The organism is Maridesulfovibrio sp., assembly GCF_963677005.1.
In the GTDB taxonomy this organism is placed as follows: domain Bacteria; phylum Desulfobacterota; class Desulfovibrionia; order Desulfovibrionales; family Desulfovibrionaceae; genus Maridesulfovibrio.
In genome coordinates this window covers 2884041-3114726 of sequence record NZ_OY781616.1, presented here as the reverse complement: position 1 = coordinate 3114726, position 230686 = coordinate 2884041, and the positions used below count along the sequence as shown (strand labels likewise).

Sequence of the window (230686 nt, the reverse complement as noted above, 5' to 3'; positions counted from 1 at the left end):
CGATGACGAGCTTTCCCTTATGGCTTTCCACAATATTGGACACTATGGCAAGCCCGAGTCCGGTTCCATTGTCTTTTGTTGTGAAGAACGGGTCTCTGGCCTTGTCGATCACTTCGGGTGAAAATCCGGGCCCGCTGTCCGAAAATACGATATCAAGCTCGTTGTCCTTATTGGAGATGGAAACAGAAACCGTGCCGTCCCTGTCCACCGCCTGAACGGCATTGCCCACCAGATTGTAAAACGCGCGGTAAAGCAGGTCCTCATCTCCGCAGACCGTATGCCCATGCACATAATCGCGCTTGAGATCGATTCCGGATTCAGCGCATTTGGACTCCATGAACATGAAGATCTTGTCCAGCAGCATGGCCGGGTCAAGGGTGACGAGGGCTATTTTCCGCGGCCTTGCGTAATCCAGAAAATCGCTGACAGTGCGGCTGAGTCGCTTTGTTTCCTCGTGGATTGCTCCCAGAATTCTGGCATTGACCGGGTCGCTCTCGTGCATCCTTTTCAGCAGCAGTTCCGAACTTGATCTGATAATTCCCAACGGGTTTCGTATTTCATGGGCCACGCCGGAAACCATTCGGCCTATGCTGGCCAGCTTCTCGCTCTGGTTCAGTTCCTTCTCGAACTGCTGGCGTTCAGCCATGCGCTGGGCGTTGATTATATCCGCACGCCGGATAATGGCCATGATGGTGGCAAAAAGGATGAGAGCCGAAAAACTGGATGTGAACAGGATCAGCCGCTCGAAATTTATGACCGACTGGTAATCCTCGGTAATGTCCTGAGTAAGCTCAAGGACCCCCATGATCACGTTTTCGTTGATTTTGAAACTTTTTTCCGAACGCAGCGGGTAAACGATCTTGAGCAGCATGGTTCCGGGACGCATATTCAGGTCGAAAAGCAGCCCCATGGTGGATTTCTTGCTGATAAACTCGTATTTGGGTTTACCGCTCTCCAGAACCTTTTTTACAAACTCTCCGCCAAGGTCCTCGGCACCTATGAACGCCTTGTCCGTGGAGTATGAAACTATCAAATCCGGATCGTAGATACGGACTTCACTGACCTTGAAGCTGTGCACAGTGGAGCGCACCACCTGATCAAGGCGCTCCATCTGCTCCGTGTTTTTCAGCCCTATTTTTCCGTATCCTATCAGGGTCGGAAGTATAAAACGCCGGTAAATCTGATGGTTGAGGTTCTCAGCCTGCAACAGGGCAAATTCTTTCTGCTTTTCCAGTAGGGTCTCGTCAGCATGTTTTGCCAGAAACACGGAAAGCCCGAGGCTGCTGGCAATAATGACCACCAGCAGGGTCCATGAAAGCAGCTTGACGAGCTGAAAAGATTTTACCTGAAGATCCTGAGTCTGCTCCAAGGGAAGCCTCCGGCTTGTTTTGCCACGCTAATCCATATCGCGGTCACGCAACCCGATGAGGTAAAGAATGGAATCCAGCCCGAAATGGGAAATGGCCTGACGGGCGCCTTTTTTAACTTTAGGCTTGGCGTGAAAAGCTATACCAAGGCCGGCAATGGAAAGCATGGGCAGATCGTTTGCCCCGTCTCCCACGGCAATGGCCTGCTGCAGGCTGATCTTTTCCTTTTCAGCTATGGAGCAGAGCAGTTCCGCTTTTTTCGGTCCGTCCACGATATCGCCTATGACTCCGCCGGTAAGCTTGCCGTCCTTTATTTCAAGACGGTTGGCGTACACATAGTCTACCCCGAGCCTTTCCTGAAGTTTTTCTCCGAAATAGGTAAATCCGCCGGAGATAATGGCAATCTTATAGCCGAATTTTTTCAGGTTGGCGATGAGTCGTTCCGCTCCCTCGGTTATCGGAAGCCTGCGGGCAATATCTTCCATGACCGATTCATCCAGCCCCTTCAGGGTTGCCAGACGTCTGCGCAGACTTTCCTGGAAATCAATCTCCCCGCGCATGGCGGATTCGGTAATGGAGCTGACCAGTTCCCCGGACCCTGCAGCCCGGGCCAGTTCATCAATCACTTCAGTCTGAATAAGGGTGGAGTCCATGTCGAACGCCACGAGCCTGCGGTTGCGCCTGAAAGCATTGTCTTCCTGCAGAGCGATATCAACCTGCTCTTCCGTTGCCATGGACAGAAAGCTGGCACGCATAAGGTCGAGATTCTCAGGAACCCCGCGTACTGAAAACTCTATGCATGAATGTCTGGGAGCCGGGTCGCCGTCCATGGGGATGCGCCCGGACAGACGGTGTATCATGTCGATATTCAGTCCGTTTTCAGCTACGATATTAGCTACTTTGGAAATTGCTGTCCCGCTGGCTTTTCTGCCGACAAGGGTGATTATATGCCGGGGTTTACCCTGAGCGCTGACCCATTCCATGTAATTATCCGACTGAATCGGCCGGAACTTCACGGTAACCCCGAGTTCGTAGCCCCTGAACATTATGTCCTTGAGCACGGGAGCAGACTCGGCTTCCCGCGGAATGCGGATCAAAACGCCCAGCACCAGTTGGTTATGAATTACACTCTGGCCGATATCAAGTATATCGATCCCGTATCCGGCCAGCACCCCGGTAAGGGATGAAGTCAGGCCGGGTTTGTCCTCTCCGGAAATTTGAATGAGAATTATCTGAGGCATGTTTATGTCCGTAATGGTAGATATGATGGCGGACTTTGGCATAAAAATTCTATACAGTAAACATAGCAGATTCTACAGTTGAAAATAGTTATTCGGCTTGCCACTTTTTACGCAGCCACGTACACTATAGTATCTCTTCTTCCCAAGGTAAGACTATGGCAAACAGCAAAAAAAGCGCAGAAGTTCATTCTCCGGAACTTACCGGCATGCTTGGAGAAGGATTCCATCTGAACGCCGGACCTGATCCTGAACGAATGCTCTCCATACACCGCCGCATCCATGAAAAGATGGATGATTACAAGGACTACAGTTTTTCGGCCACCGAAAAAAGAGCCTTGATGATTTTTTTCGACCTGGCTCAGGAATTCGATACTCTGGAAGAATTTTTCGCTGTCTGTACGGCAATTCCGAAATTTCTCTTCGATCTTGACTGTCGGCTGTATCTGGCCATCGGGCCGGACAACTTCGTTCCGGTTGGAAAAACTGAAGATAACGGCCCCATATGCAGTTCCGTGCCTCTTGAAAAAACGTACCGGGGAAAACATCTGTTTATCCCCATACGCGGCAACATAGAGCTGGTGGACCAGCTTCCGTTCAAACCGGCCGGAGACGTGATCGGGTGTTTCGAACTGTACATGATTGAAAAGCTATCTTCTCACCAGTCTCTTTTTTTTGAAAAATTCATCAACCGGGTCGGTTTTCAACTGCATAACAAACTTCTGCGCCGCAAAGGGCAGGAGCACCTTGATTTCGTGCGCAACCTGGTCAAGGACGTCGGGCATAATGTTATTGTGCCGAACATGTATTTCAAGCTGTTCTACAACAGGCTGCGCGACAGAATAGAAAATATACGCAAGCTTGAAAGCAGTCTGAACGGCAAGGACAAAACCGTCATAAAGGAAGAGCTTGAAGAACTGTACAAAGGACTTGTCTCACAATTCAACGAAATACACAGCCATTACGAACAGACCAGCCTATTCCTTGAAACCCTTCTGCGACGCCAGCATTTCGAGGAAGGGCGCTACATAGTGGAGAAACGCCCCTGCAATCTTCTGAAACAGATTATTGAACCGCAGTTGGAAAGATACCGATCCAGATTTGAGGAACGCGGAATACGTCTGGATATAAGCATGGGAGGAGTCCCGGACAGGGAAGTGCGCATTGTCGCAGACGTGGGACTTATCTCCCAAGTATACGCAAACTTCTTTTCAAACGCAGTTAAATACACCAGAGAAGCGGCCATGCAGGACGGTCATAACGATAAATTCACTGCATATGGCTGGGATATGGTTCCGGACCATTTCCAGAACGGCTGGGACGGGCTGAAGCTGAACGTATTCACCACAGGTCCTCACCTTTCCGAAAATGACCGCGACAAACTATTTCAGGCCGGATTCAGAAGTGAGAACGTGGGCAACGAATACGGCTCCGGGCACGGACTTTTTTTTGTGCGTCAGGTAGTGGAACTGCATGGAGGCGAAGTCGGCTATGAACCGCAGGATGGAGGAAACAATTTCTACTTTATCCTGCCTTTCAAGAGAAAATAGACGGTCGCCTCTATCTTTTTTCAATAGGTACACACATAAAAATAGATTATCATAATTACGATTACCGCCGATAATGGATATGCCCTGAACATAAGGCAGGAACGCACCGTGCTGGCGTTCTATGCAAGCTGATTTCCGATTTGGACGATATTGTGAATGCACTTGCAATACTATTTTTAAAGCAATGCTTATATTCTTTTTTTCAACGCATGGATTTAATATCAAAAAAAACATATTTTGCATTAAGTTACATCAGCACCACGATGCATTATTTGCAACTTGCTGTAAAATAATTTACAGAACTTACTATGAAAGTGTTGTGTTAATGCAGTAGACAGTAACGTAGAAATTCTTTGCTACTTTACTTTTTCGTGTTATCACTTTACCAAGTTTGCTCAGACCGAGACATTTTCAGGATACTATGTGATATTCAACTAGAATGCTCCAGTTATGTCCACGGTCAGCTATAAGTTATCCCCACAGAGTTTTCTCAGGAGGTAAAGGCGTGTCAAAATGGTTTGATGAAAGTCTTGAAAGAATAAAAAAAGCAACGGGAACAAGAACACAGGTACAGCTTGCAGAAATCCTGAACATACGCCAGTCGAGTATTTCTGATGCCAAGCGCCGCAGTTCAATCCCCGCTGAATGGTACATCAAGCTGTACAGGACGCACGGCCTGAACCCGGAATGGCTTTCCGACGGGGTAGAACCTGTTTATCTAAAACCCGGAAAGGGAAAAATTTCGGCTGATACAATCCTTAGCGAGACAACGGCACAGTACGGCCAGGTTCAGTCCAGAGGAAGAGTTGTTCCTGTTTCCTCAATGGCCGGTGAAGACGTGAGCTCGCAGACATGGAAGCCGCAGCAGACAGCTGAGCTCAGCATACCGGAAACATTCTACAGAACTTCCCTCGTAGTTTTGAGAGTGGAAGGTTCGTCCATGGAACCGGTTATCCGCAGAGATGCATTCGTCGGAGTCGATGATTCCCAGAAAAGACTGATGGCCGGAGACATTTATGCTGTTCATGTCCCCCATCAGGGCGTGGTCATACGCAGAGTGTTCTTTGATCCGGAAAATTCGCGCTTCATCCTGCGGCCGGAAGCACCGCAGCATCCGGAGCAGTACATTGCCGTGGAAGATCAGGATAAATATGTTGTCGGAAGAGTTGTCTGGGTCATGCAGGAACTGTAACTGTCCAGCTTAGTTAAGATTTGATAAGCCCGCCGATCCCGGCGGGCTTTTTTTATCCTCACTTACGGCTTTTCAGGCAAGTCCTCTTCAATTGTTTCAAGTTCAGCTGCCGCTTCGTGCACGGCCTGTTCGGCCGGAACTCCCCGGTTGACTATCTTATCTATCATGGCCGGAACAATTCCGAGCGCGGATGCCTGCGCGGCCTTGGAAAGAAGCACACCGTCGGCAAAACTGAAGCTCTTCAGGGAATCGAATCCTGAAATGACTTTTTCTATCCTTTGCCTTGAATATTTATGAAAGACCCCTTGAGCATCCCGATAGAAAGCAGGGTTCCTGGTAACGCTTTTCAATACCGGCAGCATCCCGCCCGGAACCATGTGCAGCCAGGTTATGTACGCATCCTCCCGGAACAGAAAATTCACGAAACATCCGGTTGCTTCCTGTCGTTCCCTACTCCCTGTATCAAGCAGCCCCAGAGCGTGGACAACTCCGAATCCAGCCTTGCGCGTACCGGTGATGACCGGTACCACGCAGGTATTTTCCAACAGGTTGACGTCAAACGATGTGCCGTTGAGATCCGGGAAATTCTTCCCTCCCAACGAGTCTGCGGCAACACTTTCTATGGCGAAATCGTCCATTATGAATGTGGAGTAAAACATCATGGCAAGCTTTCCCTGCATGTAGAAATCCCTGCCTCTCCACCACTGAGGTCCGGGAGGGGTGTACTTGGCCAACTCCTTGTAAAAACGGGCTGTTTTAATTATTTCCGGAGAATCGAAAACAACTTTTCCATTTTTTGAGAATTCCCTTCCCCCTGCGGAAAGGGCAAGGTGCGTAAAAATCTGCTCCGCGTATGAATCCGCCCTGGTCCCTACAAGAATGCCGTATCTTCCGTTTTCAGGGTCATGAAACGCCCTGGCCGCCTTGAGAATATTATCCCAGGTATCCGGTGGAGCAAGCCCCTTTTCCTCAAACCAGTCCTTGCGGTACCAGATGCCCTGTACCCATCCGTTGAATGGAATTCCGCAGAACCTGCCGTTTGCAAGCCGCAGCTTGTTCAAGGCACCGGGATAAAAGTTATTGCGGCCTATCCCGCTGATCACCCTTCCGGTTTCAGCAAAGTTGGTCCATCCACGGCTGTCGAAAGATACAATCAGGTCTGAAGCACAGCCTATCATATCCGGTCCGCTTCCGGCCTCGCGCGCCCGGGCCAGCTCTGCGGCGATTTTGTTCTCCTCTACTCCTCTAACATTGACCGCAATGTCAGGATGGTTGATTCTGAAAGCACGCACCAGATACTCTATGACCGCCTGCCGTTCCGGGTTTACCTCCGTGGTCCAGAAGGTTATCTCGGTTGCGGATGCCGTTGCGCACTGCACAAAGAACATAATCTGTAAAAGAACCGAGACAGCAGCAGTTATCCGTATGGACGCGCCCTTGCGGCTTGTATTACTTGGCATCGAAAACAACCTCCCCCATCCAGCCTTCACCGGGCGGGATGTCCGTATACCTTTCAGCCATAACCAGATAATAATCGGCCAGCGGGTCAGGCCCGGTCTTCTCTACATATGATTTGAATGCAGCTGCTGCTTCACTGAACCTGCCGGAAAGAAATATATCAAAAGCCTTTTCCCAGTCCGCGACCTTTTCTCCTTCCTCCGGCAGCACTGCAAATGGAGCGAGTGGACCTGCTGCACCGCTTACCGTACCCAAAAGCTCATACACCCCAAGGGCTGAAGATGTTCCCTTGGGCACAACCCGGCCCGCAAAACGGAAGAGGAAATCGCTTCCTGCCTCCTGCATGGTACTTTCACTGACCAGTATCCCGGTTCCAAGATACTTGTTCAAACCTTCCAGACGCGATGCAAGGTTTACTGCCGCGCCCATTGCCGTATAGGCCATCCGGTCAGAAGATCCGATGTTGCCTACTACGGCTTCTCCGGTATGCAACCCGATTCTGGTAAGCATCTCCGGCTTGTTGTTTTCACGAAGATTCCTGTTGTAATCAGCCAGTTCATCGCGGCAGCGCAACGCCGCCAGACACCCGTTGCGGGCGTGGTCGCAATCGTCGACAGGCGCATTCCAGAAAGCCATGATCGCGTCACCGATGTATTTGTCTATGGTCCCGCCGCTGATGAGAATAACCCGGCTCATTGCTTTGAGGTAGCTGGTTATACCTGCGGTCAGTTCCTCAGGTGACATGTTTTCGGAAATTGATGTGAAATTTTTGATATCGCTGAACATAAAGGTCAGATTTTTTCTTTCGCCCCCAAGTTCCGGAATGATGCTGCTTACAATCATGGATTCCACCAGCGGACGTGGAATATACCTGCCAAAGACATTGAGCGTGCTGCGCATGGTTTCCATGGCAATGGACAGGGCCCGGATCTCCGAGATACTTGATCTGACCGTAACCGGCCGGTCGAGATTGAACCTGCGGATGTTCTCAACATCACCGGTCAGCAGCTTCAGGGGGCGGCTTATTCTCTTTGCCACCATGTAAACAATCGGAAGGAACAGCAGAAGTATGACCATAGAGGCCAGCAGGGTATTCTTCCCGATTTGAGCTATGGGTCCGGTAAAAAAAGACTCCGGAACCGCAACAGCTACAAACAGCTTTCTTCCGTATTCCTGAGGAAGAGGGTCCACCAGAGACAAATATTTCTTTTCACCCACCAGAAGCTGCTGAATGCGGAAATCATCACCTCTGTACTGTTCGTGATCGGCAGCCAGCTTATTGAGAACCGGATTATGGAGACCGGCTACAGTTACATCCCTTATACTTTGGTCGGCATCCCAGTATATGCTGGAAGACAGTTTTTCCAGACTCTGATACCCGTACAGTTCTCCCCCTGATCCGAAAATCATGATCTCGCAGTCGTCACCGACCATCTGCCTTTTCATGAATGATGAAAGGTTCGCAAGGGAAATATCAACCCCGATCACTCCCTGCACATCACTGTCGAAACGGCGGGAAACGGTCAGTCCCGGTTCGCCGGAAAAGGCAAATACGTATACATCGTTCAAAACTGCTGTTGCCTTGCTTAAGGCCGAGATGAACCATGGCCTTACCCGGGGATCAAACCGGACATCCATGGATGAAGACGAACCGATGGTTACATAGCCGGCATCAAGGTATTTCTTGAGCTCATACCGCCTGCCATCAGCCAGATGACCGATTGATTGGGTGTACCAGGCCGCCTTTTCCGGAATATTCATTTCCTTTTTCATCTGCTCCCTGTCACGCAGGGATGAAACCAGATAAAAGTCACCATCCGCAAAGCCTATGTACACAGAAGTGAAATCAGGATTTTCCTGAAGGCACTTGAAGAAAACACTGCTCATGGGATGTGAATGGACCGAAGGCTTTTGTCCGATCTCTGGAAACTCGGCGTATGAGTTGACGGTCATGAAAGCGGAGTCGAACATGTTCTGTGTCCGCTCGCCGATGGAAGCCCCGGTCTGCCGGATAAGCTGATGCGCAGAAAAAAGAGCTATATCCGAATTGCGGACATAGCCGTAAAAGACAACACAGGATACCACAAGGCACATAACCACGGTAAAAACCGTCATTATATTCATGTATAATGGAAAATTTCTCTTCATCCCACCCCCCTGCAATCAACACTCGTCCCGGAATCAGTCCAACCTTTCGGTGCCGGTATTCAGCAGACACCAGGAAGCAATGCAGCCAACAACTATGTATGATTGTTCTAATTCTATAACAGTTATCAAAACAATAGCAAATTATGTTTATTCGGTTCAACACGCATTTTGATTGACTTCTTTGCTGTCATCATACCTGAACCGGCACCGCTCGTTGTTTTCATATTCCAAATGAGACATTTTTCACTTGCCTTGACGGTAGCAGGGACAATTGCTCATATCGGTTCTCCGGGACAGTGTTGGCCGCAGAAATCAGCATTATCCCGCAACAGAAGAGCCGGACAGCACATTTGCTGTGCACTTCCGGCATAAAAAGGCACAATTCCGGAATGGAACTGCTGCTATGACGAGGAAAAACATGAATAAAATTACGGCACCGGATATCTCCGGCCTGAAAGGCATAAAGAAGATAAGCATGGTCACCGCCTACGACTATCCTTCCGGACAGATCGCAGACGCGGCCGGGGCGGACATGATTCTGGTCGGAGACTCGCTGGGCATGGTCGTACTCGGTTACGAAGACACCCTCTCCGTAACCATGGCAGACATGCTGCACCACACTGCTGCCGTCTCGCGCGGAGTATCCCGTGCGCTCATAGTCGGAGACATGCCTTTCATGTCCTACCAGCCGTCCGTGAGCATGGCGGTTGAAAATGCTGGAAAATTCCTGTCCAAAAGCGGGGCCAGAGCAGTCAAGCTTGAAGGCGGTTTTCCCTTTCTCGCACAGATCCGCGCTATTGTTGATTCAGGCGTACCGGTGCAGGGCCACATAGGTCTTACCCCGCAGCACGTAGCCCGTTTCGGAGGCTTCAAGGCTCAGGGAAAAAACGCCCGCTCAGCCGCCGCGCTTGTGGATGAAGCAAAGGCGCTGGAAGAAGCAGGATGTTTCTCCATCGTACTCGAAGCGGTTCCGGACGAAGTGGCTGCTGAAATAACCGCCGAAATTTCGATACCGACCATAGGAATAGGCGCCGGTCCGAATACAGACGGGCAGGTGCTTGTCTATCACGACATTCTCGGGCTGTTCGACAGGTTCGTACCTAAATTCGTCAAGAAGTACGCACAGCTGCGCGGACCAAGCATAGAAGCCATAAAGCAGTACGTTACGGAAGTCGAAACCGGTGCATTCCCTTCGGCCGAAAACTTCACCTCCATGGACCCTGAAGAACTGGAGTTGTTCAAGACCCTGCTGCATAAACAGGGTTGATCCGCACAAAAAACAACTGCCCGCAACGATGCTTCCGTTGCGGGCAGTTTTGATGCGCTTCGCTATTTTGATAATTTGATTTCGCCGCCGTTCTATTTCTTCAGGCACATGGTCCTGAAAAACTTCTTTCCCTCGCGCTCAACACGTTCCACACCGTGGATATCGCTTTCGTAGCCCGGAAAAACGTTTTCAAAATCCTGTCTGGCCATCAGATAATCGAAAACAGGCTGGGCCTTGTCGTCCATTATTTCCCCGCCCATTATAATGGGAATGCCCGGAGGGTAGGGAACAACCATCACAGCCGGAATACGGTTCTTCATTTCCGAAAGTTCCACGTATTCAACATTCTTGCGTACCACAGCGTGATATGCCTCGGACGGCTTCATGGCCTGATCTGGAATGACCTGGAAAGCGGCCTGCATTTTATCAAGAAGACCGTGTTCCCTGTAGTAACTGTGTATGGCGTTGCAGTGGTCCTTTACGCCGACTCCAGAATAACGTTCCGGATAATCCTTTGCCAGCGCGGGCAGGACAACGTCCAGAGTTTCATTGGCATCGTAGACTTCCTTGAACTTGAGCAGACCGGCCAGAAGCGACCCCTGCTTGGCCTTGTTTGTTCCGATGGAATTGAGCATCAGGAAAGAGTAATAATCAGTCTTTTCGCAGACTATGCCGTGGTTGATCAGGTAGTCGGTAACTATTGAGGCCGGAATACCTTCCTCCTCCATGCTTCCGTCATGACGCAGACCGGGAGTGGTGAAGGTAAGCTTGATGGGGTCGAGCATGGCGTATTCATCTTCCATGTCCTCGAATCCGTGCCAGTTGTCGGCGGAACTGAAAACCCACGGATGCTGATGCGTGCACAGGTAGTCGGTGGGAACATCTTCGAATTTCTTGTAATCCTTGCCGACCAGAACATTTTCCGGCTGCCACATTTCAAAGAACCAGCTGTCTTTTTCCTTCATTTCGCTGGCTATCATGGAGACTTTCTTGCGCAGGTTGACTGCTTCCACGATAGTGTCATGCATGAGAACCTCACCGCTGTCCTCCATCATCTTGGTGGCAACGTCCAGTGAAGCGATCATGCTGTACTGCGGCGATGTAGAGCCGTGCATCATGTATGATTCGTTCAGTTCATCGCGGTCTATTTCCACGTCACTGCCGTTGCGCACATGAAGCATGGAAGCCTGCGAGAAGGCTGTGAGCAGCTTGTGTGTGGACTGGGAGCAGAAAATCGGCGGATGATGCTCGTTGAGGTCATCGTCAGCCATGCCGAAATGATCCTTATACATGGGATGGAACCGGGCATATGCGTACCAGGCCTCGTCAAAATGGAGGTTGTCCACGCTTTTCTGAAGCTGTTTCTTGATGTTGATTACGTTGTAGCAGACTCCGTCATAGGTGGAGTTGGTCAGTGCGGACATGCGCACGCTCTGCTGCTTGAGTTCTTCGGGAATGAGCTTGTTGTCCTTTATCTTGGACTTGATGGACTCCTCGGAAAATTCAGAAAGGCGGCAGGGTCCGATGATGCCGCGCTTGTTGCGTCTGGGAACCATGTAGATCGGATAAGCGTCAGTAATCACCATGGCATAGTTGAGAGATTTGTGGCAGTTGCGATCCACAAAGGCGATATCGTCACGCACAAGCTGGCTGCGCCATATTATCTGGTTTACGTTCGAAGTACCGTTCAGCACGTAGAAGGTGTTGTCCGCACCGAAAACCCTTGCGGAATTCTTTTCGGCATCGCCTACAACGCCGCTGTGATCAAGCAGGGAACCGAGCTCTGGTACGGAAATGGAAAGGTCGGAACGAAAAACGTTTTCACCGTAGAACTTGTGCATGGCCACACCGGCAGGACTCTTCAGGAAACCTTCGCCGCCCATGTGTCCCGGAGTATGCCATGCGTATTTGTATGCTTCCGAATACTTCACCATCTCCCCGAAAAATGCGGGAAACACGGAGCGGACATATTCCACCAGTCTGGTTTCAATGCGTCCGGCCAGAAATTCCGGTGTTTCGGCTGTTTTCCAGAGGCATTCATTTATCTTGCCGAGCACATCCGTAGGAATATTGTTCATGGCCACACGCTCGGTGAGCAGAAATACGGGAATATTCCTGTTGCGCCTGCGGATTTTGTCCAGCAGGTATTCCGGCGTATTTTTATCATCACCGTCATCAATGTTGATGTCCCAATCGATTACAACAGCTCCCAGATCCGCGCGGGAGATGAAAATTTCAGCGGCGTCACCGTAACTGTATGAAGGGTAAACCGAACACTCCTGCTCCCTGGTAAGTTCTTCCTCAAGGCTTCTCAGCCTGAGACCCTCGTCCGTATCCGCCTCGAATTGAGCGGACACAATAAGGACCGGCCACATGTGTTTGGTAATTTTCACAATATACTCCTCGCGTAGCTTGAAAGTTTAGAAGTAAGCTTATTTTCAGATGAAAGCGGCTGTTATTGCCTCTGGAACAAGTACACCTTTTTGTTCTTTAAAGCTACAACCCGAGCCCCATTCGATGCGCTTCGCGCTTTAATTAATTTGATTTCGCCTCTGGCAGCCAAAGGGGATAATCCCCTTTGGAAACCCTAATTGTTTAAGTATGTTACTTTGAACATCGTTGCTTTAATCACAAATTTTGCGGAGCTAAGGCAATAACCGTATTCAAACAAAAAAACGGTCCCCGCGATAAAACACAGGAACCGCTTCGGATACAGTTATTCCACCCGGGCAGATCTGTTTAGGCGGACGCAGGAAAAAATTATTCCCCACCCCCCCCGGAACCTCCGCCGGCCAGTTGATCGAGCATGCCTTCCTTGAAAATAAGCTTTGTTGCATACTCATCGGCAATCTCGGCCACATCCATCAGCTTTTCAAGAAATTCCAGTATTTCGAAACGCTTTTCTTCCGTGCCATTGTCGAATTCAAACTTCATGTCCCCGGAAGTCATGTAGTTCTCAAGTTTTTCCAGATATTCCAGATCAATAATCGCCATATTATCAACTCCGATATGTTAAATCCGCACAGGTGGTGCCGTTGTCCCGGTCACACATGGTGATACGGGGAACCGCGCTGTATTGAAGCTGCCCGGTAAAGCTGTTCCATGAGTACTGTTCTGGCCAGTTCATGCGGCAGGGTCATCTTGCTCAGCGAAAGCTTGAATCTTGCTGCCTTCTTGACCTCTTCCGACAATCCGAAAGGACCGCCGATTACAAAGCACGGCGTGAGATTCGGGTCTTCGGTCCAGCGCTGCAGGAGTTCCGCCAGTTCCACGGAGGTCATCTCCCTGCCCTTTTCGTCCAGACAGATGAGCAGGTCCGAAGGTTTAACCTTCTCCAGAATGGCCTTGCCCTCGCGAAGAACCTTGTCTTCCGGGGGAAGTTTTCCGGGAGCGTCCTTGAGGACTGTCTCGTCAAGTTTGTAGAACCGCCCCAGTTTTTTTGCGTAATGCGCGCAGGCATCCCTGAAAAAAGCCTCCTTCAGCTTGCCCACCCAGACGAATCTTATCCTGCTCATGAAGACCCGGCCTGCTTGAGGACAGCATCAAGGTTCCCGTTCTCAAGGGTTATCAATACATAACCGCCCTCCGCTGCCATGCCGGGGTTGAATATGCGTGATTTTCCCAGAACGTCCTCGCCGCTGGATTCATGGATATGTCCGCTGACCACGATCTCCGGCTGGTACTTTTCAATGAACGAACGCACCGAACGGCTGCCCACATGCATTCCGTTCGATATTTTGTCCAGAGAAGTCCCGTGCGGAGAATCATGCACGGCAAGGATCAACTTTTCATAATCACCGGCCAGAGAATGGGTTTCTTCAAGCAGGGAAGCCATCTCTTCCTCTGTTACCTCGCTCGGAGTTCCGAACGGAGTGGGAATGGAGCAGCCGACCCCCATTATCTTTATTCCCGGAGCAAGTTCGCGAACCTCGCAATGCAGATTGGCATTTTTCTCCTTGAGGAATTCCGTAACATTCGAACGGTCCATGTTTCCGGCCTGCGCCAGAATTCTGGGATTGAAAGTGTATATCGAATCCCAGACCTTTTCCACCGCACCTTCAGGCGAATGGTTGGTCAGGTCCCCGGTAACGATTATCGCGTCCGCATTTTTGATTTCCGGGATTCGTGCGGGCAGTCCGTTACTCTGATGAATGTCCCCGAAGGCTATCCAGGTCATGTTATTTTCAGGCATACTGACTCCGGTTATTCGTTATTTTGTGTTGTTGCTCTTTACTTCAGCATTATGCTATATTTTTTCAAATAAAAACAGTATATTAAAAACACAATTAATCCACAATACCGCAATGGCGAAGCCTTAATAAAAGGTTTTGGGATTCTTAAACCCTTTTGCAAAAGGGTTTAAGGCCCCCGGCAGGCCTTACAGTCGCTTAACGAAAAGCTTTGCTTTGAGTTTTAGCGATCTGTTGAGAGCAGAGATGCCGTCGGAGACATCATGGATATCCCTGGCAATCGCATATCATTATCAGCTTCAAAAACCAATGGCCTGTTCGAAGGATCAAAACTGGAACAGTCATTTTAACGTTGCCTGATCGTTGCACTCTTTTGTTGATTTTTCCCTGCAAGGCATGCTCAAATTCAGACGAACTAAAATGAAGACCGGATGGAGATACCAGTGGATAAGAACGTAATCAGAAAAAGGCTTCTGGAACACCGTTCTCTGATGTCCGGCCCGGAGGTGGACAGGGCAAGCGGCGAAATCGTCGGGTCTGTCCTTGAACTCGACCAGTGGCGTAAGGCACAGGAAGTGCTGCTGTACTGGCCCATCAGGAACGAAGTCGATGTTCGTCCCCTGCTGCGCGAGGCCTGGGACAGCGGAAAGAAGCTGTTCATGCCCTGCTGCCGCCGGAACGAACCGGGCATTATGGATTTCGGCGTGGTGCGGGCGGAAAAGGATATGGTTGGAGGATCGTTCGGGATCATGGAACCGTGCCGCTCCCGGTGCGAATTCCCGGACGCGGTCAACCCGGACCTGATTATAGTGCCGGGTGTCGGATTCGACCGCACCGGCTACAGGATAGGATTCGGCGGCGGCTATTACGACCGTTTTCTGGCCCGTCCGCAAAAGGACGGATTTCTGGCCGTAGGGGTCTGCTACTCCTTCCAGATTGTGGACGGGTTCCCTCACGAACCTTGGGACCGTCCGGTTGGACTAATCTGTACTGACAGGGAACTGATATGGCAAAACTGACTTACATACCTTTTGTTTTTCCGGGGCTCGACAATGTCTCGGCCGTTTTCACCACCAGAAGAGGCGGAAACTGCAAAGCGCCGTTCGATGAAGGCAACCTTTCATTTGATGTAGGTGACGACCCTTATGATGTACGCGCCAACAGGACAGAGCTGGCCTCATCACTGGGCGTGTCACAGTGGCACGAATGCAGACAGGTTCACGGAGATATAATCCATTTCGAGCCGGAAGAAGGTTCTCCGGGCAATGTCGCGGAGATTGAAGGCGACGGACTGGCAACTTCCGCAAAAGGTCACGCGCTGGTGGTCAAGACCGCAGACTGCCAGCCCATCCTGCTGGCGCATAAAAACGGCGATTTTGTTGCCGCACTGCACAACGGATGGCGGGGCAATGCCATTAATTTTCCGGGAAAAGGGGTGGCTGAAATATGCGCGCACTATTCCTGCGAGCCTTCAGAACTGCTGGCTGTCAGGGGTCCGAGTCTCAGCCCAAAGGCGGCAATGTTCGTAAACTTTACTACAGACTTTGAACCCGGCTTCGAAAATTACTACAGCGAAACAGAGCAGACCATGGACCTGTGGAAACTCACCCGCGACCAGTTGCTTGAAGCAGGTCTGGAAGAACGTAATATCTACAGTCTGGATATGTGCACCTTCTCCATGCCGGATACTTTTTTCTCATATCGCAGGGAAAAGGAATCCGGGAGGATGTGCTCGCTGATCTGGATAAACAGGTCTTCCGGGGAATAAACGGAAAGGCAAAAAAAAGCGCCCTCAAGATCCGGTCAAGAGGGCGATTTGTGGCAAGTGGTGCCGAGGGACAGAATTGAACTGCCGACACGGGGATTTTCAGTCCCCTGCTCTACCGACTGAGCTACCTCGGCGCCGCTGAGGAGAGATAACTAACCAAACATCAGGTGATTGGCAAGAACTTTTTTTATTTTTCAGCTTTTTTCAATCCCAATTCCTTGAGATGTGCTTCGGAAACCAGCTCCCGTATTCTCCTGCCGTATTCGGCCTTGAGTTCTTCAAGGTATGCGGGATCTGTTTTTCCCTTCCAGGTTGTTATTTCATGATAACGTTCGGGAATTTTAATCGCATCAGGATCATACCCGGTATCGAAACGCACCTTCCAGCGCAAGGCCCTTATTCTTTCGCCCACGGAATGCATATTTTCCGCAAGTTCCGGATATCCTACAGAACGAAGACACTGCGCAAGCTGCTCGTCATTGTAGATACCGCGTCCGAAAAGGCATGAAACCATGGAGGTCAGAAAAGCCCTGCCGGTTTCATCGGATATGAGGAAATCACATACGGCGGCAGCATCCTTGGCATCGTGCTTCTGATCCCAGGAATATCCGCCGGAATCCAGATGGGAGTGCCTGAAGCCCAGTCCCTCGGCAACATAAAAGGTCTCGCCGGTAGCATACCCGGCCATTTCCTGCCCGAGTACGCAGGCAAAATCACTGCCTCCGTATCTGGCGGCCGCGACAAGTGTACCCTTGCTCAAGGAAGCGTAGAATTCGTTTTCGGACTGCCCGAGATAATAAACCGCTTTTCTGTAATTCTGCGCATCGCCGAAAGCCAGCGGCACAATTGTCTCTTTTTCCGTAACCAGCCCCTTTTCGAAGGCCTCTGTCGCCCAGGCCAGCGCTACACCGCCGGACATAACATCCAGACCGGCCTTCTCCACCTCGTCCATTATGTCCAGAACACTGGACGCATCGGTTACTCCAAGCATTGATCCGGTGGCAAATATCGGCTCGTAATCGTAGGCAACCTGCCTATAGAGATACTGATTCTGCTCCATGAATTTTTCACGCACAAAACCGATGTGTATGCATCCTACCGGACAACCGGCACAGGCCGCATTGCGCAGCAGAGTATCATCGGCAAACCTTTCGCCGGTAATGCCGGAAATACCCTCGTCCTTTGTGGCCTGCAGATTGCGCCATGGCAGGGACTTGAGTTCGTTCAGGGAGTTCAGGTTGGCTGCCGTTCCGAGGTTATGATATTTGCTCATCATGTCAGTGGCTGTCATCTTTTCGTAGACCTGCCGGTATACTTCGGGATAATCGCCGCCATCCGGCAGGGCAAAAGACCCGTCTCCCTGAATAACTATGCCTTTGAGGTTTTTGGACCCCATGACGGAACCGGAACCGAGCCGCCCGAAATGCCGGTAGGTATCCGCATTGATGCAGGCCATGCCGGAAAGATTCTCACCGGCAGGACCGATACGCAGGATGGAGCGGTGTCCTGAACCCGGAAACATGCGCCGCAGAATCTTGCCGGTTTCGAAAACATCTTTACCGGCCAGAAAATGCACATCCTTCAGTTCCAGATGCTTCATTCCTATGGAGAGACATGAAAGCCTATGCGCGCGTCCCTTGATAACTATGGCGTCGTAATCGGCAAAACGGATTGCAAGGGCCGAACGTCCACCTGCATGGCTTTCCGTGAACTGATCATGATACGGGGATTTGAAGGAACAGACCGTCTTGCTCATGAGCGGGAAAAGCCCGGTAAGCGGTCCTATGGAAAAAATTATCGGCTGGTCCGGGTCGTCCCACGGCCTGTCCGCATGTCCGTAAAGCTCGAACAGCAATGCGCCGAGCCCGCTTCCACCGGCAAATTCATTGCGTCCTTCAACTTTGGCCACGCTCCCCCTGCCTGTTGCAAGGTCGACCACCAGCACTCTGAAATAATCGCGTATCATTTCCGTACCTCCATTTCCTCAGGCCCTGCATACTCGACCATTTCAAGGCATTCATGCGGGCAGAAGGCAACGCACCTTCCGCAATGGATGCAGACATAAGGGCGGTCCTTCAGATCAAGGTAGATGGCCCCGACAGGACAGGCCGGAGCGCATTTACCGCAACGGATGCAACTATCCTTTTTAAAAATAACCCCGCCGCCTTTTTTACGGGGAACCAGTGCTCCGGTCGGGCAGGCTTCGGCACATGGGGCCGGGGAACAGGCCATGCATACGGTTGCAACAAATCCGGTTGAAAGCCCCCCGGATGAAGAAATCCTGATTCCTGCCGTATTCCATGAAAGCAGTTTATGAACCAGTCTGGCGCAGGCAAATGAACAGGAATGGCATCCTATGCAGCGCTCCATCCTGGATGCGGTAAGAATTTTCATACGTTTCTCCGATACATCAATTTAAAACCGTTCATATCAAATCAGGCGGAAAATGCCCTGTGCGGAACAGAAAATACAGAGACATCCGCTGTGCGGCAAAGTATTAACCCTATGAATAGCACATATCATTGATTTGAAAATGTAAATTTTGCGGTAAAATTGTGCTGTTATGAAAATTTATAAATCAGCTGTACTTCGGGAATTAACTTGGTGCTTTTTTTGCGTTGTTATTTCGCAAACCGCTATCTGGAAAAACATATAAAAATGCCGCTGCGAAAATTCTTCCGCAGCGGCATAACATGTTATCAAATATAACTTTTATTTCAGCTGATCGGCCTGTTCAAGGTTGCCGACTCCCTTTCCTTCATACTCTTTGCCCTTGAGGTTTGCCACAAGCAGCTTGGTAAGAACGCCTTTCGGTCCCAGCTCAATGAAATTACGCACACCCGCATCATACTGGTTGGAAATGATTTCGATCCAGCGAACGGATGAAGTCATCTGCGAGCACATGATCTTCTTTATCGCTTCCGCAGAAGACTCGGTCGATGCGGTGGCATTGAAATAGACGGGAAATGCCGGTGCATGCCAGTCCAGCTTTTGCAGATAGATGGAAAATTCATCTGCAGCTTCCTTGATCAGGGGGCTGTGAAAAGCTCCGCTGACCGGGAGAGGCACTGCACGACCCTTCTTTTCCTTGATCACGGTACCGGCGGCATCAATTGCTTCCTTTTCACCGCTGATCACGTATTGTGCAGGAGAATTGTAATTGGCTATACGCAGTTCCCTGCCTGTTTCGGATGCGCCGTATTCAACAGCCTCCTCAACATCAGACTGGCTCATCTTGAGAACAGCAGCCATCCCGTGATCGGCATTTCCGACCTGAGACATAAGCTTGCCGCGCAGGCAGACGGCCTTGATGGTGTCTTCCACCGAAAGAACACCGGAAGCTCCGAGAGAAGCGAATTCGCCAAGGCTGTGTCCTGCAGTTGCCGCAGGTTTCAGGCTGTCCTTGAGATAGAGCCACAACGAGAGGTTCACTACAGTCAGGGCAGGCTGCAGGGCGTCCGTCCTGGCCATGTCCGCCGGTCCGCCTTCCCAGTATATTTCACGCAGGGGCAATCCGGACTCGTCTTCGGCAAATTTCCAAAGTCCGGCGGCTTCGGACCATTTTTCAGCAAGATCACGGCCCATTCCGGGCTCCTGAGAGCCCTGTCCGGGAAAAAGTATCGATAAATCAGACATTATATTTCTCCTTGAATTTGATGATCAGGCGCATCTGACGGTAAAGGAAGCATGCCGCTATTGCGCGAGCACGTCCTCTACCTTCATCTCAAGCTCTTCTTTGTCTATCGGTTTGACACAGTATTCGTTTGCCCCGTGTTTGAGTGATTCTCGCGCGGTTTCCAGGGTGGGATACCCGGTAAGCATTATCACCCGGATATCCGGGGATATTTTCTTGAGCTCTTCAAGCACTTCCACACCGGTCATTTTTTTCAGCTTGATGTCCAGTATTGCCAGGTCTGCATTGTTCCTGCGGGCAAAGGCTATTGCCTCTTCCTCTTCCGAAAAAACAGAAACCTGATGTCCTTTGCGTTCCAGAATACGCTTCAAAAGGATACCGGCATCAACAACATCATCAAGAACCAGTATGTGTGCCATTGCTAAATCTCCCTGATCATTTTCTGAGGCAGAACATAATACCAATCAGGTACATAAGTCGAGAACCTACTTGACCGCTCCACCTCTGCCTATCTCATGATCGCAGACAGTTAAAATCAGCAATCAGGTGTGAGCGTACACATTTTCAATACATTGTTATTTAAGAACATATACCAAATCAACCAATAAAAAAATCAAAACCACAAATACAAGGCATACCTGATTCACAGTAATTAAAAATATCTGTTCTTACCCAAACGTATAAATTTCGTTAAACAAAGAATATTTCAGTACGATTGTTGGAAAAAGATAATTTTGTGAATTCGATTTAATGGACATTGACAAAAATGTATTCTATTGGGAGTGCGACTTTATGCGATTAACGCATTTTGTTTATATTTTTTTCTGATTTCGCAAAAAAAGCGGAAGTCAGCTGTATTTGTTAAAGGAGTTCCTAAAAATGCATAAAAGAGAAACATGGGGATCACGCACCGGCTTTATTCTGGCCGCCGTCGGTTCTGCAATCGGTCTGGGTAATATCTGGCGTTTCCCCTACATGGTTTATGACAACGGCGGTGGCGCATTCCTCATTCCATACTTCGTGGCAATGCTTGCTGCGGGCATTCCCTTCATGATCCTTGAATTCGGACTCGGTCAGAGATTCAAGGGTTCCGCGCCCAAAATCTTCTCGTCCATATCCGGAAAATGGGAATGGCTAGGCTGGTGGCAGGTCATGGTCTCTTTTGTCATTGCATCCTATTATGTAGTCGTTATCGCCTGGGCGATAAACTATCTCGCCTTTGCATTCACGCAGGGGTGGGGTGATGCACCGAAGGATTTCTTTTTCCACCAGTTTCTCGGCCTTACCGACTCCCCGATGAACCTCGGAGGAGTACACTCAAATATTTTCACGGCAACAGCAGCTGCGTGGATTTTTACCTTCATAGCGGTTTTTACCGGCGTTAAAAGCGGCATCGAAAGGGTGAACAAAGTTTTCATGCCCGTACTTTTCATACTTGTCTTCGTCTTCATCGCCCGCGGACTTACTCTTCCCGGAGCTGTTGACGGTATCAACTGGCTGTTCAAACCGGACTTTTCCGCAATCATGGACGGCAAGGTCTGGGCAGATGCATTCGGGCAGATCTTCTTCAGCCTCTCCATCGGATTCGGAATTATGCTCTCATACTCCAGTTATCTGCCCAAAGATTCCGATATCAACAACAATGCCTGCATGACAGTGTTCATAAACTGCGGTTTCAGCATAATCTCCGGAATTATGATCTTCAGCGTTCTCGGTTACATGGCCCAGCAGCAGGGCGTACCCATCAGCGAAGTTGCCGGAGCAGGGGTCGGACTGGCCTTCATCACCCTGCCGACAGCGGTAAACCTGATGCCGGCACCGGTATTTTTCGGTGTACTTTTCTTCCTGGCGCTCGTTGTCGCCGGGCTCTCCTCCATGATTTCCATCACCGAAGTTGTTGTTTCATCCATCATTGACAAAATGAACGTGACCCGCAAAACAGCAGCGATAATCTTCTGTACCGCCGGTTTTCTGGTAAGCTCGGCATTCGCCACCGGCGGCGGCCTCTACCTGCTTGATATTGTCGATCACTTTGTAAACAACTTCGGTATCCTGCTCGGCGGGTTCATAGAAATCATGTTCATTGCCTGGTTCTGCGATCTGGAAAGCCTGCGCGAACACGTGAACAAGACCTCTGAAATCAAGGTCGGTTCCCTATGGATGAACAGCCTGCGCTTTCTGGTTCCGGCAATGCTCGGGTTCATGCTCGTTTCCAACTTCATCGGAGACATCGGCAAGAACTACGAAGGATACTCCACTGACGCAATCGTGGCCTACGGATGGGCAGTGCTCTTTGCCTGCCTGGTTTTTGCGATGATCTTTTCCATTAAGCAATACTCATTCGCAAAAATCGTATCCACCAACAGCAGCTTCCTCAAAAGGAGATAAAAATGACCACAAGCGCAATCATCATGATGCTGTTCGGACTCCTCATCACCTGGGGTGGAGCCATAATGTGCTTCCGGATAGCTTTTAAAAGCAAATAGCCATTTTTAACTATAGGCTGCCATCAGCTCTATAGTTTTGATGCGCTTCGCGCTTTTAATACTTTGATTTCGTCTCCGACGGCCAAAGGGGATAATCCCCTTTGGAAACCCTAATAATTTAAGTAATATCCATACAGTGCAAAACAGTATGTAAAGACTAAAAAACGGGCGTGCTCCACACGGGGCGCGCCCGTTTCAGTTTGATGTTGACTAGTGCCGAATTATCGAGGAAGAAAAAGGTTGTATTCCACTTATAAGGAGTTTTGATGTTCCTACAGTGTATTGAGCTTGTATCTGAAGTTGCCGAAATGAAGGGCAATCAGCAGGCTTAAACTGCTTTTCTCCCGCAGATCCCCGCGGGTTAAGACTGGCCGGTTCCGGCCTTCCTGATTGATGTTTCCCTGAAACAGGTCTTTTGTTGCGCCCTTCCTTTCGCAACGCATTCACCATTATTTTAGACAGATGAAATCGTTGCTGCAAACCGGCAAACGCAATCAATTTCAATACCGGTCGATAACTTAATTCGACCGGAACCAGATGGTGACCAATAATGACCGACAACATCAATTCCCATGAAAAAAATATAAAAGGCAATCGTGAACAACTGCGTCAACTGGGCTGGAACAGCTATTTCGAAAACATGCTTGCCGGAATGGACGCAAAGCAAAACCGACTGGCGCGAGTAATCAGTGTTCAGCGCAACCTGTTTCTGGTTGCGGATGGACAGGACGAGTGGCTCTGCTCCCCTGCAGGCAGAATCACGCATTCAAAGGCCGGAGACTACCCTATAACCGGAGACTGGGTGCTGACCGAGGATATAGTTGTTACCGGGATCATACCGCGCAGAAACATGCTCTCCAGAGGTGAGTCGGGAACCCGCGGCAGCCGCAGCGGAAGTTCCGTTCGGGGGCAGGCAATCGCTGCGAATCTGGACACGGTGTTCATCGTCTGCGGACTGGACCGCGATTTCAATATACGGCGTCTGGAACGCTACCTTACGCTGGTATACAATTGCGGGCTTACCCCGGTCATAGTGCTGACCAAGGCAGACCTGCACGAAGACCCGGAACAATTCCGTCCGGAAGCGGAAAATATCGCTTTCGGCGTACCTGTTGTCCTCACATCCATGCATGACGCAGCAGGCGTTGAAGAGTTGGACAGATATCTGGAAAACGGACAGACAGTGGCCATGATCGGTTCATCCGGGGCAGGTAAATCAACCCTTGCAAACAGGCTTTACGGCAACGACATTCAGGCCACAGGCGCAATCAGCACAAGCGTAGGCAAAGGACGCCATACAACCACTGCACGGGAACTCATCCGCATGCCGCAGGGCGGAATGCTCATGGACAACCCGGGCATAAGGGAAATAGCCTTTCACGATGATGGAAGCGGTATAGAAAGCACCTTTGCCGATATACAGGATTTGGCAGCAATGTGTCGCTTTGCAGACTGCTCACACAGCAATGAACCTGGCTGTGCCGTGCTTGAAGCAGTTGAAAACGGTCAACTTACTGCAGAAAGGCTTGCAAGCTACCAGAAGATGAAACGCGAGATGGAGTATATTTCCGAACGCCGCGATAAAAGTGCGGACCGCGTTGAAAAAGAACGCTGGAAAGGAGTATCCATGCGCATCAAAAGTATGATGAAGCACAGATAATAAATAAGCCGACAATAAAGATCCGGCGTGTTTCACATGAAACACGCCGGTTTTTTATTCTAATTACTTCGGCATGATACCGGATATGAATCAGCGGATATCAACCGGATTAATCAAATGCGCATCCTATTCGGATACAATACGGTCAACCGGTTCGGTAAGCAGGAATTCTCCCTTTTCTATCCAAGACTTCAGCTTATCGGCAATTTCAAGGGAAATTACGTGGCTGGTAAGCGGTACGGTCGGGATCTCCGTGCCGTTCAGATTTATTTTACCGGACTTCAATTCTTCGTAGGTGACGTGAGCCAGAATCTGGCCGACTCCGTTCGGGTAATCGTATCCGTAATCCTTTACCGGAACCTGAATGTCCGCATCGCTTACTCCGGTGAACCAGGCCATTTCCTCGTTGAGGATAGGAATGGGGATACCTACACCGACAGCCGCAGTACATCCGTATCCGAGGAATCCGAGGCCGCGGAAGTAACGCGGGTCCATGTCGGACATATTGCTGCTCTTGAGCATAAGCGTACCGGACGGAGTAAGGGGAATGCCGCGTTCATTGCGCTGCGGGCTGGTGACGTGCTGCGTGCCGGCACCGATTACATATCCCTGAGCTCCGGCAAGGAAAATACGCGTACCCAGACCTATGGTCTTGAGATAGGGATCATTGAAAAGCGGGGACAGCTGCCCGGCAGTGGCGTAGTTTGCGTTGCGTTGGTTCGGCTTGAGCGGACCCATGTACGTGTATATGGTCCTGCTGGTCATGTTCACCGCACAGTTGTAGTTCTGGTAGCAGTTGCGCGGGTTGAGCATGGTGCAGTCCTTAAGATCCTTGAGGGAGACGTCTTTCTCTATCTCGCGGCGCGGATAACAGTCAGTACCGTAAGCCTTGGCCTTCAGGCGTACAGACTTACCGGCAATGAGATCTTCAATGACATGCCCGCCTCCGTAAGCGAAACGTCCGGGATGAACCTTGTTCAGAGGATCGTCTTCTGCAGGCTCCGTAGCTCCGATAAAAGAGTCTACAGCTGCAACCCCGGCGTAACAGGGAACATTGTTCAACCAGACCTGCGAAGTCTTGATCAGGGGCGGAACCTGACCGATATTGAACAGCATGCCGGAAGAGCACATGGGAGAAAAAGTCCCGGTGGTGACGACGTCTATCTCTTTGGCTGCTTCAACCTTGCCTTTGGAACGGACGATTTCGACCATTTCTTCAGCATTGACGACTACAGCCTTACCTTTTTTAATCCGATCGTTGATTTCCTTGATTGTCTTGTTGACTTCAAAGGTAGTGGCCATTGTAAGGACTCCGTTTGGTGGTTGATGAAAAAAAGAAAGCAGGCCGCATGATAAAATCCGGTGCATATGGAAATGCTGCAATTGCCATGACCTGCCTGATGCGCCAAGATTGTGTCCCAAATAGCCCCATATTGCAATTTTATTTTTATCCGGATGGTTGAATTGTTTTTGACGTAAAAACGTTTTAGAACGCTGATCCGGCTTGGCTTGAACTATATTTTAATGTATAAGAACCCGTGGTCGCGGGGACTTGGTACGGAAGTGGTTTGCAGAAAGATTCACTAATTTTATTTTTATATTTTTTATCTTTTATTTCAGATAGTTAAAACACCCGCAAAAAATCAATTATTCACGTGAAAGAAGCACTCAGAAATCACCTTTCAAATTCCTGCTCGGAAGCGGAATTAACCCGCTGGTTCGATCCCATCAGCATAGACATTTCCGATGAAACCGGAGAAGTCATTGTAGGCTTCCCGCATGCGTTTTTCGGCCAGTGGTTCAGATCAAGCATTCAGGACCGCTTTGAAGAACAGCTAGGTCTCTTCCTCGGCAGCGGCTTTTCAGTATCCTACTCAAGCAATGGTGCGTCCAGTTCCGTGCCGGGGAGTCAGATTTCAAGCACAAAAAAAATCGACTTCCCTTTCGGGCACAACTTCACCTTTGAAAATTTCCTCATCAGCAAGAAGAACTATTTCCCGCTGGCTTCGGCAAAGGAAGTCACAAGGGTCGATAACGTCACCTTCAATCCTTTTGTCATCTGCGGCAAGAACGGATCCGGAAAATCGCACCTGCTCAAAGCCATAGCCAACGAGATAAGTAAAAAAGTCGAACGGGAAAAAATATTCCTGGGCAATGTAGACGATGTGCAGAACATCTACTCTGTGCAGTTCAACAACGATTCCCTGAGGGCCAGAAACCACTTCTTCGGCTACGATTATTTCTTTCTGGACGACCTCAAGCAGATAGCCAAATACGAACATCTTCAGCAGGAACTCATCTCCATTTTCAACAATTTCTACGAGAACGGAAAGCAGATGGTTTTCAGCTGTACGGACAAACTGGCCTCCTACGACTTTCTGGACAAGAACCTGAAGTCGCGCCTCGAATGGGGCCTTATCGTCACCCTCAAGCGTCCTGATCTGGAAATAAGGGCCAGCTATGTGCAAAGGCAGTGCAAGCTGAAGAAACTACCCCTCAGCAAAGACCAGATACTTACGCTCTCGCAGCGTTTTCAGGACTTCAGATATCTGCAGGGAATCATCATCAAACTTTCGGCTTTCAGGGAACTTGTTCGCAAGAACATGGATGACCGCGATTTTGAACATATCCTGAGCAACACGGAGGAAAAAGCCGACGAGACACTTACCCCCGAGTATGTCATCGAGTCTGTGGCCGCCCATTTCAACCTGAAACCTTCTGAACTTACCGGCAGCAAAAGGCACAAAATGACTGCCCATGCCAGGCAGATTGCCATGTACCTTTGCCGCGAACTGCTGGGGATTTCATACCCCGCACTGGGAAGGACATTTGGAGGCAAAGATCACTCGACAGTTCTTTATTCTGTAAAAAAAATACATAAATTACAGCAAGATGATAAGGTTTTGAAAAGACTGTTGATAGATCTGAAGAATAAGTGTCTCCTGCGTGTCTCAAACTGAGGCAGTTCGTAAATCGTGTAGAAATGTCACTGAATTTACACAATGAATGTTCGCTAATTTTCTTATTATTTCATTTAGTTATCGCATAAAGAAACATTGGAACCGGACTTACTAAAACAACAAGGAGAATATATATGTATTTAAAGGTGAACAGGGACGAGATAATCGAGGGATTACAGAAATCCGCCAGCATTATTCCCGCCAAGACAGGAGCCGCATACCTGCGCACCATCTGGCTTAAAGGCGAATCCGGAAATCTGCGGATCATGTCCACGGATTCCAATCTTGAATTCTGCGGCGCCTATCCTGCCGAGATTGTGGAAGAGGGCCTTGCCGGTGTGCAGGGTCGTGCTTTTTACGATCTGGTCCGCAAGCTTCCTTCCGGTGAGCTGACCATCAAAAGCGAGTCGGACGGTTCTTCCGTACTGGTGGAACAGGGATCCAGAAAATACAAACTTCCGGTGAACGATCCTACCTGGTTCCAGAAATTTTCGGATTTTCCTTCCGAGGGAGCCGTGTTCTGGTCAGGAGACTTTCTCCTTGAGCTCATTGAGAGAATAGCTTTCTGCATCAGTGACGAGGACAGCATGGAGGCAATCGCCTGCATGAACATAGTTCCTGTTTCCGATGACAACGGAAACTACGTCGAAGCCTGCGGACTCAACGGCCACCAGTTTGCCAGACTCAAGTTCATCAACGACGACATATATGCCCTTCTTCCGGAGGAAGGAATTCTCATCCAGAAGAAGTATATTGCCGAACTCAAGAAGTGGCTGACCGCGGATGAAATAGAAATGAGCCTCAGCGAAAAGCGGCTTTTCTTCAAGACCGCTGACGGAAGGGAGAATTTCAGCCTGCCGCTCAGTTACTATCAGTACCCGAACTACAAGAATTTCCTGTCCAAGCTCAATGACGACGATGTGTCGCGTATGGAGGTGAACAAGTCGGAGCTTTCAAATGCTCTTGACCGTATCTCCATTTTCAATACCGACTCCAACCGTTGCGCATCCTTCCTGTTCAATCCCGGAGAGCTGGTGCTCTTTTCACAGGGGCAGGAAGTGGGTACCGCAACTGAATCCATGGAAATCAAATTTTCCGGCGAAATGGAGCGTATTGCTTTCCCGACCAAGAACCTGATTGAAATACTCGGTCATTTCCAGTCCGGCAGCATCAGCTTCACCCTTACCGGTGCGGAAGCACCCTGCGGTGTTACCGGGGATGATGACAACGAATATCTGGTAATCGTCATGCCCATGAAAGTTCAGGAAGAGACATATTACAGCGAGGAAGACGTTTAATGGCTCAGCAACAAGAGTATACCGCGGATTCGATTACCATTCTCGAAGGTCTTGCCGCGGTCAGGAAAAGACCTGCAATGTATATCGGTTCTACCGATACCAGAGGGCTTCATCACCTTGTCTACGAGGTTGTGGACAACTCCATTGACGAAGCCATGGGCGGGTACTGCTCCAAGATAAAAGTAACCCTGCACATGGACAACTCGGTAACCGTTTCCGACAACGGCCGCGGAATTCCGGTTGATATCCATCCCAAGGAAAAGAAACCAGCCCTTGAAATCGTCATGACCGTCCTGCACGCGGGCGGAAAATTCGATAACGACGCCTACAAGGTTTCAGGCGGACTGCACGGTGTCGGCGTTTCGTGCGTAAACGCCCTCTCTGAGCAGCTTGAAGCTACCGTGAGAAGGCAGGGTAAGATATATCGTCAAAGTTACGAGAGAGGGGTGCCTCAGGGCCCTCTGGAGTGCATCGGTGATGCTGTTACCACCGGTACCACCGTCCGCTTCCGCCCCGACGAGGAAATTTTCGAAACCAACCAGTTCGAATTCAGTGTTCTCAAGAAGCGTTTCCGGGAGCTGGCCTACCTGAACAGAGGCCTTGAAATAGAGTTCATAGACGAGCGTACCAACGAAAAGGCCAATTTCAAGGCCGACGGCGGCATAGTCTCCTTTGTGGAAGATCTGAACAAGGGTCAGAACACAGTCAGCGAGATTATTTACGCCGAGTCCGAGACGGATAACGTCATCACTGAGCTTGCAGTGCAGTATAATACGGCGTTCAAGGAAAATACGCACACCTTCGCCAACAATATTCGCACGGTGGAGGGCGGTACCCATCTGGCAGGTTTCAAGAGCGCACTGACCCGCGCCATAAACACCTACATCCAGAACTCGGATCTGCCCAAGAAGCTCAAGCACAAGCTTTCCGGTGACGATGTTCGCGAAGGACTTACCGCGGTCATCAGCGTCAAGCTTCCGGACCCGCAGTTCGAGGGGCAGACCAAGACCAAGCTCGGAAACTCCGAAATGGCCGGTATTGTAGCCGGAATGGTTTACGACAAGCTTTCTTCATATTTTCAGGAAAATCCCAAGGACGCCAAGTCCATTGTCGAAAAGGTGGTTGATGCCGCAAGAGCCAGGGAAGCCGCCCGCAAGGCCCGTGACCTGGTCCGCCGTAAGGGCGCCCTTTCCGACCATTCACTTCCGGGCAAGCTTGCCGACTGCCAGTCCAAGGATCCGTCCGAGAGCGAATTGTTCATTGTTGAGGGTGATTCTGCGGGAGGTTCCGCCAAACAGGGACGAAACCCCAAACATCAGGCCATCCTTCCGCTGCGCGGAAAGATACTCAACGTCGAGAAGACCCGTTTCGACAAGATGCTCGGCAACAAGGAAATCCGCGCCCTGATCACCGCCATGGGCATCGGCATCGGTCAGGATGAAGGCGAAAAGGATTTCGACAAGCTCCGTTACCACAAGGTTGTCATCATGACTGACGCCGATGTTGACGGATCGCACATCCGTACGCTGCTGCTGACTTTCTTTTTCAGGCAGTACGAGGAACTCATCGAGCGCGGTCATCTCTATATTGCCCAGCCTCCGCTTTACAGGATAGCCAAAGGCAAGTTCGAAAAATTCATCAAGGATGACAGCGAGCTTTATTCCATACTCGTCGAAAGAGTGGCCGGTGATATCACCGTAAAAAGCCACAACGGCAGGGAGTATCATCAGCAGTCTCTGATAGGTTTTCTCGATGACATCCGTTTCATCAAGGACAAGATCGGCGAAGCCATGAATATGGGCATCGCAGACACACTGTTCGCTTCCCTGATAGGGCTTGAGGAAAAGATGACCCCGGAACATTTCGAGGATGGTGATCCGCAGTCCTTTGTGAGCGCCATGGAGCAGAAAGGATACAAGGTGACAATTGATCGGGAGGACGATGAAGGTGAAGAACGTGTCTATGTTATCTTCGAGAACCAGAACGGCCACCGCACCAGGCTGGGAGTGGAATTTTTCAACTCCAAATTGTTCCGGCATACGTACGAGCGCAACCGCAATATCGTAGAAGAATGCGACGGTGTTGAATTCACCATTGCACGCGGGGAGAACTCGACATCCGTCAGCGGCATATTCAGGCTGCTGGACGGGGTAATGGAGGAGGCCTACAAGGGCATAAATCTCCAGCGCTACAAAGGTCTTGGTGAAATGAACCCGGAACAGCTGTGGGAAACCACCATGGACCCGGAAAAACGGACCATGCTGCAGGTCACCATTGAGGATGCAACGGCTGCGAACGATATCTTCGAAGACCTCATGGGCGATAATGTCGAACCGCGTCGCGAGTTCATTGAAAAGAACGCTCTGGCTGTTCAGGAACTTGATATTTAAAAGTTTTAGGATTTTTCTGAAACGACTGTTGTTGCGGCTGCAAGAGTTGCCGGTAGTGACTTAAGTAAATACTGATTAAAGTCATATTTTGATATGTCTATATACTTAGATCTGTTTAACTTTTGTTAAACTATTAGGGATTCCAAAGGGGATTATCCCCTTTGGCCGCCGGAGGCGAAAGCAGACCGTCAAAAGCGCGAAGCGCAACAAATGGGAATCTGCCGGACGCAACAGACATGGAGAATAAAAGTGTCTCAAATCACAATTGAAGAAGAGCTTAAGAAATCATACCTTGAGTATTCCTTGAGCGTTATCATAGGGCGAGCCATCCCTGACGTAAGGGACGGTCTGAAGCCCGTGCACAGGCGCATCATGTACGCCATGCACGAACTTGGAAACACCTACAACCGGGCATACAAGAAATCGGCACGTGTTGTCGGTGACGTTATCGGTAAATACCACCCGCACGGTGACTCGGCTGTTTACGATGCATTGGTGCGTATGGCTCAGGAATTTTCCATGCGCGATCCGCTTGTGGACGGGCAGGGAAACTTCGGTTCCATCGACGGCGACGCTGCTGCGGCCATGCGTTACACCGAAGCAAGGATGTCCAAGCTCAGTTCCGAGTTTCTGGCCGACCTAGAAAAGAACACCGTTGATTTCAGGGACAACTACGATAACTCACTGCAGGAACCTTCCGTTCTTCCGACCAAGGTTCCGAACCTGCTGCTCAACGGTACTTCCGGTATCGCGGTCGGCATGGCCACCAATATTCCGCCTCACAACCTCGGGGAACTGATCAACGGAACCGTGCATCTTCTCGATAATCCTGAATGCGAGATTGATGATCTCATGGATCATATCAAGGGCCCTGACTTCCCTACCGGCGCTCTGTGTTTCGGCGGAAGAGGGCTTCAGGAAGCCTACAGGACCGGACGCGGTTCGATTAAAATCCGCGGCGTAGTAAATATCGAGGAAAAGAAAAACGGTCGTCAGTCCATAATCATCACCGAAATTCCCTACGCGCTGAACAAGTCCAGCCTGGTAGAAAAAATTGCTCAGCTGGTCGGCGAAGGAAAGATAGAAGGTGTTTCGGACCTGCGCGATGAATCGGACCGCAAAGGAATACGCATTGTAATCGACCTCAAGAAAGGGTCCATTCCTGATATCATCATAAACGCCCTGTACAAGTTTACTCAGCTTGAAACCAGTTTCGGCATCAACATGATGGCCGTTTCCGGTAACAGACCCATGCTGATGAATCTGAAACAGGTGCTGAGTGCTTTTCTGGAGCACAGACGGGAAGTCATTATCAGGCGTACCCGTTTCGACCTCGACAAATGCGAGAAACGCGCGCACATCCTCGAAGGATTGCGTATAGCTCTCGACAACATCGATGAAGTTGTAAGGCTGATCAGGGCATCAAGAACTGGTGAGGAAGCCAGGGAAGCACTGATGGACCGTTTTGAACTCTCAAGGGTTCAGGCGCAGGCCATCCTGGATATGAGGTTGCAGCGTCTTACCAACCTTGAGCACGAAAAACTTCTTGAAGAATACGCCGAGATTCTCAAAAAGATAGAATACTTCAAATCCATTCTTGCCAACGATGATGTCCTTAAAGGCGTTATCCGCGATGAGCTGGTTGAAATTAGAGAAGGTTACGCCACTGCGCGTAAAACCGTACTCATGGATCAGAACCCCGATGAAATCGACATTGAAGATCTCATTCCGGACGATGACGCGGTCATTACCCTGTCCAGACGCGGGTACATCAAGCGCACGCCGCTTTCCAACTACCAGAAGCAGAAACGCGGCGGTAAAGGCATAGCAGGTGTTCAGACCAAGGATGGAGATTTTATCCACACCTTCCTGACAACCTCAAACCACCAGTACCTGCTCCTGTTCACATCCAAGGGCAAGATGTTCAAAATAAAGGTCCATCAGGTACCTGAATCAAGCCGCATAGCCCGCGGGGCTCACATAGCCAACCTGCTTCCTCTTGAAAAGGATGAAACAGTGGCAACAGCCATGACCATGCGTGAGTTCGGTGAAGAATGCTTCTTCCTCTTCGTCACCAAGTGCGGAATGATAAAGAGATCGAGCATTGCGCTTTACCGCAACTGCCGTCAGTCCGGCATAAGGGCCGTAGCCCTCAGGGATGGTGATGAGCTTATCACTGTCAAGGAGGTCGAGGCTGATTCCGAAGCAGTACTTGTAACCAGGGACGGAACATCAATCCGGTTCAGTTGTCAGGATGCAAGGCCGATGGGCCGTGTGGCCAGCGGCGTGAAAGGGATAGCTCTCAAGCCCGGAGACGAGGTTGTTTCCGGAGTTGTTACCGGTGATCCTGAACGGATGCAGTTGCTGACAGTTTCTCAGGGCGGATACGGCAAGCGTACCGATCTTGAGCAGCATCGTTTACAGACCCGCGGCGGAAAGGGAATAATAACCATGAGAGTAACCAACAAGACCGGAAAGGTTCTGGGAGCTATCATGGTTTCACCTGATGACGAGGTTGTTCTGCTCACTTCAGGGAACAAGATTATCCGCATGGGTGTAAAAGACGTCTCGCTGGTAGGCCGTGCGACACAGGGTGTAAGGCTTGTGCGCATGGATGACGGTGACAGCGTAGTCGGCTTTGATCTTGTTCAGGAAGGAAATGATGAAAACGACTCCGATCAGGAGTTGGACGGTGAAGAAACCGCATCATGAAAAGATGTCTGATTTTAATTCTCGCATTCCTGCTCCTGATGGTGCAGGGATGCGAGAAGCCTGACTCCGGTGTTTCTGAGGTAATAGAAAAGGCCAGGATGAATTTTATCTCCGGGTATTATTCCGATTCGGAAAAAGGTTTTGAAAGATATCTTCAGGACAATCCGCAGGGAGAATCCAGGCTTGAGGCCTGGAATTATCTTGTAAAAATAGCATCAGAGGTACGGCATGACAGTGAACGCGGGGCAGCGATCCTTGAGGCCATGTACCTTGAATTCGGCCATAGGAAGGACCTCGCAGCTAAACTTAAACGTCAGCTGGCGGAAATGTATATCCGCAGCGGTGATTACAAGAAGGCTGTTGAAGCACTTGAAAAAAGTCTGGAGTTTTCCGGGCAGCCGCAGGAGGATATTGATTCCACCCGTTTCATGCTGGCCGAGACATTCCGAAAGCTGCGCAATTACGATCTTGCAATATACACCTACAGCGACATAGCTTCCGGTCAGGCGGATATTAAAACCAAAGCCAGAGCTCTTTATGAAATGGCTCATACCTTAACGCTTATCCAGGCCTGGGAGCGGGCTGAATCCGAACTTGGAAAATTAATCAGGATGGATGGCGTTCCGGAAGACATCCGTTCAGAATCAGTCTTCATGCTGGCCGATATTTATGAAAACAGGCACGAGTACCGGGAGGCCGAAAAGCTGCTTGAAAGCATTGTGGATACATATCCGAATCCATATGCAGTGCGGTTCAAACTAGATTACCTCAAGAAAAAGGAATGAGCAGTCTATTCGGCGAAATCATAGACAGTATAGCTGCTCATCAGTTCCAGCATGATATATCCGCTTACCCTGTTACGTATGCATGCGACAGCATCGCCGATGATCCTGAGCTTGGCTTCCGTTTCGTGAAGCTGGGCTTTTTTGCGCTCCCTGACTATCTGTTCGGCATAGCGGATTTCCATTCCTGAAAGAGCGGTCTGCAGACCTCGGCGCAGGTAGTGATCTTCCGGTGTACCTGCGAATTTAAGCATTTCATCAGTCCCGAGTTCATCGTGAATATGTTTCAGCTTGCACAGACTCATGGCCACATCTTCAGGTGGAAGGCTTACTTTTAATGCCGGATACAGAAGAAGTCTGCTGTGCCTGGACAATCTGTCCAGCATTTCAATGTCGTCCGGAAAATTTTCTGCAAGGTCTGCGGCCAGTGTGCGTAATCCTCTTTTCCTTATCAGGGCCATCAGGAACGACTCACTCATATCCAGTCGTTTTTTACAGTCCTCATAGGCTTCTTTTTGCAGTTCGGACGTTTTTTCCGCAAGCATGGCATCATTCAGGTCATCAATAGAGCAGGAGAATATTTTGGAACTGTAGCTGTCCTCCAGCCTGTCCAGAATAATATTTTCCATTTGTACCCTTTTACCGAAAAGAGATTTTATGCCCTTTGCGGCAAGATCCCACCACGAGATAATGTCGTGCAGGTCCATGTGATGCATGTTGAAATTAGGCAGGGCATCGGTAACGGAATGCAGTTCGTCAGCGAGGTCGAAAAAAGAATTATCAAGCACAACTTCAGGAATTTTTATGATTCCGTTGTCCTTGAGCTCCTGAACACGGTCCAGCAGCATTTCGCAGGTTCTCTCAAATGAGGCAGGGCATGGTTCCGGAGAATTTTTTTTATATTGTCCGGCGAGTTGCAATATATTTGCTGCCCGGACGGCATTAAGATTGCGCAGTATAATATCCCGTGAAGGAGCGGAAAGAAGGAATAAGATCCTTGCCGTATCTATATTGCTGAATTCGCGGCTGAAAATTTCCTGCAGACAGTAGTCCGGCAGGACAGACAGGGACTCAAGCTTGTAAAGTCCGTTAAGGTTGTTGATTTCAGCCACTGTTTTTCTCCTCAAAGCCCCCGGAGCAGTGACCGGGGGCAGAGCTGCTTACTGGTTGGAGTGAGCTTCCTTTATTCTGGCGGAGAGATATTCTTTCGGTTCCGCATCATCGGCATCGAAGCAGTGGCCGTCCTCTCCGAGCAGTCCTTCGGGAACGAGGTCACCCAGTTCATCTGGGTCTGTTATGCAGTCTCCGAAAAAGCAGACCGAAAGCCAGCGGTTGGCCGGATCATCGTCAATTACGTCCACCATCACGAAAAGCGGCCATTTGGTCTGAGAAGTCTTTACTCCCCGCATGGAGTAGGTAACTCCGGGGCGGGCATGGAATTCTATTTTTGTATCTTCAAGAGATTCCAGCAATTCCTTGAATTCAATGAAGACGTTTTTAACCCCGGCAGGATCCTGGTCCCATTCGGAAATAAATTTGGCAAGTTCCATAACAAAACTCCTTGGTATTTTTTAAAATCATCGGCCTTGAAAATAAATGCCGCTTGTTGAAAACGGCATATTCAGATTATTATTTTGCGACATTCATACTCTTATGTCAGGATATGGGCAATCAGGATTTGACATTGGCAATCAATCCAATGTAGGAAAACCCTATTCGTAACGGTAAACATAAATTTCTGGATACAGGTTGATGAAGTCAGCACAGGATATATTCACCGAGTACCTTTCTCGGCAGAGACTGAAAATGACCCCCCAGCGCAGGACAATTCTGGACGTGTTCCTTGCTGAAGAGGGTCATGTATCCTCGGAAGAACTGTATAATCTCATCCGGAAGGAAGACTCGTCCATTGGACAGGCTACCGTTTACCGCACCCTGAAACTTCTTGCCGAATCAGGCATTGCCAAAGCTGTTGATTTCAACGACGGCGTAATCCGCTATGAACATAAGTACGGTCATGAGCATCATGACCACCTTGTCTGCGAGCGCTGCGGAAAGACCATCGAAGCCGTTGATCATGAGATCGAACATCTGCAGGAAGAGCTCGCGAAGAAGCACGGATTTGTTCTTCTTCATCACGAAATGTACCTCTTCGGCGTTTGCAGGGAGTGCCAGGGAAAAAGCGAATAAATACGCAGAAATTTCCTTCACACATACATAAAAGCGCCGCCTGAACTCAGACGGCGCTTTTTTTGATTCGAGGAATTTTTATAGGCAATCATCCGGAAGTTGTTTCCGGTTTACATCAACTTTGCAACAAGGCTAACTTGAGCCGTCCGAGACAGAGGATTGTATGATCAAGCCAGACTTTGATAAAATGAAAGGTCTCATACCTGCCATTGCGCAGGATGCCGAAACAGGTGAAGTCCTGATGATGGCATACATGAATGAGGAAGCATGGAATAAAACGCTTGAAACAGGTGAAGCCCATTACTGGAGCAGAAGCCGCAACACTCTCTGGCACAAGGGCGGTACATCTGGCCATGTACAGATGATCAGATCCATAAGGATCGACTGTGACGATGACACCCTGGTTCTGCTCATTGAGCAGATAGGCGGTGCCGCCTGCCACAAAGGCTACAGAAGCTGTTTCTATCGTGAACTCAAGGAAGGCGAAGTAGTTGAATGTTCGCCCATGGTTTTTGATCCCAAGGAGGTATACAAATAATGTCCAATAAACTTAAAATCGGTCTGCCTAAAGGTTCCCTGCAGGATGCCACAATCAAATTGTTCGCCAAATCCGGGTGGAAGATCAATCTGCACCACAGAAACTATTTTCCCGATGTAAACGACGATGAACTGAATATTTCCATGTGCCGTGCACAGGAAATGTCGGTGTACGTTGCTGACGGTGTCCTTGACGTAGGTATGACAGGTAAGGACTGGATTCTTGAAAACAACTCCGATGTCGTGGAAGTTTCAAGCCTTGTATACTCCAAGGTTTCCAACCGTCCTGCACGCTGGGTTCTGGCTGTCGGCGGAGATTCTCCCTTTATGAAGCCGGAAGATCTGGCCGGAAAGAAAATCGCCACCGAACTGGTCGGCTGCACCAAGCGTTATTTCGAGGAAAAGGGCATTGATGTTGAAGTGTTCTATTCCTGGGGAGCTACCGAGGCAAAGGTTGTGGAAGGTTTGTGTGATGCCATTGTCGAAGTTACCGAGACCGGCACCACCATCAAGGCTCACGGCCTGCGCATCATTGATGAGGTAATGCAGACAAACACCAGGCTTATAGCCAACAAGGATGCCTGGAACGATCCCTGGAAACGCAAGAAGATCGAAAACATCAACCTTCTGCTGCAGGGAGCGCTTCGCGCCGAGAAAATGGTCGGGCTCAAAATGAACATGCCCAGAAAGGCCCTTGATGAAGCAATGAAGGTCATGCCCAGCCTTAACTCTCCCACCGTGTCTTCACTTTCCGATACTGAATGGGTTTCTGTTGAAATCATGGTCGAGGAAATTGCAGTGCGTGAGCTTATCCCCCAGCTCATAGACATGGGGGCGGAAGGTATCATCGAATACCCCCTCAACAAGGTGATTTAACTTCCGGCCGAATATCGGCACCGTAGAAATAATTTAAGCCGTGCAGTCCGGGTATAGTTCCGGGGTGCACGGCTTTTTATTGGTGTTAGGCTATGTTTTTCAGCGCCCACAGGTAATGTTCCCTGTTTCCTGCAGAATACGTGGTGTGTTTTTCTACTTTGAAACCGAATTTTTCAGTTGCGGCAGAATCCGGCGGAAGATCGTTGGACAGTATGATCACCCTGCCCCCTTTGCCGAGCATCGGGATTACAAACGGCAGGAGTTCCTTCCAGGGCATGAAGGCCTTGCTTATGATCAGATCGGCCGGGAGTTCGGCCTGTGGTATTTTTTCCGCTCGGCCCTGAAATACATCTGTTCCAGGAAGTTTTATGGAGCGCAGTACTGTGCGCATGAAAATTGATCTTTTCTGTCTGGATTCCACTAGAAGGTAGCTTCCGTTCTGCCAGACGCAGCGCAGCGGTATTCCGGGAAGGCCTGCTCCTGCTCCAAGGTCCAGTGTACGGGGTGATTCAGGCAAATCCAGTGTCTTAAGAAAATCAGCCAGATAGAGGCTGTCCGTAATCAGGGAATGGAAAATTTCCTCCCAGCCGGAAGGACCGACCAGATTCATGGATTTATTCCATTTAATCAGCAGGTTCAGGTAGTCAGCAAGTGCTGTTGCCTGTCCTTCAGCTTCCATGAAACGTTCATCAAGACTTGTGTCGGGTTTCAGTTCTCTTCCGGCTTGTACTGCTTCTTTTATTATCTGTTCGCTGCTTACTGAATAGGCCATAAATCCATCCCTCCATCCGGTTTCGGGCAGATTGCACGCAAAGGTCTTATTTGGCAACTGCGGACTTGCGCAGCACGGACCTGGCAGACACAAGCACGGCAAGGACACAAAGGCATGAAAGCGCTATCAGCGAGAAATGCATGACCTTCAGGTATGCTGTCGACGATTCTGCTGATATGGGGGCATTACCCATGATTGTGGAAAGGAAAACAGCAATGATCACCATGCTTGTAACCATTCCTATGGTCCTCAGTCCTCCTGAAACAGAAGAAGCAAAGCCGAATCTGGAAGGAGGTACGCTGCCCATGAGTATCATCATGTTGGGAGATGAAAACAGGGAAAACCCTATGCCCTGAATTACAAACATGGTGTAAAGATAGCTTATTTCCGTCTGAGCCGTGACAACTACGCCCATGATTGTTCCGACCGTGCAGAATATCATACCCAGCAGTGCCAGCAGTCTCGGAGAAATCTTGTCGGCGAGTTTTCCGCACGGCGGTGAGAGCAGCGATTGAATGATCGGCTGCACAACAAGCACAAGACCTGCTTCATGCGGCGTAAGGCCCTTCACTGTCTGCAGGTAAAGGCTGAACAGAAAAACCATGCCGAAGGTTCCGGCGTAGTTAATGTACTGTACAAGGGAAGCATCCGAGAAATCCTGCCTTTCCTTGAAAAGGGTCAGTTCAACCAACGGGTATTCGACCCTGTTCTGCATCAGAATGAAGATTATGAATCCGGCAACGCCTCCTATCAGGAGCATGGGGCCGAACCATCCTGAATTGAGACTTGTTCCGCCGAAAACAATTCCGGCGACGGATAAGGCAACAACAATACTTCCGGCAAGATCGAATTTTTCTTCCGAAGTCCTGAATTTTCCATTCAGATTCAGGTGCGCGACAAGGTATGAGATACCGAGCGGGATCATGCCCAGCCAGTACAGCCAGCGCCATCCGAGGTGAGAGGTAACCAGCCCTCCGGCGTATGGTCCTATTGAGAGACCGACGTACACGGCGGCAACAGCAAGCCCCATGGCCCGACCGCGTTCTTCTCTGGGGATGGAATCTGTAAGGAGGGCCATGTTGGTTGCAATGCACATTGCACCGGATATGCCCTGAGCCATACGCAGCAGGATGACGGTGTTGATTGAATGTGCATATCCGATCAGAAAAGTGAAGATGGTGAAAAGGAGAGTGCCGAGCCTGAACATGGGCTGTCTGCCATGCATGTCTGCCAGTCTTCCAAGAGGCAGCAGAAGAGCCGCAACGCTTCCGATGTAGATAGATTCAACGAGACTGAGGTCCAGTCCGCTGGCTCCGAGATCATGGCCCATTACCGGCAGTGTTATCCCTACTGCGGAAAACATGAACGGCATAGTAAACTGGGTTATGGCCACGGTCAGTATAACGGCTCTTTTTTTTGCGTCATTCATTAATAATTACCATATATTAATTGCATTTGGTTACAAAAAGTAAAAATGTGTAAGAGGTACGGTTTCCAGAGGACGGATTGATTGTATGGCATCCAAAACAGAATATATCAGATCAAAGAATCCGGTTTCACACGTTGCATTCGTCTTGTCGGTTGGGATTCTTTTCAATCATACTTTTCCAACTCCCTCAATAGTCATAAAGTATGATTTCTTGCTTACGGTCTGCAAAAGCTGTATTCGGGTGAAAAATCAGGAGTACGCGCTTGACATATCCGGAGCCCAAGGGGAGCAGGGTTGCAGCTTATGCTGCGAATCTCCTTAAAATAATCATAGCTGTGGGCATAGTCTACTGGCTGGTTGTTTCCAAGAGCATCCGTCTTGAATATCTTTATGTATCACATGAGAATATTTACCTTTTAATCTATTCAATACTGGTAATTGCTGTTGCAGTTAATTTATCCGCCCTGCGGATAGGCATCCTTCTGCGTGGTGCAGGTATAGGACTTGGTTTTCATAAATGCTTGAAGATTAACATAATAATGTATTTTTTTTCCCAATGCGTTTTGGGAGCTGCAAGCGGAGATGTTGCCCGTTTTTTCTATATAATGCGTGAAACCGGGCACAAGGCCGAGGCCGGCGCGGCCGTGCTTATTGACCGCATTATCGGGCTCATGGGGCTGTTTATGCTGGCAGGTCTGGGAATGGTTCTGAACTGGCAGCTTGTGGAAGCTGCCGAGCGGCTCAGGATAATAGCTACCCCATTGCTGGCTATCCTTTGTTTTATCTGGCTTGTTTTTTTACTAGGCTTTCTGGCTCTGGTCAAAGGCAGGATAACAGCTCTTGTCGTCGGTTGCGGAATATCAGGCTGTCTGCTGCTTTTATGCAGCTTCAGTTCTTCGGCCTATGTTGCTTCTGAAATAGGTCCTGCTCTGTTTGCTGCTTCCACAGCAGCACTGATCGCTCCAATCGTATCTCCGGAATTCGCTCCGGAAGGTTTTATCTATCGCAGGGTTCTGGGAAGGAGCAGATTGGGTTCAAAAATAGCAGACCTGACAGCGGCTGTATTCGTATACAGAAATTCATTTCCAGCTCTTGGAATTACCATTATTTTTACTGCGGCTCAGCACCTGCTTATGATTTATTCCCTGTATCTTTTTTCGCAGGTTCTGAATCTGCCTGCTGTTCCTGATTTCGGGCAGGTCTTTTTTGCCGGTCCACCGGCATTTCTGGCCGGGATAATTCCCGCTCCGGCAGCCGGACTTGGAGTTAACGAGGCTGCCTTCGATGTCATGCTTGAGCTTATTTCAAACGGGGTCATCACCGCAGGTGCTTCGATTTATCTGATGCAGCGCATCTGGCTTACCGTTCTCAGTCTTGGTGGTTTACCGTTTATTTTCAAGTTAAAAGGTAAAACTGTTGAGCCGGAATAAAATATATGCTCAACTGTATCTATAACTGTGTTTTCTAAAAAATATGCATTATCCGGTCTGCAGGTTATAATATGGCGAAAGTTCTGGTTATAGATGATGATTCTTTTTTAGGGGAACTTCTGGTTTCCATTGCCGAAGACTTGGGGCACAGCGGTGAAACAGCGCTTACCTTAAAGAAAGGTCTGGACATGGCCCGTAAGGAATCGTTTGACGTTGTTTTCCTTGACGTTGTCCTGCCGGACGGAAACGGTCTCAATGCCCTGCCGGAACTGCACCAGATGAGCAATGCGCCTGAGGTGGTCATCATAACAGGGCTCGGTGATACTAAAGGAGCGGAACTGGCCATAAATTCCGGAGCCTGGGATTATATTGCCAAGCCGGCCAGCGCCGAAGACTACATCCTCCACATGCAGAGGGTGCTGAAGTACCGGGTCGAAAAGCAGGCTTCCAGCCCGAATCTTGGTCATCATAATATCGTAGGGCGTTCAAATTCGATAATGCGCTGCCTTGAACAGGCATCAAAGGCGGCGGAAAGCCATGTCGGCGTTCTTATACTTGGTGAAACAGGGACGGGAAAGGAACTGTTTGCCAGAGTTGTGCACGACAACAGTACCAGGCGCAAGGGTCCTTTCGTAATCGTCGACTGTGCCTCCATCCCTGAAAATCTTGTTGAATCCATCCTTTTCGGCCATGAGCGCGGTGCTTTTACCAGTGCGGACAGGTTTCAGGAAGGACTGATAGCCAAGGCTGACGGCGGTACATTGTTTCTGGATGAAGTGGGTGAGCTGCCTCTTGCATTGCAGAAAGCCTTTTTGAGGGTTCTGCAGGAGCATACATACCGTCCGGTAGGCGGTAATGAGGAACTGCAAAGTGATTTCCGTCTGGTTGCCGCCACAAACCGCGATCTTGATGCGCTTGTTCAAAGCGGCAGATTCCGACAGGATCTTCTTTACAGGCTGCAGGCCTTTACCATAGAGCTTCCACCGCTCAGGCAGCGCGGCAACGACCTGCGGAGACTTTCGCGCTATTATCTGAACAAGCTTGCGGCTGACTTCAACATTACTCCTATTCCTATTTCCGATGAATTCATGGATGCTTTGAAAGCATACTCCTGGCCCGGAAATGTCCGCGAACTTTTCAACGTCCTTGAACAGGTGTTCACAGCCAATACCGAGGCCGGGGAACTGCTCCCCATTCATCTTCCGGTAAAGGTAAGGGTGGCGGCAGCTCAGGCATCCGTATTACCCAAGGTTGAAACCGGAAAGACCCTGACGCTGATTCACGGTAACAAGTCCAGAAAGAGTAAGCCCTGCCTTAGTACAGAAATTCCGGCCGTAAATATGGAAAATGATTTTCCTCTGCTCAAGGACTATCGGGAGCAGGCATTGGATCAGGCTGAAAAATTATATCTTGAAAGTCTCATCATGCACTGCAAGGCTAATATGGGTGAGGCCGCGAAAACAGCAGGTCTTTCAATGTCACGCCTTTATGCACTGCTCAAAAAGCATGGTATCAGGAAAAAATATATACCCGGTTAAAAACTGCAAGGTTTTTTGCTTTTTCGTACAAGGCTATTTCCTTTACTCCGCCAAAAGGCATTCAATAGACGTGATTTGATGCGCTTCGCGTTTTTAATAATTTTATTTTGCCGCTGGCGGCCAAAGGGGATAATCCCCTTTGGAAACCCTAATAGGTTAAGGTTGTTCCTTTGAGAGTAATTACTTTGATCAAAAGTTTTGCTGAACTGAGGAAATAGCCATATTTTTGTAAACATTCATAAGTTGCAATTGCGAGGCTTATACAGTTATATTTTCACAATGATTTAATTCCAACCTTTGAATTTTCAAGGAAAGCAATGGATAATCTGCCAAGTCTCAATCAATTCGGGGAACAGCTTGATCTGCTCAAGAAATTTCTAAGGGAAGAAAATGATGAACAGGCCGACAGCCTGGCCCAGACAATATTTGAGACTTACGCCTTTTCACGCGGAGAAAATCTGCGTCTGGAAGATGATCTTATAGCGGAGAAAAACATGCTCAGTGTATCCGATGAACGGGCGGAACACCTGGAAGTTAAACTAAGGGAAGCCGTTTCCGCATGTAATTCCGGAATTAATACCTTCCGCCGGTTCTGCGCTGCACAGCAGCATATAAACGGTCTAAAATCTGTTGCAGGCTTGCCGGAGCTTATGAGTGCTGTGGCGGCAGAACTTGATATATACAAAATTTCCGTTGTGCTTGACCGGGGGCTTTGTTCCGGTCTTCCATCCGAAGGAATTCCGACATTTTACCTGAAAGGTTGTATGCGTTATATAGACGCCACATTCGGCAATGGCGGCAGCCGGGTGTATATAGGCCCTGTTTCCAAGATGATGCGCCCGGATATCTTTTTCGGAGATCCTAAAATGTCTCAGGATATAGGTGGATCGTGTTTTTCCTGCGGTCTGACCGACAAGTATCATCCGGGAGAACTTATCGGGCTTTTTTCCATTTATGACCCGTCTGAAGACCGCTATCATCCGGATATGGGCACCGATTTTCTGGAACATTTCTGTGGATCATTCTCATCCACACTTGTTGATGTGATCAACCATCAACGCGCTGAACTGCTCCGGCAGGACGTTGAGCGCATTACAAGACATGATCTCAAGACTCCGCTCAATGCAGTGATCAATCTTCCCCACCTGCTGCTTGCCTCGGAGCAGGACAGCGGTAAAGCCGAGATGATCCGGACAATTCAGGATGCCGGCTACAAGATGCTCGGACTGCTCAACCGTTCGTACGATATCTATCTGATGGAATCCGGGACCTATATCCTGAAGCCTGAAAAGGTGGATCTTCTTGAAATGGCGGGAAAAATTCGTCTGGAATTGCTTGACCTGATTGAAAACAAGAATCTTGTTTTTGAAATTTCAGTGAATGGAAATGTTCCGTCCGGTGCGGATATTTTCACGGTAATGGGTGAGGAACTGCTTCTTTTTTCCATGCTGGCAAATCTTGTGCGGAACAGCGTGGAAGCTGCTCCGAAAAAAAGCACTATCAGCATCAGACTTGATAATACTGCCGGTACCAGAGTGGAGATTCATAACCTCGGTGAAGTTCCTCCTTCCATCCGGGATAATTTTTTTGAAAAATACATCACCTGCGGAAAAAAGAGTGGAACAGGGCTCGGTACCTATTCTGCCCGTCTAATAGCCAGAACACATGGCGGTGACCTGGAAATGAACACGTCTGCCGAAGATGGAACTACACTGGTTGTAATTCTTTAATTGCAACTAATAAATTCTGGTTGTTATCGGAAGTCTGAAAATAAATTTTGATCCCTTTCCCGGCGTTGATTCAATGCTGAAACTTCCCTGATGGTTTTCGGTGATGATGAAATATGAAACCGACATGCCAAGTCCGGTGCCTGTTCCTTTCGGTTTTGTGGTGAAGAAAGGCTCAAAGACCCTTCTACGTATGGCATCATCCATTCCAGGACCATTATCCTCAACTTCGGTGACAACGTAATCATCTTCCTGACGGACCCTGATGGTTATTTTCGGGTTGGTGTTCTTTTGTTCCGCATCATGCATGGCCTGAGCGGCATTTCCAAGCAGGTTGAGAAAGACCTGCTCGATCTCAGTTGGTGAGCAGATTACGTATGGAATGTTTTTTCCGTATTCTTTAATTATTTCTATCTGCTTGAAGTCGTATTTCTTTTTAAGATCGTAGTCCTGAGCAGCAAGGGCCACGGCCTTGTCGGCAAGCTGATCAAGCATGCATGATGTCCGGTGAACATCGGTTTTTCGGCTGAAGTTGAGCATGTTTGTTATGATGTCAGCAGCTCTGGTCGCCGCTTCCCTGATCCCTTCGAGCATCTTGAAAATTCCCCTGGCCTGCATGTAGCCGTGGATTGTTTCCAGCGATGTTCCGACCCGTTCAGCTTCCTGTATGTTCTTTTTAAGACCAGGTGAAAGCCTGCGCTCAATATTCTGAGCTCCCTGAAGGATTCCGCCGAGCGGATTATTGATTTCATGAGCCATACCGGCAGCCAGCCCGCCGACCGACATCATTTTTTCCGTCTGAACCATGACCTCTTCTATGCGTACCCTTGCGGTAACATCATCCAGCCTGATTACGGCGCCCTGAAGCCCTTCGTTAATCAACGGGTAAATTGTTATGTCCTCGTAATGAACTTCCCCGTCAATCTTGCGCGGAACACGGACTTTTTCTTTTATATTGCCTTCCGCAATAACCGGACGTGACTGTTCAAGCTCTGCCGCCAGTTCCGGAAATACATCCTTGAGCATCATTCCGCTGACTTTTTCGAAACTTCGACCTGTGGCTTTGGCAGCACCGGCGTTCCACTGGTTGATTGCTCCTCCGGCATCAACACCGACAAGTATGGATGGCATGGAGTCGAGTATGTTTTTCTGGTGATTGCGCAGCCGCAGCAGTTCCTGACGGGCCTTGGCGTGATCCGAGGCCTCTACTTCCAACTGGTAGTTGATCGCGGTAAGCTCTCTGTTTCCCTGCTCCAGCGCTTGCATGAGCTTTTCCTTTTCCGCAATGCCGGACCGGATGGAATCCAGCATCTGATTGATCACCGTTCCGAGTTCCTTTGTCTCGGTTGTACCTTCCACTGGTATTTCAACTGCTGAAACGCCGCCCTCGCGTATGGCCCGTGCCCCTGCAATCAGTTTCAGGAGCGGGTGCACTATGCTGCTCGAAAGGATCGCCGCAAAAATCAGAGCCAGCGCCAGCACTCCAAGTGAAAGCAGAATAATTTTTGTCCGCAGCATCAGTCCCGGCTGCTGCAGTTCATCCTTGTAAACCGAGGAACACACATACCAGTCAAATGGTTTGAAATATTTTATATAAGCCCTTTTTCGAAATTTATATTCGCCGATGTGTCCCGGGGGTTTATCCCAGATGTATTCGTGGACTCCGTTTTCAGAGGCTGCTTTTTTTAGTTCTTCAAGCAGAAGACCGCTTGTTTCAGGGTTGATCAGTTTATTTACATCTATGTCCCTGTATACAGGATGAATAAGTACTTCGTTTTTACCTGAAAAAACGAAAACATAACCGCTGGTTCCTATCTTTATGGCCGAGAGGCTTTCCCGCAGCTCATCAAGGATTGCGGCAAACCGTTTGTCCACATCCTTGTTTATGTCATCCAGATACACCCCGGAACCGATTATCCATCCCCAATCCTTGAACAGGGATACATATGAAAGTTTGGGTTGCTCCTTTCCAAGTCCTTTGTCTGTCGGTTTCGGCCAGAGGTAATCCACATATCCGCTTCCACGGGCTTCGCAGACATCGCGAAATGCCACAAATAGATTTTTTGAAGTTCCCTGAGCGCAGTTGAATTTATCACTGTCCAGAATTTTCCCGTCCAGCTCAGGCATGGTCGGGTGCATTATCATCCGTGGAATAGGGGTAGAAGTATCGTTGACCCATATGTAGCCGATGCCGTTGTCGTACCGTATATCCTTGAGTTGCTGCAGGCTGTTTCGTTTTGCTTCGCTTTCGCTGAGTTTTCCTTCGCGGTATTTTTTATAGTTAAGTTCAACAATGCCCTGAGAAATATCTACAATATCCTTTAATTCCTTTTTGCGCAGTTCAATGGCTGCTCCGCGGAAGAAGAGCAGGCTTTGGTACTCGGTGGATATATTCAGCAGGGTGTAGTCGATAATGTCCTGGGCATGTTTGAATTCTGTTTTGAATACAGAATCGGTCACCTCGTGCTGGGCAAAAAAAGTAAGTGCGGATGTGGTCAGGATGACCAGTCCTGCGGCAAAAAGGAGGATTATCGCCCGCATTGATTTGAACATCGGTTCTCCGGCACTAAAAATGTGACAAACACAGCCCGCAGAAATGTATTTACAGCAGTAAGACCCTAACACATTAGATTAGTCCGGTAAAATAAATTGCGCAGATGGAATGTGCTGTAAAAAAAGGCAGCATCCCATGTGATCGGGATGCTGCCTTTTGCGTTTGCCAGTGCTTTTAATAAGCTTAGCGGTCTATTTACAAAGATGGTTACGAATGTTCTGTCAGGATTCGAAAATTTCCTTCTGTCCGTCAATCAGATCATTTATGACCGATGCGTCGGAAAGGGTCGAAGTATCCCCGAAGTCGTTTTCACCAACGGCAATTCGGCGCAGAATCCGGCGCATGATCTTGCCGGATCTGGTTTTCGGCAGACCTTCGGAAAACTGGATGGTTTCGGGAACGGCAATGGCCCCGATTTCCTTTGTAACCCACTCCCGCAATGATGAGCGGGTATCGTCATCCTCGTCCATTCCGGGACGCAGAGTCACATACGCATACACGGACTGTCCCTTGACTTCGTGAGGTATGCCGACCACAGCTGCTTCGGTCACATCCGGGTGGGCTATCAGGGCGGACTCAATTTCCGCCGTTCCGAGGCGGTGTCCGGAAACATTTATGACATCGTCGAGCCGACCCATGATCCAGTAAAAACCGTCTTCGTCTATTCTGGCGCCGTCACCGGTTTCATACATGCCCGGAAAACGTTCGAAGTATGTTTTTTCATAACGCGTCGGGTCATTGTGGATGGATTGCAGCATGCCCGGCCAGGGTTCGGTTATGACCAGATGACCGCCTTCGTTGACATCAGCCGGGGAGCCTTCGCTGCGCACCACCGATGCCTTTATTCCGGGAAGGGGTTTTGATGTTGAACCGGGTTTGAGCTTTCCGGTGTACGGCAGCGGGGAGATGAGAATGCCGCCGGTTTCTGTCTGCCACCAGGTATCCAGAAGCGGCAGACGCCCTTTGCCGACCTGCTCGTGAAACCACATCCATACTTCAGGATTGATCGGTTCGCCTACTGTTCCCAGTATGCGCAGGGAAGGCATTTCATGTCTTGATGTCCACTGCGTGCCTTCGCGCATAAGCGCCCTTATGGCTGTGGGGGCGGAGTAGAATACGCTTACCCCGTAGCGGGTGACGATGTTCCAGTACCTGTCCGGTCTGGGATAGGTGGGCACACCTTCATAAAGCAGGGTTGTGGCGCCGAGTGCAAGAGGTCCGTATACGGTGTAGCTGTGCCCGGTTATCCATCCGAGATCTGCCGTGCACCAGTGGACGTCATCGTCCTTGAGGTCGAAAACCCACTGCGAAGTATGCGCTGTGATGGTCATGTATCCGCCGATGGTATGGACAACGCCTTTGGGTTTTCCCGAACTTCCCGATGTGTAGAGTATGAAGAGCGGATCGTTGGACCTCAACTGGGCGGGTTTGCAGAAATCATCTATATCCTGCGCAGATATTTCCTCATGCCACCAGGTGTCCCGTCCTTCAAAAAAATCTATATCCCGCCCGGTGCGCCTGACCACGATGACCTGCTCCACGGAAGGGCATTCGAAAAGGGCTTCGTCCACATTGCGTTTTAGCGGAATTGTTTTTCCGCCGCGCAACACTCCGTCTGCGGTTATAACTATCTTGGCATCGCAGTCCAGAATGCGGTTTTGAAGGCTTATTGCCGAAAAACCGGCAAAAACAACTGAATGTACTGCCCCGATGCGGGCACAGGCGAGCATGGAAATGACCAGTTCCGGAACCATGGGCAGGTAGACGATAACGCGGTCTCCCTTGCCGACACCCATTTTTTTCAGCACATTTGCGAACCTGCATACTTTCCGGTGCAGCATGTGGTAGGTGTATACCGCAACGTCTTCTTCGGGTTCGCCCTGCCAGATCAGGGCTGCCTTGTTCTTGCGTCCGGATTCCAGGTGACGGTCAAGACAGTTGTAGGAGGCATTGATTCTGCCGCCGGAAAACCATTTATATTCTTTTTTCTGCGAATCGGTTTCCAGAACAGTGTTGAAATCGCGCTGCCAGTGCAGCAGTTCCCTGGCCCTTTCGGCCCAGAAATTTTCTGAATCTTCCGCTGCCCTGCTGCAGGCCTGCTCGTATTTTTCCTGATCAATGAAAGCCTGTCCCTGCATATGGGCAGGCGGATCGAATGTCCGCTGTTCGTCCATCAGGCTTTCAATAGTAATGTCATTCATGTCAGATGGCTCCGGCTCACCGTTTTTGAAAATATTGTGCACTTCTGCTAATCATATACTATGTTTCCAATCCATTGAACAGGGTTGGCCGACCTATTGTTTCGCGGAATTTGATTGTAAAAACAAATACGGTTCCGGTTTTGCTTGATATGATGACGATTAAGCAGATATGTTTTCCGCAGCAGGTGATTTTACCGGAAGCTTCCGGGAAAATCACTGTCCGCAAATGGTATGTGTGGCCGTGAAATCGGTCTGAAGTTCGTCCGGTCCGGTGCATTCCGGTTGGAAACCAAGGCGCTGTGCGCATCAGATTCAAAGAGGGATTCATGAGTGTCATCAATTTGGAGTATCTGTTTCAGCCGAGATCGATAGCCGTAATCGGCGCAACAAACGATCCTTCCAATGCCGGTTATATACTCATGCGCAACCTTATGGGCGGAGGGTTTCTCGGCCCGGTCATGCCTGTAAGCACCGATGCCGAAGCCATTTCCGGAGTCCTTACTTACAATGATGTGGAGGATCTGCCGAAGGTTCCTGATCTTGCCGTGATCTGCCGTCCTTTATCCGAGTGCACGCAGCTTCTGGCCAGACTGAGTGAAATTGGGGTAAAGGCCGCTGCGCTGATCGGTCCGGGATTCAGTGCCATGTCCGAGAATGAAAAAAACAAACTGCGCCGTGAACTGCTGCAGGCCGCCCGTTCCCCGCACATGAGAATACTCGGTCCGAAGAGTCTCGGTTTCATGGTCCCGACCATCAATCTCAACGCCAGTCTGGCTCCTTTGCCGGCCAAACCGGGCAAGATAGCCTTTGTGTCTCAGTCGGACAGCTTTATACCGACTGTTCTCGACTGGGCGCTGACCAATGATATCGGTTTTTCACATGTTATTTCACTTGGCAGGCGTATTGATCTTTCTTTTGCCGATGTGCTCGATTATCTCGGTTCCGATGCCCAGACGCGCTCCATACTGCTTTATATCGAGTCCATAAACGACGCCCGCGAGTTCATGTCCGCCGCCCGTGCGGCTTCGCGCAACAAGCCGGTGCTGGCCATTCGTCCGGGGCAGTCGCTTCAGCACGTTACCCACGAGCTTTCCATGCTTGATAACCCGATGGCGGCCAGGATGGATGAAGTCTATGACGTAGCCTTTCGCCGGGCGGGAATGCTCCGGGTACAGACCATAGACGGCCTTTTCGATGCCGCCCAGACTCTGGCCAGTCTGCGTCAGCCGGTACGTGGAAACCGTCTGGCGATTATCGTCAACGGCACCAGCGCCGGACTGACTGCTGCGGACGGGCTGATCAGGCGCGGCGGAAGCCTTTCCGAGATATCCGAAGAAACCGTATCAAAACTTGATGAGGTTTTCGAAGGTGAGTGGAGCAGGTCCAACCCCGTGACCATAAGCTACAATACTCCGGGACAGAAATATCTGGACGCGCTCAAGGTGCTGATCAAAGACAAGGAAGTTGACGCCGTGCTGGTGGTCCATGTGCCGTTTGCGGGAATTTCCAGTATAGATGTCGCCGAGGTTCTGGCCAAGGGCCTCAAGCGGGTCCGGCGTATGGTGCTCACATCATGGCTTGGCTCGGATATGTCCAGAAAATCGCGGCGAGTATTCTCGCAGGCCGGAATACCGACCTACGAGAGCGCGGATCAGGCGGTGCGCGCTTTCATGTACATGGCCGAATACCAGCGCAACCAGGAACTGCTTACCGAGACCCCGGATTCTCTGCCTACGGACTTCTTTCCGGACACCACCACCGCGCGTGATATCGTGCATATGGCAATTGCGGGAGGCAGGGAAAACCTTACCGAGCCGGAGGCCCGCAAGGTTCTTGCCGCCTATGGACTACCCGTTGTTGAAACCCGTGTAGCTGTTTCGGCCAGAGAGGCGGTTATAGCCGCAGACGAGATCGGATGCCCGGTGGCCCTTAAAATCAGGTCTCCGCAGATCAGCCAGCCTTATGATGTCGGCGGAGTCGTGCTCGATCTTGAAAGTCCGGAAAAAGTGTGGGAGGCCGCGGCCACCATGCTTACAAGGGTGAACCGTCAGCGTCCGGACGCCTATATCGAAGGGTTTACGGTTCAGAAAATGGGCCGTAGGCTTGGAGCTCACGAACTGTTCATATCCGCCCTTGCGGACACGACTTTCGGTCCGATCATTCATTTCGGGCATGGCGGCATGACCCGCGAGGTTGTGCGCGATCAGGCCATTGCCATGGTTCCGCTCAACATGAGTCTGGCCCGTGAACTGGTAGGCAGGACGCGTATTGCCAGACTGCTTTCCGGAACACCTACCCAGCCTCCGGCTGATATTGACGACCTCTGCCTGACTCTTATACAGGTTTCGCAGCTGTTCATTGATATTCCCCAGATTGTTCATCTGGACATCAACCCGCTCTATGTGGACGAAACAGGTGTTCTGGCTCTGGGCGCACGAATCCGGGTGGCGGAGTGCGGCAGCGACTGTCCGCAGCTGGCTATACGTCCGTACCCGCGTGAACTTGAGGAGTGCGTTGTCCTCAAGGACGGGCGGCAGGTCACCCTGCGGCCGATCCGCCCGGAAGACGAACCTGCCCATTATGAATTTCTCAGCCGGGTGTCTGATGAAGACATGCGTATGCGTTTCTTCGGGGTTGTGCGCCGGGATTTCGACCACAAGGACATGTCTCGATTCACTCAGATAAATTATGACCGGGAAATGGCTTTTATAGCTACAGCCACAGGAGACGGAGGCCGACCGGAGACCCTCGGTGTGGTCCGCACCTCCACCAGACCGGATAATTCCGAGGCCGAATTTGCCATTGTGGTCCGTTCGGACCTCAAAGGCACCGGGCTCGGTTCAATGCTTTTCCACAAGATAATCCGCTACACCAGGGAACGCGGAACTCACTGGCTGGTGGGACAGACCCTGTTTGAGAACAAGGCCATGCAGGGACTGGCCAGAAAATTCGGTTTTGAAATAAGTGAAAACTACGATGAAGATCTGGTGGATATGAAGCTGGATTGTTCCGGTGACTGATTCCGGCGGTTGTTTTCGAATTTGTGAATAGGATCCTACTTTGAATCATGATGATAATATAAGGGAGTATGTCGCTTCCCTTCTTTCCTCGCCTGTAATGGGGGATCAGGTCGCCCATCACCGGATTGTTGAAGGGCAGGAGGCCTCCTTCGGAGATCCGCGCAGAAAATTTCCGCCTTCCATAGAGAACATGCTCGGCTTAAGGGATATAGATCGGCTTTTTTCCCATCAGGCTCTGGCCGTGGATTACGCCAGAGCCGGGCGCAACGTGGTGGTTGCCACACCCACGGCAAGCGGCAAGACCCTTACATACAACATCCCCGTTCTCGAACAGGGGTTGCGCGATCCGGATTCCCACGCTCTCTATCTTTTTCCCCTCAAGGCGCTTGCTCAGGACCAGCTTAAGACATTTACCGAAATGGCCGCGTTGCTTCCGGAAAACATCCGGCCTCAGGCAGCCATATACGACGGGGACACCTCGCCTTACAGACGCAGGAAAATACGCGATACCCCTCCTTCCGTGATCATGACAAATCCGGAAATGCTGCATCTTTCCATTCTTCCGTTCCATGAAAAATGGGCACCGTTTATTGCCGGTCTGACCCATATTGTCGTGGACGAGGTCCATACCTACCGCGGGGTCATGGGCTCGCATATGGCCATGGTCTTCCGCAGGCTTCTGCGCATCTGCAATTATTACGGCGCGAATCCTTCATTTGTCTTTTCTTCTGCCACAGTGGGCAACCCTTCCGCCCTGTGCCGGGACCTGACCGGACAGGATGTAGGGGAAATAACCGAAAGCGGCGCGGCTTCGGGAAAGCGCAATTTCATATTTTTCAATCCCGTAGCTTCCCCTTACAGCGCGGTAATTCAGCTTCTTAAGGCCGCTCTCGCAAGAGATTTGCGGACCATTGTCTATACCCAGTCGCGAAAGATGACCGAGCTGATAGCCATGTGGGTCAACGAAAAGGCCGGAAAGTACAAGGACCGCATCAGCGCTTATCGGGCCGGATTTTTGCCTGAGGAACGGCGGGAAATTGAGCGAAAGATGTCTTCCGGCGAACTGCTGGCGGTGATATCCACCAGTGCCCTTGAACTGGGCATAGACATCGGTGGCCTCGACCTATGCATCATGGCAGGATATCCCGGATCGGTCATGGCCACCATGCAGCGTGGAGGCAGGGTCGGGCGCAGCAGGCAGGAATCGGCAGTCATTCTCATCGGACAGGAGGACGCCCTCGATCAGTATTTCATGCGCCACCCGGACGATTTTTTTTCCCGTCCTCCGGAAAATGCCGTGCTTAACCCCTACAACCCGGTAATCATGGAGAGGCATCTGATCTGTGCCGCATCCGAGCTTACCCTGCGCGATGACGATTTCCTGCTCAGGGATGAGCGGATAAAGGATACGGTCATGCAGTTGGTTGAAAAAGGCGTTCTGCTGCGCAACAGGCGCGGGGATGAAATATACTCCAAACGCAAGAGGCCGCATCGGGACGTTTCCCTGCGCGGTGCCGGATCGACCATGCACATTGAAGACATCTCCGGCGGTGCGGTCATCGGGACCATAGACGAGGTGCGGGCCTATTCCGAGGCCCATGAAGGCGCGGTCTATATCCACCGCGGTTCCACCTACCGGATAACCGAACTGGACCTCGCAGAGCGCAAGGTACGGGCTTCCAGGGAACGGGTCGGCTATTACACACGGGCGCGCAAAAACAAGTCCACGGAAATTCTGGAAGTTTATGCGCGCAAAAAGGTTTTCGGAACCGTGATGCGTTTCGGACGGCTCAAGGTTACCGAGCAGGTCACCGGATATGAAAAGCGCGCGGTAAAGGGCGGAAAGCTGCTGGGCATAGTTCCGCTTGATCTGCCCCCGGTTGTTTTCGAAACGCAAGGGTTGTGGATGGAGATTTCACCGGAGATAAAGCGCCGGGCCGAAGATGAATTCGTGCATTTCATGGGCGGAATACATGCCGTGGAACATGCTGCGATAGGCATACTGCCTCTTCTTGTGCTCACGGACCGCAATGACCTCGGCGGCATCTCCACACCCATGCATGAACAGATCGACGGACCGGCCGTGTTCATTTATGATGGGATGCCCGGAGGTGCGGGACTGACCATGCAGGCCTTCGAGCAGGCTCAGGAACTTCTGGAACGTACCCTTCAGGTTATCGTGGACTGCGAATGCGAGCTTGGCTGTCCCACTTGCGTGCATTCTCCGAAATGCGGTTCAGGTAACAGGCCCATAGACAAGGCGGCCGCCATATTCGTGCTTGAAAACATGATTAATGGTAAGCCGCCTGAAAAAATAGAGGATTTATCCATGGAACTGGTACCTTTCGGTGAGGAAGTGAAGACGGAAAAGAAATCCGGCCCGGAATCATTCGGGGTGCTGGACGTGGAGACCCGCCGTTCCGCTCAGGAAGTCGGCGGATGGAACAAGGCCGAGCGCATGGGCATTTCCATAGCAGTTCTCTATGATTCTGTGGCTGACGAATTCTTCCGCTATGAGCAGGAACAGATTCCTGAAATGATCGAGCGGCTGCGGAAACTGGATCTGATCATCGGGTTCAACATAGAGCGGTTCGACTACAAGGTCCTTTCAGGAGTACATGCATTCAATTACAGGTCGCTGCCTACCCTTGACCTGCTGAAAAGCGTTCATGAGCGGCTCGGCTACCGGCTGAAGCTGGATAATATCGCTCAGGCAACCCTTGATTCGGCCAAGAGCGCGGACGGGCTTCAGGCCCTTGAATGGTGGAAAGAAGGACGTCTTGACCTGATAAGCGAATACTGCACACAGGACGTGGCCGTGACCAGAGATGTATATCTTTTCGGCCGTGCAAACGGTTATGTGCTTTTCACAAACAAGGAAAAGAAGACGGTACGTCTTCCTGTAAGTTGGTAGTCTGTCTCGATTTTTTCAGATGCTCTCAGCAGAGCTCAGCCCTATTTCCGGCTACACCCACAGTGCCGGGCTTCCGTGCTTCAGAATTTCGGCCACCACGTCGCGATAGGTTGTGAACAGTTCGTCATTATCTATGTATGTGCCCCCGCCGAGCAGATAGTCTGAAAAGACTGTACCGAGAACTGCGGTGAACGAGATGAATTTGACTTCTTCAGATTTGTTCGGGTTTGCTCCGCACCGGGTCAGAAATTCGGAGAAATAAACGCAGCAGGTGTTGTAGAGATTTTCTCTTTGTTTTTGAAGCTCCGGGCTGTCATGGTTCAGTTCCCGCAGACCTACGAGGTAGATGTTGCGGTTTTCACGGGCGTCTGTGAGGAAGCTGTCCACTGATTTGTCTACAAGGTCGTGGTGGTCGGAAGAATCATTCATTGATTTCTGGACGATATTTATCACCCTCTGTGCGAAGCAGGCGAAAATTTCCTTGAGAAGGCCTGCCTTGCCCCCGAAATAGTACGAAAGCATTGCGCTGTTCACATCTGCTTCCCTTGCGATGTCCCTTATCCCCACTGAGTTGTATGAATGCTCGGCAAAAAGTTTTGCGCCTGCTTCGAATATTTTTTCTCGTTTTGTCATGCAGAATATTTTAATCAATTGATTAGTTGAAGTCAATAAACGGATTACAGATCCAGCCTCCCCGGCCGGAGCTATTGGAAAAGTCCCTTGCCTACTTCCGGTATAGATGTGTTTTCCGGTTGTTCCGAACCCATGTTTATTACTTCCACCCTGCGGTTGGACGCGCGGCCGATAGGCGTGTCGTTGGAAGCTATGGGCCTGTCTTCCCCCATACCCTCAACGGATATTCTGGAGGAATCGATCTTGAAGTGCCCGGTCAGGTATTGCTTCACAGCAGTGGCTCTTTCAAGGCTGAGCTTACGGTTGTATGCACTTTTACCTGCGGAATCGGTATGGCCGACAAGTTTCACCTTCATCGCTGATGCAGCCCCGGAAGTTAAGGCCTGTCCAAGAGCATTTACCACCGGGATTGCTTTCGGGCTTATTTTTGCGGAGTTCACGCTGAATTCTATTTTCAGATAAACCCTGCCGCTGTCACCGGTGAGCATATTCAGTATTTCATCGGCACTGCCTGCAAAACCGTCCTGTCCGGCTCTGGCCATGGTTGCGCAGACCAGCAGCATAACAAGTGTACAGAAGAATTTTTTCATATGAGCCTCCGCTGGAATCGTGATGATTTGACAAGATTAACCCCTTGAAGTGATTGCCGCAAGTTTTTCAATGTTTTTGAGCGGCTTCTGCGGTTGTTTCCCTGCTGCGGACTTCACTCGGCAGTACTTCAGCTGAGATGATGTCTGTTTGAACCGGGTCGTCATTGATTTTCAATGATATTTTTCAAGCGTTCCAGTCCCTGCCGGAGTTGTGTAATGTCCCGTGGACCGCTCAGGGACAATCTTATCATCGGGGGGACCGGACAGTCTCCCACAGCAAATTTTTCCGCCGCAAAAATATTGATTCCGGCTTCGCGGGCTCTTCTTTCAAGCATATTTCCACGCCACGGTTCAGGCAGCTTCAGCCATGCGAAAAAACCGTCCGGATTGCCGCAGAGTTCCATGTTCTCGGTCATGTCGCGGACTGCCGCAAACCGCTCCCGTGCGGCTGCGCGTTTGAGGAGCATTGTTTTCTGCGCTGTTCCGTCCTTGATCCAGTTGCAGATCAGTTCCGCATTAATCGGCGGTGTCACCCAGATGGAATTCAGAATCGCGTACGCAAGCTGCTTCTTCATTTCTCCTTTTGCCGACATGAAAGCCACACGCAACCCGACCGCCACTGTCTTGGAAACTCCGGCTATGTGTACGCTGGATTCGCGCAGGAAAGAGGATACAGGAGGAAGCACGTTTTCCTTTGTAAGGGCGTAGGCATCGTCTTCTATCAAGGTAAGGCCGTGTATTCCTGCCGTATGTGCTATCTCTATCCGGCGTTGCAGAGACATGCAGGCAGTGGTCGGATTCTGGACCCCCGGCATCAGGTAGATTCCGTTGATCTTTCCCCTGCGGCATGCGGTGTCCAGTGCTTCCGGTATCATTCCCTGTTCGTCCATCTGGACCGGTATCAATTTTATGCCGAGCATGGAGGCAAGCGTTTTCATGCCCGGATAGGTCAGGCTGTCCGCGGCAATTCTGTCCCCTGCCCGGAAAAGCGAGCCGAGGCAGCAGGAAAGAGCGTGCTGTGCACCGGAGCAGATCAGGACATCGTCCGGTTCCACTTCCATGCCGTATCGCCCTATCCACTCCGCCCCGGTCTCCCTGTGTTCGGGCAGACCCTGCGGGTCCGTGTAGCGCAGGAAGGTATTGAGATTGCGCCGCCGGGTAAGGCGTTGCATGGCTTCATTCAGGTCCGGATCAAGGTCGTAGAATGTATTGACCAGTCCCATCTCTATCATGCCTCTGGCGTGCGGCTCAAAAGAGACCATGGGGGTTGATGTGGTCGCGTCCGGGGCAATGAACGTTCCCCTGCCCACGGTGCTGCAGACAAGTCCCCGCTTCTCCGCTTCGGCATATCCCCTGGTTATGGTGCTCACATTCATTTTCAGATCATCAGCCAAATCACGATGTGTCGGCAGTCTGTCTCCGGGATTGAGCGTTCCGGCATACACATCGCGTTCAATTGCATCGGCCAGCAGCCTGAACTTAGGTCTTCCGGTCTTTTCCAGTTCTGGTGTCCATTTTGTCATGCACACAATAATTCCATTGACTGCATACAATGTCAAGAATATGGATACAATCTAGCAAGCGTATGCATACAATTATTCATGTTCCGGAGTTTGAAGTGTTAATTTCTATTTCGTCAGCAGGCGGAGTTTTTTTCGAGGAGAAAATACAATGCAGGAAAATTTTTGGGCATTCCTGATATTCGTGATAGTGATGACCGGAACTCCCGGACCGGGAAATCTTGCCTCTATGGCTTTGGGGCAGGCAGTCGGTTTCCGGCGTTCCATACCTTTCCTTTCCGGTATTGTGGTCGGCGGGACGGTGATGGATATACTTTCGGTTATAGGTCTGGCCGAGTTGTTCATGGCTTCTCCGCGGATTGCTGCGGTCCTCAAAATACTTGGACTGGTGTATATCCTGTACCTGGCCTGGAAGGTTCTGGGTATGAATGCTGAAACAGGGAGCAAGCGTAAGTCCTTCAGGTTTTACGAGGGGCTGATGCTGCACCCCCTGAACCCGAAACACTATGCCATGACCGTTTCGGCTTTTTCGCAATTTGTCGGTGTGCATGCTCCCAGCGTAACCGATATGATTATTTTCGTGGGTTGTTTTACATGCGGTGCCACCTTGTTTCACTCCCTGTGGTGTATTGCCGGGGAGTCCATACTCAAGGTGCTGCAAAGCCCGAAACTGCGTTACACGGTGAACACTTCCATGGTTGTGCTCATGCTCGGGGCAACAGTCTATGCCCTCTACAAATAGGGGCTGGCCGTATGTTTTCTTTCATCTACCCCCGTGCTATGAATTTGGCCGGATCGGATATTCATCAGAACAGTTGTGCAAATCGAGGATATAAAAAATGAGCAGAAAAATAGGTTGGATCGGCACCGGAGTTATGGGCGGATCAATGTGCATGCACCTGATCAAGGCCGGAAACGAAGCGTATGTCTACAACAGAACCAAGTCAAAAGCCGACCAGCTTATAGCTGCCGGAGCGCACTGGTGCGACTCCCCTGCTGATGTGGCCGCCAACGCGGATATTATTTTCAGCATTGTCGGCTATCCCGTGGATGTTGAAGAAACCATTCTCGGCGAAAACGGGGTGCTCAATAATGTCTGCCCCGGAAAAATAATAGTGGATATGACCACCTCTGAACCGGCCCTTGCCGAACGTATTGCCGAAGCGGCAGCCGCCAAGGGTGTCGGCGCTCTGGACGCCCCTGTTTCAGGGGGTGATCTCGGAGCCCGCAATGCCACTCTGGCAATCATGGTCGGCGGCAGGCAGGAAACTTTTGACGAGGTAAAGGATCTCTTTGACGTGATGGGATCAAATGTCCGGCTTATGGGGGCGGCCGGTGCCGGACAGCACACCAAGATGTGCAACCAGATTCTGATTGCCGGAACCATGATCGGCGTGGTCGAATCCCTTTTTTACGCCTACAAGGCGGGCATGGACCTTAACGAGGTCATTGATGTGATCGGCTCCGGCGCAGCCGGTTCGTGGTCCATCAACAATCTCGGTAGACGTATTGCCGATGGAGATTTCAATCCCGGATTTTTTATCAAGCATTTTGTCAAAGATATGGGTATCGCCCTCAGCGAGGCAAGACGCATGAATCTCGCACTGCCCGGTCTTGCACTGGTAAACCAGTTCTATGTAGCCGCCATGGCTATGGGCCACGAGGAACTCGGTACTCAGGCTTTGTACAAGGTTTTTGAAAAAATGAATGGATAACCTGTCGTTTAAGAAATCTCAGGCCGACTTCGGGGTTTTACCGGAGTCGGCCTTTTTTTATTCGTGAAAGAATTTGATGCATTTCGCGCTTAAGGCCGGCAGTCGTAATCAGCATAATTTGAGTTTCGCAAAATTTTTGTCCAGCTCGTGCCGAAAATGCTTCTGAAACATATCTTCGGTTGCAGTGCGGCGCTTGTCCTTGAACTGCACGCAGGAAATGGTGTTGTGCAGTTTTTCCGATCCGGGCTGTATCACCATGATTTTCCCTTCCGCTATCTGTCTGTTGATCTGGTGGCTGACGATGATTCCGAGTCCCATACCTTCCTCAACAGCCCTTATTAGCGCCCCCGAACTGTCTGCCGTGAAGACGAGGTTAAGCGAGTTCGGCTCCTGCCCGTAATTCAGTTTGAACCAGCTTCTGAACAGGGAGATATCGGTTTTATAGCCGATGAAATCCAGTGTGCAGAGCTGCTCGTATTTTGCGCCGGCCACCTTTGATTCGTAGTAGCCCCGTGAACAGGCCAGCACAAATTCTTCTCTTATGACCGGAGTGATGGAGTATGATGAAATCCCGCCCGGAGTGTCCATGATGAATGGCAGGATGTCGATGTATGCGAAATCAAGCTCCCCTGATGAAACCATGGAGAACAGCACGGTCGGGTCTGCCAGTTCCAGCTGCATGGAAACCTGCGGGTATTTCCTGCGAAACGATGCGAATATTCGCGGCAGATAGGCTCTGCCTAATTCCGGCGGACAGCCGATGCGCAGCAGTCCGGAAGGCTCTCCGTCATCAGACAGATGGCGCACTCCCCGTTCCAGCTCATCCATGAAACCGCTTACGACAGCGTACAGCCTGTGCCCGGCTGAAGTCGGCACCAGACGGCGGTTAACTCTGGTGAAAAGCCTGGTATCGAGTTCTTCCTCCAGCTTTTTAAGGTGCTGGCTTACTCCGGATTGAGTTATGTGCAGCTTTTTGGCCGCTCCGGTACTGCTCAGTTCATTGTAGATGTGAAAAAAGACCTTGAGTCTGTTCAGATCGGGCAGCATTTCAGCTCCTGTAAGAATTACTTACTGAAAAAAGTAGAACTATTAATTTTACTAACTAATGGTTTGGCGCTTATTTTTCAAGTCTCATCCCGATCGGTGGGAGAAACTCATATGACAAAGGGGCGCAAAGTTGAAAATCGGAATTATTGCCGCCATGGAAGAAGAGATTGCCATGCTTCTGGACAGACTGGAGGATTCCTCCCGGATATGTCTGGGCCATATTGTTTACCATTCCGGGCGAATCTGCGGAATTGATGTGGCCCTGTTGCTGTGCGGAATCGGAAAAGTAAACGCTGCTGTAGGAACTGCCCTGCTGCTTGATCGTTTCAAACCGGACTACCTGATCAATACCGGGGTCGCCGGTGGTTTTCCTGATGATGTCAACGTCGGAGATATCGTGCTTTCATCCGAGGTGCGCCATTATGATGCCGATGCCACCGCGTTTGACTACGAAATCGGCCAGATTCCGCGCATGCCTGCGGCCTATATGGCGGACAGCATGCTTCTGGGGCTGGCCGGCAGGGCATGGATGAACGATCCCGGTGTGACTGTTCATCAGGGACCGGTGCTTTCCGGGGATACCTTTGTGCACACACGGCAGCAGGTCGAGAGAATTGCCGAAAGTTTTCCCGGCGTGATGGCTGTGGAGATGGAAGGAGCGGCAGTTGCCCAGACCGGCTTCCTGTTCAATGTGCCTTTCATCCTCATCAGGTCCATATCAGACAAGGTTCGGGAGGTCGGGAGTGTCTCCGTCTACGAAAACTGCATGGAGAAGGCCGCGGTCAACTCGGTCCGCATGGTCCTGACTATTATCGAAGGTCTGCGAGATAGAATTTCAACCGAATGCGGAAATGAGCCTGTATCAGCGGTAATCAGCTGATTTTTCCTTTAAAAAATTAATCAAGGTGAAACGGAAATGAAAAAAATAGAGAGCTTCAGAATTGATCATACAAGGTTGAAACGCGGGATATATGTTTCCAGAAAAGACGCTGTGGGCAGTGAGTGTGTAACAACCTTTGACCTGCGCATGAAGGAACCGAACAATGAACCGGCTCTTTCACCCGAGTCGGCGCATACCATGGAACACATCGGGGCCACATTCCTGCGCAATCATGCGGAGTATGGCGATAAGGTCATCTACTTCGGACCCATGGGCTGCCTGACCGGTTTTTACCTGCTGCTTGCCGGGGATTACGAATCCGTGGATATCGTGGACCTTGTGCGGGGTCTGTTCAGATTCGCTGCTGATTTTGAGGGCGATATTCCCGGAGCATCAGCTGTCGAGTGCGGAAATTACACCTTTATGGACCCGGCCGGTGCCGTGATCGAGGCCAAAAAATACTGCGCAGAGGTTCTGGACGTGATCAGCCTTGAAAACCTTGTTTATCCGGAGTGATCAGTTAAGTGCGGCAAAGGCCAGCAGTGCGGAAATTTCAGTCAGCACCAGTGCGGCACCGAGAAAATCGCCGTTTGCACCCTTCATTTTTACGGCCAGCCTGTAAAGGAAGAACAGCGCAGCGCCGGAAATCAGAAAACCGAGAATCTGTGTAGAAGACGAAACGCCGAACATTCCGGCAATAACAACTGTGGCCAGCCCGCACAGGAGCGAAAAACAGTCGGTCCCTTTCATGGTCAGCACTCCCTGTCCCGGTCTGGCCAGGTGCAGGGCCAGTCGGCCGAAGGCGGCATTGCCCAGTCTGCCAAGAGTGAACACCCAGATTACCGCTCCATACGAACAGGCGGAATAAAGATAATAAAAACCCAGAATCTGACCGCTGACCGCCAGCACGGCAGCCAGCACCCCGAACACCCCGCAACGGCTGTCCTTGATGATCTTCCAGAATCTTTCAGGATCGGGATAAGGACCTGCTCCATCGGCTATATCCGCAATGCCGTCAAAGTGAAGTCCGCGGGTGAGGTATATCGATGCCGCAACGGTCAGCCAGGCCTGAAGCCAGAATTTACCGGCAAACAGACCCAGATAAAACGGCAGCGCAATAAGTGCTCCTAGTACCGCTCCGGTGAGGGGCATCCATTTGACTGTGCGTGCAAGGTCGGCGGCTTCTATTTCCATGACCGGGCCGATACGGGTCATGAAGCCCAGCGTGATGAGGAAATCTCTGATCGGCCCTTTTGTGTTTAATAGAGACATATAGGTATGGTTTTGGCGAGCCGGAAGGGAAATCTCCCCTTCCGCCCGCTGATGCTCAAAAAAGTACTGGTCAAAAAAGCGGTTAGAACGGCTGTTCCGCGCGCTTGGTGTTCAGGAAATTGTTCAGGCTTTTCTTTTCATTTTCAAGTCCGGAAGCTCCCAGCCGGGCCTTGGCGAGCAGCTTGCCCATTTCCACGGCAGGCTGGTCGATGGGGTTGATGTCCATGATCCATCCGGTGAAGATGGTTGCGGCCATGAGCAGTCCCATGAGTCTTCCTGCCGCTTCTTCATTCTCCGAACCGACTTTTATTTCCACCAGTGGAACATTGTTGGCACTGAGGGCCATCTTGGTGCCAAGCCCTTCGGCGTGAATCAGTTCACCGAACTTCTTGCCTTTGAGGTATGCGAAGTTGGCCGGAATGTCCGACGGGAATTCCTTTCCTTCGGGCAGATCCGGGCAGGTCAGAAACAGGCAGGCCTTGTTGCGCGGTCCGTCAAGGAACATCTGGTTCACCGAATGCTGATCCGTGGCTCCTGTTGCGGGAATTGGCTGGCTGCCTTTGCCTTCCTTGCCGAGGCTTTCCGCCCAGAGCTGGGCAAACCATTGTCCGAAACAGGCCCACTGCGGAACGTAGGAGAAAAAGATCAGTTCGTTGAATCCCTCGTCCATGAGCGAGGCTCCCCAGCAGGCCAGTCTGAAGGACGGGTGCCGCCGCAGGATGTCCGCATTGAGATCTCTTGAGGCCAGCGGTGAAAGAACGGCTGACGCTCCTTCAACCATGGCGCGGTAATCTATGCCCATAAACATGGCCGGGAGCAGTCCCACCGCGGAAAGAACCGAATAGCGGCCGCCGAGATTATCGGGCACCTCAAGGGTACGTATGTCCAGCTGGTCGGCCTGCTCGCGCAGGAAGCCCTTGTTCTTGTCGGTAATGAAAATCGTGTTGCGGTTCCAGGAATCGCCGAGGACTTCCTGCATCCTGCTGCGAACCAGAAAATACTGGCTGATGGTTTCGATGGTGCCGCCGGATTTGGAAACAACAGCAACCAGCGTTTTTTCTAGTGGGAGTTTTTCAAGATAGGCATCAAGGGTACCGGCGCAGACGTTGTCCGCTATCCAGAGCCAGGGGCCCTTGTGGCAGGGCTGATCCTGCTGCGGGAAGAATGCCTTCTGCAGGGCGCGGGCTCCGAGGGCTGATCCTCCGATGCCGAGCAGCAGCATGTGATCGAAACTTTTTACGTAATCCTCAAGTCCGGCAAGGTCATGCAGGAGTTCGGACATGAAAGGCATGGAGCAGAAAGGAAGTCTGCCCTCGGCCACTTCGCCGCTGAATCTGGCGGCGATACTGCCGGCGTTATCGGCCTTTGATTCCGAGTCAAGTTTTTCAAACCAACTGTCGGTCCAGTCCAGAATATTCGCAGCCATATCTGATCTCCAGTTATTATAGTGTGTTATCCCCTTCCGTGCTTTTGACGGAAGGGGATGGTTCTATTCGCTATCAAATATGACTATATTTACGTAATTTTTATTTGTTCATCAACACATTACCGATTTTTTCCAGTGACTTTCTAAGAACCTCATCGTCAACCGCGTAGGAAAAGCGGATGCAGCGGTCATCACCGAAAGCGGAACCGGGAACGAGAGCTACGCCTGCTTCCTCCAGTATTTTGGTGCACATGGATGCGGAATCAGGAGTTTCTTCGGTGTAGAAAGCGTCCAGTACCGGGAAGAGATAGAATGCTCCGTTTGGTTTGGGGCACACTGCTCCGGGCCAGGATGAAATGATGTCGTAGGCCAGGTCGCGACGTCTCTGGAAGGCTACCTTCATTTCGTCTACGAGGTCCCAGGGACCTTCGAACGCAGCCACTGCGGCCTTCTGGGTCATGGAGTTCACGTTTGAAGTGGACTGGCTCTGTATCTTGGTCATGGCCTTGACCAGATCGACGTGTGCCAGAGTGGTTCCCACGCGCCAGCCGGTCATGCTGAAGCTTTTCGAGAGCGCGCCGACAATGGCTACATCTTCGGGGTTCTTTTCCCAGAAGTTGCAGAGAGTGGAGTACTCGGCCGGTGCGTAGACCAGCCTGTCATACACTTCATCGGAAATGATGAAGATGCCCTTGGATTTGGCCCAGGCGGCGATTTCATCAAGGTGTGCCTGAGGATAATGTCCGCCGGTGGGGTTGGAGGGAGTGTTCAGCACAAGCACTCTGGTTCTGTCGGTGCATGCTGCCTCAAGTGTTTCAATATCGGCCAGAAAGCCGGATTCCGCAGTTGTGGGAACAATGACCGGCTTACCTTCCGCCAGCTCAACCATGGACGGATAGCTTACCCAGTAGGGAGCGGGGATGAGCACTTCATCGCCCGGATTGATCAGAGCCATGAACAGGTTGTAAAGCGAATGCTTTCCGCCGTTGCTGACGATGGTGTTTTCGGCCAGAGCCTTTGCGCCGTAAAATTTGCCGTAGTAGTCGGCTATGGCTTTGCGCAGTTCCGGGATTCCCGGAACCGGGGTGTAACGGGTGAATCCTTCATCAACAGCTTTTTTCATGGCTTCGCAGACGTGTTTAGGGGTCCCGAAGTCCGGCTCGCCTACTGCAAGGCTGACTATTTCCTTTCCCTGTGCGCGCAGTTCCTGCGCTTTGGCGTTGACAGCCAGCGTCGCGGACGGCTTGGCTCTCATAAGTCTTTCAGAAATTTTCATATCTCTTTCCTGCTGCTTGAGTTATATGTTTCTCCCTAGGCCACCTACGATATTATGCACACACCGAAACAAATTATTCCAACAGGTTATGAGTTGGAGAACAGGTCGACACCCAACTGCCGGGATGTTTTAAGGGGATGGTTCCGGTCCATGCTCTATTCGGGAACGTAATGGAAAACAGTCCGAACGTAAATAATGCATTGTAATGAAGCATGATTTACGGTTATGTTTTTTGCCTTTTGAGCCGGGGAGCCAAGACAATAACCATTGTTTTACAAAAGGGGTCGGCCCCTGCTACAACTTCAGGCAAGGAGAATAACGATGCTTTACAGATTTCTGATACTGGCGGTTCTGCTGGCCGGGCTTGCGGCCTGCGCTCCGGTGACCATGAACGGTGATCTTGTTTCCGGCGAGGGCGATGCACTCGGTTCCGCGCAGGTGGTCGCTTCGGATATCCGAGGTCTTCGAATGTATACGGTCAAGGCCCAGCTCCCGGATGAGACGGTTTTCAGCGGCGAAATGAAATACGGCGCAAAAAGCGTCACTCTTTTTGATGACAACGGGGTCAGCATGAATTGCAGGTTTGTGCTCAAGGATCCTGTTAAATCCTTTCACGGCGGCGGCACGGGCGAATGCGAGATTTCCGACGGCCAGAAGCTGAAGGTCAGATTCTAAGAGGTCGGTTGCGGCAATGATACGGCTCAACAGGCTGTCTTACAATTTCGGTCCCACCTGGGCACTCAAGGACATCACCCTGAACATCGGGAAAGGTGAGTTCATCTTTCTGACTGGCCATTCCGGGGCCGGAAAGACCACCCTCATGCGCCTTCTGTACGGAGCGCTGCCCCTCAAACGCGGACAGGGCACCGTTGCCGGTTTTGAACTGCACAACATGAAACGGGGTAATATCCCCATGCTGCGCCGGGAACTCGGCGTGGTCTTTCAGGATTTCAAGATACTGCCGAACCGCTCGGTGTACGAAAACGTCGCTCTGGCCCTGACTGTGCGCAGCATGCCCAAATCCACCATAGACAAAAGGGTCCGGGCCATAATCCGGGCTCTGGGGCTTGATAACAAGAGCTACACCAAATGCCATCAGCTTTCCGGCGGCGAGCAGCAGCGGGTCGCCATTGCCCGCGCAATGGTGGTCAATCCCAAACTCATCCTTGCCGACGAACCGACCGGAAACCTTGATTTCGAACTGTCCTTGCACCTCATGGAGGTGTTCAAGCAGTTTCATACCCACGGGACTACAGTGGTGATGGCCACCCACAGCCGGGAAATACTGCGCACTGTCCCGGATGCGCGGATTGTCCATCTTGAAAACGGGCAGATCTGCGAACCTCCGGCCCACATCCTTGAGGAGTGCTGCCCGTGCTAGCTGTTTTTTTCCGACTGGTCGGACGCGGTATACGCGACCTCGGCCTGCATCCATGGGCCAACATTTTCACTCTGGTTGCGGTAACCATGGTTTCCCTGCTGGCCGGAATGTTCATGCTGGCCCTGCACAACGTCAATCAGGAACTGCTCAAATCAAGGGGGCAGGTGGAAATACAGATTTTCTGGAAGCCGGGCTCTCCGCTTGCGGATATTGAAAAACAATGGGCCGATCTGGAAACAATTGAGGGACTCAGGGATATACGTACGTTTACTCCGGAAAACGCCCTTAAACAATTGTCCGGGGCTCTCAGTGATTCCGGGGATTTCTCCTGGCTGGGGGCCGACAGCAATCCCCTGCCGCCGACCGCGCTGCTTTCCTTTTCAGTTGAGCCGAGCTTAAAAAATGAACGCTGGGCCGCAAATCTGCTGCGGAAACTAAAAGGACTTCCCTTTGTGGACAAGGTTCATTACAATCCGCTCCAGATCGACCTTGCGCGTGGCTGGATAAATCTGGCCCAATCGGTTGTCTGGCCCGTTATCGGTTTTCTGGGATTCGTGGTGGCTCTGGTGGTCGGAAATACCATGCGGCTGTCACTGATGACCCGGCTGGACGAGATTGAAATCCTGTACCTTGTGGGTGCAAAGCAGTGGTTCATAAGACTGCCCCTCCTGACCGGAGGAGCCTTGCTGGGCCTGCTGGGAAGCTCCATCGCCCTGGGTATGCTTTACGGGGCCCAACAGATTTTTTCCGACATACTCAACTTCCCGCCCCTGTTCCTGAAAATCGGTTTTTTACCCCCCGAACAGTGCGCAATCCTGCTTGGCACGGTAACCTTCATCGGTATGCTGAGCAGCTTTGTGGCTGTCAGGAACTGATAGGCCAGGGGCCTGAACTCCGAAAAATTTTGATTTAAAAGGCTACTTTTGATGCAGCCACTTTAAACTATTAGGGATTCCAAAGGGGATTATCCCCTTTGGCTGCCAGCGGCGAAATCAGATTGTCAAAAGCGCGAAGCGCATCAAAACTTCTTTGCTGACAAAAAATGCCGATAAAGCCGCCGGAAATATTTATAAAGAGGAATCAATATGAGAAGTAAAAAAATGACTGGAGGGCTGGAAAAAGCCCCGCATCGTTCCCTGCTGTATGCTCTTGGTATGTCCAAGGACGAGGTAAGCCGTCCTCTGATCGGTATCTGCAACGCTGCCAACGAAGTTATTCCCGGCCATGTGCATCTGAATACCATTACCCGTGCGGTAAAGGACGGTGTTCGTCTTGCCGGCGGTGTTCCCATGGAATTCCCGGCTATCGGCGTCTGTGACGGTCTGGCAATGAACCATGCCGGTATGCGTTATTCGCTGCCCAGCCGCGAAATTATCGCAGACTCCATCGAGATCATGGCTACAGCCCATCCTTTTGACGCGCTGGTGCTCATCCCGAACTGTGACAAGATCGTACCGGGTATGCTCATGGCTGCTCTGCGCCTGAATATCCCCACCATCGTTATCAGCGGCGGGCCCATGCTGGCCGGACGCAAGGAAGGAAACAAGGTCGACCTGATCACCGTTTTCGAAGGCGTAGGACAGGTTAAGGCCGGAAATATGACCGAAGACGAACTTTCCGTACTGGAACAGAGCGCCTGCCCCACCTGCGGGTCCTGTTCCGGCATGTTCACGGCCAACTCCATGAACTGCCTTTCCGAAACAATCGGTCTGGCCCTGCCCGGCAACGGAACCATCCCCGCTGTCATGGCCGAGCGCGTGCGCCTTGCCAAGGAAGCCGGTGCGCAGATCATGACTCTGCTGGAAAAGGATATCAGACCGCGTGATATCGTCACCGAAAAGAGCCTGAAGAACGCCGTGACCATGGATATGGCGCTGGGTTGCTCCACCAACACGGTTCTGCACCTGCCCGCCATTTTCAGCGAAGCCGGACTCAAGCTCGACCTGACCATATTCGATGAAATCAGCCGCAGCACTCCGAACCTGTGCAAGCTTTCTCCGGCCGGTCCCAACCACATTGAAGACCTGAACAGCGCCGGCGGAATACCGGGAGTCATGGCCGAACTTGCAAAGAGCGGACGCATCAACCTTGACGTTATGACCGTTACCGGAAAGACCGTTGGTGAAAACCTCAAGGCTCTTAATGCCGGGGTCAAGAACTACGAAATCGTACGTCCGATTGATGATCCGTACAGCAAGGAAGGCGGTATCGCTGTCCTGTTCGGAAACATTGCCAAGGACGGATGTGTCGTCAAGCAGTCCGCCGTGGCTCCGGAAATGATGAAACGCACCTGCAATGCCAAGGTTTTCAACTCCGAAGAAGAAGCAGTTGAAGCCATTCTCGGCAACAAGATCGTCAAAGGCGATGCAGTGGTCATTCTTTACGAAGGACCCAAGGGCGGACCGGGCATGCGCGAAATGCTGACCCCCACCTCGGCCATTGCCGGCATGGGACTCGGCGCTGACGTTGCGCTCATTACCGACGGACGTTTCAGCGGCGGAACCCGCGGCGCAGCCATCGGGCACGTTTCTCCGGAAGCCGCTTCCGGCGGAGCCATCGGTCTTGTGCAGACCGGCGATACCATAGAGATCGACATCCCCGGACGTTCCATCAATCTTCTGGTGGACGAGGCCGAACTGGAAAAACGCAAGGCAGCGTTCAAGCCGATTCAAAAGGAACTGCCTTCCGCATTCCTCAAACGTTACAGCGAAAATGTTACCTCGGCCTCCACTGGTGCCGTGTATAAAAAATAGACCCTGCGTCTGATTTCTGCGTATTTATTCGCTTGATTGAAAAACCGGCATTCGGAAATTTCCGAATGCCGGTTTTTGGGTTCCGGTCCATGCCGGGAAATGGTGTATTTTTGAAAACCGTAAGTTTGAACACTAGGTTTGCGGAGCTAAGGCCCCCGGCAGGCCTTGTAGCCGTTAGGCGACAGTTTTACAGATTATGAGAGCAGAGGTGCCGTCGGAGACAAATGCTTTCCGGGCACTAGCGGATGAACAGTCCCGGTTTCAGGTCCTGATGGCTGCTGCGCAGGACGCATTCCGTTCCGGAATGCACGGTATCCCTTGCCTCCCCGTTCGTGGATTCGAAGGCATAGGATCCCTGACCGAGCTTCGGACGGCTCAGTCCGGGAACGATAATTTCCGCGTCCAGCGTATTTTCCCACTTGGCTTTTACTGAAATCAGCCACTTGTCTTCACCCAGATTTTCCAGCACCCGGCCTACAACCTGCCGCCGCTCTGTTTTTTCAGGCGGCTGGGCGATTGTTGAAGGTCCGCTTGTTTTGAAGAATGCGGTACTCAACGGTCTGGTCGCGGTGTTTATCAGTTCCGGCATGGCCTGCTTCGGCATGGGGAGCCCTTTTCCGGCCGCGTCAATGGCAGTGCGGTAAACGTCCGTGACCTGCGCAAGGTATGAGGAGCTTTTGGTCCTTCCTTCTATTTTCAGCGAGGCAATGCCCATTCCGGCAAGCAGGCGGATGTAGTGGATGAGGCACAGGTCTTCGGAGGCGAAAAATTCGGTATAGCCGTCGTGATCGACGGTTTCCCACACATCCCTTCCGGGTCTGGTCTTTTCCTCCACTCTCATGCCGGTGGCCTTGTACTCGAAGCGGCAAGGATGGGTGCAGCGGCCCATGTTGGCGGAGCGGTCATTCAGCCAGGAACTGAGGAAGCAGCGTCCGGAAATGGCCATGCACATGGCTCCGTGCACGAACATTTCAAGTTCCATATCCGGGCAGCTGGCGGCTATTGCGGCAACGTCTTCGACAGAGAGTTCTCTTGCCAGATTAACCCGTACTGCGCCGAATTTACGCCAGAATTCGGCAGCCTGACTGTTCCCGGTATTGGCCTGGGTGCTAATGTGCACCGGAATTTCCGGGAGTATTTCGGAGGCCAGCATGAGTACGCCGGGATCGGCGATTATCAGGCCGTCCGGGGGACACTGGGCCAGCTTTTCCATGTCTGCACGGACGGCGGCGAGGTCTTTATCTTTGGGGTAGGCGTTGATGCAGAAGTAGACCTGCGCACTTGCGGCATGGGCAATTTCAAAGGCTCGCGGGAGTTCGTCCCAGTCGAAGCCCGCTCCTGCCGAGCGCAGGTTGAGGTTTCCTGCTCCGAGGTAGACGGCGTCCGCACCGTAGGCGACCGCGGTCTCCAGTTTTTCCATATTTCCGGCCGGGCAGAGCAGTTCCGGCATTTTGAGCGGAGCTCTCGGCCCGGCGGTATTTTTTCTGAATTCTGAATAGTTCAAGATCATAATGAGGTTTGGGGCATGGTTATACTTTGAGGCCCTTGGATTGCCTGAATGCCTTAAGGCCGTCAAGCACGCTGTGGTGGACGAAGAGGTTTCCGGCACCTTTGCCCAGATGGATGTCCGGTTTTACGTAGCCGTGAAAGTCCGATCCTCCGCTGGGCTGCAGGTCGTATTTTTTGGCCATTTTCTTGATGAATCCGGTCATTTCAACCGTGTGGGAGCTGTAATATACCTCGATGCCCTCAAGGCCAAGTTCTTTGAGCCTGTGAATTTCCTTTTCCAGCTTTTCCTCATTGTTGTTCAGGAGGAACGGATGGGCAAGAATCGGAGTTGCCCCGGTTGAATGGAGCAACTCGAATGCCTGTTCGGCAGAGATGTTGTCCTTGGGCATGTAGGCCCGGCCTTTTTTGCCAAGATAGTCGACAAAAGCCTCATCAAAGCTGCTGACGTATCCCTTATCAACCATGATGCGGGCCATGTGCGGCCGACCTATGGTTCCGGCTCCCTGGGCCAGAAGTTCTTCCATGGATATTTCAAAGCCGAGGTCCCTGAGTTTGGCGACCATACCTTCGTTGCGGCTTTTGCGGCGGTCGCGGATTTTGTCAAAGGCTTTTTTCAGGGTGTATGAATAGGAATCAACCCAGAGGCCCACAATGTGCAGTGCACCGGTTTCGCTCTGGACGCTCAGTTCGCAGCCGGGTATGACTTCCACCCCGGCTTTTACTCCTGCTTCAAGGGCTTCGGGCAGCCCGTCAATGGTATCGTGGTCAGTTACGGCAATGGCTGAAAGTCCTGCGTCTCTGGCGGCGCGGACAAGCTCGGCCGGGGTCATGGTCCCGTCCGATGCTGTGGAATGGGTATGCAGATCTATGGCAGACATTCAACTCTCCAAGGTGAAACGGCTCTTTATATATAATCATCATTTTGCGCAGTGGGAAATGCGGGCTTGAGGATTTTTTTTTCTATAGTTATAGGATACTGACAAGACAATGTGCAAGGAGTACCTTAACGATGGCTCTTAATAAAGAATTGATTGATATCCTGGTCTGTCCCGAGTGCAGAGGGAAGCTTGAACTTCTGGAAGGCGAAACCGGGCTGAAATGTGATGCCTGCAAAGTCGTGTATCCTATAAAGGACGATATTCCCATTATGCTCGTGGACGAAGCTGTTCCGGCAGATAAGTGGGATAAAAATTAAATTTCTGTTTTAACCAATGCGGAAAGCAACCGGGACCGGTTGTCCGCGACACACAAGGAGTTTCCATGTCCCAAGCCAAAGACGGCGACAAAATCCGCGTTCACTACGCCGGTTATCTTGAAGACGGCACCGAGTTCGATTCCTCCTACAAAAGAGGAGAGCCTCTTGAAATTGTTCTCGGCCAGGGAATGCTGATCAAAGGTTTCGAAGACGCCGTCAAGGGCCTTTCGACAGGAGAAAAGGTAAAGACCTCCATCTGCCCTGAAGACGGCTATGGTCCTTATCACGATGAGCATACTTTTGAAGTCGACCGCAACCAGATTCCGCCGGAAATTAATCCCCAGGTGGGCATGATGTTGCAGGTCAATACCGAGCAGGGAGTCACCAATGTTACCGTTAAATCGGTGAACGATGAGAAGGTTGTGCTTGACGGCAACCATCCTCTGGCAGGCCAGACAATGATTTTCGAGATCGAACTGGTTGAGATCGTAGGCTGATCACTGCTTACAACGCCTGTAAAAAACGGCCTTTTCCTGTTTATGGGAAGAGGCCGTTTTTTGTTCATTCATAAAAAGGTCAGCCGATACATCTGATCGGTAATCGGGATTTTATTTCTTGGCAGTGTCAGCCTTGGGCGGGAAGACCAGCAGCGTAACTCTGCGGTTTCGTTTCTGGTTTTCCGGGATCGGATTCCCTTTTTCGTCCTCGTTGGGATACATGGGCTGGGTGTCTGCCATGCCCATGACCTTAATCCGCTGCTTGCTGAATCCGTGATCCAGCAGGTAGCGGGCCACCGCGCTTGCCCTGGCCGAGGAAAGTTCCCAGTTGGACGGGAACTGCTTGGAATTGATGGGGATGTTATCCGAATGACCTTCCACCACAATATCATAAGGGGATTTGGCCAGCGTGGAGACTATCTGGTCCAGAACCTTTATCGCTCCGGGGGTCAGATCCGCGTGCCCGCTCCGGAAAAAGAAGTTGCCCTTGAGAATGATGGCCACGGAATCCGGCCTCATCTTTATATTCAGGGCATCGGTTTCCCTTCCCACCAGCCGGGACATTTCAAGTTGCATTTCAAAGATGTTGCGCTGATCCTGGCTGATGGACATGCGGGCCACGGACGAGCCGTCACGGGACCGGGGGGATTCAACTCCCATGGCTTCGGCCAGAGATTCGGAAACGTTCTTGTATTTGTTCTGGTCCACATCGGCAATCGCCAGCAGCAGAACAAAAAAGCAGAGCAGCAGGGTCATCATATCGGCAAGGGTCAGAGCCCAGCCTCCCTCGCCCCCTTCCTGAGATGGTTTCTTTAACTGGAAATCGTCGGACATGGCGGCCCCCGGTTACTTTTTGGCCTTGACTGTTGCCCACTTGCGCGGCGGCAGGTAGCCCTTGAGCTTGTCCATGACAATGGCCGAAGGAGTCTTTTCCTTGATGAAAAGTATGCCGTCACGGATAACCCGCATGAGCAGGGTGATCTCGTCTATGCGTTTTTCGACCTTGATGGCTATGGGCATGAAAAGCATGTTGGCAAAGAGCGCGCCGTAAAGGGTCGTTGTAAGCGCCGTGGCCATGGCAGGGCCGATGGCGCCTATATCTTCGCCCATGCCCTGCATCATTGCTATGAGGCCGATCAGAGTCCCGATGATGCCGAAGGCCGGAGAAAGGGTGGACATGGTCCGGTAGATTCCGGCCGCGCTGTATTCCTGCTCGTGATACTGCTGGATGCGGTTGTCCAGAATCTCTTTGATTTCTTCCTTGGAATAGCCGTCCACCAGCATCTGCAGACCTTCGCGCAGAAAATCGTTTTCTATCTTTTTCAGGCTTCCTTCGAGGTGCTCTTCGCCCTTGGCCGCGACCTGTTTGGAAAGGCCGACAATTACGTTGATGTAGTTTTCAAGTGGAAGCTCGTCCGCACCCATGGCCATCATGAAAACCTTGAGCACACGCATGACTTCGCGCAGGGGGTAGCAGATGAATGTAGAGGCGATGGTTCCGCCGCCGACAATTGCAATACCCGGCAGGTTGATGAAAACCTCCACGGAATCCGTGGAGGTGTAGGTGGCCACCACAAGGATGGCTATACCGCAAAAAATACCGATTATGGTCGCTATATTCATTTAATATCCCCCCCCTTGATCTCCCTCACCATATCAAAAAGCTCGTTCACAGCATCTTCAGCATCCGCTTCATCAACATGCTCGCTCACTTCGTCCTGTACTACCTGTGCTATTTTCTTGGCCAGATTGGAAAGCATCTTCTTTCTGGCCTCTTCTCCGGCTATGCTCATCAGCAATCCAAGCTTGTGGTAGCCCAGCCGGGTAAAGACTTCCTTGAGAGTGGCATTATCCACAAAGACGATATCGTCTATGTCTTCAAGTTCCGAAATATCCTTTTTCTTTTTCTTTACCTTGCTGAAATAATCAGGTTCCTTCTCCGAAGCCCATTCACCGACCTTCTTGCGGTCGAACATGAACATGGTTTCCGGAAAATCCTCCATCCCGATTTTTTTGTAGATGATTTTAGGATCACTCTCCAGCATTTCGGCAATCTCGTAGATGTCTACAATCTGAAGCTCGGAAGTTGTGGAAAAGGACGTCTGCTGGAGTTCCTTGAAAAGATTGGTGGATATTTCAATGAAATTTGCTGGATCGGCGATCTGTATGAAGCGGTCCGGGAAGGCTTTTCCGGTGCGCAGGTCGATCACGTCAATCATCTTGAGGCCCTTGAGCTTGTTTATGACCGAATCGATATCAGCCTGTGTTACCAGAATGATGTCCCTGATTTTTTTGCACAGCTTGCTGTAGTCAAGCCCAAGGTCGTGGTTGCGTTCTTTGCGGGCCTGCTCCCGGTCCATGCTCATATGGGTGCGGTAGGCCATATCGAGGATGTGGCAGATACTGGTGAAGTTGTTGCGGTGCCCTTTGGGCGAGATCATTTCCCCGGTGCGGGCCAGCCGTTTGACCAGAAGTCTGGTCATGTACTGAATTGTTCGCGGGCACTGGTCCAGAAGTTTGAGTATGATCTGATCGGTCAGGATTACCAGATCGCAGTATTCGGCAGCTTCGGCGTTGGCAGAACGGCTGCCTTTGGAGATGATGCCCATTTCGCCGAATATTTCGCCCTCTCCGAGTCTGGCAAGGACGATCTTTTCGTTGTTGAGGATTTTGAATATGTTGACCGCGCCTTTCTTGATCATATAGGCAACGGAACTCTCCTGCCCTTCCTTGAATATTTCCTGTCCCTTGTAAAAGGACTTGATGTTGGGACTGCTGGAACCCATATAAATCTCCTGACGCGCACTCCCGCATGAAAGGCCGGATGTTTGAGCCTTAAATTCAGCCTGGCAACCTGTTACTATTTAGCGAATCAACTACGTCAACTGGCACATACCATATGATTTCACTTAACAATATATCGCAGATCAATATAAAGAACAATAGACCATGCAACAATGAAGGCGGGTGAATAAATTTATAATACGGTTCAGAGCAGTTCCGTTCTGCCGGAATGTCGGCAAGGCGGAATAATTTACCTTCGCGAGCGTATTGCAAATTGAATGCCGTCTATCGGAGCAATTCTGTTTTCATTTTCATCATGTTATTCCGCTTACGATATCCGGCGATTCCTGCTAAGGTCGTTACGGCAGCAGGGACGGCCCTGAATTTTCCACGGATCACACAACCACTGAAATTCGGTACGCAATATGGAATGGAATCTGTTAATAGGTCATCTCTCCGTTGTGGGCGGCTTTATTCTGGCTGCCGTTCTGGTCATGTCCATCCTTAGAAAACAGCGCACGTCCTCGGCGGCATTTGCGTGGCTTATGGCTATTGTTTTCGCTCCGTACATAGGAGTCCCGCTCTACCTTATTTTCGGCGGGCGCAAGCTTAAAAGGGATGCCCACACCAAGGAAGACATCCATCTGGAAGTGCAGGAAACGGTTCCGGCAGCACAGGCCGATCCCATAGACACCCTGCTGCGAGAATACGGAATACCGGGTGCCACCGGCGGAAACAAAGTCAGGCTCTGCCCTACCGGTATCGACATCTACAATGAGCTTGTTGAACTTATCGAGAGTGCCGAGCACCAGATACTGATAACCACCTTTATCCTTTCAAAGGACGAAGTGGGCAGGGACATCGTCGAACGGCTGGCGCGCAAGGCTGCCTCCGGAGTTACTGTGCGGCTGCTGCTGGACGATATCGGGTCCATGTTCACCACACGAAGGTTCCTGAAAAAACTGCTCGATAACGGCGGAAAGGTCGCCTATTTCATGCCGCTCTTCCGGGCGCCGTTTCACGGAAAAACCAACCTGCGCAACCACCGCAAGATAGCCATTGCCGACCAGAAGGTCGTGCTGGCCGGCGGAACCAACATAGCCAATGAATACATAGGGCCGAAACCGTGCAAGGACCGTTGGGTGGATCTGTCTTTTGTCCTGCGCGGCCCTGCGGTGCGTCACTATATAGAAGTTTTCCAGTCCGACTGGCTTTTTGCCTACGGGGAAAAGGTCAATATCATTCCGCCGTGCCTCAAGGGAGGAGCTGTCAGCGGCGAGGGGGTCATGCAGGTTGTGCCTTCCGGCCCTGACGTACCTCGTGACCCGGTGCATGACGCCATGCTTACCGCAGCTTTCACAGCGGAGAAACGTCTCTGGATTGTCACTCCCTACTACGTGCCGGATGAAGCGCTGGCCCAGGCCCTGCGTCTTGCCGCCCTGCGCGGAGTGGATGTGCGGGTTGTGGTTCCGGGCAAGTCCAACCACCTGCTTGCCGATCTGGCCCGCGGAACACATCTCCGTGAACTTGAGGAGTGCGGCGGCGTCATTCTGAAATTTCCGCACATGGTACATGCCAAGGTAGTTGTTGTGGACAACCGTCTTGCGGTTGTCGGTTCGGCAAATATGGACATGCGCAGCCTGTTCCTGAACTACGAGATCGTCATGTTCTCCTATTCCGATCCTGACGTTGAAGCCGTAAAACAATGGGTTAAGGGGCTGATAAACGAAAGCAGGGAAGGAACACAGCACGTAGGATTCGTGCGTGATACCGTGGAAGGAGTAGCCCGCCTTGTGGCTCCGCTGCTTTAGCCCGATAAGGTAATTCTCCAGTTTCCAAAAAAATCGACACCTTTATCTTAATTAGTTAAAACAATTAAGGATTCCAAAGGGTATTATCCCCTTTGGCTGCCAACGGCGAAATCAGTCAATCATAAGCGCGAAGCGCATCAAAAAAGAACCTTGACCGCTTGTCCCGGAGAGTTATTTTTTACAGATGAGCAGAATTTTTCTTGTCCTGATATTCACCGTTACGGCGGTTCTGGGGTCTGCGGCGACCTGTCTGGCCTGGGGGCCGGGAGTGCACATGGCCATAGGAAACGCGGTCCTGTCCCACACCGGGCTGTTTTCCGCAGAGACCGCCAGAATGCTCCTGTCGAACTCGGCAATATTTTTATACGGCTGTCTCAGTGCAGACATATTCATAGGCAAGGGCAGCAAGGCCAAACGCAAGCACAGCCATAACTGGAAAACAGGATTCGCGTTGCTGGAAGAGGCCGATACGGAGTTTCTCAAAGCCTACTCCCTTGGATACCTTTCCCATCTGGCAGCCGATATCATAGCCCACAACTACTATGTTCCGAACCTGATGTGCGAGGCCCCTCCGGGCGGCAGGGTGAGCCATGTGTATATTGAAATGCTGGCCGATGACCAGGCCAACTGGTCGGCGCAGCAGACAACAAGGCTGTTCAGAAAGGCCCATGATGAAGCGGACCTGTCGCTGCGCAAGCACATGGATGCACGGAAGCTGAGTTTTTTTCTGAAAAAAAGCGTGTTTCATCAGACAATAGGGTTGCTTGAGTACAAAACGGTCACGCGATCGCTGCATTTTTCCAAACGGGTCATACCGGCATACCGCCATGATTATCTGCGTTCGGTGCTGGACTATTCCTACAGACTGGTGGTTGATCTGCTGCAGGACCCTGAAAAGGCTGTGGCTCTGGAGTTTGATCCTATCGGAAGTGACAACCTTGCCCTTGCCTCCAAGGAAAACAGCTGGCGACGGGCATTAAAGCGTTCCGGAGATTCCGCCACCAGCTTTGAGGTCAGCGGGCGCATCACGGCGCTGCCTTTTCCTCCGGGGACGGACGCACTTATGAAGCCTGCCTCTGGAAACTATTCCCCCCCCTTGCCCTCCCGCGGATGATTTTTCTGTGTGCACAGACATGCCGTGCCGGGCGCTTTCAAGAATAAAATTCATATTTTTAATTTTAGAACTATCTAAAATTCCCGGTTTTTAAAAAAAGTGTGAATAGTTTTCGGTGGTGGCTTAGGTTTTTCAGTTGCTGAAAATTTTTATGCAGTGCTTATGTTGTCCTTCTGTAGTTTAGTAAAAAGTGATGCAGTATGTGTCTGTACTGCAGTAAAAGTGCATCAATTATACATGATAAATGTTGTTTTAATGTTTTGTACAACAGTAATAGATAATTTCAATAGCGATTTACTTTCAGTTCAAAGCGAGCGTAAAGTTTTAACAAAATTGGCACTTTTTTCAGGGTGTAAAAAATATATCCTTTAATTTAAGTTATATATACATTCAACTTTTATATCAAATATGTAAATGCATGTACTCACCGGACAGGCTTGCGAAAAATTTCACCAAAGCATTGATTCTTAAATCAACGGCGCGGAAAAATAATAAAAAGAGATAGGCAGAGTGCTTTTTATTACATAACATATTGATTTAAAAGATTATTATTTAAAACATTCGCGCTGAATTTTATTTGCTATTCAATCGTTGCGTATGCATGTGTTGCTGTTGACTTACATTGCACCGGGACATACTTGGGAGCCGTGAGCAACACAAATCAACCAAAATTTTTTGGAGGAATATAACATGTACGCAATCGGAACCATCAAGGCCTGGGCCGCTACCCGTTCTGCCAACAATAACACCGAAGTCAACCACAGCCTGCACGCAGTGCTGACCATTGCAACTCTCGGCCTCTGGCTCCCGGTCTGGACCGTGGCTGCCATTCGCGAAAACAACCGTACCAAGATGAGGTCCACCCTCGTGGATCTGCGTCACATCGAACGGCTTGAAATTTCGCCTGAATATCGCCGTCAGCTTGCCCGCATGTCCTAACAGACTGTTGAAAAACGGCGATCTGCGTCGTTGCTTCAAAAAGTTCAAATCCTCGCGTACAGGAAGTACGCGTCGGTCTTGAACTTTTTTTGCGCCTAGCATCTCACCATTTTTGAACAGTCTGCGCAGTTGTTCTTTACAACGGGCTGTTAACCGGCAACAGCAGCAGTGAATTTCGCCCACGGCACCAGCTTTAAGGTGCCGTGGGCTTTTTCTTTTCGGGATGGGCAGAACTGTTTACTTTTCATTATATCCCGGATAGCCTTGATCATCCATACGGGCTGCTGCCCGCATCCACATCTTCTGTTCCCGCGCCAAAACAGATTCTTCTGCAACCCGACAGGCCCATCAGCGGTCCTGTCTTCTTAAACCTTTCTATGCGAGGGATAACTAATGTTTCATTATGACATCGCCCACTGGTCCACTTTTATTCTGGCCTCATTTCTGCTGAACATTGCCCCCGGCCCTGATATGGCTTTTATTCTCAGCCATACCGTAAGCGGAGGGCGCAAGTCCGGGTTTGCCGCCATGTTCGGCATCTGGACCGGAGCTTTCGGGCACGTTCTGCTGGCCGCCCTTGGGCTTTCGGCAATTGTTTCAGCTTCGGCTACAGCTTTTTCCGTGGTCAAGTGGATCGGGGTTGCCTACCTCTTCTGGCTTGGCGTACAGGCCCTGCGCTCCAAAGGCGGAGCCCTGAACATCCGCGATAACGAGTCTCCGAAAAGTGCGACTGCGATTTTCAGACAGGGGGTGCTGATAGACCTGCTGAACCCCAAGGTTGCAACTTTTTTTCTGGCTTTTCTGCCCCAGTTTGTTGTTGAGGGTGCCGGGCCGGTATGGGCCCAGCTTCTGCTGCACGGGACTCTGATTATCGTTGTTGCCGCAGTCATAGAACCGCCGCTTATTATTGCCGGAGATCGGGTTACCGGAAGACTGCGCGAAAGCGAGCGTATGCAGCTTTGGCTGGACCGCATGCTCGGATGCGTCTTCTTCGCATTCGGGATAAAGCTGGCCATGTACGAGAAATAGGAAAGCTGCATCCTCCTTTGCCATCGCATCCGGCTTCTGCTATTTTTGTCCGAACCACGGAGTCTGTTCATGAAAAGAATCTTCATTGTCCTGTGCATTCTGTTTGGACTTGTAATTTCCGGTTGCCAGCCGAAAATGAACCTCTTTCCCGATGGAACCGATCCCCTGCTTGAGCAGTACATTCAGGGGGAAGGCCCGTACAAGGTCCTGGTCATTTCCGTTGACGGCACAATTTCCGATTCGCCTAAACGCGGCCTGCTCGGCTATGCCCCCAGTCTGGTGCAGGAAGTCACATCCAGACTCCAACTTGCTGCCGAAGACGACAGGGTTAAGGCTCTGGTGATCCGGGTCGATTCTCCCGGAGGATCGGTTACCGCAAGTGATGTGCTTTACAACGAAATAGAGCGGTTCAAGCAAAAAACCGGCGCAAAAGTTGTGGTCAGCATGATGGATGTTGCCGCTTCCGGCGGATACTACATCAGTCTTCCTGCGGATTGGATCATGGCCCATCCCACATCGCTGACAGGTTCGGTGGGAGTGATCTTCATCCGCCCCAAGGTCGCCGGGCTCATGGATAAGATCGGGGTTTCCGTGGAAATTTCGAAATCCGGCCGCAACAAGGATATGGGCTCTCCCTTCAAGCCGGACACGGCGGAACAGGAACAGATAATAGACACCATCATCAGTAATTATGCTGATCGTTTTCAGGCGCTGGTGAAAAAACACCGGAAGATTTCTGAAAAAAATCTTGAAAAAATCTTCACCGCTCAGGTATTCAGCGCTGACGGAGCAAAGAAAGTCGGCCTCATAGACGGGATCGGTTATCTGCCCGATGCCGTCTCCAAGGCATGCGAGCTGGCCGGTATCCCGGAGGATTCCCTTGTTATCACCTACAGGCGCGAGTTTTATCCGGACGATACTCTGTACAACACGGTAACAGCCCGGACCGAGCCCCTTGCGCTGGTCAACATTGATGCCGGGAATCTGCTGCCGCCCAAAGCCGGATTTCATTTCCTCTGGTTTCCGGCGGTTCAATAGAGCAGAAGCGGCTTTGCATTCCCGGAAAAAAAATGTATGAACTGCCCGTTTGACCTGATGGCTGCAACATCTACAAGGAGTACATGCATGAAAATACACAGTCTGATCACCGTGGTTATGCTGGTGATTTCACTTGCCGTTTTCGCAGGATGCACTCAGGAAACCCAGAACCGTATCGGCCGTTCCATCCAGAACTGGACCGGTGTTGACGGAATTCTTGAAATCTATTCCGGGGGCAACGTCATCAAACGTTTCATAAAAATAGACAAACTTTCCACTGCGGCAGGCACCAAGGAAAGGGTTCAGCGTCCTTACCGTTTCGGTTACGGAGTGCTGGATGCCAATCTCAACGGTAAAGCCGACCCCGGTGAAAAGAAAGTTTATTTCGAATTCAGCGACTACTCTACAAATTACGTCTTCTTTGAAGACCCAGAAACAAAATAAAATCAGGCCGGACCTTCAAGTCCGGCATTTTTTTGCCCATGAACAGATGCATAAGAGCAGCGCGAGCTGTAACCATGAAAGATGGCGAGGGAATTCTTGAAAATTTCGCCATGATCCACGATGGCAGCACAATACTTGAAACAGGCTGCTGGACCGACCTGAAAAAAGATTTTTCAGGAGAAGTGGATGATCTCGGCGAGGTAACTGTTGTCCCGGGGCTCGTTAACGCCCACGTACACCTTGGACTTTCGCATCTACGCGGAAAAACCGTTCAGGGGCAGGGCTTCACCTCCTGGGTGAAATCCCTTATCGCCAATCCGATGTATATTCCTGAAATGGATGCGGTGAGAAAAGCGGTTGCGGGAATGCTTGAAAGCGGAACGGTTTTCTGTGCGGACATAGCCACCGCCAACGTGATAAACATAGCCACTGTCATGGACGAACTGGGCATGGGGTTCTGTGCCTGCTGCGAGGCCATGGGGCTGCAGGTTCCGGAAGAAGGCGCAAAATTATTTCCGCAAAAGAAGTTCATAAACGGAAAGGTGGTCGGTTCCGGTCATGCGCTTTACTCCACATCCGCAGAACTGCTGCGGGCGGTCAAGAAAGCTGATGATGAAGCCGGGCTGCCGTTCCCCATGCATCTTGCCGAAAATGCCGAGGAAGACGAAATCGTGGCTGCCGGGACCGGAGTTTTTGCCGAGATGCTTCGCGGCGCGGGAATGCTCGCAGACTGCGGAAACAGCGGAATAACCCCGGTTGAATACGCAGATTCGCTCGGACTGCTGGACGGTTCCACTCTGGTTGTTCACTGCGTGCGGGTTACGGACAGTGACATAGCGATTCTTGAAGAAAGAAATGTGAATGTCTGCCTGTGTCCGCGTTCCAATGAATATATCGGTGAAGGCAGGGCTCCATGGGAAAAGATATTGAAGTCAGGCATAAACACCTGTCTCGGCACCGACAGTATAGCCTCCAACTACGATCTGAACATGTGGAACGAACTGGAATACCTGCTTGAAAATCTTGAAATTTCACTGTCCGCCCGTGAAGCGCTGTCTCTGGTCACGCTCAACGGGGCCAGGGCGTTAAAGACAGACAATTCATACGGCTCACTGGAAAAAGGGAAGAGAGCGGTCTTTGCAACCGTTCCGTCCCGTCTGGAAGGGCTTTTGTTCGCATAACTTTTTCAGCCTGCCGCGACTGCGGCCAAAGAGGTTACCATGAATTGGCAGCATAAAGACCTGCTGGACATAACGCAGCTCAGCACAGAGGAAGTGTGGCATGTATTCGAGACAGCCACCTACTTTCAGGAAATCAACTCACGCCCGGTAAAAAAGGTTCCGACATTGAAAGGCCGCAGTGTGGTCCTTTTTTTCGCCGAGCCGAGCACCAGGACGAAAACCTCTTTCGATATGGCCGGAAAAAGGCTCTCCTGCGATACTTTTTCCCTGGCCAAAAGCTCCAGCAGTCTCACCAAGGGCGAAAGCCTCAAGGACACGGCCCTGACCCTGCAGGCCATGAATCCTGACGGAATAGTCATTCGTCACTGGGCAAGCGGAGCGGCACAGTTCCTTTCGGAACGCCTTGAGTGCAGCGTGATCAATGCCGGGGACGGCCGTCACGCCCACCCGACTCAGGCCCTGCTGGACGGATTTACTCTCTACAAGGAGTGGGGCTCGTTCGAAAACAGGACCGTGCTTATCCTCGGGGATATCGCCCACAGCCGGGTGGCCCGTTCAAACGTGATTATGCTGACCATGCTGGGCGCAAAAGTCCGGCTGTGCGGTCCGCGCACGCTGCTGCCGCCGTATCTGAAGGATTGGCCCGTGGAAGTCTTTACCGATATCAACGAAGCCTGCAAAGGCGTGGATGCCGTCATGTGTCTGCGGTTGCAGCTTGAACGCCAGCAGGCGGGCCTGCTTCCGGACCTGCGTGAATATTCCCGGTTTTTCGGTCTGGGAAGCAGGCAGATCGAACTGGCTTCACCGGATGTTAAAATACTGCATCCCGGCCCCATGAACCGCGGGGTCGAAATCAATTCCGAAATTGCAGATTCGGCCGCAAGCCTTGTGCTTGATCAGGTCGCCAGCGGTGTAGCCACCCGCATGGCCCTTCTCTATCTTTATCTCACCCGTAAAAACAACTAAGGAGGCCGGATCATGACCAGTCCCGAACTCGTTGTCCGCAAGGCGGTCTGGAAAGGAGAGGAAACCGATCTCCTGGTCGCCGATGGAAAGATTCTAGAGGTTGTTCCGTCCTCCGACACCATGTACGAAGGTGCGAAAGTAGTCGCTGCCCGCGGCCTGCTGCTCATGCCCAGCCTGACCGATGTGCATACCCATCTGCGCGAACCCGGCTTTGAATACAAGGAAGATATTGCTTCCGGGTTGAAGGCTGCTGTCCATGGCGGATTTTCCAATATAATGTGCATGGCCAACACCGCGCCGGTGAACGACAATTCCGTTGTGACGGACGAAATGCTCTCCAAAGCGGCTCAGGCCTATCCTGATGGCGGACCGCGTCTTTATCCCGTGGGAGCTCTTACCAAGGGGCTTGAAGGCAAGGAGCTTTCTCCCATGCACGAGCTTGCGGAAGCCGGGTGCGCCGCTTTTTCCAATGACGGAGTGCCGGTAAAGAACAGTGAAATATACCGCCGGGCCGTGGAATACGCTTCGGACACCGGAAAACCGGTTATAGATCACTGCGAAGATCCCTGGCTCGAACCGGCTGCAGGGGTGAACGAGGGAAGGGTCTCCAGTCTGCTGGGCCTTGCCGGACAGCCGGACGTTGCCGAAGCCGCACAGGTGGCCCGCGACCTGCTGATGGCTGAATATCTGGATATGCACATCCATTTGGCCCATATTTCCTGCCGTAAATCCGTGGACCTTATTGCCTGGGCCAAAAAACGGGGCGTAAAGGTCACCGCAGAGACGTGTCCGCACTATCTTCTGCTGACCGAAGAAGCGCTGGAAGGGTACGGATCAGCCACTAAGGTCAATCCCCCCCTGCGCACAAAGGACGATGTGGACGCTCTGTTTGCCGGGATAAAAGACGGTATCATCGACATGTTCGCCACCGATCACGCCCCGCATGCAGGCTACGAAAAGGAAGTTGAATTCATGCTGGCTCCCTGCGGAATCTCCGGGCTGGATTCGGCTCTGCCTCTCACCTGGTCACTGGTGGCTGCGGGCAAAATAACTTTCGATGATTTCATCCGCATGTGGACAACCGCCCCCTGCGAAACCTTTGCTCTGCCGCTGAACAGTTTCCGCAAAGGCGACCCGGCCGACTTCTTTCTCTTCGATCCCAACGAGGAATGGGTTCTCACGCCGGAAGCAATGCATTCCAAGGGCAAAAACACGCCTTTCATGGGCCAAACCCTGAAAGGGCGGGTCATAAGCCATTTCCTTGGCGGGAAAAAAATAGTATGACCTCTTGAAAAGACAGGGAATAAAGCCGACGATTACGGCAAAAAAACAATAAATTTATGTGGTTGAAAAAAACAACCGATGTAAATATGACAGGCTGTTTATTTCTGATAAGGAGAGATTATGAGTGAACCTTTCAAGGATGCGGTTGGTATTTGCAAAACCATCATGCGCAACGGATATGATGCTTACATCATCAACGAAAGACTTCAGAAGCTGACCATCGACGACAAGGGGCACGAGACAGAACTGGACATTTCAACGGAGCTTGATTTCAAGGGCCTTGCAAAGCTTTTCCCAAGCATCCAGCCCTCGGAAAGAACCGGAATCTGTGCGATACTTAAAGAAGGTGAAACCACCTTCCTCTTCTACAGTTCAGAAAGCAGCAACTCCTGCCATCCGGAGGAATGCGTTGCCCGCATGACACCGCGTCTGCTCAAGGTGCTGGAGAAAAAGCATGAAATTCCGCTTTCCGCCGCATGCCCTTACATCCCCAAGGCTCAGGATCCCTATGAAGGATTTGCCGAACTGAGTTCCGGCGAAGTCCGCATGACTGGTATTCCGGACCAGACGCTTAAGAAGGATTACCTCATGGGCATCAGGGCGCTGCGTTTTGCCGCCAACTACAATCTGCCCATTGAAACAAATACCAAGATAGCCATTATCCGTTCTTCGAAGCGCATACTGGACTATGTTCCGGTTCCCGAAATCATGAACGAATGGCGCAAGGTGGAAGCCGAAAACATGTATGTTTTCGTTTCACTGCTTTTCGAAACCATGCTTCTGCACGGTCTGATTCCTGAAATTGCGGCGCTTTCCCGACTCACTCAGGTCAAGAACAGCAAAACCGGTGAACTGGAAGATGTTTTCAGCCATACTCTGGATGTAATGAAACTCTATCCGGAAGAACTTCCCTATGACTGGTTCGGAGTGGTCGCCTGCCTGTTCCATGATGTGGGCAAGCTCTATACCGCTGAAGAAGTGGACGGAAACTGGCAGTTCCTGCAGCACCATCGTGTCGGAGCCAAGGTAACCAGAAAGATACTGACCCGTCTCAACTTCCCTCAGGAAGATGTGGACCTGATCTGTGATCTGGTCAGAAACCACATGCGTTTCCATTTCATGCTCACGGACAAGGGTATCCGTAAATTCAAGGTTATTGACGAATATCCGCGTCTCATCGAGATTGCCCGTGCCGATATCAAGGCCAGAGGCACCACTTACAAGGAATTCAACCACAACATCAAGATGCTTGAGCGTGCTGATATTCCCGAGGAAGCGCTCGACCCGTTCCTCAACGGTAACGAGATAATGCAGCATACCGGCCTGAAACCCGGCCCTGTAGTTGGCATTATCAGGGAAACCCTGCTCAAGGCCCAGATTGCCGGTGATGTGACGAACATGGAAGAAGCCATTGAGTTCGTAATTGCACAGGCAAAAATGGCTTAGCGCACATAACTATTTGAAATATTGAATAAAAAAGCCGTTGCGTATTTCCGCAACGGCTTTTTCCATTCTCAGATGTGCCCGGCATCAACCGGGACAGGAGAAGGACTAGAATTTTTCAAAATCATCGTCGCTGGAAGCCATGTCCAGCGAAAGCCCTCCGAAACCGGAAGAGTCCTTATCTCCGCCTGCCGCAGGTGCCTTCGCAGGTTCTGCCGAGCGTGGCAGGGCCTTGGGACGATTTCTACCGATACTTATATTTCCGCTGACCTTGAAGAACGACATGGTGTTCTCAAGCTGCATGCTCTGGGCGGACAGCTCTTCGCTGGTAGAGGCCATTTCTTCGGACGCTGAGGCATTCTGCTGGATAACCGCGTCAAGCTGGGTGATGGCCTTGCTGATCTGCTCCGCTCCTGAATTCTGCTCCGCACTGGCAGATGAAATTTCCTGAACAAGTTCGGCGGTTCTCTCAATATTAGGGACCAGTTTTTCAAGCATTGATCCGGCCTTTTCCGCAACGTTTACGGTACTGGTGGAGAGTTCACTTATTTCACCGGCTGCGTTTCCGCTGCGTTCAGCCAGCTTGCGGACTTCCGCAGCGACAACTGCGAATCCCTTACCGTGTTCTCCTGCTCTGGCTGCTTCTATGGCGGCATTAAGTGCCAGCAGATTGGTCTGGCGCGCGATTTCTTCAATGATGGAGATTTTTTCAGCAATGTTTTTCATGGCCGCCACGGCTTCGTTAACAGCCGAACCGCTCTCGCGGGCATCACCGGCAGCCTGAATGGCTATGTCTTCGGTGGTCTTGGCGTTAAGGGTGTTTTGATGGATGTTGCTGGCCATTTCTTCAATGGAGGCCGAAACCTGTTCGATGGATGCGGCCTGTTCAGTTGCCCCTTGGGAGAGTCCTTCCGCCGATGCCGAGAGTTCCGTGCTGCCGGATGCCACGTTTACCGATCCTTCGCGAACGTCCGTAACAACCCGGATAAGTTGCATGGCCATCTCTTTCATATTTCCATATACCCCGACAGCGGATTTCTTGAAGCGAAGATCCAGACCCCCTTCTGCAATGCTGGCGGCGATGGTTGCTATTTCAGCCGGATCGCTTCCAAGCTGGATGTTTACCGTCCTTATGATGAACCAGGCCGTGAAGATGCCCACGGCAACTGCGGCAATGCTGATTATGACTGCAAGCATGATGGCCTGGCTGTTGGCTGCCTGCAGTTTCGGTCCCAGAATTTCCTGGTCGGACATTACGGAGAGCTTCACATCCTCAACTTTGGAAGCGATTTGCGGACCGAGTTTATCAAGCCTTTCGGTAACTATTTCGTTGCGGCTGAATACTACCTTTGTCAGACTGTTGAATGCCTCAATATATTTTGTCTTACCTTCGATCAGTTCTGATAGGAGCTTACGGCGTTCCGGATTTCTGAGGCTGCGTTCAAGTTCGGCGGTTATTCTGTCCAGATCGGCCATTTCGGTTCCCACCCTTTCCATTGCCGACTTGGAATTATCCTGCAGGAATTTGACCACGTACAGTCTGGCCAGCAGCAGCCGCCGCAGGGCAAAACCGCTTTTTACAGCAGCGGCCATATCGTTGTCACGTTCGGCTGTTTCCAGAATTCGGGAGAGTTTTTGTTCCATCTGCGGTCCGACCATATTGAGAAGATCAACATAGTGCTTGCTCTGGAGGCTGGCTTTCTTGATGATTTCAAAGTTCTGTCCGTATGAACGAACCAGTTCGTCTGTGGCGGAAAGCATTCCGGCTCTTTCCGGGTTTTTTATTTCGGCTAAGGCTTCATCCAGGAACTCCCGCATTTTTTTGAAGTATACACCATACTCTTCAATGTCTTTTTCACTTCCTGTGAGGATGAAGTCTTTAACATTCATGCGAACCATCAGCATATTGGCCTGAAGGCGTCCGCACAGGTTTGTGTCGCGCGCAAGTTCCCGGTACTGCGTAAAGCCTTCGCTTGAATTGTTCAGTGCCCAGAAAGACACTGACGCAAGTATGAGCAGAAGGACGATAACAGAACCGAATCCCAGCATTAATTTTGATGATAACTTCATGTGATCTCCCCAAAACGGTTGTTTCAGACAACGAAAGTCCAATGAATAGGATTCAGCCAGTCGTTATAATATATACTGAATTTTATTTTTTCGAAAATAAAATTTGCTTCCGATGGGGTGAAAAGTAGCAGGGGGATGGATAGTTGCGCGTATCTTGCCGGTAAATATAGGGAATTTTATGATGACAAAAAAACAAAAGCCCTCATGATCAGATCATGAGGGCAATATGTCTCGTGTGGTGCCGAGGGACAGAATTGAACTGCCGACACGGGGATTTTCAGTCCCCTGCTCTACCGACTGAGCTACCTCGGCGCCGGAGGAGAATTTCTACGCATAACGCAGGCAGGTGTCAACTTTTTTTGCGATTAATATTCTTATAATTGGCAGTCCTTGCAACTGCGGCGGATGTGCTTATTATCCTGATGAGCGAAAAACGCCGGAGAAATCGGGAAATGGAAGATTCACTGCTTTTAAAAAAAATACGGTTAATGGGCTGTCAGCTTGAAATTCTCCGGGCGAGTTATGTTCATCAGATCTTTTCCCGGCATATTCATGAAGACTACGCCGTAGGGGTTATCGAAGACGGGGCCATGGGGTTCCGATATCGCGGAGCGGAACTGGTGGCCTCCAAGGGGCTTGTAAATCTTGTTGTACCCGGAGAAGCCCATGACGGACACCCCGCTGTTGACGGCGGCTGGTCTTACCGCATGTTCTACCTGCCTGCCGAACTGCTCATGAAGGCTGCCGGTGAGATTTCAAGCCGCCCGGAACAGCCGTATTTCCGGGAAGGCGTACTGAATGATCCAGCGTTGGCCGGACAGATTATGCAGGTTCACAGAAGTCTGGAACAGGGGACCGCTTCCTCGCTGGAGATGGAAACCATGCTGCTGGAACTTCTGGTCAGCTGGATTTCCAGACATGCAGATGACTCGGCGAGCCTCTGCGAACCCGGTAGTGAGCATCGGTCAGTCAACATGGCCCGCGAGTTCATGGAGGATTGTTTCTCTTCGGACGTCAGTCTTGAACAGCTAGCGGCACTTGGCGGCTTGAGCCGGTTTCATTTTCTGCGTGTTTTCGAGAAAGGGACAGGCATTACCCCCCACGCCTACCTGATGCAGATAAGGGCCAGAAGAGCGAAAAGCATGCTTGAAACAAGTATGAGGCTCGCGGATATAGCCGCTGCCTGCGGTTTCTGTGATCAGAGTCATCTGAACCGCCATTTCAGCAGGCAGTTCGGAATAACTCCCGGACGATACCGCAATTTCATCCAAAACAGCAGCACCGTGTCGGCATAGATTCGTACTCCGAAAGGAGTATGAAATGATAAAAGCATATGTAAATCTTATCCTGGCAATGGTGATAGTGGGAAGTTCAGTGGTGGCCGGTAAAATAATGGTCTCCGGGCTTCCTGTTTTCCTCTCTTCCGGCCTGCGTTTTCTGCTGGCCTCAGTGATCATAGTTCCGGTCCTTTTTTATCTGGAAGGAGGACTGCCCCGCCTTTCTATCCGTAGTTTGATGATTCTGGTTGTGCAGGCTCTCTGCGGATCATTTCTGTTTACCGTATGCCTGCTCTTCGGGTTGAGGTTCGTGAGTCCTGCGTCCGCAGGCATCATCACCAGCACAACGCCTGCCTTCATGGGGGTAATCGGGTGGACTTTTTTCAGGGAAAAGTGCTCAGCGCTGTCCTGTGGCGGAATAGTGCTTTCCTTTGCCGGAATACTTGTTCTCAGCGTGGGACAGGAGGGCGGAAGCAGCTCGCTTATAGGTTTGTTGCTTGTGCTCGGTGCTGTTGTTGCGGAATCCATGTTTCTTGTTTTCCGCAAATGGATAAACGAACCTCTTTCACCCCTTGCGGCCACCGCGTTGATTTCTTTTTTCGGCCTGCTCTGGTTTCTCCCGGCCTCCCTGTACGAATATTCGCAGTGTGATCTTTCTGCTGTTCCCTTCGAAGCATGGGTGGCGGTCTGTTATTACGGTGCTGTTGTTACCGTGCTGGCCTATCTTTGCTGGTTTGCGGGAGTGGTGCGGGTGAAGGCTTCGGTTGCCGGCGCGTTTACCGGAATAATGCCGGTATCCGCGGTGCTCCTGTCGTCTCTGGTACTCGGCGAGGAATTGCGTTGGTTCCACTTGTGTGGATGCGTTCTGGTCTGTGCTGGAATTCTGTTCAGTTCAGGTTTCTTTGCCGCCAGGCAGACAGGCGAGGTTGTAAGAGCCCAATAAAGTTGATTCGCGAACAGGGTCATTCTCCATGTTTTTTTTTGCCTGACTTTCCTGTATGTATAAACGAAGTTAAATAACCGATAGTTGTAAGCTGATTATAATTGATAATAAAATCTGTTTTACCAAAGTTTAGGAATTTACAGCAATAAAAATTGGAGACTTTCAATGAGTGAAAAACCGTTGCAGGCAGGCACGGAGCAGCTGGCAATAGACCGTATGCTGCAGCCCTTTTATGAGTTTGTTAAGGTTGAATCCTCCGGCGGGGTTGTGCTCATCGTTGCCACGATCATTGCTTTGATCTGGGCTAATTCCCCCTGGGGCCATCTTTATGAAGCGTTCAAAAATGTCCCTCTGACAGTTGGCGCCGGGGAGTTCGTCCTTACCAAGCCCGCTATACTCTGGATTAATGACGGGCTTATGGCAGTCTTCTTTTTTCTTGTGGGCCTTGAAATCAAGCGGGAGATTCTGGTCGGGGAACTGAACTCCTTTCGACAGGCGTCACTGCCCATTTTTGCGGCAGTGGGCGGCATGGTTGTTCCGGCAGTGGTTTATGCCCTGTTCAACTCCGGCACGAGTTCCGCGGACGGCTGGGGAATCCCCATGGCCACCGATATAGCTTTTTCACTCGGCGTCCTTTCCATGCTCGGAAATCGTGTCCCCACGAGCCTGAAGATTTTTCTGACCGCAGTGGCAATTGTGGACGACATCGGAGCAATTCTGGTTATCGCCGTGTTTTACTCCACAGGGGTGTCGGTTTGGATAATCGGGGTAGGACTTCTGTTCTTTGTTTTAATGCTTTTTTTGAATCGCATGGGCGTCAGGTCTCCGCTGCCGTATCTTGTACTCGGCGTTCTGATGTGGCTGGCTTTTCTGAAAAGCGGCGTTCATGCCACTGTTGCCGGTGTGCTGGCAGCTATGAGCATTCCGTCTTCCACCAGAATATGCTGCAACGATTTTGTCGGAGCCATGACCAGACATGTCTCCGAGTATGAATCTGCGGCAGGAAGCGGCGCTGTTACCCTCTCAAACAAGGGTATGCTTTCCGCCCTCGGATCAATGCACGGGGATGTGATCAAGGCCGCTCCACCACTCAAGAGAATAGAGCACGGTCTGCACTATTGGGTCGCATTCGGGATTATGCCGGTATTCGCTCTGGCCAATGCCGGGATAAACTTCGGAGGCGGAGGAGTTGATCTGTTCCATCCTGTGAGCATGGGTATCTTTTTCGGGCTGATCGGCGGCAAGGCGGCAGGAATATGTTTGGCAAGTTGGATAGCCATAAAGCTCGGCGTGGCGGACATGCCTGGCAGCATGGTTCCCGGTCATTTTTTCGGGGCATCTCTTTTAGCCGGCATCGGTTTTACCATGTCCATATTTATCGCCACCCTGGCGTGGGAAGAAAGCTCGCCGTTCATCGTGGATGCCAAGTTCAGCATTCTGGCTGCTTCACTGGTGGCAGGGCTGCTCGGCTTTCTGGTACTGCGGAGCTGCCCGTTGTCCCTTGAATGCAGCAGCGGGGATAATTCTTGAAGTTTTCCGGGGAAAAAGTAAGCGCGGTCATTGCAAGGTACAGCGAAGAGCTTTCCTGGCTTGAAGCTCTCGACTGTCCGTCGACGGTGTACAATAAGGGTGAGAGTCCGGTGGAAGGGGCCGTGGTTCTGCCCAACGTGGGAAGGGAGTCCCATACCTATCTGACCCACATTGTGCGCAACTATCCTGATTTTCCGGAATTTCTGGTCTTTCTGCAGGGGGCTCCTTTTATCCATATGGAGGAAGGAGCGGACTGCGCAAAGCTGAATTCACTGATTGCGGACTGCATTGACCGCAATGTCCCGTTCAAGGGTTTCGCCTGGTTTCGTCTTGTCTGTGACCGTCTCGGAAGACCGCACCAGATGGCCGACCCGGCCAATAAAGGTAAATGGGCCGGGTGGGGGCGTGATATCCCGGTCGGAGACACTTATGAAAAACTTTTTGAACGCACCCCTCCGGAAAAATTTATCGCAAGTGCCGCCACCGGATTATTCATGGTCCGCAGGGACCGTATTCTCGTCCGTTCGAAGAACTTTTATGAAAAAGCGCTGGGTGTTATCGAGTCTGACCCCGGAGATGCCCGCAACACCGGCCACGCTTTTGAGAGGTTGTGGCAGGTTGTGTTCAACGGCAGCCGCAGCATCAATCCGGAGCTAGGCTAGGTTTTTATAATTTGATATATGGAATTGTTCTGAAAGAGTAAGGACTTCCTTTTTTTCGCGGCATGACGGCCCGGACACGAAGGCTGATACAAAGCGAAAGAAAAGTGATAATCCGGCGTTTTTGAGTCGATAACTCACTATTATTCCTAATGAAAAACACCTCCCTGTCAATCGCCAAATATCTGGCTGCAATATTTCTGACTGCAATACTGCTGGATGCATTCCTGCAGCATCAGCTTTTGCAGCGCTACAGAAACGACCAGATATTGAATGTTTACCAGCAGACCGCTGTTATCAGGGCCAGATTAGAAAAACAGGTGGCCAGTAATCTTTATATCATTCAAGGTCTTGCCAACTATATTTCCCTCAACCCATCTTTTTCCAAAGCCGATTTCGATCATTACTCTCAGGAAATGATGTATAATTCCGATGAGATCCGCAATGTTTCAGCGGCGCCTGATTATGTTGTCCGGTACGTTCATCCTCTTAAAGGGAACGAGGCGTTTCTGGCGCTTGATTGCCGCAAGGAGCCTGAGCAATGGGAAAAATGCAAACAGGCTGAAGTGACCGGAAAAATGATTATGGCCGGTCCCGTAAAATTTTCGCACGGCGGGGAAGGCTTTGTAGGAAGGGTTCCGGTGTTTGTGAGAGGGGAGAGGCGCGAGGTTTTTTGGGGGATAGTCTCAGCTGTTATTGATGCCGATCTGCTTTTTGCTAAGTCGGGAGTAAAATCGAACAGAAATCTAAGGCTGGCGATACGCGGAGTGGATGAAAAAGGGGCTTCGGGGGCTGTTTTTTATGGTGGTCCCGAGTTTTTCAATCCAGAGGCAAAAGCCGTTCTGCAACCGGTAGCCCTTGCTTCGGGCAGTTGGGAAATTGCGGCGCTTCCTTTGAACGGCTGGAGCAATTTACCTCCGAATTCTTCGCTGGTTCATCTGGTGATACTGCTTCTCGTTGTCGGCGGGTCTTTTGCAGCGGTAAAGGTCGTCAGCAAAAATGCCGAGGTTGAGCGGAGCAGGGAAAGTCTGAATGAGGCCCAGTCCATTGCCCATCTGGGCAACTGGAGCGTTGACCTGCGGGATAAAAAGATATGGTGGTCCAACGAAACATACAGGATTTTCGGGCTGATCAGTGGGTATGATGTCCCTACCCAACGGACAATTTTAAAACGTATCCATAACGCTGACCGCCGCGTAGCCAACGAGGCTTATCGTGATTCCATGAAGAGCGGAGAGCCTTATCATATTGATCACAGGATCGTGAGGCCTGACGGTGAGGTCAGATATGTTTCCGTGCAGGGGCGGTTCGATTATGGCGAAGACGGACGAGCGGAACGTTCATACGGAACTGTGCACGACATTACCGAGAGGAAACTGATTGAGAATGAACTGGTTGAGTCAAAGACCCGTTTCGACCATATAACCAAAAAGCTCAGCAGTAAGTTTATTTTCTTCTCGCACACAATTTTCGGTGAATTCATCCGGCTGAGCGAAGGATTTGAAATGCTCGGCTACGGCCCTCCTGAAAACGGACTGGGACGAAGATGGAGTGATGTGGTGAATATAAAGCCGGAGAGCATGGCTGTTGCTCTGGAGGCAAACGAAAGAGTCCTTGCCGGTGATGTCGAGACCGCTGAGTACGAGATTTCATATGAGACCCCGGATGGGAGTGAGCGTTTTCTGGCCATTTTCGGTTACATGACTTTTGATTATGATCTCTATGAATATGTATTTGAAGGCGTTGCCATAGATATTACGGAACGCAAGGAGCGTGAGGAAAAACTCAAGGTTCTGACCAGAGCCATTGAAAACGCTCCGGTATCCGTTGTCATAACGGATACAGAGGGAACCATAAGTTACGTCAACCCGTATTTTTCATTTGAAACCGGTTATTCCAAGGAAGAAGCAATCGGTGCCAACCCGCGTATCCTCAAATCCGGCATTCATGATGAAGAGTTTTACGAGAATCTGTGGAACACAGTCACCTCCGGGGAAACCTGGCGGGGTGAAGTTGCCAACAGGCGCAAGGACGGTTCTCTTTACTGGGAGTCCGCATCCATTTCGCCGGTATATGATTCCAATGGAAAGATTGTCAGCTATGTTGCCGTTAAGGAAGACATTAACGACAAGAAGGAACTGGAACAGCTGAAGAATGACGTGGACCTCATTATGCGTCATGACCTGAAGACCCCGCTCAACGGGATTATCGGTCTGCCGGGACTCTTGTGCATGGACGACAACCTGACGGAAGACCAGCTGCGGTTGCTCAGGATAATCGAGGAGTCCGGCAGGAACATGCTGGCCATGGTCGAGATGTCCCTGGACATGTTCAAGATGGAAACCGGAAAATATGTTTATTCCCCGGTACTGGTCGATGTTGCGGAGATTGCCCGGACAGTTGTTGCCCAGAGCCGTACAAGGTTCACGTCCGGCAAGGTCGGTATCAGCATCGCTGTTAACGGCGCGGAGGACGATGAAAATTCGGGGCTGCTGGTCTGCGGCGAGGACAGATTGATTTACTCGCTTTTTTCCGGGCTGCTTATCAATGCGCTGGAGGCCTCTCCCAAGAACGAGATGGTGCGCATATCCATAACTGACGGTGATCCGGTAACTATTTCGTTTTGCAACAAAGGCGCTGTTCCACCGGAAATACGAGACACGTTCTTCCATAAATACGTTACTTCCGGTAAAAGTTCTGGAACCGGTCTTGGAACCTATTCTGCCCGGCTGATGGCGGAGACCATGAATTATTCCATCAGCATGGAGACGTCCGATCAGAAAAATGAAACCTGCATCACCATAACTGTTCCTCGTTACCGGGATGGAGAGGACTGCTGATTCGGGTACATCTTCATTCTGTGTGGCTATGGGCCATCCATTCTCTCTTTGCAATTTCTCTTTCTTGGTGTCATGCTCTTTGCTGTCAGTCGTTCTTCCGCCGATTTTCTTTCCTTAATAATCTGATTTTCACATAGAAGGTTCCCAATGGATTTCCTCGCCGGTTTTTTACCTCTTATCAAGATTATTTCAGTCTTTGCATGCATGCTTGTCGGAATAAGGATGCGCCTTGGAGTCGGTCCTTCAATACTCATAGGTGCGGTGGTCATGGCCGTATTCACCTCCATGGGGGCGGGCAGTTTCATTCAGGTTTCGCTCAGTGCCCTGGCTGACTCCAAAACCCTGTTTCTTGCCCTGATTGTGGCTCTTATCATGGTGCTTAGCGGCTTGCTTGAACGCACGGGACAGGCTTCCAGAATTATGGAATCCCTGACCGGGTATCTGCGCAGCCCCCGGTTGCGGCTGGTGTTTTTTCCGGCCCTGATCGGTCTTCTGCCCATGCCCGGAGGTGCCATTTTTTCAGCTCCCATGATTCAGGAGGCAGCCGGAGGACTGGATGTTTCCTCAAGGGAAAAGGCGGTCATCAACTACTGGTTCCGTCATGTCTGGGAACTTACCTGGCCGCTCTATCCGGGAATGATTCTGGCTGCGGCACTTTGCTCCATGCCCATCTTCAAGCTCATCAGCTATACTTTTCCGGGGTCTCTGGCGTGTATTGCGCTCGGCTGGTTTTTCTTCCTGCGGCCGTCTGTGCTGCCTATGGCCAATAACGGTAATTCACAGGGAGATGGACCTGCCAGGACCGGAGTCAGAAGAATTCTTGTTGAAGGGCTGCCGCTCATAACCGCCATCGTCGGAGCGCTTTTTTTTGAAGGGACGCTGGCCGCGCTTTTTCCGGACATTCCTTTCGAGTCCGGAATCGTGCTCGCCCTGACAGCGGCAGTGCTGTGCGTAGTTTTTGCCAATCCCGGTTCCCTGCCGCTTGTCCGCTCGCTATTGCTGGAAAAACGGTTCCTGAACATGGTATTCATGATTCTCTGTGTTTTCGTGTTCAAGGATATTCTGGGCGCAAGCGGTTTGATTGATGAACTTTCGCGCATGGCCGGAGGGGAGACAGCACTTGTCGCGGCGGCGGTTCTGGTGCCTTTCCTCGTAGGATTCATTTCCGGGATCACCATGGCCTTTGTCGGCTCCGCCATGCCTCTGGTCGTAGGACTAGTTCATGCCTCCGGACTTTCCGACCAATTGCCCGCCTGGATGGTGCTGTGCATGTTTTCAGGTTTTTCCGGGATAATGGCGTCGCCGCTGCACATATGCTTTCTGCTTACCTGCGAATACTTCAAGGTTGACATGTATTCCTCATGGAAGCAGGTTGCCGTTCCCAGCCTCGTACTCATGATGCTCGGAGTAGCTTACTTTTTCATTTTATTGTAAGGGTAACTTCCCTTGAATTAATGCTAAGAAAAAATCGGAGGAATATAATATGGCCAATCCCATGGTACTGATGGAAACCCCTGAAGGCGAAGTGCTCATTGAGCTTTTCGAGAAGGAAGCACCCAAGACAGTGGAAAATTTTCTGCGTTATGTAGATGAAGGATTCTATGAAGGAACCCTTTTTCACAGGGTTATCAATAACTTCATGATTCAGGGCGGCGGGTTCGATTTTTCCATGAAACAGAAGGATACCCATGAGCCTGTTGAAAACGAAGCAGACAACGGCCTTAAAAATGAGCTGGGAACCCTTGCTATGGCCCGCACCATGGACCCCCATTCCGCTACTGCACAGTTTTTCATCAACGTTAAGGATAACGGCTTTCTGGACCACACCGGCAAGAATCCTCAGGGCTGGGGATACTGCGTATTCGGAAAGGTGGTTGACGGCATGGAAGCTGTTGAGAAGATCAAAAAGGTAAAAACCCGCTCCTACGGTCCCATGGATGATGTCCCGGTTGATCCGGTCAGCATCATCTCCATGAAGCGCTTTGACGACTGATTAAAGCCTTATCTGATAGTTTTTAGGGCAGTGCCGGAAAGTAATTTGCTTTCCGGCACTGTTTTTTGTTTTGCGGACTTGATTTTTCGGCCCTTTTTAATAAGAATTTTAGTCAGTAGTTATTTTTGTTTTCTGATTTGCCGGTCCGGAGGAGAAAGTAAATTTTCCGCATAAAGCACCAGGGGTAACTTTTGGATAATTCTGATTTAACAATTCTTGTAATTGATGATGAATCTTTTGTCCGTGAAACCATAAGCGATTATCTCAGCGATTCAGGTTTTGAGATAATCGGAGCCGGTGACGGGGAAGAGGGACTGGATGTTTTCAGGAAAGAAAATCCGGATGCCGTGCTGGTTGACCTGAACATGCCCAAGGTCGACGGTTTTGAAGTGCTCAAGGCCGTAACCACGGAAAGCCCGGACACCCCGATTATAGTTGTTTCCGGAGCCGGACTTATTCAGGACGCCATCAATGCCGTTCGTCTGGGAGCCTGGGATTTTGTCACCAAGCCGATCGTGGATTTGAGTATCCTCGAACATGTGCTGGGCCAGGGATTGGAACGGGCGAGGCTGATCAAGGAAAACAGGCGCTACAAGGAGCATCTTGAAGCCGAGGTTGAAAAACGGACCGAAGACCTCCGCCGGGAGGTTAAAGTCCGCCGGGAGACTCAGGATGCGCTCATGGCCATTCAGGATGAGGTCATTGAAACTCAGAAGGAAATAATCCTGACCCTTGGCGAAGTTGTTGAAAACCGCTCCAACGAGACTGCCAATCATGTGCGCAGGGTGGCCGAGCTATCCTATATTCTGGCCCTGCGTAACGGTATGAGCGATGAAGAGGCGCAATTGCTGCGGCTTGCATCCCCCATGCACGATGTGGGCAAGATAGGCATACCGGACACCATCCTCAACAAGCCCGGAAAACTTACCCCTGAAGAAAGAAAGATAATCGAGTCCCACACAACCATCGGGCATGAAATTCTTAAGCATTCTGACCGCCCCATCATCAAGGCCGCTGCCATTGTAGCCTATGAGCACCATGAACGCTGGGATGGACTGGGTTATCCCCGTGGAATTTCCGGTGAAGACGTGCACGTATACGGCCGCATTACCGCCATTGCAGATGTATTTGATGCTTTGGGCAGCGAGCGTGTTTATAAAAAAGCATGGGATATTGAACGGATAAAAGAATATTTCATGGAATCGAAGGGTAAGCAGTTCGACCCGTTCCTTACAGATCTTTTTTTTGGCGATATAGACGAAATCCTCAATCTGCGCCGCGAGTTCCCTGACGGATGATCCGTTAAGCGGCTTCCACCATTACATCCCTGCGAGCCATGTTTTTTAAACATGGCTCAGTTTTTTCATTTTCCTTATATATTTTTCAACGTGACCCTCTGCGGCAATTGATCCACAGGGCGAAGCCATTTTTTGGACAAAAAAAAGATGGCGGCACCGAGTCTTTGTCGAGGGAGGATTTCGGCACCGCCATCAAAGGGGTTGGACTGTAAGGAACTTTACTGTTTCAACCAAATCAGGGGTGTGATTATTGGTAGAATACAACAGATTGATTGAAATGCAAGTAGAATTTGTATTTTTTTAGGCCGGGAAGAGTTTTTCCTGACGCAACAGCAGGTTTACGTGTATTGAGTGAATGAAATTCAGCAAAAAGTATGATATTGCAGATAATAAATTCAGTTAAGATTGCGCCATCGTAGAAATCAACATGCAGGAGATTGAAAAATGGATGTCTTTGAAGCTATTTACAGCCGCAGAAGTATCAGGAAATATGAGGATAAACCGGTAAGTGAAGAGTTGATCAGCAAGCTGCTCGGCGCGGCGATGATGGCTCCGAGTGCCGGAAATGCGCAGCCGTGGCAGTTCATTGTTGTGGATGACCGGGAAAAGCTGGATGCTGTTTCGGACATCAACCAGTACGCCGCAATGGCCAAGAAGGCTCCGCTCGGTATTCTTGTCTGCGGCGATTTAAGTCTGGAAAAATACGCCGGATACTGGGTGCAGGACTGCTCCGCCGCAACAGAGAACCTGCTGCTAGCTGTGCGTGCCAGCGGACTGGGCGCTGTCTGGACCGGTATACATCCCATTGAGGAGCGGGTGCAGGGCTACAAAAAACTTTTCAATCTTCCCGAGCAGGTCATCCCGCTGGGATTTCTGGTTATCGGCTGGCCGGATCAGGAATCCAAGAAAAAGGACCGCTACAAGGAAGAACGGGTTCACAGAAACAACTGGTAGCTGTCTACATAAATTTCTGCCCCGGTGCTCAGGTGCCGGGGCTTTGTTTCATCCATTCCAGCACTGTTGACCACATCTGCTCCGCCTGCCTGGCGTCAAAACAATCCGAATCCGGTTTTGCAAACCCGTGTTTCGAATCTTTCACCCTGATTATTCTGCAGACGATTTCAGAATCGTTTATCTCCCCTTTGAATTGGAGCAAATGCTCTTCGGGGACCACGGGGTCGTTTTCAACATATATTGCCAGCAGAGGGCATTTTACATCGCCTGCGGCTGCGGGGTGGGTGGTATCAAGATATCCGTATACGCTTACAGCGCCTTTCAGATTTGCGCCCGTGCGGGCAAGTTCAAGCGCGCAGCCTCCGCCGAATGAAAAGCCGAGGGCGAATACTGTGTCGGAGTCCGCTTCCGGGCATTTCAGCAGCGTTTGCAGACAGGCGCATGCCCTTTTGCGCATGAGCAGCCTGTCGTTGCGATATAAACGGTGTATTGACCGGGCCTGTTCAATATCCGCCGGAAGGTTGTCTCGCCCGTAGAAATCTGCCGCCAGTACCGTGAAGCCCGCTTCGGCGAGTCGTTCGGCATGTCCCAGAGTGGCTTTATCGAGCCCGGTGTATTCGTGGATGAGCAGTACTGCCGGGTGAGGTCCGTCTTCGGCGGGCGAAATCAGGACATGCTCCAATTCAATGCCTTCATGAAACTGCCGGACTGTTTTGGATCGCGTTGTCATTTCCCGCTGCCGATCTTTTCGTCAAGTCTGATCCGTGAGCCGCACAACCCGCCGGTTTCCTCACAGTCGTAGGAGGATTCATCCTCCTTGGGTTCCACGTGTATGGTTACCTGACAGTTGTTCAGTTCATCCTTGATGCAGGTTTCTATCTCCGAGCACAGTTCATGGGAGCTGGCGATGGTGGATTCTCCGGGAAGCAGCAGGTGGAAATCGACAAAGCGGTCCGATCCCGCCTTGCGGGTGCGCAGTCCGTGGTAGAGCGCATCCTGTCCTCCGCATCTGCGTATGGCATTGTCTATGACGAGCAGTTCTTCCTGCGGAAGGGTGTTGTCCATCAGTCCGGAATACGATCTTCTGATCAGTGAAAATCCGGTGAATACGATGTTACCGGCCATAATGAGCGCGATAATCGGGTCGATTACCGACCATGCAGGCGGTGTGAACAGCATGATCCCCAGTCCGGCCACCAGCCCCACGGATGTCCATACATCGGTGAGCAGGTGTTTTGCGTCAGCTTCCAGAATTATGGAATCATGTATTTTTGCTCCCTTGAGCATGATCCGGGCGGTTACGAAGTTCACGACCGATGAAAGAAGCGCGATGAACAGGCCGGGACCGAGATTGTCCGGAACCGCAGGGTTGGCGAAGCGTTCGACAGAAGCATAGACGATTCCTACCGCGGCGATGAGGATAAGCATGCCTTCCGCACCGCTGGAGAAATATTCGGCCTTGCCGTGTCCGTAGGTATGGGCGGCGTCCGCCGGTTTGAGGGCCAGGTTGAGCGAGGCGAGCGCCAGCATGCCCGCGGACAGGTTGACCAGAGTTTCCAGTGCGTCCGAGAGCAGACCGACCGAGTCGGTCATGTACCAGGCCCATGTTTTGAGAACCATGGTGACGATGGAGGCTGTCAGTGAATAATAAATATATTTCTTTGGTGATTCAGGCATAGGCGTGCGGAGTTTGCCGGTTTTCGCGGATACGGAATGCAATGTGTCCGTATCCGCGATTAAAAGTTTCCTTCAGTCAGTACTCAGGACTCCTGTCTGATCTTGCGTTCGAATTCGGTGCGGTCCTTTCCGACGTAAAAGATGAACGTGCACAGCATGACGATCATGCAGCCGATAAGCGCATCTTTGGCCGCTCCGGAAAGCGCCACAAGGCAGAATCCGCAGGCCAGCAGAGCCGAGGTAATCTGCAGCCAGGCCCGCTTGGCATGGAAACCGTAGCGGCGCAGCAGGTTGAGTGCGGAGTAGAAATACGGAGGCAGGGTCAGCAGCACGGCGATGGAGGCGATGTTGCCGAACAGGGACTGGGTATTTCCACCCTTGGAAACCAGCATGAGCACTACAAGCAGGATGCTCATCATGATCGAGGAAAGTATAAGCCCCATTACCGGGGTGCCGTGATTGTTTTTGCGGCCGAAAATTTCCGGCAGGGTTCCGTCGCTTGCGGCTCTGCTTCCGGCCTGTGATACCAGCATCATCCAGGAGCCGAGCGATGCCAGGCAGGCAAAGGCGGTGACAGCCGAAACAAGTTTCGGAACGTATTGCGCAAAAGGCAGGCTTGCGCAGATATGCCCCATGGCCATAGAGAAAGGTGCTCCGGAAGCAGCCATCTTGTCCGCAGGGAACATGCCCGATATGGCTGTACAGGAAAGAATGTAGACCAGTCCGGCAAGGGCTGTGCCTATCATTGTGGACAAGGGTATCGTCCTTTTGGGGTCTTTGACCACGGCGGTGTTCACCGCGGCACTTTCCACGCCGATGAAGCTCCAGATGCAGAGAATGATGGCCGCCAGCACGGCAGAGTCGGGCGTCTGGCCCTTGACCAGCCAGTTCGCGTTGAACTGGGATGCGTCAAAGAACATCCACCCCGCTGTGCCGGTAACAATCACCGGAATGAGCAGTAATACTACGCCTATGGATACCAGCCGCCCTATCCAGTCCGCGCCGAGAATGTTTATGCCGGTGAACAGCCAGATAATGGCTATGGAAGTGATCCCGGACATGACCGGGTCCTGAAGTGCCGGGAAAAATACAGAAAGATAGTCCACACCGGTGATGGCAATGGCAAGGTTTCCAATCCAGTTTGCATGGTAGTAGAGCAGCCCGGACTGGTATCCGAGAATAGGTGCAACTTCGCCGGAATAGGCGATGGGACCGCCTTCCTGCGGATCCTCCATGCCCAACCTTGAATAAACGTAGGCAAGAGCCAGCGCGCCGAGGAGAGCCACTCCCCATCCTATGAGGGAAATGCTGCCTATGGCGGCGAGGTTTGCCGGGAGCAGGGCTATGCCGGATCCCATCATGTTTCCGGCCACAACTGCCGTACAGGCGATAACACCCATTTTCTTATGCTCAGCCGACATCTACATTCTCCTTTTGGCAGCGGGTACCGGTTGTTTTTGCTATTTCGGATTGCAGTCAGGTTGAATCCATGCGGAAGGATTTAAGCACGAATCAGCAAAATTGAGCAAGAGTATTATTGGGCTGCACGTATGCGGAGGCAGCAGCGGATGCAAAAAATAATGAGTTAGACATCAGTCGGTAACAGAATGATACAAATCGGTTTAACAGGGATCGGTGGGGCTTTTTTTGATGCGCTTCGCGCTTTTGATAATTTAATTTCGCCTCTGGCAGCCAAAGGGGATAATCCCCTTTGGAATCCTTATTAGTTTATAGGAGTTGTTTTGAAAGCTGTAACTCTAACACAAAGCGTGGGGAGCTTTCGGAAATAGCCACAGCAAATGTGGGTAGTCTAGCGCGACGACATCCGGTCAGGACGCCGCCACCTTGCTTTTCAGCAGAGGTTTTTTGATCCCGAACTTGCGAAGCACACTTTTCATGGCGTCCGTTGATTCCGGTGTTCCGGTATGGCGGACGAAAACACGGTACCATGTTCTGGTGCCGCTTTTTCCCGGTTCAACATAGGCGTCAAGTCCGTTTGCTATCAGTTTGTCGCTGAAATCTCTGGCCCTTATCTCGTCTCCGAAAGAGGCTGCCTGATAGATATAATTGTAGGTCGGCAGGGTGGTTGCCTGCGGATTGTCCATTTCAACCGGAGGTTCCGGCTGTGCCTGTGCGGCAGGGGGAGTCTGCGCAACAGCGGCGGGCTGGGCAGGAGCTTCGGCTTTGGGGGCCGGCTTGTCCGCAGGTTTTGCTGCGGCAGCCTTGGGGGTTGCGCTTTGCTTTTCTTCTGCCGGTTCCTGGCGGACAGCAGATTCAGGCTTTTTCTTGAGCTGATCGATATAGCTCAATTCCTCGGGCTTCAGCACACCGCCCTTTATTTCTCCGGAGCTGTTGGCCGACTGGCCGGGCATCATCATGGCCAGTTCCGGCACATCGTTCTCCGGCTGGTAGCCGCGGCCGAGCAGTATGCCCAGGATAAAGAATGCGCACAGAGCCGCCACACTACCGGCACACAGACCGATCATTTCCGGTACCGTGAAGGTGAATGTGTATGTTTTTTCCTGATTGTTTGCGGTCTTCTTTTTTCCTGTGGAAGCAGCCATCACGATCTCCGATTTAGCGGCTGACCCGAACGGTTCTAATCACGGCGGAGACGACAGCTCTGCCCGGTCTCTGCTGAAAATCAGCCTCAACCGGGAATCCTGCCGTTTTTTACCGTGTGCCGTTCAGGGCAGCCTGTTTTCAATTCAGTTACATGCGTTCAGGAGCGGATACCCCGAGCAGTTTCAAGCCGTTGGCGAGAGTTGTTGCCACGGCCTGCAGCAGCACGAGCCTTGCTTCCACAACCTCGCCTTCGGCGGAGAGGATGTGGTGCATGCTGTAAAATCTGTGCAGAGCTCCGGCCAGGTCCCGCAGATAGAAGCTTATTACGTGCGGGCTCATGTTTCTGCCTGCGCTTTCGGCAACATCGGCAAACTGGTCCATGAGTTTCATCAGCGCAAGTTCTTCCGCATTGTTCAGGGAGGACAGTGCTGCCGCATCCGTAGCGGGAATGTTGATACCCTGCTCGGCGGCCTTGCGGATAATCGAGCAGATGCGCGCATGGGCGTACTGTACGTAATAGACCGGGTTGTCCATGGTCTTCTGTTTGACCAGATCAAGGTCGAAATCCAGATGACTGTCGCTCTTGCGGGACAGGAACATGAACCGGGAAGCATCGCGGCCTACTTCATTTACCACGTCTTCAAGTGTTTCGAATTTACCAGCGCGGGTGGACATGGCAATCTGTTCGCCGCCGCGCAGCAGGTTGACCAGCTGGACGAGAATTACATCAAGCTGTCCCTTTTTGCCGAGGGCCTCCACTGCAGCCTGCATGCGGGGAATATAACCGTGATGGTCAGCACCCCAGATGTCCACGACCACGTCAAAACCGCGTTTATACTTGTCGTCATGGTAGGCGATGTCCGATGCGAAATAGGTCAGATCGCCGTTTGATTTGCGCAGGACGCGGTCCTTGTCGTCGCCAAGATCCGTGGACCGGAACCAGAGGGCTCCGTCCTTTTCGTAAGCCATGCCGCGTTTTTTGAGGTCGGCAAAGGTTTCTTCCACTTTTCCGGCGGAAACAAGACTTTTTTCCGAGAACCATACATCGTGGCGCACATCAAATGCGGCGAGGTCTTTCTTGATGCCTTCAAGAATCTGGTTCATGCCGTATTCACGGCAGATAGCCACGGATTCCTCTTCCGTCATATCAAGGATGGTGGGATTCAGTTCAAGGACTTCGGCTGCGATGTCCTTTATGTAATCACCCTTGTAGAAATCTTCGGGGTCGGGAATATCGCGTCCCTGAGACTGCTGGAGGCGGACCCAGATGGAGTTGCCGAGAATGAGCATCTGGCGTCCGGCATCGTTGACGTAGTATTCAGCCTCAACATCGAAACCGGTGAAGTCCAGTATGCGGACCAGACAGTCGCCGATGGCGGCACCGCGTCCGTGGCCGATGTGCAGGGGGCCGGTGGGGTTGGCGGAAACGTATTCCACCTGTATTCTGGTACCCTTTCCGATTTCGCTGCGGCCGTAGTCCGCACCTTTTTCAAGAACATCGGAAATTATATCCTGCCAGAATGATTCGGAAAATGTGAAATTCAGGAATCCAGGGCCGGCGATGTCTGTTTTCTCTATATATTTGTCGCCTTCGAGTCCGTTCTTTATTTCTTCGGCGATTGCTCGCGGATTCATTTTGGCCTGCTTGGAAAGCATCATGGCTATATTTGCAGACATATCACCGAATTTATTATCTTTAGGCGGTTCGATCACAGCCTTTTCAGGCCATTCCCATCCCTTGGATTCAAGAATGGAACCGAGTACTTTTTCAAGATGTTGTTTAGCTTTCATTGCGGATTGAAATCTCCTTGTGGAATTATGAAAGACAGCCACGGAGGCTCTGTATTCGCCCTTCCGTGCTGTTTGCGGCTTTGCGGCAAGCTTCGCTTACCATCTTTCCTTGCGGCTTCCAAGTCTTCATTGACGGGCCGAAACGGCAATCCGGGCCGTATCATCATTGACTTTTCATTGATACAGTAAAAAATTGCTCCGCACAAAGGAGAATGTGTGCTGACTGACAGTTGGATCGGCAGTTGCCGTCTGGTTATAAACCAACACATTTAAACCGTTCCGGATTTCAAAGGGGCTGTACTGGGCCGGGGAAGATGGTTATCATGGCGCGGTCAGTTATTCGGATTCAGGCGTTTCGGCATTATTTTTCTGCGGTTATCATGGCTCCGGAAATAATCGAATAAACTTCCAATGTATTCGGAAAATGTTTTCCGTACAGAGGCAGGCAGATGGGCAGACCAATTGCGTTACTTACGGACTTCGGCTTGGATGACCCCTACGTGGGGCAGATGAAAGGGGTGCTGGCTGCGCGTGCACCCGAGTCCCCTGTTATTGACGTCAGCCACGGAGTGGAGCCGTTCTGTATTTCCCAGGCCGCTTTTTTTCTGGCTGCCGCCATGGAACATTTTCCCGGCGACACTGTTTTTATAGTTGTTGTCGATCCCGGTGTGGGCAGTGGACGCCGCATCATCGGGGCGGAGTTCGGCGGCAGGACGGTACTGGCACCGGATAACGGGGTTCTTGAACTGGCCGAGGATAAATTCCGCGGGACCGCCATCCTGACCGATCTCAGCGAAGCTGCGGCCAGAATGCACAGTTCGGCCACTTTTCACGGTCGGGACATTTTCGCGCCGATTGCAGCAGAGATTGTCGGCGGCGTTTCGCTGGAGGAACTGGGGCCGAAGCTGCCCCTGCGCGACATGGTCAGGACCGGTATGAACAGACCGCACTGGCGAACTGACGGCGTGCTGGCAACCGTGCTGCACAAGGACCGGTTCGGCAATCTCGTGCTGAATATCCCGGATAGTCAGAACCTTCCGGAACGTATGTCCATATCGCCGGATCTGCTTCTTTCCGGTAACGACAGCTGCTGCATACGCAGGGTTTCCTGCTATGCCGAACTGGAGAGCGGAGTAATGGGACTGATTGCCGGGAGTCAGGGTTACTATGAACTTGCAGTCAACCGAGGTGCTGCTTCCGAAATGATCGGCCTTGAACCGGGAGACACCCTTTTTCTGGAGTGGAACGGACGTAAGCCTGTTTTCCTGTAAGAATACCTGCCGATATCGACCACGTTATGCGAAAGAAATATTCAAATCAACCACAACAGGCGGAAACCATGAGTGCTGTAAAGGCCGGACCGGATATAAAAAAAATACTGCTTTCAGCAGCCCTGCTTTCAATAATGGTCATTGTCGTTTACGGACGTTGCGGCGGTTTTGAACTGGTCACCTATGACGATACCAGCTATGTAAGTAATAACGCCCGGGTCATGCAGGGACTCTCCGCAGACAACATCGGCTGGGCTTTCAGCACCTTTCAGCTTTCCAACTATCATCCCCTGACCATCATATCCCACATGCTGGATACCTCTCTTTTCGGGGATTCTCCGGGCGCCCGTCATCTGGTCAATGTCTTTTTCCACCTGTGCAATGTCCTGCTGCTTTTCTTTTTTCTGCTCAAGTCAACTGCGGATTTACGCTGCGGCGGACTGCTGCCCTCGTTTTTTGCTGCCGCCTTTTTCGCCGTTCATCCGGTGCACGTAGAATCTGTCGCCTGGGTGGCGGAACGCAAGGACGTGCTTTCCACCTTCTTCTGGCTGTCTGCCATGCACGGCTGGCTTGCCTATGCCCGTGACCGCAGCCCTGCCAACTACGGGCTGACCTTTTTTTTCACCGGCATGGCCATTCTTGCCAAGCCCATGGCCGTTACCCTGCCGGCCGCCCTTTTCCTGCTTGATATATGGCCCCTTGGCAGGGTGGTTTCCGGCAGGAAGGTTCTGCCGCAACTGGCCGGTCTTGTTCTGGAAAAGCTTCCCCTGCTGGCTCTTTCCGTTCTTTCTTCCGTCCTCACCCTGCTGGCTCAGGAGGGTGGGGGAGCAATGCAGTCCACAGCTTCATTTCCGCTCTCTTTGCGTCTTTCCAATGCCCTTGTTTCCTGGGTAGCCTATCTGCGGGAACTGTTCGTCCCGGCAAACCTTGCGGTTTTCTATCCCTATCCGCAGGAAATTCCGCTCTGGAAGCCGTTGCTGGCCTTGTTGTTTATTGTTGTTGTTACTGCTGCGTGTCTGCGGATATACAGAAAATTTCCCGCAGCTGTCGTTGGCTGGCTATGGTATCTCGGCACCCTTGTACCGGTTATCGGGCTGGTGCAGGTAGGGGATCAGGCCATGGCGGATCGCTATGCCTATATTCCGTTCATGGGGTTGTACATGGTTCTGGCCTTCGGAGTTGCCGCGCTGGTGCGTGAGGGGCGTCTGCCCGGCAAGGCTGCTGTCGGGGCAGGGGGGGTGATCGTTATCCTGCTGCTAGCCGGAGCGTATGTGCAGGCCGGGTACTGGAAAAACAGTGAAACACTCTATCTCCGGGCTCTGGATGTCACAGAAAACAACCACCACATGAACTACAACTACGCCAACCTGCTGGAACGCAAAAAGGAATACCCCAAAGCCGCAGGATACTACCGGGCTGCAATCAAGGCCGACCCGTCCCACTACAAGGCCATGACCAATCTCGCGAACATTCTTTCCCGGCAGGGCGATGTTGACGGTGCCATGGAGCTTTACGGCCGGGCTCTTTCCGTAAATCCCGAATACGCCGCAGCCTATTCCAACAGGGGGATAGGCTATCACAAGCAGGGCCGCTTTGACCTCGCGCTCGCGGATTACAGGAAAGCCCTTCAACTGGACCCGAACAATGCCAACACAATGGTCAATATGGGGCTGCTTTACTATATGCGCGGAGACCTCCCGGCCGCAAAAGAGTGGCTGCACAGAGCCCTGGCCGCAGACCCCCACAATGAAGCTGCCAGGCGCAATCTTGAAATGATTCCTTGATATGTTGCGCTTCGCGCTTTTGGTCATTTGATTTCGTCTCCGACGGCCAAAGGGTCCGCGACCCTTTGGAATCCCATGTTATTTTAGAGAATTCTTACAGCAGAAAGAAATTAACCCTTTTTAAATATCATAAGAAATATCGTCTTGGCTCCACAACCATCTGAACATACGACCTATTTAATAAAATAACTAAATTATACAATTAGGGATTCCAAAGGGGATTATCCCCTTTGGCCGTCGGAGACAAATTCTTTAATTAAAAGCGCGAAGCGCAACAAATATTTCCAAAAAGGCATTCCATGCGGAATTAATGAAAAAAGGCACATAAAATTTTCTGTTTGAGCAAAATTAGCAAAAAAATTCTGGACAGAACCTGCTTAACCGCGCAAGTAAATCTGTTTGTGCGCTATGTCGGAGTATAATATCCGGTTTTGATCTTTCTGTATCTTTCCTGCAGGGCTGGCCTGATTTCCTGCTCCCGCATGCGTTACAATACGGTATGGGCAGTTCCCGTAATATGTTTTCCTCGTTCTCTGCGCCAATTTAAGGGATCGGGGTTGGGAATGTTTTGCGCAATGTAACAAGGGTGTGTTCCGGGATGGAAAAATTACAGAAAAAATACGGTTTCTGGACTGCAACTGCAATGGTTGTGGGAATTGTTATCGGTTCGGGGGTCTTCTTCAAGGCCGATGACGTGCTGAAGGCCGCCGGTGGCGACCTGCCGACAGCCCTGACCGCATGGCTCATAGGTGGAGCCATCATGGTGGTCACGGCGTACGTCTTTTCAAAAATTGCCACGCGCATCGAGAGGGTCAACGGCGTTGTGGACTACTTTGAAGAGGCTTACGGGAGAAAGGCGGGCTACATGGTGGCCTGGTTCCTTACCTTTATCTACTATCCGACTCTGGTGGCTGTTCTGGCCTGGGTTTCCGCCAACTATACCGCCGGGCTTATCGGTCTTAAAGACAGCGTCTGGGTAATTTCATTCATATATATGACCGGATTTTTCCTGCTGAACTACTATTCTCCGGTTCTGGCCGGTAAATGGCAGGTGGCTTCCACGGTCATAAAACTCATTCCGCTGGCTCTGGTGGCTGTTGTGGGCGGTATTGCCGGGCTTTCCAGCGGCCAGACCATGCAGAATTTCATGGATGCCGCCAAGGTTGTTTCCGGCAGCGGCGGGGGGCTGGCCGTGGCCACGCTTTCGACCGCTTTCGCATACGAGGGCTGGATTATAGCCACGGTCATCAACGCGGAGTTGAAGGATGCCAAACGCACGCTCCCGAAAGCGTTGGTAGTCGGTACAATCGCGGTTATGACTTTTTACATGGTCTATTACATGGGTATCTCCGGCGTGCTGACCAACGATCAGGTTCTAGCGGAGGGTGATGCCGCTCCGGTAAGGGTTATCGAGATGATTTTCGGCTCCGTGGGAGGAACCCTGCTGACCGTTTTCGTCATCATATCCTGTCTGGGCACCCTGAACGGGCTTATCATGGGTTCAGCTCGCGGCATGTTTTCCATTGCCTCGCGCAACATGGGGCCGCGGCCGGACATTTTCAGGCAGATCAACCCCAGCACAAACAGCACGGCGCATTCGGCCATTGTCGGATATTTCCTTTCCGCATTCTGGCTGATGGTCTGGTACGGCAACTTCCACGGCTGGTGGGGGCAGTTCATGGACATCTCGGAATTGCCCATTGCTTTTCTGTATGTGATTTACATTTCCATTTACATCTGGGTGATGAGGACTTTTGACGATCTCGGAGCGCTCAGCCGCTTTGCCTGCCCGGTTATGGCCGGGGCCGGTTCGATATACATCATCTGGGGGGCGGTGCATAAGGACATGTTCGCCCATTTTCTGATAATATTTCTGCTGATACTGGCAGCCGGGGTGGCCTTGATGAACAGTTCAAGGCGCTGATCCGCTTGCATGAAACAGGAAAAAAGTATTATGCCCGCATTGAATCAATGCGGGCATATCTGTTTTGGGCTTCGGTATGCCGGATCAAGGAGTTGCCATGGCCGGTCTGGAAGATAAAATTGCGGAAATAGCAAGGCGCTACGCTGCTGCGCTGGAAGGCAGGGTGGTTGAGATAGAAGGGTGTCTGGGTGTTTATGAAGTTTCCGGAACCGAGGCGGATCTGGAGGCTTTCTACACAAAGGCGCACGCGATTGCCGGTTCGGCCAGAACTTTCGGGTTGCCGGAGGTGACAGCAAAGGCCAAGGACCTGGAACTGGCTGCCCGCGGCGGGGCGGAAATAAAAATTTTACATGAAAAATTGACAGCCTTGAAAAAATGTATTTCTTCCTGATTCTTGAACAGGTTAAAAATGACATTTACTGTTCGGCTCCATGCCGTTCTGCCCTTTTCAAGGGGGGGCGGAGAACTTTTTTAGGTTGCATACTGTCTTCTTGGTGGTTATAGGCTCCAAACTATGAGCAAAGATTTAATTGTTGTTGAGTCCCCGGCAAAGGTGAAGACAATCAGCAAGTTCCTTGGGAAGAATTACCAGGTGGCCGCATCCGTAGGTCATGTGCGAGATCTGCCCAAGAACAAGCTGGGAGTTGAGGAAAACGGTGATTTCACTCCGCAGTATCAGATCATTCCCGGCAAAGAGGACGTGGTCAACAAGCTGAAGAAGGCAGCGGCCAAGGCCGATCATGTCTTCCTGGCACCTGACCCCGACCGCGAGGGAGAGGCTATCGGCTGGCATGTTGCGGCCATTATCAAGGATGTGAATGAAAATATCAGCCGTATTCAGTTCAACGAAATCACTTCCAGGGCCGTCAAGGAAGCTCTTGAACATCCCCAGCCGCTGAACGAGCAGCTTTTCGATTCTCAGCAGGCCCGCCGTATTCTTGACCGGCTGGTCGGCTACAAGATTTCTCCCATACTCTGGAAAAAGGTCAAACGCGGTATTTCCGCCGGGCGCGTGCAGTCCGTGGCCCTGAAGCTGGTGGTGGAAAGGGAAAAGGCCCGCCGGGCTTTTATTCCGGAAGAATACTGGCTTTTCAAGGCTCATCTGGAAGGCAAAAATCCACCTCCGTTTGTGGCTGATCTCTGGAAAGTGGACAACAAGAAGGCCGAGATCGGTTCCGCCGAAGAAGCCGAAGCGCTTGAGAAAAGCCTCAAGGGTGCTTCTTTCGAGATTACTGACCTTACGGAAAAGGAACGCAAACGCAGCCCTCTTCCGCCCTACATCACCTCGACACTCCAGCAGGATGCCAACCGCAGGCTCGGTTACTCCGCCAAAAGGACCATGACTCTGGCCCAGCGCCTTTATGAAGGTGTCGAGCTGGGTGACAAGGGAACAACAGCGCTCATAACCTATATGCGTACGGACTCGGTACGTATCGCCAACGAGGCCAGGGACTCGGCCAAAACGCTCATTCTGGAAAAGTACGGCAAAGAATTTTATCCTCCCAAGCCGAGGGTCTATAAGTCCAAGGGCGGGTCTCAGGACGCTCACGAAGCAATCCGCCCGGTAGACGTCTCCATCCTGCCCGAGGATGTAAAGGCATTCCTGCCGCCGGACCAGTTCAAGGTTTACAGACTTATCTGGAACCGGTTTGTCGCTTCGCAGATGGCCTCAGCCAGCTTCTGGGATACCGTTGTAACCGTAAAAGCAGGTGAGACTCTTTGGCGTTCCAAGGGCGAAAGACTGCTTTTTCCCGGCTTCATGCGTGTTACCGGCAAGACCGGTGATGAAAATCTTCTGGAACTGCCCAAGCTTGAAAAGGGAGAAATGCTCAAGGTCGACAGGCTGGAAAGCGAGCAGAAGTTCACTCAGCCCCCGGCACGCTACTCCGAAGCTTCGCTTGTGCGTGAACTGGAGGAAAAGGGCATAGGTCGTCCTTCCACTTACGCGTCCATTATTTCAACCATTCAGGATCGTGGTTACGTAAATCTCGAAGAGAAGAAATTCATTCCCACCGAACTGGGCTTTGTGGTCAGCGACCAGCTTTCGGAGCATTTCAAGGAATTGATGGACGTGGGCTTTACTGCGGCCATGGAAAAGCAGCTTGATGATGTTGCCGAAGGCAAAATGGAATGGACTTCCCTGATGAAGAATTTCGTGGACGGTTTTTACCCTACCCTTGAAACAGCTTCCAAGGAAATGAAGCGTGGTGGAGAGGATACGGGAATCGTCTGCGATAAATGCGGTGCGCCCATGGTCATCAAGTTCGGCCGCACCGGGGAGTTTCTCGGATGCTCCAATTATCCGGACTGCAAGAACATCGTCAACTTTGCCCGTGACGAGAAAGGCAAAATTGTGGTTCTTGAGGATCAGGCTCCGGAGGATACCGGCGTAACCTGCGACAAGTGCGGTTCTCCGATGGCCGTGAAACGGTCCGCCCGTGGTGAATTTCTCGGATGTACCGCCTATCCGGACTGCCGTAACATCAAAAATTTCGTTCGCGATGACGATGGCAAGATTAAAGTGGTGGAAACGGATGCTCCGCAGGTTGTGGGCAAGTGCCCGGACTGTGACGGTGGTGAACTGATCATAAAACATGCCCGCAGCGGCAGCAGGTTTATCGCCTGTTCCAATTATCCGGATTGTAAATACGCCCAGCCGTTTTCCACCGGCGTCAAATGTCCGCGCGAGGGCTGCAAGGGGGAACTGGTTGAAAAAAGTTCGCGCAGGGGAAAGATCTTCTATTCCTGCAACCAGTACCCGGACTGTGATTATGCGGTCTGGTATCCTCCGGTTGAGGGTCCGTGTCCCAAATGCGGGCACCCCGTGCTGGTAAGAAAGACCACCCGCGCAAAGGGCGAGCATATAGCCTGCCCGGAAAAAGGTTGCGGTTATGTTCAGGAGATCGATGAATAGTTTCGGTGGTCTCCGTATTTTTGTAGAAAAAAGCTAGAAAATTTCAAGTCGGCCTAACGGTCGGCTGAAGCCCTTTCCGAGTTGTGTTGGAAAGGGCTTTTGCGTCAATTGCAGGGCGAATATCGCCACGTTGTTTTGAAATTGGCGTACCGAAGGGTTTTCGTGTATTTTGCACCTGAATATTTACAGGACGCGAACTGTGTTATGAATTCAACCCTCGCAGCATAGCCGGAAATATGCCGGACACTGCGCAGAGAGGAAATAATATGTCTGAGTATAAATTTGGATGGGTGGCGCTTATCGGACCGCCCAATGCGGGTAAATCCACGCTGATGAACCACTATCTGGGGCAGAAGGTGGCTATAGTCTCGCCCAAGCCGCAGACCACCCGCAACCGTATAAGCGGTATCCTGAGTAATGAGGATTCGCAGGTGGTGTTTCTGGACACTCCCGGTATCCATCGCATGCGCGGCAAGATGAACCGCTTTCTGCTTGATTCGGCCTGGGAGGCCCTCGGGGGTTCCGATGCCATCATCATTCTTTTTGATGCAGCCCTTTACGCCTCCAAGCCGCACCTGATGGAAAAAGATCTGGCGCCGGTGGTAAAACCGGTAAACCAGTCCGGCAGGCCGGTCTTTGTGGCGGTCAACAAGGTTGATAAGGTCAAGGACAAGGCCATGCTGCTGCCGGTGATGGAGAAAGCACAGGAATTCTGGCCTGAAGCGGAGTTTTTTCCGGTTTCGGCCCTTAAGGGCGAAGGAGCGGATGTTCTGCTGGAAAAGGTGGTGGAGTCTCTTCCCGAAGGTGCCCCCATGTTTCCCGACGACCAGATTTCAACCGTACCCATGCGGTTCATGGCTGCTGAAACAGTCCGTGAAAAGCTGTTCATGGGGTTGCAGCAGGAGTTGCCGTACTCAACCGCCGTTGAGATTGAATTCTGGAATGAAGAGCCGGAGCGGAACCTTGTCAACATCGGAGCGGTAATTTACACCACCAAGAAGAATCACAAGGGTATGATCATCGGTAAGGGTGGACAGAATCTCAAAAAAATCGGCACTCAGGCCAGGACGGAACTGGAAGAGATGCTCGAAATGAAGGTGATGCTTGAACTCTGGGTCAAGGTCCGTGAAGGCTGGACCGAGGATGTTGGTTTTCTGCGGTCCCTTGGACTGGGTGAATAGCTTTTGTGGATGATTTCTTGTTCTTTTGTTTTCTTTTTATTAAAGAAATTCATATAATCAACCGAAATTCAGTGTAGGCCGCTCACTTAAAAGCGGCAGTAATCAGATGGACAGCAGGGAAAAAGAGCTTACGGAAAATCTGGCAGAGGTCAGGGAAGAGATTGCTGATGCTGCGCTCAGATGCGGGCGCAAGGTCGATGAAGTAAAGCTGTGTGCGGTTTCCAAACTGCACCCGGCGTCCGATATAGAGATTCTGTATCGGGCCGGGCAGCGCTGCTTCGGAGAGTCTTATGTGCAGGAAGCCCTTGCAAAACAGGAAGAACTCGCCGGGCTTGAAATAGACTGGCATTTCATCGGCGGACTGCAATCCAAGAAGGCAAAGCAGGTGGCCGGCAGGTTCAGCGCCGTCCACAGCGTGGACTCGATAAAGCTGGCCGGTCTGCTGGACAGGAAAGCTGCGGAACTTGGCGTTACCCAGAATATCCTCGTTCAGGTCAATACCGCCGGTGAGGAGCAGAAATGCGGCATCGGTGAAGAGCAGCTTCCCGCGCTTTTGGAACAGATTCTCGGACTGGGCAGCGTGAAGCTTGTCGGGTTGATGGCTCTGCCGCCATTTTTTGACGATCCGGAAGGGGCAAGACCCTATTTCGCTCGGCTGCGCATGCTTGCTGAGGGGATGGAAAAACTGTTCGGAATAAAACTTCCGGAATTGTCCATGGGCATGACCGGAGATTTCAAGGCCGCCATTGAGGAAGGGTCCACAATGGTCAGGGTAGGAACCAAGATATTCGGCCGCAGGACCGGTTATTGATCGGGCTGGCAGGGGTCGGAAAATGCAGGACGGGCGGAGCGGTCCTGTAAAATAATCCACAGGCGGATTGTATGGATCTGGGTACAGTCATAGGCATAGTTCTTTCCTTCGGACTGGTTCTTTCGGCTATTCTGGTCGGAAGCCCCCTTTCCATTTTTATTTCAGTTCCTTCGCTGCTTATCGTTGTCGGGGGAACGATCGGTGCATCTCTGGTCAACTACCCCATGGGACATGTCCTCGGTGTTGTCGGGGTCATTAAAAAGACCTTTTTTTCCAGCCTCGAATCCCCCGGTGAAATTATCGATAAGTTTATGGATTTCGCCAACAGGGCCCGCCGTGAAGGTATTCTTTCGCTGGAACCTGCCTTGAAATCCATTGAAGACGATTTTCTGCGCAAGGGGCTGCAGCTGACCGTTGACGGCCTTGAACCGCAGGTCATTCAGGAAATTCTCGAAACCGAAATTCAGTATCTTGAAAACAGGCATGAGACCGGTGCAGAAATATTGAAAATTTTTGCCGACTTTGCTCCGGCCATGGGGATGATCGGTACGGTTATCGGGCTGGTGCAGATGCTCCAGACCATGAGTGACCCCAGTACCATCGGCCCGGCGATGGCCGTTGCGCTGCTGACCACTCTTTACGGCGCAATTCTGGCCAACCTCGTCTTTACACCCATGTCCGGCAAGCTCAAGACACGCAGCAAGGAGGAGATTCTCCTGCGTGAAATGGTAATGGAAGGAATCATATCCATTTCCAAGGGTGAAAACCCGAAGATAATCGAAGAAAAGCTCAACAGTTACCTGCCGCCCAAAATCCGCAAGAGCACGGACTAAACCGGGAACTCTTTTTCGGGGGGAGCACATGGCAAAGAAGAAGAAACCGCCTGAGCCGGAAGGACAGCCCCTGTGGCTGATCACCTTCAGTGACCTCATGACCCTGATGCTCACCTTTTTCGTGCTGCTGGTGAGTATGTCCGTGGTTGATGAACGCCGCAAGCTGGTGGTGCTGGGCTCCATTATCGGCACATTCGGTTTCGGCTCCAAAGGCTATGATGTGCTTTCCGACGGGTCTTCACGCAAGACGGTCGAGATCGGTCCGATGGAGATCGAGAGTGACCTTGAGCCGATTAAACCCCTGCTCTGGGAATTTGCGGAAGAGGATTTGCGATTTGAATCCAATCGTTTTGTGCAGATTCTTTCCGTGGGGGCTGATGTCCTTTTTTCGCCGGACAGCACCTCAGTTTCACCAGAAGGACAGAAGATTCTCGACACGGTGCTGCCTGTTCTTAAAAGGGTCAGTCATCCGGTGCTGGTGGCAGGCCATACTTCCATTCTGCGGGACGAACTCGGCGAAGACTACCGGGTTGAAGACACGGCTCAGGTCCCGGACATTTCCTGGAAGCTATCGCTCAACAGATCCCTGGCCGTTTACAGCTATCTGATCCGTCACGGGATGAATCCCGAAATGCTGAGACTTGAAGCCTATGGAAAATTTCGGCCCCGGCATCCGGAAACAACACCGGAGGGGCGGAGAATGAACCGCCGTGTGGACCTTGTTCTCGATACCCGGAGCGCGGCTGTGGAGCGTGAACTCAAGTCCTACGAACCCCCGAAGAAAAAGGAAAAAGAATTCAAATACGATGGATTTGTCTTTCCTGTTGACGGTTCCGGCAGCCCGGCCGGAAACAAGCCTTGAGGTTAGAGCATGGGACGTGACAAGGTAAAAAAGCCGCCGGATCCGGGCGGGGGATGGCTGGTCACTTTTTCGGATCTGGTGACCCTGCTTTTGACATTTTTCGTGCTCCTGCTAAGTATGGCTTCAATGGACCAGAGTTTTATCACCCGGGTAACCATTATGCCTGCAGAGTTAGGCTTTCTGGCCGAACGCGGGGCCGGCCGGGTCACGGCAAAGGTCAAGCTGGTAAGTGAATTTCTGGAACGCCCGTGGGAGGTAATGGAACGTCAGGACAGAATAAAGGATCTCCTGTTCCCGGATGATGTCCTTCCCCCGGACATGGATAGGGCTACACTTGATGAAAACCTCAAGGTGCTGGCCAAACCGGAGGGCGTCGCGCTGGTACTCACCGACAAGCTGATGTTCCCGCTCGGCGAGGCGCGTCTTGACGAGAGTGCCAAAATACTGCTTTATCAGTTGATTCCGGTGCTTGAATACCTTGGATCGGCTGACATCAACATTGCCGGCTACACCGACAATGTTGGCGGAATGAGTGCTGATAATTTTCAGCTTTCCGGGGATCGGGCCATGTCCGTGCTTACTTTCTTTGCCGAACAGGGTATAAAAAACGCACGGATGAGTGTTTCCGCTTACGGGCCGGCGCTTCCCATGTACAGCAATACCACCCCGGAGGGGCGTGCCCAGAACCGGCGGGTGGAAATATTGATAAAAACCACTCCCCACATGGGGGGATACTGAAATAAAATCAACCGGAGAGGCTGATAGAAATGGCTGAAGCTAACGGCGAAGAACCGAAAAAGAAAGGCGGCATATTAAAGTGGATCATTCTGCTGGTCCTGCTCGGAGCCCTCGGTGGTGGTGGATTTTTCGCCTACCAGAAGTTTTTTGCAGCCCCGCAGGAGGATGCAGCGGAAGCTCCCGCAGCCGATGAGCAGGCTGCCGATCCGGATCAGGGCCCGTTGCCCGGCAGCGGATTCAACGTCACGTTGCCGACATTCGTCGTCAACCTTGCCGATCCTCTGGGCCGCAGATACCTCAAGCTGGGAATTGACGTGGAAGTGGTCAGCGAAGAGGCTTCCGCGGAGTTGTCCAAGAAGGAACCGATGGTCAAGGATACTCTGATTCTGCTCCTTTCCAGCAAGACATATCAGGATCTTTCCAGCATGGAGAGCAAGATTCTGCTGAAAAAAGAGATCGTCGACAGGCTTAATCAGATTCTGGGCGGTTCCAAGGTACTGCAGGTATACTTTACGGATATGGTTATTCAGTAGCACGGATTTTGCTTGGTATATCCGGGGTGTCTTTTTTTTGGCAGGTCCGGTAACGGGATGAATACAGTCGGAGGAGAACGGCAATGATGTCTGATGATCTTGATCAGGATAAATTAGCGCAGGAGTGGGCTGATGCCCTTACTGACGATTCTGACGGCGGCGATCCTCTGGCGGACGATCTCGGGGGCGGCGATGAAGCCCTGGCCGACGAATGGGCGGCTGCCCTGGCTGAGCAGGATGATTCCGCTTCCGATGATGACGCGCTTGCCGATGAATGGGCTGCGGCTCTGGGCGAGCAGGCTGATGTCGGCGGCGGAGGCGGGGGCGGGGGCGGCGATGACGCACTTGCCGATGAATGGGCGGCGGCTTTGGCCGAGGATACCGGTGACGACCTCCGTAAGGAGAAGGAACAGGAGTTCCTGCGCACTCAGACCCGCGAGGCCGATTTCAAAGACCTGACCAATGAGGCCAAGAACCCGCGCCATGACGGCTCAAGGCGCGATCTGGATTTTATCCTTGATATCCCGCTCGATGTTTCAGCGGAACTGGGGCGGTCCAAAATGCTTATCAACGAGTTGCTGCAACTCGGAACCGGGTCAGTTGTGGAACTGACCAAGCTGGCCGGTGAACCCCTTGAAATTTATGTTAACGGCAAGCTTGTCGCCCGTGGCGAGGCTGTAGTCATCAATGAAAAGTTCGGAATAAGGCTGACCGATATCATCAGCCCCATTGAACGGGTGAAACATCTTGCCTAACGCTACCGTGCTTCCTTCCATGGTCCCGGATGCAGGTGTCGGGTCTGTGCTAAAGATGTCGGCGGCACTGTTTTTCATTCTGGCGATGCTGCTGCTCGCCTATTATGTTCTGCGCAGGCTCAATGTGGGGGGCGGATTATCCGGAATGCGCAAAGGCGAGTTGCAGATTGTGGACCGGATTGCGATAGGACCCCGCCAGAACATTACCGTTATCCGCTACCGGGACCGTGATATGGTTCTCGGAGTCACTCAGGACAGAATAACTTTGCTCCATGCAGGGGACGAAGGGCATGCTTCAAGTAAAAAAGATTTTCCCGGATATCTTGAAAAAGAAAACTCCGGCTTTTCTGATTCTTAGCGCAGTCCTGCTGCTGGCACTCCCGGCTCTGGTCTTCGCCCAGGAGCAGACCATCCCCACGCTGACCCTGAATCTTGCCGCCGGGCAGGAGGAGCCTGAGCAGGTCGCCAAGCTGCTGGAAATACTTTTCCTGCTCACCATTCTGGGCATGGCTCCGTCCATTCTCCTGACCATGACCTCGTTCACAAGGATTATCGTTGTCTTCCATTTTCTGCGTCAGGCCATGGGTACGCAGCAGATGCCTCCCAACCAGATTCTGGCCTCTCTCGCCATTTTCATGACGGTTGTCATCATGATGCCCACGGGCAAGGCAATCAATGACACTGCTCTGCAACCGTATCTGAATGAGGAAATCGGCTTCAAACAGGCTCTGGACAAGGCGCAGATACCCGTCAGGCAGTTTCTCTTCAAGCATACCAGGGAAAAGGACCTGTCTATTTTCTATTCGATCACCGGGGAAAAGCGACCGGAAACCAAGGAGGATGTCAACACCATGCTCCTGGTCGCCGCCTATACCATCAGTGAACTTAAAACCGGGTTCACCATCGGATTTCTCATCTACATACCTTTTCTGATTCTGGACATGGTTATCGCCAGTATTCTGCTGGCCATGGGTATGATGATGCTCCCGCCGGCAATGGTCTCGCTGCCTTTCAAGATACTTCTTTTCATCATGGTTGACGGCTGGGCGCTTCTTACGGGCTCCATCGTCAACACATTTCAGTGACCGGGGGAGTAGTGCGCCCTTTTAACACGGAGGTTTGTTATGACTCCTGAATTCGTGATCGGCTTTGCCAAGCAGTCCATTGAGCTCGCTCTGACTTTGTCCCTGCCTATGCTGGGTGTGGGGCTGGTTGTAGGTATTTTCGTATCCATGATCCAGGCCGCAACCCAGATTCAGGAAATGACGCTGACCTTTGTCCCCAAGATTGTTTCCATGTTTCTTGCCCTGCTTATTGCTTTTCCGTGGATCATGGACAAAATGATAGACTTTACGCGCAGCGTATTCATGAATCTGCCGACGTATATCAAATAAAAAAATCAGGTTAATGACTCTGTCCGCTCTGCCGTCCGCCTTGAAAATTCGTTTATGAGCATTGCGCCGGCCTGGGCCACATTAAGTGAATCAAATTCGCGTCTGAAAGGGATGTGGATCAGTTTTTCACAGCGCTTTTCAACATTGTGGCGGATGCCTTTTTCTTCATTCCCAAGTACCAGTATTGCGGGATAATTGAGGTCCGTGGTGTAGGCCGAAGATGAATCTTCGGAAAGTCCGGCTCCGTATATACTGATGCCCATGTCTACTGCCTTGTCCAGGGCCTGCGCTATGTTGGCGACCCTTGCTACAGGCAGTCTGGTGAGTGCTCCTGCGCTGGCCTTAACTGCCGCCGGACCGAGGAATGCGCCGCCGTGTCTGGCGGTAACTATCCCGGCCCCGCCGAGAGCGTAGAGGGTACGGGCCAGCACGCCGATATTGCCGGGGTCCTGAACCTGATCCAGAACTATGAGCAGCGGCAGGGGGGCCTCGCGCAGTGTTTCGAGCATTTCATCGAAATCAGCGTAGGACATGGCTGCCACACGGGCGATGATTCCCTGATGGTTGCCGGGAAATATTCTTGTCAGTTCGGTCTTGTCCGCTATTTTGTATTTTACGCCGTGTTTTTTGCAGCGTTGTATAGTGCGTTCGAAATTCTTGTCCTGCCGTCCCTTTTGCAGGTATAGCTGGTCGATCCTCTCAGGTGAGTCCAAAAGAAGTTCCTGCACGGGTTTACGGCCCGCTATGATGGTATTGTCAGCGTTATTGTCTCTGTTTTTCATCTGGTTCTGCCTTGTAAATGACTGGTAGCAAAAACTACATTTTTATATTTTGGTGGCGGCCGACTTTACCGCAAAAATAAGAATAGGTTTTCATGTGCCAATTGATCAATCAAAAAAGTATGTTACAGCCGGACATTTTTTCCCCGGCCAGGTTGTACTCGTAATCTGAACCTCTCTGGAGGTCGAAAACCCTTGCGCCGCAACAGTTTCGGGAACTTATTCCTTTTGTTTTACTATTGCAAACGCGCGCTCTTTAGGATAGCTCTACATAAGTTCGAATTAATCAATTATTATGTATAAAATTCATTTTTTCTAAGCTGTTGACACAGATTTTCTTGTTTAACAGGCTAAAATCAATACTTTTTCTAGATATTTTATGGATAAATTAAAAAACAATGCCGTCAAAGCTGACAAGGGGTCGAACGTGCTGAATTCGCTCCGGTTACTCGTTTTACTTGTCGTTTTTTTCGTATTGGCAGGGTGTGCAGCCAAAAATGCGCCTGTTGCCAAAGAGGAAGCCTGTGCACCTCCTGTTCAGACTGCGGAACAGCCTGAGGCTGATGTCTCAGATTCCGGAGTACAGCCTCTTGATCCTGAGCTTGAAGTTGCACCGCATGAGTCGGAAGCCCTGACTCCTGAAGAGCAGAAGGCCCTGCTGACCAGCAACGGAATCTATTTCAATCTTGATGAGCACGATACCAAGGAAGTGCAGCAGTATTTCGGGTTTTTTACACACAAGGCCCGCAAAACATTCGCCCGCTGGCTTGACCGGTCCGAACCTTTTCTGCCCTATGTGCGCAAGGTTCTTTCCGACAACAACATGCCCCAGGACCTTGCGATGCTGCCTTTTGCGGAAAGCGGATACAATGCCTGGGCCTATTCACGCGCCGGAGCAGCCGGAATGTGGCAGTTCATGCCCTATACCGGTAGAAAATACGGCCTGCGTGTTGACTGGTGGGTTGATGAGCGCCGCGATCCCTATAAATCAACCCTTGCAGCTGTCGAGTATCTCAAAGTGCTGCACGGCATTTTCAACGACTGGCACCTCTCTCTGGCTGCGTACAATGCCGGGGAAGGGAAGATCATAAGGGCGCTCAAGAAAAGCGGATGCGACAATTTCTTTGAGCTGACCAAAAACAATCACAAGCTCAGCAGACGCTACAGGCTGCGCCCGGAAACAAAGAACTACGTTCCCAAGTTCATCGCCATTTCCAAGATTTTCAAGAACCTTGAAGAACTCGGTTTTGAAAATATCAACTGGGATAACGGCATGAAGGTCGAAACGGTTAAAGTTCCGGGCGGAACCGATCTGCTGGCTCTTGCCAGGGCATGCGATATGAAATGGAGCGAGTTTCAGAAACTCAACCCTCATTTCCGCCGTCAGGTCAGCCCTCCCGATGGAACTATCAACGCCTATCTGCCCGAAAGGGTTATGGCGGACGCCTCCGACTATCTTGAATCCCCTGCCGCACGTCCTTTTGCAGGGTACAAACGCTATAAAATCCGCAGCGGTGACTCCTGGTATCGCATAGCACACCGTTATGGAGTTCCTGTTGCCGTTCTCAAGTCAGTAAACAACCACAGGTCCAACCTGATCAAGCCCGGACAGTACATAATGATTCCCGGAAAGGGCTCGACCATGTCCGTGGACGCATCACGAGTGGGTAAAACCCGTCGTACCGCCCAGAGCAGGGCGAACTACCGGGTGCAGAACGGCGATACTCTCTGGGACATCGCCAGCCGCTACAATGTAAGCGTTAAGACCCTGAAAAGAGCTAACGGACTTTATTCTTCCAAGCTCAGGATCGGACAGAAGCTTTTTATTCCGGACAACAACGCCCGCAGTTCCGCCAGCTCCATGGCCAAAGCTGAAAACGTAAAGCAGCAGATGGTTGCCTACAGGGTGCGTCGCGGTGACAACCTTTGGAAAATCGCCCGCCGTTTCGGAGTCAAAGTTTCCTCCCTCATGGAATGGAACAGCCTCAATTCAAAGAGCATCCTCAAGCCCGGAGACAAGATCAAGGTCTACGTCCGGTAGGATCACCTCAAAACGGAATTTCCGGGGCGGCCTGAAACAGGCCGCCCTTTTACGTTTCTGAATTAACAGGCTCCATGTGGCGAAACCGCTCTGTGGAGCCGCTCACTTTATTCCCGCATAACATAAGGTAAAACTGCCATGGCAATTCAAAGCACCAACCCCATGACCGGTGGGGTTGAAAAAATATTCGAAGAATGGACTCCGGAAGAAATTTCATCCGTACTCGCAGATGTAGACAGTGCCTTCCGCAAATGGCGTGAAACAACTCCGGCATTCCGGGCCGAAAGCCTTATCCGCCTTGCCGGGGTCCTGCGCGAAAAGGCTGATTCCCTTGCCGGGCTTATGGCCGCGGAAATGGGCAAGCCACTCAATTCCGGCCGGGCCGAGGTTCTGAAGTCGGCCACCGTGTGTGACTACTACTCCCAGAACGGACCGGGGATGATTGAAAGCGAACTGCTTACCGTGGACGGAATGCAGTGCCGCATCGAATACTCCCCGACCGGAACGGTACTTGCCGTAATGCCCTGGAACTATCCTGTCTGGCAGGTGCTGCGCATCGCCGTTCCCACGCTGATGGCCGGGAACACCATGGTTCTGAAACATGCCTCGAATGTTCCGCAGTGCGCGCAGGCTCTGGAAGAGCTTTTCCGCGAGGCCGGATTTCCGGAAAACGTGTTCCGCACCCTGATGATCGGGGCCGGACAGGTTGAAACCGTGCTGGACCATGATTCCGTTGTGGGCGTCAGCCTTACCGGGAGTGAAGAGGCCGGACGCAAGGTCGCTGCAGCGGCCGGGGCAAGGCTCAAGAAAAGCGTAATGGAGCTTGGCGGAAGTGACGCTTTTGTGGTGCTTGAAGATGCCGATCTGGCCAAAGCCGCTGAAATCGGAGCCGCTTCACGGTGCTCCAATGCCGGGCAGGCCTGTATAGCCGCTAAGCGCTTCATAGTGCACCGGAGTGTCTTTGATGAATTCGTCTCCATGCTCGGAAAGGAAATGAATGCTATTCCGGTCGGGCATCCTCATGCCCCGGAAACAGTCATGGGGCCTCTGGCTTCCTTCAGATTCCGCGACGAGTTGCAGGCCCAGGTGGACCGCTGTGTTGCTGCTGGCGGCAAGTTGTTCATGGGAGGAGCAATTCCGGAAGGCGAGGGAGCTTTTTATCCGCCTACAATTCTCACAGATATCCCTTTTGACGCTCCAGCGGCCCGTGAGGAGCTTTTCGGTCCTGTTGCCATGGTCTTTCCTGCTGAATCCGAAGAAAAGGCCATGGAGATGGCAAATGACAGCCGTTTCGGGCTCGGGGGATCGGTCTGGACTCGTGATGAAGAGAAAGGGCTGAAACTGGCCCGCAGGATTGAGGCCGGGCTTGTCTACGTGAACGGCAGGGTCAGCAGCCGTCCGCCGATTCCCTTCGGCGGAGTCAAGAATTCCGGTTACGGCAGGGAACTGTACACCTACGGTATCCGTGAATTCGTCAACGTCAAATCTATCTGCATCGGCTAAACAGAGCCGGTTAAATCTATTGATTTTCAGCTTGGCCGAAGGCGTCCGCAGAACTCTTTCAAAAGATTTCTGCGGACGCTTCTAAATTTTTTCTGCTGGTTTTGCGGTGAAGACGGAAAGATTATATTGGGCGAAATAATCTTCAGCCTCGTCTGAAAGCAGGGCTAGTCTTACTCGGAAGACTCAATGCCGCCCCGGAGATTACAGATGGGCCAGAAGCAGTTCTCTCGCTTTTAGGGCATCCAGGTCTTTCCCGGTCCATATCCTGAACTGCTCCATTCCCTGATGCAGGAACATCTCAATACCGTGCATGACCCTGCATCCCTTTGCCCTTGCTTCCTTGATGAGAACCGTCTCCATGGGATTGTAGACCAGATCGTAGACGGTCGTTTTCGAGTCCTGATGATCCATGATCATCGGGTTGATCTTCTCATTTTTTCCGGACATCCCAAGCGCGGTTGAATTCACGATAAGATCAAAGTGCTGATCCCCGCGATCTTCCCAATCAATAGTTGATATTCCGAACTCCGAAGCCAGATCATCAGCTTTTGATCTGGTGCGGTTTGTTATGTAAATATTTTTTATATCAAGCGACTTAAGCCCGAAGATGGCAGCCCTTGCAGCCCCGCCGGCCCCGATCAGAAGAGCCTTTTCAACCTGAGAGCAGCAACTGCGGAGCGGTTCCGAAACCCCGGCGGCATCGGTATTGTCTCCCACTATCTTATCACCGCGCCAGTAGAGTGTATTCACTGCTCCGACCGCCTCGGCGCGTTCCGTCAGCTGATCAATATAGTTCATTACGGAAAGTTTATGCGGAATGGTCACGCTTGCCCCGGATATGGGCAGGTTCCTGAACGTCTGCATGAAACTTGCGACCTTGTCCGGCTCCGTGGGCCAGGCCATGTAAACGGCCGGAATACCGAATTCCCCAAACCCCCAGTTGTGCAGCAGGGGACTCATGGTGTGTCCCAAAGGATGGCCGATTATGCCGTAAAGTTTCTCAGGTCCGAAAGTGTTCATATTTGATTCCTGCTGGCTATTGTCTTTATTTATCAACGACGTTTTGTCATGCGAAGCGGCGGAGCCTTATCAAAAATGTTTGGGATTCTTAAACCCTTTTCAAAGGGTTTAAGGCTCCCGGCAGGGCGCCCCGCGAGGCCGTCGGAGACGAACTCAAATTATTACAAGCGCGTAGCGCATCAAACCCAAAAAGTACTTACGCTAAAGGCCCGTGCCGGTAAACAACCGGCACGGGCCTTTGAATTCATGGAGTGTATAATTGCTAGATTGCGTCTGCTCCGGCCTGAAGAGCTTCGGCGTTTTTGGGTATCAGGTGGCTGTAGTGGGCCGATATTACGTTGCCGAGGGAGTCGATGACTGATTTGAGATCAATAATCCCGGTGGCTTTGACAAAGGCTCCGAGGGCCACCATGTTGGCCATGCGGGTATTGCCGAGTTTGTCGGCAATTTCGTTGCAGGGCACCATTACCGATTTTATTCTGGTGGTATCGACCAGATCGGAATCGATAAGTGACGAGTTGACAATCTGAATACCGTTGTCCTGCAGCCTAGGCTGGAATTTGTCCAGCGAGGGGCGGTTCATCAGGATCAGGCTGTGCGGCCGGTGGATGATCGGAGAACCGATTTCATCTTCGGAGAGAACAACCGTGCAGTTGGCGGTTCCGCCGCGCATTTCAGGCCCGTAGACCGGAATATAGGTGACGTTGAGGCCTGCGTGCATGCCGGAGTAGGCCAGCAGGTTTCCGATGAGCATGACGCCCTGTCCGCCGAAACCGGCAATGATGCTGTCGAGGTATTTGCTCATCCTATTCCTCCGCGGTTACGTCTTTGAAAACACCCAGGGGGAAGTAGGGGATCATTTCGGTTTCGATCCTTTCATTCGCCTGAATGGGAGTCATTCTCCAGTTGGTGGGGCAGGTGGAAAGCAGTTCGACAAAACCGAAACCGAGTTCCTGCTGCTGGACTTCAAAAGCCTTTTTCATGGCTTTTTTGGCCTTGCGGATATTCTTCACGTTGTTCAGGGCAACGCGCGCGGAATAGGCGGTGCCTCCGAGTTGACCGATTATTTCGGCCATGCGGACCGGGAGTCCTTCCTTGGCCGGGTTGCGGCCTGCGGGAGAGGTGGTGGTCTTCTGGCCTGCGAGGGTGGTCGGGGCCATCTGTCCGCCGGTCATGCCGTAAACGGTGTTGTTCACGAAGATTATGGAAACCTTTTCCCCGCGGTTGGCGCAGTGCATGATCTCGGCCATGCCGATGGATGCAAGGTCGCCGTCTCCCTGATAGGAGATGACGAATTTATCGCCTCTGGCGCGTTTAACGCCGGTGGCGACTGCGGGTGCACGTCCGTGCGGAGCTTCCACGCTGTCTACATTGAGGTAGTTGTAGAGGAAGACCGAGCAGCCGATGGATGTGACCAGCAGGGTGTCTTCCTGCAGTCCCATTTCTGAAAGCAGTTCGCCTGCGAGTCTGTGGGCCACGCCGTGCTGGCAGCCGGGGCAGTAGTGAGTGGGAACGTCAACTATGGAGTCGGCCCTGTCAAAGGCCAGGATTTCTTGTTCGCTCATTTCTATTTCCCTCCAAGGCTTTTGAGGATGGGCTCCTCGAAGTCGTCGGGAGTGGGCAGGTTGCCGGGCATGAACCCGAAAAAGTCACTGTCGGTAATGGTGCGGATGGAAAGGCGCACGTCTTCGACCATCTGCCCGAGGTTGTGTTCTATGGTCAGGAATTTCTTACCCTGATCGGCCAGTTTTTTCAGTTCTGCCGAGGGGAAGGGGTAGAGGGTGACCGGACGGAACAGTCCGACCTTTTTGCCTTCCGCACGCAGCTTTCTGACTGTGCTCTTAACGATGCGGCCGATTGAACCGTAGGCAACGACGATAAGTTCAGCGTCTTCGGTTTCAAAAAGTTCCTGTTTGGTGTTCTGCGCCATGGCCTCGTACTTGGCCTGCAGTTCCATGTGATGTCCTGCAAGGGAGCCTTCGCTGAGGAACAGGGACTTGAGAATGCGGTGATCGCGTCCTTTTGCTCCTTCAATGCGCCAGTCTTTGCCTTCGTCTTCGCTTTTAGGTTCCGGTGTCCAGGTCGTGACCGGCTCCTTCATCTGTCCGATGATGGCATCGCCGAGGATCACGACCGGATTGCGGTATTTGAAGGCCAGATCGAAAGCTTCGATCACTAGATCATAGGCTTCCTGACAGGTTCCGGGGGCCAGAACGAGGGTACGGTAGTCCCCGTGTCCGCCTCCTCTGGTGGACTGGAAATAATCACCCTGGCTGGGGCCGATATCACCGAGTCCCGGTCCCCCGCGGTTCATGTTGACTATAACCGCCGGAAGCTGGCTTCCTGCAAGGTAGGAAATGGCTTCCTGCTTGAGGGAAACGCCCGGACTGGAGGAGGATGTCATGCAGCGCACTCCGCATGCGGCGGCGCCGATGAGCATGTTCGCGGCAGCAACTTCGCTTTCGGCCTGGACGAATTCGCCTCCGGCTTTGGGCAGTGCTGCGGACATATATTCCGGAATATCGTTCTGCGGGGTAATGGGGTAGCCGAAGTAGCATTTAAGGCCGGCTGCTATAGCGCCGCGGGAGATAGCCTCATTGCCTTTGATAAAAAGCTTTTCGCCATTTTTAGCCATACTATTCTCCTTTGGCCTTGGGGGTTCTGTAAACCCGGATTGCCAGATCCGGACAGATCAGCGCGCAGGAAGTACATCCCGTACACTTTTCCATTTCCTCGGCCGGTACTTCAGCAACTTTGTAGCCGTGCTGATTGAATCGGTCGGATTGCCTTATGATCTGTTTTGGACAGACGGTGGTACAGAGCAGGCAGCCTTTGCACCGTTCTTCCAAAAATTCTACTCGTGACATCCTAAACTCCTGTTACCGTGACAGAAAAAGCCCGTTGTAACGCGGGCCGGGTCCAATGAGTCTTTGTTCCAGTGTTTACAGCGCACAAAAAAGTGGCCGTTGTGCAGCAGCGTATAATTATTTGCGCTCAGGTGCAAATTTTTCAGTCTAAACAACGGTAATGCGTCAACCACGCTATTTAATATACATGGAGTCGCCGTAGGAGAAGAATCTGAATCCGTTCTCCACCGCTTTTTTGTATGCCCTGAGCACGTTATCCCTGCCGGCAAGAGCGGATATCATAATTATAAGGGACGATTCCGGCAAATGAAAATTGGTCAGCATCCGGTCCACCACTTTGAATTCGAATCCTGGGTAGATGAAGATATCGGTTTCACCACGAAATTCGCACACTTGTCCGGTCTGTTGGAAGGCTCCTTCCAGTGTTCTGGCCGAGGTGGTGCCCACGGCTACTACCGGTCGGCCTTCAGCTTTTGCTTTGAGTATTGCGCTTGCGGTTTCGTCCGGTATTTCAATGTATTCCCGGTGCATTTCATGGTTGCGGATATCTTCGGCCCGGACCGGGCTGAAGGTGCCGTAACCTACATAAAGAGTGACCTCGGCTCTTTCGATGCCTTTGGACCGGAGCTTGCGGTTGATTTCTTCGGAAAAATGGAGTCCCGCAGTGGGAGCTGCAACCGAACCGGCCTTTTCGTCACACGCGTAAAGAGTCTGGTAACGGTCACTGTCCGTTTCGTCTGCGGCCCTGCGGATGTAGGGGGGCAGGGGAATGTTTCCCCAGGTCTCGAAAATGGTTTTGAGGTCCCCGGTCCAGCTCAGTTCCACATCGGAAAGACCGAAATCTCCCTTGCCCAGCACGGTAAGTTCCATTCCTGATTCAAAGAGAATTTTTTCGCCCGTTTTCGGTCCCTTGGAGGCCCTGAGCAATCCCCTGACTACGGCTTTTATGCGTCCCTGAGCGTCCTGTTCCGGTTTGATAAGCGGCAGGGGGGTCAGCAGCAGGAATTCAACCCGTCCGCCGGTAGGTTTTTTACCGAATATGCGTGCCGGTATTACCTTGGAGTTGTTGGCGACCAGCAGGGTGCCTTCCGGCAGCAGGTCTACAATATCGGTGAAGGACCGGATATCGGATTCACCCGTGTTGCGATCCAGAACCATCAGTCGCGAGCCGTGCCGCTGTACAGCCGGGCACTGGGCGATCTGATTTTCCGGGAGTTCGAAGTCGTAGCTTTTGAGGAAATAATCCTGTTCTGTAACGTTCATATTTTCAGTTTTCTTTATTGGTGATAATCTGATAAGAATCTTTGCAGCAGGCATGGTAACGGCGCGCCGATGCTGTGTTTGTTCTTTGATTGTCCGGTCAGGCACCTTGCCTGATTCTCACGTTGATCATGAACACCGGATTGTTTTTATGAAATGGTTATCTGTTGCAGAAATATCTAAAATAACGATGATTCCAGCCCCGACAGCCCGGCGTTACGCTTCGCTGTTCAAGGATTTTCTCCCCAGTAAAAAAATGGGGAGGGTCACAAAATATCCCGATTCCGCAGTGGAAATTTTCAAGCGGATAGTAACCCTGTACAACGAGGGCATGGTCACCACGGAAATAGAGCAGGAACTTCGAGCCGAGTTTCCGCGCACTATCGAGATCAGCCCGTCCGAACGGGGGGTACCGGTTCAGCCTTCCATGAATCTGCAGGCCGAGCTTAGCGGAGCTTTTGCAGAAATGATGGACAAGATGAGCCGCTCACTTGAAGTTATTGCCGATCAAAAGTCAATAATAGAAGAGCAGCGCGAGGATATTTACAAGCTCAAAAAAGCCTTTGTTCTTCTTGCCCGCAGCCAGAAAAAAATCAAGGCCCTCCCGCAGCTCGATATTCGGGCCATTACCGACGAGTACGATGAGCGAACCAATGCCCTGGAGCAGAAGGATGTGGAGCTTGAAGTGGCCACGGCCGAACTGGCGCAGGAAAACACTTCGCTCAAGAATAAGCTGGAAATTATGGAAGCGGAGTTGATGCGTTTGCGCAAGGACCGCCGGGACATGGAGAATTATTTTCTGGACAAGATAAAGAAGCTTAAGAATCAGTCCTGATCCGGAGACCGGTCTGGTCCGGTTTGATTTTTATTGCTGCCGGATGTAGATAAAGTCTAGAAAACATGCGGATTATAATTTATGAATGTGCAGTCTGTATGAAGGAAGACAACTGATGTCCAGCCTTGCTGGCGTGAATTTCAATATGCATTTGGTATCAAACCGGAGGATTTTTATATGAAGACTTTCGTAAAAATGTTGATTGTTTCCATGCTGTTCGTAGGTCTTACAGGATGTCTGGCCGGCAAGAATTCCGGCTCCGAAGAGCCTGCTGTCGCGACTGCAGGCGGAGCTGCCGAAAGCTACGAGGAATTTGTTCCCTACACTGAGTTTGATGATATTGCTGTTCCCAACGAGTTGAGCAGGGTCCCTGACCAGTCTTATGTTGCTGAAGACCAGTCTTTCAAGTACGGTAAGATCGTCCTGAAAGGCCGGGTGGAAAACCAGAGCCTGATCGACTTTTTCGTGAACCAGATGGCCAAGGACAACTGGACCAAGGAACGCTCCATAACCTCCACCGTGTCCACCCTGTCCTTCACCAAACCATATAAAAGCTGCACGGTCAGAATTTTCGACGGTTCGTATAATACCGAAGTGGAAATCTATGCCGTTGAAATGAAGTCTGACGCTCTGCGCGATCCAAGCGGGGTGCAGGAACAGAATATCCAGTAATGAATGAACATCTGAATTTCGACTGTTTTTTAGGAAAGCGTATCCATCTGGGTGTGTGCGGGTCGGTAGCAGCCTACAAGTCTCTTGACCTGCTGCGCATGTTCCGCAAGGCCGGGATAGAGGTCAGTGTAACACTTACAGACGGTGCGCAGGAATTTATCAAGGGCCTCAGTTTTGAGGCCCTTGGCGCTTTCAAGGTCTGGGAAAGAATGTTCCCGACCCTGGACGATACCTTCGGTCATCTGGAACCTGGACAGGCTGCCGATGCCATGCTCATCGTCCCGGCTACGGCTTCCATGCTTGCCAGAATGGCCCACGGACTGGCCGATGAAATGCTTTCCTGCCAGTCTTTGGCCTTTCGCGGCAGAAAGCTGGTCGCCCCGGCTATGAACCCGGCCATGTGGGATGCTCCGGCCACAGTGGATAACTGCAGCGTGCTTGCCGGGCGCGGGGTTGAATTTATCGGTCCCGACTGCGGAGACGTGGCCTGCGGCGATCATGGGAAAGGGCGCATGGCTCCTCTGGAAGCGATTTATGCCGCAGGACTCAGAGCCGTTGCTCCCGATGACATGAGCGACAGGCATGTGCTGATCACTCTCGGACCTACCCGTGAAAAATGGGATGCTGTACGTTTCTGGTCCAATCCCTCTTCCGGTATGATGGGCGCAAGTATTGCCATGGCAGCATGGCTGCGCGGGGCAAAGGTCACCGTTGTTTCCGGTCCGGTCAACTGGTGGTTTCCCGATGATGTCGAGGTGATCAGAGTTGATTCGGCACAGCAGATGTTTGATGCCAGCATGGATGTCTGGCCTGTCTGCAACACCGGATGTCTGACCGCTGCCGTCGCCGACTTCAAACCCGTTCCTCACGGGGAGGGCAAATTCAAGAAAGAGGGCAGGAGTTCTCTTGGGGTCGAATTCGAATGCAACCCGGACATCCTGAAGACTCTTGGCTCGATTAAGCGTGAAGATCAGCAACTGATCGGATTTGCAGCAGAAACTTCCAATATAATGGAAGCAGCACGGGGCAAGCTTGAGCGCAAGAATCTGGACATGATAGTTGCCAATCCGGTCAATCTCCCGGGGGCCGGGTTCGGAGCATCTACCAACTCCGTTTATGTTCTGGACAGGGCAGGGCGCTCCGAAGAGTGGCCGAACCTTCCCAAAACCGAAATAGCGTGGCGCATATGGGATCACCTTCTGCTGAACTGAACGTTCTTGAATCGGCTCGTCCGTGGTATCAGAACGGCCTGCAGTTTCTTTTCAAGGAAGCGCTTCCCGATCTTTCACCGGCTGCTCCTTCTTCTGCATCGCGTCCTGCCGTGCAAAAGAGTCCTGCGCCTATGCCTGAAAAACCTGTGCAGACCCCTGCACAGCCTGTTTCTGCCGGAAGCGGGAGTTCAGACCGGCAGGGATTCCGTCAGCCGACACCTCCGGCCCGGCCTTCCCGCGTACCGGTCAGGAAGCCTTCGCCGGCTTCTGCAAAGGTCAACTTCCCGGAGCCGTGTTCATGGCCGGAGCCGTGGAGCAAACTTGCCGAGCGCATTACCCCGCGTCTGCAGATTTTTTGGACTTACGCCCAACTGGCACAGGACCTGTCCGGTCAGGCGGATGCGCAGCGCAGGAAACTTTTCCAGTCGCTGATCGGCTATATGGGGCTGCCTAAGGGCGCGATTTCTTTCTGGCCCTGTACTACATGGAACGGGAGTTCCCTTGAGGGCAGTCCCGATGTTTTCTGGAACGGGGTCCGATCCTACGGCGTTAAATTCGTTGCCTGCTTCGGCGATGAGGCCCGCGAACTGCTCGCACCGTCTGCGCCTCCGGGAGCATCGACTGTGCATGTGGACAATATCCAACTGGTCATGCTCAATGATCCGGATTTTTTAAAGACCCTTCCTCCGGAAGAGCAGCAGTTGCTCTGCATCTCCCTTTTGCGGCTGCCCCTGTTCTGATCTGTTTTCCGCATTTCTGCCCTAGCTGAGCATCCTGTTCTCATGACTTACCTATCAGTTATAGTCTGTTCCGCTGTTCCGGAACCGACAGTTTTGTCTCCGTTTCAAAGACTCAAAAAACTTCTGCCCTTGGGTAATTGGTGCTATTGTCTTTAAAAGCTCAGTCTCTGGCGCTGGTTTTTGTTGGTGCTCGATGAATGGCGCCAACGGATTCATCTTGCATCATTTTCAGGATTGAGCCGAGTAAGGATAATTTCTGCCATGTCTGAATCCATGTGCAGGATGATTTAAGGGCAGGAGTTTCGCATGAACGGATTCGGTACTCATAAAAAAGTAGTAATAGTTTTTCTGATGCTATTCATGAGCATTTTGCCTGCATCCGTCTTTGCCGAGCAGATAAATGTTCTTTATGCGCAGATGGAAGGAGGTATAAGCCCGGCGCAGGTGCGCATGCTTGAGGGGCTTGTCCGGCAGGCTGAAAATGACGACAGCCGGATAATACTGCTCAGGCTGGACACTCCCGGAGGTCTTGGCGATTCCATGCGGGAAATGGTCAGGATAATCATGTCCGCAGAAAAACCGGTGTGCATATGGGTAGGCCCTTCCGGTGCAAAGGCTGCATCTGCCGGTACCTTTCTTGTGGCTGCGGCGCAGGTCGCGGCCATGGCCCCGGGCACAACGCTTGGAGCAGCCAGCCCGGTATCCGTTTCCGGTGATGATCTGCCGGAGACCATGGCCAGAAAGGTTACCAATGATATGGCCTGGTTTATAAGGGGCATTGCACAGGAACGGGGGCGCAATGCCGATTGGTATGCCGCAACGGTTGAGCAGGGTGATAGTGTGGAAGCCAAACAGGCGGTGACCATTAACGCGGTTGATTTTCTGGCTGTCTCAGTGGACGATTTTCTTGAGCAGCTCGGAGCACGGGGCATTGATACTCCCGAGGGGCGGCTCCGGTTTTCGCCGCAGGATATTCGTATTTTCTCTTTTGATGCCGGGTTCAGCTATTCCGTCCTTTCCTGGCTTCTTGATCCGCAGGTGGCTTATCTCCTGCTTGTTGCCGGGTTCTTCTGCCTGCTCATCGAGTTTATACATCCCGGAGCGGTGGTTCCTGGTGTGGTGGGCGGTTTTTGCCTGTTGACGGGATTATATGCATTGTCGATCCTGCCGACAAATGCGGCCGGAATTTTGTTGATTTTCTTCGGTGCAGTGCTTTTCGTGCTTGAAGTGTTTATTACCAGTTACGGGTTGCTGAGTTTTTCTGCTGCCGCCGCAATGCTTGTAGGATCAATGATTCTATTCAAAGATGGAGAAATCAGCCAGGTCCCGTTGGCAACTGTTTTAGGCGCAGTTTTGTCATTCTCCGCGTGTGCGGTAGCGCTTGTTTTTCTTGTGGTCCGTGCGCAGCTGCGTAACCATCAGACGGGTCGTAAAACCATGGTAGGCCTTACCGGAGAGGTTTTTGAATGTGACGGTCATCGGCTCAAAATCAGGGTCCGCGGAGAAATCTGGAGCGCTGAGTGTTTTGAAGCGTGCGGACTTGAAATAGGGACAGAGGTGATCATAACTGATATTAACGGTCTTACCTTGAGCGTTGTAAGAAAATAATGATCATATAAAATTTACGGAGGTCCGAAGTGACTTTTATTATTCCACCGGTGTTGATTATACTGTTTCTCCTGATCACATCGTTGAAGGTCCTGAACGAATATGAGCGCGGGGTGATTTTTCGGCTCGGACGGGTAATAAATGCCAAGGGTCCCGGGCTGATAATCCTGATTCCTGTGGTTGACAGGATGGTGCGTGTTTCCCTGCGTATACTGACTCTGGATGTTCCGCATCAGGATGTGATCACCCGTGATAACGTAAGCGTCAAGGTTAATGCGGTCGTTTATTTCCGGGTCATTGATCCTACAAAGGCCATTCTGGAGGTGGAGGATTTTATGTTCGCCACATCTCAGCTTGCGCAAACCACCTTGCGTAGCGTATGTGGAGGCGTTGAGCTTGACGAGTTGCTTTCCAAACGAGACAAAGTGAACAGCGAAATTCAGGAAATTCTTGATGCCCACACTGATCCGTGGGGCATAAAGGTAAGTACTGTCGAGCTCAAGTACATCGATCTTCCGCAGGAAATGCAGAGGGCGATGGCTAAGCAGGCCGAGGCTGAGCGGGAACGCAGGGCCAAGGTCATCAACGCGCAGGGTGAGTATCAGGCGGCAGGCAAGCTTTCTGAAGCCGCATCCATAATTTCTACTCACCCGGAAGCGTTGCAACTCAGATATTTGCAGACGCTGCGAGAAATGTCTGCTGAAGGAAAATCTTCCACAATAATCCCTCTCCCTCTTGATTTATTTAAGATGTTGGCACCGTTAAGCGGCAGGGGGGAGGCAATAGACAAAAACGACGAGAGCAATAAGTAATGAAAGTCCTTGTAACGGGAGCAGCCGGTTTTATCGGTTTTCATCTTTCCCGCCGCCTTCTCGGTGAAGGTCATGAAGTTGTCGGCCTGGATATTCTTAATGATTATTATGATGTAAACGTTAAGAAAAACAGATTGAAACAGGTCGAAGACAACCCCAATTTCAAATTTGCGTTCATGGATATGGCAGACCGCCCGGCCATGGAAAAGCTTTTTGCTGAAGAAAAATTTACCCATGTTGTCAACCTGGCAGCGCAGGCAGGTGTACGGTATTCGCTCCAGAATCCTCAGGCATACATTGATTCCAATGTGGTCGGGTTCATGAACATTCTGGAAGGTTGCAGACATAACGGCGTTGAGCATCTTGTTTACGCCTCATCCAGTTCTGTTTACGGGCTTAATACCTCCATGCCTTTCAGCATCCACGATAATGTGGATCACCCTATAAGCATGTACGCGGCTACCAAGAAATCCAATGAGCTTATGGCCCATTCCTACAGCCATCTGTTCAACATTCCCACCACCGGGCTTCGTTTCTTTACTGTTTATGGACCCTGGGGCAGACCGGATATGGCGCTTTTCCTTTTTACCAAAGCCATATTTGAAGATAAACCGATCAATGTTTTCAACCACGGAAAAATGCTTCGCGACTTCACCTACATTGATGACATTGTCGAAGGTGTTGTGCGGGTGATGAAAAATACTGCAAAACCCAATCCTGACTGGACTGGGGATAAACCTGATCCGGGATCGAGCCCTGCGCCTTTCAGAATCTATAACATCGGCAACAACCAGCCCACAGAGCTTATGCGCTACATAGAAGTGCTGGAGGAGTGTATCGGCAAGAAAGCGGAAAAGAACATGATGCCTTTGCAGGCCGGTGATGTTCCTTCAACCTACGCCAATGTGGATGACCTTGTCCGTGACGTGGATTTTAAACCTTGCACGACAATTGAAGAAGGCATTGCCAAGTTCGTTGCCTGGTACAGGGAATACTACGGGGTCTAAGCTTAACTTAGTCATGATAAAGGGCCGCTTTTGAGCGGCCTTTTTTTTGCCCTTTTGTTGTGGATCTGTCGGTTGTATCGGAACTGTTTTAGATTTTATCTTGAATCTTTGACTGTTCCGAGAAGTTTTAAGCGCTTTTTTAAATCATATTTCGTGAGCGAGCGTATGGATGCTTTTATCTATCCGGTTTTTGCAAAACCGCTTCTTTTAAATTTTGGGTGTCTTTCATAGTTTTTACAAAAATTTTATCATACCATATGGCAACGAGTTGTTTTAGAGGGATGGGTGACGATTTATCCTGTTGTTTTAATTGCAAAACACGCCGTTTTTTTTGTGAATTAATCAAGGGCTAAGGGCTTGAATGAGTCGTGTTTTATGTCTTTCCGTTAAGGTTGTATCTGATTTACCTCATGATAATTAACAGTCGTTTTCTTGATTAAAAAATTGTTTCAGTCTAGTTTGGGCAAAGTTGAATGAACGTCAACTTGGCAGAGATGTTTCACGTGAAACATGAAAATATGAAAATTTGAAATCTCATGAACAGGATGGTTTCAAGTGGCAAAAAGAATAGTTGTAGCCAACCAGAAGGGTGGGGTGGGTAAGACAACCACCTCCATTAATTTGTCGGCTTCCCTGGCTGTTATGGAAAAAAAGGTGCTGCTGGTGGATTGTGACCCACAGGGAAACGGTTCAAGCGGACTCGGCTTTTATCCAGGTGACTCAAGGGAAAATATATATTCGGTATTGTTTGATCCGGAAAGAGTCCGGGAGGCTATCTATCAAACGGACATCCCGTATTTGTCGCTTATGCCCGCGAGTCAGGATCTGGTCGGGGCAGAAATTGAACTAATAGATAAAATGGGGCGCGAGTATTATCTGAAAGATTTGATAGAGCAGGTTGATGATGAATATGACTACATAATATTTGATTGTCCTCCATCTCTGGGACTTTTGACCGTTAACGCCCTTTGCGCGGCAAAGGAACTGCTTGTACCGCTGCAGACAGAGTACTACGCCCTTGAAGGTGTTGCTCAGTTGCTGATGACTTATGAGCTGGTCAAGAAGAGGCTGAATCCCGATCTTTCGGTTCTAGGCGTTACTCTGACCATGTATGACCGCAGAAATCGGCTTGCCCGACAGGTCAAAAATGAAGTGCGCAAGGCTTTTCCGGATAGTCTGTTTGAGACGATCATTCCCAGGAATGTGAGACTGTCTGAAGCACCGAGCTTCGGAAAGCCGGCGATTTCATACGATGCAAAATCGAACGGCGCACTTGCCTACATCAGTCTGGCGCAGGAAGTAGTCGCCCGGCATGCTGCGGCAGATGAACAGGAATAAAAAAAGCCGATGTTGAGTCGGCTTTTTATGGTTGGAATGTCTTAGTCCTAGTAGCGGGCTTCCAGATGCTTGGATTTTTCGGGGACGTACTCAGTGCATTCTACGGTGATTTCGTCTTTGAAATGTTTTTTGGTGACTCTGCCCTGACAGTGCATGCACTTGAATGTGACAAGCCCTCCAAGGTTGCAGGACATGAGTCGGAACTTGCGGGGCTCATCGGTTTCCCAGTTTTCTGTCTTGTTGCCGCAGAGTTCGCAATGGACATCCATGTCAACCGGGTAAGCGAAATCCCAGTACTGCTTGAGGGTTTCCCATTCCCCGATAGGCTCGGGCTTTTCCTTGGGTGCTTCTTTCGGCAGCAGGTCCATGATCCTCGGTTTGATACTGGACCACAGCTGGGCGGTGATCAAAGCCCCGATGAGATTTCCGTCTTTATCATAAAGTTCTGTAAGATTATCATCGTGATTGGACATTATTCCTCCGGCGTTGCTTGTTTTGAAGTTGCTGGGCATACATTAATCACGGTTCCAACCAAGTCAAAGAAAAATTAATATCTCCCGGATGTCGGGAGGTTCGGATAAAGGAGATAGTCATGGCCGGTGTAACAGGCGGACTGGGAAGAGGGCTGGATGCCCTCCTAGGGGGATCAAAACCCGGGGCAGGAACTTCAGGGAAAGACGCTTCTATCGACGCCCGTCAGATCGATATTGATAAAATCGTGGCCAATCCCAATCAGCCGCGTAAGGAATTTTCTCCGGAGGCACTGAAAGACCTTTCGGAATCCATCAGGGCCAAGGGTGTTCTGCAACCCATTCTTGTCCGTCCTTCCAAGGGCAGAAGTGGCGTTTTCGAACTGGTGGCCGGGGAGCGCAGATTGCGTGCATCCAGGCTTGCCGGACTTGGAGAGATTCCCGCTCTTGTCAGGGAAATGACCGATCTGGAAAGCATGGCCATTGCGCTCATTGAAAACCTGCAGCGCGAGGATCTGAACCCCATTGAAGAAGCCAGAGGGTATCAGGAACTCATTTCCAAGTTCGGGCTGAGTCAGGAACAGCTTGCCGGACAGGTTGGCAAAAGCCGCTCGGCACTATCAAACTCCATGCGGCTGCTGACTCTTTCCGATCCTATTCAGAATGCAATCGGTGACGGAAAGATAACCGCAGGGCATGGCCGTGCCCTTATGGCTGTGGGAGATGATGACATCCGCGAGGAACTTTTCGACCGGATAGTTGAGGGCGGCATGTCGGTGCGCCAGGCCGAAGGAGCGGCAACTTTTTTTAAAGAGAATGGCACGCTGCCGCAGGTAGATTCGGCTGAAAAACCGAGCGGGGCGAAACGCAAGAAGAAAGAACCTAAGGTTCTGGAAGAAAGTCTGCAACGGATCAAAGGACGGCTTGAAAGCGCTCTTGAAACCAAAATTGTTTTCAGCGGCAGTCACAGCAAGGGGAGGATGAGCATAAGCTACTCTTCCGAAGAAGAGCTGGAACGTCTTGTCGCTATTCTTGAATTGAGATCATAATTAAGCCATCCAGAAGGATCATATATAACATGGATAATAAAATACTGAGCGTCCTTCCCGCTCTCAAGGGTCAGAAAGTCCTGATCATCGGCGATGTGATGCTCGATCATTATGTGATCGGAGCGGTTGAAAGGATTTCCCCGGAAGCTCCGGTCCCGGTTGTGCAGGTTACCGAAGAAAAATATCTGCTTGGTGGGGCCGGTAACGTGGCCCGCAACATAGCTTCCCTTGGGGGAACTCCGAAGCTTACCGGGTTCGTGGGCGCGGATGAAGAAGGGCGTGTCTTCAATCGGCTCTGTACGGAATCCGGTATCTCCTGCATGCTTTATGAATCCGATGATCGCCCGACGACCAAGAAAACCCGCGTAATGGCCCATAATCAGCAGATGGTTCGGGTTGACCGCGAGAATACGTCTGATTTTTCCACTGGTCTTATGGATGAGCTTTTTGATTTTCTGGACAGGGAAATTTGCGATTACAGCGTGGTTATCCTTTCCGATTACGGCAAGGGAACTCTTTCACAGTCCTTTTTTGACCGCTTCTGGACTCTGCTCGGCAAAAAAAATCATAAACCGCATATTCTGGTTGACCCCAAGACAGTCAACTATGACCGGTACAAGTCCGTAAGCATGCTGACCCCCAATGCCAAGGAGGCCGGAGAGGGTGCCGGTATGGCGGTAAAAAGCAGGGAAGATGTCATTGAAGCCGGTAAAAGACTTTTTGACCGTATTTCTCCGGATCATCTGCTCATCACTCTCGGTGGGGAGGGCATGGCCTTGTTCGAGTCCAGAGAAGTGGTTCGGCACGTGCCTACATTTGCGCGTAAGGTCTTTGATGTGACCGGAGCCGGGGATACTGTCATCGCTGCTCTCGGCCTTGGCCTTGCTGCCGGTCTTGATCCGCTCACCTCGGCAGTGCTAGCCAACTATGCTGCCGGCATTGTAGTCGGCCAGGTAGGGGCGGCAACGGCCTCTGTGGAAGAACTTGCCGAAGCAGTACGCGACTGGCCCAAGCCGGAAGTCAACTCCTGGTGCGAATAATACTTGAATTATTCTCGTTTGACGTGACATAGTAAGGGGTGAATCTGAAAAACGGTATCGCCGTTGCAAGGAATACAAGGAGAATCTGTGGACAGACAGGCTGCACGACTGAAGATGCTGATCCAGGCCAATGAGGTGCTTGCAAACATAGAGTCGCTGGTGGAACTTCTTCCTCAATTGCTGAGGCTTGCGCAGGATGTTACCGGGGCCGAGGCTTCCTCCATAATGCTTTATGATGAAGAGAGGAACGTGCTGAGGTTTGCCCTTGCCATGAATGACGTTCTTGGTGAAGAAAAAATGAAGGAACTTAAAACCGGCTTTGAACTGCCCATGGGGAAGGGGATTGCCGGATGGGTTGCGGAAAATCAAAGCTCCCTGAATGTTGTGGATGCGCAGAATGACCCCAGATTTTCTAATGCTGCTGATCAGAAAACCGGCTTTGTAACCAATTGCATACTGTGTGTCCCGATCATACACAGAGATAAGTTGATGGGCGTTGTGCAGGTGCTCAATTCAACTGCCAAGGAATGTTTTGATCTGGATGACAAGGAACTGCTGGAAAGTTTCGGTCATCTGGCCGGGGTGGCGCTGGTCAGGTCCGACCTGCTTCTGCAGCGGCTTAATCAGCAGAAGCTGGAAACACAGCTTGAAGCGGCCTCCAGAATACAGAAACAGTTCAATCCGGTTCAGCCGGAACTGGACGGCGGAGACCTTATCTGGGGGAGTTCCGTGCCGGCCCAGTTTGTCGGTGGTGATCTTTATGATTTTATACCAATTTCCGACGGAAGCTGGTACATTTATATTGCGGACGTTTCCGGAAAGGGGCTGCCTGCTGCGTTGATCATGTCGGCCCTGTGGACCAGAATCAGGGCGGAAGCGCTGAATGAAAAAGATCCGGGCGCAATGCTTGAGTCCATCAACAAGGGCGCCTGGGAGTTCATGAACGGTAAAATGTTCGCGACCATGGTGCTGATGAGATACGAACCGGCCAGCGGGAAATGCAGTTACGCCGTTGCCGGACATACTCCGCCTCTGCATGTGGCCGGGGGAGAAGTCAGGGAACTGGAAAGACCGTTCGGTATGCCTGTAGGCATTATGGATGACGGAGATTTCACCACAGCCGAGTTTGTTCTTGGACACGGAGAATCGCTCATAATCGTTACCGACGGCGTAGACGAAGCCAGAGCCGCTGACGGGGAGTTCTTCGGGGAAGAGCGGCTGCTCAAAACCTTGAAAGAATCCGGCGAGCCTCCGCTCGGAGACAAATTGATTCAGGCTGTGTCACAGTGGCGTGCAGACACCCCGCCCAATGACGATACTACTGTTGTGGAAATTTTTCGCGGATAGGCGGGAAGTTACGATATAAGGAGTTTTTATGGCTGCGGGCTGGAAAATGGAATCATCTGTAGAGGATGTGCTGATAAAGATCAGCGGTGAAGTTGATTTTACAGGCACTCCTCAACTCCGTGAAGAGCTGCATAGCTTTGTAAAACAGACCGCAGGTGATGTACGCGTGGATCTTTCGGAACTTGATTATCTGGACAGTTCCGGCCTTGCCTCGCTGATTGAACTCCGTAAAATCCTTACCGGAGACGGGCGCGGTGTAAAGATCATCGCCGTTACCGACCAGGTGGACAGGCTGCTCAAGCTGACCCAGGTCAAGCCGTTGTTCGGTATGAAATAGACTTAAGCTCTTTTCGGGCTGGTGCATTATGAACGGATTCAGGGTGCTGGCATGGATGATATCACGGCTTATCGGATGCCTGCGGCCTAAATTCGGAAAAAGCAAATCCTTTCATCGCAAAAGGCTCTGGCGCGACCTCGCGCAGGTAGGAGCCGATTCTATTCCCATCGTAAGTGTAATTTCCGCCTGTACCGGTATTATTCTGGCCCTGCAGTCCGCGCAGCAGCTGGAAAAAGTCGGAGCCATCAGCTACGTGGCCAACCTTGTGGGGGTCACCATCATTCGCGAGCTGGGGCCCATGCTGACCGCCATTATAGTCACCGGACGATCGGGGGCCGCCTTTACTGCCGAGATAGCCACAATGCAGATTTCCGAGGAAATCGACGCCCTTGAGGTCATGGGCATAGAGCCGGTCCGGTTCCTTGTTGTGCCCAAGCTGATCTCCATGCTCATCATGGTGCCGGTGCTGACCGCCTGGGCAGATTTTGTGGGCATCTTCTCAGGGGGCGCATTTTCCGCCATTGCTCTGGGTATAAACAAGACAACATACTTCAACAACTCCGTTGAGTTTCTGCAACTTCGCGATGTAGCCGCAGGGCTGGTCAAAAGCGGAGGGTTTGCCGTTGCAATCACGCTGGTCGGCTGCTGGCAGGGGTTTCTGGCCCGGGAAGGTGCCGCGGATGTAGGTCGCAAGACAACCAATTCCGTGGTCATATCTGTGTTCATGATCATTCTTCTGGACCTTTTCTTCACATCCCTGAATTTTATCTTCCGGTGATCATCATGGCGTTATCAAGACTGGCACAGGACATAATTCTTCAGGATCTGACCCTCGGATATCCGGGTAAAATCCTGATGGAAAACCTGAACGCGGTCCTTCCGGCAGGCGAGATAAGCGTTATCCTCGGAGGATCAGGGTGTGGAAAGTCGACACTGCTGCGGCATATTCTGGGGCTGAACAAGCCGGTTTCCGGTGAAATATTCCTTGGTGAAACCAATCTGACCGCTTTGAAGGACGAAGAGGAATACAAGCGGATCAGAGCCCGGATGGGAGTGCTGTTTCAGGACGGGGCAATGCTCGGTTCGCTGACCTTGGGAGAGAACGTAGCACTTCCTCTGCAGGAGCATACCGAGCTTCCGGACCCGATCATTGAGGAAGTTGTGCTCATGAAGCTGCGGATGGTGGGGCTCGGGGATTTCGTCCATTACTTTCCGAGCCAGCTTTCCGGGGGGATGCGTAAAAGGGCAGGGCTGGCAAGGGCCATGGTAATGGACCCGACAACCCTTTTGTGCGACGAACCTTCGTCCGGTCTGGACCCCATAACCGCAGCCGATCTTGATCAGCTTATCCTGAAGCTCAAGGAAACTTTTCATGTGACCATAGTTGTGGTCAGCCATGATCTGGACAGTCTGTTCAATATTGCCGATCATGTGGTAGTATTGCATAGGGGCAGTTGCCTGTATCAGGGTGACCTTGAGGGATTGCGCAATTCATCCAACCCCTATCTAATTGATTTTCTGGAACGAAGACCGACTGAAGCTGATGATACCATGGAGCGGGCCATGACATACCGGAGCAGGAAATAACGGGAGCGGGGTAATGGTACTTAATCCCAGAAGTTCAACAAGTGATCTGATCAAGGCTGCCCTTGCCGTGGCAGCCGGATTGGCCGTGCTCGGACTGTTCATAGTCTTTCTCGGCGGACATGATTTTTTTTCCGATTATTCCCGGTACCGGGTTTTGTTCCACAACGTGAAGGATCTCACCACCGGACGCCCTGTAAAATATGCCGGACTGAGGGTCGGCAAGGTTGCGTCCATATTCGTTGATAAGGATAAGCCGGGACTTGTCTCGGTTGTTCTCAATGTTGATAGCGATTTTCCTCTTTACGAAGGCACGGTGGCTACCGTAACCCAGAAAGGACTGGTGGGTGATAACTATGTGCTCCTGCAGTTGAGCGGAGAAGCCGGGAACAGGCTCGCTCCGGGGGCGGATATTCCCGCTGCGGTGACCATGAGCATGAACGATGTGGCTGCTGAAATGGGCCGCGCTATTGCCGGATTGGCTCCGCAGCTGGAAAGGGCCGTAAATGGCTTTGAGATGCTTCTTTCTCCTCAGAACAGGGCAAACATCGAAAAAAGTCTGAAAATGGTTCCTGAGCTGATTCAGGAGGCCAATGCAACTCTGGTTTCTTTCAGAAAAGACTGGAAGACTCTTTCAGGGACCGGTGCGGGAGCAATGCGGACCGGTGCGGACAATATAACCAGGCTGACCGCAGAAATAACCGATACCCTGCAGAAGATGGAAGAAGTCCTCTCAACTCTGGAAGGAGATCTGAGCAATACCCTCCACAACGTGGACGGACAGGTGGTCAGGGCGGTGGACGGCATAGAAGGGTTTACCACCGGTCTGCGCAGGAACATGGACTACGATCAGGAAGAGCTTGAGGCCATCCTTATGAACGTGAACCGGCTGACAAGAGAGATGAATCGGCTGGTGCGGACATTGCGGGAAAGACCCTGGCAGGTTCTCAATCCTCCGCAGGGGGCTGCACATGATTAGGATATCCCGGACAGTGTTGTTTTGGGCGGTCATGTTTATTCTTTCCGGGTGTATCGGCGGAAAATCCGTTGATCCCGTCTATCTGCGCGTGGCGCAGGGGGCAGCTGCTTCATGCGAAAAAATCGGAAGCGGTCTGCCAAGGGTCGCATTGAAACATTTCACTTCCCTGCCGGCATTGAACAGTGAGACAGTGATTCTGGCTGACGGGAATGTGCTGAAACCGGATTACCGCTGGAGTTGGGAAGGAACCCCTGCTGAAATTTTCGATCTGGCGGCCGGGCCCGGTCTTGGCTGCATGAAACATTTTGAGGTCGTGACCCCGTATCGCCCCGGAGTGGAGAGGACATTCATTCTGTCCGGGGTTATTACTTCGTTCGAATTGCATAGGGACGGTGGAGACCGGTTCCTGGCATCCGTGCGTTATTCGCTTTGGGACGGCGAAGGCCGCATCCTGCTTGCCCGCAGGGAGGTGGAGTGCGCTGTCCCGGTTAAGTCTATTGACGGACAGGCCGTGACAGAGGCGGCGGGCATGGCCGTTGACGGAATTATGGTACGTACCGCAGGGTGGATGGACGGATTGTCGGGCACTTTGTCTGTACAAGGGAGCAAGTGATGTATTTTATCCATGCCATAGCCGAGGCGAAGATCAAGGAAGCCGAACGGAACGGTGAATTCGATGATCTGCCCTGCAAGGGTCGGCCCATTGAATACGAGGACGATTCCATGATTCCCCAGGAATTGCGCATGGCCTATAAAGCGCTTAAAAATGCAGGCTACCTCCCACCCGAGATGCAACTTACAAAGGATATTCATTCCGCCCTTGACCTGCTGGAGCATATGGAGGACGAAAAAGAACGTTATGTCCAGATGCAGAAGGTCAACATACTTTTCGAGCGTATTAAATCCACGCGTGGAAAGAAAATTTCCATTGACGCTGAAGACGACTACTATAAAAGCATTGTCGAGCGAATTACTTTGCACAGCAAGAAACTCAAGGGATAGAATTGATGACTCTTAAATTTATCAGGCCCGGCTGGAGGGTAGTCCTCCTGCTGGCAGTGCTTTTGCTTGTCCCTGCGGCAGGTCACGGGGCTGAGCGGGAAAGGGTGGGGCAGTCCTACATAAAGATTTCCCCGCAACTCAAGAAGGGGACTGTCTCCTCTCTGAAAAATTATGTGAAATCCCTGCTGGCAAAGAAATACGTAAGTGCCGACAAGCTTTATGATCCCCCGCTTGAAGATCTTGAAGACAAATTTTATGTTTCAGTCACGCGGGAAAAGGCCGTACCCATCATCGCCGGAGGGGTTTCCTCATTTTCCGGAAATGATGAGGGGCTGGCAGCAGCCCTTTACGATGGAACTGTCCGCATCTGGAGCGGGTTCAACTGCGCAAAGCTCCGGCTGCCGGGCGGCGGTGGAGCGGGGAGCCTCGGTTACGGTCCGGGAAGCCCTTCACTGGCCGCGACATCCTCGGACGGGAGCAAACTTTACGCCTATGATCTGAAACAATGCGCAAGGATTCCGGGAGAAATTCCGGTTGCCCATGCCCCGGTTAAAATGATGGCCGCTTCACGTACTGGTGACTGGCTGGGCTTTATCGACAATTTCAATACGCTGGTCTGTGGTCCTGTCACAGGGCCGCTGTCCGAGATTCGTATTCTGGAGGGAACTCCGATCCTTCTGGGGTATACCCCGGCGCAGGGGATTCTGATAGTTGTGGAGGCTTCGGGAAAAATTACCAAGACCGGCATGAAGAACATGTCTTCCATGGATTCCGATCAGGTTCCCGGCGGACCGTTCAAGTCGGCCCGCATGGCCGGGTACACGGTCTGCCTGACCGCTGATGACGGCCACGATGTATACTGGGATCTGCGTAAACGCGGTACGGTTAAAAGATCCGAAGCATTGCGCGAACAGCCGTCATGGATATACGAACGTGACGGCGCACTGGTCTACTTCACGGGCGTGGACCGCTGGAAGGTTACGGAGCATCTGGGCATGCCCATGTTTATTGTTTCCCATTCCGTAAAGAAAAAGCTGCTCAGAGTTCGTGACCTTGACGGAATAACCCGCTACTATAGCATGCTGGACGGCAAGGAATTTCCCGATGGCCATGCCGATGACTGGAAACTGGTAACCCCCCGCAAGGGAGTTTACAAGATCGGGGCTGGCTCATACCGGCTTTATGACCCTGTGTATCAGAAGGGCACGCAGCGCCTTTATTGCAGATACATAGCCGGAAAAGGTTTCTATCTGTGGTGGGAACCGGTTGCCGGGTATAAAAATTTCAATCCCCATCCCATGAAGCTGCCTGTTCGCGAGTGCGTTCTGGCAAAAAGTACTGTCGAATGGGTTCCGCTTGTTGAAGGCGAAATAAACGATTAAAGTGATGTAACCGTTGCAGGAGGTTTGAAATGCCTAGAAAAGCTGCTCATAAAAAACAAGTGATTGATACCGAAATCCCACAACTCGGCAAAGCCAAGATTCCTTCTCCGCTCAAACGCTGTGTCTTTATTGAGGATCAGGAAAGAACGCTGGTCAACCTTGCCGAAGAGGAAATGGATTCCTCGGTTGATAATTCCGTGTATCAGGAATTCGAAAAGGCCGGTCCGCGCGCCTTCACCTACTTTGATCCCTCCAAGACCAAGTGCGCTATCGTCACCTGCGGGGGCCTTTGCCCCGGGCTGAACGACGTTATCCGGTCCATCGTCCTTGAGGCCCATTATCTCTATAAGGTTCCATCCGTACTGGGCATCAAGTTCGGTCTGCAGGGGTTCATCCCCAAGTTCGGGCATGATGTGATTGAACTTACAGCCGATAAGGTTGCAAATATCCACCAGTTCGGCGGCACCATACTCGGTTCGTCGCGCGGTCCGCAGGACCCTGAGGAAATAGTGGACGCCCTTGAACGGATGAATATTTCGGTTCTCTTCATGATCGGAGGGGACGGGACCATGCGTGCTGCCAAAAAGATCGTGGCAGAAGTTGAAAAGCGCAAAGTGAAAATTTCAATTATCGGAGTCCCCAAGACCATCGACAACGATATCAACTTTGTAACCAAGTCCTTCGGCTTTGATACTGCTGTGGACAAGGCCACGGAAGCCATTCAGTGCGCTCATGTGGAGTCTCTGGGAGTAGTCAACGGAGTAGGGCTGGTCAAGTTGATGGGCCGTGAATCAGGTTTCATTGCCGCACAGGCCACGCTGGCCCTGAAGGATGTCAATTTCGTGCTTGTTCCCGAGCATGCTTTTGAATTCGATGGCGAGTACGGGCTGCTCCGGTCGCTTGAGAAGCGCCTTGAAGAGCGTCAGCACGCCGTAATCGTTTGCGCTGAAGGGGCCGGGCAGGAACAGTGCGAGTACACCGGGGAGAAAGACCTTTCCGGCAACCCCGTGCTGTGCGACATCTGCACCCTGATCATCCGCCGTATAAAGGAATATTTCGGTGAGCGCGGCAAGGAGATAACCCTCAAATTCATTGACCCAAGCTATATTATCCGTTCCGTTCCGGCCAATGCCAACGACTGCGTATATTGCGGTTTCCTCGGCCAGCATGCCGTGCACGCCGCAATGGCCGGAAAAACCGGGATGGTGGTCAGCAGGCTGCAGGCCCGCTACGTGCACCTGCCGCTGGATCTGGTTACCACCAAGCGCAAGAAACTGAACATCAAGTCCGATTACTGGCGTGCGGTGCTGGAATCCACCGGTCAGGGACATCTGCGCAATGATATGGAAATGGATATCTGCGATATTTAGTATGGATGTTTTGTCGTAGGAATTCTCCGACGGCATCTCTGCTCTCAACAGATCGCTAAAACTCAAAGCAAAGCTTTTCGTTAAGCGACTGTAAGGCCTGCCGGGGGCCTTAAACCCTTTGCAAGGGATTTAATAATCCCAAAATTTTTTAGCGGGGCTTCGCCGCTTCGTATGACTAAGTGTGCATGAAGTCAGGAGACTACATTTAAGCCGTTTTGGTTTTTCAAAAGGTATATCAAACTGTGATTGATATAGCTCGTACGTTTTATAAAACATAATGAATTAATTGATAAAAAAGTCCGCCGAGAAAATCTCGGCGGACTTTTTTATGTCTGTCTATATTTTCTGTTCGACTTTTTCAAAACAGGGTATGCACAGAGTCTGCCCGGCAAAGCGTCTGGAGCGGGATTCCATGTGCACTTCTCCGCAGTTCTCGCAAACGAGTGACTGCAGAATCTTGGCCGGTCTGGGGATGGAGATGAGCGGATCACTAATTGAGAAGATTTCGGACAATTCCGCATCGAGATATCCATGCTCGCATTTTGAGCGCATTTCTTCGCATGCGGCTTTTTGTTCCGGTGTTGCCCTGCCTTCGGCCCCAAGGGCCATCAGGCGGCTCATTTCCGTCCGTTCCTCGCCCATGAATTCGGGGTTGAGCAGAGCCCGGAATCCTTTTTCGTCCGCTCTGCGGAAAAATGTGAAAGCCATTTTGCCGTGATCTCTGAAAATTAGGTTGCCCTTTCCGGCAGAGCAGCCGGTGAAGAACTGAATGGCATCCACACCGCACATATCCGTTTCACAGATTGCCACCAATGCGGAATCATTGTGGTGCCCAAGTTCCTTCAGGCAAAGCTCGGCAGCCCTGATCCCGATAGCCAGTCCCGGACAGCGGTGCCCATGAAATCTGACTACTTCCTCAATCTGTGTATCAGTAAAGAAATCGTTCATTATGCCTCCAGCGGCCTTGCGGGGCGCCCTGCCGGGGGCCTTAAACCCTTTTGCCAAAAGGGTTTAAGAATCCCAAAATTTTTTAACAAGGCTTCGCCGCTTTGTATGGTGAAATGTTATTGATATAAGAGGTGCATTTTACACCGTATTTAGTTACGCCAGCAGCCTAAGACCTGCGTTATCCACGGCATGGTCGTGGCTGTGCTCAGCGGTGTGCTCAACGCAATCGTCATGCTCTTCAAGTGGATGAATAACCGGACAGCCGTGGCGCATTTCTATTTCCACATTCACTTCGTAGACTTCCCGGATGGTTTCCGGGGTCACGGATTCCTTGCCCCCGCATCCGTAGACGGCACCGTCTTTGAGGAAAAGGAATTTGTCCGCATAGCGCAGGGCCGTATTCAGGTCGTGCATGGTCATTACCGCCGAGACCTGATGTCCTTTGACCACGGACCGGACAATACGCAGAATTTCCAGCTGATTTTTGAGGTCCAGAGCGCTGGTGGGCTCATCTAGCAGCAGGACATCCGGTTCCTGCACCAGAGCGCGGGCGATGCTGACTTTCTGGAGTTCGCCGCCGCTTAAACGGTCAATGTGCCGAAGTGATAAATGGGTCAGGGACAGCCGTTTCAGGGCTGCGTCGACTATTCTTATGTCATGGTCGCGGACCCTCCACCGGATGTGGGGTTTCCGGCCCATGAGCACGGCATCGAAAACCGTCAGCCGGGCCGGTTCCACGCGTTGCGGAACATAGCCGAGCAGCCGCGCTATATCGTCCGAGCCGAGTTCGGATACATCCTGCCCTTTGACCATGACCGTTCCTTTATCCGGGCTGTGGATGGCGTTCATGCATTTGAGCAGGGTCGTTTTGCCCGCTCCGTTAGGACCGAGTACGGCCAGCAGCTCTCCGCATTTGACGCTGAAATCTATTTTTTCCAGAACCGGAATACCGTGGTAGCTGAATCCTATGCCGTTAACGTCGAGATTCATCTGTTCCCCCTGATAATGAGCCAGATAAAGGCCGGTGCACCGAGAAATGCGGTAAGAACCGAGACCGGGAGCACGTTAGGGGCCAACATCAGGCGTGCGGCGGTATCCGCGGCCAGTAGAAGAACCGCTCCGGTTATGCATGATGCAGGCAGTAGAAAGCGGTAGTCGTCCCCGATGATGCGGCGGACCATGTGCGGACAGACCAGCCCCACAAAGCCGATTATGCCCAGAAAGGAGACAATTACCGAAGTGAGCAGGGAGGCCAGCAGCATGCCGATGATTCTTATCTGCTGTACCTTTACGCCAAGCCCTCTGGCGGTCTCGTCTCCGGCTTCAATTGCGTTGAAGTTCCAGCGGTTCAGGGTGAACCAGAGGTAGGAGGCAACGGTTACCGCGGAAATTATACCTAACTCTGTCCAGGTAGCACGGGCCACGTCTCCGAAGGTCCAGAAGACCATGGCCGCTAGCTGAACGTCATCCGCGAAATACTGCAGAAACATTGTCCCGGCGGTGAAGAGGGCGCCAAGCGCCACACCGGTCAGGACCATTACTTCCGGAGTAGCCCGGCGCAGGCGTGAAATGATAATTATGGCGAATGTGGCCAGCAGGCTGAAGCTGAAGGCCACCACAGTGGTGAGGTAGGGCGAATTTATGGTCACCGCACCGACATTCGAGCTGGTCATTGTCCCCATTCCCAGAACCATTACCGAAACAGCGGCTCCGAATGCTGCCGCATGGGATATGCCGAGGGTGAAAGGGGAGCCCAGCGGGTTGCGCAGGATCGCCTGCATCACCGCTCCGGCAACGGAGAGTCCGGCTCCCGCAACCACTGCTGTCAGGGTCTGCGGAAGCCGGATGTTCCAGATGATGAGGTCGAACTGTTTGGAGACAGTTTCGCCCATCAACGTCAGCATGGTCTGCAAAGGGGAGATGGTGACAGGGCCCATGCCAATGGAAGAGACCAGAACCAGCGCGGTCAGCACCAGCCCGCCGGTAATGAAAAGAATTTTTTTCCTTATGTGCCTGCGATACTCAACCGGAATCTGTCCGTCATCGAAATGCATGGGTTATCTCATGTCGAGTCGGCTGAAGGCGTTGATATTGAACGCTTTGTTCATTACCCCGAAAACTGGTTTTCCAACCAGAAATGTGTATATTTCGTCCGCCTTAGCCGCAGGATCAATGTCCTTGAAGTGCTCGGGATAGAGGACCTTTCCGACGAAAAATGCGTCCGCGATGATGGAACCGTAGTTTCTGGAATACCAGTTGTACGGAAGCACCGTGTACACGTTGTTGCTGCTCACGGCACCAAGAGCCTGATAGGCCGGGTCTGTCTTGAGTTCGTAGACCGCCCCGGAATTTTCCCCCAACTGGCAGGTGGAGATGTCCACAAAGACAATTTCAGGATTCCAGCCGACGATCTGTTCCTTGGATACATTGGCATGCTGCAGTGGTTTGCCTTTAGAGTCTTTCGGGCAGGCTGCGTTGTCCGCGTTAACGAATCTGAAGGGCGGGTAGGCCGGTTCGGTGGACTGGAAGCCGTGAGGACCTTTTTTTGCGATACCGCCTACGTAGCAGCTCTTACGTTTGTCAGCGGCAATTCCTGAAGTCCGGTCTTTGAGATCAGTGATATTCCTTTCCATGAAATCGCATACTTCATCAGCTCTTTTGTCCTTTCCAACAATGTTGCCCATAAGCTTAAGGGCGTCGTAAACTGACTTGCGGTTCGAGGCCAGACTGTCATAGTTCAGGCAGACTACCGGTATTCCGGTTTTTGCCTGCAGTTCATCCGGGTCGTAGCCCATTTCCTTGTATGTCTTGAATATCACCTGCGGTTGCGGTGAAAGCCCTAAGATCAGTTCCGGGTTATCGTGTCCACGGAACTCTCCGAAAAGCGGCAACTTGGCAAATTGGGGATTTGCTATGGCGTACGGGCGGGCATCGAATCTGCTCTTGCGTTTTTCAATGGAATCTACACCCACGATCATGTTCTGTGCCTGTAGATAGGTAAGGTAGCGCAGGCAGCCCGGACCGGAGCAGATAACCTTTTCCACCTTGTCCGGTATTTCCACGGTCCGTCCGGCCATGTCCGTGATTGTCCTGGCCTGGGCTGCGGTTGAAAACATCATGACCATGGCTGCCAGCAGCAGTGCCGGGAAAAGATATCGCTTGTTCATACGGGCCTCGTTCAGGATTTCATACTCATTTATTGGGATAAATTGTAATCAATTACCTGTTTGAGGTATACGTATTTAAAAAACGTGTCAATAATGGTGAAAAATAATGCCCGGCGTAAATAACACCGGGCATCAGGACTGTTAAGGAGGTGTCTGATTCTCAGTTCGATCTGCCGGAAAGAAATGTTGTGCATACAACCCGCAACAGGGAGGCGAAATTGGATATCTCACCGTTCAGGTTGTATGCTTCCGTGTGCAGCCTGGATATGAATTTGCCTGTTGTGGATTTTTCTTCAGCAGCAAGTTCATCCAGTATATTCCAGAACCGGCGTTCCAGACGGATGCTGGTCACTGCTCCGTTTATTCTGACGGAACGGGTGGTCTGCTCATACTCCATCGGTGGAGTGGACGAATAGATTTCGCACATGGGTACCTCACAGGTCGTGCATACCCGGCGCGGCTCAATTTCCGTCTTCTCTCCCGGCCTGTCTGCAAATTGCGTTACCCGATGGTTTCCACCAGCAGGCGCAGCCATTTGGGATGCGCGGGCCACGCAGGGGCTGTTACAAGATTTCCGTCGCAAATAGCGTCATCGAGGCCTATTTCAACGTACTCACCACCGGCAAGGCGCACTTCCGGTGCGCATGCAGGGTATGCGGATACTTTTTTGCCTTGAAGAGCTCCGGCAGCCGCAAGGAGCTGCGGCCCGTGGCAGATGGCGGCAACAGGACGGTCGGAAAAGTCTCTGACAACGTCCAGTACCTTTTCGTTAAGACGCAGATACTCCGGTGCTCTGCCTCCGGGTACGACAAGGGCAGCATAATCTGCGGTGTTGACGCTGTCAAAGTCAGCATTGAGAGTGAAATTGTGTCCGGGACGTTCCAGATATGTCTGCTGGGACTCAAAGTCATGCACGGCGGTGGCGATCTGCTCGCCTGATTTTTTGTCCGGGCATATGGCGTCTACTTCAAAACCCATGGCCTGAAGGGCCTGGAAAGGCACCATTACTTCGTAATCTTCAACGAAATCTCCAACCAGCATTAAAATTTTCTTAGCCATAGCTTTTCTCCTTGCTTATTTAATTTTCCATTCAATACCAGAAAATCGGAAGTCTGTGGTAATATTCGGCTACTACAGGATCGTTTGTAACGCCATTGTCGGTAATTAAAATTATCGTGGTTTGCCCGTAGGCTCTCTTAATATTTCTTAATATCTGGAATTAAATTTGCATACACTGCTGTATCTTTATCCGATCAGGTCTTTTTTACCGGTTTCCGGATGGAAGTTAACAGGAGGCGGCTGTGAGCATTTCAGACATTGGCGGCATTCAAGATCCGCAGACATATACCGAATCAATAAGCAATTATTCGACGGTTCCTGAAGCGCAACAGGAAAGTGATTTTGTTGAATCATTAATGATTTCAAAAGATAAGGACTCTGACGGAATACTTACCCTTAAAGAGTCCGGCCTGCGCAAAAAGGAATTCGCGGAACTTGATTACGATGCTGACGGACGGATAAGTGCAGCGGAGATTTCCGCACATCTTGATCAGAAAGCGCGTATGGGAGCTCTTTCCGTGGCAATGCGGCAGGTGGAAGATTTTTCCTCCGGCGGGGCAGAATCTGCAGACGAGAACATGGTCAGCTTTGAATCCAGCGGGCTTGATGCGGAAAGCTTCAGCGAAATTGATTCCGATGGGGACGGAATGATTTCTAAAGATGAACTCGGAGCCGCAAATCTGGAGGACATAAGTGATCCCGGAGAGGACTCTGCATCCGCTTTTTCAGATGCATTTTCCGAGTTCAAGAAAAGTTTTTTTGCCAGTGAAGAAGATAAGAAAGATGAAGACCTGGATGATGACGGGGAGGTCTCGGCAGCCGAAAGATTTCTCAGTTCCCAGCAAAAAGGTTCCTCGAAAAGTGAAGAGGCTGAAACAACAGAGTCCGAAACGAATGGAAAGAATGGATATTCCGCAGCATACAGGTCCGGAGTTCGTGCATATCAGCAGCAGGCAGGCAACGTTGCAGCCTTGGATAACCAGTTCCGCGCCGAGTATTGATAGTCTCCGCCATATTATCAACCGTCCGGGACTGCTTGCTCGTAACGATCAAAGCCCCGGCAGCATCTGCTGCCGGGGCTTATTGGTTTGTTAAGCTCTATGGTTCTTAGGCTGTGGTCGGCGGAGTGAAGACGCGCAGAGCAAGTTCCTTGTCGAGTATGAACATGCCGTTACCTTTCCCGTCGATGAGTTTGAGTTTGTTCAGCACCTCGTTGACGCTGTCCTCCTCTTCCACCTGTTCGGTGACGAACCACTGCAGGAAGATGTTCGTGGCGTGATCCTTCTCAGTGATAGCCAGGTCCACAAGGTTGTTGATGAGTGAGGTCACTTTCTTCTCATGCTCAAGAACACCCTTTACGCAATCCAGCGGGGATTCCCATTCGGTCTGCGGGCTGTCGATGGAAGACAGGATTACACGTCCGCCGCGTTCATTGATATAATCGTAGAACTTGAGGGCGTGGAACTGTTCCTCCTGAGCCTGGACTCTCATCCAGTTGGCAAAACCGCTCAGTCCGATGTCGCTGAAATATGCGGACATGGAAAGGTAGAGGTAGGAGGAGTAGAATTCAGCATTGAGCTGCTCGTTAAGAGCTTTTTCAAGTACTTTGTTGGACATTTTGATTGATCTCCGTAGGTGCTTAGTAGCCCAGGTCCTCGTCAGTGATCTTGGTTGCGAAGGTCTTATGCATCCAGAACTGATAGGCGATGACTATGGGTACCATGATCAGGGCAACGGTCAGCATTATCTTGAGGGTCAGCGGGCTTGATGCTCCGTTATAGATAGTGACCGAATATGCCGGGTTGATGCTTGAGGGCAGCAGAGCCGGAAAGAGTCCGATTACGCCGAACAAGGTGGTGGAGACAATGAGAACAGCGGAACACATCCAGGCCTTCCACCACTTGCCGGCAGAAATCAGGGTACGTACCCGGACTATTGCCAGGACCGGAATCAGCAGTATGAGCAGCAGTGCCGGCATTGCCAGGAAGTTGCTCAACAGCTTGGTGTATACCCCGGTGAGGGCCAGAAAGGCAATATAAACAGCAACCATCACCGGCCAGAGAGTCGCGGCCAGCTGTCCGGATCTTTCGCACAGGTCTCCGGTGGTGCGTGCGGCAAGCCAGAGGCAGCCGTGCTGCGCGAAGAGCAGCACAAAGAGGATGCCGCCGCCGAGACCGTAGGGGTTGAGCAGGGTGAAGATGTTGCCCTGGAAAACGCCGTTTTCATCAATGGGAATTCCCATGAAGATGTTGGCGAAAGCCACGCCGAGCAGCAGTGCAGGCAGGAAGCTTCCGACAACCATGGCCTTGTCCCAGAAGCTGCGCCAGGCATCGCTTTCTCCCAGTCCGCGGAATTCAAAGGCGACACCGCGGATGATAAGGGCGATGAGCAGCAGCATGAGCGCGGTGTAAAGTCCGCTAAACATGACCGCATAAGCTTTCGGGAAAGCGGCAAAGGTCACACCGCCGGCGGTGATGAGCCATACTTCGTTGCCGTCCCAGAACGGTCCCATGGAATTGTAGATTATTTTTCTGTCTTTCTCGGTTTTGGCCAGAAAGGGCATCATGGCACCGAGGCCGAGGTCATACCCGTCGAGCATGAAATAGACGGCCCAGAGCACTCCCCAGAGTAGGAACCATATTGATTCAAGCATGATAATCTCCTCTTGTTGCAGGCTATTAGGCCTCTACAGGTTCAGGCCCCTTGCGGGCAAACTTGGTCAGCAGGAATATTTCCGCAGCGCCCAGCAGGGTATAAAGAGTGGTCAGGGCGATGAAGGAAAATGCGACCTGTCCCGTGGCTATGGGGGAAACAGCGTCCGCTGTTTTCATCATCCCGTACACTATCCAGGGCTGGCGTCCGATTTCGGCCACAGCCCAGCCAGCCCACATGGCGACGTAAGGCAGGGGGATACAGAGGAGCATTATACGCAGGTAAAGCCTGTTTTCAGCCAGCGTCTTGCGTTTCAGCCAGCCCCAGATACACAGCAGCGGGAAGAGGGTTCCCAGACCGACCATGATTCGGAAGGAAAGGAAGGTTGCGGTGACCGGAGGACGGTCTTCTGCGGTCCATTCCTTGAGCCCCTTGACCGGAGCGCTGAAGCTGTTGAATGCGAGAAAGCTGAGTCCGCCGGGAATTCCCATGAACTCAACGGAGTTTTCGGCCTTGTTTTCATCGGGAATCACAAAGAGATACATGGGTGCGCCGTCTTCAGCCGTATCCCACAGGGCTTCCATTGCCGCCAGTTTTGCAGGCTGTTTTACAGCTACGTCCTGAGCATGGTTATGACCCTGGGCAGCAACGAGAATGGAAAAGATGAAAGCCGTTACCAGTCCAAGCTTGAAGGATTTGGTGAAGAATTCGTTTTCGTTCTTGCGCAGCAGGTGGTAGGCGCTGATTCCCATGATGAAGAATCCGGCCACAACGAATGCGCCGAAGGCATTGTGCAGGAACTGTCCCCATGCAAACGGGTTGCTGATAACTTCGGTGAAGCTGGAAAGTTCCGCACGGCCGTTCCTCATTACATAGCCGACAGGATTCTGCATCCAGCCGTTGGCCAGAATGATCCAGATGGCGGAAATATTGGAGGCAATTGCGACAATCCAGATCGATACAACATGCATTTTCGGGGAAAGTTTTTTCCAGCCGAAAATCCAGGCTGCAAGAAATGTGGATTCAAGGAAAAAGGCCACCGTGGCTTCCACTGCGAGCAGGGAACCGAAAATATCCCCCACGTACTCGGAGTAGCGGGACCAGTTGGTGCCGAACTGAAATTCAAGTGTTATCCCGGTTACGACACCGAGAACGAAGTTGATTACAAACAGCTTTCCCCAGAATTTGGTCATGCGCAGATATATGTCTTTTCGTGTGCGCACGTACATGGTCTCCATGATGGCAACCAGTACTGAAAGCCCCAGTGTGAGCGGTACGAAAATGAAGTGGAACATTGTTGCCATGGCAAATTGCAGCCTTGACAGCATCAGAACATCCATCATTCCTCTCCTTGTTCAAATTGTTGATTAATCCCCTGAAATTCTGTCCAGAGCTTCCTGAGCCAGCCTTCCCACTGTTACTGAATCCAGTGAACAGTTTTTATAGATATCTATAATAGTATCATTATCCAGCAAAGCTTCAAGTGCTTTGACGGACTTTGCCGATCTTAAGCCCCCGAGTCCCCAGCAGGCCGTTCCTGCAATCACGGGGTCCGGATGACTTAAAAATCTTATAAGGTCGTCTTCTGCCTGTCTGGCGACCTGCTGCCGATCCTGAGCCAGTCTTGCCGCTCCCCAGACCGCTCCCCTGAGCAGTGTGGTGAACTCCAGAAAGTTTTCAGGGCCGTTGGGCTCCTCATGGCTGTAGCTCAGCAGTATTCTGCCGTATTCATCCGCCATGAGTTGGTTTGATGCGGTTATTTCGCCCATGGCTTCCGGCACTCCCCAGGCACAGCCTCCGGATTCTTCGTTGAGCATCCACATAATGCGGCGCATGACAACCCTTGCTTTTGCAGCGTTTTCTTCCGCCATGCGGGAAACGACCTTTCCAAAGCAGGTTATCGAATGCCAGCGTACCATGATGTCGGGGGCGCAAAGGCCGGAAAAAAGCGGGGAGATCAGGTCCTGCATGGAGTATTCGTCCATCAGGGCTGTGAAATCCTGTTCCCAGCTTTCCCGGGCCAGAATGTTCATTACGTTTTTTTTGATCTTCCGTCCGACTGCCATAAGCCGGTACCTCCCTTGCCTGGTTTCGGCGTTTCTTTTTAGTCGTAAAAGCAATTATTATCGTTAGTCGGGTAACGACTAACCATTACTGCTATTTATAACATAAAAAGATTAACTATGAAACAGTTTAATCGGCCGTGCCGATAACGCCGGTTAAACGGCGGGCGAAAAAGGATCCGCCCGCCGGATTTATCTGATTAGCTGCCGACTTTTTCTTTGATGGCGGCAGCGATTCTGACGCCGAGGTCGAAGCATTCCTTGAGAACATCATGATCAGGCCTGTTTTTGGCCTTGATGTTGGGTTCGATGATGTCCATGCTCATATTTTCAAGCCATTCCTTGAGTATGTTCACGCACTCACCGGACCAGCCGAAGGAACCGACAGCAGCACCGATTTTGCCTTGAGGACGCAGACCCTTGATGTAGGTCAGGGCGTCAGCCATACCGGGCAGAATGCCGTTGTTGTGGGTCGGGGAGCCGATGACCACTGCAGCGGCATCAAAAACTTCGCTCATGATATCGCTGTGATGGTTGGTCTTGACGGACATGACTTTTACGGAAACACCTTCGGAAACAAGACCGGAAGCAACGGCGCCGATCATTTTTTCCGTGGAGTGCCACATGGTGTCGTAGAAAAGAACTGCCTTTTTCTTGGGAGTCTGTTTTGCGTATTCAGCGTATTTTTCAAAAGCGAATGCGCAGTCGTCACCACGGAAGATCAGACCGTGATCCGGGCAGATGGTATCAACATCGAGGTTGAGAGCCCCGAATGTTTCCAGGGTTTTCAGAACCTTGGGGGAGTAGGGGGTGATGATGTTCGCATAGTACTGCTGCATGTAATCGGCAACGTACTCTTTGCTCAGTTCATCAACAAAGCGTTCACTGGATGCAATGTTCTGTCCGAAGGCATCGCTGGTGAAGAGCATTTTTTCTTCGGGCACATAGGTGAACATGTTGTCAGGCCAGTGGAGCATTCTGGTTTCGTAGAAGCGCAAGGTGCGTTTCCCGATGGAGACTTCCTCGCCGGACTTGATGACGTGGATGGGCCAGTCCGAGCAGTCGAAAAAGGTATTCAGGGCCTTGCCGCCCATGGGTGATACGAAGATTTTTTCGGGCTTGCAGATTTCAACCATTCTGTCGAGGCTGCCTGCGTGGTCCGGTTCAAGATGGTTGACTACAATGTAATCAACTTCGGAAGGGTCTGTAAGGTGGGCCAGAGCACAGAGGAGCTGGTCATCAAACCCTTTGTACACGGTATCAACCAGTACTTTTTTTTCGTCTTCAATATAAAAGGAGTTGTAGGTGGTTCCTTTGGCCGAGCGGGCGTAGCCGTGAAAATTACGGCAGTTCCAGTCTACCACGCCAAGCCAGTGTACACCTTCTTTGATTTTTACAGGTCTCACTTTATTCTTCCCGATGGTTTTGCTGTTAACGATGCGAAAGCCGGGATAGAACCCGGCTTTCTTCCTGATTTATTTACTTCTTAACCCTAGTCTTCGGGTTCGAAGTCGTCCTTGCCTGCACCACAGACAGGACATTCCCAGTCGTCAGGGATATCTTCGAATTTTGTGCCGGGGGCAATTCCGCCTTCAGGGTCGCCCTGAGCGGGATCGTAAACCCATCCGCAAAGTGAACATACATATTTTTTCATTACTTCTCTCCAATGTGATTTTATTTCAACCAAGGGGCTTGAAGGCCTTTTTGCTGGCTCCGCAGACCGGGCATTTCCAGTCTTCCGGAAGATCGGCAAAGGCGGTTCCCTTGGCGATTTTGCCTTTTCTGTCTCCCTTGTCGGGATTGTATATGTACCCGCAGTTGCTCATCTGGCACTGGTACATGTCTTTAGGTTCGGCCATATCGAATCCGGTAAGCTGCTATGCCTTCCAGAGGCCGTGCAGGTTACAGTATGCACGTGCAGTCACGGGTTCATCCCCGAACTTGCAGCCGCAGAAATCGGCTTCGGGTGCCTGGCCGGGGGCAAGCTGCTTGAAGTAGCGGTTGTCTCCGGAAACAAGCTCGATCCATTCGATCCAGTGTTTTTCTTCCATGGGGTGAGCCACAGCTCCGACCTTGACCTTGTAGCCGCCTTCGATCTTTTCGATCACAGGAACGTGTTTTTCCTTGGCTGCGTCAACGGTGTTTTCGGTGAGGAGTTTCATGGGGCTTCCGCAACAGACGAGTTCTCCTGCTCCGGCATGAACGACCATGGTTATATTTCCGCAAATTTCACATTTATAAACTTCGTACAGTTCAGCCATTTTGTCCTCCGAATGGAGTTAGGGTTTGCTACCAGTTTTCACAGACCAACTGAAAATGAGCCTGGGGGTGCGCGCATGCAGGACATTTATCCGGAGCAGAAGTGCCTTCGTGAACGTAACCGCAGTTCTGACACTGCCATACCACGGGTGCGTCCTTTTTGAAAACCTTTCCGTCTTCAATGTTTTTTGCAAGCGCCAGGTAGCGTTTTTCGTGAAATTCTTCGGCCACCGCAATGGATTTGAAAACAGCTGCGATGGTGTTGAATCCTTCTTCTTCGGCGATTTTAGCGAATCCGGGATACATTTCCTGCCATTCGTATTTTTCGCCGCCGGCTGATTCCATGAGGTTCTCGACAGTTGTGCCGATTACTCCAGCGGGAAAAGCCGCCGTGATTTCAACTTCGCCGCCTTCAAGAAGTTTGAACAGCCTTTTGGCATGTTCCTTTTCCTGGTTGGCCGTTTCTTCGAAGACCTTGGATATCTGTACAAAGCCTTCTTTTTTGGCCTGAGCGGCGAAGTAGGTGTAGCGATTACGGGCTTGAGATTCACCCGCAAACGCGGTCAGAATGTTTTTTTCGGTACGTGATCCTTTTAATGCGGACATCTTACCAGCTCCTTCGCAAGTTTTGATATAGTGAAGTTGTAAGTGTATAAGAAAGTAACAGCTAACAGCGCCGATGTCAGTCTATTTTAAGACAAAGTTCGGTCTTGTTAAGCCGTTTTAAGTAAATTTATGATTATTGTTATGCCTTTTAGTGACTTGAAGACATGCAGTCCGGGCAGATTCCGAAATATTCGATATTGCAGCCCTTGATGTCATAGCCGCGTGAACTTTTATCGTCCAAGGTGGTAACATCCACCTGCTGCATTACATCATCAACCCTGCCGCACTGGGTGCAGCGGATGTGCGGGTGAGGTTCGGCCGTTCCGTCAAACCTGTTTTTTCCGCCTGATTCGAGTTTCAGGATTACCCCGCTCGCCGCCAGCAGTTCCAGGTTGCGATAGACTGTTCCCAGACTGATGTTGGAAATGCGTTTCCTCACCAGTTCGTACAGTTCGTCTGCTGTCGGATGACAGGTCAGTCCTCTCAACTCTTCAAGTATGAGTTCTCTTTGCTTTGATCTTCTTTGTCCAATTTTCATAATGACCTCGTGTGGTCATTATTAGTAATGATTCTTGTTTCAGTCAAGGATTTTATAAAATTTAATGACTTCTTTTAAAAACTCATGGAACAGTTAATAAGCAGGGATTATGAAAAGTAAATGATTTTAGTATGAAATTATCTGCGCCTGAGCCTTGCGGATTAATATTAATCAAGTTATCTCAAAGTCGATAATAAAAGTACTGTTTCGGAGATGTCTTGACCAGCCTTAAAACCTTGATTCTTCACCCGGACTCAGGAGTCCGCACCTCAATCCGCGAAGCCCTTCGCGGATCGAAGCTGGTGCGCGTTCTCGGTGAAACCGTTTGTGCGGAGGAAGCTCTGGAGCTGCACAGGGCGGTGGGATACGGGATAATTTTTCTGGTCATGAATCCTGACGACAGCAGTGAAGGGGCCGATCTGGCTCAGTCGCTCGGGGCAAGCAAACACAAACCCGGTCTTATTTTCATCGCTGACGATGAAACAAAGGCTTATCTGGCTTTCGAACTGGGGGCGATAGACTATCTTATCTGGCCGCCGGACGAAAACAGGATGAACAAGACTCTGGAACGTATTGCCCGGTTCAAAAGTCATTTCAGGGAAGTTCCCCACCCGTCCGACTGGGAGGAGTCCGGTTCCGGCGTGGAGACCGGAGAGGAAACCCTGCAGCTTTCTCTTGAGGACGATGAACAGGACCGTTTTCTTTCGGCCCTTAAAAACGCCTGGGATTATTCGCAAACCCGCCAGCCTGAGATAGAGAAGCTTCCGGTCAACCAGGACGGGAGCATGATTCTCATTCCGTATACCCAGATTATTTTTGTGGAGGCATATGAGGATTACTCCTACGTGCATACCTCCACCCAGAAGTTCCTGACTTCCCACAGACTTAAGAATCTTGAGGAGCGTTTGGAGCCGCATCGTTTTTTTCGCGTACACCGCAAGTATCTGGTCAATCTGGAGATGGTTACCGAGATAGCCAGTCTGCCGGGCAGTAATTTTATGCTGAGGACTGCGGGGCGGACCCGTATAGAGCTGCCGATCAGCAGGCGGCGTATCGGTAAACTGAAACAGATTCTGGGGATGTGACCATGCCGCTTACCGGAATCTTCAAACCGTTTGCCGAATTTGAAATGCGCAGGACAAAGCCTGAGCCTAAGTTGCATTATGGGTTTTCCGAGTCCCGCAGTTGCGGGTCGAAATTTTCAGTAGAGGTGTGCTTGGCCGTATCAAAGAAGGGAGGGCTCCGTGGATCATAAGGAAACACTGGACAGCCTGCTGCATGAGGAAAGGGTCTTTCGCCCGTTGCCGCAAATGCTTATCGAAGCCGGGATGAACCCACAGGACCTGCGTGTTGCCCGAGAACTTGCGGAAACCGACCTGTGCGCCTACTGGGAAGAAGCGGCCGAGGAACTGGACTGGTTCACCAAATGGGAGAAGGTCTGCGATTCTTCCGATGCTCCGAATTTTCGCTGGTTCACCGGAGCGCGGTGCAATATTGTATACAACGCGCTCGACCGGCACATAGAAACCGTGAACAAGAACCGTCTGGCCCTTATCTGGGAAGGCGAAGCCGGGGATTCTCGGCAGTATACATATTATGAACTTTACCGGGCAGTGAACCGTTTTGCGAACGGTCTCAGACGGTTGGGGGTAACGAAAGGGGACCGGGTGGTCCTTTATATGCCTCAGCTTCCCGAGACGGTTATCGCCATGCTGGCCTGCGCCAGAATAGGGGCGGTGCACTCCCTTGTCTTTTCCGGTTTTTCGGCTCGCCTGCTCCGGGAGAGGCTCTGCGAAATCCGCCCCCGCGTGGTGGTAACGGCAGACGGCTTTTATCGTAACGGTCAGGTCATCCGCCTCAAGGAGGAAGTGGACCGGGCTTTGCTCGGCACGCCGGAAGGGGTGCCTGAGTCGGTTGTGGTGGTACACCGGGCAAATGTGGATGTGGACATGGATTCGGCCAGAGACTGCTGGTACGCGGATCTTGTGCGCCATGAACGTCCCTTTGCCCCTGCGGAGATAATGGCGTCCGGCGACCCCCTCTTTATTCTTCATACCTCCGGGACATCCGGGAAGCCGAAAGGGATAATCCATTCCCACGGCGGATACATGGTCGGAGTACACCGTACATTCAAGTGGGTGTTCGATCTGAAGCCCACGGACATCTTCTGGTGCTCCGCCGATCCCGGCTGGATAACCGGACATAGTTATCTGGTCTACGGGCCGCTTTTGGCCGGTACAACCACAGTCATGTACGAGGGGCACTCCCTCTATCCTCAGGCTGACCGTGTCTGGAATATTGTTTCAAAATACGGGGTCACACTTTTTTATTCCTCGCCGACTCAGATCAGGACGCTCATGCGGTTCGGACACCGTTATCCGGAACAGCACGACCTTTCCTCTCTGCGTATTCTCGCCGCAGTGGGAGAGCCGTTCAATCCCGAAGCCTGGCTCTGGATGTATGAGCATATCGGCAAGGGGCGCTGCCCGGTGCTGGATACCTGGTGGCAGACCGAAACAGGGATGATCATGATCAGTCCTTTTCCCGTTTCCGTGCTCAAACCCGGATCGGTGACCAGGCCGCTGCCCGGAATAGATGCCGACATCGTGGATCGGGAAGGGAATTCCGTTCCGGAAGGCAAGGGCGGATTTCTGGTGATCAGGAAACCGTGGCCGGCCATGTTCAGCGATGTGTTGGGGGATCGGGAAGAGTTTATGGCCCAGTGCTGGCAGCATATACCCGGAGTGTATTATGCCGGGGACGTCGCCCGCAGGGATGAGGACGGATATTTCTGGATTCAGGGCCGGGCGGACGATGTGATCAATATCGCCGGGCACCGCATCGGCACCGCCGAAGTAGAGTGCGCACTGGCCGGTCACCCGCAAGTGGCCGAGGCCGTTGTGGTCGGTGTCCCGGACAAGATCAAGGGGCAGATTGCCAAAGGGTACGTCACCCTCAAGCATGGCGTGGCAGGAACCGATGATCTGCACCGGGAACTCAAAGAGCACATCCGCCGCGAACTGGGACCGGTCGTGATTGTCCGGTCCATCGAGTTCTGTGAAGAACTGCCCAAGACCTCTAGCGGAAAGATTCTGCGAACGGCGCTCAGGTAAGGGAGAACCCCGTCTATTGCTGCAGTCGTCCTGTGTGTATGAATATGAGCTTTGTCCTTTTGGTATTCTGACTTCGGCTTAGGCGGATTAAATGAATAATTGATCGCTGCTCTTCACCCCCCGATCAGACCGGAAGCAGGGCTTCAATCCACGGGGATATGAAGAGCAGTTATATTTTCCTGAAGATTTGTCTAAAATGCCGGGCTATGCCTCTTCATCCTCAATCAGGTTGCCGGATGATGCTGCTGTGCGGGCGAGGTCATCGCACCGTTCGTTTTCCGGATTCCCGGCATGCCCCTTGACCCAGCGAAAGGTTACGTTGTGGGTTTTAAGCAAAGGGATGAATTGCAACCAGAGGTCCTTGTTCTTGACCGGCTTTTTCGCCGCAGTTTTCCAACCGTTTTTCTGCCAGTTATCTATCCATTTCTTGGTAAAGGCGTTTTTGACATACTGCGAATCAGTATAAAGAGTCACATCGCACGGTTCGCTGAGTTCCGTGAGCGCCGCAATTACGGCCCGCATTTCCATGCGGTTGTTTGTTGTTCTTTTGTATCCCTGAGACAGTTCCTTGCGGTGATCATTGTAGAGAAGCACTGCTCCGTAGCCGCCTTTGCCGGGGTTTCCAAGACATGAGCCGTCCGTGTAGACGGTTATTGTTTTTCTGGACATTTCTTCCTTTGTTTTTCTGTTTTATTCCGTGTGTCCGCCGGATTCAGGGTCGGTTGTGTTACCTCCTGTTTTCCCGCTGTAAACCGGGATTACAGGCTGGGCCGAATCAACTTTCAGCAACCGTTCCCAAATCATGGACAGTGAGGTCATGAGCGAGGTGGGCCATTTGTCATCAGTGAAATTTCCGGTAAAATGACCTTTTTCCATTTCCTCGATAAAAGCATCTCCAAGTGCGTGGCGGACAAGTCCGGGGAAAGACATAATCACTTCCTCGTGGGCCGGTGAAATGCCGATGTAAAGTTCATTTGAATCAAGCTTCGGCTCTTTCAGATGGTCGGTAATAATCTGTATGCGGACCTTTACTCCGAATTCGCTGCGCATACTTCTGATGAACCCCTGCACAAATTCCCTTTCGGACCGGGAGAGAATCTTGGTCTGGTCCCACAATGCGTTTCTTGCCTGCAGCTTTTCCAGCGTACTCTGGTTATTCATCCAGAAAGCCCATGCCACAAGGCCGAAAATTATGAGAATTCCGATCATTCTCAGGAATTTTTCACTGGCGGTTCTGCCGTACGGTTTCAACATGAGAGCCATGCAAGCCACCTTTTCGTTTTCGCTGCCTGTTTTCCCGGCAAATTAAACTGCATATTTCTTTAACCGGCGGTCCTAGGGCTTAAGGTAAATCCTTCCGGCAGGGTAACCCGAGAGGCACGCCATGACGAAAAACCCTGCCTGAACCGGTTCTTGAGTCTAGCATTCATAATGAATTCCTTCAAACAGGATGTAAAACCGTCTGTCAACCTTCAAGTTCATTTCTTAGCTGCTTGAGCAGGGAATCAATGATTTTTCTTATTTCTTCAAGATGCTGTGGGGAATCGGCTTCGTACCTGAGCGTCAATGCAGCCTGAGTGTTGGATGTTCTTACCAGCGCCCAGCCGTGCTCGAAAACAACTCTGGCACCGTCTATGGTGATAACCCTGAACCGTTTTGAAAGCTCTTCCACGGCTCTTTCCACTATCCTGAATTTTATCCGCTCCGGGCAGTCAACGCGCAGTTCCGGCGTAAAGAATGTTTCCGGCCAGTCTTCAAGCATACCGGAAAGCGGTGGTTTGCTTTTCGAAAGAATCTCCACCAGCCGCAGGGCTGCATAAATTCCGTCGTCAAAGCCGTAAAACCGATCGGAGAAAAACATGTGCCCGCTCATTTCTCCGCCGAGACCGGCTCCGGTTTCGGCCATTTTGGCCTTCATGATCGAGTGCCCTGTGCGGGCCATGATTGCCTTGCCTCCGTGAGTCTCAATGTCCGAGAAAAGGAGGTGGCTGCATTTTACATCGCCGATGACGGTTTCCCCCGGTTTACGGCCGAGCATTTCCCTTGCGTATATGGCAAGCAGACGGTCTCCGGGCATAAGCCGCCCGTTTTCATCAACAGCGCCGATGCGGTCGGCGTCTCCGTCCAGCCCGATTCCTGCTTCCGCTTTGTGATCCACCACTGCGGCGAGCAGGTCGCCCATGTATTTTTCCACAACCGGGTCGGGGTGATGGTTCGGAAAATCCCCATCCGGGTCGCAGTATAGAGGAATGACGTCCGCTCCGGCCCGGCGCAGCAGTTCCAGCGCGATATGTCCGCCTGCGCCGTTGCCGCCGTCCAGGACCACCCGTACCGGCCGCTCGATCCTTATGCCGGAAAGCAGGTCTTCAACATAAAACGGTATGATGTTGTGGAAAGAAGCCACTCCGCAACCTTCCGCAAAATCACCTGATTTCATGATCTCGTAAATATCAAGTATATCGCCGCTGTGAATGGTGGTGTCTTTTCCCCAGACTTTGAATCCGTTGAACTCCGGCGGATTGTGGCTGGCGGTTATCATCACTCCGGCCATGTAGCCGAGTTTTCTGGCTGCAAAATAAAAAACAGGGCTGGGCACAAGATCGAGAAAAAGCACATCCACACCGCAACTGTTCAGCCCTTTCACCATGGCCTGCTGGTAGGCCGGGGAGCTGTGGCGGCAGTCATGCCCTACAACCGCCCGGTCCCATCCCTTTTTCCGGAACCACGTTCCGCAGGCCCTGCCCAGCATTTCCACCCATTCCTCGTCAAAATCACTGCCCACAACTCCGCGTATGTCGTAGGCCCTGAATATTTCGCGGTTGATTTCCTTCACCTGAACAGCTCCTTTAAATCTGTCGCCGGAGTTCCGGCTGCCTTGCGTTATTCGTAAACATTATGGCTGGCGCATGCTAAAACCACAACCGGGTCCCGTGTCAACTTGCGGAATCTGTTGCAGTTGTCGATTTTCGCACATATACTTGTCCGATCGGTGTCTAGATACACGCCACGGCTGTCAATCGGTTGTGACGTTTTTTATTAACCGCGCGGTCCGCTTATCCGATTTTCCTTGATATGTCGGTCCGTCTCGCCTATCAATTTATCATGAACTGGGATTGGGACAAATTATCCGAACAACGGCAGAGGAACAGCGGCGGCGGACCTAAGCCGCCCAACATGGACGAAATCAACTCCACTATCAAAAAAATACGCGGAACCGGAGTCCCCGGCGGCAAATTCATTGTCATCGGCATCATACTTCTCTGGTTTCTTTCCGGGGTTTACATCGTAGAACCCGATGAAGTCGGTGTGGTGACCAGATTCGGCAAATACGTTACCACTACCGGTCCCGGACCGCACTACCACCTTCCGGTGCCCATTGAATCGGTGATGCGTCCGAAGGTCACTCAGATCAGGCGTGTCGAAATCGGGTTCCGTTCTTACGGATCTTCCAGCTCCTTTACTCAGGGGCAATCCAGGAATGTTCCCGAAGAATCGCTCATGCTTACCGGTGATGAAAACATTGTCGATGTTCAGTTCATCGTGCAGTACCAGATCAAAGATCCGGTGAATTACCTGTTTAAGGTGAACAATCAGGCAAAGACTATTCAGGACGCGGCTGAAGCTGCCATGCGTGAAATCATAGGCAAGACCAAGATCGAACTTGCCCTGACCACCGGCAAACTGCAGATTCAGACCGAAACACGTAATCTCCTGCAGGAAATCGTTGATCGATATAAACTCGGGGTCAACGTGCTGGCGGTGCAGCTGCAGAACGTTCATCCACCGAACGAGGTTGTGGACGCGTTCAAGGACGTTGCCAGTGCACGCGAAGACAAGAGCCGCTACATAAACGAGGCTGAAGCCTACCGCAACGACATACTGCCCAAGGCCAGAGGCCAGGCGGCGGTTATCGTGAACAGGGCTGAAGCGTACAAGGAATCCAAGATCCGTCTTGCCGAAGGTGAGGCCAAGAGATTCATGGCCGTCTATAAGGAATACCTTAAGGCCAAGGACATCACCGTGAAACGGATGTTCCTGGAGACGATGCAGAATATTCTTGCGAATCCTGAAATCAAGAAAATCATCCTTGCTGATGATGCGGCGAAAAAAGTGCTTCCATTTCTGTCTCTGGACGGCGGAACGCTTCCCGTAACAACCGGAAAGAAATAGGGGGAAAAGAATTATGAGTATGCTCAAGAAAAGTTCCGCTCCCCTGGCAATACTGATAATCGTACTTGTGCTGGGGATTGCCCAGAGTGCCTATATAGTCAAGCAGACTGAAAAGGCCATTGTACTGCAGCTTGGTAAACCCAAGTCCGGCCCGCTCGGTCCGGGGCTGCATTTCAAGCTGCCTTTCATCCAGAACGTGATTTATTTCGACTCACGGCTGCTTGAATACGATGCCCGTCCGGCGGAGATCCTGACCAAGGACAAGAAGAACATGGTCGTGGACAACTACTCCAAGTGGCGTATTGCCGACCCGTTGCAGTTTTACCGCACGGTGCGTTCCATACCGCGAGCCCAGGCCCGCCTTGATGACATCATTTATGCGGAGCTCCGTGTTGCGCTCGGCCGCTATACGCTGATTGAAATTATCTCCAGCGATAGAACCGCCATCATGGAGGAAGTAACCAGTACTTCAAACAATCTGCTCAAGGCCTACGGTATAGAAGTCCTTGATGTACGAATCAAACGTACGGACCTGCCTCCGGAAAACGCACGCGCTATTTACGGCCGCATGCGTGCAGAGCGCGAACGTATGGCAAGACAGTATCGTTCGCAGGGTAACGAAGCTGCTGCAAGGATAACAGCTGCAGCGGATAAGGAAAAAGCCATCACCATTGCAGACGCCAACCTCAAGGCTGAAATCATGCGCGGTGAAGGCGATGCCATGGCTACAAGGATTTATGCCGACAGCTTCGGCAGGGACCCGCGGTTCTATGAATTCGCAAAATCTCTGGAAGCCTATGAAAAGGGCTTCAAGGGTGATACGAGGATTATTCTTTCGCAGGACAACCCGTTCTTGAAGTTCATGAAATAATTATTATTGCAAGCTGGTTTCTGACGCCCGGAGTGGATTATCCCTCCGGGCGTCAGTTTTGATAACACCCGGCAGACAACTCCTTACAGACCGGTCGGAAAACATCCATGAATACAAAAAGTCTGAAAGCAGACATCCTGCTTCTGATCACAGCCATTATCTGGGGAGCAGCTTTCGTGGCCCAGAGAGTCGGTATGGACTATGTAGGTCCGCTGACTTTCAACGCGGTCCGTTTTGCTCTCGGAGCAGCCGCGCTTCTGCCTCTCATCGTCCGTCTGGACAAGGAGCGCAGGAAGGACGGAACGTATCAGAAAGTTGACCCGAAAAGCTTCGTCAAGGGTTGCCTGATTGCCGGAGGAGCTCTTTTCATGGGCGCAACCCTGCAACAGTGGGGGCTGGTCTACACAACCGCAGGAAATGCCGGGTTCATTACCGGGCTTTACGTTGTCTTCGTTCCCATATTCGGTCTTTTTTTCAAGCAGAAAACAGGGCTGCCTACCTGGATAGGAGCACTGCTGGCTGTAATCGGAATGTACCTGCTTTCCGTTAACGAAGGTTTTCACATAGAAATAGGCGACCTGCTGGTCCTGTTCAGCGCCTTTTTCTGGGCCGGACACGTAATAGTCATTTCTCTGCTGGCCACACAGGTGGACCCGGTCAAGTTCGCCTGCGGACAGTTTGCGGCCTGCTCTGTGTTCAGTTTTGTCGGAGCGGCAATCCTTGAAGACATGACCCTGTCCGGGATTTACGGCGCCGCTGTTCCCATTCTTTACGGGGGGCTCATGTCCGTAGGGGTGGCCTATACCCTGCAGGTGATAGCTCAGCAGGACGCCAAGCCCGCACACGCCGCAATCATCCTCAGCCTTGAGTCGCTGTTCGCCGCTGTTGCCGGATGGCTGCTGCTTGGTGAGACTCTTACCACACAGGGGATGGCAGGCTGTGCGCTCATGCTTTGCGGCATGCTGCTTTCGCAGATCAAATTCAGTTTCTAAAATCAGTTGTGCAGAATAATTGAATAACCGACCTTGCGGGCCGGTCGTTGTATTTACTTGCGATTTTTAAAAGTGAGGACTGATTATAATAAGTAGAATAGGTTGCGCTTCTTTTCGAGGAGAGCTAAGGAGAGGCTTTGCTCCAAAAGGTTGAAAGGGAGACCGCTTGCCTGGGGAAGTGGAAGGATGGCAGCGGTCTCCTTTTCAGCTGAAAGCCGGCCGACTTTACTTAACGATCAGCAATTGGATGTCGCAGACGTTGGTGTTGGTCGGGCCTGTCTTATGCAAGGCTCCTACCGTTTGAAGGAAGTGGTAGGAGTCGTTGTTTTTTAAATATTCTGAAATGGAGAGTCCTGCCTTGCCTGTGCTCTCCAATGCGACTGCATCCGCAAAGCCGCCGGCCGCATCGGTCGGACCGTCATTGCCGTCCGTTGATGCGGCAAGAAAATGGATGCTTTTTCCGCCGGATTCGTCCTGCGACAACCGCTGCAGGAACTTGAGCGCCATTTCCTGATTGCGGCCACCCTTGCCGTTTCCGGACAGGGTCACCACGGTTTCACCGCCTGCGATTATGCAGGCCGGTTTCTTTTCCAGCAGTTCCCACTCCCGTTCATCCTGCGCCACGGCCCAGAACATATCCGCCGCGTCCGCTGCTTCTCCCTGCAGTCTGGAGGTGAGAATGCGCACATTGTAGCCCAGTTCGCGGGCTTTGTCGCAGGCTCCGAGCAGGGCTATGCGGTTGGTGCCGATGAGGATGTTGTCCGCACGGACTCTGCTGAATTCTTCCTGCTTTAGGGTCTCCTGAAGTCTGCCTTCCCTGCCGAGTTCCAGTATTTTTAATACATGTGCAGGGATTCTGTCCCTGATGCCGTAGCTGTCGATTATGGATACCGCATCGCAGTATGTGCTGCGGTCCGGGCTGGTGAGCCCGGAAGCTATTGTATCGGGATTGTCCCCGACCACGTCCGAGAGGATCAGGTTCAGGCTGCGGGCCGGACGAAGGCAGCGCAGCAACCGGCCTCCCTTGAGATTTGAAAGATGTTTACGGACGCAGTTTATTTCGCTTATGTCCGCTCCGCAGGAGAGCAGGGTCTTTGTGACGCTCTGCTTGTCTGCAAGGGTTACTTCTATCCTTTTTCCGTCAACCTCGGCATGTGCCGGGCAGGGCAGCAGGGCGGACCCTCCGCCGGAAACAAGGTTCAGAACCAGCGTTCTGTCGGTTGCGGAGCAGGCCATGTCTTCTATTTCGAGAGCCGCCTTGACCCCGTTTTCGTCCGGAACAGGATGTCCTGCTTCAATGGTCCTGATTCTGGAAAGTTTTTCCGTGTGCCCGTACTTGACGGAAATAACACCTGAATCAATACGGTCACCCATGATGTCTTCAATTGCCCGGGCCATCTTCGCAGTGGCCTTTCCGGCACCGATGACCATTACCCGGTCGAATTCATTCAGGTCGATGGAGATGTCGCCCTTGTCATCGGCAACCGAGAGCACATCTCCCTCAAGAAACATGCGATTGGTAATGATCTTGTACGGATCAACCCTGTCCAGGGCTTCCGCAAAAATGAGTTCAAGATGTTCCCGTTCGATTGTCTGATCCATGGTCTCGTTCCGTCTAGTGTTTCCTGAGTCCCGCATCACCCAGGGCCTGCAGTGCGCTGCTCAGATGTTCATTCATGAGCAGCGAGGCTTTTGCTCCGTCCTTTGCTCTTATCGCATCAAGGATTTCGCTGTGTTCGGCCAGGCTCTTGTGCGGCTGGCCGGGAATTTTAAGCGGGGCCTTCCACCCCTCGATCATGGTCCGGTACAGGGCGTCCATTATTGATGAAAGCACTTTGTTTCCGGTTGCTTTCCCGATCAGCCTGTGAAATTCCGCGTCAACCAGTATGGCTCTGGGCAGGTCTCCTGCGGCCACAGTGTTTCCGAATTCCTCAAGATTTTTTTTAAGGGCTTCAAGGTCCTCGTCAGAAATACGCTCGGCGGCCATTCGGGCCGTAGAAGGTTCCAGAAGCGAGCGTACTTCGAAAAAATGGTGCAGGGCTTCGTTGTTGTCTTTAAGCCATGTTGAAAGGGGACTGAAAATATCTCCCTCATGACTTTTGACGAAAGCTCCTATTCCGGGCCTTGTTTCAATGAACCCCTTTATCTCCAGAATGCGCAGTGCTTCACGGATGGACCCCCGTCCCACCTGCAGTTCCTTCATGAGCCCGCGCTCAGAGGGCAGGGGTTGCCCTTCGGCAAAGGTGCCGTCTTTTATGAGCTCTTCAAGCTGCATGGCCGCCGTTTCGGAGACCCGTACTTTTTTGATCGGTTTGAACATTCGCTTCCCGGTTTTGCCCGGCCCGTTACCGCTGATTTGGTTTTGTTCAGCTGCCGGTGGAAAACGGATCATGCGCTTCAGTACCGGTTTTTTACGGTCGGACATCATACTGTCTGCTGGTCCTACCAGTATAATTGCTCCGGGTTTAAGTCAAGCAGGATCTATGAGTATGTATTTATGATTATAATATGGATCTAAAAAGTGCAGTATCAGCTTTTAATTTAATGAAAAAATATGTTATTGTATTCGACAGTGTAATTATTGCGTACAGTTAACTATTTTCGCGTTCGCGGAAGGATTGAGGGAGAGAGTGTATGGGGTGGAAAGATTTGAAATTGGCGTACAAATTTTCCGTCGGGTTCGGGTCCGTGCTGGTTTTGCTGGCCGTCCTCGGAATCTGGTCGATAGTGGGTATCGGCAACATAGTGCACAACGCGCACGATGTGATAGACGGGAATAGATTAAGGGGTGATTTTGTTCAGAAAGTTGTGGATCATCTCAACTGGGTGAACAAAGTCAATACGCTGCTTACCGACAAGAACGTCCATACGCTGGATGTTCAGACAGACCCGCACAAGTGCGGATTCGGCAAGTGGTATTACAGCAATGCCCGCAAAGAGGCCGAGGAACTTGTTCCGGCCATAAAGCCGCTGCTGGCGAGGATAGAAGAACCGCACAAGGCACTGCATGAGTCCGCCATTGAAATAAGCAGAAAATACAGGCCTGTCGATCCGGAACTGGGGAATTTTCTGCGCGAGAAAAAGCTGGACCACCTCAACTGGATGCTTTCCGTTCTGGCTCAGCTTATGGACCCCGATACGAGGAAACTGTCCGCTCAGGGAGACCCCCACAAGTGTGGACTCGGCCGTTGGTTATACTCCGCGGAGACTAGGCGACTGGCCGATGAGAACAGCGAGTTCGGGGAAAAACTGAAAGAGATTATGGCCCCCCATACGCGATTGCATGAATCCGTTGCGGTTCTTAACGACTATCTTGCGCGTGGTGACCACAAAGGAGCACAAGCGTACTTCCGGGACAAAGTGGAAAAAGAGGCCAAGGAGACCCTTGGAAAAATTGATGCAGTTATCGCGTGGCATGATAGCGACATGAAGTCCCTTGCGGAAGCTTCCAATGTCTATGCCACGGTAACTGTCCCGGCTCTCGCCAAGATTCAGGAAATACTGGATGAAGTCCGGGCAACCGTTGTCAGAAACATCATGACTGATGAACAGATGCTCGACGAAGCGAACAAGACGCGGCAGGTCATAGTTTCCGTTAGTGTTGTCGCTATTCTGGCCGGAATTGTAATGGCTCTGATTATTGCCAGAGGCATCCTCGGTCCCCTGCGCAAGGGTCTTGATTTTGTGGCTGAGGTCAGCCGGGGAAATCTGGCTGCCGACGTTGATTTGAGACGCGGTGATGAGCTGGGAAGCCTGGCGGACGGCATGCGCAAAATGGTCGGCAGGCTCCGTTCCGTGGTCGGGGATGTGACCGGGGCATCCGATAATGTTGCCAGTGGCAGCGAGGAGCTTTCCGCTTCAGCGGAAAGCCTTTCTCAGGGGGCGACAGAGCAGGCCGCCTCTATCGAGGAAGTCTCTTCCTCCATGGAGCAGATGGCTGCCAATATAAGGCAGAATGCGGAAAATGCATTGCAGACCGAAGGTGTGGCCGAGAAGTCGCAGGTTCAGGCTGATCAGAGTGCTCAGGCGGTCGGCCAGGCCGTTTCAGCCATGAAGAGCATTGCTGAAAAGATAATGATCATAGAGGAAATTGCCCGGCAGACCAATCTGCTGGCCCTGAACGCGGCCATTGAAGCTGCCCGGGCCGGAGAGCATGGCAAGGGCTTTGCCGTTGTTGCCGCAGAGGTGCGTAAACTGGCCGAGCGCAGCGGCATGGCTGCGGCGGAAATCAGCGAGCTTTCGTCTTCGTCTGTAGATGTAGCTGAAAAGGCCGGATCAATGCTGGAAAAGCTGGTGCCGAGTATCCGCAGGACAGCGGAGCTTGTTCAGGAGATAGCGGCATCTAGCAGTGAGCAGAATTCGGGCGTGACGCAGATCAATCAGGCAATTCAGCAACTTGATACGGTCATACAGCAGAACGCATCCGCTTCGGAAGAGATGGCTTCGACTTCGGAAGAACTGTCCAGACAGGGGCAGGTCCTGCAGCAGGCGATAAGTTTTTTCAAGTTTGAGGGGAGGAGCTGGGCCATGCTTCCGGCCGGAGGATCAGAATCAGACGACGAGGACGGATTCGAGTTGTTTTAGAATGATCTAATGTCCGGCTGTCGGAGATTTCGGCAGCCGAATTGATCTGGCTCCGATTTTATTAACCGAGAGACAAAAGAAAAGGCGCACAATCCTGAGATTGCGCGCCTTTTCTTTTAAAAATGGTGGGTCGTGCTGGGTTCGAACCAGCGACTCTCTGCTTAAAAGGCAGATACTCTACCGACTGAGTTAACGACCCTTATATTTTAAAGCGCCTCTATAAAAACTATCAGACCGAATTAAAATAAGTCAAGTCTGGAGCAGTTTTTTGAGGAACCGCCATTTGCCGAATCTGGTCCGCCGTAAGGCGGTTGGCAACGGGTGTTTAAGGATGGTGGGCCGTGCTGGGTTCGAACCAGCGACTCTCTGCTTAAAAGGCAGATACTCTACCGACTGAGTTAACGGCCCGTCCTTGTGAACGAAGAAGCTTTTATCCGTACCGCACCGGGCTGTCAATAAAAAAAATGAAAAAGTTCGGTTTACGGCCATAAGAAGTAAGATGAACTGCAAAAATAGTTGTTTTTATCTGTTCGAATCTGGTAATCAAGCAATTAACGTGCTATATTAATTGGTGTTTTGGTAAAAAAGTTGACAATTGCGGAGTGTTTTTATATATTACCTGAGGTAAAGTGGGGATTCGTCTCCGCTTGACAATAACATTTGGAGGAAACCTATAAATGACTCGTAAAGACCGTACCGAAGGCATATACAGTCGTCGTGAAGTTCTGGATGAGAGTGAAAGACGTCAGTATTGCGCCCTTCAGCTCAAGGAGCTTCTGACCAATGCCTACCGTTATTCGGAAGATGTCAAAAAGCGTTTTGACAGAGCTCAGTTTCAGGTTGAAAAATTCAAGGATATTTCGGACCTCAAGCATATACCCATATTAAAAAAGAAAGAACTCATATTCCTGCAGTCCATGGGCCCCCGGCTGGGCGGCCTGCTGACCAAGGATCTTGGTGAATTGCGCAGGATCTTTCTTTCTCCCGGTCCTATTTTCGATCCCGAAGATCGTGCCGAGGATTACTGGGGATGGACCGAAGGGTTCTACGCTGCAGGCTTCCGCTCCGGCGACGTTGCCCAGATCACCTTCAACTATCATCTGGCTCCGGCCGGGCTGATGTTCGAGGAGCCGCTGCGCAACCTCAGTTGTGCTGTGGTTCCGGCCGGTCCCGGATCTACCAACAGCCAGCTTGAAATCATGCAGAAGCTGAGAGTTACCGGCTATGTCGGAACCCCCAGCTACCTGATGCATCTGGCGCAGAAGGCCGAAGAGGCCGGACTTAACCTGCGTAAGGATCTTTATCTGGAAGTGGCTTTCGTCACCGGTGAAAAGTTCTCCGAAAAGGTGCGTTCCAACCTTGAAAAGAAATTCGACCTGATCATGCGTCAGGGCTACGGAACCGCAGACGTAGGCTGCATCGGCTATGAGTGCTTCCACAAGAACGGGCTGCACATCACCAACCGTGCCTATGTAGAAATCTGCCATCCTGACACCGGTATTCCGCTCAAGGACGGTGAAGTCGGTGAAATCGTCATTACCGCGTTCAACAAGACTTATCCGCTGATCAGGCTTGCCACCGGAGACTTGAGTTACATCGACCGCACTCCCTGCGCCTGCGGACGTTCCACTCCGCGCCTTGGCAACATCGTTGGTCGCGTGGATACTACCGCGCGTATCAAGGGCATGTTCGTCTACCCCCATCAGGTGGAGCAGGTCATGGCCCATTTCGAGGAAGTCAAGCGCTGGCAGATCGAGGTTACCAACCCCGGCGGCATAGACGAGATGATCCTCAATATCGAGGTCTCCAACTTCAAACGTGAAGATGAACTGCTGCATATGTTCCGTGAAAAGATCAAACTGCGCCCGATTCTCAAAGTGCTCACCCCCGGAGCCCTGCCTCCACAGGTTCGGCCCATTGAAGACAAGAGAATCTGGGATTAGCCCGGTACATTGCATGGTGCGAAAAATTATCGGAAAAAGCGCAAGGGGTCTTCTGGCCCTTTGCGCGGTTTTTTTTCTGCTGCTTGCGGCAGGTTGTGCAAAGAAGGTCGTTCCTCCTGAAATGGCCGTTTCCTTTCTGCCGTGCTCCGGAGAGTTTCTTGACCCGGCCGGGGATAGAATGCCCCTTGAGAAGCTGGTTTCAGAAGCTTTGAAAGCCGACTACGTGCTTATAGGCGAAGGGCATACCAACCGTTGTGACCACAAGGTGCAGCTTGAAGTTACTGATGCGCTTACGCGCGGTAACCGCAAGGCAGCGATCGGCCTTGAAATGGTCACGGCGCAGAAACAGGATGTCCTGAACCGGTTCAATCTAGGGCAGATTTCCGTGGACGAACTTCCCGAAGCTCTGGATTGGAAAAACGGCTGGCGGTACGACTTCAACATGTTCCGGCCCATATTCGAACTGGCCTCAAACCGGAGGCTGACTGTTGCCGGGCTCAATTTTCCGTTCCGGTTGACCGGAGAGGTCCGTGACAAGGGTCTGGAGGGACTTTCCCCGCAGGACCGGGCCATGCTTCCGGAAAAGGTGATTTCTCCGCCACAGGAGCAGGAGGAAGGCCTGAAACAGGTGCTGGCCATGCATAAGGGACATAATGCCACGGACCCGCAGCAGATAGAGCGTTTTTTTCTGGTGCAGTCGCTCTGGGATACCGCAATGGCGGAAAAGTCCGTTTCCCTGCACAGGAGTTCCGGGCACCCGGTGATTATTCTTGCCGGTGGCGGTCATGTGGAGCACGGCTGGGGCATAGCCCGGCGTCTGAAAATACTTGATCCTGAAGCCCGGATAATGTCCATTCTGCCCTGGCGAGGGGAAGAATTTTATCCCACGGCCGCGGATGCTTTTTTCTACTGTCCGCCGAGTTATGAAAGCAGGATGGGCATGACGGTTGAAATGCGTTTCGGCAGGGCGGTGGTAACCGAGGTAAAGCGTGACCGCAAAGGATATCGCCAAGGTCTCCGTCCCGGCGACATAATAGCCCTGGCTCAGGGCATTCCCGTAACCTCGCTTTCTTCGCTGCATATGGCCGGTGCCAAGGCGCACAGGGAAAACAGGCCGCTTGTCTTTACCGTGGACAGGTACGGAGATCAGGTTGAAATAGATCTGGGACTGCTTTCAGGCTCGAAGAAGAAATAATAAATTTTTAGTTCAGGATGACATCATGCCAGAATTACCGGAAGTGGAAGTAATATCCCGCGGACTGGCCGCATCGCTGGTCGGCAGGACCATAGAATCGGTCAAGATACTCAACCACAGCAGTGTAAAAATGCCGTGGTATCTCTTCTCGTCCCGTGTTGCCGGAAAGGAGATTACCCGCGTTCATCGTCGGGCCAAGCTGCTGATCATGGATCTCGGCGATGATCTTCACATAACTTTCCATCTGAAGATGACCGGGCGCGTACTGGCTCACGACGGACCCACTGACCCGAAACCGCACACCCGCATTGTCTTCGGCCTTGATAACGGCGGCTCTCTGGAGTTTCATGATACCCGCAAATTCGGTGAAGTCCGAGCCCTTAACAATGAAGAACTGGAAGAATGGTCCTTTTACCGCAATCTGGGACCGGAACCCCTTGAAACAACTCCCGCTGAACTTGTCAAAAGGGTAGAGGGGCGAAAGTCGCAGATCAAAGGCCTTCTGCTCAACCAGTCCATAGTAGCAGGCGTGGGGAATATTTATGCCGATGAATCGCTGTTCCGCTCCGGTATTCATCCCAAGGCCAAAGCCTCGGACCTGTCCCGCGAGTCGCTGGAAAAGCTCTTTACCGAGTTGCAGGCGGTGCTGCGGCAGGCAATCAGTGAAAACGGCAGCTCCATACGGGATTACGTGGATTCCGGCGGTGATGCCGGAGGATTCCAGAACAGCTTCAAGGCGTACGGAAAAAAGGGCGAGCCGTGCCCCTGCTGCGGCAGGACTTTCGATGGAGCAACCGTGGCCGGGCGCAGTTCCACTTTCTGCTGCAACTGCCAGAAAATGTCCGGGTGATTCAGATTTTTAGGCTGATTTGAGATTTCGGCATTTACGGTTTTCACTTTTACCCTCATACCGCGAAAACAGGTCGGCTCCCGCAAAGCCGGGGAATTTAACATGACTGCACAGAACTCCAAAGGGAAACTGTCCGTGTTCACACTGATGATGATCAACGTGGCGGCAATCCTGTCACTGCGTTCTCTGCCCGGCCTTGCCGAATACGGGTGGGGCCTGATTTTCTATCTCGCGCTCGGGTCGTTTTGCTTTTTCATTCCTTCGGCACTTGTTTCCGCGGAACTGGCTTCCGGCTGGGATGAGGAGGGCGGTGTTTATCTCTGGGTCAAGGAAGCTTTCGGGCCCAAATGGGGTTTTGTGGCCATCTTCATGCAGTGGGTGGAAAACCTGCCCTGGTTTCCCGCGGTACTGGCTTTCGGCGGATCGGCGATAGCCTATACTTTCGATCCTGAACTGGCCGACAACAAATGGTTTATCGTGGCCGTCATTCAGGTAACCCTCTGGGTTGCCACATTCCTGAACTTCAGGGACATGAAACTTTCGGCATTTTTCAGTTCTTCGGGCGCAATTGCCGGGAGCATTGTTCCGGGCATTCTCATCATTGTGCTGGGCATTGACCACGTGATGGCCGGTAAGCAGGTTCAGATTGCCTTTTCCGCCGCAGCCCTGCTGCCGGACATCAACAATCTGCAACAGCTGATGCTGCTTGCGGCCATGCTTATTTCGTTTACCGGCATGGAGATGTCCGCAGTTCATGTGAACGAAGTGCGCGACCCGGCGGTCAATTATCCTAAGGCCATTTTCGCGGCCAGCGCCCTTATCATCGGAGTTTCAGCACTCGGGTCGCTGGCCATAGCCATGGTTGTACCTGCGGACGGAGTGAGCCTCAGCGCCGGTGTCTGCCAGGCATTCGACAAGCTGTTCCAGATACACGGGATGGAGTACATGACCCCGGTGATCTGTTTTCTGATGGCTTACGGAGCCCTGACCATGGTGATAACCTGGATGGTCGGTCCGTCGAAAGGTATCCGCGAAGTCGCGCGCGAGGGCTACCTGCCCGCAAGTTGGAGCAGGGTCAACCGGTTCGGTATCCCCACAAACATACTGATAATTCAGAGCGGCCTTTCCGCAGTTGTTTCATGCGCCATTCTTTTCATGCCCACGGTTTCCAGCGCATTCATGCTCATGAGCGCACTGGCGGTGCAGCTTTACCTGATAATGTATCTTCTGATGTTCGCGGCAGCCATAAAACTGCGCTACACGCGGCCGGATGTGAAGAGAGGCTACACAATTCCCGGCGGCAAGGTCGGCATATGGATTGTTTCGGGCATAGCCATCGTGACCTGTGTATTTGTCTTCGTATTTGGCTTTATCCCCCCGCAGGCGGTCCTTGATGAGGGAACAGCCGCTTCCGCCGGATACATTGCCTTCCTGCTTGTGGGAGTGACTGTTTTTACCATGGTGCCGCTCCGTTTTTACAGCAGGGCGGCAGGCTCGGATGAACTCGGAGGAACGCCGGAATATTGCGAAGCCGATCAGGGTTGATCGCCGACTTGCAATAACGCAGTCATCCTATGTATGCTCTTCCGGAATGCAGCCAAACACCCCAACCGGCGGAGATGTTAATGAAGAATCTGATACTGTTCCTGATTGTCTCGGCTATTATAGGACTTGGAGTACCGACGGCATCCGCCGAAAATGCCACCGCAGCGGACAGGAACGCGGACCGTTCCCTGATGCTGCTCAAGGAAGGCAACCTGCGTTTCGCCAAGGGTACAAGCGTTTATCCGAATCAGACCTCCCACCAGCGCAAGCTGCTGGCCATCAAGGGGCAGCAGCCTTTTGCCTCGATCATATGCAGTTCCGATTCCAGAGTGGAGCCCGTACTTGTTTTCGACCGCGGGCTTGGGGATTTGTTCGTTATCCGCTCCGCCGGAAATGTGGCAGGCAGCGACACGCTGGCCTCGGTCGAGTATTCCATGCTCGCACTTGAAACACCGCTTCTGGTCGTCATGGGGCAGACAAAAAGCACTATCATCAAGGCTGCTGTAGAGAAAATGGCAATCAAAGGCCACATGATGCAGTTGATGGGCAAGCTGGAACCGGCGATCAGGATGACCGGGATTCTTTATCCGTCGCTTAAGGGGGATGAATTCGTAGACAGGGTTTCCGAAACAAACGTGCGGCAGGTGATGCGTGATATTCTCGGGCAGTGCCCGGCCGTGCTGGAAAAGGTCCGCTCCGGGCAGGCCCGGGTCATAGGCGCCGTCTATGATACGGACAGCGGAACAGTCCGCTGGCTGGGTCCTTAAAACAGGAGAAACCGGCAGCGCCCTTGATACGGGGTGAGCTCTGCCGGTCTCTCGAATCTTAAGTACCACCCGCGATCCTGCCGGGACAGTCCCCGGCCGAATCAGGAGTTCGGGGAGTTTTTTCTCCCCAGGGGTGCACCGGGCTCATCCACTCTTGCCCTGACCCCTTTGCGGAATTTGACGTTCCGCTGCTACAATCCGCACTTGCCCATGTAATCAATCAGGTCGGCAAGACGGCAGGAGTAGCCCCATTCGTTGTCATACCAGGCATATACTTTTGCGAGGTTACCGCCCTGTACAACAGTGAAATCCGCTTCAACGATGCCGGAGTGGGGGTCGCCGATGAAATCGCTTGAAACAAGGGGAGCTTCCGAATAGCCCATAATTCCCTTGAGTTCACCCTCGGCGGCAGCCTTGAGCACGGCTTTGAGTTCTTCCGTGTCGGTGTCTTTTTTGAGCACGGCCACGAAGTCGACCAGGGATACGGTCGGTGTAGGAACACGTACGGAGTATCCTTCGAAGCGTCCGGCCATTTCGGGAATAACCAGGGCAACAGCCTTGGCGGCACCGGTGGAGGTAGGAATCATGTTGCATGCTGCAGCACGTGCACGGCGCAGGTCCTTGTGCGGCTGGTCGAGAATGCGCTGGTCATTGGTGTAGGAGTGAACTGTGGTCATAACCCCTTTTTCAATGCCGAATTTTTCATGCATGACCTTTACGACCGGAGCAAGGCAGTTGGTGGTGCAGGATGCGTTGGAAATAACCGTGTGTTTTGCGGGATCGTAATCGGTGTGGTTTACGCCCATTACAACGGTGATGTCTTCTTCCTTGGCCGGTGCGGAAATGACAACCTTTTTGGCTCCGCCTTCAAGATGCTGCGCGGCAGTAGGGCCGGTGCGGAAGATACCGGTTGATTCGATAACAACATCCACTCCGCATTCGCCCCAGGGGATGCGTTTGGGATCACGTTCTGCAAAGTTCTTGATGGTGAAGTCGTCTCCCACGTACATCATATCGCCTTCAACCCTGAGGTCCGCAGCGAATTTACCGTAGTTGGTATCTCTTGCGCAGAGGGCGGCGTTGGTTCCGATGTCGAAAAGATCGTTGATGGCAACAACTTCCACGGTGTCGCGGTGTCTTTCCCATATGGTCTTGAGAGCCTGGCGGCCGATGCGGCCGAAACCGTTGATACCTACTTTTACTTTACTCATTTTTAAAATCCTCACCAGAAAATCGGGCTAATCGTCTACCCGGTAAATGTATTCGTTTGCCAGTTCACTCGCGCGTTTAAGTGCGGAAAACATGCGTGCGTTTTCGAGGGCGAGACCTGAAAGGTCGGCAACGCACTTGAGAAAGTCCAGTTCATCTTCGGAGAATTCGCGCAGCTCGGAAGAATAGACGCGCAGGACGCCGATGACCTTTTTGCCGCGTGCGGTAAGGGGAAGCACAACAAGGGAAACGAGGCCTTCCTTGGCGGCTTCTTCAGGATACTGGAAACGATCATCGTTGCGTACATCAGGGATGGTTACGATTTTTCCTTCCAGAACTTCCTGGTCCAGACGGCTTTTGGAAACCTCAACGGGGCCTTTCTGTTCGTAGCGTTCGCTCAGACCGTAGGAAGCATCCGCAAGCAGGGTTTCCCCTGTGCGGTCGAGGAGTCTGATAAAGCAGCCTTTGAGCTCCATTTCAGTTGCCACTTTTTCGGCAATACTGTTGAGAACCTTTTTCGGTTCCAGGCTGGAGTTGACCGCTCTGGTAATTTCAAAAATCGCCTTGTAGAGTCTGGTTGCACCCATTTCTCATACCTGCCTTTTATTTGTTTTCATTCTTAGGGACCTTCCACTCCAGGTCCGTTATTCTAGCCTTTGATCCCGAACAGGTTACTTGGGATTTAACACACAAAAAATAATTTTGCATGCAAAAAATGACCACTTTCTAACATTTTCTAAATTAATAGCCTTAACTCTTGTTCGATTATGAACATTTTTTTCGATTTCGACAGGCCGGCACTGCCGTAAAAAATGTTCCTGACGGAAATTATCGTCTTGTAATATCGGGTCCGTAAGCCCGAAACTGCAGGAGACAAAATTTCCCCGGATAGAGATTCAATCCTCCCGCCGTGGGCAGGAAGGAAGCCTTTCTTAAAAAAATGCTCAGCTAATATAATCACCGGTAACGGCATATGTCTGTGCAAAGAGTATCACAACACGGTTAAGATTAACCATCAAAAAAATAATGACCACCCCTATGTACAGGCACGAGGTAAAAAAAGGGAGGATTACCCGGTAGGCAGGGCTTTGCTGTCAACCTCTCAACTTTCTCATGTGGTCCATGAATACATCAATTTCCCTGCCCAGCTTATCGAACTCCTGGTCTGTGTCCGATGATGATCGGTCATGCCCGGCATGTTCAAGCCGATGCGCTGAGTAATAGGCCCCTGTCTTGCCGAAATTACCGAGCATGCTTTTCAAGGCATGCGCTTCCATTTCCAACTTATTGAAATCCATTTCTTCAATAGCCGCGCGTATCCGTTCAATCCGGGGAGATAGTTCATCTTCCAGTATATCGATCATCTGAAACAGGAATTCGCTGTCGTCGTTGAATCTGGTCACAAGTTCATCCAGGCCCGGCAGTGAGTCTGTTGCAGCTGTATTCTCCTCCTGGGCTGCATGTGCAAGTCGCACTGTGGGCCGGTCCTGCTTCTTATGTCGGGATTTTCCTCCATATTCCTCTATTTTGGCGAAAAGTTCCTTCCATCTGATGGGCTTGGCAATATAGTCATTCATGCCTGCCTGCACGCAGACATCGGCGTCACCTTTCAAAGCATGGGCAGTCATGGCCAGAATCGGTGTGGGGAAAAGGCCGTTCTTTTGCTCATAAGCCCTGATGTGTCCGGTGGCTTCAAGTCCGTCCATGACCGGCATCTGCACGTCCATGAGTACCAGGTCAAAATCTTCGGAAATGAATTTTTCAAACCCTTCATGCCCGTCAGTTGCTACTATTACCGTATGTCCCCATCCTTCAATCATATGTTCGGCCACCTGCAGGTTCAAGGGGGTGTCCTCAACCAGCAGAATCCTCAGCGGAACGTCTGTGGCAAGTACATTTACTCTCTGCCTTCCGGCATCTTCCCGCAGCCCGGATTCCTTACGCAGGGCTTTCATAATCGCGGAAAGCAGGTCGGACGCTGTAACCGGTTTGTACAGGACGGAGTCTGCACAGATTTCCGCTGCACCTTCTTCCGCCCCTCCGAGCATGATCACTATCGCACTGGATGTGGCCGGATTGTCTGCAAGCTCTTTCAGGAATCCCTGTCCATCTGCATCCAGTTTATTGTCGCCCACAACAATCCGGTATGGCTCTTTGCGGTGTACGGCCTGCTTTACCTTATCATAAGCAGAGGAGACGGATTCTGCCTCATCAACAACCGCGCCCCAGCTTTCAAGCATTCTGCGCACGATCGACCGGTTGGTGGAATTGCAGTCAACCACCAGCATGTGCATGCCGACCAATTCATTTCCGGCCGTTATGACCAGATTGCGTGACATCTCCTTCACAACCCGCAGGGGAAGTGTGAAACGAAAGGTGCTTCCACGTCCGGGAATACTTGAACAGTCCATCCGGCCGCCCATGAGGGAGACAAGCTGGCTGCTGATGGTCAACCCCAGCCCCGTTCCCCCTCTGGACCGGGTCAGGGAACAGTCTATCTGTTCAAATGCGTTAAATACGGAGTTCAGCTTTTCTTTAGGAATACCCGGACCGGTATCGCTGATGGAACAGGTGAGTTCACCTCCTTCCGGATCGTTTTTGACAAAATCGACCTCAACCAGAATTTCCCCGAATTCAGTGAATTTAACTGCGTTTGAAACGATGTTCAAAAGGATCTGGCGAAGCCTGTCGCCATCTCCCTCAACTGTTTCAGGCACATTGTCAGAAATCTGCAGCATCAGTTCCAGACCCTTGTCCCGGGCCTGTATGTAAAGCGTCCGCAGACTGTCTGCCACCAATTCCCGGATATGGACCGGACCCATGTCTATGACCAGTTTGTTGGCTTCTATTTTGGAAAAATCAAGAATGTCGTTAAGGACGTTGAGCAGTGAATGCGAGGAGCTTTTCAGTTGACGCATGAAACGTTCCTGACTGGCTGTCAGTTTTGTCCCGAGCATCACTTCGGCAAGCCCCAGAATCCCATTCAGCGGGGTACGGATTTCATGGCTCATATTGGCCAGAAATATGGATTTGGCCCTGTTCGCATCTTCCGCGTCCTCCAGAGCCTGCTTGAGTTGTTTCTCCGCCTCCTTGCGTATGGAAATATCGATAACAAACCCGTCGTAATGGGTGATCGTGCGTGTATCCGGATCAAAGCAGGCCTGCATGCTCAGGGATACCCAGAATACCGAACCGTCTTTCCTGCGCCTGCGGGTTTCATAACCTACCAGACTTCCCTGCTCTCCCAACTGGGCCTGGACCCATGCCCTCTCTCCGGGATCTTCATATATGGTATCGGCAATGGATGTAACACTGCTGATCAGGTTTTCAGGACTTTCATACCCGTACATGCGGGCAAGCTGTTTGTTGGCATACAGATAGCTTCCACTCGGCAAGGATTGGAAAATGCCTATGGGAGCTGTTTCGTAGAGGATTCTCAACCTTTCCTCGCTGCTCCTCAGCGCAAGCCGAGACTCCTTTAACTCGGAGGTGCGTTTTTCAACCCTTTCCTCCAACTCTTCAAGCAGCATGGAGAGCCTGCCGTTTGCTTCCATCAGCTCCGCGGAACTCAGTTCCAGCGAACGCTCCAGCATTTTACGGTCCATGTCCGATTCGCGGTAGGCGTCGTTTACAGACTGCACAAACTTGAGAAGCGGCCCGTCAATATCCTCGGCACTGACATTCAGGTGCCGTTTCAGTTGGCGCTTCAAAAGAGTGTGCAGATCTTTCATGGGCTATTTTTCCCTGAAAACCGTTATGGTCATGGTCTGGTTGTGCAGCGAACATTTTCCACTGCCGCCTATGGGTGAAAGTTCTCCGTAGGAATAGTATCCGGTTGCTGCGGCCTGAGCACCAAGAACCGAAAGCACGGCTTCCACTTCTTCTTCCACCCGCTGGCCAAGTACCAGCTTGCGTCCCACACAGCTTACGCAGAGGGCGAGATCCGCCGGTCCTCCGACTGCGGAAGTACTCATTTCGGCAGCATGCTGGGCTCCGTCTATCAGCCGGTCCTTATTGGCTTTCATGAATCTGACGATTGAACCTTCTGGAATATCCCCCGCAAATGTCATTGATTTTGCGAGATCATCAATGCCTAGAATAGTGCGGACAAGCTCGCTGTGTTCATTTCCGTCCACACTCATGCTCAAAGGAAAAAGCAAACCAGAAGCAGGCAGACCGTCGGCAAAATCTCCCAGATATGTTTTATAGAGTTCTAAAGCGGATTTATGGTCCAGTTCATAGAGAATATTGCCGTCCGAGCTGGTTACCAGCCTTTTGGGCCCGAACGGGTCCCATCCTCCCATTGAACCGCAGCCGACTTCCAGTCTGTCCGAATAGAACCCTACAAGGCATACTGCATTTCGTAACGGTTCAGTTCCGCACAGCACGTAGGTATTTTCAAAGTTCGACCCATCTCCGGCCAGCCCTCCGCTGACCGATACTCCTTCTGGAAGGGCGGATGTTATTCCCTGCGCGAGTTCCGTTCCGTTAACTTCAAGTCCGTCTGAAAAAACAAGAACATGGACCAGTCCCGGCCCTACCATCTGTCCGGCCAGTTGCCCGGCTAATTCGGCAACATCCTTCTTTTCGGCAAAACATCCGTAAACAGTTTTTATTTCAGTATGGTCGAAACGGACGGCAGTAACTGCGAGTGATTCGTCATGGACTCTTTCACCGCATATTTCCCCGGCTGTAGAGCATCCGGCCAAAACTGCTCCAGGAAAAGCCGCAGCAATCTCGGCAAAAAGAGTTTTTTCACGCAACGCACTGCCTGATCCGAACACAAGAACCAGCCCGGCTGCATCAAAACCAAGTTCTCCCGGAGAGCGTTTCCAGCCATCTCCCCTGCTCCATACCGTCTGTACCGTCTCCATTTTAGCCTCCGGCTAAGCAGAAATCAGTCCATATATTTTCTGCTGATTTCAAGTACCGATTCTATATGCTGTTTGAACACATCATATATGCGGGGATCAAAATGAGTACCCCTGCCCGCATCCATTATCTCCATTACCCTGCTGAAGGGGAGTGCCGGGCGGTATACCCGTTTGCTGCTGAGCGCATCAAAGACATCCGCAATTGCCGTGACTCTGCCTTCCTCGGAAATATCCTCCCCGCTCAGACCCTGCGGGTAACCGCTTCCGTCCCATTTTTCGTGATGGTGGAGGCTTATTATACGCGCTGTTTCAATAAGGGCGTATTCCGTCCCTTCCAGAATATCTGACCCTATCTGCGGATGTGTTTTGATAACTTCGAATTCATCGGAAGTAAGCAGGCCGGGCTTTTTCAAAATTGCATCCGGTATGCCTATTTTACCCAGATCGTGTATGGATGAGGCCACCCGGCAGTTTTCCACCCGTCTTTTGTTCCATCCGAGCCCTTTGGCAATCAGTTCACAATAAGCGCCGATGCGACGTACATGGTTCCCTGTTTCTCCATCCTTGTATTTGAGAGAGGACATCAGCCGCAGGATAAGTTCTTCACGGCCATGACGAATTATTCTGGTCTGTTCGGCAACAATTCGTTCCAGTTGATCGGAGTGTGCTGTCATCTCCCGTTCCAGAGCAACCATCCGTGAACCGACCGATATTCTGGCCTGAAGTTCGTGTACATCGAACGGCTTGGTCAGGTAGTCATCTGCTCCAGCCCGCTCCAGCGCCATTGCAAGATCGTCCTTGGAGTCCTTCCCGGTAAGAAAAATAACATACACGAACGGCTTGCCCGTATCCTTGTTTTTAATCATACCGACAAGTTCGTACCCGTTGATTTCGGGCATCATCCAGTCTGTGATTACTATGTCGACGGGCTCTTTCTCTGAGGAGAATTTTTCAAAACCATCACGGCCGTCCCCGGCTTCAAGTACCTCGTGTCCCCAGGACTCAAGAAGCTTAACCAACCTTTTTCTGGCTATAATGTCGTCTTCAACGGCAAGTATTTTCATCAGGCTGACATATCCCCGTGTTCAGTGGGTGGAAATTCAGGTCTATCCTTAAAATAAACCTGTTGCGACAATTTATGCAAGTTTCTTTTCCCGGGCACGGAAACTGTTTCGCAATATCTGGAATTCCATATTGAGACACCCTCGTGCTGGGATATCCTCCCGACATGGGGCCTTCAGAACATCATGAAGAGGATTTTTTTAAAACTCCCAGAAAACGCGAACGCAGTGTGTCACTCATCAGTCCTCTTTTTACCGGAGACAGCTTGAGAAATCCGCCCAGCACAGCACGCATAAAGCCCTCGCTGCGGCTGTTCGGATTATCGAAAACAAGATTTTGGAGGGTCCCTCTTTCAAGTGCCTGCAGAATAACTCTCTCAAAGCTGTCTTCAGGATGAATGACTCTCTGGGCTCGTTTATCAAGGCCCATTGCACCGGTCGGGCATTTCAGGGCGCAGACTCCGCATCCCAGGCAGATGCAGGTATCCACTTCAGCGCGCCGTTTTTTTCTGCCTCCCGGAACCTCCGGTTCAATCTCGATTATGGAAATCGCGTCAATGGGACAGGCTTTTGCACAAAGGCCGCAGCCGTTGCACGCTTCAGCATCAACAGATGCAATAAAGGAGGACGAAACCAGTACCCCCGGATAGCCGGAATATTTTATTCCGTTCATCAGGTTGCAGCAGCAGCCACAGCAATGGCACATGAATCCGGCATCGTTTTTGACATTGTCGGTGGTCAGGGTGAACCCGTTTTCCTTTGAGCGGGCCATAATCTCATTCATCTCGGACCGGGATATTTCACGGGCGAATCCGTTTCTGATCAGAAATGCGGCGGAGTCTCCCATGGAGGTGCAGGTTTCCATATCCACCGTGCATTTTCTCTCGCCCAGATGGCTCTTTTCATGACGGCAGGAACACAGGCCGACAGCGAACATCTCCTGTGCATCAACAAGTGCGGCAGCTTTCTCGTAGTCGAGCACTTCCACAAAATCTCCGCGCACAGTTTCCTCGTAAGGAAGGGTGCGCATGACGGAAATCTGCTCACCGTTTCCGAAGTTGCTTTTCAGAAAGGACTTGTCCCCGAACATGTAGGCGTGAAAAAGTTCCGCCCATTTTCGGGAATCAAGATCACCTTTGGTCCGCATCATTGTAAATTCGAAAAATCCGATTACAAACGGGCTGATCATATATGTGTAGTGATCCTCTTCCCACAGATCACAGACCAATCCTTTCAGGCACATTGATTCCAGCATGGGCAGCAGGATTTTAGCCTCCATGCCTGTAATTCCGGCAATGCGCTCAAGGGATGAGGGCCGATAAGGCATACGGATTATGAGTTCCGCCTCGGCCGGGGAGTAGAGTGTCCTCAGCATTTCGTGCAGGGATTCGGACCACGGCATGCGTACCGTGGTATTGTCTATTTTTTCCCCCAGCCGACGGTATATATCTTTTCCTATTATGTGTCCCATATTCCAGAAGTATCTTCAGACGGCCCTGCTTGGCAAGCCTGACTGAGAAGCAACTCAGATCAGGTAAAAAAAGCGAATCAGCGATGCCCCGGATCAATCTTTAAAATAGACAATCCTGCGGGCTGGTTATAGGTTAACGCTGCACCTCGTTTCAGATGTGCCCAATTCTTTTGCAGCGGGGGATTATACCCCTTCATAATAAGCAACCACTCATGTAACGAATCCCGGGATTGAATTCCTGGCAGGACTCAGCGAGGGAGTTTATGTCAAAGGTATATTTCTGGAATTTACGTACAAGCAGTAAATCTCCCCATGCCTTGCGCATGAAGAAACTGCTTAAACAATCAGGTCTCAATGCAATTGTGGACCCGGGCAACCTTGTAGCCTTGAAAATCCATTTTGGGGAAAGTGGCAACACAGGCTACCTGAATGCTCTCATCCTGCGGCCTATTGTGGAATTTCTCAAAAAAGCCGGGGCCAAACCATTTTTTACGGACACAAGCACGCTTTACGTCGGTGACCGGGGAGAATCGGTTTCGCACGGTCTGCTGGCCGCAAGACACGGGTATGATCCCAATGTAATCGGCGCTCCGGTGCTTTTTGCAGACGGATTGCGCGGAGAATATCAGGTAACCGTCCCGTACAAGGGAAACTACATCTCCGAAGCATATGTCGGCGGAATGTTCATGGAAGCGGATATGCTGGTCACCCTGAACCATGTCAAAGGTCACGGATTGGCCGGGTACGGCGGTGCAATCAAGAACGTGGGCATGGGCTGTGCCTCCAAGAAGGGCAAAATGCATGTCCATGCGTCCACCGGGCCCAAATTCGCGCCGGAAAACTGTGTCGGGTGCGGGGTCTGCGTAAGTGAATGCGCGGCCGGAGCACTGGACCTTGATGACGATGGAATTGTCAAAATGAGCGGGAAATGCACCGGCTGCGGGCGTTGTTTCCTTTCCTGCCGGTACAAGGCCATTGTTATAGACTGGAAGCGTGATGTCGGTGAATTCACAAATCGGCTCATCGAATACAACAAGGCGATTCTTGATAAATTGAAACGCCCGGCCATGCATATCAATTTTCTGCAGAACATCACCCCGGACTGTGACTGCCACGGGTACAGCGATGCCCCCATCTGTCCTGATTTAGGGGTCATGATCTCTTCTGACCCGGTTGCCGTGGATCAGGCATCGCTTGATATGATCAACGCCGCGCCTCCGCTGTACCCCAGCCGCCTTCCGGAAGGGCTCAGTCAGGGAGACGACAAGTTCAAGGCCCTGGCTCCGGAAGCTCCTGACGGGTTCGGCCTGAAATACGCTGAAAAAATCGGGCTGGGATCGCGTAATTACAAGCTGATAACCATTTAGGAAACAGGGTATAAACTTCATATAATCAGGAAGAGTGGCGAAAGGTGAGTGTCTGCCGGGAACATCCGGCAGTAAAATTTGAAATCACCCTTTATTTTTGTACCTGATTTACGTAAGAATGCGCTTCTGCACGGCATCCGGGATTTCCCGGAAACAAGACCTGGCGATATAAGACGCGAATTTACGGAGAATCCTGTTGAACGAAAGGAAAAGAACCCCTCACCAGTCCATTCGGGCGTACTGCCTGTGGTGCATGGGAGGCAGCCCGCAGATGGTCAAAACATGCGAAGATGTGGACTGTTCCCTGTACAACCTGCGCGAACCGAAAACCGAAGAATCGGCAAGGACGTGCATCAGGGCAATCCGCAGACACTGTCTGGCCTGCACTGTCGGTGACCGTCAGGCAATAAGGGACTGCCTTGAAAAGGATTGTGTGCTGCGCCGCTACCGGTTCGGTGTGCACCCGAAAACACTTAAAAGGCGCAGGCAGCGGCAGGCTGAGAAAAGTCATCTCCGATTGCCCGGCCTGTAGACCCGAAATGTACTGATATAAAAATGCAACTGCCGTCCCCGGAATTCCGGAGGCGGCAGTTTTTTTGAATCGTATCGGCCAGCAGTCTATGGGCTGTGCCGGGAACCGGTCAGCAATCAACGGCTACAGGACAGGAAGGTAGGTGGTCAGTTCGTATTCAGTGACCTGGGTTCTGTAGTGATCCCATTCCTGAATTTTGTTCTTGTACAGGTTGGTATGGATGTGATCACCAAGGCATTCACGAACCATCTCGCTGTTTTTCATTTCCACCGCAGCTTCATAGAGGTTTCCCGGAAGGGCGGTTATGCCGTACTCGGAAAGGGTCGGAGCATCCATGGCGAAGATGTTTTCTTCAACCGGTGCCGGCAGCTTGTAATTCTCATCAATTCCCTTGAGTCCGGCTGCCAGCATCACAGCAAAGCAGAGATACGGGTTTGCGGCCGGATCAGGACAACGCAGTTCCATTCTGGTGGCGTTCTCCTTGCCGGGTTTATACATGGGAACCCTTACAAGGGTGGACCTGTTCTTGCGCGCCCAGGATACGTATACCGGGGCTTCATAGCCCGGAACAAGCCGTTTATAGGAGTTGACCCACTGGTTGGTTACGCAGGTCATTTCCGGGGCGTGCTTCAGGATGCCGGCGATGTAGTTCTTTCCTTCGGGGCTCAGGTGATATTCATCGTTGGCATCAAAGAAGACGTTGCGTCCGTTCTTGAACAGGGATTGGTGCACGTGCATTCCGGACCCGTTTTCGCCGAAAATGGGTTTGGGCATGAAGGTGGCGTAAATGCCGTGTTTGCGGGCGACTTCCTTGACGATAACCCGGTAGGTCATGGCGGTGTCCGCCATTCTCATGCCTTCCGCATAGCGCAGGTCTATTTCATGCTGGCTCGGAGCTACTTCATGGTGGCTGTATTCCACATCATAGCCCATCTGCTCAAGAGAGAATATAATGTCGCGACGCACGTCATTGCCGAGGTCGAGCGGGGGAGCATCAAAGTATCCGCCGCGGTCTATAATCTGAGTTCCCTTGGCGTCCTGAAACAGGAAAAATTCCAGTTCCGGCCCGACATAGTAGGTGTATCCCCGTTCGGCAGCCTTATCCAGGGTTCGTTTAAGCACCCAGCGGCTGTCTCCCTCGTAAGGGGTCCCGTCAGGGTTCTGGATATCGCAGAACATGCGGGCCACCGGCCGGTCGGTCGGACGCCAGGAGCAGAGCTGGAATGTTGTCGGGTCGGGGATGGCAATCATATCCGACTCTTCAATGCGGGTGAATCCGAGAATGGAGGAGCCGTCAAACCCCATTCCTTCCTCGAACGAGGCTTCAAGCTCTTTGGGGGTTATCTGGAAACTTTTCAGGGTTCCCAGAATATCCACAAACCAGAACTGTACGAAACTTATGTTGTAGTCGCGAACAGCTTTAAGGACATCATCGGCATTTTTGCAGTTAAAAATCGGCGCAGTCACTGTCGTCTCCTCCCTTAAGGAAAAAGATGTTGGGGGGTGATTGTTTCCGAAATCCGCCAGCCGGAAGGCTCAACGGCACGGATATTCAACCAATTGTTATAATTGTAAAAGGCAGCGAAAACGTTTGATACACCAACATATCATAGCTAATCAATCGTTCTTTTTGCAAACCATATCGGCAAATTTTTTTCAGCTGATTTACTGGTTCTCGATAAGATCGCGAACTTCACGGAAAAAAGTGAGTATGAAGGCGGAATCCTTTGTCTCGGAATTGATGTCCAAACGCCTGAAGAAAGATACAATATTACCTTTCGGTGTCTTCGTGCGCTGAAAGAATAACTCATGCAGCGGACCTTCCGGCGATCTGAAGGAAAGGATCCAGTCCCGGCCGTCCCGACGCCAGACCTTGGAAACGTAGTTCTCCCTGCGAACCGTGACCAGGAAAACAAGCTCCTGAAGAGTGAAAGGGTGTCCCGGTCGTCCGGGCATGCCCAGAAATTCACCGTTTTCGGAGCGTATAACTACCGGCAGAGCCATGAAGTCTTCTTCCGGTTCAACAGCGCTGCTGTCTGTTTCAAAGGAATACGAGTCGGAACCGCCGTCATCTTTTTTAATGGTGACAACTTTTTTGGCAGTAACCCTTTCCGGAGATGGCGGCAGGTTCAAGCCGGCGATAGCCGTGCGTATTTCATCCAGAAGGGCTTCGGTGTCCGGTCTTTCGTCAAGTCTGTCCAGCAGTTCCCGGACGGTTTTTTCCATCTTGGAAAGTCTCTGCTCTGCTCTTGCCTGGGCAGTGACCAGCCCGGCAAGACCGTTCATCATCTGCGTGGTCGTGCGAACCAGCCTTTCAAATTCCCCGCCGGGAACGCCGGCGGCAGGTTTCGGCGCAGGAGTCGGACGATTTTCTTTAACCGACTCAAATTCTATAAGGAGTTTGTCCCTGATCTGCTTTACGGAAAGATTGCGGCCGAAAAGGTCGCGTATGCGAAGACAGAGCTTGTCCGTTCCCTTGCGGAACCGCAGGGGCTTACCCTGACCTGAAATGAAAAAGAATTCGGGAAATTTTTTGCGATAGCTTTTTATGGTGGTCACAGACACACCCGTTATACTTGAAAGGTCCCTGTGGGTAAAAGTATCTGCGGCCATATAGCACCCCTCTGGCTGGTAATTCCAATCCGGCAGACAGCACGTGTGATTCAGGAAAAATGTATGCCGGACTTTTTTTGCAGGGTTGGCTGATCGGGGCGAAACGACCCTTGAATATGAAACCGGGAACAATAGGAGCAGGGAACATCGTCCTGCACTCCGACCAGCCGAAACAGCATCTCCCAACCGACCGCAAGCACATTGGTACTGCCGATCGATCATGAGCGCATCACCCTGTAATTAAGCATTAACTTGCTTATCGATAATCGCAATCGTCAACGAGGTCAATTCATTTATCTCATCCGTTTTTTTCTGCGCCAGACATGGTTTGTGAGGGCCGAATATCTTCAATCCAGGGAGTGTTTTCTCCGGGCGGCAGTCCCTGATGAGTTTAAATCTGTCTCTCCATAAGCGGGAAATTATCCTCGGAATTTCAGCTTGAAAATATGCAGGGTAAAATTAATCCATATGTGGTCAGAGGAATAGACTCAGACAGACCAAATTTGAACGGCTGCCGTTTGTGCAAACAGCAGCCGTTCTGAAACAGAGGCCAAGTAACCTGTACCCGGTTGAAGATGAGTGGAGTCATGAAACAACCGGGTTTTCAACGTTACGCTACTCTTGGAAAGTAAGGCAACCCAATTATTCATTAATTTTCACATAATCATGCAGTTGGGTGATCGTATAAATCGCTAATCATTATCTATCTTATTTATTGGACAAAAAATAAAAATCAGTTGTCGTAAATGACATTGATTAAAGACGGGATGCATGGCAGTGCTGCCAAGCTTTTAATTTGGTATCTATCAAAAACGACACAATAGTTTTAGGGATACTTTTGCCTGAATTTATAATCCTCAGAGAGCAGGACGCTCATGGCTCTCGGCACCATCTGGCAGGGGACGCCCTTCAAAGATCTTTTTCAGATTTCCGACAGAATTTAGAAATCAGGATGGGTCTGTCCATCACTTTCTCAAAAATAAATAAGCATGTTTCGGGGCTATCCAAAGTGCATGGCGATAGTTTTATCTGTGCATTCTTTTTGATAGGCACCTTCGCTTGGCGATAACTTTACGATAAGCCTTTAGCCGCTGGTGTCAGGTCAATTCTGAAATCTTGTAAGGATGGAAATTAGAAAAAGCACAACCAGCGCGGCCAGAAGAATCGTGTTGATATTGATACCGCCTTTGGCCCGCTGCTTTCTGCGGTAACCGAAGATCAGGATCAGTATGCCTATGAAGAGAAGTAACTTAAACATGGTCCACCCGCAGGATCAGATCAGTCCCACTCTTTCCTGAGCATGAATTTATAGGAACGTACACCGTGAACCATATCCGCAAGAAGTCTGGGCATGGATTTGAAAGCTATTTTGAAGGACATGTGTTTCAAAATCGGCTGGGAATAAAACAAGGCCCAGCGCAATCTGTTTGAGTATTTCAATTCCGGGTAAACGTATTTTTCCAGCCGTTCCAGATAAAATTTTTCCGGATTTCTGTTTTCGGACAATCCTCTGGCCAAAGACTCGGCAGCATACCTGCCGCTCTGCAGGGCGTAAAAGATGCCCTCGCCGAACAGCGGCTCCACAATTCCAGCCGCATCACCGGCAAGAAGGGTCCTACCGAAACAGGGGTTTTTCATATAGTTGCCGTACGGCAACGGAAACCCCCTCATCGGTAGTGCTTCCGGGTTCGCCACTCCCTGGGAACGCAGAAAATTCATGAATGTCGATTTGAAATCCACAGTACAGCGGCTGAGTGCGCCTATACCGGTAACAACCTTGTCTCCGGCGGGAAAAACCCAGATATAGCCTGCCCGCAGATAACCTATGTAGAGCTCCGGCCTGGTTATCCTGCGGGGAAAATCCTCAGCGTTGAATATGATTTCGATTGTTGCGGCCATGTCCGAGCGCCATTTTTTCTTGTCATATGGCAGAAAACGGCGGATTGTGGAGTTGACCCCGTCAGTTCCGAGCAGGTACTGCCCTTTGTAGATTCTCCGGGAGGCGGTTTTTACTTCTGCGTCCCGGTAATTGCAATCCGTGATTTCCTCACCGGTAAAAATGTGCGCGCCGGCTTCGGCGGCTTTTTGCAGAAGAAAATAATCAAAGTCCACCCTGTCGATAAAGCGGAACGGAATGGAAGATTCCGCATCACGAATATTGTGGTCGCGGTAATTTATGGAATATTCGGGCGATTCGAAGCGGATGAGTCCTTTTTCGTGGAGCGTTGCAGCTCCGCAGCCGTAAATTTTATCCAGAAGCGTCACCGTCTTGTGGGTGATAAGGCCCCCGCACAGTTTTTTACGCGGGAATTCGGCCTTGTCGATCAGGGCGACCCTGAAGCCTTTTCGGGCAAGAATATAAGCGGCTGTGGACCCCGATGGCCCTCCTCCCGCAATGACTACATCGAATTTACCGGACACGTGGACTCCCGATCTGTTGTATACTGGACATGCTGTTGATTTCAGCAAGGTTTTAATACCGTTAGAAGCCCTCTTGGGCAAGCAAGACCGAACAAAAGATACCGGATAATGAAAAAAATAGAAGCAATCGTATTTGATTTTGACGGCACCCTGGCAGAACTGACCATTGATTTCAACGACATGAAAAGAAGGCTCAAGGCTCTGGGCAGCGCTTTTCTCGACCCGCTTCCCTGCCGGGATGACCTTCCTGCACTGGAATGGGTCGACTTCATGGCCGAATGTATTTCCGGCGAAGACCCTGCTCTGGGCAAGGAATTTCATACCCGTTGCCGATTTCTGATCATCAGCATGGAGGTTGATGCCGCCAGAAACGGCAGGCTCTTTCCCTTCACCTGTCCCATGCTTTCTTCCCTGCGCGAATCAGGCATCGCTACCGGTGTGATCACCAGAAATACCGCCTCGGCAGTCCGTCAGCTTGTGCCGGAAATAGACCGGATCTCGGGATGCTTCCTTTCCCGCGAGGACGTGCAGAACGTAAAGCCGCACCCGGAACACCTCTTCAAGGCCCTTGAGAAAATAGGTGCCGCTCCGGAAAATACACTCATGGTCGGTGACCATCCCATAGATATCGAAACCGGAAAAAGAGCCGGAGCCATGACCGCCGGAGTAGCCACAGGGCGTATGTCTCTTAAGGAGCTTGAGAATGCAGGTCCGGACTTCGCGTCTGCGGACTGTTCGGAACTCATGTCCTTGCTTAAGGGGCAGGGGCTGATTTAACTGTTACTTTTCAGCCTTGCGAAAGGAAATGGTGACTTCCCGTTTGCCCCAGTCCTTTGCTGCCTGCGTATCAAGCCCCATATAGATATCGATTTTGTCGGTCCAGCGCTTGTTCATCTTGTCTTTGACCAGATACTCGCCGTCGAGGCCTTCAATTTTCACTTTAGTGTTGTGGGTCAGTCCCTTGGCAATCAGGTCGCGGGAAACGGCAATGCATTTCATGCCCGGTTTGAGTTCATCTCCCCAGGCTCCGAGAAACGGATGTTCCGAAGTCTGGTCCACATGAGAAGTGTAGGCCGTGGAAGCAACCTTCATGGTCACCATATCCTCGCCTCCACAGGCGGAAACCAGCAGTGCGGCAACGGCAAGCAGCAGCAGAAGTTTAAATCTTGTCATATTCCCCCCGGTTTTTGGTTTCATATTTTACACCCGGCAAAATCGGGTTCATTGTCAAATGCCGCAGCTCCCTCGTACAGGGAATGATCCCGGCAGCAGTATTCTCTGGTCGTGACCCTGTGAAGGAATTCAAGGTCGTGGGAAACAACCAGCAGGGCCACATCAAGCGAGCAGAGAATTTTTATAAGACGCTCGCGCATCGACGGGTCCAGATCGTTGGTGGGCTCGTCCAGTACCAGTGCTTCCGGCTGCATGGCCAGCACCGTGGCCAGCGAAACCAGCTTCTTTTCTCCGCCGGATAAGCGGTAGGAAACCCTGTCCTCATAGCCGGATAGTCCCAGTGTGCAAAGGGTGTATTCGGCTATTTTTCTGGCCTCGGCAGGAGATTTTCCCAGATTGAGAGGGCCGAAGGCCACGTCTTCGAGAACAGTCGGACAGAAAAGCTGATCGTCCGCCTGCTGGAAAAGAAGCCCAACTCCCTTGCGCAGTTCCCGGAAATCCTTCTCCCCGTGCAGTTCGCGTCCTTTGTAAAGGACTTTGCCGGACGAAGGTTTCAGCAGGCCCATGATGATGTGCAGCAGGGTGGTTTTGCCGGACCCGTTATGGCCGGTAAGAGCAATTCTGTCGTCCCGGTTCAATTCGAAGTTGACTCCGGAGAGGACGGAAACACCTCCGTGATATGCAAAACCTATGTCCTGCAGGGAAAATATGGCTGAACTCACTTGAAAACCTCAATGCCCTTAAATTCCAGAATGAGAAACCCGGCCGTACATATAAGGCTCATAGCCAGAAGACCCCAGTCGCGTTCGCATACACGGTAAGTCTCAAGTGTATGAAATGTTCCGCTGAAACCCCTGCAGAGCATCGCTTTCCATACACGCTGAGCCCTGTCCAGGCTGCGCACCAGCAGCATCCCCATGAGCCATGCGTATGTCTTATAGGTCCGCAGATTTGTGCGGGGAACAAAATTGCGCATTGCGGCCGCACGCCGCATCTTCGAGAATTCAACCCGCATCACGTGCACGTACCTCCAGGTAAAGAGGAAAAGACGGCAGAACTTGTCAGGGAATTTCAGGGACTGCATCCCGGCACCCACCAGTTGGACCGGCATGGTTGAAAGAAGCGATGTCACGGCCAGAATCACCCCGTTGGATTTCAAGGTGATCACGGTCGTATAGATTAGTCCGGCAGTGGTGGCGGTAAACGGGCCCACGGAAAAAGCAGGATTTCCAGGCCGGGAAAACGGCAGAAAAAACCACAGAAAAAAAATGAAGAAATTGACAGCCAGTAAACGTTTCAGCAGAGGCAACAGCGGCAGGCGCGCTGCAATTGCAAAGCAGATTCCGGCGAGCAGGACTCCTGCCGAGGACGTAAGTCCTGAAACGGGTGCTCCGCAGAGGGAAAAAAGAAAAGCACAGCCTATCCGCATACCTGGGTGTGCGGTATGAATAAAGGAATTTCCTGCGATAAAAGGCTCTGTCAGCTGCTGCAACTACTGCTCCTGATTTCGCTCAAAGGGGTAACACGCATGTATAATTCATGCAATCCGAATCAGGTTCTTGAGTTGGACAGCCAATACGGGTATATGGTTCGCTGTCTTGAACTCCGCTTCCGCACATGCGCAGCAGTAAAATCTGTCGGCAGTTAGCCGCAACCGAGTATGATCCCATGAGCAAAAATGCTGAACTGAAAAAAATCGTGGATGAGGTCGGTGAAAACCTTATCTGGCGTCCTCTTTTCGACTTTGAGAACAATTCCCTTGCCAGCGGGGTAGGAAGGAATATCGATGGAATAGACCCCGAATTCACCTCACTCGACTTCAAAGGGAAAAGCGTCTGCGATCTGGGCTGTAATCTGGGGCATTTTTCTTTTCACGCCATCCGCAACGGAGCCGCAAGGGTTGTAGGATACGATGAGGAACCAAGGGTTGTGGCCGGGGCGTCCAGACTGGCCGGGCTTTATGGCATAGACAATGTTGAATTCAAGGTCTGTGATTTCGCAAGTGAAGAACCTGACGAAATATTCGATATGGGTATGCTGATTGATATTCTGGGCAAGCAGAATATCTCCGGAGGCCATCTTGTTTCCATCCTCAAAGGTCTGGAAAAAAGATCCGGGTCGGAAATGCTGCTTACCTTCAGGTCTTTCTATCTGGTCGAGCGCCACCTGAACATGAGTGAAGCGGATTTTCTGAAGATGTATCCCGGGGCTAAAATCGAGGGCGGATTTTTCAATCTGCTTGATTTTGTGAAAGAACTGTTTTCCGAAAACTGGGTGCCTGCATATCTTTCGAAAGCACAACCCGTGACCAAGCAGCACAAGCACACCGCTTTTTTTGTGCGCCGGAATGCTTGCAATAGCCGAAGCTGAGGATTAAATACCCCATTCGTAACACAGGCACAGGCACAGGGAGGCAGCATGAAAAAACCGCTTGATACCATCGACATCGAATTTGAAGTTTCGGAACAGAAAAAAAACAGTACGTATGTTTCCGGAGCCGCCAAGGATATGACCATCGGCGGGCGTGATTCCGGAAACGTGTTTATATTCTGTCTGAATGATGACCTGCGTAGATCCATTGCGGCACAGGTTGCCGAAAGGCTGGGACGGAAATGCGTTGTGGTCAACCGCAGTGACGGAAACCCGATGATCGAAAAGGTCATAGCCGAGGATAATCAGATAGTAAGCCTGCCCCGCGCGGCCGCAAAGTCCGAGAAAACCCGCAGGATTCTGCAGGATAACGGCAAGGTCATCTGCATACTTTCCGACTTTCTGAGCCTGCTTCGGGCTACAGACGGCTCCGAGGATGCTCGCGAGCAGATATCCATTATGCTCAACCGTTTTGAACCGAGCTTTTTGGAAGCAGCCCATCATGTTGTCCGCTCGGACCAGAGCGAAGAGGAAATCCTTCAGGATACCTTGCTGAAAATTTCCATATAAGCACAACCGGTCCTGTCTGCTCTTTGATAAGAAAAGTCGGGACCTCCTCATTTTTTCCTGTCATACCATCGGCTGCAGGATTTGCCTGTTTGCTGCCCATATTTTGTTGCAGTTCGAAACACCTGCCTGCTTCCGGTAGAAGCCCCCCTCCGGACCATTGCGCACTCCATGATTTTGATGCAAAGAAAGACCAAAAAGATGTGCAACTCTTGTAAGCCCATTTTGCACCAACTTCCTCTGCCCCTATCAACGCTGACATAATGAATCATCCGACAGGCAGGGCCGAGTATCAAGGAATCGTCATGAAAGGATTATTGCGCTTTACCCTCAAACAGACTGTCTTCATAAACATCATATTCGTCCTGCTCATGGTTGCCGGTGTGTTCTGCATGACCGAACTGCCGATTGAGCGCTATCCCAATGTGCACATGGGCAAGGTTGTAATCAGCGCATTTCTGCCCGGAGCATCCCCTTCCGATGTGGAAGCACTGGTAACCCAGAAGATCGAGGATGCGCTTGATGACCTTGAGGACGTTGAATATATCCGCTCCCGCTCGTTCAGGGAACATTCCAGCATCATGGTCAAGTTTCTGGACGATACGGATTATTCCAAGGGATACGATGAACTGCGCTTCAGGGTGCTGTCCATCCAGAATGACCTTCCCAGAGAGATGGACCCGCCTACGTTCACGGAAATAAACGTGAACGAGTGGCTTCCCGCCATACGGTTGTGCCTTGTGGGCGACCGGACCAACCGGGCTCTGGCCATGATGGCTGACGAAATAAAAGTCCGGTTGCGTAAGATCTCCGGGGTGAATGAAGTTGAGGTGGAGGGGGAATACACCCGTGAATTCCACGTCTCACTGGACCCCGGAAAACTCATACGGTTCAAACTCACTTTCGATGATGTGGCCAGAGCTCTTGACGACGCCAACATCTCCATTCCGGCCGGAGATTTCGATTCTTCCGAAGGCGAATACGTTATCGTGGTGGACGAGCGGCTCAGGACCCGCGAGGAGATCTCCGGGACCATAATCCGCATGGACGGAGACGGGTCATTCGTCACTGTGGGCGATGTCATGAGCGATGCCCGTGTTTCCTACCGCGACCCGCAGGTCATCACCTCCATAAACGGACACAGTGCGGTCACCCTTAAAATTGTGAAGTCTGCCGATGGGAACGCGGTCAGCATTGCCGAGGAAGTTGAAAAGGTTGCTGCGGAGTTTCGCCCGTCCCTTGAAAAGGAAGGGGTGAGCGTGGTTCTTACCAACGACCAGCGACTCCATATTGACGAGGCGCTGAATACGCTCGGCATGAACCTTTTGGTCGGGATTGTGCTTGTCTTTATCGTCATACATCTGGTCATGGGGTTCAGGAACGCCATGCTCACCACTGTGGGGGTGCCTTTCTCCTTTCTGGTGACCATGATCATCATGAAACTCACCGGCAACTCTCTAAACCAGATTACCCTGTTCTCCTTTGTGCTGGTCAGCGGGATCATTGTGGATGACGCAATTGTGGTCGTGGAGAACATTTTTCGGCATGTACAGGAGGGGAAGGGCATAAAGGATGCGGTGGTGGACGGAACAGCCGAAGTGTTCCTGCCTGTTGTCGCGGCAACGGCAACGACTGTGGCGGCCTTTCTGCCCATGCTGATCATGTCCGGGTCCACCGGTGAATTTTTTGCCCAGGTCCCGAAGGCGGTGGCATTCGCGCTTACGGCATCCCTTATTGAAAGTCTGCTGATCCTGCCGCCTCATTTTCTGGATTGGCCGGGTGCGAAAAAACTGTCCGGGAACCGTGAGAAATGTCTGCGCGACCCTGCTTTCATGCATGCCTTAAGGAGATGGACGGATAAGCTTCTTACCATGGTGATCCGGTTCCGGTTTACCTCCATGGGGATTGTTTTTGTCGCCTTTGTCGTTGCGCTGGGCATTCTCGGAGTATCTCTTTCCGGCACTCTGCCCCTGATCAAGATCAAATTCTTTCCGGACGATTACTCGCTTTACTATATTGAACTGGAAGGCCCGGTGGCCACGCCCATTGAGGTGACTTCGGACAAGTTAAAGCGCATTTCAGTTTTCATTGAAAACACCGGACCGGGCATGGCCAAATCCGCAACTGCCTTTGCCGGATTCTATCTCAATGATGATTATGAAACCGTTCACGGCAGCAACCTCGGAAATATCGTGGTGGAACTGCCCCGCAAGGACCGGCAGGCATTCGAGGATGCGCCTGTGAACGATCCCGGCAAACATCTTGAGCAGGTTCGCAACTCTCTGGATAAATTTGCGGAAGAAGGGTGGACATTCCGTGTGCGACCGGAAAAGGACGGTCCTCCGGCGGGCAAGGACATAAACATCCGCATCCTCGGCTCCGACCATCAGTCCGTACAGAAGCTTGCCGCCGCAATCATGGAATTCATCAAGGAGACCGACAAGCTCGGCCCGGAACTGGTCAATCTGGATACGGACGACGGCACTCCCAACCGTATTTTCCGCTTCAACCCCGTCAAGGAGCGGGTGGCGGAATACGGTCTGACCCCCAAGCAGGTGGCGAGACTTTCCGGTTCTGTGCTCGACGGCAGATTTGTGGGTAAATTCAGATTGTCTGATGAAGATGTGGACCTGCGGCTCAAGATTGATCCGCAGTTTCTGGTCAGCCCGGAAGAAGCCTTGAACGTCCCTGTTCTGGAGCAGGACGAAAGTCCGATCCGGCTGGGCGATCTCTGCAAGGTGTCCATCTATATGGAACCGGGCCAGTTCAACCGCTTCATGGGGCAGCGGGCGATTACCATCACCGCGAACATAAAGCACGGCTCAAGACTGTCGTCTCCGGCCGCAGTCAAGATGGTAGGCTCTTTTTATGAGAAAATACGGGGTGACTATCCCGGCGCTACCATCAACTTCTCCGGTGAATTCGAATCCACCCGGAAATCATACACCTCGTTGATCTATGCGTTCCTGATCGCCATACTCATAATCTACATGATTCTGGCCACGCAATTCCAGTCCTACGTGCAGCCGGTGATCATTCTTTCGGCGGCAGTATTCTCGCTTACCGGGGTTATTCTGGGCTCGTTTCTGTCGCAGACGGTCTTCACCATCAACAGTTTCATCGCCACCGTGGGCGTTACCGGGGTCGTGGTCAACGATTCCCTTGTGCTGCTGGACTTCATGAACAAGCTCTACAACGGCGGCATGGACCGTAAAAAAGCAATGCACGAAGGGGTTCGCATCAGGCTGCGTCCCATCCTGCTCACAACCCTGACCACAACGCTGGGACTTCTCCCTATGGCCGTGGGATTCCCTTCCTATTCGCTGGTATGGGGAACAATGGCCTCGACCTTTGTAACAGGGCTTTGTACCGCTACCTTTCTGACCCTGTTTATCATCCCTGTGGAGTGGGATCTGCTCATGGGCTTCAAGGAATGGCGCAAGTCAAAAACAGAGACGGTCAGTCAGTAGGGCTTTTGCTTTCCTGCGATACTATTTCCCGTATCTGGTAGGTCTTGGTGCCCATGACCGCTTCGTATGTGTTTGTCAGCGATTCAAGGATAAGTCCTGTGGACATGAAACCGAGTGAACTGAGGTAGAGCAGTATGCAGCCCATGAACGGCGGTCGTGTGCCCATTGCAACGTCTAGGAAAATCTTTTCGTAGAACAGCCAGAGCATTATCAGGGATGCAAGCATGAACATAAGCAGGCTGATGCGTCCGAACAGATAAATAGGCCGCTGCTTGAACGAGGACTGGAACCAGAGCATGACGATATCGAAGAGTACGTCGATGGACCTGGCCAGTCCGTAATGGCTTTTGCCGGCAAAGCGTTCCGGAGCCGAGATGGGCACTTCGGAAACGGAACCGCCCATACCGTAAACAAGCGCCGGAATAAGTCTGTGCTGTCCTTCGCGCAGGGTCATGGACCGGGCCAGTTTTCCCTTGAGCACGGAAAGACCGCCCATATCCCGGACCTGACAGCCGCTGGTGGCCCGCATCAGGTAGTTGGCGATCTTGCTGGGCAGCTTGCGCTTGATCATGGATTCTCCGCGGTTGGTGCGGCAGCCGGAAACAAGGTCGAACCCCTTGCGGATTTCATTGATCAAGGAGGGCAGTTCTTCGGGCTTGTGCTGTAAATCGCCGTCCATGATCACCACGTAACGTCCGCAGCTTTCCTGTATTCCGGCATAGATGGCCGTGCACTGTCCTCTGTTGCGGGCCAGCATCACTCCCTTGATATGCGGATCGCCTGCGGAAAGTTCCCTGATGATTTCCTCTGTGGTGTCGGTGGAGCCGTCGTTGACCAGCAGCATTTCATAGCTGGTATCCATGCCCTGCATGACCGCGCTCACCCTGCGGTGGAATTCGCGCACGCAGCCTTCTTCATTGTGCATGGGGGTTACGATACTGACCTCAATTTTCCGGCCCTGTCCCGTTTTTTCCTGCATCATCAAAAATCTCCGCTTCGCGGGGGTATCTGCCCGTAGTTTACGGGAGTTCCTCCCAATTTATCAAATATTTCAAGCCAGCCGTTATGGGCAAGGGAATCGTATTCCTCTTTCCACTGGGCCTTCACCCGCATGGGGCCGAAATCGGACGGCAAAGGGCCGTCTCCCTCGGCAGGAAGGCCGGGATGGCAGACTATTTCCACTATTTCCGGATGATATGTATTTATATACCGTTCAAACAATTCCGGTTTCAGATTCTGTTTCTGGTCCCCGATTCCCCACACGCATGATGCCGTAGAGGGCTCTTCCGGCGGAAATCCCACGGCAAGACAGAGCTGCAGAAAACGGGTTCTCAGCATGGCTTTGTCAAAACGTCCGGCGGGGGTATGCTCAAAAGGTCTGCGCATCCATTTTATGCCGTATCTGCGGGCCAGCTTGGCTGCCAGTCCATACAATCCCGGCCAGGCATGGATGTGTTTTTCACTGTCAAAATGGGTCAGCCGCACCTTGTGGTCAAGCAGGTATTCGATCTGGGCCGCCCACTCCGTTTCCACTTCGGATATCTTTATCCGCCCGGTTGTGTACCGCAGAAGCAGGGAGGTATAATTCCCGAAAAGCAGGCCGTCATCGTCCACCAGTGACGGAATATGGTCCGGGTTTGAAATGGGTTTTCCACGCAACAGATTAAGATGCGCTCCCAGCCCCAGCCCGGCATGCCTGTCCTGAAGGAGAACGGATTCGGAAAGGTCCGGCCCGTTGGCCAGCATAGTTGAGGATGTGACTACTCCGGCTTCAGCCAGACTGTCCACCGCTCGGCGCACAGCAGGATGCAGTCCCAGGTCATCCACATTGATCACAATAAGCATTATACCTCCGGTGTCAGGCCCGGCAGTCTACTGGCATGCGCCGTGAACGTAAAGAGCGTATCCATACAAATATGTAGCAACACCATCCACCTGATAATAAGGATAGATTTTACAGCCCCATATGCCGTCCGGAAAAATATTTACCCGCGTCTGCGTCGCAGTGCCCCGATAAGCATGCGTGCATCACCGGAACGCAGAAGCAGTGCTCCGGCCCCGTAGGCTGCTACCCAGACGGGAATCAGGGCAAACCACAGGATATCATAGCCTGCGGAGAACCATGCGCCGGTTCCTATGAGTGCACTGAGCAGTATGCTCTTGAACACATCTGCCCACGGCAGAGGAAATTCACCGGTCCGGCGGGCCATGACCACTGCCAGCAGGATGCTGTTAAGCATGGACGACAGGGAAACAGCCAGGGCCAGCCCGACATGGGCCATGTGCTGCATAAGCAGATAACCGGCCCCCACGTTGACCAGCAGGCAGCAGACCGCAATTTTGACCGGGGTCCGCGTATCCTCCTGAGCGTAAAAGGCGGAAACCAGCGGTCTGGACATGGCAATGAAGGGTAGACCTATGCCGTAGGCCATCAGGGCCTGTGCCGTGGCTGTAACCGCGCCGGAATCAAAGGCCCCACGCTGGAAAAGAAGGGCGATGAGCGGTCCGGCAAGGGAGATCAATCCGGCCATGGCGGGGAGGGAAATAAACAGGGTCAGACCCACGGTCTGCCTCAGGGTATTGGAAAAGTCTTTATTCTTTCCCTTTGCGCACAGGGCGGAGAGACTGGGCAGGGCCGCAGTTCCCACTGCGATGCCGAAAACGCCGAGGGGAAACTGGACCAGCCGGTCCGCATAATAAAGATAGGAAACGCTGCCCACGGGCAGAAACGAGGCCAGCAGGGTTCCGAGTGCGACGTTGATCTGGTAGACCGCCGCTCCGAGCACGGTGGGCAGCATGAGTCTGCCCATGCGCTTTACCCCCGGATTGTCCATTCCGCCCTTGCCTCGCCAGCTCAAACCCGCCCGCTTGAGGTATGGCTGCTGCAGCAGCCACTGCATGAGTCCGCCGATAAGGACACCCCAGGCCATGAACAAAGCCACGCTGTTCCCGGTAAGCCATCCGGCCAGGGCTGAACCTATCAGGGCGATGTTCAGCATGCACGGAGCCAGCGCCGGAGCCAGAAAGTGTCCGAGACTGTTCAGAATCCCCATGCACAGGGCCACTGCGCAGATAAAAATCACATAGGGAAAGCAGATTCTCACCAGTTCGACCGTCAGGGACATAAGTTCCGGGTTGCGGTCGAATCCCGGCGCGATGATCAGGACCAGTGGTTTTGCAAAAACAATCGCCAGAACGGTCAGAACTCCGAGAATGATGAGCAGCCAGGCCATGGCCGAGCGGGCCATTTCAAAAGCGGCCTGCTCCCCTTGTTCCTGCCTGACGCGGCTGAACACGGGCACAAAGGCCATGGTCAGCGAGCCTTCACCGAAAAGTCTGCGAAGCAGGTTCGGAATACGGAAAGCAACAAAAAAGGCATCCGCCGGGAGTCCTGCCCCTAACGTGAACGCAACAATAAGGTCCCTGGCGAAACCAAGAATTCTTGAAAGCAGTGTTGCGCCTGCCACAACGGACGCATTGCGTACAATCCTGCCGGACTCTGCAGTCATCTGACTCTCTCGTTATTTAAAAATATGGTTATTGCCTTAGCTCCGCAAAATTTTTGATTTAAGTGGCTGATTTCAGTGCAGCAACTTTAAACAATCAGGGACCCCAACGGGTCGCGGACCCTTCATGTAACTTGTTGTTCAAAAAGCGGATAGCGGGAAGGAGATTAGGGGATGAGCAGAAATTCCTGCCCGGCTTTGACCGCCTTGGATGAAACCCGGAGCTTTCCGTCTTTGCCGGAGCCAAGAACCAGCACCTTGACCCTCACTCCGTCAGGCCGGACGAGAAAGCTGTCGTCGTAGGCCTTGAGCACGGCTGAAGTCGGCACCAGAACAGATCCTCCCGGATCAGGCTGCTCAAGATCAAGCTCCGTGCGCAATCCGCCTCGGAATTTGAATTTACCGGAGGTTATTTCAAAATCAACCTCTACCTTGCGGGTTTCCGGATCAAAATCCGGGGAAAGCAGTTCAAGTCTTGCGTCAACGGTCTCGCCGATGTCCGGAAGTCTCAATTTTACCTTGCCGCCCATGGACTGGACTTTTTCCAGTTCTGCAATGCTGAGCGCGTAGGGAACAAGCAGGGTCTTGAAATTGCCCAGTTCGGCGGCTTTTTCGCCTTTTGTCACCCATTCTCCGGGCTCAATGTAGCGTTTTATAACTTTCCAGCCCGCAGGAGCGCGCAGGGTATACCGGCGAAGGTGCTCGCGATTTACACTTATTTTCAATTGGGTGGCCCGCAGGAGCGATTCCGCATTTTTAAGGTTGCGGATATGCAGATCCAGTTCAGACTGCGCGGCAGTACTTTTTTTTACCAATTTTTTATAGCGGTCTGCTTCCTTGCCGTAGTAGGTGACGTCGGCCTGCAGCCGGTCACGCTCGGCTATGAGCTGGTCGGTTTCCAGTTTAATGAATGTTGGATCAAGCTCTGCAAAGCGTCCGTCTTTGCCGATGGTGTCACCCATATCCGCGTAAACTCCGGTGCAGGTTGCCGACTCCTCGCTGACCAGGGTCATGCTGACTCGCGGGCGGGTGAACCCGGTCAGTGTAACCGTTCGCGAGGCAGGCAGGCACTTGAAGACAGTTGCTTTTCCGGCCATACTTTCAGGTACGTAAAATGAGCACAGGAACATCCACAGAGCCAGCAAGATGAGCGGCGGGCGGATGTGGAAAGTCGGTTCAGCTGTTTTCTTCACACTTATGCCCGATCCGCTCTATCAGCGGGGTTGTTATGAAGTCCAGTATGGCTTCCAGTTCTTCTGCAATGTCCAGTTCAGGCATAAGGCCTTTGAGTCTGCCGTTCGCCACCAGCGCAGCCAGGCCGTGAACCGATGCCCATAGAGAGGCCACGGCAACGTTAACAGATACATTGCCAAGTTCACCTGTTTCAATACATTCCCGCACTGTTTCCCTGAAATCCGTGAAATTCTTGCGCGGTTTTCCAATCCATTTGTCGGGATCGCAGAACGAAGGCACGCTGCGGTTGAACAGCAGGTCGTAATATTCGGGTTCTCTGTGGGCGTAGTCCAGATATATCCGGCCGCCTTCCTTAAGCCGTTCGAACGGGTCTTTTATTTCGGAGAGATGTTCCTGCATCCGGGCGAATTTATTCATTCCTTCGGATCTAAGCGAGAGAATAAGGTCTTCCTTGTTCTTGAAATAGCGGTAGAGAGCAGCAGGGCTGTAGTCTATCTTTGCCGCGATCTTTCTGACGGACACGTTGTCGAATCCGTCTCTGGCAAAAAGGTCTTTTGCGGCGTCCAGGATCAGACGTTTCATACGCAGGTGTTCCTGCTCTTTTTTGGTATTTGTGCTCATGGGGATTGGTTAACAGACGCAAGGTCGGTTGTAAACGCTGTTCACAGGAGTGCCGGAACTGTTCTGAAGGCTGTTTCTGGTGCGGATCACAGTCCCCCAGTCTTTTGTTAAATAAAAAATTTTATTTGCAGTTGTCGTGGCCCTGAAAAACGGCATTGCAAAGTTCCAGCGCGGCTAGCACGGCCTTGTCCATGTCGTAATACCGGTAGCAGCCGAGCCTCCCGGCAAAATGTATGTTTTCAAGTTTTGATGTTTCCTGCCGGTAAAGTTCCAGCCGCTGACGGTCCTGAGCTGTGTTTACAGGATAATACGGTTCGTCCCCCTGTTGCCATGCCTCCGGGTATTCCCTGGCAATGACGGTTTTGCCGCTTTTGTTTCCGCGTTCGGGATGCAGGTGCTGATATTCGTGCATTCTGGTAAAGGGGATGTCGATATCAGCATAGTTCATGACAGCCGTTCCCTGATAGTCGGATACGTCTTTCACCTCGTATTCAAAACGCAGCGACCTCCAGGATAGCTCCCCGTGGCGGTAATCAAAGAACCTGTCCACCGGTCCGGTATAGAATACAGTGCTTTCTTCCGGTATTTCCTTTCTGATATCAAAGAAATCTGTCTCAAGAGTAACCTCGATCAGTTCGTGATCAAGCATTTTTTCAAACAGGTCGGCATATCCGTTCCAGGGCAGGCCCTGATATCGGCAGGTGAAGTAATCGCATTCGTAGCCGTGGCGGAAGGGCAGGCGGGTGATTATTTCCGCCGGGAGCTCACGGGGGTCGCGGCCCCATTGCTTTAGCGTATAGCCCTTCACGAACGCCTCATACAACTCGCGTCCGATGAGGCTTACGGCCTTTTCCTCCAGATTCTGAGGATCGGTGATGTTTTCCCTGGAACTTTTCAGGCGAATGAATTCATCCACCTCATGGGGTTTCAGACTGATTCCGAAAAACGAGTTTATGGTCTGCAGGTTCACCGGCATGTGGTAGGTGCGCCCCTTGTACAAGGTAACCACCTTGTGGCGGTAGCTGTTGAATTCGCAGAACCGGTTAAGGAAATCCCAGACCCGTTTTTCCCCGGTATGAAACACATGTGTGCCGTAGCTGTGCACCTCAATTCCTGTCTGCGGGTCCAGTCGGCTGTGGCAGTTGCCCCCGATATGGTTGCGCCGGTCTACTATCAGCACCCGTTTCCCGGTTTCTTCGGCAATACATCGTGCCAGCGTGCATCCGGTTATGCCTGCTCCGGCGATTACGTAGGGGAAGTCGGAGTATCTCATTTCCTGCCCCGCTGGTCGAGCATGTCTTCATCGACAGCCAGAAAATTGTTTACAGTACGGGCCAGACCCTCGGGGTCCTGATACATGAGCCAGTGCCCGGCATGACGGTATCGGGCCAGCCAAGAAGCTTCGATTCCCTCGGCCAGCTCCATGCTCAGTTTTTCCGGCAGGATGTCGTCAGCGGTTCCGGAAATGATCAGGGTGTTGTTTTTCAGTTCATGAAGTTTTGAGCAGGTTCCGGGCCAGTAGGTCATGGCCTCGGCCTGGGCCGAAATTATGTCCGGATCAGTCTTTTGTGCCGGACGCGGCAGTTCGGCGAGTGCCTCGGGGTGGAGTTTGAGCCAAGCTGCGGGGAAGAAATGGCTCAGCAGTTCCTTTATGTCCATGGACATCAGTCTGCGGGTGGTATCGGCAACAGCGGTGTTGCTGCAGGATGTTCCCATCAGGATGAGTTTGTCGACCTTTTCGGGGTGGGTCAGGGCCAGTTCCTGTGCGATCAGTCCGCCCATGGACCAGCCGAGCACATGAACCTTTGTATAGCCAAGGGCTTCGGTGAGTCCTGCCGCATCTTCGGCCATGCCCTGTATGGTTATCCTCTGCTTTCCTGCGGTCGTGCTGCCCATGCCCCGGTTGTCGAAAATGATGACCGTGTGTTTTTTCGCCAGAGTCCGGATGAATTCCGCGTCCCATATGTCCATGGTTCCGGCAAAGCCCATGATCATGAGCAGCGGTTCTCCTTTCCCGAACACCCTGTATCCGAAATTGAGATCATCAACCTGTGCATGTTTGACAGGCAGCGGGGAGAGGTATTTTTCTCCACTTGGTATATTGTTCCCTGCACACCCTGTAAGCAGCAGTAAAAACAATAGAACAAAAAAATATCTGCGCATGGGGTTCCTCCACGTGTGTGATAGGGTCACCGTACCCGAGAGCTGATTTTTTTGAAAGTATATGCGGTTCAGGACTTCCATATTGCGGGTGTGCTGAGTCTTACGATAAAGTCGAAAAGATCAGACTGTTGAGAATGTGCCGGATGCAAGGCGCAAGAAAAAGCATGGAACGAAGCGCATACAGACATATGTAAGTTTCATGCTTTTTCGCAGCAATGCAGCAGATAGTGCCTTATCATCAGGCCGCCCGTATTGCGGACGGCCTGATGATAAGCTGATGATGAATTGCTGATTGTGAAGGTTTACGCTGATCAGGCGTCGGTTTTTATCAGGCTCCGGCAGGATGTTCAGGACGGTTATTCCGTCTATCCTTTGTAGGTGAAGTTAGTGCTTAAAAACGTTGGCACATCCGGTTAAGCCTTTTCATCCTCTGATTCTTCCTGCGTTGAATCCGGGTCTTCCGTGCCCTGATCATTGACAGGGGCGGGAGTTTCTTCCGGCTCCTGATCCGAGCCTTCGCCCGGTGTTGTTTCCTTTCTGTTGCCGGTGTGCACGGTTGCGAAGTGGTCGTCGATTACATCGTTCCTGATCGCGGTGATACTGAATCTGTCCCCCTTGTTTATCATGGAAACGATTCTGTTGAGAAAATCCCGTATGGATGCCGCGTGGTCCTGCTCATTCCCGGATGCAAGGTCGCAGGCCCTGCCCAGTTCCCGCAATCCGTTTACCAGCAGTTTGGCTTCCGGGTTGTCTTTGAGCCTGAAAAGGGTCGTCAGCAGCAGAACGTCAATTTTGCCCAGCCCTTCGGCCATGGCGGCGTAAATATGATGTTCTTCCGTAAGCCTGCCGTCCACAATTGCTTCGACTGTATTCAGCAGGGCGCGATCCTCGCCGGAATCGTTCCGGCAGAAGATGAGTCTCCATTGCGACCGCTGCTCTTCGGGAAGCCCGGAATCGACGATGTCCTCCATGCTCAGCCGTTCGTTGAGGTAACGCTGAAACAGCTCCCTACCTGCGGAGTTGATGCGCTCCGTTTCGGTTTTTTCCTGCTGCTGCCTTCTGCACACGCGATCGGCCAGTATCATTTCGGCAAGCTCATCACGCATTTTTTCATCAGCGATGTCGTCCAGTTCGGCCTTGAGCAGCTCGCCTTCAAATTCACGCAGGGTATTGAACTCCATCTTGAGGCTCTGGTTTCTGGCCATTGGCTCGAACCTGTCGTAGAGCAGCGCGTATTCTTTTTCATCCATCCGGTCTTTCCAGCCTTCAAGCACAATCACTGCTGTAATAGGGTCCCCGGCTGCGATTGATTCCAGCGCGCCGGCATACATGGCCTGCCTTGCCTCGTTGAGTCTGGCTGTCAGCAGTTTCGGGTTGCTGCCCCGGTACAGGCGGGTTACGGCTCCTTCAAGCAGTTGTTCTCCGTGCGTCAGGGATGCGGCGTCCGGGCAGATGTTTACGGCTTTCAGTATGGAATCGATGGTCTGAGCCGCGGTGGCGTCCTTCCATTTACAGTACTCCCGGCTTTGATGGCGGGCAACGGCGTCCACTGCCGTACGCCTGCGCGAAGCCAGAATATCCATGAAAAGTTTCCTGCTCTGGTCATCCGGGAGTTCATCGCGCAGCCTGCCTCCCTGTTCGCTGAAGTAGTCGTTTACTTCGAATACGGCCGATTGTGCCGCTCCGGCCTCGCGCAGCATGACCCCCTTTCCCGGAGCGGTGAGCATTTCCTGCAACCCGGACTCAAAGCGGTTGTATGCATCAAGTACCCGGATGTCTCTTTCTTCTGCTTCGCGGTCTCTTGCTCTTTGCAGCAATTCCGGATTTATTCTGTACTTTGCGAGCCGTTCAATCGCCGGGCTTGTCTTGCTGCCGAACATGCCGGATTCACTCCCGGTTCCTGTAATACCGTATGAATCCGTATCCGTTTCTGTCGGGATTCTCATTTTCTGTCTCCTTTTGTGTGTTTATCGATCTATAAAACATCTGAAACGGAGACAGAGTATCAGGCAGGGGGGACAGGAGTAATTTTGCTCGTGTCCCTTTGTCTGTTTAATTGCAGGCAGAAGAATCAGACGGACAAATCCCCGGAGTCTTCCACAAGCGGAATGGTGAAGATAAAGGCGGTGCCTTTCTGAATACCTTCCGGCGGACTCTGCACACTGATTGTTCCTCCGTGGTTGGATACGATGTGGCGGGAAATGGCCAGTCCCAGCCCGGTGGAACCGAACTCGTTCCGGCGGAATTTTTCCACGGAGTAAAACCTTTCGAAAATACGGGGCTGGTCTGCGGCAGGAATGCCAAGTCCCTCGTCCCGCACAATCACTTTGAGCATTTCACCTTCAACCGCATGTTCCACCGCTACGGGTTTATCTTCCGGTCCGTACTTGATTGCGTTTTCAAGCAGGTTGCGGAAAAGCTGCATGAGCTGATCCGGGTCCGCATGGACGGTGAAATGTTCCGGTTCAAGGTCCGTTACCATCTGGACGTTTCTTTGTTCCGCAAGTGCGGAGCAGGCCTGCCATGCGTTTTTCAGCGTTTCGGCCGGGTCCGTATAGATGAATTTGCTGATGTCCCGTCCTCCCTCAAGGCGCGAGAGATTAAGCAGGTCATCCACAATCTTGCACATATGGTTGGCGTTTTTTTCAATGGTGCCCAGAAAGCTGTTGCGGATGGATCCCGGCGGGGGCGGGGAGGATAGCAGGGTTTCCGCGTATCCCTTGATGGAGGTCAGCGGTGTGCGCAGTTCGTGGGAGACATTGGCCACGAAGTCCCGGCGGACGGTTTCCAGCCGTTTGATTTTGCTGATGTCGTGAAACACGGCAATGGCTCCGGGACCCTGCCCCGGTTCGACCGTGTGCGGTGAGCGGACTATGTTGATGTCATAGACTCGCCCGTCCTGTAATTTCAGCTGCACCGTCCGGGCATCAGGCCCTTCAGGATCAGTAAGTTCCCGGCAGGAGTCCTGCAGATCGGGGCAGGGTATCACCTCAAGGGGATTGCGGCCGATACCGTTCTGTACGCCGGGAAAAATCTCCTGCAGCGCCCTGTTGACGCTTTGGATGCGGCAGTTGCCGTCCATAACCATTACCCCGTCCCACATGCCGTTCAGCACGGCCTGAAGTTTGTTTTTCTGGCTGGTAATGATGCCCACGTGTTCATCAATGCGTTCAGCCATCCAGTTGATGGCTTCGGCGAGAGGGATGAATTCCTTGTCCGGGAAATTTCTGATGCGGCGTTTGTAATTACCCTGCCCCACAGCCTCGGCCGTTCTGACCATGGACTCCACAGAAGTGCTCAGGTGCAGGGTTACAAAGCGGATAACTGCGTAGCAGACCAGAGCCACGATGGGCAGGGCCCAGAAAAACACCTTGCGGATCGTGCCCATTCTTTCCCCCAGCCCGGCTAGGGATTCCTTCATGACCAGAAAACCGGAATCACGCCCCTGAACGTCTCCAAGCCTGATGGCGGCGTAAAGGGTTCTATGATCATAGCCCGGATTTTCGCGTATCTCGAACCCCAGCCCGTCGGCCTTTGCCTGGCGTAATTCGGAACTGTCCGCATGCCACGGTTCCTCGGACCGGGCCGATGGTGATGTGATTTGTCCGCCCTGAGAAACATAAGCCATTTCCCTGCCTAACAGTCTGGATACCTCGGCTATCCTCAACGCAGGTTTTTCCGAATCAGATTTAAAGTAGATGCGCCTTGCCAGTTCAAGCTTTTCCTGGGCCATCATTCTGGTATCGGCGGCAAGGTCGGCTTTGAGGATATAGTATGCAAATCCTAGCGGGAGACTCACGCACAGGGCGGCACTAAGACACACTGCGGCAAAGAGCTTTGTTTTTATGGAAAAACTTGCGTTGTTAGTCATGGTCATTCTGTCCGGCGCAGGCTGTTCGTCAGCAAGTGGTACGCACCGAATTTATTGTTGTCGGTTGTTGAAAATGCGTGGGATATTATCCATGTGCGCTTTGTTACAGGGTATTCATTCTAAAACACGGAAAGTTGAAGATGAATACGTTCAGGTTACGATTGTGTGTTCATAGAATTACGACTGACAAATGAGCTTTGAAATGACAGAGGCAGGTAGGTGGCCCGGCTGGCAGGAATAAAGCGCATGGAGTTAATGAAATCCGGCAGGCAAAAAAAATCCCGGCAGAGATGCTCTCTGCCGGGACAGTCGTTGCTTTAGGAAGGGGGTCTTATTCCTGATGTTGCGTAGATTCGATCAGTTTGAACACGCGCTCCGCGAGCTGGTTGATTTCAGCCTTGGAAATCTGATCGTCCGCTCCGACCGATTCTCCTTTGTGATAAAGGGTGTCGGTAATAATGGAGGAACAGAGCAGGACCGGAAGATGGCGCAATTCCGGATCATCCTTGATGCGTTTGGTCAGGTTGTGTCCGTCCATGACCGGCATTTCAATATCGGTAACCACGATGTCCACGAAGTCGTCGATGGTCTTGCCTTCGTTGGCTGCCCTTGTCCGCCATTCAGTCAGTTTGTCCCAGGCGGCCTTGCCGTTGTGAGTCCTTGTAACCCGGAATCCGGCGTCTTCAAGCATCTGCCCGATCATCCGGCGGATCATGGTGGAGTCATCGGCTATAAGAGCCTTGAGTTGTCTTTTTTCAATTTTATTGATGAGATCTGCTTCCGGTACGTCTGTAATATCCATGCCCGGATTGAGGTCTGCGACAATCTTTTCAAGGTCCAGCAGAAAGACAATGCGTCCTTCAAGCTTTACCACACCGGTAATAGAGTTGGCCGTGAGCGATGAAACCTGCTTGCTGGGCGCTTCCACCTGTTCCCAACTGATGCGGTGGATTCTGGTGACACCCGAAACCAGGAAGGCGGTAGATATCTTATTGAATTCAGTTACGATAACCTTAGGGGCTTCGTTTTCAATCCGGCTTTTTCCGACTCTGCGGCTGAGGTCGATCAAAGGGATAATCTCGGATCTGAGGTCGAAAGCTCCGAGGACAGCATCGTTTGCCGCATCGGGCATGTCTGTAAGTTCCGGAAGTCTGATAATTTCAACAACCTTGGCCACGTTGATACCGTAGAAACTTCTGCGGCTGGATTCTCCGTGGACAGTGTCCATTTCATCAATATAAAATTCAACTATTTCAAGTTCATTTGTTCCGGATTCAAGAAGAATATTGGTTTGGGCCATTCTCATCCCCCCCTGTATAATAACGAGTCATACCGGCATTAAAGTTATTGTACGGCTGTCGCTTATGTTAGATATTAGCTTGAAACGATTGAATGTGAAAGATATTTTTCAGCATTATAATCGAATTCGAGTCTGCATTTCCAGTGTAAACTGAAAAAAAGTCAATACGGATCACGTCAGTTTTTCTAAAAAACACAAAAAAATAACACTGGATGTTACAATCAGGTCTGTTTTTCGTAAAGTTTGACGTAGTCATTCAGCATCCTTTCGCTGCTGAACCTTTTTTTTCCGGAATAAAATCCGTTCATTCCCAAACCGGTTGCCAGATGACGGTTTAAAAGAAGTTCACAGACAGTCCCGGCAAACAGTTCTTTATTTCCGGGAGGCACAAGAATGCCATTACTGCCGGTTGTTATCTGCTCCGGGACTCCGCCGACTTCATAGCTCACAGCAGGAAGGCCGTTGGCCATGGCTTCAAGCACCACCAGCGGGTGATTATCCGCCAGAGTAGGGTAGGCCAGAACATCCGCGGCCAGCATTAACCTGTTCAGAACAGTGCGGTCCACATAGGGAATGCTGATGAAGTCACCTTCTCTGCTGTTTGTTTTTCCGCCGACTGCGAAAGCGATTGCATCGGGAACGTTCTTCTTGATCATGGTCCAGAATGTTTCCCATTGCGGGCCGGACTTGTAGACTGCTTCCTTTCCTCCGTGGGCAACGAAAAGAACGGATTTGGATGCCGGATGCAGGCCGATTGATTCACGGGCGGCCTTTTTGTTGCCGGGCTGCTCCGGCCATGGAATGCCGTTGGGAATAATTCTGGCTTTGAGCCCTGCATGAGCTTTACGCACGATTGATGCCAGCCATTTTGAAGGGGAAACAAGTTCTGCGCCGCTTTCTGTTATTGCGGCGATGTTTCTGCGCCGTACGTTTTCGGAGTCCGGATAGTTTCTGGGACACGGGTTTCGGCATTGCTGATCAAAGCGGGGGCAGTCCAGCGGGTTAATGCATCCTCCGGTGATCATTTTTGTGTCGTGCAGAGTGATTATTATTCGGCACGATTGCGGCAGGGCTTTTATGAATTCCGCAGGGTCTGCCGAAGAATGCAGGTGGACGATTGAATGCTCCGGTATTCTTGATGCTGCTTCGGCCGGACCGAGCAGGGGATCTTCCGGATTCTCCGATGCTTCGAAACTGTACAGGGCGGGAATGTCCCGGTCCCTTAATCCTTCATGGATCAGTTGTGCTATCCTGGCTGCTCCTCCGCTTTTTGCCAGGGCGGTGTGCTGGACTATCAGTCCTTTCAGCATGCCTTTTCCAGAATGTCGTGCTTGATGCTCCACAGGATGTGGAAGCGGATTTCATCGTCGGAGAGGTTCGGAGCCAGGGTTCTGATTTTGCCTTCCAGATCCTTGGCGCGGATCGGCTTGCGGGCAAAGAATGCCATCTTGCGGATGATTTCCTGTTCCAGAATTCGTTCCAGTCCGCGGTAGATAAGAGGGAACTCCCTGCCGTGGTATATTGCCCGGCCCGTCATGCCCGTGACGACGCTTGTGTCCGGACCAAGGGTGGACGTGGTATAGTGGGCAAAGGTTTCCCCGAACCGCACCTGTGCCGGGTGCAGCAGCTTACGCAGCGATTCCCTGTCCACCGGAGCGGTATTCAGTTCCTCCCACAATTTTACGTGCTGCAGTATGACCTGTTTCCAGGTAAACATGCTGTGTACTCTTTCTGCACCGGCGCGGCCCATATCCTCCCTTAGTGCCGGGTTGGAAATGAGTTCCTGCAGGGCTGCGGCCAGTTTGGGGGTCAGAATTGCCGTCTGCTGAGCCATAATCAGATGATACTGGTTGTCGAAGCATAGCTGCGCCATGGGGTCGAGGTCCGCAGTGGCAGGGGTGCCGATTGTCTCGATCAGGAAACCGGTTTTCCCGTCAACAATGAGGTCCCGGTAACCGTCATATTCGGAGGCGACAACCGGCAGGCCCATGGCTCCGGCTTCAAGTATGGTCAGGCCGAAAGTCTCCTGCGGATTGTCGGAGATGGAAACAAATATATCCGCCGCCCGGTAAAGGGACAGTTTGATCTTGTCAGAAGGTCTGGCGATTATGACCAGTTCCAGCCCCATGTTTTTTGCGAGCTGGGTCAGTGTGCCGGGGAAGTCGTCATCATCGTCAATCCAGCCGGCCAGAACCAGCCGGACCTTGTCGCGGTCCGTTCCTGCGGCAAAAAGTTTCTGCATGGCCCGCAACAGGGGGATCAGGTCCATCTTGGAGTAGTGGGCTATGCGGCCGAAAACCAGAATGTTGACCCTGTCTCCGCCGAGTCCCAGTTCCTCTGCGGCAAGTTTCTTTTCCGCTGTCTCCGGGGGAGTGAACGGTCCCGGATTTATACCCAGCGGAATCTTCCTTATCTGCGGCGAGGGAAATTCCTTTTCATCAAGCCCGTAACCTTCCCGCAGGTGGGCAAGGTAATTTTCAACAACCTTTGCTCCGGGGCCTGAAGTGGCAACTATGCAGTCCCGTTCCGTGGTTCCCTTCCATAAATAATTAAGGAAGCAGGACCCGTAATTGGCGTAGCTGAGGGAGTGCGTGGTTCCGGTAACGGGAAATATGTTTGCCGCGTACATGTTCCTGAGTCTTGCAAGGTGGGGCGGGTAGACAATGCAGTCGGACTGGTGGAAACAGAAATATTCTGTGCTGCCGATTGCGGCAGGCAGGTCCCGGCGGTCCATTATTTTGACTCTTCCCGAGTTTTCCAGAGCGGGAAAATTGCGCTCCAGAAAATCCTGAAGACCTTTGCGTATTCCTCCTCCGGAAAGGAAAAAGTGGTACTCATCAAAGGGGTTTGCGTTAAGCAATCCACTAAGAAATCCTATGTTGGCCACTTTGCGGCCGAGAATGGGCCCGGTCTCGTAAAAGGGGTCCAAAGTTCCCCATATTCTTTGAGTTTCCATAGGCAATTACAATCCATATATATATGGGTCTTGTCAAAGGATTTATTTTCCGCTCCCGTTTTTCCCGGTGGCGGAAATCCGGCACTAATTTCCTGTTATTTGATATATCTTTATTTTCAGTCGGGTCGGCAGGGAATTCTGCTCTTTCCTGTCTTCATAACGTTTACAGTCGGTCCGGTGTAGAACAGCTTTGTTTTACAGGATAAAATTTTATGGCCTGAACCGATCTCGGAAGGGCGATGTCCTGTTTTAAATTTTGTGGTCCTCATTTTGCAATATAGCTGGTGGAATACTATTTCTGACAGCTTAAAAGGCAAACAAGGAGACCCTAAATGAAGAGAGGAAGCAGGCCGGAACTGCTTTGGGGGTTCGGTCTTAACAGTATCGAAGCCGGAAAGATTGAGGATTCACTCGGTCCCGGATTCTATCTGCGCAATTTTTCGGAGAGAGCCCTGCCAGGGGAAAAGGAACTCAAAAACCAGGAGAAGCCAGCAGCTACCTGGATTCCGCAGCGTGTGTGGGATCTTCTCCCTGAGTCGCGCCGTGTTGAATATCGTAACCTTGACTCAACCCAGCGGATTCTCATTCAGGAAGACAAGGACAACGTTGATCTGGAAAAGGTTCTTGAAGAAGGATTTCTGGCAGTAGTAAGCACCCCGCTGACCAGTTCCAAGGTTCAGGACGCACTTTTTCGGGCAAAAGAGATATCCGGTCTTTACGGTGACCTGTACCGTATGACTGAAGAGATAATCCTTGAAAGGGAACTGCTGAGTCGTAAAACCGAACAGCTTATTTTCCTTAACACCGTGCTTTCCAATGCCACAGAACGCCTTGAAGTGTCCGATATTCTGGCGCAGGCGGGTGAAGATCTGAAGATGCTTCTGCCGGTTCTTTCGGTTCAGGGGGCATTCTGGAATGTTCTTGAGGGCGGAAAGGATATTGAAACGGAAATTTTTCTAAGCCAGGGACTGCTGCCCGAGGTACAGTCGGAATGGATTGATTTCATGATTGAGAATGTGAAGACCCTCAGCAAGGCCGAAGTGTTCGGATACAATGTGTCCGAGGTCGGCATTGTCGGGGAAAACCGCATGGCCTACAGCCCCTCGGCCGGGAGAGTTCTTGCTCTTCCTCTTGCTGCCCGCGGGGACAAGTTCGGCTGCCTGGTCATTCTTTGCGACAGCAAGGTCAGACTGGCCAAGGACCAGGTTTCCACTCTCAATGCCGCGGTCAATCATCTTTCCCTGGCCCTGAGCAATGCCCTGATGTTCAGCAAGATCAGGACCCGTGCAGACCGTGACGGGTTGACTCGTGTGTTCAACCGCCGCAGTTTCGATGAGAGGCTGGTCGAGGAATTCAAGCGCCATCAACGCTTGAATACCGATCTGTCCCTGCTTATGGTCGATCTGGATTTTTTCAAGAACATCAACGATACCTACGGCCATATGGCCGGGGATATGGTCCTTGAACGGGTGGCAAGGCTTTTTGAATGCACATTCCGTTCAACGGACTTCATTGCCCGCTACGGAGGCGAGGAATTTGTCATCCTTCTTCCGCACACAACAGAAGACAATGCCGGAATGCTGGCTGAAAAGATCAGAAAGATAATTGCCGAAACTACCATGACCTACAATGACAAGAGTTTCAGCGTAACTGCCAGTATCGGAGTTACCTCCATAAGGCCTGGCAGCCTTGATAAGGATAATGAAATTATCAGCAAGGCCGATGAAGCTCTCTACGAAGCCAAAAGGCAGGGGCGTAACCGGGTCGTGGTGACTCCGGCAAAACCTCAGCTTAGGATTATCTGACGATCTCCTCCGGTCTTGAGCTGTCAGAACGGCCGGAGATAACGGTTTACCAGCCGGAAGATTGCAGGCGCTAAAGGCTGTTGATAAACCACCACTTGCAATGTTACCGTCAAAACGGTCGGAACTTACGTGCACACAGTGCGTTTAGTTCCGGCCGTTTTCTTGTGGTTTTGCCAATTTCCCTTCCGGTTATGATTTTGTCCGTGCAGTTCGGACGATTTACCTGCCGCAAGGCTTTACGCTAACGCTTATTTTTTACGGAACCGGAGTCTGTTGTTCAACCTTTTGTCGACTCCGGGCCGGAGGCTTGTTAATGAATGAATTGCTATGGTTCGGATTTGCCCTGCTGGATTTGAGCCTTGTTCTGATTTTGTATCGTTTTTTCGGGAAGACCGGTCTTTACGGACTTATTGTTTTCAACCTGATCCTGTGCAACGTACAGGTGCTCAAAACAATAGAGCTTTTCGGGCTGACCACTACCCTTGGAAATATTCTGTATGCCAGTGTTTTTCTTTCCACGGATATGCTCAGTGAATTTCACGGTAAGAAAGAGGCTCAGAAGGCTGTTTATCTGGGTTTTGTCATCTTGCTGATGGCCGTTGTCTACATGCAGCTGGCTCTGAAGTTCGTACCTGCTCCCGATGATTTCGCCCAGCCTCATCTGGAGGTCATATTCGGATTTCTTCCGAGGATCGCCCTGGGCAGCCTTTGCGCGTACCTTGTTTCCCAGTTGCACGATGTTTATGTTTTTCACCTGCTCAAGGACAAGTTCGGCGAACGCCGTCTCTGGCTGCGCAACAACGCCTCAACCCTGCTGAGCCAGCTGCTTGATTCCTCGGTTTTCTGCTTTGTCGCGCTGTGGGGGGTGTTCCCGTTTGATGTCTGGCTTGAGATTCTTCTGACCACGTACCTCTTCAAGGTAATCGTGGCGGTTATGGATACTCCTTTCCTGTATATGGCCCGGCGCATCCACGCCCGTGTTTACGGTGCCTGATCCGGAAAACTTGACTAAGAGTTCATGGTGATCAATAATTAATGTTCATCACTTATGAATTAATGGAGAGATTTTTATGAGCAAAATGTTTGGAAAATCCATTCCTTTTTATAAAATGCAGGGCTGCGGTAACGATTTCGTGATTATCGATAATCGGGAACTCGGTGTTTCTGTTTCGGAAATGCCCCGCTGGGCGCAGAAATTGTGCCAGAGAGCCTTCGGCATTTACGCCGACGGACTGCTTTTCATTGAAAATGCCCCGGAAGGTTCAGACCTTGATTTTGTCTGGCAGTTCTACAACTCGGACGGTTCGCGTGCGGAAATGTGCGGTAACGCTTCCCGGTGTGTGGGCAGGCTCGCCCATGCCATCGGCATAGCCGGGGAAGAGCACGTTTTCGGTTCTGATGCCGGACCTATTCGGGTCAGGGTTTTTCCGGAATTCGAAGAAGTGAAGGTTCAGCTTACGGACCCCACGGACGTCGCCCTCAAACAGACTCTTGAGGTTGACGGTGAAACATACGAATACCACTTTGCTAATACCGGCGTTCCACATGCCGTCATTCAGGTTGCCGATGTAAAGGATGTCGACATCAAAAAGCTCGGCAGCGCGGTCCGTTACCATGAAAAATTCGCTCCTGCCGGCACCAACGTCAACTTCGTACAGATTGACGACAACGACAGTCTGATTGTCCGGACTTACGAACGCGGGGTAGAGGATGAAACCTATGCCTGCGGAACCGGCGTAAGCGCTGTTCAGGTCACTCTGAACCGGTTGGGGCTGACGGATGCTGCCGTGCGGATACGGACATCGGGCGGTGAGATTCTTAAAGTGATCATCGAGGGTACCAGCGTCTTCCTGCAGGGAGGAGCGGAACTTACCTTCGCCGGAAATGCTTATCTGGAATCTTTAGGCCTTGATTAACTGATCAATTCTGTTTTTGTGACTTGAAGGCACTGTTTTAAGAACAGTGCCTTTTTTTGATTTGCTATTTCATACCTTGACATCTCAGAATAGTATTGAGTAAATCAATCCTTGCAAGGTTATTGGATTAGCTGTATAGCCTTTTCCGCGCCCTCTTAGTGATTTGATGGATAACTAAATTTCTTGCAGAACAGTAAAATTTCTTGCCAGCTGAGAAAAACAAACCTGTTGATGAAAATGTTATTTTTGTATCACACTAAATTTATTTATTAAAGTTTAGCTATGTTATTACCTCGTAAATTGGCATGAATATAGCTACGTTTTCAAGACACTAAATAATCTAAAAATAACGAACAATGGAGAGACAACATGGCAAATAACGAACTTACCAAGCTTTTACAGGATGTTGTGCTTAAAAATGATAAGCCTGCGCGTGATATCGCCAGCGAAATAAGCAAGCCTTACCCGACCCTGCTTCGCGAAATCAACCCCGAAGACAAGGGTGCAAAAGTCGGTGTGGAAGAACTGGTACCCATTATGAAGTCCACCGGCAGCATCCGTCCGCTGACCAGGCTCGCAAACATCATGGGTTACGTGCTCGTTCCCATGGATATCAATCCCGAAGATCCGGATGAAGCCAACTATATGGCTCTGGACCTCATGGACGGTTTTGGAAGATACTCCAAGGCCCTCAAGAGCGCTCTCCAGGCTGACCCTGCTGATGATCTGGTTGATTCCGTTGAGCAGGAAGGTTTTGAAGCCATCACCGCCATTCTGACCATGGTCCATTACCTGCGTAAGAGGGCTGAAGAAGAAAAGGCCAAAAAGGCTCCCCGTCTGGCTCAGATCAGCTAAAACATATTTCTGACTTTTCAGATAAAATCCAAAAGCCCCGGCAAACTTGTTTGTCGGGGCTTTTGGATTTTCTATCGTCGTGATTGCTGTGTTACGGGTATATCGGGATATGTGCGCGGCTGTTTCTGCCGGGCACGGATATACGCCCCTGTCTAGCAGTCGTGCACATCCTTGTTGATATAGAAGCATACGTCAAAAAGGTTGTTGACCATCTGGTCCACCAATTGCTCCTGCTCCGGGTGGGACGTATTAGAGATAACTGTCTTGTTTATGATTTTTGCGAAAAGAATGGACACCAACTCATCATCCTTGTTGGTCCAGTACTTGTTGGACGATACTGCCTTATTATCAAATCCGTGATAATACATAAATACTCCTCCATGAGTAGGGCTTCCCGCGGACAGGAATTTTGCCGCTTGTTCATGTCTAGCCTATCGGCATCAGGAAAGAATCTCTTTATATCCGGGATATTTTTTTTTGAATTGATTCAGGAACCCTGAGGTCATTGATTTAATCATCCAAAGTAAATACAAAGAAAAAGCTGTGGTGTTGAAAATAAGTAAATTGTAAAAATGCCGCCCGTTGATTTTGTATGGTAGCGGGAAGGAACAGGAAGTAGCAGATGCGTTTTTCACTCAGGAGAAAAATCATTACCATTGCATGCGGGGCCGCGATCATTCCGATTATGGTTATGTTTTTCATTACCAATGTTCTGGAAGACCGTCTGCAGGTCTGCCTACAGGGCGAAGTCCGTTCCCTCATAGAAACTCATATTTCCCAGTTGACGCGAGACCTGTACGATGAATGCAGGGCCTCTTCCGAACTGCTCATGGATGAGACAAGACGGGCCTCAGTTGCTTTACAGACTTTGCTGCAGGAGTCCGGGGCTGTTGAAGTCTCAAAAATGGTTTCCGATTGGCCGCTCCACAATCCTCGTGGAGAGGACGAGACGGAAATATCCGTGCCCGTCATGAGTATGGGCGGGGTAAAACTGGTCTACTCCGAGCGCAAAAATAATCCGCTGCCGGTCCTGGTGGAGGCTTCAAGCATTTCAGGAGCATACTGCACGGTGTATCAGCGCATAAATCCGGAAGGGGATATGCTTGTCGTTGATACCACCGCTCCGGAAGGAGCGGAAAACAGCAGGCCGGGAGATATTTTTTATTCTCTAGGGAAGGATGGAAAAGCCAGTACCGTTATAGATGATGTCCTTTCCGGACGTACCGTGGAAAAATTTGTCTCCGCCGACCACGGCACCAGATTTGTTGTCTATTCCCCCCTGCGCGATAAGGATAATTTCATAACAGGCATGCTGGCCGTGCATATGGACGATAACATCGTCGCCATATTCAGAAAATCCATGCTCAAGACGACCATAGGCAAGACCGGTTACGTATGGGCCATCGGCACCAGGGGTAAGAACAATGGAAAATATGTGGTTGCGGGTTCGCCTGCACAGGACGGGCGCAGTGTTGATGCGGCAGGTGGTAAAAAGGAGTTTGCCGACAGCCTGATAGAACAGGCCGTGAGTGCCGGGGAAGGCAAACTGAGCAGCATGGAATATTTGTGGAAGACCGAAAAGGACGATAAAGAGCGTCAGAAGATTGCCGTATTCACCTATTACAAGCCCTGGGGATGGGTTATCGGCTCATGCGTTCCATTAGATGAATATCAGGGCATTACCAACCGTCTTGAAGGTGTTCTCGACTATATGGTGCAGTGGCTTACCGCAGCCGGAATAGTTCTGCTGGTCATTACCCTGTCGGTTTCCCTTTGGGTCAGCGGCCTGATTGCCAACCCGGTCAGCCGGATGGTCGATCTGGTCAAAGTAGTTGCCGAGGGAGACCTGTTTACGGCCAAGAACAAGCTTGCCGAGATAGAACAGGAATGTTCCGGCGCACGTCACGCCGCCGATAACAGGGAGAATGACAGTCTTCTGGACGAGACCGGCCAACTCTACCTTGCCATGAAAAACATGGTCGACAATCTTTTTTCACTGGTTGCTCAGGTGCAGAGGTCCGGGATACAGGTGACGACCTCCTCCACCGAGATAGCCGCCTCGGCACGTCAGCTTGATGTTACTTTTCATCAGCAGGCAGCCGCCACCAACCAGATAAGTGCTACGAGTACCGAAATATCGGCCAATTCCATGGAATTGGCCGGGACCATGCATCTGCTCAATGATTCCGCCTCGGGCATGGGGGCGCTGGCCAGTGACGGTCAGGACGGGCTCCGGACGATGATTCGCATCATGGACGAATTGAGTCAGGGAACGGCTTCCATTACCGGCAAGCTGGCCGAGATCAATGACCGGGCCAATTCCATTGTGGGCATAGTTTCAACCATCACAAAGGTGGCCGACCGCACCAATCTGCTTTCGCTCAATGCGGCCATAGAGGCGGAAAAGGCCGGAAAATTCGGTCAGGGTTTTTCCGTTGTGGCCGAGGAGATACGTCGTCTCGCGGACCAGACTTCTGTTGCGGCTCTGGAAATAGAAAATATGATCGGCAACATGCGGATATCCGTTGATTCCGGTGTAGAGGAAATGGATAAATTTGCTGCAGATGTCCGTCTTGGGGCCAGCAAGGCCGGTAAGCTGGGCAAGAAGCTGGACGGCATAATGGTCGGGGTCCGCGACCTTACCCCGCGTATAGAAGTGGTCAACGAAGGCATGAGCGCACAGGCCGAAGGCGCGGAACAGATCAGCGAAGCCATGTCCCAGCTTTCCGAGACCGCATCGGATACTTCGGACGCACTGGGAGAATTCAACCGTGCGGCCGGTCAGCTCAATGAAGCCGTGCAGGGATTGCGCGGTGAGGTATCCCGCTTCAAGGTGAGTGAATAGCCATGCTGGTACTGACTTTCAGGATAGGAAATTATCTGTACGGCCTTGAGGCTGTCTCAGTTGTCGAGGTTGTTCCTCCTACGATATGCAAGGAGTTGCCCCGGTCGCCGAAATTCGTGAAAGGGCTTTTCAATTACCGTGGCAAGGTCACGCCGGTAGTCGACCTCTCCATGCTGGCAACGGATCGCTCCTGCAGACCGTTGATGTCTACACGGATAATAATTGTGGACCTTGCCGACCTTGATCCCGAAGCTGGCAGGGGCGAAAAATTCCTCGGCCTTCTGGCGGAGAGTATTACCGAAACCCTGAAGGTCGCGGATAAGGATTTTGAAACATCCGGTCTGGAAATACCGGATGCGCCATGGCTGGGGAAGGTGGCCCGTGTAAACGGGGTCATGCTGCAGCTGATCCGTCCGGACAGGCTTCTTACGCCGGAGTTGCACAAGATACTGTTTCCCCATGAAGAACCGTCCGGTGTTTCCGGATGATCCTTATCTCCCTGTACCGATTTTCGCGGGTCTGGTCAGGATGTGTTTTTATGGTTGTTTTTTGCGGTTAGCGAGGTTTCTCAGGCCGGTCATGTTTGGTTGCCCTGATGATATTATGCTGCATGTTTTTGTTGGGGGCAGGATATGAATTTGGAACCGTTCCATAAGATTTTGAACAAGGCAATGGGCCTTTCGCCCGATTCCTTGGGACGGTCCGGAGTCGCCCACGCGGTCGGAGTCCGCATGCGGATTACCGGCTGTGATGAGGAGCGGTATCTTGCCCTGCTGCGTGCCAGCGAGGAAGAACAGGCTGAGCTGGTTGAAGAAATCGTTGTTCCTGAAACATGGTTTTTTCGTGATGTCAGGCCGTTCGAGTTGCTGTCCGAAACCGCGTTCCGGAGCAGGCGGGGGGTGTTCAGAGTGTTGAGCGCTCCATGTTCCACCGGGGAGGAGCCGTATTCAATCGCCATGACCTTGATGGGTGCCGGACTTGAACCGTCCCGGTTCCGGGTGGACGGGGTGGATATAAGCCGCAGGGCTATTGAAAAAGCCCGATGCGGGCTTTATTCGGAGAATTCGTTTCGAAATGTCATGCCTGAGTATGCGAAAAGCTGCTTCAATAAATGCTCCGGCGGAAGACAACTGGCCGGAGAGATTCTGGACGCGGTAAATTTCTATACCGGAAACATCGTTGAGGGATGTCTGCCGGCTGGAAAATATGATGTTATTTTTTGTCGTAATTTGCTGATTTATCTGGACGATAAATCTAAGGTGCATCTGGCGCGGATGTTAAGCGAAAAGCTTGATGATCAGGGATTGCTTTTTGTCGGGCATGCCGAACTGCTTCCGGT

204 protein-coding genes and 4 tRNA genes (2 of these 208 only partly in view) are annotated in these 230686 nt (G+C 51.6%); 112 read left to right on the top strand and 96 right to left on the bottom strand.

Annotated elements, in window-relative coordinates:
- Together ACKU4E_RS13805 and serB are read right to left on the bottom strand one after the other, a co-directional pair.
- Positions 1 to 1369 carry the 5' portion of an ATP-binding protein gene (locus ACKU4E_RS13805; protein WP_320171660.1) on the bottom strand. The gene continues 62 nt to the left of window position 1, outside the view, so the window shows 1369 of its 1431 coding nt (coding positions 1-1369); it begins with the start codon at positions 1367 to 1369; the stop codon falls past the left edge of the window.
- A gap of 27 nt (positions 1370 to 1396) precedes the next feature.
- Positions 1397 to 2608 carry a phosphoserine phosphatase SerB gene (serB, locus tag ACKU4E_RS13800; protein WP_320171659.1) on the bottom strand — a complete coding sequence of 404 codons (1212 nt, stop codon included), beginning with the start codon at positions 2606 to 2608 and terminating at the stop codon, positions 1397 to 1399.
- Positions 2609 to 2763: 155 nt separating this feature from the next.
- On the opposite strand from serB, the gene ACKU4E_RS13795 reads away from it, so the two are divergent.
- Positions 2764 to 4155, top strand: a complete 1392-nt coding sequence (locus ACKU4E_RS13795) for a HAMP domain-containing sensor histidine kinase (RefSeq protein WP_320171658.1) — start codon at positions 2764 to 2766, stop codon at positions 4153 to 4155.
- Positions 4156 to 4660: 505 nt separating this feature from the next.
- On the top strand, positions 4661 to 5347 hold the full coding sequence (locus ACKU4E_RS13790) for a S24 family peptidase (RefSeq protein ID WP_320171657.1): 687 nt from the start codon (positions 4661 to 4663) through the stop codon (positions 5345 to 5347).
- A 62-nt stretch (positions 5348 to 5409) separates the two neighbouring features.
- On the opposite strand, the gene ACKU4E_RS13785 is transcribed toward ACKU4E_RS13790, so the two are convergent.
- Together ACKU4E_RS13785 and ACKU4E_RS13780 are read right to left on the bottom strand one after the other, a co-directional pair.
- The gene (locus ACKU4E_RS13785; protein ID WP_320171656.1) at positions 5410 to 6807 is read right to left on the bottom strand and encodes an ABC transporter substrate-binding protein; all 1398 of its coding nucleotides are present in this window, start codon (positions 6805 to 6807) and stop codon (positions 5410 to 5412) included.
- Positions 6797 to 8953, bottom strand: coding sequence for an adenylate/guanylate cyclase domain-containing protein (locus ACKU4E_RS13780; protein WP_320171655.1), 2157 nt, complete (start codon positions 8951 to 8953; stop codon positions 6797 to 6799). The genes ACKU4E_RS13785 and ACKU4E_RS13780 overlap by 11 nt, the downstream gene beginning before the upstream one ends.
- Positions 8954 to 9371: 418 nt before the next feature.
- On the opposite strand from ACKU4E_RS13780, the gene panB reads away from it, so the two are divergent.
- The gene (gene panB, locus ACKU4E_RS13775) at positions 9372 to 10220 is read left to right on the top strand and encodes a 3-methyl-2-oxobutanoate hydroxymethyltransferase (RefSeq protein WP_320171654.1); all 849 of its coding nucleotides are present in this window, start codon (positions 9372 to 9374) and stop codon (positions 10218 to 10220) included.
- Between the two features lie 92 nt (positions 10221 to 10312).
- Here panB and ACKU4E_RS13770 read toward each other — a convergent pair whose 3' ends face one another.
- The 4 genes from ACKU4E_RS13770 to ACKU4E_RS13755 form a co-directional block, all read right to left on the bottom strand.
- A complete protein-coding gene (locus ACKU4E_RS13770; RefSeq protein WP_320171653.1) occupies positions 10313 to 12613 on the bottom strand; it encodes an Orn/Lys/Arg decarboxylase N-terminal domain-containing protein in 2301 nt (766 codons plus the stop codon).
- A gap of 367 nt (positions 12614 to 12980) precedes the next feature.
- Positions 12981 to 13214 (bottom strand): hypothetical protein, encoded by a 234-nt coding sequence (locus ACKU4E_RS13765; protein ID WP_407944115.1) that lies wholly within the window; start codon positions 13212 to 13214, stop codon positions 12981 to 12983.
- A 50-nt stretch (positions 13215 to 13264) separates the two neighbouring features.
- The gene (locus ACKU4E_RS13760) at positions 13265 to 13735 is read right to left on the bottom strand and encodes a 23S rRNA (pseudouridine(1915)-N(3))-methyltransferase RlmH (protein WP_320171652.1); all 471 of its coding nucleotides are present in this window, start codon (positions 13733 to 13735) and stop codon (positions 13265 to 13267) included.
- Entirely contained in the window at positions 13732 to 14412 is a 681-nt protein-coding gene (locus ACKU4E_RS13755) for a metallophosphoesterase (RefSeq protein WP_320171651.1), read from the bottom strand. The genes ACKU4E_RS13760 and ACKU4E_RS13755 overlap by 4 nt, the downstream gene beginning before the upstream one ends.
- Positions 14413 to 14853: 441 nt before the next feature.
- Between ACKU4E_RS13755 and ACKU4E_RS13750 the strand changes: the two genes are divergently transcribed.
- Together ACKU4E_RS13750 and ACKU4E_RS13745 are read left to right on the top strand one after the other, a co-directional pair.
- Positions 14854 to 15429: a 5-formyltetrahydrofolate cyclo-ligase gene (locus ACKU4E_RS13750; protein ID WP_320171650.1), complete on the top strand. Its 576-nt coding sequence runs from the start codon at positions 14854 to 14856 to the stop codon at positions 15427 to 15429.
- On the top strand, positions 15417 to 16178 hold the full coding sequence (locus ACKU4E_RS13745) for a polyphenol oxidase family protein (protein ID WP_320171649.1): 762 nt from the start codon (positions 15417 to 15419) through the stop codon (positions 16176 to 16178). The genes ACKU4E_RS13750 and ACKU4E_RS13745 overlap by 13 nt, the downstream gene beginning before the upstream one ends.
- Before the next feature lie 58 nt (positions 16179 to 16236).
- Here ACKU4E_RS13745 and ACKU4E_RS13740 read toward each other — a convergent pair.
- The 5 genes from ACKU4E_RS13740 to ACKU4E_RS13720 form a co-directional block, all read right to left on the bottom strand.
- A tRNA-Phe gene (locus ACKU4E_RS13740) sits at positions 16237 to 16312 on the bottom strand.
- Positions 16313 to 16365: 53 nt separating this feature from the next.
- Positions 16366 to 18144, bottom strand: coding sequence for an aldehyde ferredoxin oxidoreductase N-terminal domain-containing protein (locus ACKU4E_RS13735; RefSeq protein ID WP_320171648.1), 1779 nt, complete (start codon positions 18142 to 18144; stop codon positions 16366 to 16368).
- Entirely contained in the window at positions 18141 to 18572 is a 432-nt protein-coding gene (locus ACKU4E_RS13730; protein ID WP_320171647.1) for a 4Fe-4S binding protein, read from the bottom strand. Before ACKU4E_RS13730 ends, ACKU4E_RS13735 begins: the two co-directional genes overlap by 4 nt.
- A 318-nt stretch (positions 18573 to 18890) precedes the next feature.
- Positions 18891 to 19814: an ACP S-malonyltransferase gene (locus tag ACKU4E_RS13725; RefSeq protein WP_320171646.1), complete on the bottom strand. Its 924-nt coding sequence runs from the start codon at positions 19812 to 19814 to the stop codon at positions 18891 to 18893.
- A 57-nt stretch (positions 19815 to 19871) separates the two neighbouring features.
- Entirely contained in the window at positions 19872 to 20231 is a 360-nt protein-coding gene (locus ACKU4E_RS13720; protein ID WP_320171645.1) for a response regulator, read from the bottom strand.
- Positions 20232 to 20691: 460 nt separating this feature from the next.
- On the opposite strand from ACKU4E_RS13720, the gene ACKU4E_RS13715 reads away from it, so the two are divergent.
- The 3 genes from ACKU4E_RS13715 to rsgA all read left to right on the top strand — a co-directional run bounded on the left by ACKU4E_RS13715 (position 20692) and on the right by rsgA (position 23958).
- Positions 20692 to 22200: a sodium-dependent transporter gene (locus ACKU4E_RS13715; RefSeq protein ID WP_320171644.1), complete on the top strand. Its 1509-nt coding sequence runs from the start codon at positions 20692 to 20694 to the stop codon at positions 22198 to 22200.
- Between the two features lie 2 nt (positions 22201 to 22202).
- Complete coding sequence (locus ACKU4E_RS13710; protein ID WP_320171643.1) at positions 22203 to 22298, top strand: MetS family NSS transporter small subunit; 96 nt, start codon at positions 22203 to 22205, stop codon at positions 22296 to 22298.
- A 550-nt stretch (positions 22299 to 22848) separates the two neighbouring features.
- A complete protein-coding gene (rsgA, locus tag ACKU4E_RS13705; protein ID WP_320171642.1) occupies positions 22849 to 23958 on the top strand; it encodes a ribosome small subunit-dependent GTPase A in 1110 nt (369 codons plus the stop codon).
- Positions 23959 to 24084: 126 nt separating this feature from the next.
- Here the strand turns inward: rsgA and ACKU4E_RS13700 are convergent, their stop codons facing one another.
- Positions 24085 to 25260 carry a homocysteine biosynthesis protein gene (locus tag ACKU4E_RS13700; protein ID WP_320171641.1) on the bottom strand — a complete coding sequence of 392 codons (1176 nt, stop codon included), beginning with the start codon at positions 25258 to 25260 and terminating at the stop codon, positions 24085 to 24087.
- A gap of 17 nt (positions 25261 to 25277) precedes the next feature.
- On the opposite strand from ACKU4E_RS13700, the gene ACKU4E_RS13695 reads away from it, so the two are divergent.
- The 6 genes from ACKU4E_RS13695 to ACKU4E_RS13670 all read left to right on the top strand — a co-directional run bounded on the left by ACKU4E_RS13695 (position 25278) and on the right by ACKU4E_RS13670 (position 34103).
- Positions 25278 to 25421, top strand: coding sequence for a hypothetical protein (locus ACKU4E_RS13695; protein ID WP_320171640.1), 144 nt, complete (start codon positions 25278 to 25280; stop codon positions 25419 to 25421).
- A gap of 192 nt (positions 25422 to 25613) precedes the next feature.
- Positions 25614 to 26918, top strand: coding sequence for a DnaA ATPase domain-containing protein (locus ACKU4E_RS13690; protein WP_320171639.1), 1305 nt, complete (start codon positions 25614 to 25616; stop codon positions 26916 to 26918).
- A 134-nt stretch (positions 26919 to 27052) separates the two neighbouring features.
- On the top strand, positions 27053 to 28216 hold the full coding sequence (gene dnaN, locus ACKU4E_RS13685) for a DNA polymerase III subunit beta (protein ID WP_320171638.1): 1164 nt from the start codon (positions 27053 to 27055) through the stop codon (positions 28214 to 28216).
- Positions 28216 to 30606: a DNA topoisomerase (ATP-hydrolyzing) subunit B gene (gene gyrB, locus ACKU4E_RS13680; protein ID WP_320171637.1), complete on the top strand. Its 2391-nt coding sequence runs from the start codon at positions 28216 to 28218 to the stop codon at positions 30604 to 30606. Before dnaN ends, gyrB begins: the two co-directional genes overlap by 1 nt.
- Before the next feature lie 210 nt (positions 30607 to 30816).
- On the top strand, positions 30817 to 33318 hold the full coding sequence (gyrA, locus tag ACKU4E_RS13675; RefSeq protein WP_407944114.1) for a DNA gyrase subunit A: 2502 nt from the start codon (positions 30817 to 30819) through the stop codon (positions 33316 to 33318).
- Positions 33315 to 34103 carry a tetratricopeptide repeat protein gene (locus tag ACKU4E_RS13670; RefSeq protein ID WP_320171635.1) on the top strand — a complete coding sequence of 263 codons (789 nt, stop codon included), beginning with the start codon at positions 33315 to 33317 and terminating at the stop codon, positions 34101 to 34103. The genes gyrA and ACKU4E_RS13670 overlap by 4 nt, the downstream gene beginning before the upstream one ends.
- A gap of 5 nt (positions 34104 to 34108) precedes the next feature.
- On the opposite strand, the gene ACKU4E_RS13665 is transcribed toward ACKU4E_RS13670, so the two are convergent.
- Together ACKU4E_RS13665 and ACKU4E_RS13660 are read right to left on the bottom strand one after the other, a co-directional pair.
- A complete protein-coding gene (locus ACKU4E_RS13665) occupies positions 34109 to 35212 on the bottom strand; it encodes a hypothetical protein (RefSeq protein ID WP_320171634.1) in 1104 nt (367 codons plus the stop codon).
- 48 nt (positions 35213 to 35260) lie between these two features.
- Complete coding sequence (locus ACKU4E_RS13660; RefSeq protein WP_320171633.1) at positions 35261 to 35650, bottom strand: hypothetical protein; 390 nt, start codon at positions 35648 to 35650, stop codon at positions 35261 to 35263.
- Positions 35651 to 35852: 202 nt separating this feature from the next.
- Between ACKU4E_RS13660 and ACKU4E_RS13655 the strand changes: the two genes are divergently transcribed.
- The 3 genes from ACKU4E_RS13655 (at position 35853) to hisG (ending at position 37703) form a co-directional block, all read left to right on the top strand.
- Entirely contained in the window at positions 35853 to 36290 is a 438-nt protein-coding gene (locus ACKU4E_RS13655) for a Fur family transcriptional regulator (protein ID WP_320171632.1), read from the top strand.
- A gap of 163 nt (positions 36291 to 36453) precedes the next feature.
- On the top strand, positions 36454 to 36828 hold the full coding sequence (gene hisI, locus ACKU4E_RS13650; RefSeq protein ID WP_320171631.1) for a phosphoribosyl-AMP cyclohydrolase: 375 nt from the start codon (positions 36454 to 36456) through the stop codon (positions 36826 to 36828).
- Positions 36828 to 37703, top strand: a complete 876-nt coding sequence (gene hisG / locus ACKU4E_RS13645) for an ATP phosphoribosyltransferase (RefSeq protein WP_320171630.1) — start codon at positions 36828 to 36830, stop codon at positions 37701 to 37703. Before hisI ends, hisG begins: the two co-directional genes overlap by 1 nt.
- 85 nt (positions 37704 to 37788) lie before the next feature.
- On the opposite strand, the gene rsmG is transcribed toward hisG, so the two are convergent.
- Together rsmG and ACKU4E_RS13635 are read right to left on the bottom strand one after the other, a co-directional pair.
- Positions 37789 to 38475: a 16S rRNA (guanine(527)-N(7))-methyltransferase RsmG gene (gene rsmG, locus ACKU4E_RS13640; protein ID WP_320171629.1), complete on the bottom strand. Its 687-nt coding sequence runs from the start codon at positions 38473 to 38475 to the stop codon at positions 37789 to 37791.
- Positions 38476 to 38521: 46 nt separating this feature from the next.
- Complete coding sequence (locus ACKU4E_RS13635; protein WP_320171628.1) at positions 38522 to 39904, bottom strand: MFS transporter; 1383 nt, start codon at positions 39902 to 39904, stop codon at positions 38522 to 38524.
- Positions 39905 to 40167: 263 nt separating this feature from the next.
- On the opposite strand from ACKU4E_RS13635, the gene ACKU4E_RS13630 reads away from it, so the two are divergent.
- From ACKU4E_RS13630 to ACKU4E_RS13620, 3 genes are all read left to right on the top strand, one after another.
- Entirely contained in the window at positions 40168 to 41334 is a 1167-nt protein-coding gene (locus ACKU4E_RS13630; RefSeq protein WP_320171627.1) for a lysylphosphatidylglycerol synthase transmembrane domain-containing protein, read from the top strand.
- Between the two features lie 71 nt (positions 41335 to 41405).
- Complete coding sequence (locus ACKU4E_RS13625; protein ID WP_320171626.1) at positions 41406 to 42872, top strand: sigma-54 dependent transcriptional regulator; 1467 nt, start codon at positions 41406 to 41408, stop codon at positions 42870 to 42872.
- Positions 42873 to 43189: 317 nt separating this feature from the next.
- The gene (locus ACKU4E_RS13620) at positions 43190 to 44602 is read left to right on the top strand and encodes a HAMP domain-containing sensor histidine kinase (protein WP_320171625.1); all 1413 of its coding nucleotides are present in this window, start codon (positions 43190 to 43192) and stop codon (positions 44600 to 44602) included.
- Between the two features lie 6 nt (positions 44603 to 44608).
- Here ACKU4E_RS13620 and ACKU4E_RS13615 read toward each other — a convergent pair whose 3' ends face one another.
- On the bottom strand, positions 44609 to 47152 hold the full coding sequence (locus ACKU4E_RS13615; RefSeq protein WP_320171624.1) for a cache domain-containing protein: 2544 nt from the start codon (positions 47150 to 47152) through the stop codon (positions 44609 to 44611).
- 222 nt (positions 47153 to 47374) lie between these two features.
- Positions 47375 to 49354 carry an acetate--CoA ligase gene (gene acs, locus ACKU4E_RS13610; protein ID WP_320171623.1) on the bottom strand — a complete coding sequence of 660 codons (1980 nt, stop codon included), beginning with the start codon at positions 49352 to 49354 and terminating at the stop codon, positions 47375 to 47377.
- Between the two features lie 326 nt (positions 49355 to 49680).
- On the opposite strand from acs (ACKU4E_RS13610), the gene ACKU4E_RS13605 reads away from it, so the two are divergent.
- Positions 49681 to 52374: a bifunctional acetate--CoA ligase family protein/GNAT family N-acetyltransferase gene (locus ACKU4E_RS13605; RefSeq protein WP_320171622.1), complete on the top strand. Its 2694-nt coding sequence runs from the start codon at positions 49681 to 49683 to the stop codon at positions 52372 to 52374.
- Between the two features lie 97 nt (positions 52375 to 52471).
- Positions 52472 to 55288, top strand: a complete 2817-nt coding sequence (locus ACKU4E_RS13600; protein WP_320172640.1) for a DEAD/DEAH box helicase — start codon at positions 52472 to 52474, stop codon at positions 55286 to 55288.
- 51 nt (positions 55289 to 55339) lie between these two features.
- On the opposite strand, the gene ACKU4E_RS13595 is transcribed toward ACKU4E_RS13600, so the two are convergent.
- The 3 genes from ACKU4E_RS13595 to ACKU4E_RS13585 form a co-directional block, all read right to left on the bottom strand.
- Positions 55340 to 55921: a TetR family transcriptional regulator gene (locus tag ACKU4E_RS13595; RefSeq protein WP_320171621.1), complete on the bottom strand. Its 582-nt coding sequence runs from the start codon at positions 55919 to 55921 to the stop codon at positions 55340 to 55342.
- A gap of 71 nt (positions 55922 to 55992) precedes the next feature.
- The gene (locus ACKU4E_RS13590) at positions 55993 to 56511 is read right to left on the bottom strand and encodes an OmpA family protein (protein ID WP_320171620.1); all 519 of its coding nucleotides are present in this window, start codon (positions 56509 to 56511) and stop codon (positions 55993 to 55995) included.
- A 161-nt stretch (positions 56512 to 56672) separates the two neighbouring features.
- Positions 56673 to 58034 (bottom strand): PLP-dependent aminotransferase family protein, encoded by a 1362-nt coding sequence (locus tag ACKU4E_RS13585; RefSeq protein WP_320171619.1) that lies wholly within the window; start codon positions 58032 to 58034, stop codon positions 56673 to 56675.
- A 148-nt stretch (positions 58035 to 58182) separates the two neighbouring features.
- Here ACKU4E_RS13585 and ACKU4E_RS13580 point away from each other — a divergent pair, with 148 nt between their 5' ends.
- Positions 58183 to 58773, top strand: a complete 591-nt coding sequence (locus tag ACKU4E_RS13580) for a LysE family translocator (RefSeq protein WP_320171618.1) — start codon at positions 58183 to 58185, stop codon at positions 58771 to 58773.
- Between the two features lie 97 nt (positions 58774 to 58870).
- Positions 58871 to 59746 carry an NAD(P)-dependent oxidoreductase gene (locus tag ACKU4E_RS13575; RefSeq protein WP_320171617.1) on the top strand — a complete coding sequence of 292 codons (876 nt, stop codon included), beginning with the start codon at positions 58871 to 58873 and terminating at the stop codon, positions 59744 to 59746.
- Between the two features lie 108 nt (positions 59747 to 59854).
- Here the strand turns inward: ACKU4E_RS13575 and ACKU4E_RS13570 are convergent, their stop codons facing one another.
- Positions 59855 to 60793, bottom strand: a complete 939-nt coding sequence (locus ACKU4E_RS13570; protein ID WP_320171616.1) for a LysR family transcriptional regulator — start codon at positions 60791 to 60793, stop codon at positions 59855 to 59857.
- Positions 60794 to 60923: 130 nt separating this feature from the next.
- On the opposite strand from ACKU4E_RS13570, the gene mtnN reads away from it, so the two are divergent.
- Both mtnN and ACKU4E_RS13560 read left to right on the top strand, forming a co-directional pair.
- Complete coding sequence (gene mtnN / locus ACKU4E_RS13565) at positions 60924 to 61673, top strand: 5'-methylthioadenosine/S-adenosylhomocysteine nucleosidase (protein WP_320171615.1); 750 nt, start codon at positions 60924 to 60926, stop codon at positions 61671 to 61673.
- Positions 61674 to 61709: 36 nt separating this feature from the next.
- On the top strand, positions 61710 to 62189 hold the full coding sequence (locus ACKU4E_RS13560; RefSeq protein ID WP_320171614.1) for an S-ribosylhomocysteine lyase: 480 nt from the start codon (positions 61710 to 61712) through the stop codon (positions 62187 to 62189).
- Here ACKU4E_RS13560 and ACKU4E_RS13555 read toward each other — a convergent pair whose 3' ends face one another.
- From ACKU4E_RS13555 to ACKU4E_RS13545, 3 genes are all read right to left on the bottom strand, one after another.
- Positions 62190 to 62945, bottom strand: coding sequence for an adenosylcobinamide-GDP ribazoletransferase (locus ACKU4E_RS13555; RefSeq protein ID WP_320171613.1), 756 nt, complete (start codon positions 62943 to 62945; stop codon positions 62190 to 62192).
- Between the two features lie 82 nt (positions 62946 to 63027).
- Positions 63028 to 64371, bottom strand: a complete 1344-nt coding sequence (locus ACKU4E_RS13550; protein ID WP_320171612.1) for a glucose-6-phosphate isomerase — start codon at positions 64369 to 64371, stop codon at positions 63028 to 63030.
- Positions 64372 to 64471: 100 nt separating this feature from the next.
- Complete coding sequence (locus ACKU4E_RS13545; RefSeq protein ID WP_320171611.1) at positions 64472 to 65647, bottom strand: pyridoxal phosphate-dependent aminotransferase; 1176 nt, start codon at positions 65645 to 65647, stop codon at positions 64472 to 64474.
- Between the two features lie 321 nt (positions 65648 to 65968).
- Between ACKU4E_RS13545 and ACKU4E_RS13540 the strand changes: the two genes are divergently transcribed.
- From ACKU4E_RS13540 to ilvD, 4 genes are all read left to right on the top strand, one after another.
- Positions 65969 to 66322 (top strand): hypothetical protein, encoded by a 354-nt coding sequence (locus tag ACKU4E_RS13540; protein ID WP_320171610.1) that lies wholly within the window; start codon positions 65969 to 65971, stop codon positions 66320 to 66322.
- Between the two features lie 16 nt (positions 66323 to 66338).
- The gene (gene ftsE, locus ACKU4E_RS13535) at positions 66339 to 67028 is read left to right on the top strand and encodes a cell division ATP-binding protein FtsE (RefSeq protein ID WP_320171609.1); all 690 of its coding nucleotides are present in this window, start codon (positions 66339 to 66341) and stop codon (positions 67026 to 67028) included.
- The gene (locus tag ACKU4E_RS13530; protein ID WP_320171608.1) at positions 67022 to 67903 is read left to right on the top strand and encodes a permease-like cell division protein FtsX; all 882 of its coding nucleotides are present in this window, start codon (positions 67022 to 67024) and stop codon (positions 67901 to 67903) included. Before ftsE ends, ACKU4E_RS13530 begins: the two co-directional genes overlap by 7 nt.
- Positions 67904 to 68113: 210 nt before the next feature.
- On the top strand, positions 68114 to 69781 hold the full coding sequence (gene ilvD / locus ACKU4E_RS13525) for a dihydroxy-acid dehydratase (protein WP_320171607.1): 1668 nt from the start codon (positions 68114 to 68116) through the stop codon (positions 69779 to 69781).
- Positions 69782 to 70019: 238 nt separating this feature from the next.
- Here ilvD and ACKU4E_RS13520 read toward each other — a convergent pair whose 3' ends face one another.
- Positions 70020 to 71285, bottom strand: a complete 1266-nt coding sequence (locus tag ACKU4E_RS13520) for a peptidase U32 family protein (RefSeq protein WP_320171606.1) — start codon at positions 71283 to 71285, stop codon at positions 70020 to 70022.
- Between the two features lie 25 nt (positions 71286 to 71310).
- On the bottom strand, positions 71311 to 72168 hold the full coding sequence (locus tag ACKU4E_RS13515) for a PHP domain-containing protein (RefSeq protein ID WP_320171605.1): 858 nt from the start codon (positions 72166 to 72168) through the stop codon (positions 71311 to 71313).
- Positions 72169 to 72299: 131 nt separating this feature from the next.
- Here ACKU4E_RS13515 and ACKU4E_RS13510 point away from each other — a divergent pair, with 131 nt between their 5' ends.
- A complete protein-coding gene (locus tag ACKU4E_RS13510; protein ID WP_320171604.1) occupies positions 72300 to 72485 on the top strand; it encodes a zinc finger domain-containing protein in 186 nt (61 codons plus the stop codon).
- A gap of 65 nt (positions 72486 to 72550) precedes the next feature.
- Complete coding sequence (locus tag ACKU4E_RS13505) at positions 72551 to 72982, top strand: peptidylprolyl isomerase (protein ID WP_320171603.1); 432 nt, start codon at positions 72551 to 72553, stop codon at positions 72980 to 72982.
- Between the two features lie 111 nt (positions 72983 to 73093).
- On the opposite strand, the gene ACKU4E_RS13500 is transcribed toward ACKU4E_RS13505, so the two are convergent.
- Genes ACKU4E_RS13500 through ACKU4E_RS13490 form a run of 3 tightly spaced genes read right to left on the bottom strand, consistent with a single transcriptional unit; the run spans position 73094 to position 75768 of the window.
- A complete protein-coding gene (locus tag ACKU4E_RS13500; protein ID WP_320171602.1) occupies positions 73094 to 73816 on the bottom strand; it encodes an OmpA family protein in 723 nt (240 codons plus the stop codon).
- 12 nt (positions 73817 to 73828) lie between these two features.
- Complete coding sequence (locus ACKU4E_RS13495) at positions 73829 to 74605, bottom strand: MotA/TolQ/ExbB proton channel family protein (RefSeq protein ID WP_320171601.1); 777 nt, start codon at positions 74603 to 74605, stop codon at positions 73829 to 73831.
- The gene (locus tag ACKU4E_RS13490; protein WP_320171600.1) at positions 74602 to 75768 is read right to left on the bottom strand and encodes a cyclic nucleotide-binding domain-containing protein; all 1167 of its coding nucleotides are present in this window, start codon (positions 75766 to 75768) and stop codon (positions 74602 to 74604) included. Before ACKU4E_RS13490 ends, ACKU4E_RS13495 begins: the two co-directional genes overlap by 4 nt.
- Positions 75769 to 76191: 423 nt before the next feature.
- Between ACKU4E_RS13490 and ACKU4E_RS13485 the strand changes: the two genes are divergently transcribed.
- The 10 genes from ACKU4E_RS13485 to ACKU4E_RS13440 all read left to right on the top strand — a co-directional run bounded on the left by ACKU4E_RS13485 (position 76192) and on the right by ACKU4E_RS13440 (position 87018).
- Positions 76192 to 77577, top strand: coding sequence for a phospholipase D-like domain-containing protein (locus tag ACKU4E_RS13485; RefSeq protein ID WP_320171599.1), 1386 nt, complete (start codon positions 76192 to 76194; stop codon positions 77575 to 77577).
- Between the two features lie 184 nt (positions 77578 to 77761).
- The gene (locus ACKU4E_RS13480; protein ID WP_320171598.1) at positions 77762 to 78691 is read left to right on the top strand and encodes a zinc dependent phospholipase C family protein; all 930 of its coding nucleotides are present in this window, start codon (positions 77762 to 77764) and stop codon (positions 78689 to 78691) included.
- 690 nt (positions 78692 to 79381) lie between these two features.
- Positions 79382 to 79630, top strand: a complete 249-nt coding sequence (locus tag ACKU4E_RS13475; RefSeq protein ID WP_320171597.1) for a hypothetical protein — start codon at positions 79382 to 79384, stop codon at positions 79628 to 79630.
- 393 nt (positions 79631 to 80023) lie between these two features.
- On the top strand, positions 80024 to 80659 hold the full coding sequence (locus tag ACKU4E_RS13470; protein WP_320171596.1) for a LysE family translocator: 636 nt from the start codon (positions 80024 to 80026) through the stop codon (positions 80657 to 80659).
- A gap of 69 nt (positions 80660 to 80728) precedes the next feature.
- A complete protein-coding gene (gene sppA, locus ACKU4E_RS13465) occupies positions 80729 to 81697 on the top strand; it encodes a signal peptide peptidase SppA (RefSeq protein WP_320171595.1) in 969 nt (322 codons plus the stop codon).
- An 87-nt stretch (positions 81698 to 81784) separates the two neighbouring features.
- Positions 81785 to 82141, top strand: coding sequence for a hypothetical protein (locus tag ACKU4E_RS13460; protein WP_320171594.1), 357 nt, complete (start codon positions 81785 to 81787; stop codon positions 82139 to 82141).
- 38 nt (positions 82142 to 82179) lie between these two features.
- Positions 82180 to 83322, top strand: coding sequence for an amidohydrolase family protein (locus ACKU4E_RS13455; protein ID WP_320171593.1), 1143 nt, complete (start codon positions 82180 to 82182; stop codon positions 83320 to 83322).
- 39 nt (positions 83323 to 83361) lie between these two features.
- Entirely contained in the window at positions 83362 to 84288 is a 927-nt protein-coding gene (locus ACKU4E_RS13450) for an aspartate carbamoyltransferase catalytic subunit (RefSeq protein ID WP_320171592.1), read from the top strand.
- 12 nt (positions 84289 to 84300) lie between these two features.
- Entirely contained in the window at positions 84301 to 85572 is a 1272-nt protein-coding gene (locus tag ACKU4E_RS13445; protein WP_320171591.1) for a dihydroorotase, read from the top strand.
- Positions 85573 to 85692: 120 nt separating this feature from the next.
- A complete protein-coding gene (locus ACKU4E_RS13440) occupies positions 85693 to 87018 on the top strand; it encodes an HD domain-containing protein (protein ID WP_320171590.1) in 1326 nt (441 codons plus the stop codon).
- Between the two features lie 105 nt (positions 87019 to 87123).
- Here ACKU4E_RS13440 and ACKU4E_RS13435 read toward each other — a convergent pair whose 3' ends face one another.
- Positions 87124 to 89085, bottom strand: coding sequence for a methyl-accepting chemotaxis protein (locus ACKU4E_RS13435; protein WP_320171589.1), 1962 nt, complete (start codon positions 89083 to 89085; stop codon positions 87124 to 87126).
- 236 nt (positions 89086 to 89321) lie between these two features.
- Positions 89322 to 89397 (bottom strand) — tRNA-Phe (locus tag ACKU4E_RS13430).
- 140 nt (positions 89398 to 89537) lie between these two features.
- Here ACKU4E_RS13430 and ACKU4E_RS13425 point away from each other — a divergent pair.
- From ACKU4E_RS13425 to ACKU4E_RS13385, 9 genes are all read left to right on the top strand, one after another.
- A complete protein-coding gene (locus ACKU4E_RS13425) occupies positions 89538 to 90380 on the top strand; it encodes an AraC family transcriptional regulator (protein ID WP_320171588.1) in 843 nt (280 codons plus the stop codon).
- A 25-nt stretch (positions 90381 to 90405) separates the two neighbouring features.
- On the top strand, positions 90406 to 91305 hold the full coding sequence (locus tag ACKU4E_RS13420; protein ID WP_320171587.1) for a DMT family transporter: 900 nt from the start codon (positions 90406 to 90408) through the stop codon (positions 91303 to 91305).
- A gap of 165 nt (positions 91306 to 91470) precedes the next feature.
- The gene (gene nhaA / locus ACKU4E_RS13415) at positions 91471 to 92835 is read left to right on the top strand and encodes a Na+/H+ antiporter NhaA (RefSeq protein WP_320171586.1); all 1365 of its coding nucleotides are present in this window, start codon (positions 91471 to 91473) and stop codon (positions 92833 to 92835) included.
- Positions 92832 to 93497 carry a DUF3431 domain-containing protein gene (locus tag ACKU4E_RS13410; RefSeq protein WP_320171585.1) on the top strand — a complete coding sequence of 222 codons (666 nt, stop codon included), beginning with the start codon at positions 92832 to 92834 and terminating at the stop codon, positions 93495 to 93497. Before nhaA ends, ACKU4E_RS13410 begins: the two co-directional genes overlap by 4 nt.
- Positions 93498 to 93646: 149 nt before the next feature.
- On the top strand, positions 93647 to 96334 hold the full coding sequence (locus tag ACKU4E_RS13405; RefSeq protein WP_320171584.1) for a PAS domain S-box protein: 2688 nt from the start codon (positions 93647 to 93649) through the stop codon (positions 96332 to 96334).
- Between the two features lie 147 nt (positions 96335 to 96481).
- Positions 96482 to 97768 carry a DUF401 family protein gene (locus ACKU4E_RS13400; RefSeq protein WP_320171583.1) on the top strand — a complete coding sequence of 429 codons (1287 nt, stop codon included), beginning with the start codon at positions 96482 to 96484 and terminating at the stop codon, positions 97766 to 97768.
- 49 nt (positions 97769 to 97817) lie between these two features.
- Positions 97818 to 98327 carry a peptidylprolyl isomerase gene (locus tag ACKU4E_RS13395; RefSeq protein WP_320171582.1) on the top strand — a complete coding sequence of 170 codons (510 nt, stop codon included), beginning with the start codon at positions 97818 to 97820 and terminating at the stop codon, positions 98325 to 98327.
- A 191-nt stretch (positions 98328 to 98518) separates the two neighbouring features.
- Entirely contained in the window at positions 98519 to 99625 is a 1107-nt protein-coding gene (locus ACKU4E_RS13390) for an HD domain-containing phosphohydrolase (RefSeq protein ID WP_320171581.1), read from the top strand.
- Between the two features lie 444 nt (positions 99626 to 100069).
- Complete coding sequence (locus ACKU4E_RS13385) at positions 100070 to 100579, top strand: nitroreductase family protein (protein WP_320171580.1); 510 nt, start codon at positions 100070 to 100072, stop codon at positions 100577 to 100579.
- A 28-nt stretch (positions 100580 to 100607) separates the two neighbouring features.
- On the opposite strand, the gene ACKU4E_RS13380 is transcribed toward ACKU4E_RS13385, so the two are convergent.
- The 5 genes from ACKU4E_RS13380 to argS form a co-directional block, all read right to left on the bottom strand.
- Complete coding sequence (locus ACKU4E_RS13380) at positions 100608 to 101309, bottom strand: dienelactone hydrolase family protein (RefSeq protein ID WP_320171579.1); 702 nt, start codon at positions 101307 to 101309, stop codon at positions 100608 to 100610.
- The gene (locus ACKU4E_RS13375) at positions 101306 to 102256 is read right to left on the bottom strand and encodes a cation diffusion facilitator family transporter (protein WP_320172639.1); all 951 of its coding nucleotides are present in this window, start codon (positions 102254 to 102256) and stop codon (positions 101306 to 101308) included. Before ACKU4E_RS13375 ends, ACKU4E_RS13380 begins: the two co-directional genes overlap by 4 nt.
- Positions 102257 to 102339: 83 nt before the next feature.
- On the bottom strand, positions 102340 to 103677 hold the full coding sequence (locus ACKU4E_RS13370) for an amino acid permease (RefSeq protein WP_320171578.1): 1338 nt from the start codon (positions 103675 to 103677) through the stop codon (positions 102340 to 102342).
- Between the two features lie 408 nt (positions 103678 to 104085).
- Positions 104086 to 104820: an SPOR domain-containing protein gene (locus ACKU4E_RS13365; protein ID WP_320171577.1), complete on the bottom strand. Its 735-nt coding sequence runs from the start codon at positions 104818 to 104820 to the stop codon at positions 104086 to 104088.
- A gap of 148 nt (positions 104821 to 104968) precedes the next feature.
- Positions 104969 to 106612, bottom strand: coding sequence for an arginine--tRNA ligase (gene argS, locus ACKU4E_RS13360; RefSeq protein ID WP_320171576.1), 1644 nt, complete (start codon positions 106610 to 106612; stop codon positions 104969 to 104971).
- A gap of 449 nt (positions 106613 to 107061) precedes the next feature.
- On the opposite strand from argS, the gene ACKU4E_RS13355 reads away from it, so the two are divergent.
- The 15 genes from ACKU4E_RS13355 to fliQ all read left to right on the top strand — a co-directional run bounded on the left by ACKU4E_RS13355 (position 107062) and on the right by fliQ (position 121612).
- On the top strand, positions 107062 to 107883 hold the full coding sequence (locus ACKU4E_RS13355) for an SAM-dependent chlorinase/fluorinase (RefSeq protein ID WP_320171575.1): 822 nt from the start codon (positions 107062 to 107064) through the stop codon (positions 107881 to 107883).
- A 68-nt stretch (positions 107884 to 107951) separates the two neighbouring features.
- On the top strand, positions 107952 to 109667 hold the full coding sequence (locus ACKU4E_RS13350; protein ID WP_320171574.1) for a tetratricopeptide repeat protein: 1716 nt from the start codon (positions 107952 to 107954) through the stop codon (positions 109665 to 109667).
- A 598-nt stretch (positions 109668 to 110265) separates the two neighbouring features.
- Positions 110266 to 111591: an amino acid permease gene (locus ACKU4E_RS13345; protein WP_320171573.1), complete on the top strand. Its 1326-nt coding sequence runs from the start codon at positions 110266 to 110268 to the stop codon at positions 111589 to 111591.
- A gap of 97 nt (positions 111592 to 111688) precedes the next feature.
- Entirely contained in the window at positions 111689 to 111982 is a 294-nt protein-coding gene (locus ACKU4E_RS13340) for an Hpt domain-containing protein (protein WP_320171572.1), read from the top strand.
- Between the two features lie 123 nt (positions 111983 to 112105).
- Positions 112106 to 114505: a type I DNA topoisomerase gene (gene topA, locus ACKU4E_RS13335; RefSeq protein WP_320171571.1), complete on the top strand. Its 2400-nt coding sequence runs from the start codon at positions 112106 to 112108 to the stop codon at positions 114503 to 114505.
- A 266-nt stretch (positions 114506 to 114771) separates the two neighbouring features.
- A complete protein-coding gene (era, locus tag ACKU4E_RS13330) occupies positions 114772 to 115686 on the top strand; it encodes a GTPase Era (RefSeq protein WP_320171570.1) in 915 nt (304 codons plus the stop codon).
- A 106-nt stretch (positions 115687 to 115792) separates the two neighbouring features.
- Positions 115793 to 116497 carry a YggS family pyridoxal phosphate-dependent enzyme gene (locus ACKU4E_RS13325; protein WP_320171569.1) on the top strand — a complete coding sequence of 235 codons (705 nt, stop codon included), beginning with the start codon at positions 115793 to 115795 and terminating at the stop codon, positions 116495 to 116497.
- 71 nt (positions 116498 to 116568) lie between these two features.
- Positions 116569 to 117330: a MotA/TolQ/ExbB proton channel family protein gene (locus tag ACKU4E_RS13320; protein WP_320171568.1), complete on the top strand. Its 762-nt coding sequence runs from the start codon at positions 116569 to 116571 to the stop codon at positions 117328 to 117330.
- Between the two features lie 28 nt (positions 117331 to 117358).
- On the top strand, positions 117359 to 118192 hold the full coding sequence (locus ACKU4E_RS13315) for a flagellar motor protein MotB (protein WP_320171567.1): 834 nt from the start codon (positions 117359 to 117361) through the stop codon (positions 118190 to 118192).
- A 9-nt stretch (positions 118193 to 118201) separates the two neighbouring features.
- Positions 118202 to 118930, top strand: a complete 729-nt coding sequence (locus tag ACKU4E_RS13310; RefSeq protein ID WP_320171566.1) for an OmpA family protein — start codon at positions 118202 to 118204, stop codon at positions 118928 to 118930.
- Positions 118931 to 118959: 29 nt separating this feature from the next.
- Positions 118960 to 119463: a flagellar basal body-associated FliL family protein gene (gene fliL, locus ACKU4E_RS13305; RefSeq protein WP_320171565.1), complete on the top strand. Its 504-nt coding sequence runs from the start codon at positions 118960 to 118962 to the stop codon at positions 119461 to 119463.
- Between the two features lie 83 nt (positions 119464 to 119546).
- Positions 119547 to 120218 (top strand): flagellar motor switch protein FliN, encoded by a 672-nt coding sequence (gene fliN / locus ACKU4E_RS13300; RefSeq protein ID WP_320171564.1) that lies wholly within the window; start codon positions 119547 to 119549, stop codon positions 120216 to 120218.
- Positions 120211 to 120576, top strand: coding sequence for a flagellar biosynthetic protein FliO (fliO, locus tag ACKU4E_RS13295; protein ID WP_320171563.1), 366 nt, complete (start codon positions 120211 to 120213; stop codon positions 120574 to 120576). Before fliN ends, fliO begins: the two co-directional genes overlap by 8 nt.
- A complete protein-coding gene (gene fliP / locus ACKU4E_RS13290) occupies positions 120509 to 121303 on the top strand; it encodes a flagellar type III secretion system pore protein FliP (RefSeq protein WP_320171562.1) in 795 nt (264 codons plus the stop codon). Before fliO ends, fliP begins: the two co-directional genes overlap by 68 nt.
- Before the next feature lie 39 nt (positions 121304 to 121342).
- Positions 121343 to 121612 carry a flagellar biosynthesis protein FliQ gene (gene fliQ / locus ACKU4E_RS13285; protein WP_320171561.1) on the top strand — a complete coding sequence of 90 codons (270 nt, stop codon included), beginning with the start codon at positions 121343 to 121345 and terminating at the stop codon, positions 121610 to 121612.
- 5 nt (positions 121613 to 121617) lie between these two features.
- On the opposite strand, the gene rlmB is transcribed toward fliQ, so the two are convergent.
- Entirely contained in the window at positions 121618 to 122394 is a 777-nt protein-coding gene (gene rlmB, locus ACKU4E_RS13280) for a 23S rRNA (guanosine(2251)-2'-O)-methyltransferase RlmB (protein ID WP_320171560.1), read from the bottom strand.
- Between the two features lie 376 nt (positions 122395 to 122770).
- Between rlmB and ACKU4E_RS13275 the strand changes: the two genes are divergently transcribed.
- Positions 122771 to 124432, top strand: coding sequence for a LysM peptidoglycan-binding domain-containing protein (locus ACKU4E_RS13275; RefSeq protein ID WP_320171559.1), 1662 nt, complete (start codon positions 122771 to 122773; stop codon positions 124430 to 124432).
- A gap of 138 nt (positions 124433 to 124570) precedes the next feature.
- Positions 124571 to 125935: an NAD-dependent succinate-semialdehyde dehydrogenase gene (locus tag ACKU4E_RS13270; RefSeq protein ID WP_320171558.1), complete on the top strand. Its 1365-nt coding sequence runs from the start codon at positions 124571 to 124573 to the stop codon at positions 125933 to 125935.
- A 201-nt stretch (positions 125936 to 126136) separates the two neighbouring features.
- Here the strand turns inward: ACKU4E_RS13270 and aroE are convergent, their stop codons facing one another.
- The 6 genes from aroE to queA form a co-directional block, all read right to left on the bottom strand.
- Entirely contained in the window at positions 126137 to 126955 is an 819-nt protein-coding gene (gene aroE, locus ACKU4E_RS13265) for a shikimate dehydrogenase (protein ID WP_320171557.1), read from the bottom strand.
- Positions 126956 to 127217: 262 nt separating this feature from the next.
- Positions 127218 to 127760 carry a 2-oxoacid:acceptor oxidoreductase family protein gene (locus tag ACKU4E_RS13260; protein ID WP_320171556.1) on the bottom strand — a complete coding sequence of 181 codons (543 nt, stop codon included), beginning with the start codon at positions 127758 to 127760 and terminating at the stop codon, positions 127218 to 127220.
- A 1-nt stretch (position 127761) separates the two neighbouring features.
- A complete protein-coding gene (locus ACKU4E_RS13255) occupies positions 127762 to 128520 on the bottom strand; it encodes a thiamine pyrophosphate-dependent enzyme (protein ID WP_320171555.1) in 759 nt (252 codons plus the stop codon).
- Positions 128521 to 128522: 2 nt separating this feature from the next.
- Positions 128523 to 129590 carry a 3-methyl-2-oxobutanoate dehydrogenase subunit VorB gene (locus ACKU4E_RS13250; protein WP_320171554.1) on the bottom strand — a complete coding sequence of 356 codons (1068 nt, stop codon included), beginning with the start codon at positions 129588 to 129590 and terminating at the stop codon, positions 128523 to 128525.
- A 1-nt stretch (position 129591) separates the two neighbouring features.
- Positions 129592 to 129822: a 4Fe-4S binding protein gene (locus ACKU4E_RS13245; protein ID WP_320171553.1), complete on the bottom strand. Its 231-nt coding sequence runs from the start codon at positions 129820 to 129822 to the stop codon at positions 129592 to 129594.
- 174 nt (positions 129823 to 129996) lie between these two features.
- On the bottom strand, positions 129997 to 131085 hold the full coding sequence (gene queA / locus ACKU4E_RS13240) for a tRNA preQ1(34) S-adenosylmethionine ribosyltransferase-isomerase QueA (RefSeq protein ID WP_320171552.1): 1089 nt from the start codon (positions 131083 to 131085) through the stop codon (positions 129997 to 129999).
- Between the two features lie 148 nt (positions 131086 to 131233).
- On the opposite strand from queA, the gene ACKU4E_RS13235 reads away from it, so the two are divergent.
- From ACKU4E_RS13235 to ACKU4E_RS13200, 8 genes are all read left to right on the top strand, one after another.
- Positions 131234 to 131917, top strand: a complete 684-nt coding sequence (locus tag ACKU4E_RS13235; protein ID WP_320171551.1) for a MerR family transcriptional regulator — start codon at positions 131234 to 131236, stop codon at positions 131915 to 131917.
- Between the two features lie 177 nt (positions 131918 to 132094).
- Positions 132095 to 132589 carry a hypothetical protein gene (locus tag ACKU4E_RS13230; protein WP_320171550.1) on the top strand — a complete coding sequence of 165 codons (495 nt, stop codon included), beginning with the start codon at positions 132095 to 132097 and terminating at the stop codon, positions 132587 to 132589.
- Positions 132589 to 133800 carry a bifunctional phosphopantothenoylcysteine decarboxylase/phosphopantothenate--cysteine ligase CoaBC gene (gene coaBC, locus ACKU4E_RS13225; protein WP_320171549.1) on the top strand — a complete coding sequence of 404 codons (1212 nt, stop codon included), beginning with the start codon at positions 132589 to 132591 and terminating at the stop codon, positions 133798 to 133800. Before ACKU4E_RS13230 ends, coaBC begins: the two co-directional genes overlap by 1 nt.
- Positions 133776 to 134540, top strand: coding sequence for a hypothetical protein (locus ACKU4E_RS13220; protein ID WP_320171548.1), 765 nt, complete (start codon positions 133776 to 133778; stop codon positions 134538 to 134540). The genes coaBC and ACKU4E_RS13220 overlap by 25 nt, the downstream gene beginning before the upstream one ends.
- Before the next feature lie 306 nt (positions 134541 to 134846).
- Positions 134847 to 136148, top strand: a complete 1302-nt coding sequence (locus ACKU4E_RS13215) for an NfeD family protein (protein ID WP_320171547.1) — start codon at positions 134847 to 134849, stop codon at positions 136146 to 136148.
- A gap of 29 nt (positions 136149 to 136177) precedes the next feature.
- Entirely contained in the window at positions 136178 to 136960 is a 783-nt protein-coding gene (locus ACKU4E_RS13210) for a slipin family protein (protein WP_320171546.1), read from the top strand.
- The gene (locus ACKU4E_RS13205) at positions 136960 to 137967 is read left to right on the top strand and encodes an NAD-dependent epimerase (protein WP_320171545.1); all 1008 of its coding nucleotides are present in this window, start codon (positions 136960 to 136962) and stop codon (positions 137965 to 137967) included. The genes ACKU4E_RS13210 and ACKU4E_RS13205 overlap by 1 nt, the downstream gene beginning before the upstream one ends.
- A gap of 555 nt (positions 137968 to 138522) precedes the next feature.
- The gene (locus ACKU4E_RS13200; protein WP_320171544.1) at positions 138523 to 139305 is read left to right on the top strand and encodes an AAA family ATPase; all 783 of its coding nucleotides are present in this window, start codon (positions 138523 to 138525) and stop codon (positions 139303 to 139305) included.
- A gap of 47 nt (positions 139306 to 139352) precedes the next feature.
- On the opposite strand, the gene ACKU4E_RS13195 is transcribed toward ACKU4E_RS13200, so the two are convergent.
- Positions 139353 to 139778 (bottom strand): hypothetical protein, encoded by a 426-nt coding sequence (locus tag ACKU4E_RS13195; RefSeq protein ID WP_320171543.1) that lies wholly within the window; start codon positions 139776 to 139778, stop codon positions 139353 to 139355.
- 119 nt (positions 139779 to 139897) lie between these two features.
- On the opposite strand from ACKU4E_RS13195, the gene ACKU4E_RS13190 reads away from it, so the two are divergent.
- From ACKU4E_RS13190 to ACKU4E_RS13140, 11 genes are all read left to right on the top strand, one after another.
- Positions 139898 to 140824 (top strand): ParB/RepB/Spo0J family partition protein, encoded by a 927-nt coding sequence (locus ACKU4E_RS13190; protein WP_320171542.1) that lies wholly within the window; start codon positions 139898 to 139900, stop codon positions 140822 to 140824.
- 29 nt (positions 140825 to 140853) lie between these two features.
- On the top strand, positions 140854 to 141864 hold the full coding sequence (gene rfaE1 / locus ACKU4E_RS13185; RefSeq protein ID WP_320171541.1) for a D-glycero-beta-D-manno-heptose-7-phosphate kinase: 1011 nt from the start codon (positions 140854 to 140856) through the stop codon (positions 141862 to 141864).
- Positions 141865 to 141951: 87 nt separating this feature from the next.
- Positions 141952 to 143211 (top strand): GAF domain-containing SpoIIE family protein phosphatase, encoded by a 1260-nt coding sequence (locus ACKU4E_RS13180; RefSeq protein ID WP_320171540.1) that lies wholly within the window; start codon positions 141952 to 141954, stop codon positions 143209 to 143211.
- Positions 143212 to 143239: 28 nt separating this feature from the next.
- Positions 143240 to 143548 carry an STAS domain-containing protein gene (locus tag ACKU4E_RS13175; RefSeq protein WP_320171539.1) on the top strand — a complete coding sequence of 103 codons (309 nt, stop codon included), beginning with the start codon at positions 143240 to 143242 and terminating at the stop codon, positions 143546 to 143548.
- A 28-nt stretch (positions 143549 to 143576) separates the two neighbouring features.
- Positions 143577 to 144326 carry an ABC transporter permease gene (locus tag ACKU4E_RS13170; RefSeq protein ID WP_320171538.1) on the top strand — a complete coding sequence of 250 codons (750 nt, stop codon included), beginning with the start codon at positions 143577 to 143579 and terminating at the stop codon, positions 144324 to 144326.
- Between the two features lie 5 nt (positions 144327 to 144331).
- Positions 144332 to 145135, top strand: coding sequence for an ATP-binding cassette domain-containing protein (locus ACKU4E_RS13165; protein WP_320171537.1), 804 nt, complete (start codon positions 144332 to 144334; stop codon positions 145133 to 145135).
- Positions 145136 to 145148: 13 nt separating this feature from the next.
- Positions 145149 to 146111, top strand: a complete 963-nt coding sequence (locus ACKU4E_RS13160) for an MlaD family protein (protein WP_320171536.1) — start codon at positions 145149 to 145151, stop codon at positions 146109 to 146111.
- A complete protein-coding gene (locus ACKU4E_RS13155) occupies positions 146104 to 146724 on the top strand; it encodes a hypothetical protein (protein WP_320171535.1) in 621 nt (206 codons plus the stop codon). Before ACKU4E_RS13160 ends, ACKU4E_RS13155 begins: the two co-directional genes overlap by 8 nt.
- Complete coding sequence (locus tag ACKU4E_RS13150; protein WP_320171534.1) at positions 146724 to 147113, top strand: DnaJ family domain-containing protein; 390 nt, start codon at positions 146724 to 146726, stop codon at positions 147111 to 147113. Before ACKU4E_RS13155 ends, ACKU4E_RS13150 begins: the two co-directional genes overlap by 1 nt.
- Positions 147114 to 147118: 5 nt before the next feature.
- A complete protein-coding gene (locus tag ACKU4E_RS13145) occupies positions 147119 to 148495 on the top strand; it encodes a WD40 repeat domain-containing protein (protein ID WP_320171533.1) in 1377 nt (458 codons plus the stop codon).
- 29 nt (positions 148496 to 148524) lie between these two features.
- The gene (locus ACKU4E_RS13140; RefSeq protein WP_320171532.1) at positions 148525 to 149865 is read left to right on the top strand and encodes an ATP-dependent 6-phosphofructokinase; all 1341 of its coding nucleotides are present in this window, start codon (positions 148525 to 148527) and stop codon (positions 149863 to 149865) included.
- Between the two features lie 336 nt (positions 149866 to 150201).
- On the opposite strand, the gene ACKU4E_RS13135 is transcribed toward ACKU4E_RS13140, so the two are convergent.
- The 6 genes from ACKU4E_RS13135 to ACKU4E_RS13110 form a co-directional block, all read right to left on the bottom strand.
- Positions 150202 to 150813 carry an FmdE family protein gene (locus ACKU4E_RS13135; protein ID WP_320171531.1) on the bottom strand — a complete coding sequence of 204 codons (612 nt, stop codon included), beginning with the start codon at positions 150811 to 150813 and terminating at the stop codon, positions 150202 to 150204.
- Between the two features lie 153 nt (positions 150814 to 150966).
- Complete coding sequence (locus tag ACKU4E_RS13130; RefSeq protein WP_320171530.1) at positions 150967 to 151803, bottom strand: ABC transporter ATP-binding protein; 837 nt, start codon at positions 151801 to 151803, stop codon at positions 150967 to 150969.
- Positions 151800 to 152867, bottom strand: coding sequence for an iron ABC transporter permease (locus ACKU4E_RS13125; RefSeq protein WP_320171529.1), 1068 nt, complete (start codon positions 152865 to 152867; stop codon positions 151800 to 151802). The genes ACKU4E_RS13130 and ACKU4E_RS13125 overlap by 4 nt, the downstream gene beginning before the upstream one ends.
- A 3-nt stretch (positions 152868 to 152870) precedes the next feature.
- Positions 152871 to 153980 (bottom strand): iron ABC transporter substrate-binding protein, encoded by a 1110-nt coding sequence (locus ACKU4E_RS13120; protein WP_320171528.1) that lies wholly within the window; start codon positions 153978 to 153980, stop codon positions 152871 to 152873.
- A gap of 160 nt (positions 153981 to 154140) precedes the next feature.
- Positions 154141 to 154407 (bottom strand): ribbon-helix-helix domain-containing protein, encoded by a 267-nt coding sequence (locus tag ACKU4E_RS13115; protein ID WP_320171527.1) that lies wholly within the window; start codon positions 154405 to 154407, stop codon positions 154141 to 154143.
- 74 nt (positions 154408 to 154481) lie between these two features.
- Positions 154482 to 155039, bottom strand: coding sequence for a DJ-1/PfpI family protein (locus ACKU4E_RS13110; protein ID WP_320171526.1), 558 nt, complete (start codon positions 155037 to 155039; stop codon positions 154482 to 154484).
- A 242-nt stretch (positions 155040 to 155281) separates the two neighbouring features.
- Here ACKU4E_RS13110 and ACKU4E_RS13105 point away from each other — a divergent pair, with 242 nt between their 5' ends.
- Positions 155282 to 156040: a hypothetical protein gene (locus ACKU4E_RS13105; RefSeq protein ID WP_320171525.1), complete on the top strand. Its 759-nt coding sequence runs from the start codon at positions 155282 to 155284 to the stop codon at positions 156038 to 156040.
- A gap of 106 nt (positions 156041 to 156146) precedes the next feature.
- Here ACKU4E_RS13105 and ACKU4E_RS13100 read toward each other — a convergent pair whose 3' ends face one another.
- The 10 genes from ACKU4E_RS13100 to ACKU4E_RS13055 all read right to left on the bottom strand — a co-directional run bounded on the left by ACKU4E_RS13100 (position 156147) and on the right by ACKU4E_RS13055 (position 163157).
- Positions 156147 to 156656, bottom strand: coding sequence for a ferritin (locus tag ACKU4E_RS13100; RefSeq protein ID WP_320171524.1), 510 nt, complete (start codon positions 156654 to 156656; stop codon positions 156147 to 156149).
- A 22-nt stretch (positions 156657 to 156678) separates the two neighbouring features.
- Positions 156679 to 157692, bottom strand: coding sequence for a cytochrome d ubiquinol oxidase subunit II (cydB, locus tag ACKU4E_RS13095; RefSeq protein WP_320171523.1), 1014 nt, complete (start codon positions 157690 to 157692; stop codon positions 156679 to 156681).
- Between the two features lie 25 nt (positions 157693 to 157717).
- Positions 157718 to 159031, bottom strand: coding sequence for a cytochrome ubiquinol oxidase subunit I (locus ACKU4E_RS13090; RefSeq protein ID WP_320171522.1), 1314 nt, complete (start codon positions 159029 to 159031; stop codon positions 157718 to 157720).
- 27 nt (positions 159032 to 159058) lie between these two features.
- Positions 159059 to 159757, bottom strand: coding sequence for a DVU0298 family protein (locus ACKU4E_RS13085; RefSeq protein ID WP_320171521.1), 699 nt, complete (start codon positions 159755 to 159757; stop codon positions 159059 to 159061).
- A gap of 197 nt (positions 159758 to 159954) precedes the next feature.
- Positions 159955 to 161160, bottom strand: coding sequence for an FprA family A-type flavoprotein (locus ACKU4E_RS13080; protein WP_320171520.1), 1206 nt, complete (start codon positions 161158 to 161160; stop codon positions 159955 to 159957).
- Between the two features lie 86 nt (positions 161161 to 161246).
- Complete coding sequence (gene rd, locus ACKU4E_RS13075; RefSeq protein ID WP_320171519.1) at positions 161247 to 161408, bottom strand: rubredoxin; 162 nt, start codon at positions 161406 to 161408, stop codon at positions 161247 to 161249.
- A 25-nt stretch (positions 161409 to 161433) separates the two neighbouring features.
- Positions 161434 to 161613, bottom strand: coding sequence for a rubredoxin (locus tag ACKU4E_RS13070; RefSeq protein WP_320171518.1), 180 nt, complete (start codon positions 161611 to 161613; stop codon positions 161434 to 161436).
- Between the two features lie 18 nt (positions 161614 to 161631).
- A complete protein-coding gene (locus tag ACKU4E_RS13065) occupies positions 161632 to 162015 on the bottom strand; it encodes a desulfoferrodoxin (RefSeq protein WP_320171517.1) in 384 nt (127 codons plus the stop codon).
- Positions 162016 to 162043: 28 nt separating this feature from the next.
- On the bottom strand, positions 162044 to 162619 hold the full coding sequence (rbr, locus tag ACKU4E_RS13060) for a rubrerythrin (protein WP_320171516.1): 576 nt from the start codon (positions 162617 to 162619) through the stop codon (positions 162044 to 162046).
- Between the two features lie 148 nt (positions 162620 to 162767).
- Positions 162768 to 163157, bottom strand: a complete 390-nt coding sequence (locus ACKU4E_RS13055; protein WP_320171515.1) for a transcriptional repressor — start codon at positions 163155 to 163157, stop codon at positions 162768 to 162770.
- Between the two features lie 218 nt (positions 163158 to 163375).
- Between ACKU4E_RS13055 and ACKU4E_RS13050 the strand changes: the two genes are divergently transcribed.
- Positions 163376 to 164242: a LytTR family DNA-binding domain-containing protein gene (locus ACKU4E_RS13050; RefSeq protein ID WP_320171514.1), complete on the top strand. Its 867-nt coding sequence runs from the start codon at positions 163376 to 163378 to the stop codon at positions 164240 to 164242.
- 159 nt (positions 164243 to 164401) lie between these two features.
- Positions 164402 to 166270, top strand: coding sequence for an acetate--CoA ligase (acs, locus tag ACKU4E_RS13045; RefSeq protein ID WP_320171513.1), 1869 nt, complete (start codon positions 164402 to 164404; stop codon positions 166268 to 166270).
- A 204-nt stretch (positions 166271 to 166474) separates the two neighbouring features.
- Here acs (ACKU4E_RS13045) and rnhA read toward each other — a convergent pair whose 3' ends face one another.
- The 3 genes from rnhA to ACKU4E_RS13030 all read right to left on the bottom strand — a co-directional run bounded on the left by rnhA (position 166475) and on the right by ACKU4E_RS13030 (position 169103).
- Positions 166475 to 166939, bottom strand: coding sequence for a ribonuclease HI (rnhA, locus tag ACKU4E_RS13040; RefSeq protein ID WP_320171512.1), 465 nt, complete (start codon positions 166937 to 166939; stop codon positions 166475 to 166477).
- 21 nt (positions 166940 to 166960) lie between these two features.
- Positions 166961 to 167533, bottom strand: coding sequence for a TPM domain-containing protein (locus tag ACKU4E_RS13035; protein WP_320171511.1), 573 nt, complete (start codon positions 167531 to 167533; stop codon positions 166961 to 166963).
- 202 nt (positions 167534 to 167735) lie between these two features.
- Entirely contained in the window at positions 167736 to 169103 is a 1368-nt protein-coding gene (locus tag ACKU4E_RS13030; RefSeq protein WP_320171510.1) for a phosphomannomutase/phosphoglucomutase, read from the bottom strand.
- Positions 169104 to 169342: 239 nt separating this feature from the next.
- On the opposite strand from ACKU4E_RS13030, the gene hflK reads away from it, so the two are divergent.
- The 3 genes from hflK (at position 169343) to ACKU4E_RS13015 (ending at position 172303) form a co-directional block, all read left to right on the top strand.
- On the top strand, positions 169343 to 170440 hold the full coding sequence (hflK, locus tag ACKU4E_RS13025) for an FtsH protease activity modulator HflK (protein ID WP_320171509.1): 1098 nt from the start codon (positions 169343 to 169345) through the stop codon (positions 170438 to 170440).
- A gap of 13 nt (positions 170441 to 170453) precedes the next feature.
- Positions 170454 to 171311 (top strand): protease modulator HflC, encoded by an 858-nt coding sequence (gene hflC, locus ACKU4E_RS13020; protein ID WP_320171508.1) that lies wholly within the window; start codon positions 170454 to 170456, stop codon positions 171309 to 171311.
- A 107-nt stretch (positions 171312 to 171418) separates the two neighbouring features.
- Positions 171419 to 172303, top strand: coding sequence for a DMT family transporter (locus ACKU4E_RS13015; protein WP_320171507.1), 885 nt, complete (start codon positions 171419 to 171421; stop codon positions 172301 to 172303).
- 225 nt (positions 172304 to 172528) lie between these two features.
- On the opposite strand, the gene ACKU4E_RS13010 is transcribed toward ACKU4E_RS13015, so the two are convergent.
- The gene (locus ACKU4E_RS13010) at positions 172529 to 173905 is read right to left on the bottom strand and encodes a glycerate kinase (RefSeq protein WP_320171506.1); all 1377 of its coding nucleotides are present in this window, start codon (positions 173903 to 173905) and stop codon (positions 172529 to 172531) included.
- Positions 173906 to 173918: 13 nt separating this feature from the next.
- Complete coding sequence (locus tag ACKU4E_RS13005; RefSeq protein WP_320171505.1) at positions 173919 to 174728, bottom strand: FadR/GntR family transcriptional regulator; 810 nt, start codon at positions 174726 to 174728, stop codon at positions 173919 to 173921.
- A 209-nt stretch (positions 174729 to 174937) separates the two neighbouring features.
- On the opposite strand from ACKU4E_RS13005, the gene ACKU4E_RS13000 reads away from it, so the two are divergent.
- The gene (locus tag ACKU4E_RS13000) at positions 174938 to 176887 is read left to right on the top strand and encodes a methyl-accepting chemotaxis protein (protein ID WP_320171504.1); all 1950 of its coding nucleotides are present in this window, start codon (positions 174938 to 174940) and stop codon (positions 176885 to 176887) included.
- A gap of 123 nt (positions 176888 to 177010) precedes the next feature.
- On the opposite strand, the gene ACKU4E_RS12995 is transcribed toward ACKU4E_RS13000, so the two are convergent.
- Together ACKU4E_RS12995 and ACKU4E_RS12990 are read right to left on the bottom strand one after the other, a co-directional pair.
- Positions 177011 to 177086, bottom strand: a tRNA-Lys gene (locus ACKU4E_RS12995).
- 133 nt (positions 177087 to 177219) lie between these two features.
- Positions 177220 to 177295, bottom strand: a tRNA-Lys gene (locus ACKU4E_RS12990).
- 269 nt (positions 177296 to 177564) lie between these two features.
- Between ACKU4E_RS12990 and ACKU4E_RS12985 the strand changes: the two genes are divergently transcribed.
- From ACKU4E_RS12985 to ACKU4E_RS12965, 5 genes are all read left to right on the top strand, one after another.
- A complete protein-coding gene (locus ACKU4E_RS12985) occupies positions 177565 to 178830 on the top strand; it encodes an AMP-binding protein (protein ID WP_320171503.1) in 1266 nt (421 codons plus the stop codon).
- A 13-nt stretch (positions 178831 to 178843) separates the two neighbouring features.
- Positions 178844 to 180025 (top strand): ChaN family lipoprotein, encoded by a 1182-nt coding sequence (locus ACKU4E_RS12980; RefSeq protein ID WP_320171502.1) that lies wholly within the window; start codon positions 178844 to 178846, stop codon positions 180023 to 180025.
- A 25-nt stretch (positions 180026 to 180050) separates the two neighbouring features.
- The gene (mutM, locus tag ACKU4E_RS12975) at positions 180051 to 180875 is read left to right on the top strand and encodes a bifunctional DNA-formamidopyrimidine glycosylase/DNA-(apurinic or apyrimidinic site) lyase (protein WP_320171501.1); all 825 of its coding nucleotides are present in this window, start codon (positions 180051 to 180053) and stop codon (positions 180873 to 180875) included.
- A gap of 102 nt (positions 180876 to 180977) precedes the next feature.
- On the top strand, positions 180978 to 182420 hold the full coding sequence (locus ACKU4E_RS12970; RefSeq protein WP_320171500.1) for an amino acid permease: 1443 nt from the start codon (positions 180978 to 180980) through the stop codon (positions 182418 to 182420).
- A gap of 80 nt (positions 182421 to 182500) precedes the next feature.
- On the top strand, positions 182501 to 183187 hold the full coding sequence (locus ACKU4E_RS12965) for a carbonic anhydrase (RefSeq protein ID WP_320171499.1): 687 nt from the start codon (positions 182501 to 182503) through the stop codon (positions 183185 to 183187).
- A 191-nt stretch (positions 183188 to 183378) separates the two neighbouring features.
- On the opposite strand, the gene gap is transcribed toward ACKU4E_RS12965, so the two are convergent.
- From gap to ACKU4E_RS12935, 6 genes are all read right to left on the bottom strand, one after another.
- On the bottom strand, positions 183379 to 184398 hold the full coding sequence (gene gap, locus ACKU4E_RS12960) for a type I glyceraldehyde-3-phosphate dehydrogenase (protein WP_320171498.1): 1020 nt from the start codon (positions 184396 to 184398) through the stop codon (positions 183379 to 183381).
- A 27-nt stretch (positions 184399 to 184425) separates the two neighbouring features.
- Positions 184426 to 184983, bottom strand: a complete 558-nt coding sequence (locus ACKU4E_RS12955) for a GAF domain-containing protein (protein ID WP_320171497.1) — start codon at positions 184981 to 184983, stop codon at positions 184426 to 184428.
- A 507-nt stretch (positions 184984 to 185490) separates the two neighbouring features.
- Positions 185491 to 188127 (bottom strand): response regulator, encoded by a 2637-nt coding sequence (locus ACKU4E_RS12950; protein WP_320171496.1) that lies wholly within the window; start codon positions 188125 to 188127, stop codon positions 185491 to 185493.
- 3 nt (positions 188128 to 188130) lie between these two features.
- Positions 188131 to 189270, bottom strand: a complete 1140-nt coding sequence (locus ACKU4E_RS12945) for an FIST N-terminal domain-containing protein (RefSeq protein WP_320171495.1) — start codon at positions 189268 to 189270, stop codon at positions 188131 to 188133.
- A 23-nt stretch (positions 189271 to 189293) separates the two neighbouring features.
- Positions 189294 to 190334, bottom strand: coding sequence for an HD domain-containing phosphohydrolase (locus ACKU4E_RS12940; RefSeq protein ID WP_320171494.1), 1041 nt, complete (start codon positions 190332 to 190334; stop codon positions 189294 to 189296).
- Positions 190335 to 190515: 181 nt separating this feature from the next.
- Complete coding sequence (locus ACKU4E_RS12935; RefSeq protein WP_320171493.1) at positions 190516 to 191802, bottom strand: 4Fe-4S dicluster domain-containing protein; 1287 nt, start codon at positions 191800 to 191802, stop codon at positions 190516 to 190518.
- Positions 191803 to 192065: 263 nt separating this feature from the next.
- Here ACKU4E_RS12935 and ACKU4E_RS12930 point away from each other — a divergent pair, with 263 nt between their 5' ends.
- The gene (locus ACKU4E_RS12930) at positions 192066 to 193169 is read left to right on the top strand and encodes a DUF362 domain-containing protein (protein WP_320171492.1); all 1104 of its coding nucleotides are present in this window, start codon (positions 192066 to 192068) and stop codon (positions 193167 to 193169) included.
- Between the two features lie 196 nt (positions 193170 to 193365).
- The gene (locus ACKU4E_RS12925) at positions 193366 to 193701 is read left to right on the top strand and encodes a restriction endonuclease (RefSeq protein WP_320171491.1); all 336 of its coding nucleotides are present in this window, start codon (positions 193366 to 193368) and stop codon (positions 193699 to 193701) included.
- Between the two features lie 123 nt (positions 193702 to 193824).
- Here ACKU4E_RS12925 and ACKU4E_RS12920 read toward each other — a convergent pair whose 3' ends face one another.
- The 4 genes from ACKU4E_RS12920 to ACKU4E_RS12905 all read right to left on the bottom strand — a co-directional run bounded on the left by ACKU4E_RS12920 (position 193825) and on the right by ACKU4E_RS12905 (position 198735).
- Positions 193825 to 195168, bottom strand: a complete 1344-nt coding sequence (locus ACKU4E_RS12920) for a glutamine synthetase family protein (protein ID WP_320171490.1) — start codon at positions 195166 to 195168, stop codon at positions 193825 to 193827.
- 198 nt (positions 195169 to 195366) lie between these two features.
- Positions 195367 to 196314 carry a hypothetical protein gene (locus ACKU4E_RS12915; protein ID WP_320171489.1) on the bottom strand — a complete coding sequence of 316 codons (948 nt, stop codon included), beginning with the start codon at positions 196312 to 196314 and terminating at the stop codon, positions 195367 to 195369.
- Positions 196315 to 197416: 1102 nt separating this feature from the next.
- Positions 197417 to 197572, bottom strand: coding sequence for a hypothetical protein (locus ACKU4E_RS12910; RefSeq protein ID WP_320171488.1), 156 nt, complete (start codon positions 197570 to 197572; stop codon positions 197417 to 197419).
- A gap of 20 nt (positions 197573 to 197592) precedes the next feature.
- Positions 197593 to 198735 (bottom strand): geranylgeranyl reductase family protein, encoded by a 1143-nt coding sequence (locus tag ACKU4E_RS12905; protein ID WP_320171487.1) that lies wholly within the window; start codon positions 198733 to 198735, stop codon positions 197593 to 197595.
- A gap of 108 nt (positions 198736 to 198843) precedes the next feature.
- Between ACKU4E_RS12905 and ACKU4E_RS12900 the strand changes: the two genes are divergently transcribed.
- Positions 198844 to 199512, top strand: coding sequence for an HAD family hydrolase (locus ACKU4E_RS12900; protein WP_320171486.1), 669 nt, complete (start codon positions 198844 to 198846; stop codon positions 199510 to 199512).
- 3 nt (positions 199513 to 199515) lie between these two features.
- Here ACKU4E_RS12900 and ACKU4E_RS12895 read toward each other — a convergent pair whose 3' ends face one another.
- Genes ACKU4E_RS12895 through cbiQ form a run of 3 tightly spaced genes read right to left on the bottom strand, consistent with a single transcriptional unit; the run spans position 199516 to position 201400 of the window.
- Positions 199516 to 199908: a hypothetical protein gene (locus ACKU4E_RS12895; RefSeq protein WP_320171485.1), complete on the bottom strand. Its 393-nt coding sequence runs from the start codon at positions 199906 to 199908 to the stop codon at positions 199516 to 199518.
- A 20-nt stretch (positions 199909 to 199928) separates the two neighbouring features.
- A complete protein-coding gene (locus ACKU4E_RS12890; RefSeq protein WP_320171484.1) occupies positions 199929 to 200630 on the bottom strand; it encodes an ABC transporter ATP-binding protein in 702 nt (233 codons plus the stop codon).
- On the bottom strand, positions 200627 to 201400 hold the full coding sequence (gene cbiQ / locus ACKU4E_RS12885) for a cobalt ECF transporter T component CbiQ (RefSeq protein ID WP_320171483.1): 774 nt from the start codon (positions 201398 to 201400) through the stop codon (positions 200627 to 200629). Before cbiQ ends, ACKU4E_RS12890 begins: the two co-directional genes overlap by 4 nt.
- A gap of 176 nt (positions 201401 to 201576) precedes the next feature.
- On the opposite strand from cbiQ, the gene ACKU4E_RS12880 reads away from it, so the two are divergent.
- From ACKU4E_RS12880 to ACKU4E_RS12870, 3 genes are all read left to right on the top strand, one after another.
- A complete protein-coding gene (locus ACKU4E_RS12880; RefSeq protein WP_320171482.1) occupies positions 201577 to 202278 on the top strand; it encodes a methyltransferase domain-containing protein in 702 nt (233 codons plus the stop codon).
- A gap of 48 nt (positions 202279 to 202326) precedes the next feature.
- The gene (locus ACKU4E_RS12875) at positions 202327 to 202848 is read left to right on the top strand and encodes a hypothetical protein (protein WP_320171481.1); all 522 of its coding nucleotides are present in this window, start codon (positions 202327 to 202329) and stop codon (positions 202846 to 202848) included.
- Between the two features lie 302 nt (positions 202849 to 203150).
- Positions 203151 to 206315: an efflux RND transporter permease subunit gene (locus ACKU4E_RS12870; protein ID WP_320171480.1), complete on the top strand. Its 3165-nt coding sequence runs from the start codon at positions 203151 to 203153 to the stop codon at positions 206313 to 206315.
- Here ACKU4E_RS12870 and ACKU4E_RS12865 read toward each other — a convergent pair.
- The 12 genes from ACKU4E_RS12865 to ACKU4E_RS12810 all read right to left on the bottom strand — a co-directional run bounded on the left by ACKU4E_RS12865 (position 206305) and on the right by ACKU4E_RS12810 (position 221926).
- The gene (locus tag ACKU4E_RS12865; protein WP_320171479.1) at positions 206305 to 207297 is read right to left on the bottom strand and encodes a glycosyltransferase family 2 protein; all 993 of its coding nucleotides are present in this window, start codon (positions 207295 to 207297) and stop codon (positions 206305 to 206307) included. The two genes, ACKU4E_RS12870 and ACKU4E_RS12865, sit on opposite strands and share 11 nt — an antisense overlap.
- Positions 207297 to 208160, bottom strand: a complete 864-nt coding sequence (locus ACKU4E_RS12860; RefSeq protein ID WP_320171478.1) for a ChbG/HpnK family deacetylase — start codon at positions 208158 to 208160, stop codon at positions 207297 to 207299. Before ACKU4E_RS12860 ends, ACKU4E_RS12865 begins: the two co-directional genes overlap by 1 nt.
- 140 nt (positions 208161 to 208300) lie before the next feature.
- Positions 208301 to 209824 (bottom strand): murein biosynthesis integral membrane protein MurJ, encoded by a 1524-nt coding sequence (murJ, locus tag ACKU4E_RS12855; RefSeq protein WP_320171477.1) that lies wholly within the window; start codon positions 209822 to 209824, stop codon positions 208301 to 208303.
- A 164-nt stretch (positions 209825 to 209988) separates the two neighbouring features.
- Entirely contained in the window at positions 209989 to 211014 is a 1026-nt protein-coding gene (locus tag ACKU4E_RS12850; RefSeq protein ID WP_320171476.1) for an efflux RND transporter periplasmic adaptor subunit, read from the bottom strand.
- Entirely contained in the window at positions 210998 to 211597 is a 600-nt protein-coding gene (locus ACKU4E_RS12845) for a TetR/AcrR family transcriptional regulator (RefSeq protein WP_320171475.1), read from the bottom strand. The genes ACKU4E_RS12850 and ACKU4E_RS12845 overlap by 17 nt, the downstream gene beginning before the upstream one ends.
- 160 nt (positions 211598 to 211757) lie before the next feature.
- Positions 211758 to 212909, bottom strand: coding sequence for a UDP-galactopyranose mutase (glf, locus tag ACKU4E_RS12840; RefSeq protein ID WP_320171474.1), 1152 nt, complete (start codon positions 212907 to 212909; stop codon positions 211758 to 211760).
- Positions 212906 to 213799, bottom strand: a complete 894-nt coding sequence (locus ACKU4E_RS12835; RefSeq protein WP_320171473.1) for an alpha/beta hydrolase — start codon at positions 213797 to 213799, stop codon at positions 212906 to 212908. The genes glf and ACKU4E_RS12835 overlap by 4 nt, the downstream gene beginning before the upstream one ends.
- Before the next feature lie 413 nt (positions 213800 to 214212).
- Positions 214213 to 215745: a hypothetical protein gene (locus ACKU4E_RS12830; protein WP_320171472.1), complete on the bottom strand. Its 1533-nt coding sequence runs from the start codon at positions 215743 to 215745 to the stop codon at positions 214213 to 214215.
- Between the two features lie 125 nt (positions 215746 to 215870).
- The gene (locus ACKU4E_RS12825; protein ID WP_320171471.1) at positions 215871 to 217670 is read right to left on the bottom strand and encodes an ATP-binding protein; all 1800 of its coding nucleotides are present in this window, start codon (positions 217668 to 217670) and stop codon (positions 215871 to 215873) included.
- A gap of 331 nt (positions 217671 to 218001) precedes the next feature.
- Positions 218002 to 218970 (bottom strand): chemotaxis protein, encoded by a 969-nt coding sequence (locus ACKU4E_RS12820; protein WP_320171470.1) that lies wholly within the window; start codon positions 218968 to 218970, stop codon positions 218002 to 218004.
- A 221-nt stretch (positions 218971 to 219191) separates the two neighbouring features.
- Positions 219192 to 220280 carry a glycosyltransferase gene (locus ACKU4E_RS12815; RefSeq protein WP_320171469.1) on the bottom strand — a complete coding sequence of 363 codons (1089 nt, stop codon included), beginning with the start codon at positions 220278 to 220280 and terminating at the stop codon, positions 219192 to 219194.
- Positions 220274 to 221926 (bottom strand): glycosyltransferase family 4 protein, encoded by a 1653-nt coding sequence (locus ACKU4E_RS12810; protein WP_320171468.1) that lies wholly within the window; start codon positions 221924 to 221926, stop codon positions 220274 to 220276. Before ACKU4E_RS12810 ends, ACKU4E_RS12815 begins: the two co-directional genes overlap by 7 nt.
- Before the next feature lie 332 nt (positions 221927 to 222258).
- On the opposite strand from ACKU4E_RS12810, the gene ACKU4E_RS12805 reads away from it, so the two are divergent.
- The 4 genes from ACKU4E_RS12805 to ACKU4E_RS12790 all read left to right on the top strand — a co-directional run bounded on the left by ACKU4E_RS12805 (position 222259) and on the right by ACKU4E_RS12790 (position 226502).
- Positions 222259 to 223731, top strand: coding sequence for a GGDEF domain-containing protein (locus ACKU4E_RS12805; protein WP_320171467.1), 1473 nt, complete (start codon positions 222259 to 222261; stop codon positions 223729 to 223731).
- A 313-nt stretch (positions 223732 to 224044) separates the two neighbouring features.
- Positions 224045 to 224725, top strand: a complete 681-nt coding sequence (locus ACKU4E_RS12800) for a queuosine precursor transporter (protein ID WP_320171466.1) — start codon at positions 224045 to 224047, stop codon at positions 224723 to 224725.
- A 76-nt stretch (positions 224726 to 224801) separates the two neighbouring features.
- On the top strand, positions 224802 to 225647 hold the full coding sequence (gene dapF, locus ACKU4E_RS12795; protein ID WP_320171465.1) for a diaminopimelate epimerase: 846 nt from the start codon (positions 224802 to 224804) through the stop codon (positions 225645 to 225647).
- A gap of 369 nt (positions 225648 to 226016) precedes the next feature.
- Positions 226017 to 226502, top strand: a complete 486-nt coding sequence (locus tag ACKU4E_RS12790) for a phage regulatory CII family protein (RefSeq protein ID WP_320171464.1) — start codon at positions 226017 to 226019, stop codon at positions 226500 to 226502.
- A 152-nt stretch (positions 226503 to 226654) separates the two neighbouring features.
- Here the strand turns inward: ACKU4E_RS12790 and ACKU4E_RS12785 are convergent, their stop codons facing one another.
- Positions 226655 to 226870: a hypothetical protein gene (locus tag ACKU4E_RS12785; RefSeq protein WP_320171463.1), complete on the bottom strand. Its 216-nt coding sequence runs from the start codon at positions 226868 to 226870 to the stop codon at positions 226655 to 226657.
- Between the two features lie 254 nt (positions 226871 to 227124).
- On the opposite strand from ACKU4E_RS12785, the gene ACKU4E_RS12780 reads away from it, so the two are divergent.
- The 3 genes from ACKU4E_RS12780 to ACKU4E_RS12770 form a co-directional block, all read left to right on the top strand.
- Entirely contained in the window at positions 227125 to 229347 is a 2223-nt protein-coding gene (locus tag ACKU4E_RS12780) for a methyl-accepting chemotaxis protein (protein ID WP_320171462.1), read from the top strand.
- Positions 229348 to 229349: 2 nt separating this feature from the next.
- Positions 229350 to 229835 carry a chemotaxis protein CheW gene (locus ACKU4E_RS12775; RefSeq protein WP_320171461.1) on the top strand — a complete coding sequence of 162 codons (486 nt, stop codon included), beginning with the start codon at positions 229350 to 229352 and terminating at the stop codon, positions 229833 to 229835.
- Positions 229836 to 229979: 144 nt separating this feature from the next.
- Positions 229980 to 230686, top strand: partial view of a CheR family methyltransferase gene (locus tag ACKU4E_RS12770; RefSeq protein ID WP_320171460.1) — the 5' portion only. It continues 562 nt past the right edge of the window; the window shows 707 of its 1269 coding nt (coding positions 1-707); it begins with the start codon at positions 229980 to 229982; the stop codon falls past the right edge of the window.

Excerpts from the sequence above, each read along its gene's own strand:
- ACKU4E_RS13545 (WP_320171611.1), bottom strand. The coding sequence starts at position 65,647 with ATGAAAATTTCTGAAAGACTTATGAGAGCCAAGCCGTCCGCGACGCTG.
- ACKU4E_RS13495 (WP_320171601.1), bottom strand. The coding sequence starts at position 74,605 with ATGAATATAGCGACCATAATCGGTATTTTTTGCGGTATAGCCATCCTT.
- rbr (WP_320171516.1), bottom strand. The coding sequence starts at position 162,619 with ATGTCCGCATTAAAAGGATCACGTACCGAAAAAAACATTCTGACCGCG.
- ACKU4E_RS13540 (WP_320171610.1), top strand. The coding sequence starts at position 65,969 with ATGCTTTACAGATTTCTGATACTGGCGGTTCTGCTGGCCGGGCTTGCG.
- ACKU4E_RS12830 (WP_320171472.1), bottom strand. The coding sequence starts at position 215,745 with ATGAGAATCCCGACAGAAACGGATACGGATTCATACGGTATTACAGGA.
- ACKU4E_RS13620 (WP_320171625.1), top strand. The coding sequence starts at position 43,190 with ATGGATAATCTGCCAAGTCTCAATCAATTCGGGGAACAGCTTGATCTG.
- ACKU4E_RS13065 (WP_320171517.1), bottom strand. The coding sequence starts at position 162,015 with ATGGCTGAACTGTACGAAGTTTATAAATGTGAAATTTGCGGAAATATA.
- rd (WP_320171519.1), bottom strand. The coding sequence starts at position 161,408 with ATGAAAAAATATGTATGTTCACTTTGCGGATGGGTTTACGATCCCGCT.
- cydB (WP_320171523.1), bottom strand. The coding sequence starts at position 157,692 with ATGCTTGAATCAATATGGTTCCTACTCTGGGGAGTGCTCTGGGCCGTC.
- ACKU4E_RS13485 (WP_320171599.1), top strand. The coding sequence starts at position 76,192 with ATGGAATGGAATCTGTTAATAGGTCATCTCTCCGTTGTGGGCGGCTTT.
- ACKU4E_RS13230 (WP_320171550.1), top strand. The coding sequence starts at position 132,095 with ATGAAGACTTTCGTAAAAATGTTGATTGTTTCCATGCTGTTCGTAGGT.
- ACKU4E_RS13670 (WP_320171635.1), top strand. The coding sequence starts at position 33,315 with ATGAAAAGATGTCTGATTTTAATTCTCGCATTCCTGCTCCTGATGGTG.
- ACKU4E_RS13235 (WP_320171551.1), top strand. The coding sequence starts at position 131,234 with ATGAAATGGTTATCTGTTGCAGAAATATCTAAAATAACGATGATTCCA.
- ACKU4E_RS12800 (WP_320171466.1), top strand. The coding sequence starts at position 224,045 with ATGAATGAATTGCTATGGTTCGGATTTGCCCTGCTGGATTTGAGCCTT.
- ACKU4E_RS12780 (WP_320171462.1), top strand. The coding sequence starts at position 227,125 with ATGCGTTTTTCACTCAGGAGAAAAATCATTACCATTGCATGCGGGGCC.
- ilvD (WP_320171607.1), top strand. The coding sequence starts at position 68,114 with ATGAGAAGTAAAAAAATGACTGGAGGGCTGGAAAAAGCCCCGCATCGT.
- gap (WP_320171498.1), bottom strand. The coding sequence starts at position 184,398 with ATGAGTAAAGTAAAAGTAGGTATCAACGGTTTCGGCCGCATCGGCCGC.
- ACKU4E_RS13440 (WP_320171590.1), top strand. The coding sequence starts at position 85,693 with ATGAGTGAACCTTTCAAGGATGCGGTTGGTATTTGCAAAACCATCATG.
- mutM (WP_320171501.1), top strand. The coding sequence starts at position 180,051 with ATGCCAGAATTACCGGAAGTGGAAGTAATATCCCGCGGACTGGCCGCA.
- ACKU4E_RS13445 (WP_320171591.1), top strand. The coding sequence starts at position 84,301 with ATGACCAGTCCCGAACTCGTTGTCCGCAAGGCGGTCTGGAAAGGAGAG.
- ACKU4E_RS13470 (WP_320171596.1), top strand. The coding sequence starts at position 80,024 with ATGTTTCATTATGACATCGCCCACTGGTCCACTTTTATTCTGGCCTCA.
- ACKU4E_RS13720 (WP_320171645.1), bottom strand. The coding sequence starts at position 20,231 with ATGGCACACATACTGGTTCTTGATGATGTTGTTGATGCCGGTATCCTT.
- fliL (WP_320171565.1), top strand. The coding sequence starts at position 118,960 with ATGGCTGAAGCTAACGGCGAAGAACCGAAAAAGAAAGGCGGCATATTA.
- nhaA (WP_320171586.1), top strand. The coding sequence starts at position 91,471 with ATGAGTGAAAAACCGTTGCAGGCAGGCACGGAGCAGCTGGCAATAGAC.
- ACKU4E_RS13560 (WP_320171614.1), top strand. The coding sequence starts at position 61,710 with ATGAAAAAAATAGAGAGCTTCAGAATTGATCATACAAGGTTGAAACGC.
- ACKU4E_RS12985 (WP_320171503.1), top strand. The coding sequence starts at position 177,565 with ATGACTCGTAAAGACCGTACCGAAGGCATATACAGTCGTCGTGAAGTT.
- ACKU4E_RS13795 (WP_320171658.1), top strand. The coding sequence starts at position 2,764 with ATGGCAAACAGCAAAAAAAGCGCAGAAGTTCATTCTCCGGAACTTACC.
- ACKU4E_RS12870 (WP_320171480.1), top strand. The coding sequence starts at position 203,151 with ATGAAAGGATTATTGCGCTTTACCCTCAAACAGACTGTCTTCATAAAC.
- ACKU4E_RS13375 (WP_320172639.1), bottom strand. The coding sequence starts at position 102,256 with ATGCCTGAATCACCAAAGAAATATATTTATTATTCACTGACAGCCTCC.
- ACKU4E_RS13450 (WP_320171592.1), top strand. The coding sequence starts at position 83,362 with ATGAATTGGCAGCATAAAGACCTGCTGGACATAACGCAGCTCAGCACA.
- ACKU4E_RS13005 (WP_320171505.1), bottom strand. The coding sequence starts at position 174,728 with ATGTCCGACCGTAAAAAACCGGTACTGAAGCGCATGATCCGTTTTCCA.
- ACKU4E_RS12805 (WP_320171467.1), top strand. The coding sequence starts at position 222,259 with ATGAAGAGAGGAAGCAGGCCGGAACTGCTTTGGGGGTTCGGTCTTAAC.
- murJ (WP_320171477.1), bottom strand. The coding sequence starts at position 209,824 with ATGACTGCAGAGTCCGGCAGGATTGTACGCAATGCGTCCGTTGTGGCA.
- ACKU4E_RS13035 (WP_320171511.1), bottom strand. The coding sequence starts at position 167,533 with ATGGCTCTCATGTTGAAACCGTACGGCAGAACCGCCAGTGAAAAATTC.
- ACKU4E_RS13505 (WP_320171603.1), top strand. The coding sequence starts at position 72,551 with ATGTCCCAAGCCAAAGACGGCGACAAAATCCGCGTTCACTACGCCGGT.
- ACKU4E_RS13615 (WP_320171624.1), bottom strand. The coding sequence starts at position 47,152 with ATGTTCAAATCAATGCGGGCGATAATCCTCCTTTTTGCCGCAGGACTG.
- ACKU4E_RS13310 (WP_320171566.1), top strand. The coding sequence starts at position 118,202 with ATGGGACGTGACAAGGTAAAAAAGCCGCCGGATCCGGGCGGGGGATGG.
- ACKU4E_RS12970 (WP_320171500.1), top strand. The coding sequence starts at position 180,978 with ATGACTGCACAGAACTCCAAAGGGAAACTGTCCGTGTTCACACTGATG.
- fliN (WP_320171564.1), top strand. The coding sequence starts at position 119,547 with ATGATGTCTGATGATCTTGATCAGGATAAATTAGCGCAGGAGTGGGCT.
- ACKU4E_RS13500 (WP_320171602.1), bottom strand. The coding sequence starts at position 73,816 with ATGTCCGACGATTTCCAGTTAAAGAAACCATCTCAGGAAGGGGGCGAG.
- ACKU4E_RS13725 (WP_320171646.1), bottom strand. The coding sequence starts at position 19,814 with ATGTCTGATTTATCGATACTTTTTCCCGGACAGGGCTCTCAGGAGCCC.
- sppA (WP_320171595.1), top strand. The coding sequence starts at position 80,729 with ATGAAAAGAATCTTCATTGTCCTGTGCATTCTGTTTGGACTTGTAATT.
- ACKU4E_RS13270 (WP_320171558.1), top strand. The coding sequence starts at position 124,571 with ATGGCAATTCAAAGCACCAACCCCATGACCGGTGGGGTTGAAAAAATA.
- ACKU4E_RS13395 (WP_320171582.1), top strand. The coding sequence starts at position 97,818 with ATGGCCAATCCCATGGTACTGATGGAAACCCCTGAAGGCGAAGTGCTC.
- ACKU4E_RS13755 (WP_320171651.1), bottom strand. The coding sequence starts at position 14,412 with ATGCCTGAAAATAACATGACCTGGATAGCCTTCGGGGACATTCATCAG.
- rlmB (WP_320171560.1), bottom strand. The coding sequence starts at position 122,394 with ATGAAAAACAGAGACAATAACGCTGACAATACCATCATAGCGGGCCGT.
- ACKU4E_RS13340 (WP_320171572.1), top strand. The coding sequence starts at position 111,689 with ATGGCCGGTCTGGAAGATAAAATTGCGGAAATAGCAAGGCGCTACGCT.
- ACKU4E_RS13220 (WP_320171548.1), top strand. The coding sequence starts at position 133,776 with ATGGGATCACCTTCTGCTGAACTGAACGTTCTTGAATCGGCTCGTCCG.
- aroE (WP_320171557.1), bottom strand. The coding sequence starts at position 126,955 with ATGAACACTTTCGGACCTGAGAAACTTTACGGCATAATCGGCCATCCT.
- ACKU4E_RS13425 (WP_320171588.1), top strand. The coding sequence starts at position 89,538 with ATGGAAGATTCACTGCTTTTAAAAAAAATACGGTTAATGGGCTGTCAG.
- ACKU4E_RS12825 (WP_320171471.1), bottom strand. The coding sequence starts at position 217,670 with ATGACTAACAACGCAAGTTTTTCCATAAAAACAAAGCTCTTTGCCGCA.
- ACKU4E_RS13575 (WP_320171617.1), top strand. The coding sequence starts at position 58,871 with ATGAGCAGAAAAATAGGTTGGATCGGCACCGGAGTTATGGGCGGATCA.
- hflC (WP_320171508.1), top strand. The coding sequence starts at position 170,454 with ATGAGTATGCTCAAGAAAAGTTCCGCTCCCCTGGCAATACTGATAATC.
- ACKU4E_RS13730 (WP_320171647.1), bottom strand. The coding sequence starts at position 18,572 with ATGAAAATTCTTACCGCATCCAGGATGGAGCGCTGCATAGGATGCCAT.
- gyrA (WP_407944114.1), top strand. The coding sequence starts at position 30,817 with ATGGGAATCTGCCGGACGCAACAGACATGGAGAATAAAAGTGTCTCAA.
- ACKU4E_RS13175 (WP_320171539.1), top strand. The coding sequence starts at position 143,240 with ATGGCTGCGGGCTGGAAAATGGAATCATCTGTAGAGGATGTGCTGATA.
- ACKU4E_RS13595 (WP_320171621.1), bottom strand. The coding sequence starts at position 55,921 with ATGACAAAACGAGAAAAAATATTCGAAGCAGGCGCAAAACTTTTTGCC.
- ACKU4E_RS12880 (WP_320171482.1), top strand. The coding sequence starts at position 201,577 with ATGAGCAAAAATGCTGAACTGAAAAAAATCGTGGATGAGGTCGGTGAA.
- era (WP_320171570.1), top strand. The coding sequence starts at position 114,772 with ATGTCTGAGTATAAATTTGGATGGGTGGCGCTTATCGGACCGCCCAAT.
- ACKU4E_RS12915 (WP_320171489.1), bottom strand. The coding sequence starts at position 196,314 with ATGGCCGCAGATACTTTTACCCACAGGGACCTTTCAAGTATAACGGGT.
- ACKU4E_RS13100 (WP_320171524.1), bottom strand. The coding sequence starts at position 156,656 with ATGTCCAACAAAGTACTTGAAAAAGCTCTTAACGAGCAGCTCAATGCT.
- ACKU4E_RS12895 (WP_320171485.1), bottom strand. The coding sequence starts at position 199,908 with ATGACAAGATTTAAACTTCTGCTGCTGCTTGCCGTTGCCGCACTGCTG.
- coaBC (WP_320171549.1), top strand. The coding sequence starts at position 132,589 with ATGAATGAACATCTGAATTTCGACTGTTTTTTAGGAAAGCGTATCCAT.
- ACKU4E_RS13555 (WP_320171613.1), bottom strand. The coding sequence starts at position 62,945 with ATGTCTCTATTAAACACAAAAGGGCCGATCAGAGATTTCCTCATCACG.
- ACKU4E_RS13765 (WP_407944115.1), bottom strand. The coding sequence starts at position 13,214 with ATGGCGATTATTGATCTGGAATATCTGGAAAAACTTGAGAACTACATG.
- ACKU4E_RS13515 (WP_320171605.1), bottom strand. The coding sequence starts at position 72,168 with ATGTCTGCCATAGATCTGCATACCCATTCCACAGCATCGGACGGGACC.
- ACKU4E_RS12930 (WP_320171492.1), top strand. The coding sequence starts at position 192,066 with ATGTCAAAGGTATATTTCTGGAATTTACGTACAAGCAGTAAATCTCCC.
- ACKU4E_RS13605 (WP_320171622.1), top strand. The coding sequence starts at position 49,681 with ATGAGTGTCATCAATTTGGAGTATCTGTTTCAGCCGAGATCGATAGCC.
- rsgA (WP_320171642.1), top strand. The coding sequence starts at position 22,849 with ATGACCGACAACATCAATTCCCATGAAAAAAATATAAAAGGCAATCGT.
- ACKU4E_RS12965 (WP_320171499.1), top strand. The coding sequence starts at position 182,501 with ATGAAGAATCTGATACTGTTCCTGATTGTCTCGGCTATTATAGGACTT.
- ACKU4E_RS13055 (WP_320171515.1), bottom strand. The coding sequence starts at position 163,157 with ATGAAAATTGGACAAAGAAGATCAAAGCAAAGAGAACTCATACTTGAA.
- ACKU4E_RS13135 (WP_320171531.1), bottom strand. The coding sequence starts at position 150,813 with ATGAACGATTTCTTTACTGATACACAGATTGAGGAAGTAGTCAGATTT.
- ACKU4E_RS13155 (WP_320171535.1), top strand. The coding sequence starts at position 146,104 with ATGATTAGGATATCCCGGACAGTGTTGTTTTGGGCGGTCATGTTTATT.
- ACKU4E_RS13260 (WP_320171556.1), bottom strand. The coding sequence starts at position 127,760 with ATGAGCAAATACCTCGACAGCATCATTGCCGGTTTCGGCGGACAGGGC.
- ACKU4E_RS13250 (WP_320171554.1), bottom strand. The coding sequence starts at position 129,590 with ATGGCTAAAAATGGCGAAAAGCTTTTTATCAAAGGCAATGAGGCTATC.
- ACKU4E_RS13355 (WP_320171575.1), top strand. The coding sequence starts at position 107,062 with ATGGGCAGACCAATTGCGTTACTTACGGACTTCGGCTTGGATGACCCC.
- ACKU4E_RS13350 (WP_320171574.1), top strand. The coding sequence starts at position 107,952 with ATGAGTGCTGTAAAGGCCGGACCGGATATAAAAAAAATACTGCTTTCA.
- ACKU4E_RS13480 (WP_320171598.1), top strand. The coding sequence starts at position 77,762 with ATGAGCAGAATTTTTCTTGTCCTGATATTCACCGTTACGGCGGTTCTG.
- ACKU4E_RS13420 (WP_320171587.1), top strand. The coding sequence starts at position 90,406 with ATGATAAAAGCATATGTAAATCTTATCCTGGCAATGGTGATAGTGGGA.
- ACKU4E_RS13635 (WP_320171628.1), bottom strand. The coding sequence starts at position 39,904 with ATGAATGACGCAAAAAAAAGAGCCGTTATACTGACCGTGGCCATAACC.
- ACKU4E_RS13735 (WP_320171648.1), bottom strand. The coding sequence starts at position 18,144 with ATGATACGCGATTATTTCAGAGTGCTGGTGGTCGACCTTGCAACAGGC.
- ACKU4E_RS13370 (WP_320171578.1), bottom strand. The coding sequence starts at position 103,677 with ATGTCGGCTGAGCATAAGAAAATGGGTGTTATCGCCTGTACGGCAGTT.
- ACKU4E_RS13385 (WP_320171580.1), top strand. The coding sequence starts at position 100,070 with ATGGATGTCTTTGAAGCTATTTACAGCCGCAGAAGTATCAGGAAATAT.
- ACKU4E_RS13700 (WP_320171641.1), bottom strand. The coding sequence starts at position 25,260 with ATGGCCACTACCTTTGAAGTCAACAAGACAATCAAGGAAATCAACGAT.
- ACKU4E_RS13785 (WP_320171656.1), bottom strand. The coding sequence starts at position 6,807 with ATGCCAAGTAATACAAGCCGCAAGGGCGCGTCCATACGGATAACTGCT.
- ACKU4E_RS13120 (WP_320171528.1), bottom strand. The coding sequence starts at position 153,980 with ATGAACAAGCGATATCTTTTCCCGGCACTGCTGCTGGCAGCCATGGTC.
- ACKU4E_RS12935 (WP_320171493.1), bottom strand. The coding sequence starts at position 191,802 with ATGGGACACATAATAGGAAAAGATATATACCGTCGGCTGGGGGAAAAA.
- ACKU4E_RS13325 (WP_320171569.1), top strand. The coding sequence starts at position 115,793 with ATGGACAGCAGGGAAAAAGAGCTTACGGAAAATCTGGCAGAGGTCAGG.
- ACKU4E_RS13115 (WP_320171527.1), bottom strand. The coding sequence starts at position 154,407 with ATGTGCGAAATCTATTCGTCCACTCCACCGATGGAGTATGAGCAGACC.
- ftsE (WP_320171609.1), top strand. The coding sequence starts at position 66,339 with ATGATACGGCTCAACAGGCTGTCTTACAATTTCGGTCCCACCTGGGCA.
- ACKU4E_RS13165 (WP_320171537.1), top strand. The coding sequence starts at position 144,332 with ATGGCGTTATCAAGACTGGCACAGGACATAATTCTTCAGGATCTGACC.
- ACKU4E_RS12810 (WP_320171468.1), bottom strand. The coding sequence starts at position 221,926 with ATGGAAACTCAAAGAATATGGGGAACTTTGGACCCCTTTTACGAGACC.
- ACKU4E_RS13090 (WP_320171522.1), bottom strand. The coding sequence starts at position 159,031 with ATGGATGTTCTGATGCTGTCAAGGCTGCAATTTGCCATGGCAACAATG.
- topA (WP_320171571.1), top strand. The coding sequence starts at position 112,106 with ATGAGCAAAGATTTAATTGTTGTTGAGTCCCCGGCAAAGGTGAAGACA.
- ACKU4E_RS12820 (WP_320171470.1), bottom strand. The coding sequence starts at position 218,970 with ATGGCCCAAACCAATATTCTTCTTGAATCCGGAACAAATGAACTTGAA.
- ACKU4E_RS13315 (WP_320171567.1), top strand. The coding sequence starts at position 117,359 with ATGGCAAAGAAGAAGAAACCGCCTGAGCCGGAAGGACAGCCCCTGTGG.
- ACKU4E_RS12865 (WP_320171479.1), bottom strand. The coding sequence starts at position 207,297 with ATGATGCAGGAAAAAACGGGACAGGGCCGGAAAATTGAGGTCAGTATC.
- hflK (WP_320171509.1), top strand. The coding sequence starts at position 169,343 with ATGTCGGTCCGTCTCGCCTATCAATTTATCATGAACTGGGATTGGGAC.
- ACKU4E_RS13130 (WP_320171530.1), bottom strand. The coding sequence starts at position 151,803 with ATGAATCTCGACGTTAACGGCATAGGATTCAGCTACCACGGTATTCCG.
- ACKU4E_RS13255 (WP_320171555.1), bottom strand. The coding sequence starts at position 128,520 with ATGAGCGAACAAGAAATCCTGGCCTTTGACAGGGCCGACTCCATAGTT.
- ACKU4E_RS13015 (WP_320171507.1), top strand. The coding sequence starts at position 171,419 with ATGAATACAAAAAGTCTGAAAGCAGACATCCTGCTTCTGATCACAGCC.
- ACKU4E_RS12790 (WP_320171464.1), top strand. The coding sequence starts at position 226,017 with ATGGCAAATAACGAACTTACCAAGCTTTTACAGGATGTTGTGCTTAAA.
- ACKU4E_RS13070 (WP_320171518.1), bottom strand. The coding sequence starts at position 161,613 with ATGGCCGAACCTAAAGACATGTACCAGTGCCAGATGAGCAACTGCGGG.
- ACKU4E_RS13660 (WP_320171633.1), bottom strand. The coding sequence starts at position 35,650 with ATGGAACTTGCCAAATTTATTTCCGAATGGGACCAGGATCCTGCCGGG.
- panB (WP_320171654.1), top strand. The coding sequence starts at position 9,372 with ATGAATAAAATTACGGCACCGGATATCTCCGGCCTGAAAGGCATAAAG.
- ACKU4E_RS13655 (WP_320171632.1), top strand. The coding sequence starts at position 35,853 with ATGAAGTCAGCACAGGATATATTCACCGAGTACCTTTCTCGGCAGAGA.
- ACKU4E_RS13490 (WP_320171600.1), bottom strand. The coding sequence starts at position 75,768 with ATGGGTTCCAGCAGTCCCAACATCAAGTCCTTTTACAAGGGACAGGAA.
- dnaN (WP_320171638.1), top strand. The coding sequence starts at position 27,053 with ATGTATTTAAAGGTGAACAGGGACGAGATAATCGAGGGATTACAGAAA.
- rfaE1 (WP_320171541.1), top strand. The coding sequence starts at position 140,854 with ATGGATAATAAAATACTGAGCGTCCTTCCCGCTCTCAAGGGTCAGAAA.
- ACKU4E_RS12980 (WP_320171502.1), top strand. The coding sequence starts at position 178,844 with ATGGTGCGAAAAATTATCGGAAAAAGCGCAAGGGGTCTTCTGGCCCTT.
- ACKU4E_RS12910 (WP_320171488.1), bottom strand. The coding sequence starts at position 197,572 with ATGTTTAAGTTACTTCTCTTCATAGGCATACTGATCCTGATCTTCGGT.
- ACKU4E_RS13715 (WP_320171644.1), top strand. The coding sequence starts at position 20,692 with ATGCATAAAAGAGAAACATGGGGATCACGCACCGGCTTTATTCTGGCC.
- ACKU4E_RS13745 (WP_320171649.1), top strand. The coding sequence starts at position 15,417 with ATGGCAAAACTGACTTACATACCTTTTGTTTTTCCGGGGCTCGACAAT.
- ACKU4E_RS12940 (WP_320171494.1), bottom strand. The coding sequence starts at position 190,334 with ATGAAAATACTTGCCGTTGAAGACGACATTATAGCCAGAAAAAGGTTG.
- fliQ (WP_320171561.1), top strand. The coding sequence starts at position 121,343 with ATGACTCCTGAATTCGTGATCGGCTTTGCCAAGCAGTCCATTGAGCTC.
- rsmG (WP_320171629.1), bottom strand. The coding sequence starts at position 38,475 with ATGGCCTATTCAGTAAGCAGCGAACAGATAATAAAAGAAGCAGTACAA.
- hisG (WP_320171630.1), top strand. The coding sequence starts at position 36,828 with ATGTCCAATAAACTTAAAATCGGTCTGCCTAAAGGTTCCCTGCAGGAT.
- ACKU4E_RS13345 (WP_320171573.1), top strand. The coding sequence starts at position 110,266 with ATGGAAAAATTACAGAAAAAATACGGTTTCTGGACTGCAACTGCAATG.
- ACKU4E_RS13320 (WP_320171568.1), top strand. The coding sequence starts at position 116,569 with ATGGATCTGGGTACAGTCATAGGCATAGTTCTTTCCTTCGGACTGGTT.
- hisI (WP_320171631.1), top strand. The coding sequence starts at position 36,454 with ATGATCAAGCCAGACTTTGATAAAATGAAAGGTCTCATACCTGCCATT.
- ACKU4E_RS13195 (WP_320171543.1), bottom strand. The coding sequence starts at position 139,778 with ATGTCCAATCACGATGATAATCTTACAGAACTTTATGATAAAGACGGA.
- acs (WP_320171623.1), bottom strand. The coding sequence starts at position 49,354 with ATGAATGACATTACTATTGAAAGCCTGATGGACGAACAGCGGACATTC.
- serB (WP_320171659.1), bottom strand. The coding sequence starts at position 2,608 with ATGCCTCAGATAATTCTCATTCAAATTTCCGGAGAGGACAAACCCGGC.
- ACKU4E_RS13760 (WP_320171652.1), bottom strand. The coding sequence starts at position 13,735 with ATGAGCAGGATAAGATTCGTCTGGGTGGGCAAGCTGAAGGAGGCTTTT.
- gyrB (WP_320171637.1), top strand. The coding sequence starts at position 28,216 with ATGGCTCAGCAACAAGAGTATACCGCGGATTCGATTACCATTCTCGAA.
- ACKU4E_RS13585 (WP_320171619.1), bottom strand. The coding sequence starts at position 58,034 with ATGACAAAATGGACACCAGAACTGGAAAAGACCGGAAGACCTAAGTTC.
- ACKU4E_RS13170 (WP_320171538.1), top strand. The coding sequence starts at position 143,577 with ATGAACGGATTCAGGGTGCTGGCATGGATGATATCACGGCTTATCGGA.
- rnhA (WP_320171512.1), bottom strand. The coding sequence starts at position 166,939 with ATGTCCAGAAAAACAATAACCGTCTACACGGACGGCTCATGTCTTGGA.
- ACKU4E_RS13780 (WP_320171655.1), bottom strand. The coding sequence starts at position 8,953 with ATGAAGAGAAATTTTCCATTATACATGAATATAATGACGGTTTTTACC.
- ACKU4E_RS13580 (WP_320171618.1), top strand. The coding sequence starts at position 58,183 with ATGCAGGAAAATTTTTGGGCATTCCTGATATTCGTGATAGTGATGACC.
- ACKU4E_RS13145 (WP_320171533.1), top strand. The coding sequence starts at position 147,119 with ATGACTCTTAAATTTATCAGGCCCGGCTGGAGGGTAGTCCTCCTGCTG.
- glf (WP_320171474.1), bottom strand. The coding sequence starts at position 212,909 with ATGAGATACTCCGACTTCCCCTACGTAATCGCCGGAGCAGGCATAACC.
- ACKU4E_RS12945 (WP_320171495.1), bottom strand. The coding sequence starts at position 189,270 with ATGGAGACGGTACAGACGGTATGGAGCAGGGGAGATGGCTGGAAACGC.
- ACKU4E_RS13190 (WP_320171542.1), top strand. The coding sequence starts at position 139,898 with ATGGCCGGTGTAACAGGCGGACTGGGAAGAGGGCTGGATGCCCTCCTA.
- ACKU4E_RS12950 (WP_320171496.1), bottom strand. The coding sequence starts at position 188,127 with ATGAAAGATCTGCACACTCTTTTGAAGCGCCAACTGAAACGGCACCTG.
- ACKU4E_RS13460 (WP_320171594.1), top strand. The coding sequence starts at position 81,785 with ATGAAAATACACAGTCTGATCACCGTGGTTATGCTGGTGATTTCACTT.
- ACKU4E_RS12955 (WP_320171497.1), bottom strand. The coding sequence starts at position 184,983 with ATGGGTGCAACCAGACTCTACAAGGCGATTTTTGAAATTACCAGAGCG.
- ACKU4E_RS12775 (WP_320171461.1), top strand. The coding sequence starts at position 229,350 with ATGCTGGTACTGACTTTCAGGATAGGAAATTATCTGTACGGCCTTGAG.
- ACKU4E_RS12860 (WP_320171478.1), bottom strand. The coding sequence starts at position 208,160 with ATGCTTATTGTGATCAATGTGGATGACCTGGGACTGCATCCTGCTGTG.
- ACKU4E_RS13150 (WP_320171534.1), top strand. The coding sequence starts at position 146,724 with ATGTATTTTATCCATGCCATAGCCGAGGCGAAGATCAAGGAAGCCGAA.
- ACKU4E_RS13550 (WP_320171612.1), bottom strand. The coding sequence starts at position 64,371 with ATGGCTGCGAATATTCTGGACTGGACCGACAGTTGGTTTGAAAAACTT.
- ACKU4E_RS12835 (WP_320171473.1), bottom strand. The coding sequence starts at position 213,799 with ATGCGCAGATATTTTTTTGTTCTATTGTTTTTACTGCTGCTTACAGGG.
- argS (WP_320171576.1), bottom strand. The coding sequence starts at position 106,612 with ATGAAAGCTAAACAACATCTTGAAAAAGTACTCGGTTCCATTCTTGAA.
- ACKU4E_RS13085 (WP_320171521.1), bottom strand. The coding sequence starts at position 159,757 with ATGGCAGTCGGACGGAAGATCAAAAAAAACGTAATGAACATTCTGGCC.
- ACKU4E_RS13405 (WP_320171584.1), top strand. The coding sequence starts at position 93,647 with ATGAAAAACACCTCCCTGTCAATCGCCAAATATCTGGCTGCAATATTT.
- ACKU4E_RS13710 (WP_320171643.1), top strand. The coding sequence starts at position 22,203 with ATGACCACAAGCGCAATCATCATGATGCTGTTCGGACTCCTCATCACC.
- ACKU4E_RS12845 (WP_320171475.1), bottom strand. The coding sequence starts at position 211,597 with ATGAAACGTCTGATCCTGGACGCCGCAAAAGACCTTTTTGCCAGAGAC.
- ACKU4E_RS13590 (WP_320171620.1), bottom strand. The coding sequence starts at position 56,511 with ATGAAAAAATTCTTCTGTACACTTGTTATGCTGCTGGTCTGCGCAACC.
- ACKU4E_RS13625 (WP_320171626.1), top strand. The coding sequence starts at position 41,406 with ATGGCGAAAGTTCTGGTTATAGATGATGATTCTTTTTTAGGGGAACTT.
- ACKU4E_RS12900 (WP_320171486.1), top strand. The coding sequence starts at position 198,844 with ATGAAAAAAATAGAAGCAATCGTATTTGATTTTGACGGCACCCTGGCA.
- ACKU4E_RS13245 (WP_320171553.1), bottom strand. The coding sequence starts at position 129,822 with ATGTCACGAGTAGAATTTTTGGAAGAACGGTGCAAAGGCTGCCTGCTC.
- ACKU4E_RS13365 (WP_320171577.1), bottom strand. The coding sequence starts at position 104,820 with ATGGCTGCTTCCACAGGAAAAAAGAAGACCGCAAACAATCAGGAAAAA.
- ACKU4E_RS13455 (WP_320171593.1), top strand. The coding sequence starts at position 82,180 with ATGAACAGATGCATAAGAGCAGCGCGAGCTGTAACCATGAAAGATGGC.
- ACKU4E_RS12815 (WP_320171469.1), bottom strand. The coding sequence starts at position 220,280 with ATGCTGAAAGGACTGATAGTCCAGCACACCGCCCTGGCAAAAAGCGGA.
- ACKU4E_RS13570 (WP_320171616.1), bottom strand. The coding sequence starts at position 60,793 with ATGCTGCCCGATCTGAACAGACTCAAGGTCTTTTTTCACATCTACAAT.
- ACKU4E_RS13475 (WP_320171597.1), top strand. The coding sequence starts at position 79,382 with ATGTACGCAATCGGAACCATCAAGGCCTGGGCCGCTACCCGTTCTGCC.
- ACKU4E_RS13510 (WP_320171604.1), top strand. The coding sequence starts at position 72,300 with ATGGCTCTTAATAAAGAATTGATTGATATCCTGGTCTGTCCCGAGTGC.
- fliP (WP_320171562.1), top strand. The coding sequence starts at position 120,509 with ATGCTTCAAGTAAAAAAGATTTTCCCGGATATCTTGAAAAAGAAAACT.
- ACKU4E_RS13600 (WP_320172640.1), top strand. The coding sequence starts at position 52,472 with ATGGGGGATCAGGTCGCCCATCACCGGATTGTTGAAGGGCAGGAGGCC.
- ACKU4E_RS13435 (WP_320171589.1), bottom strand. The coding sequence starts at position 89,085 with ATGAAGTTATCATCAAAATTAATGCTGGGATTCGGTTCTGTTATCGTC.
- ACKU4E_RS12785 (WP_320171463.1), bottom strand. The coding sequence starts at position 226,870 with ATGTATTATCACGGATTTGATAATAAGGCAGTATCGTCCAACAAGTAC.
- ACKU4E_RS13400 (WP_320171583.1), top strand. The coding sequence starts at position 96,482 with ATGGATTTCCTCGCCGGTTTTTTACCTCTTATCAAGATTATTTCAGTC.
- ACKU4E_RS13215 (WP_320171547.1), top strand. The coding sequence starts at position 134,847 with ATGAACGGATTCGGTACTCATAAAAAAGTAGTAATAGTTTTTCTGATG.
- ACKU4E_RS13010 (WP_320171506.1), bottom strand. The coding sequence starts at position 173,905 with ATGGATCAGACAATCGAACGGGAACATCTTGAACTCATTTTTGCGGAA.
- dapF (WP_320171465.1), top strand. The coding sequence starts at position 224,802 with ATGAGCAAAATGTTTGGAAAATCCATTCCTTTTTATAAAATGCAGGGC.
- ACKU4E_RS13275 (WP_320171559.1), top strand. The coding sequence starts at position 122,771 with ATGGATAAATTAAAAAACAATGCCGTCAAAGCTGACAAGGGGTCGAAC.
- ACKU4E_RS13125 (WP_320171529.1), bottom strand. The coding sequence starts at position 152,867 with ATGCATTTCGATGACGGACAGATTCCGGTTGAGTATCGCAGGCACATA.
- ACKU4E_RS13160 (WP_320171536.1), top strand. The coding sequence starts at position 145,149 with ATGGTACTTAATCCCAGAAGTTCAACAAGTGATCTGATCAAGGCTGCC.
- ACKU4E_RS13110 (WP_320171526.1), bottom strand. The coding sequence starts at position 155,039 with ATGGCTAAGAAAATTTTAATGCTGGTTGGAGATTTCGTTGAAGATTAC.
- ACKU4E_RS13140 (WP_320171532.1), top strand. The coding sequence starts at position 148,525 with ATGCCTAGAAAAGCTGCTCATAAAAAACAAGTGATTGATACCGAAATC.
- queA (WP_320171552.1), bottom strand. The coding sequence starts at position 131,085 with ATGAACGTTACAGAACAGGATTATTTCCTCAAAAGCTACGACTTCGAA.
- ACKU4E_RS12875 (WP_320171481.1), top strand. The coding sequence starts at position 202,327 with ATGAAAAAACCGCTTGATACCATCGACATCGAATTTGAAGTTTCGGAA.
- ACKU4E_RS13000 (WP_320171504.1), top strand. The coding sequence starts at position 174,938 with ATGGGGTGGAAAGATTTGAAATTGGCGTACAAATTTTCCGTCGGGTTC.
- ACKU4E_RS13380 (WP_320171579.1), bottom strand. The coding sequence starts at position 101,309 with ATGACAACGCGATCCAAAACAGTCCGGCAGTTTCATGAAGGCATTGAA.
- ACKU4E_RS13205 (WP_320171545.1), top strand. The coding sequence starts at position 136,960 with ATGAAAGTCCTTGTAACGGGAGCAGCCGGTTTTATCGGTTTTCATCTT.